The sequence below is a fragment of the Actinoplanes sp. NPDC004185 genome (assembly GCF_053603475.1).
The window spans coordinates 171,054-393,040 of sequence record NZ_JBSGFR010000001.1; the positions used below are offsets into that span (position 1 = coordinate 171,054).

Genomic DNA, 221,987 nt, shown 5'->3' on the forward strand with positions numbered 1-221,987 from the left:
GAGATCCACGAGCCGCCGGAGTCGCCCGGCTCGGCGCAGGCGTTGCTGCGGGACAGGCCGGACACAGCGCCCTGGGAGTAGACGATGGTCTCGTCGCGGCCCAGGATCGTGCCGCAGCGCCAGCCGGTGGTGCGGCCCGAGCGGCAGACCGAGCTGCCGATCGCGGCGTCCTGCGAGCCGGCCACCAGCACGTTGCCACCGGCGTAGTTGTTGACCCACGGCTGCGGGGTCCAGTTGCCGTTGGTCCGGACCCAGGCGTAGTCGTTGCCGGGGAAGGACGAGCCGGCGAAGGTGCCCTGCGCGACGTTGTTGTTGCCCAGGGTCGGGCTGTTCACCCCGCCGCAGTGCCCGGCGGTGACGAACCCGCCGGCGACCGAGAAGCCCACGGAGCACAGCGTGTTGCCGTTGATCACGTACTGATCGCCGCCGCGGATGTCGTACATCGGCTTGGGCGCCTCGGCCGACTCGACCACGGTGACCGCACCGGCGCCGCTGCTCTCGGCGAAGGCGCGGGCGGCGGCCGCCTTGCCGGGTGCCGCGGTCACCACGACCTTGTTGGCGGCGACGTCGACGTACCAGCCGCGTACCACGGTGTTCTTGATCTTTGCCGCGTTCTTGTCGAGCTTGCGGCGGGAAGCGGTCAGGTCGGCGTCGCTGTGGGCGACGACCTTCGGGGTCGCGCCGGCCGCGCGGACCGAGTCCGCGGCCGCGGCATCGGTGACCGCCACGGTCAGCCGGGAGCCGCCCGCGGGAATCCACGCGCCACCGAAGCTCGCGCCGAGCCGGGTGCGCAGCTGCTTCTCGACCACCGGGGCGGCGGCCTCGGTGGCGAGCCGGGCCGCGATCTGGTCGTCGGTCAGCCGCAGATCGCGGCGCATGGCGGCGACCATGCCCGGGGCCATGTCGAATCGGGCGGCCGCGGTGGGTGCGGCCGGCGCCGGTGTGTCGGCGGCGAAGCCGGCGGCCGGTAACAGGCCCACGACGGTGAGCGCCGCGGTGGCGACGCCCAGGGAACGGACAGCACGGGACATGGGGGATCCTTCCGCTGAGCTGGGGGAACGCCGGGGAACGGAGAGCGCTCTCTGAATCGGAGTCTGTCGATTTGTTAACGAAGTGTCAAGAAACTTCGATGATCGTTGTCCATCGATGTCATGACGTCGCACGACGCCGCCGGCCGGCAGAACGTGCTAACTTGGTCGAGTTGCCGTTCCGATTTCTCATATTTGCCAGAGCCTGGTGGGTATCCGAACCCACTGGGCTTTTGTCGTAATGGGTCCGGTTTCCGGTTCTCTGCGGGCGGCGACGGAGCTCGCGAGGTGTGAGCTCCCTGTGGTCTTGAAAGGGTTCAGCATGGCTGTCGGCACAGTGAAGTGGTTCAACGCGGACAAGGGCTTCGGCTTCATCACCCAGGACGGCGGTGCGCCGGACGTGTTCGCCCACTTCTCCGCCATCGCCTCTGACGGGTACCGCACCCTCGAGGAGAACCAGCGGGTCGAGTTCGACATCGAGCAGGGCCAGAAGGGCCTGCAGGCGGCGAACATCCGTCCCATCTGACGAACGTCGGCGAGGGCCGTTCCTTCCGCATCGCAGCGGAGGGTACGGCCCTCGGTCGTTTTCCCCCCGGCTCGACTCCTGCTATGAAACGAGTTCTGTGAAGACGTACTCCGGAGCCCCTTACGCGGCCGCGACCCACAGCGCCCTCCAGCGGCGACTGCTGCGCAACGCCTCATTCCCGCCGCGCACGGTGCAGCAGGACGCCCTCAAGATGGGCCCTGTGCCGATGGTCCCGGAGGTCCACCTCTTCCTCGCCGAGGACTCCGTGCTGCTCTGGGCCCGGCTCGAGGCCGAGGACGGCGGCCCGCTGCCCGCGCCGTACTGGGCCACCCCGTGGCCGGGCGGTCAGGCCCTGGCCCGGTACGTCCTGGACAACCCGGAGGTCGTCGCCGGCCGCCGCGTTCTCGACCTCGCGTCCGGCTCCGGCCTGGTCGCCATCGCCGCCGCGCTGGCCGGCGCCGCCGAGGTGACCGCCAACGACACGGACGGTTACGCCATCGCCGCGATCCAGGCGAACGCGAACGCCAACGGCGTGCAGATCGCCACCGTGGCCGAGGACATGACCGACGGTGACGGCGCGGACTTCGAGGTGATCCTGGCCGGGGACTGCCTCTACACCGCCGAGGTAGCCGCCGTGATGCTGCCCTTCATCGGCCGCGCGATGCAGCGGGGCGTGACCGTGCTGCTCGGCGACCCCGGCCGGGGTTACGCGCCGCCCGGGCTGCTGCGCACCCTCACCACGTACGAGTCGGCCCCCCTGGTCTCCGGCGAGGACGGCCAGCGTGACCGCACCAGCGTGCTCACCCCGGTGGCTGTGGCACTCACCAGCTGACGGTCCTCGCGGTTTCCCGGTCGGACGTGCAAGGCTGAACGCTGACACGCGTGCGACCGGGGGTTGCTGGATGATCGTGGGGTACAAGTCGTGGGCATGATCAAGGTGGTCGGGCTCGTCCTGCACCCGCGGCGGGACTGCGGTGCCGCCATCGACGCCATCGTCAGATGGGCCACGTCGCGGGATGTCACTGTGCTCGGCCTGCACGACGAGATCAACCGGATCGACTGCGACGCCGTCGCGGTCGACGCCGAGGAGATGGTCGAGCGCGCCGGACTGCTGGTCAGCCTGGGTGGCGACGGCACCATGCTGCGCACCATGCGCCTGGTCGAGGGGCGCAAGACGCCCGTCCTCGGGGTCAACGTGGGCCGGCTGGGCTTCCTCGCCGAGGTCGATCTGCCGGACCTGCCGGGTGCCCTGTCCTCGATCGACGAGCACCGGTTCACCATCGAGCCCCGTACGGCCGTGCGCACCGTCCTGCCGGGCGGCGAGGAAGTCTCCGCTTTCAACGACATCGCGCTGGTCCGGGTGCCCGGCGACGGCCTGGCCCACGTCGGCATCAACGTCGAGGGCAGCAACTTCGTCCGGTACGCGGCCGACGCCGTGATCGTCGCCACACCGACCGGCTCGACGGCGTACAGCTTCTCGGCCGGCGGCCCGATCGTCTCGCCCAACGTCGAGGGACTGCTGGTCTCCGCGGCCGCCGCGCACTCCTCGTTCAACCGCTCGCTGGTGCTCTCCCCGGACGAGCAGCTGGAGCTGGACGTGCTGGCGACCAGCGGCCGGCTGGCCATCGAGGTCGACGGCATCATCCAGGGCTACGCCGAGGCCGGCCAGCAGCTCGCCATCGTCCCGGTGCCCGGCGCCGCCCAGGTCATCCGCTTCGGCCAGACCTCGTTCTACGAGCGGGCCCGGCGCAAGCTGCGGGTCGAGGGCAGCGCCCAGGTGGGCTCCGGTGACGCCACGGACGCGACCGTCGTGGACAGCTTCGAGCAGTCCCGCTACGAGATCCTGCTCGGTGGGGAGCTCGCCGGTGTCCTGCACTACCGCCGCCACAGCGGGCAGGTCGAGCTGGCGCACACCGAGATCGACCAGGCCTTCGAGGGCCGCGGGCTGGCCGGCCGGCTGGCCTCGGCCGCGCTCGAGGACGCCCGTGGCCGGTCCACGCCGGTCGTGGTGACCTGTCCCTTCGTCGCCGGTTACCTCGACCGGCACCCGGAGTACAAAGAATTGCTCGCCGCGGAAGGAAACCCCGGATGACCAAGCCCGTCTGTACCCACCTCGACCAGGTCCAGGACGTCAAGCCGTCCGGCGACGGCTGCGTGGAGTGTCTCGCCGAAGGTGGCCGCTGGGTGCACCTGCGGGTCTGCATGACCTGCGGGCACGTCGGCTGCTGCGACTCGTCACCCGGCAAGCACGCCACCGCCCACTTCCACGCCACCGGCAACCCGATCGTGCAGTCGTACGAGCCGGGTGAGGACTGGTGGTGGTGCTACCAGGACAACGTGGCCTTCGAGGTCGCGGACGCCCCCTCGTTCACGCATCCCTGAGGACTGACGCATGGGCCACCCCGCCATCCTGACCGTCGACGACGATGCCTCGGTGTCCCGGGCGATCGCCCGGGACCTGCGCCGCCGCTACGGCGAGGCGTACCGGATCATCCGCGCCGCGTCCGCCGCCGAGGCCCTCGAGGCCCTCAAGGAGATCAAGCTGCGCGGCGGCCGGGTGGCCGTCATCCTGGCCGACTACCGGATGCCGCAGATGAACGGCATCGAGTTCCTCGAGCAGGCGATGGACCTGTTCCCGAACGCCCGGCGCGCCCTGCTGACCGCGTACGCGGACACCGACGCCGCGATCCAGGCGATCAACGTGGTCGACGTCGACCACTATCTGCTCAAGCCCTGGGACCCGCCGGAGGAGAAGCTCTACCCGGTCCTCGACGCGCTGCTGGACGCCTGGCAGGCCACGGGGGATCGCGAGGTCGAGGACATCCGGGTCGTCGGGCACCGGTGGAGTGAGCCGTCTTACCAGGTCCGGGACTTCCTGGCGCGCAACCTGGTGCCGTACAAGTGGCTCGCCGCCGACGACCCGGAGGGCCGCCGCCTGCTGGAGGCCGCCGGGGTCGGGCCCGAGTCGATCCCGCTGGTGGTGACCGCGGACGGCCGGGCGATGGCGCAGCCGAGCAACTCGGAGGTCGCCGAGGCGGTCGGGCTGTCGACGGCACCCGAGCGTGACTTCTACGACCTGATCATCGTGGGCGGTGGGCCGGCCGGGCTCGGCGCGGCCGTCTACGGCGCCTCGGAAGGCCTCAAGACGCTGCTGGTGGAGCGGCAGGCGGTCGGCGGGCAGGCGGGACAGAGCTCCCGCATCGAGAACTACCTCGGCTTCCCCGACGGCATCTCCGGCGCCCAGCTGACCGACCGGGCCCGTCGGCAGGCCGGCAAGTTCGAGGCCGAGGTGCTCAACACCCGCGAGGTGGTCGGGCTGCGCACCGACGGCTCGGCCCGCACGCTGCACTTCGCCGACGGCGGCGAGATCTCCGCGCACTCGATCGTGCTGGCCACCGGCGTCGCCTACCGGCCGCTGGTCGCCGAGGGCGTCGCCGAGCTGACCGGCTCCGGCGTCTACTACGGCTCCGCGGCGACCGAGGGGCCGTCCTGCGCGGGCAGCGACGTCTACATCATCGGCGGGGCGAATTCCGCCGGTCAGGCGGCGCTCTTCTTCGCCCGGTACGCCCGCAGCGTCACCCTGCTCGTGCGCGGTGACTCCCTCGAGGCGTCGATGTCGTACTACCTGATCCAGCAGCTCAACAAGATCGACAACGTGCATGTCCGGACCCGGTGCGAGGTGGTCGGCGCCCAGGGCAACGGGCACCTGCAGGCGATCACCATCTGTGACAGCAAGAACAACACGGTGACCAGCGTCGAGTGCGGCTACCTGTTCGTCTTCATCGGCGCCGAGCCGCGCACGGACTGGCTCGGCGACGCCGTCGCCCGCGACGAGAAGGGCTTCGTCTACACGGGCCCGGATCTGCTGGCAAATGGCACCCGTCCGGCGGGATGGGATCGGGACCGGGATCCGTTCTACCTGGAGTGCAGTGTTCCCGGCATCTTCGCCGCCGGCGACGTCCGGGCCAACTCGGTGAAACGGGTGGCCTCGGCGGTCGGCGAGGGCGCGATGGCCGTCACGCTGGTCCATCGTTACCTGGAGGCACAGTAGATGTCCGACATCGACGCGGTCGAGGAGATCGAACTCGAGCCCTGTGAACCCGGCAAGCTGACCCCTGCCGAGCTCAGGACCCTGTTCCTGTTCGAGAAGCTGACCGACGAGCAGCTCACCTGGATCGCCGATCACGGCTGCACCCAGCACGTCGCGGCCGGAGACCTGGTGATCGAGGAAGGCGCGCCCGCCGATCACTTCTTCCTCCTGCTCAGCGGCACGATCGCACTGACCCGCCGGGTCGGGCAGGACGACGTGCAGACCATCCGTACGGAGCAGCGCGGCGTGTACATGGGGGCCACCCAGGCGTACATCCGTGACGAAGGTCTCGAACGCAAGTACATGGCCTCGATGCGGGCGCTCGACGACTCCGACTTCTTCGTGCTCACCGCCGAGGACTTCGGCTGGATGATGCGCGAGTGGTTCCCGATGGCGATCCACCTGCTCGAGGGGCTCACTCTGGGTATGCGCAGCACCCAGGCGGCGATCTCCGAACGGCAGCGGCTGGTCGCCCTCGGCGCGCTCTCGGCGGGTCTGATGCACGAGCTGAACAACCCCGCCGCGGCGGCGTCCCGGGCCACCGGCGCGCTGCGTCAGCGGGTCGCCGGCATGCGGCACAAGCTCGGCATGCTCGCCGCCGGCAAGGTCGCCCCGGAACGGCTGGACGCGCTGGTGGAGCTGCAGGAGGACGTCATCGAGCGCGCCGCCAAGGCGCCCGCGCTGACCGCCATGCAGGCCGCCGACCGTGAGGACGAGCTCGGCGACTGGATGGAGGAGCACCACGTCACGGGCGGCTGGGACCTGGCGCCGGTCTTCGCCCAGGGCGGCCTGGACATCGACTGCCTCGAGGAGATAAAGGCCAAGGTCGTCGAGCCGGGCCTGCTCGACCAGGCGATCCACTGGATCGGGTACGCGCTGGAGACCGAGCAGCTGATGAGCGACATCGAGGACGCGACCGGCCGGGTCTCGTCCCTGGTCGCCTCGGCCAAGCAGTACTCCCAGCTGGACCGGGCCGCGCACCAGTGGATCGACGTGCACACCGGGCTGGACAGCACCCTGGTCATGCTCGGCCACAAGATCGGCGATGGCGTCAAGGTGGTCAAGGACTACGACCGCAGCCTGCCCCAGGTGCCCGCGCACCCGGCCGAGCTCAACCAGGTGTGGACCAACATCATCGACAACGCGGTGCAGGCCATGCACGGCGCCGGCACGCTGACGATCCGCACGTACCGCGAGGACGACCACGTCATCGTGTCGATCGGTGACACCGGGCCGGGCGTGCCCGAGGAGCTGCGCAAGCGGGTCTTCGAACCGTTCTTCACCACGAAGGCGGTCGGCGAGGGCACCGGGCTGGGCCTGGACATCTCGTACCGGATCGTGGTCAACGGCCACGGCGGGGACATCGTGCTGCAGTCGCAGCCCGGTGACACCAAGTTCCTGGTCAGCCTGCCGCTGGCCGAGCAGGCGTCCCGTTAATGAGGTGAGCCGCGAGCTCCGGCTCCCTATGATCAGGCACAGCGGTGGGCGGCTCCCCGCGGTGCTTCCTTCTCCACGACTCTTAATCGCAACCTAGCGTCGCGACTCTCCGCCCACCGCTTCCGCATGTCCCGGGGGAGGGTCGCGCCATGGATGCACTCGCAGTCGTACTGCTGCGCCGTACCGCCAAGGTCGCGGTCTCCGCGGCCGGGCCCGCCACGACCGATGGCGCGGCCTGGGCCCGAGCCCTGGAGGCCGACCTCGCCGAACGGGGCTGGCTGCTGCACCACGAGCTGCGGTCCGCGGCCGCGCGCCTGCCGCATCCGCTGCGGGTGCAGTGGGCGGACTGGCTGCTGGCCACGGTGGAGGAGATGGTCGGCGCCGACCGCACCATGATCCCGCAGTACCGCTCGTTCCCCGACACCCCGCGCGACACCGACGCGGTCTTCGTCCGCCGGCTGCTGACCCACCTGCTGGCCGTGCCCGGGGCGCCCTGCGTGCTCTGCGGCCGCGACGAGGGCGGCGAGCCGCTGGAGCCGTGCGGGCACCCGGTGTGCCGGGCCTGCTTCTCGCCCGAGCAGTTCAGCGCGTGCCCGATCTGCGGGCGCCGGCCCGCGGCCGGAACGCCCTACCTGCCGATGGTCGCGCCGAGTGGGCGCCCGCCGGCCGGACCCCCGATCCAGGTACGGCTGCTGCGCCTCGAACCGGACCCGGTCGGCGCGGCGACCGCGCTGCGCGACGAACTCGTGGCCCGGACCGCGGCGCTGGGCGAGGCGGACCGGGACGACCTGGCGGTGCTGGTCAAGGCCACCGCCGGGGCCCGGCTCGACTGGCTGCCCGAAACGGTGCCCGCGCGGGAGACGCTGGCCCTGGTCCTGGCCTGGGCGCTGCACGCGAGCGCGCTCACCGAGGCGTACCCGGCTGTGCTGGCCCAGGTGCGGCGGCGCTGGGAGACGGCCACCGATGCGGGGCGGACGCTGTGGGCGTACTCCGGGGGAGACCCGGGGCTGATCCTGCCCGTGCGGGCCGACGCGCCGTCCGCGCCGGGGGAGGCCTGGCGGCCGGTGGACGAGCCGGCCACGCCGGTGCCGGTCACCCGGGTGCGGGCCCTGCCACGGGCGCTGCGGCGGGTGGTGCTGGCCCACCTGGACGCGTGCGGGGCGGGAGCGGCGGCGGAGGATCTGCGGCGGCATGCTGCGGTGTGGAAGCGGCTCGGGGAGCGGTTGCACCCGTACGAGCGGGTGGCGGCCCACCCGGGCGCGGCGGTGGCGTTCGCGGCGCTGCGGGAGACCCGGACGGCGCGGGACTCCGCGCTCGGCGCGGCCATCGTGGCCGCTTGCGCTGCGGATCCGCGCCGCCTGATCCTGACCGGGCATGACGACGGTACGGTCACAGTCCGGGTCCGTTCCCACGCGGCCCTGGTGGAGCAGGCGTTCGCCGAGGGTGATGCCGGCCGGGCGGCGCGGCTGCTCAGCGAACGTCCGGGTGACCTGTGGCGGCGGGTGGATCAGCTGCTGCGGGCGTGCGGGCCAGATGGGCACGGGGCGCTGACGGATGTGCTGCGGGACAGCGCGGGGCGGGTCTCGCCGGGCGTGCTGGCCGCAGCGGCCGCGGAGCTGAACGGGCGGGACGAAACGGTGGCGGCGACGCCAGAGCAGCTGGCCGCGGTGGCGGCGGCTCGGGCTGCGGGTGTGGTGCGTGCTCGCGGTGCGGCCTACTCGACCGCCACTACGGCCGTCCCGGCTGCCGCCTCCGCCGAGGCAATGGGCAACAACTTGGGTCGGGCGCTCCGGGCTGCTCTCGGAGCTGTCACGGGCCGATCCGCCGCGGACGGCGGACGACGCCCGGACGCGGGTGCCGCACGCCGGCCCGGCGACGTCGCGCCGGAAGCCGAGGGCACGCCTGGGGACGGTGCCGCCGGGGTCGTCGGTGGACGGCCCGGGCCCGGGATGCCGCGGCGTGTCTTCTTCCCGCGCGGCAGCACTGTCACCACGTGGACGGAGCCCGAGCGCCGCGAGCCGCTGCCCGCCGCAGCGATCGCCGCCGTGCGTACCGTCGTGGACGATGAGCTGGCCCGCCGGGCCGCCCGGCTCGATCGGTTCGACGTGGCCGTGATCGACGCCGCCCTCGCCGGCGTGCCCGCGCCGATGCGGGAGCGGGCCGCCTCCGCCCAGTTCGCCGGCTGGCCGCGCGGCAGCGTCCGGCCGCTTCCCGACGGTGCGGTGCTGCGGCTGTTCCTGCACTGGCAGGACACCGATGACGCCGCCCGGGTCGATCTCGACCTCTCCTGCGCGTTCTTCGACGCGGACTGGCAGCAGGTCGGGCTGTGCGACTACACCGAGTTGCGGTTCGCGGTCGACGCGGCCGTGCACTCCGGTGACCTCACCTCGGCGCCCGCGCCGCTGGGGGCGACCGAGTTCCTGGACCTGGAGCTGACCCGGCTCGCGCAGGAAGGAGTGCGCTACGCGGTGCCGGTGGTGCTCAGCTACAACGCCGTGCCGTTCGAGCTGCTCACCGAGGCCTTCGCCGGGTTGATGCGGCCGCTCGCCGGTGGGGCGCAGTTCGATGCCGCGCGGGTCGAGCAGCGTTTCGACCTGCGGGGTGACGCCCGGGTGCTGATGCCGATGGTGCTCGACCTGACGGACCGGCGGCTGCTCTGGACCGACCTGACCCTGCCGGGGCACGGCTACGGCCACAGCGTCGGCCGGCACGGCGGACAGCTGGCGCGGGCCGCCGCGGATCAGTGGGAGCACTTCGCCGGCGGCAACCGGGCGACCCTGCTCGATCTGATGGCGTGGCAGGCGGCCGGCCGGGCGGACCGGGTGATCGTCGTCCACGCGGACGGGACCTGCACCGAGGTCGCGCCCACCGTCGCGGCGGTTCGTGCTGCCGCCGCCGTGGGCACCGGGGCGCCGGCTGAAGCGGATGCGGTCGAGGGTCGTACCGTGCTGGCCGCGACCACCGACGGTGCGGCGCTGGATCGGCTCGTCCCGGTCCGGGTCGCCGCGGGCTCGGTGGCCCTCACGGTCACCGGCCGGCCGGGAGAGCCCTGGACGCAGCTGCACGCGCCCGATGTGATGGGCCAGCTCGCCGCTCCCGGATAGACGACAGCCGTCGGCGCCCCCGCAAATTGTGGGGGCGCCGACGGCCGGCGTTCGTCAGTGCTGGAGCAGCCCGCGCACGTAGGCCGCCTGGCCCACGTGCTGGGTGTCGTCGTTCAGGATGCTCACCAGGCGCACGCCCAGCGTCACCGGCGGATCCCAGGAATCGTCCACCACCCGGTCCAGGTCGCCGTCCGTGAGGCCGGCGAGGTAGGACTGCGTGCGTTCGTGCACCGCCTGGTAGTACTCCACCAGCACCGCTGCGCTCTCCGGCCGGACGGCCAGGACCTGGGCTGCCGCGTGGGCATAGCCGTTGTCGTCCGGGTCCGGCTTCAGGCCGAAGCGCGGGGCCCGGTCGCCCGTCACCCAGATCTGGTCCTGACCGGTCAGTTCGGCCAGGTAGCCGTCCTGGATCCGGGTGAGGTGCCAGACCAGCCAGGCGACCGTGTTGGCCCCCTCGGCCGGGGGCGTCCGCAACTGCTCGGGGCTCAGCCCGTCGACGGCCGACCGTACGAGCTCGGGAAGCCGGTCGAAGGCCTCGATGAGCAGATCTTTGCTGTGCACTGACGCCCTCCGTGGTGCTACTCGGTCGCGCCCTGGTCCGGGGCGACGTCCTGGTTCGGCTGCTGCTGTTGCTGCTGGTCCTGCTGGCCGGTGCCGTCCGGGGTGGCCGGCTCCGTGCCGGTGTCCGCCGGCCCGGTCGTCGGGGCCGTGGTCGGCTCCGTCGTGGTGTCCGTCGGGGTCGCGGTCGGCTCCGTCGTCGCCGTGGGCTCCGGGTCGTCGGTCGCATCCGTCGCCGGCTGCTCACTCGGCGCGACCGACGGGGCCGGTGCGGGCCGGTCGTTGGACGAGTTGTTGCCGACGGCGTTGCCCAGGCTGGTGCCGGTGGTGTCGGTGACGCCGACCTTGGTGGACAGGGGCTCCCCGAAGGCCTTCTCGGACATCCAGATCGCACCCATGGCGAGCACGAACACCGCGCCGGCGAGCATCGCCACCCGTCCCCAGCGGACCTGCCGCTTGCGGGCCGGCTCCGGGACCGTGTGCGAGGGCAGGTCCTCCTCGGTCGCCGCGGCGACCTCCGGCGTGCCCACCGCCGCCGGCGCCTTGATGAAGGTGGGCGCGATGGTGCTGAGCCGTGCGGCGCCCCGTTTCAAGGACCTCTGGTAGATCTCCGATCCGACCGAGCCGACGACACTGGCGACCGCGGCACCGGCGAGTGTGCCGGCTACTCCCAGGAAGGAGCCGATGACGGCTGCGGTGACTGCCGCGAGTGTGCCCGCGATGATTTTGGTGATCTCGATGCCGGACCAGATGCGGTCCGGTGCGTGCTCGCTCATGTCCTCCTCGCATCGAACTGCTGTAAGCGGGCAAAACGTCAATGTTTACCGATGCGCTCGCCGCTAAACCAACCCTTCTCGGCGAGCACCTCCCGCAGCGGCCGGACGATCAGCCCTTGCTCCTCGGCGAGGCGCCGTCTGGCCAGCTTGCGGGTGCGCAGGATGCCGATCAGGCCGATCGCGCCGATCGCATACTGCACCGACATCGCGACCTTGAAATCCGCGATGCCGTACGTCGCCTGTCCGCCGGTGCGGGCGTCCAGGATCAGGCCGACGAGCAGGATCGACACCAGCGAGGCGACGAAACCGCCCACGTTGACGATGCCGGTGGCGGTGCCGAGCCTGTTCGGCGGGTTGAACGTGCGGGCGAACTCGAAGCCGATCATCGAGCCGGGCCCGCCGAGCCCGAGCGCGAGCACCAGCACCACCAGCACGGCCAGCGGCGCCCGCCCCGGCCAGGCGATGATCAGGCCCCAGCCCAGTGCGTTGGCCGCGATCACCCCGAGCACCAGCCACGAGCGGCGCAGCGGATGGCGCTGCACCAGCACCCCGACCAGCGGGCCCGCAGCCATGCCGGTCAGCACGAACAGGGTCAGCAGCGCGCTCGCCGTGCCGCGCGACAGTCCCTCCCCGGCCACCAGGAACGGATAGCCCCAGATCAGCGCGAAGACCGTGCCGGGGAACTGGGTGGTGAAGTGGGTCCACAACCCGAGCCGGGTGCCCGGATGCCGCCACGCGCTCGACAGGTCGCTGCCGAGCTGGCGGAGCGTGAGCGCCTCACCCGAACTGACCCGGCGCTGCGGACTGTCGTGCAACGCGACCCCCGCGACGACCGCCACGAAGATCCCGGCGGCGGCCGCCGAGACGAACGCGGTGGTCCATCCCGGACCGGCCAGCAGGGCCGCCAGCGGTACGGCGCTGAGCACCTGCCCGAGCTGCCCGACGAGGCCGGTCAGCTGGGTCACCACGGGCACCCGCCGGCCGGGGAACCATTGCGGCACCAGGCGCAGCACGCTGATGAAGGTCATCGCGTCGCCGGCCCCGACCAGCACCCGGGCGATGACCGCCCCGGTGATCCCGTCGGAGAACGCCATCAGCGCCTGGCCGGCCGCCATGATGACGGCGCCACCGACCACCAGCCGCAGCGAGCCGAACCGGTCGAGCAGCACGCCCACCGGCACCTGCAGGCCGGCGTAGACCAGCAGCTGCAGGACGGCGAACGAGGCCAGCGCGCCGGCGCCGATGTCGAAACGGGCCTGCGCGTCCAGCCCGGCGACACCGAGGGACGTGCGGTGCAGAACCGCGACCACGTAGGCCGACAGCCCCACGGCCCATACCGCCCAGGCCCGGGCACTGCCCAGCATGACAACAACTCCATCCGATCGCGTGCCCCCACCCTTTCTCCGAAGGCGGGGGCACGACAACGATCCGGGTCACAAATGGGACGTGGGACCCGTCACGCCACTCGACCGGGTGGTTCCGCGGCGTCAGCCGAGCAGCGCCGGCGTGAGATGGGCGGTGAGCCAGCCGACCGTCTCCCGCAGATACTCCGCGCGGGAGCTGCGGTGCTGCAGCTCGTGACCCTCGCCGGGGAACAGCAGATACTTGTGCGGGACGCCGCGCTCGGCCAGCGCCGCCGCCACCTGCTCGGCCTCGATCACCGGCACGTTGCTGTCGTTCTCGCCGTGCACGATCATCAGCGGCGTCCGGAGCTGGTCGATGTGCGTGATCGGGGACAGGTCGCGCAGCAGCTCCGCGTCGGCCACCGGGTCGCCGTACTTCGACACCGCCGCCGCGGCGATCCACGGCTCGGTGTGTTCGTAGAAGGTCGCGAAGTTCGACATGCCGCACACGTCGATGCCCACGGCGAACATCGACGGGTACGTGGTCAGCGCGGCCAGCGTCAGGTAGCCGCCGTACGAGCGGCCCATGCAGCCGACCCGCGCCCGATCCGTCACGCCCTGCTCGACCAGGTAGCCCACGCAGGCGGCGACGTCGCCGATCGCGGCGTAGCGCAGGGCGCCGTTGTCCGCGTTGACGAAGCTGCGGCCGAAGCCGGAGGAGCCGCGCACGTTGGGCGCGAAGACCGCGATGCCCCGGTCCACCAGCGACTGGAACAGCGGGCCGTGACCCGGGCGTTCCTGTGCCTCCGGACCGCCGTGCAGCCACAGCACGGTCGGGTGCGGGCCCGCCCCGGCCGGCCGGAACAGCCAGCCGCTGATCTCCAGGCCGTCGTGCGAGGCGAAGCGGTGCAGCACCGGCCGGACCGCGTCCGGCGCCGGCTCCTCGACCGAGACCGGGTGCAGGTCACCGTCGTACGTCCACACGCCGTGCGGCTGTCCCGGGCCCTCGGCGGTGAACGCCAGGGTGCTCCCGTCGAAGCACCAGGAGACTCCGGAGGCCACGGTCCCGGGCAGCTCGACCTTCGTCGTGTCGCCACCGCGCAGCACGGTCAGCTCGGACTCGCCGCCGCGGACGTTCCAGAGCACCGCGACCGCCCGGCCGTCCGCGGTCAGCGCGAACGACTCGACCTCGGCGGTCTCCGATGACGCCAGGATCTCCACCTTGCCGTCGGCCACCCGGATCAGCACCGGGAGCTCGCCGGCGTCGCTGCGGGCGTACACCGCGCCGTCGGGGCCGAAGCAGGCCTGCTCGCCGCTGGTCACGTACTCCTCGACACCGGTGGCCAGATCGCGCACGACGATGTAGCGGCCGCTGCGCGGGCCGTGGCGCAGCAGCGCCCGGCTGCGGTCGGGCGAGACGTCGAACAGCGTCACGAGCTCGCCGGTCGTGATGACCTCGCGGGTGCCGTGCTCGGCGTCCACCAGCAGGGTGGTCTCCAGGTTCTCGGTGACCGCGAGCAGCGGGCGCCCGGGCAGCCAGCGCACGTTGTCGGCGCTGTCGGACCCGAAGCCGGCCACCTGGTGCAGCGCCGAGCCGTCCGGGCGGATCAGCCACACCTCGGTGCGGGGCGCGCCACCCGGAGCGATCAGGCAGGCGAGCCACCCGCCGCCGGTCGACCACTGCACCGAGACGACGGGGTGCTCACCGGTGTCCACGAGGAAGGTCAGGTCGCTGCCGACCGGCTGCACCCACACCTTGGGCGAGCCGCTGCGGTCGGAGACGTACGCCGCGTGCCGGCCGTCGGGCGACAGCGCCCCCGACCAGCTGCCGGAGACCTCCGACGGGAGGTCCCCGGACTGCCGATTCATCCACCCCACGGGCAGCACGGTGACGTCGACGCGGTTCAGCTGACCGGTCATACGGGTCCTCCCTCGATCTGCTAGATCCCCTTGTCCTGCAACCACATCTCGAGCAGCGCCAACTGCCACAGCTGGTTCGCCCCGAGCGTCGTACGAGCAGTGTTCGGGTCGGCCAGTAGCGCGTCAACGTACTCCTGCCGGAACAGTCCGCGCGCCCGGGCCGCCGGTGCGTGCAGCGCGTCGCGGACCAGCTCCAGCATCGGCCCTTCCAGGTGCCGGATCCCGGGAACCGGGAAGTAGCCCTTGGTGCGGTCGATCACCTCGTCCGGCACCACGCCGCGGGCCGCGTCCTTGAGCACGCCCTTGCCGCCCTGGGCCAGTTTCAGCTCGGGCGGGCAGGCGGCGGCCAGCTCCACGAGCTCGTGGTCGAGGAACGGCACGCGCGCCTCCAGCCCCCACGCCATGGTCATGTTGTCGACCCGCTTGACCGGATCGTCGACGAGCATGACCTGGGAATCCAGCCGCAACGCCGCGTCGACACTCGCGGTGGCACCCGGCCGGGCGAAGCTCGCCGCGACGAACTCGCGGCTGACGTCGCTGTCCAGCAGCCACTCCGGGGAGAGCTGGCGGGCCAGCTCGGCGTACGGCCGGTCGAAGAACTCCCGGGCGTACGCGTCCACGGCCTGCTCGCGGGGCACGTCCCGAAGCGGCGGGTACCAGCTGTAGCCGGCCAGGATCTCGTCCGCGCCCTGCCCCGACTGCACGACCTTGACGTGCTGCGAGACGTCCTCGCTGAGCAGGTTGAAGGCGATGCAGTCGTGGCTGACCATGGGCTCGCTCATCGCCGCGACCGTGCGCGCCACCGCGGGCAGGAAGCGGTCCTTGCCGATCCGGATCTGGTGGTGGGTGGTGTCGAACTGCTTGGCGATGATGTCGGAGTAGGCGAACTCGTCGCCGCTCTCGCCGGCCGCCGACTCGAAGCCGATGCTGAACGTGGTCAGCCCGCGCTGGCCCTGCTCGGCCAGCAGCGCCACGATGTAGCTGGAGTCGAGCCCGCCGGAGAGCAGCACGCCGACCGGCACGTCGGCGACCATCCGGCGCTCGACGGCGGTCCGCAGCGACTCGTGGATCGCCTCGGCCCACTCGGCCCGCGACTTGATCAGCGTGCGGGTGTGGTCGGCCTCCCAGTAGACGCGCTCGACCGACGTGCCGTCCGCCTCGATGATCCGGACCGTGGCCGGGGGCAGCTTGCGGATGCCGCTGACCATCGTGCGCGGCGCCGGCACGACCGAGTGGAAGGTCATGTAGTGCTGCAGGGCCACCTTGTCGATCGAGGTGTCGACGTCGCCGGCGGCCAGCAGGGCCGGCAGGGTGGACGCGAAGCGCAGCCGGCCCGGGGTCTCGGCCAGGTACATCGGCTTGATGCCGAGACGGTCCCGGGCCAGCATGACCCGGCCGGTGGCGTGCTCGGCGATGGCGAAGGCGAACATGCCGAGGAAGTGCTGCACGCAGTCGGCGCCCCAGCGGTGGTACGCCTTGAGGATCACCTCGGTGTCGGAGGTGGAGGCGAAGGTGTAGCCGTAACCTCGCAGCTCGTCGCGCAGCTGCTGGTAGTTGTAGATGCAGCCGTTGAAGACCAGGGTCAGGCCGAGCTGGGCGTCGGTCATCGGCTGGGAGCCGGCCTCGGAGAGGTCGATGATCTTGAGCCGGCGGTGCCCGAACGCGATCGGGCCGCGCTGCCAGATTCCTTCGCCGTCGGGCCCGCGGGACTGCAGGCACGGCATCATCCGCCGGACGGCGTCGCCGTCCGCTGCCTGGGCGTCGTACCGCAGTTCGCCGCCGATTCCACACATGGCCTGAACCTCCTTGGGGGCAGTAGGAGGCGCACCCAAGACTGACCAGGGTGTGCTTCTCCCGTTTCGGTTGTGTATCGCAGCCGTAACGCTCTTTACCCGAGCAACCGGCCTTACCCGAACAGCCAGGTGTCCTTCGAGCCGCCGCCGCGCGACGAGTTGACGATCATGCTGCCGGCCGGGGCGACCCGGGTCAGCGCGGCCGGTGCGACCACCGACTGGCTGCCGGTGAAGACGAACGCGCGCAGGTCGACGTGGCGCGGGGCGAGCTGGTGGCCGTCGAAGACCGGGTGGGTGGAGAGGTCGACGACCTCCTGGGCCACCCAGCGGTGCGGCGCGGTGCGGATCTGCCGGCGGACCGCGGCGATGTCCTCGGGCGAGGCGTGCGGGCCGATCACGATCCGGTCGCCGCCGTAGCCGTCGACCGGCTTGCAGACCAGCTCCTCCAGCCGGCCGAGCACCTGCTCACGCTGCTCGGGGATGCCGCACAGGTACGTCGGCACGTCGGCCAGCAGCGGCTTCTCGCCCAGGTAGTACTCGATCAGCTTGGGCACGTACGCGTAGACGGCCTTGTCGTCGCCGATGCCGTTGCCCAGCGCGTTGGCCAGCACGACGGTGTCCGCGTGCAGGGCGGTGACCAGGCTCGGGCCCAGCGGCATGCCGTCCGCGCCGGGCGAGTGCACCAGGCTGTCCTCGCCCATCCGCAGGTAGATCACGTCGACCGGATACTTGCGGCCGTTGCGGATCCGGTGCACCCGGCCCTCGTCGACCAGCAGCTCGGTGCTGCGGACCAGCGGTACGCCCATCTCCTCGGCCAGCATCCGGTGCTCGAACCAGGCCGAGTCGTCCGGGCCCTGGCTGAGCACGACCACCGCGGGGTTGTCGCCCGCCGCCGGGCCGGCCGCGTCGAGCAGCGCCCGCAGCAGCAACCGCGGGGTCTCCTCGATGCTGAGCAGGTCGTCGGGGCGGGGCAGCTCGGGCAGCACGCTCTCGGTGAGCCGGCGGTTCTGCATCGCGTACCCGATGCCGGAGGGCACCCGCAGGTTGTCCTCCAGCACGCACCAGTTGCCCTCGCCGTCGCGGACCAGGTCCACGCCGGCCACCTGGGCGCGGACGCCCGGCCGGCTGACCAGGGCGCCGCTGGGGCGCAGCTCCGGGGAGCCGTCGATGACCCACTCCGGCACGACGCCGTCCTTGACCACCACGCGGTCGGTGTAGACGTCGTTGACGAACGCGTCCAGTGCGCGGACCCGCTGGACCAGGCCGATCCGCAGCTCCCGCCAGTCGGCTGCCGGAACCAGGCGCGGCACCAGGTCGAACGGGAAGAGCCGGGTCGCCGCCTCGCCGGCCACGCTGAAGGTGATGCCGCGGGCGCGCTGCTCGTCGTCCTTGGCGTCCTCGCGGCGGCGCAGCCCGGCCGGGCCGAGCGCGCTGAGCACGTTGACGATGCCCTGGTAGTCCGGCATGACGTCGCCGTCCGGGAACGCCTCGTCGCCGGCCGCCGCGTACGGGGTCAGCCCGGCCGGGACGGTCTGCCCGTCCGGACCGATGCCGGTCGCGCCGCCCCGGGTGTCGGCGATGACCAGGTCGACCACGTCGGAGATGCGGCCGCGGCGGGTCATCGCGCGGCGCTGGCGGGCCGCGGAGCTGCCCCGGCTGAGGGCCTGCACGGACAGGTCGAAGACCTGCTCCCAGTCGCCGAGCTCCTCCAGCTGGGGCCGCAGCTCGGCGATCAGCCGCTCGACGGCGACCGCCGCGGGCACCGGCACGGGGGAGCGGGGCAGGTCGAGCAGGTCACCTTCCAGGCCGGACCGGGCGGCCCGCCACATCGCGGCGCGGTGCAGCGGTGGCCGGATCGCCTCGATCGGCCGGCCCGCGCGGTAGTCCTGCCGGGCCCGCAGCACGAGCCCGCGGAACAGGCCGGCCAGCAGCACCACGGTGTCGGCGTCCGGGCTGGAGTCGGTGACGCGCAGCTCCACGGTCGGCAGGTGGGCCGAGGGCCGGACGTCGAAGTAGACCATCTTCGGGTCGGTGATCGTGCCCGAGGCGATCAGGTCGGCCACCAGGGCGTCGTGGTCGGCGGCGGAGGTCACCACGCCGCTGTCGCCGGCGGTCGGCCAGCGCAGCCAGACCAGCGAGCGGACGCTGGCGTAGCCGCTGTCCTCACCCATCCAGTACGGGGAGCTGGCGGACAGCCCCAGCAGCACCGGGAGGGCCGGGGCGACCCGCTGGGCGATCGACACCGCCTCGTCGCGGTCGGGGATGCCGACGTGCACCTGGGCGCCGCAGATGAGCTGTTCCCGGGCCAGCATCTGGTATTCGTCGAGCATCCGGCGGTACCGCGAGGTCGGGGTGACCGGCAGGGAGTCGAGGTCGACCAGCGGGACCGTGCCCGCGGCGACCAGCCCGAGGCCGAGCGACTCGGCGACACCGATGGCCCGGCGGCGCAGCGACACGATCCCGTCGCGCAGCTCGTCGAGCGTGGCCGCCACCGGGGTGTTCGTCTCGACCACCGACCGGTGCAGCTCGGCCGAGAAGTGCGCCTCGTCGAGCTGGTCGAGCACCTCCGGGGCCCGGGGCACGAGCTCCCTGGTCTTGAGGTCGACGACGTGCAACTCCTCCTCGACGCCGAGGGTGAGCTCGGTGCCGGTGCTGCTGTCCGCCTCCTTCGCGCCGTCGTCCTCCGAGACCTTGAGTGACTCCGTCATGCCTGCGACCGCCTATGTCCTCGTCCGTTGCCCGGAGCCTTGCCAGCTCATGTACCGAACCTGTGACGTGCCCATTTCCGGCGCCGACCAAGCATGACGATCCTGACACCCCGATGCTCGCCCGCCCGTACCCCGATGCGCGCAAGCCGGTCCGGCGTGCGCGATCCTGCTCGCGGCTGCGCGAAAAACCGGTTCACTGAGCCCGAGCGCGCTTGTGCTTGTGCAATTACTCACCGGCGCTATGGTGCCCGGTGGCGCGCCCCCTACTCTCCGGACACCATTAACGAACGTTCGAGCGCAGGCGTTCGATGACGCATCACCTGAAGGGGAGGCAGTCGTGACAATGGCCGGCGAGAAGTACGTCTACGATTTCGCGGAAGGTCATCGGGGGCTCAAGGAGCTGCTCGGCGGCAAGGGTGCCAACCTGGCCGAGATGACCCGACTGGGCCTGCCGGTGCCGGCCGGATTCACGATCACCACCCGGGCCTGCCAGGCCTACCTGGCGACCGGCAGCAACCCCGCCGGGCTGGCCGGGGAGATCGACGAGCATCTTGCCGCGCTGGAGTCCACGATGGGCCGGCGGCTCGGTGACCCGGCCGATCCGTTGCTGGTCTCGGTGCGATCCGGGGCGGCCTTCTCGATGCCCGGCATGATGGAGACGGTGCTCAACGTCGGGCTCAACGACGCCAGTGTGGTGGGGCTGGCGGCGCAGGCCGGCGGCAACGACCGGTTCGCCTGGGACTCGTACCGCCGGCTGATCCAGATGTTCGGCAAAACGGTCTGCGACGTACCCGGTGAGGAATTCTCCGCGGCTCTGGACGAGGCCAAGAACGCGCGCGGCGCCACCGATGATCTGCATCTGGACGCCGATGATCTGCGGGCCCTGGTGGATCGCTACAAATACATTTTCGCCAAGCACACCGGCTACGACTTCCCGCAGGATCCGCGCGAGCAGATGGAATTGGCGACGGCCGCCGTGTTCCGTTCCTGGAATGCCGAGCGGGCGGTTCTCTACCGCCGCCAGGAACGCATTCCGGCCGATCTCGGCACGGCCGTGAACGTGGTCGCGATGGTCTTCGGCAACCTGGGCGCGGACTCCGGCACCGGCGTGGCGTTCACCCGCGACCCGGCCAGCGGCGCCCAAGGCATCTACGGCGACTACCTCGCCAACGCGCAGGGTGAGGACGTCGTGGCCGGCATCCGCAACACGGTCCCGCTGCAGGAGCTGGCCACCCTCGACCCCCGCTCGTACGAGGAGCTGCTTCAGATCATGGCCAAGCTGGAGGGCCACTACCGGGACCTGTGCGACATCGAGTTCACCATCGAGCGCGGCAAGCTGTGGATGCTGCAGACCCGGGTCGGCAAGCGCACCGCCGGCGCCGCCTTCCGGATCGCCGCCCAGCTGGTCAACGAGGGCATGATCGGCCTCGACGAGGCACTGCGCCGGGTCTCCGGGGCGCAGCTCGCCCAGCTGATGTTCCCGCGCTTCGACCTGGACAGCGACCCGGTCGCGCTGGTCAAGGGCATCGGCGCGTCCCCCGGTGCGGCGGTCGGCCGGGCCGTCTTCAGCGCGGCGCGCGCCGTCGAGCTGGCCGCGGCCGGTGAGCAGGTCATCCTGGTGCGCCGGGAGACCAACCCGGAGGACCTGTCCGGCATGATCGCCGCTCAGGGCATCCTCACCGCCCGGGGCGGCAAGACCAGCCACGCGGCCGTGGTGGCCCGCGGCATGGGCCGCACCTGCGTCTGCGGCGCGGACTCGCTGGAGATCACGGCGGACCGCTTCACCGTGGCCGGCCGCACGGTCGCCGAGGGGGACGTGATCTCGGTGGACGGCACCACGGGCTGTGTCTACCTGGGCGCGGTGCCGGTGCGCCCGTCCGAGGTCGTGCAGTACTTCGAGGGCACGCTGACCCCGCAGGAGACCGAGGATCCGCTGGTCGAGGCCGTACACCAGATCGTCTCGCACGCCGACGCGGCCCGGACGCTGGCCGTGCGCACCAACGCCGACACGGCCGACGACGCGGCCCGGGCCCGGCGCTTCGGCGCCGAGGGCATCGGCCTGTGCCGGACCGAGCACATGTTCCTCGGCGACCGGCGCGAGCTGGTCGAGCGCCTGATCCTGGCGGCGAACCCCAGCGAGCGGGCGGACGCGCTGGCCGCGTTGCTGCCGTTGCAGCGGGCGGACTTCGTGGACCTGTTCCGGGCCATGGACGGCCTGCCGGTGACCGTACGGCTGATCGACCCGCCGCTGCACGAGTTCCTGCCCTCGCTGGAGGAGCTCGCGGTCAACGTGGCCGTGGCCCGGGAACGCGGGGAGGACCACGCCGAGGACGCCGAGCTGCTCGACGCCGTCCGCCGGATGCACGAGCAGAACCCGATGCTTGGCCTTCGCGGCGTACGCCTGGGCCTGGTCATTCCCGGATTGTTCGCGATGCAGGTCCGGGCGATCACCGAGGCCGCCGTGCAGCTGGCCGGCGAGGGCCTGGACCCGCACCCGGAGATCATGGTGCCGCTGGTCGGCGCCGTGCAGGAGCTGGAGACGGTCCGCCGCGAGTGCGAGCAGATCGTGGCCGAGGTCGTCGCCGGCAGCGGCGTACGGGTGCTGATCGGCACGATGATCGAGGTGCCGCGGGCCGCGCTGACCGCCGGGCAGATCGCCGAGGCGGCCGACTTCTTCTCCTTCGGCACCAACGACCTCACCCAGATGGGCTGGGGTTTCTCCCGCGACGACGTCGAGGGCGCGTTCTTCTGGCGCTACCTGGAGCTGGGCATCTTCGGCATCTCGCCGTTCGAGTCGATCGACCGCGACGGCGTCGGCCGGCTGATCCGGATCGCGGCCGAGGAGGGCCGGGCCGTGCGTCCCGACCTGAAGCTGGGCGTCTGCGGCGAGCACGGCGGTGACCCGGAGTCGGTGCACTTCTTCCACGAGGTCGGCCTGGACTACGTCTCGTGCTCACCGTTCCGGGTGCCGGTCGCGCGACTGGAGGCCGGCCGAGCGGCGATCACCGCGGGGGATTCGGACAGCCGCTGACGCGGCCGGGCGCGTAGGCTCCCGGGCCGTGCGACACGCGATCATCATCGGCAACACCGACGGCATCGGGCTGGCGCTGACCCGGCGGCTGCTCAGCGACGGCTGGGCGGTCACCGGCCTGTCCCGGCGGTCCGCCACGATCGAGCACGACCGGTACGCGCACCTGGCGGCCGATGTCACCGCCGCCGGCTACCGGCAGGAGCTGACCCGGGCGGTGGCCGCCGCGGGCCGCGTCGACCTGTGCGTCTACGCCGCCGGGGTCGGTGACCTGCTCGACCTCGACGACCTCGCGGCGCAGACCCGGGCCATCGAGGTGAACCTGCTCGGCGTCGCCCGTACGGTCGAGGTGATCGTGCCGCACCTGCTGGCGGCCGGTGGCGGGCACCTGATCGGCCTGTCCAGCCTGGCCGACGCGCTCATCACCCCGCAGGCGCCCGGCTATGCGGCATCGAAGGCGGGCATGTCGGCGTACCTGCTCGCGCTGGGTGCCACCTTGCGCCCGCGTGGGGTGGCGGTCAGCACCGTGCGGTTCGGCTTCGTCGACACCAAGATGGCCAAGGGGCCGGTGAAGCCGATGATGATCACGGTGGACCGGGCGGTCGAGGTGCTGATGCGCTGCGTGCGGACCCGGGCGGCGGTCGTCTCGTACCCGCGGCGGATGGCCCTGCTGGTGCGGGCGGCGGCGCCGATCGCCCGGGCCGGCGCCCGCCGGGCAGGACCCCGGCGCTGACGTTCGCCCCGGCGCGGCGTCCGGAGCCCCGTTTCTGCACTTTGAGTGCCAACTTTGTGCGACATCCGTCCGGGGCCTTGAGCTGCGGGCCGGGACGGCACAGAGTTGGTCGGGGCGTCACCCGCCCGGAGGTGACTGACGTGGCGGCTCTCGAGCGGATGGTCGGTGCCGGCGACGTGGTGGTCGTCGGCCGGGCGGCGAGCGTGCAGTTCGCCGGGCGGCTCGGCTTCACGTTCCGGGTGGTGGCGGTGGACGCCCGGCCGACGTACGCGGGCTGGGCCTGGCTGGACGGCTACCAGCTCGACAACCGGGGTCGCGCGGTGGCCCGGCGCCGCATCTTCGTCCGCCTGGCCGGCCTCGGCCGCCTCCGGGCCGGCTGAGTTCGGCGTCCCTACGCGACGTCGGGCCGGGTCATCAGCGGCGACCGCAGGTGCGACCTCAGGTCCGAGGTGGTCAGCGGCACGGTGCTCCACGTGGCGATGGCTACGCCGGCGCCGGCGTCGAGCACCAGCCGGACCCGGTGCGGGCTGGTGATGACGAAGAGCTCGGCGATGAACGTGTCGCCCTGCCAGGCGCCGGCGGCGACGACCGGACGGCCGAGCGGTGAGCTCTCCCGCCAGTCACCGTGACCGGCGGCGAGCTTCAGCGAGGGGCCGAGCTGCAGATGCCATCCCCCGTCGACCGGCTCGGCGACCACCGTGGTGCCGTCGGGCAGGGCCGAACCCTCGGCCGAGGCGTCGATGGCGGCCGTGGCGGATCGGGACCGGCCGGCCGGGCCGGCCGGCGGCGGGAACGACAGCCGGCCCAGCCGCTCGGCGAGGACCTCGTCGTCCCGGGCGCTTCCCGGGTTGTCCAGGCCCGGTAGCAGCAGCTCCCACAATGCGCCGGGCATCTCCTGGTTCGGGTCGCCGCCGCCGGTCACGGCGACCACAAGATCGTGGGCCGGGACGACCACGCACAGCTGCCCGTAGGCGCCTTCACCGCGATAACCGTGCCGTGACATCCAGAACTGGTAGCCGTACCCGGCCAGTCCGTCGGGATTGGGCAGCAGCTCCGGGTCCGGCTGGGTCGCGACGTGCTTACTGGTCGCGAGGTCGACCCAGGTGCGCGGGATCAGTTGCCGGTCGCCCCAGGCGCCTCCCTGCAGGAGCACCTGGCCGAACGCGGCGACGGCCTCGGTCGTGAGATGCAGCCCGTGGAAGCCGAAGACGGCGCCGCTGGACAACCGGTCCCACTCGGCGTGGTCGATGCCCATCGGGTGGAAGAGACGCTCGTCGAGCAGTTCCGGCAGACCCCGGCCGGTGACCCGCTCCACGATCCGGGCCAGGACGCCGGTGGTCGCGTTGTCGTAGGCGTGCCGGTTCCCCTCCGGCTCCGGGAACGGTACGCGCAGGAAGCCCTTGACCAGGTCGGCCGGCTCCAGCTCCCAGGCCTCGGCGAGGCTGTCCCTGGTGTGCCCGGTGGTCATGGACAGCAGGTGGTGCACGGTGAGCCGGCGGCCCTGCTCGCCGAGGCCGGCCGGCACGTGGTCGGGCAGCACGTCCACCACCCGGTCGTCGAGCGAGAGCAGCCCGTCGGCGATCGCGAGCCCCACGGCGACCGAGGTGAACGACTTGGTCAGCGAGTAGAGCAGGTGCGGGCGGGCGGCCGCGTACGGCGCCCACCAGCCCTCGGCGACGACGTGCCCGTGGCGCACCACCATGATCGAGTGCACCTCGACGGACCGCGCCTCGAGCCGGTCCAGCAGCGCCCCGATCGCGCGGGACGACACCCCCGACGCGGCCGGCGTCGAACGGGGCAACAGCGGGCGGTGAGAGGGCACCGAGGGACCCTAGCAAGGCGTACGCGTGAGGCCCGCACCATTATCGGTGCGGGCCTCTCTCGCCGCGGTGGCTAGTTGCGGATGATGGTGAACGTGCTGGTCGGGTTCTCGATGTCCTTGAAATTGTTGCTCAGGCGCAGGTTGGTGAAGGTGGCCGAGCCGACCGCCGGCCCCTGACCGCTCTCCGGCATCGGGTTGGCCCAGATGCCGTAGCCGGACTTGGCGTCGTACGCGTCACCGCTCCTCTGCGCCCCGGTGATCGAGACGTTGGTGAAGACGGTGTCCTTGATCGGGTTCTGCGGGCAGGTCGGGCACGTGTAGTTGGTCTGGAACATGATGCCCGAGTAGGTGGGGTCGACGATGTCGACGTTGCTCACCCGGATGCCCTGGAAGACCTTCGACGCGGAGAAGACCCAGATCGCCGGGAACACCTGGGCGCCCCAGAAGTGGCCGCCCGCCCGCACGATCGAGATGTTGTCGAACACGGTCGGCGGGTCGGCGCCGAAGCCGTTCATCGGGTAGCCGAAGTCCAGCGAGCTGATCGTGATGCCCGAGTAGACCAGGGTGTCCGCGATGTAGATGTTCTTGAACGTGTTGGCGTAGCCGCCGTAGACCGCGATGCCCGCGGCGCGCCAGGTGAGCGTGGTGGACAGGTTGGAGTAGACGTTGTTGATCTCGTCGGAGCCGCCCGCGTCGATCGCCGAGAACAGCGCGAAGCTGTCGTCGCCGGTGGCCCGCGCGTCGTTGTTGTCGACCAGGTTGTCGGTGCTGCCGTTGGTCATGTTGACGCCGTCGGCGAACAGGTTGCGGATCCGCGAGTTCTTGATCGTCATACGGTCGGTGTTGGCGCCCCAGTAGAGGCAGACCGTGTGCTCGGCCCAGATGTTGTCGATGGTGATGTTCGAGACGTTGGCCAGGTCGAAGACCTTGCCCGGGCCGTCCTGGCGGATCGTGTAGTTGCCGAAGAACGCGAAGTTCTTGAACGTCGAGCCGTTGGCCGAGGCCTCGGCGCGGAACCCGGCGTCGGTTTCCGACTGGTTCTCCGGCGTGTGGAACCGCGTGTACCAGGGGCCCGCCCCGACGACCTGGATCGCCTTGCCGTACACCTGGAACTTGTTGGAGGTCTGGTAGTCACCGGCGGGCAGGTAGACGCCGGTCTTGCCGCTGTCCATCCGGGCCGCGTCGAACGCCGCCTGCACCGACTGCTGGTCGAAGCCGGCCGGCACCACGTACGTCGCCGGGTTGGGGTTGGCGACCGGCGCGACCTGCTCGGTGTTGATGAAGTCGATCGCGATGTTCCCGCCGTTGCCGGAGTCCTTCTGCAGCTTGATGACGCTGCCCGCGGCCACCGTGCCGGCCAGCATGATGTTCGCCTCGTCGTAGATGTGGCGCGGGCCGGTGCCCGAGTTCTGCGGCGCCGTCTCGTTGCCGTAGAGCCACGCGTACTTCGAGGTGAGCGGGAGCGTCTTGTTCAGCGTGCCGTTGACGTAGACGTTGATCGAGCTGGTGGTGTTGTCCGGGATGGAGAAGCGGGCCACCAGGGTGTTGGTGCTGGCCCGGGTCGTCCACTGCACGTAGCTGCCGGTCGAGTTGAGCGTGACGGCCCGGCGGCCGGACGCCTCACCGGCCAAGTCACCGACGGTACGGTTCGGGCCCACCACAGCGGCACCGCCACCGGTCTGGCCGTCCTCGGCCTCGTACATGTCGTACGGCATGTTCGCGCCGCGACCGACGAAGAACGGCTTCTCGCTGGTGTTGTTGGCCCGCTTGACCGGCAGTTCGTTGCCGTCGTCGGCGAGCACGGTCCGCACGGTGTACTTGCCGTTGACAGCGGTCCAGGTGCCCAGGTTGATCGCCGGCGAGGACGCGCCGGCGGCCAGGGTGCCCGAGTACGAGCCGGTCAGCGTCTTGATGGTGGCGCCCGAGTCGGAGAGCACGGTGACGGTGACCCCGTGCGCGCCGGCGGCCGAGGCCTGGGTGCCCTCGTTCTTGATGGTCACGGAGAAGGTGACGGTCTGGCCCGCCGACGGGTTGCCGGGCGACCAGCTCACCACGGAGGCGACCAGGTCGGAGCTGCTGACCGGGGCCACCACCAGGTTGGTGGGGCTGGTGTAGGAGTTGTTCGCGTCGTTCTGCTCGACGACCGTGTTGGCCTCGTCGACCTTCGCGCTGACGACGTAGGTGCCGGCGTTGCGCGCGCCGATGGCCGCCGTGACCGTGGCCGAGGCTCCGGCCGCGAGGGCGCCCACGTTCGCGGTGCCGACCTTGGCCGTACCCAGGTAGAAGTTGACGTTGCTGGCCGGGCTGGCCGCGCTGCCCGCGTTGCGCACGGTGGCCGACAGGGTCACCGTGTCGGTCTCGACCGGCGACGCCGGCGAGGCCGACAGGCCCGTCACCGTGAGGTCCGGGTTCGGCGCCGGGTTGCCGATCACCTGGAACTCCGCGACCTGGCCGCTCGGCGCGCCGGTGTTGGCGGTGAAACTGAGCCGGATGTCCGCGGCGGTCGCGCTCACCGGCACGGTCACCGTGTTGCCGGTGCCCGGGTTGAAGGTGTACGTCGCTGAGCCGACCAGCGTGGTGAACCCGGTGGCGCTCTGCTCGCGTCCCTGGATCGAGAAGGTCTGCTGCCGGGTGCCCCACGCGGTGTCGGGGTTGAGCTTGACCACCACGGACTGGGTGGTGGCGTTGGCGCCCAGCTTGACCGTCAGGTTGGCCGGGTACGCGCTGCCCTCCCAGTAGGTGGCGGTGTCGTTGTCGTTGGCGTTGGCGGCCACGAAGGTGAAGATGGACGAGGACGCTTCGATCGGCTTGCCCACCGCCAGGTTGGTCCCGTTGGTCACCGTGCCGGTACGGGTCACCGTGTTGCTCGCCGCCGACTCGTTGCCGGCCGCGTCGCGCGCCTTGACGTAGTACGACACCGTCGCGCTGTCGGGCTGGCTGTCGGTGTAGGTGAGCCCGGTGACGGTCGTCTTCAGCGTGCCGTTGGCGTAGACGTTGTAGCCGGTCACGCCGACGTTGTCACTGGAAGCGCCCCAGCCGAGCCGGATCTGCCCGGCGGCCGGCTGGGTGTAGGACAGCGTGCCCGGCGTCGACGGCGCGGTGTTGTCCCCGCCCTGTCCGGCGCGGGTCACCGTGTTGCTGTTGCCGGACGCGTTGCCGGCGGCGTCCCGGGCCCGCACGTAGTACGCGACCGTGGCGCTGTCGGGCTGGCTGTCCAGATAGGTCAGCACGTTGCCGGCCACGGTGGTGCGCAGCGTGCCGTTGGCGTAGACCTCATAGCCGGTCACGCCCACGTTGTCGGTGGACGCGTTCCAGGTGAGCCGGATCTGCCCGCTCGCCGGCTGGGTGAGGGCCAGTCCGCCGGGTGCGGAGGGCGCCTGGGTGTCACCGGCGGTGGGGCCGTACACCTCGAGTTCGCTGATCTGGCCGGCCGGCCAGCCGGAGTTGCCGGTGATGCTCAGCCGCAGGTAGCGGGCGGTCGCCGCGCCGAAGTCGATGGTCACGGTGTTGCCCGAGGCCGGGTTGAAGGTGTAGCCGGCGCTCGCCTTGAGATCGGCGAAGCCGGAGCCGGTGGTGCTGCCCTGCACGGTGAGGGTCTGCGTGCGGGTCTGCCAGGCGGCGGCCGGCGGGAGCTTGAGGACGGCCTGATTGACGCTGACGGACGCGCCCAGGTCCACCTGCAGCCACTGCGGGAAGGCGTTGTTCTGGCTCTCCCAGTACGTGTTCGCGTTGCCGTCGCCCGCGTTGCCGGCGCCGTACACGTCGGCGACGCTGCTGGCGGTGAACGTCTTGCCGGCGGCCAGGTTCGGGCCCGCCGCGGCGGCGGAGGAGGCGGGGAGGACGAGCTGGATCAGGGTGGTGGCTATGGCGGCGGCTAGCAGCTTTCTGACTCTGGACATGGTGGGAGCGCGCCCTTCTTGGGTGGGGGATCGGGGAGGGCGGGCTCGGTGGGTCCCGCCCTCCCCGGCTCGCTACGAGGTGTAGGCCTCGAACTCGGAGATCTGGCCCGCGGGCCAGCCGGTGTTGCCGGTGAACGTCAGCCGCAGGTAACGCTGCGAGGTCGCGGGCAGAGCGACGGTCGCGGTGTTACCGGAGGACGGGTTGAACGTGTAGCCGGCGGATGCCTTGACGGTGCTGTAGGACGAGCCGTCGGCCGAGCCCAGCACGGACAGGGTCTGGGTCCGGGTGGCCCAGGCGGCCGCCGGCGGCAGCTTGAGGACGACCCGGGAGACCGAGCGGGCCTGGCCCAGGTCCACCGTCAGCGACTGCGGGAAGGCGTTGCTGCTGCTCTCCCAGTAGGTGTTCGCGTTGCCGTCGGCCACGTTGGCCGGCGCGTAGACATCGGCCTGGCTGGTCGCGGTGACCGGACGGCCGGCGGCGAGGTTGCCGGTGGGAGCCGGCGGGGTCGTGGTGGGCGGCGGGGTGGTGGGCGGCGTGGTGGTGCCGCCGTCCGCGTACGCCTCCAGCTCGGCCAGCTGACCCGCGGGCCAGCCGGTGTTGGCCGAGAACGTGAGACGCAGATAGCGACGGCTCCCCGCGGGCAGGTTGATCGTCGCTGTCGGGTTGAACGAGTAGCCGGTCGCGCCGACCAGCGACGAGTAGGACGACCCGTCGGTGGAACCCGCCACGGCGATGGTCTGGGAGCGGGTCTCCCAGCCGGGCGGCAGCTTCAGCACCAGCCGGCCGACGGCCTGCGAGGAGCCCAGGTCCACCGTGAAGGTCTGGGGGAAGGAACCGTTGGCACTCTCCCAGTACGTGGCCGCGTTCCCGTCTACCGCGTTGGCCCCGACGAAGCCGCCGGAGGTACTGGACGTGGTGACGGCCTTGCCCTGCGCCAGGTTCCCGGTCGCCGGGGGCGTCGTGGGCGGGGTGGTCGGCGGGGTCGTCGGGGGAGTCGTCGGGGGCGTGGTGGTGTTGCCCCACTGCGGGGCCGGCCACGGTCCGCAGTCCGGCGCGTCGGTGTACCAGCCGGTGTTGGTGCCGGTCCGGGTGATCTGGAAGCCGGAGCCGACGCAGTTGTGCATGGGCTTGGGCTGGGCGATGCCGCTGGCCCGGACGTTGTTGAAGCTCACCTGGCTGGGCGCCTGCACCTGCAGCGCGTACGTGCCGGCACCCTGGATGTTGACGTTGTCGAAGTGGATGCCGTTGGTCTGCCCCTCGATCCACATCAGTGCCGCGTACGAGCTGTCCAGGATGTCGGTGTCGGTGATGGTGATCGTCGGGTTCTGGAACGCCTCGTTGAGCGCGGAGAACCAGATCGCCCCGACCCCGAAGTTCCAGTTGTAGTCGGAGTTGCCGGCCCGGATCAGGGTGTTGCGGGCCAGCGTCCAGGTGCCCTGCACGCCGGTCGCACCGTTGACGCCGGGGTAGCGGTTGGCCACGTGGATGCCGCCGCCGTTGGTCACCGTGTCCGAGACGACGTTGTCGGTCATCACGATGTCCCGGCCGCCGTAGCTGACCAGGTTGTTGGCCAGGATCGGCGCGACCACGGTGTTGCGGGTGAAGGAGTTGCCCACGTTCGGGACCCGCTCGGCCCACATGGCCAGCCCGTCGTCGCCGGTGTTGCGGACGAAGGTGTTGGTGACCGTGGAGTTGGTGACGCCGATGTGGAAGTTCACCCCGTCGGCCGTCTGGTCCAGGATCCGGCTGTTCCTGATGGTGAAGCGGTCCATCGGCCCGTCCATCCAGGCACCGACCTTGGTGTGCTGCATCCAGACGTTGTCGATCGTCGAGTTGGACATCGCCCCGCCGAACGCGTTGACCTGATCGTCGTCGACCCGCTCCCGGATGTCGCCGATGACGGCCAGGTCCTTGACGGTCACGTTCTGGCTGGGACCGCCCTGGCCGTTGTACTTGCCGTAGATACCGGCGGCCAGGTTGCGCTGGGTGGGGTGCCGTCCGCCGAGCACGGTGTACCAGGGGCCGGCGCCGACGAGGTTGACCCGGTCCACGATGACGTGGCTGTAGAGCGTGTAATTGCCCGGCGGGAGATAGACCGTGCCACCGGCGTTGACCGCGGCCTGGATCTTCGCCGTGGAGTCGGTGGCGCCGGTCGGGTCCGCGCCGAACTGGGCCACGGCGTCGACGGCACCGGCCGGTTTGCCGATCGGGTCCGGGACGTTCTCGAAGTCGGCCAGGTCGATGGTGAAGCTGGGCGACTGCGCGGTGGAGCTGACCTGGAGCCGGACCTTGGTGCCGGCCGCGTACGTGGTCCCGAACATGGTCCGGGCCTCGTCGTAGAAGTGGTGCGGGTTGCTGTCACCCGGGTTGTTGTTGAACGGGTAACCGCCGTAGTACCAGCTGTACTTCGAGGTCACCGGCACGGTCCGGACGACCGAGGGGCCGACCCGGACGTCGATGGTCGCGTCCCGGCCGGCGCCGTTGTTGCCGTCGGGCAGGCTGTAGCGGAACGTCACCGCGTTGGCCGGCTTGGTCAGGGTGAACTCGACGTACTCGCCGGCGCTGTCCAGGGTGACGGCCTCACGACCGGACGCCTCGGAGGACAGCTGGCCGTAGTAGCGGCTGGTGCCGGTCCTCGTGCCGTTGGTGGCGGCGTTCTCCGCCTCGATCTCGGTGAACGGCACGGTGGCGCCGCGATCGGCGATGTCGAAGGGGGACAGCCCCGCCGCGGCGGCCGGGGAGGCCGCCCCGGCGATGACGGCGGTGACGGCGGACGCCGCGGTGAGTATCGCGAGGGACAGGTAGGCGGTGCGGTTGGCCATGGGGATCCCTTTCATCAGGTGGCCAAGCCCCCTCGGTGGTGCTTACTTCCTTTCGGTGCGCAGGTGCAGCCACACGGCGGTGTCCCGGGGGAGGAGGTCACCGTCGAGCGGACCGCTCGCGAGCAGGCATCGGTGGTGGTCCGGCAGCGCGACCGCGACGTCGGACATGTTGAGGACACAGGCGAATCCGGGTCCCCGGGTGTAGGCGAGCACCCCGGGGGCGACGGTCAGCCAGGCCATGTCGGTGGTGTGCAGACCCGGCTCGGCCCGGCGCAGCTTGATCGCGCCGCGGTAGAGCTCGAGCATCGAGCTCGGGTCGCCGGTCTGGGCCTGGACCGTGCGGTCCTTCCACTCCGGCGGCTGCGGCAGCCACGGCGTCGCGGTGGAGAAGCCGAACGGCGGCTCGTCACCGCTCCACGGCAACGGCACGCGGCAGCCGTCCCGGCTGTGCCCGCGACGGGCCCACATCGGGTCCTGGAGCTGCTCCACCGGGATGTTCTCGTTCTCCCACAGGCCCAGCTCCTCACCCTGGTAGACGTAGGTGGCGCCGGGCAGCGACAGCGACAGCAGCGCGGCGGCGCGGGCCCGCCGGGTGCCGAGCTCCAGGTCGACCGGGCTGCCGTCGAGGTTGTTCTCGAAGCTGAAGGTGGTCATCTGCCGGCCGTACCGGGTGACGTGCCGGGTGACGTCGTGGTTGGACAGCACCCAGGTGGCCGGGGCGCCGATCGCCCGGTGCGCGTCGAGGGTCCGGTCGATGCACTCGCGCATCAGCCCGGGCTCCCACGCACAGCCGAGGAAGTCGAAGTTGAACGCCGCGTGCAGCTCGTCCGGCCGCAGGTAGTTGGCGAACCGCTCGACCTCCGGCATCCACACCTCGCCGATCAGCGCCCGGTCCGGGTAGCTGTCCGAGATCCGGCGCCAGGCCCGGTAGACGTCGTGCACCTCGTTCAGGTCGTGGAACGGGTGCGGCCGGCCCTCGACCACGGCCGGCAGGTCCCGGTCCTTGATGAGCAGGGCGGCCGAGTCGATCCGGATGCCGTCCACGCCGCGGTCGAACCAGAACCGCAGGATGTCCTCGAACTCGGCCCGCACCGTCGGGTGCTCCCAGTTGAGGTCGGGCTGCTCCGGGGTGAACAGGTGCAGGTACCAGTCGCCGGGAGTGCCGTCCGGGTCGGTGGTGCGGGTCCAGGTGCTGCCGCCGAATTCGCCGACCCAGTCGGTGGGCATCTCGTCGCCGGACGGCCCGCGCCCGGGCCGGAACCAGAACAGCTCCCGTTCCGGGGCGGCCGGGTCGGCCAGGGCCTTCTTGAACCACACGTGCTCGCTGGAGATGTGGTTGGGCACGATGTCGACGATCATCCGGATGCCGGCGGCGTGCGCCTCGGTGATCAGCGCCTCGGCGCCGGCCAGCGTGCCGAAGACCGGGTCGATGTCGCGGAAGTCGGCCACGTCGTAACCGGCGTCGGCCATCGGGGACGGGTACCACGGGCTCATCCAGATCGCGTCCACGCCGAGATCCGACAGGTGGCCCAGGCGAGCGCGGATCCCGTCGATGTCCCCGATGCCGTCGCCGTCGCTGTCGGCGAAGCTGCGCGGGTACACCTGGTAGATGACGGCGTCCCGCCACCAGGGATCCTGGTCGGAATGAGCCACGATGACCTGCTTTCTGGGTTTCTGAACGGGACGAGGAGGGCGCACGGGGCTCCGCCGACTGTCAGTCCAGGCTTGGGTAGCGACGCTGCGGTCGACGCTGACCGTCTGGGGACCGGGTGGGGATCAGCCCTTCATCGAGCCCGCGGAGAGTCCGCCGATGATGCTGCGCTGGAAGATCAGGAAAACGACGATCATGGGTACGCTCGCGATGGCCAGCCCGGCCATGAACTCGGTCGGCGGCACCTGACTGGTGTTGGCCAGCCGGCTCAGCGCCACGCTCAGCGTCTGCGCGTCCGGCTCCGGCAGCACCAGCAGCGGCCAGAGGAAGTCCTTCCAGAGCGCGATGATGATGAAGATCGAGACCACGCCGAGCACCGGGCGCGACAGCGGCAGCATGATGGACCAGAGCTGGCGCAGCTTGCCCGCGCCGTCGATCGACGCCGCGTCGAGCAGGTCGTCGGGGATCTGGTCGAAGAACCGCTTGAGCACGTAGACGTTGAACGCGTTGGCGGCGGCCGGCAACCACAGAGCCCAGGGCGTGTTGAGCAGGTTGACGTGGATGAGCGGCACGTCGACCACGGTGAGGTAGGCCGGGACCAGCAGGGCCGAGGCCGGCAGCATCAGGCTGGCCAGGACCGCGCCGAGCAGGACCTTGCCGAAGATCGGCTTGAGCTTGCTGAGGGCGTACGCGACCCCGACGTCGAAGATCAGCGCGATGAGCCAGCCGCCGGCCGCGTACAGCACCGTGTTGGTGAAGTACTTGGCGATGCGCATGTTGTCCCACGCGGTCGCGTAGTTCTCCGGGTGCCAGGAGTGCGGGATGAAGGTGGGGGTGCTCAGGGCGTACTCGGCCGGCGACTTCACCGCACTGGCGAACATCCAGTACAGCGGGACCAGGAAGACCAGCACGAAGACGGTGATCGTCAGGCCCAGCACGGTGAAGTACAGGCCGCGGTGGCGTTGCAGGTCGACGCTGGAGATCAGCGTACGGGTGGCCGGGTTGGTGCCGGCCAGCCTGCGCTTGCGGCGCGGCGGGACCGGCGCCGGGGTGGCACCGCTGATCGGGGTCTGCGGCGGGGCGGTCAGTGTCATCGGAATTCCCCTCAGTCCGCAGTCCGGGTCAGCCGCAGGTAGAGCGCCGAGAAGGCGCCCAGCACCACGAAGAGCAGCATGCTCATCGCGGCCGCGAGGCCGAAGTCCTGGTTGACCGTGAAGGCGTAGCGGTAGACGAGCACCAGCACGGTGATGGTGTCGGGGTTGGAGGTGCCGGTCAGCGCGAACGGCTCGATGAAGACCTGCATCGTCGCGATGATCTGCAGCAGCAGCAGGACCAGCATGATGAAGCGCATCTGCGGGAGCGTGACGTGCCGCAGCCGCTGCCAGACGCTGGCGCCGTCGAGCTCGGCGGCCTCGTAGAGCTCACCCTGGATGCCCTGCAGCGCGGCGAGATACATCAGCGTCGCGCCGCCCAGGTTGGCCCAGGTGGACACCAGGACCAGCGAGATCATCGCGGTGCTGGACGACTGCGTCCACTGGGACTCCGGCAGGCCCACACTGCGCAGCAGCGAGTTGAACAGGCCGTTGCCGGGGTCGTAGAAGTAGCGCCAGAGCAGCACCGCCACGATCGGCGGCAGCATCACCGGCAGGTAGACCAGGATCCGGAAGAAGCCGCTGAAGTGGCGGAACTCGTTGAGCAGCACCGCGATGAAGAACGGCAGGACGAAACCGAACACCAGCGCCAGCCCGGTGAACAGCAGGGTGTTCTTCCAGGCCGTGTAGAACAGCGGGTCGTCGAAGAGCGCCTGGTAGTTCTCCAGGCCCACCCAGTACGGCGGGACGACGAAGTTGTTCTGCTGGAAACTGAGGATGACGCCCCGCACCAGCGGATACCAGGAGAAGAAGGCGAAGCACAGCAGCCCCGCCGCCATGAACGCGTACGCCAGCAGGTTGTCCTGGATCTTCCGGCGCAGCCGGGCCGTGCGGGACTCCCGCACCTGGGCCGCCGTCAGAACCGCCATCTTCGCTCCTTCAGGGGTGTCCGGGCCGCCGGCGGATGGCCCGCCGGCGGCCCGCTGCGATTACTTGACGCCGGCCAGGATGGAGTTGGCCTGGGTCTCCGCGTCGGTGAGCAGCTTGGTGATGTCGGCGTTCTTGTCGGTGAGGACCTTCTGCATGGCCACGTCCAGCGCCGCGTAGATCTGCTGGGCGTTCGGCGGCTCGAGCTTCACCGGGATGGCCGGCATGGCGGTCACGAAGGCGGCGTAGTTCTCCTGCGGGACGTTGGCGTACTTCTTGTCGGCCGCGGCCTGGGTCTGCGCCGCCGCGCCGGTGAAGATGGCCGGCTCGGGCAGGCCGACCGGCTGGTCGGTCTCGCTCGACCACTTGTTCTCGGCCTCGAAGCGCTCGGCCGAGGTGAACCAGAAGGTCAGCCACTTGAGACCGGCGTTGATCTTCTCCGGGCTGAGCCCGGCCTTGAACATGTAGCCCTCGCCACCGCCCAGCGTGCCCTTGCCGTCCGGGATCGGGCCGAGGCCGTAGGTGGCGTACTTGCCCTTGTACTGGTTGACGATGGTCGGGATGTTGTCGGCGGTGGCCAGGTACATGCCGAGCTTGCCCGAGCCCATCTGCTGCAGCAGGTCGGCCCACTCCAGCAGCTGCTTCTGGCCCATCGAGTTGTCGGTCCAGCGCATGTCCTTGAGCTGCTGCAGGACCTGCTTGCCCTGGGGGCTGTTGAACGCGGCCTTCCAGGTGCCGCCGTTGTTGACGGCCATCTCGCCGCCGAGCGAGTAGAGCTCGGTGGTGAAGTGCCAGCCGCCGGTGTTGTTCTTGCTGTAGTCGCCGTAGCCGACCGTGCCGTTGCCCAGGCCGGCGATCTTCTTGGCCGCGGTGCGGACGTCGGCCCAGGTCTTCGGGGGGCTGTTCGGGTCCAGGCCGGCCTTCTTGAACAGGTCCCGGTTGTACAGCAGACCCATCGAGTAGTTCTTGTACGGCAGCCCGTACGTCTTGCCGCCCTCGTCCTGGAACACCCGCAGCACCTCGGGCTTGATCTGCGAGGTGACCGGGTAGTCCTTGAGGTACTTGCTGATGTCCGACACCTGGCGCTTGGCGATCAGGCTGGCCGGGTCGGTGAAGTAGACGTAGAAGACATCCTCGAGCTGGCCGCCGGCGAGCTTGGCCGGGAACGTCTGCGGGTCCATCTTGCCCTCGCGGGCGTCGATCTTGATGTTCGGGTTGGCCTTCTCGAACTCGGCCACGTTGGCGAGGAACCGCTCGTGGGTGGCCTTCTCGGTGGCCGGCGGGAGGCCGTTGACCACCAGCGTGACCTTGCCGTCCTTGGTCGCCGCGGGGGTGTCACTGTCGCCGCACGCGGCGGCGGACATCGCGACCCCGGCGACGAGCAGCAGCCCGAGGGCACTGCGCAGCCTGGTTCTGAACATGGGAAATAGACCCCTTCCTGGGGGTGGGATGCGCGCCTAAGGGGGTTCACTCATCGGTGCGATGTTTCGTGGAGGTGACGATACAAAGTCCAACGGTGTCCCGCAAGAAGTGAACCAACAACAGAAAAAACTCGACGGATGTGGGCCAGGGCACAAAGAAGGGCGGGCCCGCCGGGCCCGCCCTGGTGATGAGGATGAATGTGCTGGTCAGCCGGTCCGGACCGGCACCGGGCCGGTCGAGCCGCGCACCACGAGCTCCGGCTCGAAGAGCAGCTCGTCGGTGGTGGCCGCGGCGCCCTCGATCTGGTTGACCAGGACGTCGACGGCCGCCTGGCCCATCAGCTCGATCGGCTGCCGCACGGTGGTCAGCGGCGGATCGGTGCACGTCATCAGCACGCTGTCGTCGAAGCCGACCACGGAGACGTCGCGCGGCACGTCGAGGCCGAGCCGGCGGGCGGCCCGGATCGAGCCCAGGGCCAGCACGTCGCTGGCACAGATCAGCGCGGTGACGCCGCGCTGGATCAGCCGGGTCGCGGCCAGCCGGGCACTCTCCATCGAGAAGTTGGTGCGCTCGACCGGCCACTGGGCCGCGGGGCCGGTCCACTGGGCGACCTCCTTGACCGCGGCCAGCTTGCGGCGCGAGGGCACGTGGTCCTCCGGGCCCATCACCATGCCGATCCGCTCGTGCCCGAGCGACCGCAGGTGCCCGAAGGCCTGCTCCACCGCCACCGCGTCGTCGGTGGAGATGTGCGGGAAGCCGAGATCGTCCACACCGCCGTTGACCATCACCACGGGCATCCGCCGGTCCAGCAGCTGGCGGTAGTGCCCGTGCTCGGCGCCGGCCAGCGCGTACGAGCCGCCGGCGAAGACCACTCCGGACACCTGGTGGTCCAGCAGCATCTCGATGTAGTCACGCTCGGGCACGCCACCGATCGTGCGGGCGCACAGGGCCGGGGTGAAACCGCGCTGCGCCAGCGACGCGGTCACCACCTCGGCCAGGGCCGGGAAGATCGGGTTCTGCAGCTCGGGCAGCACCAGGCCGACCAGCCGGCCACGCTCACCGCGCAGCTTGGTGGGCCGCTCGTAGCCCAGCACGTCGAGGGCCGTCAGCACGGATGCGCGGGTCGCCTCGGACACGCCGCTGCGGCCGTTGAGCACCCGGCTGACGGTCGCCTCACTGACGCCGGCCTTCTTCGCCACTTCGGCGAGACGTTTGGTCACGTCCGGAATCCTACGTCAGTGCTCTGCAAATCCTGTACTGGACCTTGCAGCGGCAGACGAACAGCTGCCTGGTCTTGCGGATACTGTCAGTTCGCGGTTGCAACGTTCGCGTACGCGGCGACCCGCCAGCCCTCGGGCGTGCGTCGCAGAGTCCACGTCGCCCGCCGTTCCCGCGCCGCCGGCAGCTCGGTCTCGCCCACCATCAGGAAGCCGGTCCGGCTGACCACCACCGCGCTGTCCCCGGCGACCCGCACCAGCTCCGGCTCGTCGATCCCCCGGGTGCCCTTCAGCGGCCCGTCGAAGCCCGCGGCCATGTACGCCCGGATCTCCTCCCGGTCGCGGTGGAAGACGCCACCGGTCAGCACCACCGTCGCGTCCGGGGTGTAGGCGGCGGCGAAGGCGTCGGCGTCATGGGCGTCCCAGGCCGCGGTGATCGACCGCAGCACCGCACGCACATCGTTCTCGTCGGTCACGACCTGTCCTTTCGAGGGTGTCCGATGGTTCCGGCCGTACCTACCGCCGGCGCCACGGGAATTCATCGCGGGACGGGCGATGACTTCCGGGCCGCCCGGCGGTATCCATGGGCGTGGAGTTCGAGGCACTGACCGCGCCGTACCGCCGTGAACTGCTGGCGCACTGCTACCGGATGTCCGGTTCGGCGCACGACGCCGAGGACCTGTTGCAGGAGACGCTGCTGCGGGCGTGGCGGGCTTTCGGCACGTACGACGAGACCCGCGCGTCCCTGCGCACGTGGCTCTACCGGATCGCGACGAACGCCTGTCTGACCGCGCTCAAGGGCCAGGCCCGCCGCCCGCTGCCGTCCGGCCTGGTCGGCGCCCTCGACGACCCGCAGGCACCGATGACGGCCCGGCCCGAAGTGCCGTGGTTGCAGCCCTGGCGCACCGACCCGGCCGACGTGGTCGCCGCCCGCACCCGGCTGCGGCTGGCGTTCGTGGCCGCCCTGCAGTTCCTGCCGGCCCGGCAGCGGGCGATCCTGCTGCTGCGTGACGTGCTGGAATTCTCCGCCGCGGAGGTCGCCGCGACCCTGGGCACGACCACGGCGGCGGTGAACAGCGGCTTGCAGCGGGCCCGGTCCCGGATGGGCGACGTGGCCGAGGACGACCTGCGGGCGCCGCCCGATCCGGCCGTCGTCGAGCGGTACGTGGCGGCCTTCGAGAACGCCGACCTGGACGCGCTGCGGCGGCTGCTGGTGGCCGACGTGGTGCTGGAGATGCCGCCGGTGCTCAACTGGTACGTGGGCGCCGACGCGTACGCCGGCTTCATCGCCCGGGTCTGGACGATGCGCGGCACCGACTGGCGGCTGCTGCCGATCGAGGCCAACGGAGGGCTCGCGGCGGCGGCCTACGTCGACGGACGCGCCCACACCCTCCAGGTCTTCGAGGTCGCCCGCGGCGCCGTCACCCGCACCGTCGTCTTCATGGACGACAGCCTGTTCACGGCCTTCGGGCTGCCGCTGATATTGCCGCGCTGACGAGCTCCGATGTTGACACCATGTCCCGATGACCGACGCCCTGACCGCCGTGCTGCAGACGCCCGCCTACGACGAGGAGGCAATGCTGCACCTGGTCGAGCTGCTCGCCGAGGCGGACTCCCGGGACGACGAGTGCGCGGCCCGGACGGCTCTGGCCCGGCTGGGTGCCCGGCCGCGGCTGCTGGTGCGCCTCGACGAGAGCATCCGCCGGATCACTGGCGGTACGCGGACCGGTCGGCGCCGGCGTTCGACCTGCTGTTGCGGCGATTCGCCAACGGCCGCCGGACGCCGATCGCGATCGCCTTCGCGGCGCTGCACCGTGACGGCCGGATCCGGGAGGGCGCCGTCGCCGCCCTGGCCGCGCGTCCGTTCCCGGAAATGGTGGCCCCGCTGGTGCTGCGGGCCGACGACTGGGCCGCGCAGGTGCGCAACCCGGCCCGGGCGGCGCTGACCCGGCTGCTCAGTGACGACCCCGGGCGGTTCCTGCCGGGCGCCGTACCGATGGCGGTCAAGCTCGCCGATCGCTACCGCGGGCGCTTCGCCCTTTCGCTGGTCACCGCCGCGGTGCTCGCCGCACCGGACGATGTGCGACGGCAGCTGGCCGCGTCGCCCGGTCTCGACCTGCGGCGGCTGGCCTTCGACGCCGACCTGCATCAGGGCCGCCTCGACCTGCCCGCCCTGGCGGACCTCGCCGTGCGGGAGAGCGACGCGCGAATCCGGAACCGCGCCGCGCAGGCGGCCTACGAACAGGCGGTCGTGCGGCAGCACCGGCCCACCCTGGAGCGGCTCTTCTCGGCGCGGCCGGCCGGCGTACGGGCCCTGGGCCTCACCGGGCTGCTGCGACTGGGACCGGCGACCGAGGCGGTGGCGGCCCTGGACGACCCGGCGCCGCTGGTCCGCGCGATCGCCCGGGACGCCGCCCGCCGCGCCGGTACGGACGTCGTCGCGCACTACCGCACCGCCGAGCCGTCGCCGGGATCGGTCGCCGGGCTGGCCGAGGCCGGTTCCGACCGCGACGCCCCGGTGCTCATCGCGCTGCTGAGCCACCCGTCGGGGCGGATCCGGGCTGCGGCGGTCCGGGCGCTCGGTCACCTCGGCGCCGTACCGGTGGAGCTGGTGGTGCCGCTGGTGCGGGACCCGGCCGCCGCCGTGGTCCGGGAGGCGGCTTTGGCGCTGCGCCCGTTCGACCGGCGGCTGCCTCCCGGTCTGGGCTGGGAACTGCTGGGTGACAGCCGCCCCGAGGTACGCCGGGCGGGCTACCGGCTGCTGAACGACCGGGACCCGGAGACCCGCCGGAAGGCAGCACTGCGGCTCGCCGTCGACCCCGATCCCCGGCTGGCCGCGCGCGGCCGGGCGGACGTGACCCGATAGCGGGAATTCGCCGCGAACGGCAACCGGGGGGTGCGATGTTGAAGGCAGGGCCGGCGAGGGGTGGAACGCGATGACGGACTGGCAGAGCGGTGACGAATACCCGGACAGCACGGCGTCCGGGTCCGCGCATCGGCTCGCCGACGTCAGCAGCGACATGGCGACGGCGACCCGGTCGGCGGTCCGCGCGGCACAGACCGCCGTCGACGTGATCCAGCGGCTGGACGCCAGCAGCACCGAGATCGGCAAGGTCGTCGAGCTCATCGCCACCATCGCCAAGCAGACCAACCTGCTCGCCCTGAACGCCACCATCGAGGCGGCCCGGGCGGGCGAGGCCGGCCGGGGCTTCGCCGTGGTGGCCAGCGAGGTCAAGGACCTGGCCAACGAGACTGCGGTGGCCACCAGCGAGATCGGCGGGCAGGTCGGCGGCATCCGCAGCGACACCCGCAACGCCGTCTCGGCGATCGAGGAGATGCGCGGCCTGATCGAGGAGCTGGACCGCTGCCAGCAGGTGATCAGCGCGATCGTCCTGGACCAGCAGGCCCGCTGATCCTCAGGCGGCCCGGTCGAGCCGGTCGCGCTGGGCGGCGTCCAGCTTGATCTCGTACGCGTCCAGCGCCTCGTCGAGCCGTTCCACCGTGGTCGCCCCGACGATCGGCCACACGCCGGGACTGCCACCCAGCAGCCAGGACAGCACCACCTGATGGCGGCTCGCACCGAGCTCGGCGGCGACCGCGTCCAGCTCGGCCAGCCGCCGCGTCGTGCCCCGGTGCTCATACGCCTCGTCGAGCCGCTCCGGCCGCACGTAACCCCCGTTCAGCAACGCCGTGTACGCCCACAGCACCACGTCGTCATTGCCGCGCACGAAGTCGAGCACCTCGTCGCTCACCACCCGGTGCGCCGACGCGGGCAACGTCGCCCCCGGCCGCGGCCGCAGGTACGAGTGCCGCAACTGCAGAGCCGTCCAGCCCGCGACACCCTGGGCGGCGGCCAGCTGCCGGCCCCGCTCGACCCGCCACGCCGGGTGGTTCGACGCGCCCAGCCGCCCCACCACGCCCCGCGTCACCAGGTCACCGAACGCGGTCACGGTCTCGTCCAGCGGCACCGACCGGTCCTCGATGTGCGCCCAGAGCAGATCGACGTGCTCGAGGCCCAGCCGGTCCAGGCTCTGCTCGGTGGCCCGGCGGATCACCGGTGCGGACAGGCCCTCGGCCGACGGGAAGCCGATGGCCGGATCGGTGGGCTGCGCGCCGAGCTTGGTGCTGATCCGTACCCGATCCCGCAGGCCGGGCCGCGCGGCCAGCCAGCGGCCGACGACCTGTTCGCTCTGACCGCCGAGGCCGCTCTCGTGCAGCCAGAAGGCGTAGTTGTTCGCGGTGTCGATCCACTGCCCGCCGCGCTCGGTGAAGTGGTCCAGCAGGGCGAACGACTCACGCTCGCCGATCCGCGTGCCGAACAGCATGGCTCCCAAAACGATTTCGCTCATGGCGGCACGGTGCCACCTGGAGCGCGCTCCAGATCAAGGGCAGAATCACAGGTATGCCGACCTATTCGCCCGGCCAGATCGCCGACAAGACCGGCTTCAGCCTCGACACGCTGCGCTACTACGAACGGATCGGGCTGCTCGACGACATCGCCCGTACCCCCGGCGGGCAGCGGGTCTTCGACGACGACGACATCGCCTGGCTGGGCATCCTGCGCTGCCTGCGGGACACCGGCATGCCGATCGCCCAGATGCGCCGCTACGCCGACCTGACCCGCGACGAGCGCACCATCCAGGAACGCGTGGAGCTGCTCGAGGAGCACGACCGCGAGATCGGCCGGCGCCTGGCCGAGCTGGCCGAGCAGCGTGAGCACATCCGCGGGAAGATCCGCTACTACCGGTCGCTCGACACCACGGGTGAGCAAGAATGAACCCATGGCCCGACGCGCATCCCGCCGCACCACGACGCTGACCGGCTTCGACGACGCCAACTCGTGCCCCTGCGGCCTCGGCCAGCCGTACGGCGAATGCTGCGGCCCGGCGCACCGGGGCCATGCCGCCGCGACCGCGGAGGGGCTGATGCGCTCGCGCTACGCCGCCTTCGTGCTGGACGACGCGGCGTACGTGCTGCGGTCCTGGCACCCGGACACCCGGCCGGCGGACGTCGAGCCGGACCCGGGCCTGCGCTGGACCGGGCTCGACGTGCTGGGCACCAGCCGCGGCGGGCTCTTCGACGCCGAAGGCGTGGTGGAGTTCCGGGCCCACTACCGCGACGCCGGCCGGCCTGGGGAGATGCACGAGCGCAGCCGCTTCGTGCGGCACGACGGTCAGTGGGTGTACTGGGGTCCGATCCTTACCGACGGGCCCCTCGCCAACATCTGACGGGTGTGATCTCCTTCAGGTGAATCATCTGAGGAGGGCAGGCACGTGTCGTCGAATCAACGGCCGCTGGAAGCCGGCATCGTCCGCGACTTCAAGGTCAACATGTCGTACGGGCGGTATCTGCGGCTCGACCAGGTCCTCTCGGCGCAGCACCCGGTCAGCGTCCCCGAGCACCACGACGAGCTGCTGTTCATCCTGCAGCACCAGACGTCGGAGCTCTGGCTCAAGCTGATCCTGCACGAGCTGCGCGCCGTGCAGCGCAAGCTCGCCGCCGACGACCTGCGGCCCGCGCTCAAGGGACTGGCCCGGGTCAAGCACATCCAGCGCTGCCTCACCGAGCAGTGGTCGGTGCTGGCCACCCTCACCCCGTCGGAGTACGCCGAGTTCCGCAGCTTCCTGGGCACGTCGTCGGGCTTCCAGTCGTACCAGTACCGCGCGGTCGAGTTCCTGCTCGGCAACAAGGACCGCCGGATGCTGACGATCTTCGACGACGACCCGGCAGCGCAGGAGCTGCTGCTGGGCGCGCTGGAGGCGCCGACCGTCTACGACGAGTTCCTGCGCTACCTGGCCCGGCACGGCCACGACGTCCCGGCCGCGCTGCTGGAACGGGACGTGACCGAGGGCTACCGCTACCACGAGGAGCTCGTCCCGGTGTTCACCAAGATCTACGAGAACGCGGACGCCAACTGGGAGGCGTACGAGGCCTGCGAGGAGTTCGTCGACCTGGAGGAGAACTTCCAGCTCTGGCGCTTCCGCCACCTCAAGACCGTGGAACGCACGATCGGCTTCAAAGCCGGCACCGGCGGCTCCAGCGGCGTGAACTTCCTGCGCAAGGCCCTGGACCTGACTTTCTTCCCCGAGCTGTACGCGGTCCGGACCGAGATCGGGGTGCTGGAGGCGTGAGCGACGACCTGCTGGCCCGGGCCGAGGCCCTCGACGCCGCCGACCCGCTGGCCCACCTGCGCGAGCGTTTCCTGACCCCGGACGGCTTCGACGTCGTCTCGTACCTGGACGGCAACTCGCTGGGCCGGCCGCTGCGGGCCACCGCCCAGCTGCTCGACGAGTTCGTCCGCGAGCAGTGGGCCGGCCGGCTCATCCGCGGCTGGACGGACGGCTGGCTGGAGTGGCCGCTGCAGCTCGGCGACCGGCTCGGAGCGGTCGCGCTCGGCGCCGCCGCCGGCCAGGTCGTGGTGGCCGACTCCACGACGGTGCTGCTCTACAAGCTGTCCCGGGCGGCTGTCGACGCCCGCCCCGGCCGGCGCAAGATCGTGCTGGACACCGACAACTTCCCCACCGACCGGTACGTGCTGGAGGGCATCGCCGCCGAGCGTGGCCTGACCCTGGTGTGGATCGAGACGGACCCGGCCACCGGCATCACGCCGGCCCAGGTCGCGGCGGTGGTCGACGAGGACACCGCGCTGGTGCTGTTCAGCCACGTGGCGTACCGGTCGGGCTGGCTCGCCGACGCCGCGGAGATCAACCGGATCGCGCACGCCGCGGGCGCCCTGACGCTGTGGGACCTGAGCCACTCGGTCGGCTCGGTGCCGGTGCGGCTCGACGCCTGGGGTGCGGACCTGGCCGTGGGCTGCACCTACAAGTACCTCAACGGAGGCCCGGGCGCGCCCGCCTTCGGCTACCTGCGCCGCGAGCTGCAGGGCGAGCTGCGCCAGCCGATCCAGGGCTGGATGGGCCACCGGGCGGCGTTCGAGATGGGCCCGGGCCACGAACCGGCCGAGGGCGTACGGGCGCTGCTCAGCGGCACGCCGCCGATCCTGGCCATGGTCCCGCTGCACGCCAACCTCGACATGCTGGCCGAGGCCGGCATCGAGGCCGTACGGGCCAAGTCCGTGCTGCTCACCGGCTACGCGCTGGAGCTGGCCGACCGCTGGCTGGCGCCGCTGGGCGTCGAGGTGGTCAGCCCGCGCGAGCCGGAGCAGCGCGGCGGTCACGTCACACTGCGGCGGCCGGGCTTCGAGCAGCTGCTGGAGAGCCTGTGGGACAACGGGGTCATCCCGGACTACCGGCGCCCGGACGGCATCCGGATCGGCCCGGCCCCGCTGAGCACCAGCTTCGCCGAGGTGCACCGGGGCATGGCCGTCCTGCGCACCCTGCTCGAGAAACAGTCGTGAGCCCGGCGGTCCTGGACTGGCTGCTGCCGGACTCGCTGTGGTGGGACGGCCGGCTGCGGACCGGCGTGGCACTGGGGCCCGCCCGGCCGGTCGCTGAGGGCGGGGCGGCCGGCCGTTGGGAGGTCGTGCCGGTTGGCGAGGTGCCGGCCGGAGCGGCGCGGCGGCGGTTGCCCGGGACGGTGCTGCCGGGACTGTGCGACGCGCACGTGCACTCGGCGCTGGTGGATCTGGCGACGGTGCAGGCGGGGGGCATCTCGTCGGTCTGGGACCTGGGCGGGGTGCCGGCGAAGGTCGCGGCCGAGGCGGCGCGCGGTGCTCCGGCCGTACGCTTCGCCGGTCCGTTTTTGATCGCTCCCGGGGGTTATCCCAGCGATCGTTCGTGGGCGCCCGCCGGCAGCTGCCGCGAGGTGCGGTCGGCGGCGGACGCGGCCGCGGCGGTCGGCGAGGCGCACGCCGGCGGGGCGACGCTGATAAAGGTGACCGCGCATGCGGGCGGCCCGGTGCTCAGCGACGCGACGCTGGCCGCGGTGGCCGAGGCGGCCCACGCGGCGGCGCTGCCGGTGGTCGTGCACGCGGAAGGGCCGGGAACTGTGGCCGCCGCCCTGGCCGCCGGAGCCGACATGCTCGCGCACACCCCGTGGACCGAAGCCCTCGACGACGGACTGATCCGGGACAGCGCGGCCCGGATGACCTGGATCAGCACTCTGGATATCCACGGCTGGGGCGCCGCGACGCCCGAGCGTGACGTGGCGCTCGGCAACCTGCGGCGATTCCTCGGCCACGGTGGAAAAGTCCGCTACGGCACCGACCTGGGCAACGGTCCGCTACCGCCGGGGATCAACCCGCGGGAGCTGGGAGCGTTGCTGGAGGCGGGGCTGAGCCCGGCCGACGTCCTGGCCGCCGTGACCGATCCGGATCAGGGCGAACCGGCCTGGCTGCCGGCCGGCCTGGACCTGGATCCGGCCACCTTCGCCGGCTCGCTGGCCACCGCCCGCGTCCTGGGCCCACACGTGCGGCCGCGTTAGAGCCCGACCGTCTCGCCGGTGGTCGCGCTGATCCGGGCCGCGTCCAGCACGTCCATGTTGCGGACCGAGTCCCACGGGTCGACCGGGACCGGCGCCTCGCCGCGGACAGCCGCCGCGAACGCCGGGTAGTAGGTGTCCCACCGGCCGCGCTCGCTGCGGACCGGCGCGCCCGTGGCCCCGCGGTAGAGCCGTCCCCAGACGTGTTCCGGCTCGGCACCCCAGCGCTCGCCCAGGGCGGCGGGCGACCGGCCGGCCTTGAGCGCCGCCTCCTGCCCGTCGATGCCGTCGACGATGTACGTGCCGGTCGTGCCGCTGACCCGCAGGCGCGGACCCGGCGCCGCCTGCCGCCAGCTGCCCCACAGGTGCGACTCGACGCCGCTCTCGTGGTGAAGGGCCACGAAGACGTCGTCGTCCAGGTCGCCGTCGCCGCGCAGTTCCGCGTACACCCGGGTGCTCGGGCCGAAGAGCAGGTGCGCCTGGTCGACCAGGTGGGCACCGAAGTCGAGCAGCGTGCCACCGCCGGCCGCGGGCGGCTCCCGGTCCGGCGCCCAGCGCTCGAAACGGGACTCGAACCGGCGGACCTCGCCCAGCGCGCCCTCGCCGATCAGGCGCCGCAGGGTGAGCAGGTCGGAGTCCCAGCGGCGGTTCTGGTAGACGCTGAGCAGCACTCCCGCGTCGGCCGCCAGCGTGGTGACCTCGCGGGCCGCCTCCGCGTCCAGCGCGAACGGCTTGTCCACCACCACGGCCAGGCCGAGTGCGATCGCCTCCCGGGCCAGGGCCGCGTGGGTGGCCGCCGGGGTGGAGATGGCGACGGCCTCGGCGCCCGCCGCGGCGAGGTCGGCCAGCGAGTCGAAGGCGGGCACGCCGGGGTGGCCCTTGGCCAGTTCGGCGCGCCGCTCGGCGGAACGCGTCACCACACCCGCGAACTCGGCACCGTCCGCCGCCGCGAGCAGGGGGGCGTGGAAGATCCGCCCGCCTGAGCCGTACCCCACCAGTCCGATCCGTGTAGCCGTCATGGACCGGATCCTACGTCCCGCGATCTTCACCGCTGCCGGGCACCGGACGTCCGGGCCGCTCAGGCCGGTTGCAGCCGGTCGGGGTCGTAGCGCTCGACCCGGTTCTTGCCGTGCGCCTTGGCCGCGTACATGGCCTCGTCGGCGTGCCGGGTGAGCTCGCCGGCGCAGCACCCCGCGGTGGCCGCGGCGATGCCGATCGAGGCGCCGACCGTCACCGTGGCGCCGGTCAGCCGGACCGGGGCGACGATGGCGAGGCTCACTGCGCAGGCCGTCGCGTCGGCGTCGCCCGGCGTACCCAGCCCGGTCAGCAGGAGGGCGAACTCGTCGCCACCGAGCCGGGCGGCCACACTGCCGGGCCCGCCCGCGCCGGCGATCCGGCGGGCCAGTTCGACCAGCAGCTCGTCGCCGGCCGCGTGCCCGTACGTGTCGTTGACCGTCTTGAAATCGTCCAGGTCGATGAGCAGCAGCGCGGCACTGCCCGGCGCCCCGGCCGCCGTCGCCGCGTCCAGCTCCCGGAAGAACTTGTCGCGGGTGGGCAGCCCGGTGAGGTGGTCGTGGTGCGCCCGGTGGTCGAGCTCGGCGTGCGCCACGCAGGCCGCCTCCCCGAGCACCACCTGGTTCGACACCGTGCGGAACGCGGCCACGACGTCCTCGGCCACCGGGCTGCGCCCGCCGACCAGCAGATGCAGATCCGTGGAGAACGTCTCGACCCGCCAGTGCCGGAACTCGGGCGCCAGCTCCCCGAGCCCGCCCGGGCCGGTCACCATCGACTCGGGCACGGGCCGTTGCCGCAACGACTCCGGCAGACCGGCCACGGCCTTGACGAACAGGCCCCGCTCGTCCCGGCGCACGATCGCCATCGCGACCCCCGGCGTCAGGGCGACGATGGCGTTCGCCGCTTCCACGCCCAGCCGGCGCACGGCGGTCACCTCGGTCAGGCTGATCATGCGACTGCCGGTCTGCGCCAGCACCGCGTCGCGGGCGCTGACCCGTTCCTGGTGCCGCAGCGCCAGGTAGATGCCGCGCATCATCGCGCTCATCAGCACCAGCAACGGCAGCATGGCGACCACGGTCGGGGAGTGCCACGAGACCACGCGGCCGAGCGACACCGGCGAGATGGCCACGGCGATCGGGATCGCCGCGAACCCGCCGACCGTACGCACGATCCACAGGCCGGTCGGGCCGTACAGGCTCAGGGCCAGGGCGACCGCGAAGGCCAGCCCGATCGTCGCCAGCGGGTCCCGCAGGCCGGCACCCCCGATGGTGATCAGCACCGGCAGGGTGACCGAGTCCCACCACGGCGCGCGTCCGCGCAGATGGGTCAGCACGACCGCGACCATCACCAGCACGATGGCCAGGAACGACGCCCGGTGCCAGCTCGCCGACCGCTGCTCGTTGCCGATCTGGGCCAGGTCGGCGGCCAGCCCGAGACAGGCGATGATCATGGCGGCCAGCCGGGTGCGGTCCAGGTTGCCGGCGGGCAGCAGCTGCCGAAAGCGGGTCACGGTCACCCGATCGGTGAAAACTTCCGGAATCCGAGCCTTCCCGTGTCGGAAGGTTGACCGGCGCCCACAGCCCAGGCCGCGCCGAGCGACGATCGGTGCCATGGAGCCCGCACAGCTGGACCGCACCCCCTTCGCGGACCTCGACGCCATCCCGCCGGACATGTTCGCCATGCTGGTGGCCGCCCTCGAGGGCATGTCCCGCCACCCGGAGATCCGCCGGGTCCGGCACACCGCGTGGCAGGCCCTGCGCCCGGCCGCCGGGCAGCGTCTGCTGGACGCCGGCTGCGGGGCCGGCGACGTCGCCCGGGCCCTGGCGACGGCCGTCGCGCCGGGCGGCGAGGTGATCGCCCTGGACCATTCCGCGGCCACGCTGGCCGCCGCCCGCGACCGCCACGACGGCGGCGACATCCGGTACGTGACCGGCGACGTCTCCGACCTCGACCTGCCCGACGACAGCTTCGACGGCGTGTGGTGCGAACGGGTGCTGCAGCACGTCGACGACGCGGACGTGGCGATCGGCGAGCTGATCCGGGTGGTCCGCCCCGGTGGCCGGCTCTGCCTGCTCGACACGGACTGGGACTCCCTGGCCTTCGACGGCGTCGACACCGGGCTGGCCGACACGATCGTCGCGCACCTGCAGGGCCGGCTCACCCCGCGCCGGCTCGACATGGGCCGCACGCTGCGTCGCCGGCTGGTCGGCTACGGCCTGCGCGACATCAGCGCCATCCCGGTGACCTGCTACTTCCCCGACCCCGACTCGGCCGCGGTGGTGCTGCCGATGGTCAATCCCCGGGTCCCGCAGGAGTCCTGGATGACCCCGACCGGGCTGCGCGAGCGCTGGTTCGACCAGGTCGAGCAGGCCGGCGCGGACGGCGAGTTCCTCGCGGTCCTGACCATCTGGGTGGTCGCGGCGACTGTCTAGGGTTCTTCCACCCGGCGGAAGTGCTGGCGCTTCTTGCGGTCGTGCAGCACAAAACCGAGCCGGGCCAGCTCCTCGCGCAGGTCCCGGGCGTCGTCGCTGTCACCCTTGTCCAGGGCCTGCTGCCGGGCAGCGAAGAGCGCCGCCGCCCCCGCCGGGACATCCGGCAGGTCCGGCACCCAGCGCCGGTAGGAGCCGGCGTACGGGTCCTGCGCCGACCACACCGGACCGAAGGCGGCAGCGAGCCGGGCGACCGACAGGTGTGACGGCTCCCGGGCCAGCTCACGCCCGGTCGGCCCGAGCAGCACGAGCTGGTCGCCCTCGCGGTAGGCCACCGCCACGGCGCCGCGCGGCACTGCGCGCGTGGTGCCCGGCCGGGTCAGCGTCACCTGCGTCCCCGAGATGCGCACGGTCAGCGACTCCCGGTCGACGAGCCCGGCCAGCACCAGGCCGGCGATCGTGCCGAGCACCACCGCGCCGATCGTCGCCCCGGGCTCGCCCAGCCGGTCCACCAGGCGCAGCGGCCCCCGTACCGGAACGAACGGGATGCGCAGCACCCAGCCCGGCACCTCGCGGATCACCCAGCCCAGCCCGGCCCCGGCCGCCGGCAACGCCGTCCACACCGCCACCCGGGCCCACCACGGGGTCGCCACCATCGTCTCGTCCACGACCCAGGAGTCTTCGGGCCGTCGCCGGGCTCCCGCTACCGGCGGTGGTCGCACCCGCGTCGACCAAAGTCGACGCCGCGGCCGCCGACCGGCCACTGCGCGAGCCGGCCCCGGCACAGTACGGTCCAGTCATGAGGCGCCGGCTGGTCGAAGCCGCCCTGGCCGGCACCGCCGTGGCCCTGGGCAGTTTCTTCCTGGCGTCGACCCTGAGCGAGGGCGACGGCTGGCCGATCGGGGTGGAGCTGGTCGCCGGCGTGGTCGCGGTCACCGCCCTGATCCGGTACCGCCGCAGCCGCCCGGTCGCTCTCGCCCTCGTGCTGATCGTGCTGGGCCTGCTCTTCGGGCTGCCCATGGGCGCCACCCCCATCGCCTTGTTCTCCGTCGCTCTGTACCGCCCGGCCGCGGTGGCCGTCGCCGTCACCGCCGTGCATGCCGTCTCCCTGGCCACCGTCTACCTGATCGCGCTCGGCCCCACCCGCACCTACTGGGAGGCAACGACGTTCCTGGTGCTGCTGCACGTGATCCTCGTCGGGATCGGCATGCTGGTCCGCGCCCAGCGCCGGCTGGTCCGGTCCCTGGCCGAACGGGCCCGCGAGGCCGAGCAGGGCGAGGAGCTGCGCGTCGGGCAGGCCCGGCTGGCCGAACGGGAACGGATCGCCCGGGAGATGCACGACGTGCTGGCCCACCGGATCTCGCTGCTCGCCGTGCACGCCGGAGCGCTGGAGGTGCGCCGGGACGCCCCGCCGGGCGAACGGCTGGCCGCCGGGGTGATCCGGCAGAGCGCCTACGAGGCGCTGGAGGAACTGCGACAGGTGATCGGCGTGCTGCGGGAGCCGGCCGAGGACCGTCCGCAACCGACCCTCGACGACGTGCCCGCGCTCGTCGCGCAGTCCCGTGAGGCCGGGGAACAGGTGGAGCTGCGAATGGCCGCCGACGGGGTGCCGGCCGGGGTCGGCCGGCACGCCTACCGCGTCGTGCAGGAGGCGCTGACCAACGCCCGCAAACACGCGCCCGGCGCGCGCGTACAGGTCGCGGTCACCGGCCACGCCGAGCAGGGACTGGTCGTGGAGGTCGGCAACCTGCTGCGGGCCGGCGGCTCCGGGCTGCCGGGCTCGGGCACCGGACTGGTCGGGCTGCGCGAACGGGTGCAGCTCGCCGGCGGCCGCCTGGACCACGGTCCCACCGCCACCGGCGAGTTCCACCTGCGGGCCTGGCTGCCGTGGGCCCCGTGACCGCCGGGCCGCAGCCGGTACGCGTGCTGCTCGTGGACGACGACGCGCTCGTGCGGGCCGGCCTGACGATGATGCTGGCCGCGTTCGACGGCATCGAGGTGGCCGCCGCGGTCGCCGACGGCACGGAGGTCGCCGCCGCGGTCGGCACCCACCGCCCGGACGTGGTGCTGATGGACATCCGGATGCCCGGCATGGACGGTCTCACCGCCACCGAGTCGCTGCGCGCCCGCCGCGAACCGCCCGAGGTGATCGTGCTGACCACGTTCGACACCGACGCGCACGTGCTGCGGGCGATGCGCGCCGGCGCCAGCGGCTTCCTGCTCAAGCACACCCCGCCCGAGGAGATCGCGCGGGCGGTGCGCCGGGTCGCCGCGGGCGAGCCGATGCTCTCGCCCGAGGTGCTGCGCCGGATGATGAACCACGTCGCGGCCGCGGCGCACGACCCGGGACGCGACCGGGCCCGCGTGGCGCTGCAGCGGCTCAGCCCGGGCGAACACGACGTCGCGCTGCTCGTGGCGCAGGGCCGCACCAACCAGGAGATCGGTACGGCCCTGCGGATGAGCACGGCCACGGTCAAGGCGTACGTGTCGCGCATCCTCACCAAACTCGACCTGACGAACCGGGTCCAGGTCGCCCTGCTGGTGCACGACGCGCGTTAGACGACCGGGACCATCGCGGCGAGCAGGTCGTCGAGCGGGATGCTGGCGAAGCCGACCCGGACGTCGCTGGCCCCGTACGGCAGCCAGAACCGCCCCGCGTGCACCAGCCCGCCGCAGGAGTAGACGACGTTGGGGACGTACCCCTCGCGCTCGGTCTCGTCGGGCTCCAGCAGTCCGTGCGGCAGGTCGGCGATGACCCGCTCCGGGTGGTCGAGGTCGAGCAGCATCGCGCCGATCGCGTACCGCCGCATCGGGCCCACCCCGTGGGTCAGCACCAGCCAGCCCGCCGGGGTCTCCACCGGCGACCCGCAGTTGCCGACCTGGATCAGGTCCCAGCCGCGGTGCGGCATCAGCAGCGGCACCGCGTCCTGCCAGCGGTTCTGCTCGTCGCGGGTGCTCAGCCCCAGGGTCTCGCCGTCGGAGCGGCACAGCGCCAGGTGCCGGCCGTTCACCGTACGCGGGAACAGCGCCATGCCCTTGTTGCGGGCCGCCGGGCCGCGCAGCGCGGTGACCTCGAAGTGCCGCAGGTCGCGGGTGTGCATCATCCGCCCGCCGATGTGCCGCCCGTCGTACGCGGTGTAGGTGGCGTGGTACGCCATCCGCCCGTCCGGCTCCTCGACCTGCACGAAGCGGGCGTCCTCCATGCCGTTGCTCTCGGCCGGGGTGGCCGGCCACAGCACCCGCTCGTGCAGCGGCACCGTGGCCGGGAAGGTCACCGCGTAGTCGCTGGCCACGATGCGCCGGATGGCCTCCAGCGACTCGTTGGCGGTGGGCCGGGCCAGCAGCTCGCCGGGCAGATGGCCGAGGACGTCCTCGAATTCCTCGTCGTCGTAGCGGTCGGGCAGCGAGGAAAGCACGGTGGCGGTGATCTCGTTGTCCAGGTCCTCCTCGGCCAGCCCGGCGGCGAGCAGGTCCCGGTGGTGCTTGGCGCCGACCCGCTGGCCGATCATCAGCGGGCCGTCGCGGTCCTCGAGCCGGATCCGGTCGTCCGGGCCGAGCACCGCCGAGCAGAAGCCCACCGAGGAGATGTGCCCCTCGCCGATCTGCCGCAGGCTGATCGCCGCCCGCAGCTCGCCCGGCGCCAGATCGCTCTGATCGGGGTGCGGCACCATCGACGGGTTGCACAGCGCCGCCGCCTCGACGGAGAACTCGTGGCTGAAGTAGGCCCCGATCAGCGCCCGGGCGCTGGGGGAGAGCTCGATGTCCGGCGGCACCCGGTGCTGCACCAGGTCGTAGTGGTGCTGGAAGGTGGCGCAGATGTCGTGGTGGCGCCCGGAGAAGCGGGCCAGCACGTCGTCGAGCAGCCGGGTGATCTCGTCCTCGTCGAGCTGCAGGATCCGCTCGATGATCAATGAGGCCCGGTTCTGCCCGAGCTGGGCGTCCTCACCGGGCACGAAGAGCTTGATGACGACCCGCCGGCCGTCGGGCTGCATGGTGAGCGCGTGCCGCTGGGCGAGAGTGGTGGTCCGGACATCCTGAGGATCCATCGTTGCCGTCATGACTGAGCCTCCTTCGGCATGTCCTCATGGCCCTCACGGTCGCGGCCGTGGCCTGCCGCCGGGGGGTGACGCTCGGTGCAATCGGTCATGCCAGCCCGCCTGAGGGTCGGGTCGCGCTCCGCCCGGCCAGCGCGCGGGCGTGCTGGAGGGTGGAGACGAGTGCGAGGGTGGATTCGGCGCCTTGATTCAGGTTAGGCCCGTTCGGGGTCAATCCGTCATACCCGCCACCTGTCAGGGGGTCGTACATGACGGTGCCGGAGTCGTTGTCGCCCAGGAACCAGGCGATGGCCTGGAACAGCGGCGCGTCCCAGCGGTCGTCCCCGGTCACCGCCCCCGCGGTGGCGCAGGCGTCGGCCGTCGCGGCGGCCTCGATCGGCTGCTGGTCGTAGCGGTGCCGAGGGACGTCCGGCCGCCAGCCGCCGACCGGCACAGTGGACAGGTGGCCCTGGTGCTCCTGCGTCCGGCACAGCCAGCTCAGCATCCGCAGCCCGTCGGTGAGCAGCGGCTCGTCGCCGAGCAGGTCACCGGCGGCGATGAGGACCTCGGCCAGGGCCGGGTTGGCGTAGGTCAGTTCGCGTTCCGGCCACACCCATTCGGGGTCGGAGTCGGGCAGCCCGACCACGGTGGCGGCGTCGCCGAGCAGTTCGGCCGCCGTGCCGGCGCGCGGGTCGGCGCGCAGCACCTCGGCCGCGCCCAGGCCGGCGAAGGCCATCGCCCGGGGCCAGGGTGAGCGCTTGCGCGCCGCGATGGTGAACGCCGTACGGGCCTCCGCCCGGATCCACGGCACCGGGCAGCGACCGGCCGCCGTGCCCAGCGCCCACACCGCCCGGCCCCACCAGTCGCCCAGGTCGGGCTCGTCCAGCCAGCGCCGGTCGTAGCTGAGCCGGTTGTGGCACCGGCCGTCCGGGGTCAGGGCGTGGGTGAGGAAGCCCAGGTAGCGTTCGGCCAGCCCGGCCACCAGGGCGGTGGGCTGCGGTTCCCGGCTGGCCACGAGCAGCCCGCGGGCCACGTCGTCGACGCAGTAGCCGTGCTCGCGCCGCGGGGTGGCGTGCCGGGCGTGTTCGAGCAGCCCGGTGTCGTCGGAGAGCCGGGCGATCTGGGACCAGTTCGGTTCGGGTGCGTCGACGAGCCGGATCGGCGGCGGCACGAGCCGCAGCGAGACGCTCACGCGGGTACAGGGGCGGTGGCGGGCGTGCGGTCCTGCACCAGACGGGTGGCCAGGGCCTGGTAGCGGGCGGCCACGGCGGGCCAGCGCAGGGTCGGGGCGCCGTCGAGTCCGTTGAGATGCGGCGCCGCGTCCGGGGTGGACAGCAGGTGCCGGATCGCGGCGGCCATGGCCGGCGGGTCCTGGTGCGGTACGAGCAGGCCGGGCCCGTCGGCGAGCAGTTCCACCGCGTGCGGGAACTCGGTGGCCACCACGGGCACCCCGGCGCCGACGGCCTCGATGAGCACCCCGGAGGTGACCTGCTCGGTGGAGTCGTACGGCAGCACCACCACGTCGGCCGAGCGGATCAGCCGGCTCAGCGTCGCCTGGTCGTGGTAGACGTCGTCCCACCGGACGGCGTCGGCCACGCCCAGCTCGGCGGCCAGTGCCTTGAGCGACTCGCGGTAGACGTCGCCGTGGTGCTCGAGCACCTTGGGGTGGGTCCGTCCGGCCACCGTGTACGCGGGCATCGGGCTGAGGTCGCGCAGCAGGGCGAGCGAGCGCAGCGCCCACTCGATGCCCTTGCCGGGCCCGAGCAGCCCCCAGGTGAGCAGGTGCGGGACGTCGTGGGCCTCGCGCGGGGCGCTGGAGTGGCTGCCGGCGCCGTGCGGGATGACCGTGACCTTGCGGGCGTCGATCCGGTAGCCGGCGCTCAGGCGCTGCCGGGCCGTGTCGGTCATGGTGACCACGGCGTCGGCGGCGGCCACGATGCGTTCCAGCACGACGCGCTGGGTGATCGACGGCGTGCTGAGCACGGTGTGCAGCACGACGATCGTCGGCACCTTGAGGGCGCGCAGCAGCGGCAGCACCTCGTCGCCGTCGACGCCGGGGTAGATGCCGTACTCGTGCTGGACGATCGCGACGTCGAAGCGGTTGAGCACGTTGGCCGCGGCCACCCAGCCGCCTGAGGTGTCGGTGTGCCAGGTGTGCGCGACCCGCGGCGCCGTACGGTCGACCGCCAGCCCGCCCCCGACGGCGTCGGCGGAGAGCAGCCGGACCACACCGCTGCCGGGCGTGCCGCCCGTCAGGTGACTGGCGAGCGCCGCGTTGAACGTCGCCAGACCGCATTGGGTGGGGGGATAGGTGCTCAGGAAACCGTAGGTCGCGGGCATTGACGGGCCTTTCTGATCAGAGGCTGCCTCCCCGCAGCACAAACCGGCGCGCGCGGGCGTGGAGCGTGAGCGCACGCTTCAGCTTTCGGCGGCGACGGACGGTAAGAAAATGCCGCAATTCGGTAATAAGACATTAACAAGAACGGCTGTTCAGCCGACCAGATCGCGGTAAATCGCCAGGTAGTCCTCGACCATGCGGTCCGCGCCGAAGCGCGAGCGGGCCCTCGCCCGGCAGGCCGAGCGGTCCAGCCGGGCGACGTCGGCCACCGCGGCCACGGCCTGATCGACGTCGTCGACCAGCCGGCCGGTGAGACCCTCGTCGACCACCTCGGGCATCGAACCCTTGCGGTACGCCACCACGGGCGTCCCGCAGATCATCGACTCCACCACGGAGAGCCCGAACGGTTCGGCGAACAGGATCGGGTGCAACAGGGCGGCGCTGCCCCCGAGGATCGCGGCCCGTTGCGCCGGTCCGACCGAGCCCAGGTAGACCACCCGGTCCCCGTCGATGTGCGGTTCCACCTGCTCGGCGAAGTAGCGCCGGTCCTGCACGATCCCGCAGAGCGTCAGCCGGCGGCCGGCCCGGCGGGCGATCTCGATGGCGGTGTGCGTGCCCTTGTCCGGGTGGATGCGCCCGAACGCGACCAGGCCGTCCCCGCCCGCCGGATCGAACGGCAGCCCTTCCAGGTCGACGCCGTGGTAGACGGTGGCCAGGTAGTCCAGGTCAGGGGAGCGGTCGGCGTCCGAGATGGAGACGAAGTGTGACCGGCCCCGCCGGTACGCCGGCAGGATGTTCGGCCCCGAGAAGCCGTGCACCGTGGTCAGCATGGGCGCCCGGCAATGCGCCGAGAACGCCAGCGGCAGCCAGTCGAGGTGGTTGTGGACCAGGTCGAAGTCGCCGGAGCGCTCCAGCGCGTACGAGACGTGCAGGGCCTCCCAGACCCGGCCGTCGAGCTCCGGGGTGTCCTCGTAGCCGCTCGGGCAGATGCCGTCGAGAGTGGCCTTGGTGACCGAGTCGAGCGTGGCGAACAGCGTCACGTCTATCCCGCGGGCGGTCAGGCCCTCGGCGAGCAGACTGGTGATCAGCTCCCAGGGTCCGTAGTGAACCGGCGGGGTGCGCCAGGCGACCGGTCCGAGCAGCGCCACTCTCATGCGCCCCAGTATGGGAGCGGAACGGGTGTTTCGCGGGCGGTTCCCGTGTTAAGGAGTGACTATGCAGAACCCCTGGTGGCACCGCGCCGTCGTTTACCAGATCTATCCGCGCAGCTTCGCCGACTCCGACGGGGACGGCCTGGGTGACCTGCGCGGGATCAGCGCGCACCTGGACCACCTCGCGGGTCTGGGCGTGGACGTGATCTGGCTGTCCCCGGTCTACCCGTCGCCGCAGGACGACAACGGCTACGACATCAGCGACTACCAGGACATCGATCCGGTCTTCGGCGACCTGGCCGGTTTCGACGAGCTGCTGGCCGGGGTGCACGCCCGCGGCATGAAACTGATCATGGATCTGGTGGTGAACCACAGCTCGGACGAGCACCCGTGGTTCGCCGAGAGCCGCTCGTCGAAGGACAACCCGAAGCGCGACTGGTACTGGTGGCGCCCGGCCCGCGACGGCATGGAGCCCGGTACCCCCGGCGCCGAGCCGACCAACCGGGGTGCGGCGTTCGGGGGCCCGGCCTGGGAGTACGACCCGGCCACCGGCGAGTACTACCTGCACCTGTTCAGCCGCAAGCAGCCCGACCTCAACTGGGAGAACCCGGAGGTCCGCGAGGCGGTCTACACGATGATGAACTGGTGGCTGGACCGCGGCGTGGACGGCTTCCGGATGGACGTCATCAACTACATCTCCAAGGACACCACCCTGCCGGACGGCCCGGTGCGGCCCGGGATCGCGTACGGGGACGGCTCGGCGTCCTACATGAACGGCCCGCGGATCCACGAGTTCCTGCACGAGATGCACGAGCGGGTCTTCGCCGGCCGCTCGCAGGAGCTGCTGACCGTGGGCGAGATGCCGGGCGTGACGATCGACGAGGCGAAGCTGTTCACCGACCCGGCCCGCGGCGAGGTCGACATGGTCTTCCAGTTCGACCACGTCTGGGTCGACCGGGGCGCGGATCCCTGGCTGCTGTACCCGTTGCGGCTCACCGACCTCAAGGCGATCCTGGGCCGCTGGCAGTCCGGGCTGGCCGGGGTCGGCTGGAACAGTCTCTACTGGAACAACCACGACCAGCCCCGGGTGGTCTCCCGCTTCGGTGACGACTCACCGCGGTACCGGGTCCGGTCGGCGCAGATGCTGGGCGCGGTGCTGCACCTGCATCGCGGGACGCCGTACGTCTATCAGGGCGAGGAGCTGGGGATGACGAACGCGCCGTTCGCCACCATCGCCGACTTCCGCGACATCGAGGCCCTGGGCCAGTACGTGCAGGCCGTCGAGCAGGAGGGCCGCTCCCCGGAGGACGTGCTGACGGTGCTGCGGGCCCGCGGTCGGGACAATGCGCGGACGCCGATGCAGTGGGACGCCTCGCCGCAGGCCGGCTTCACGACCGGCCGGCCCTGGCTGGCCGTCAACCCGAACCACATCGAGGTGAACGCGGAGGCCGCGGTCAAGGACCCGGACTCGGTCTACCACTTCTACCGCAAGCTGATCGCGCTGCGGCACGAGGAACCGGCGGTCGTCTACGGCGACTTCACGATGCTGCTGCCGCACGACGAGCGGCTGTACGCCTTCACCCGGGCCCACGGCGACACGACGTTGCTGGTCATCGGCAACTTCTCGGGGGAGACCGTCCGGGCCGAGATCGACGACGCCGCGGCGTGGGGAGCAGCGGAACTGCTGCTCACCAACGCCGCGGCGCCCGAGGATCTGGTCCTGCAGCCGTGGCAGGCCGTCATCTACCGCCGGATCAGCCGGTGATCGTGTCCCAGGAGAAGGCCAGCAGCGCGAAAGCGGCGCCGAGCAGGGCCAGCGAGACGCCCCGGGTGCCGATCGGCAGCGCGGCGAGCACGAGCAGGATGACGGCGATGATGTAGAAGAGAGCCTGGATGCTCATTGGTGTTCCTCAATTCGTGTGGGGGGTGCGGCGCGGCATGTACCCCCCGGCCGAGTCGAGCTAAACAACCGAGACCATCCCGTTGTACTGGTCAGGCCGGGCTGGCCTGCCGCACATCGGCCTGCTCGCGCAGCGCCCAGCGGCGGGCCAGCACGGTGGCGCCGGTCAGCGCGGCCAGCACCAGCAGCATCTCGGTGAGCACGACGGGCGCCCAGGTGCTGAAACCGGTCAGCGCGGCGAAGCCCATGGTGATCGGCGTGATGACGATGCCGGCGAGGGGCAGCAGCAGGCACATCGCGTGCACGGTCGCCCGGATCCGCGGCAGCGCGCGCAGGTGGTAGCCGACGGCGGCCACCGCCCCGACGACGACGATCACGGCTGGGATGCCGTAGTAGACCGCGACGGCGACCTGCACCGGCACATGCGTGCGGCCGGGCGTGTCGAAGAAGCGCCCGGCGGCCCGGAAGAGCAGTAGGAAGAAGGCGAAACCGGCGGCCGCGCCGAGCGCCGCGCCGGTCAGCGACGTGCCGACCAGCCGTCCCAGCTCCGGTGGCTCCCGCCGGACGCCGGCCTCGTCGGCGAGCCGCCGCGCGAACGCAGGCACGTCCTCGCCGAGCAGCTGCTGCGGGGCGACTCCGTCCGCGGCGGCCGACTCCAGATCCAGCCGCAGGTCGGCGGCCAGCGCCTCGCGGTCGGCGCGCTGCACGCCGTGGTGCCGCCAGGCGCGGTCGGCGGTGGTCAGCGCGTCGTCGATGGGGTCCACGGTCAGCTCCTCGGGCTCTCGGTGACGGTGCCGCTCAGCATGGCGTCGACGACGCCGACGAACCGGGCCCACTGCTGCTGCCACGATCCCAGCCGGGCGCGGCCGGCGTCGGTCAGCGCGTAGACCTTGCGCGGTGGGCCGGCCGGGCTGGCCTGCATCTCGTCGGCGACCAGCCCGAGCCGGCGCATGCGCGTCAGCAGGGGATAGACGGTGCCGTAGCCGACCGCGTCGATGCCGGCCGCCTCGACCCGGCGGACCAGCTCGTAACCGTGGGCGGGCTCGCGGGCCAGCAGGGCGAGCAGGCACATGTCGAGCGCCCCCCGCAGCAACTGGGTCTGCCGCTCGGCGTCCCCCGGATCGGTCGCTATCATGCGTCACATAATAGCGCCGGTATTAGGCGGCGCCAAGTACCTCCCGGTGCAGCGGGAGGATCACCGCGGACGGGTGGTCCGGATCGTGGTGCAGGGTCGTGCGGGTGGTGACCAGCTCGGTCGCGGAGGCCAGCGGTTCGCCGGTGCCGTAGTTGCGGGCGAAGCGGGGATGCGCGCCCCCGCTGACCTGCAGGCGGATCCGGTGGCCGGGCTCGAAGCGGTGACCGGTCGCGCCCAGGGGCACGGTCACCAGGTCGGCGTCGGCGTGGTCCGGGGTCAGCCGGGTGAAGCCGTCGCACACGTTCACCGAGCGGCCGTCGGGGTGCACGTCGCAGAGGCGGACGAACAGGTCGAAGTGGCCGGTGCTGCCGGCGGCGTACAGCTCCGCGCTGGGCGTACCGATGATCTCCAGGGCCGTGGTCAGCGGCGCGGTGGTGAAGGTCCGGACGTCGGACCGCGCCTCCAGGGTCTTGTTGTCCCGGGCCCCGGCCGTGCGGGACTGCAGCTGGCCGGCGAACGACGGCGTCGGGTCGGCCGGGTCGTAGTCGAAGGTGGTGCGGCCGGCGTCGAGCTCGCCCAGCTCGCCTTCCGGCCGCAGGTGGTAGCGGACCGGGGTGCTCGGCGGCGGCCACGCGTTGAGCTCGCGCCATGCGTCGTTGACGTGCACCCGGATCCGGGTCCCGCGTTCGCCCTCGCCGCGCAGGTGCACCCGCAGGTGCTCCAGAGCGTCCGCGAAGACCACGGCCCGGCCCTGCTCGAACAGCGAGGTGTGGGTCCAGGGGCCGATCATGAGGGTCGGCTCCTGGCCGGCCCGGCGCAGCCGGGCGTACTGCCGCAGCGTCTGGTCCAGGGCCAGGTCGTGCCAACCGGAGACCAGGCTCACCGGCACGGTCATCCGGTCCGCCGCCGGCCCGGCGTCGGCGCCGGCCCAGAACAGGTCGTCCTGGTACGGGTGGGTGAGCCAGTCCTCGAACTCCGGCCGCCGGCCCCCGAGTGCCCGGCGGTAGGAGTCGAGGAGTGGCACACCGCGCACGGCATGCCGCAGATGCCGCGCCAGCCGCAGCAGGGCCCGCAGGTATCGGCCCGTGCCCGCCCCCTGATGGAAGAACGTCACGCCGGCGACCAGGGCCAGCTCCAGCCGGAACGCGCAGTGCTGGCCGGGGTACATGCCGTCGTAGAAATCGTGCACGGGGACCTGCAGCACGGCCGCCCGCCACTCGGGTGGTGGGTCCAGGCCGAGGGCCCACTGCGCATAGCTGAACTGGCTCGGCCCGATCGTCGCGAAGGCGCCCGGGAACCACTCCTGCTTGCGCAGCCAGTCGACCGTCGCCTGGCCGTCGGCGGCCTCGTTGCGCCAGATGTGGAAGTCGCCGCCGGAGCCGCCGGTGCCCCGGGTGCTCTGCAGGATCACGCGGTAGCCCTGGGCGGCGAAGGAGGCGCCGAACAGCGAGTTCCAGGGGAAGCCGCGGCCGTAGGAGGTGCGGATCAGCAGTACCGGGCACTCCTGGTCGGTGACCGGCGCGTAGTGGTCGGTGATCAGCGGGCTGCCGTCGGCCGCGGGCACCTCGATCCCCGGCTCCCACCGCACCTCGTACGGCATGGCCTCCCGCGCGCGGCGGCGCAGCAGGCGAAGGAAAAATGGCAGTCGTTCCATGACCGGACCCCTTTCCCGTACGTTGTACTGAAAATAGCACCCCGGAGGATTCTGTGCCACGAGGTCGCCCGCCCAAGCACTCGCGAACGCAGGTCGTCGCGGCCGCGATCGCCGTCGCCGACGCGGAAGGGCTGGACGCGCTCACCATGCGGCGGCTGGCGGCCGAGCTCGGGGCCGGGGTGATGTCGCTGTACACGTACGTGCGTGACAAGGACGACCTGGTCGACCAGATGGTCGACCAGATCAGCGCCTTCGACCCGCAGCGCGACGGCACGGATCTGCTCGACCTGGTCCGCTGGCAGCGGCAGTTGATGCTGCGCCACCCCTGGCTGCCCACCGCCCTGCCCAACCGGCAGCTCACCGGCCCCCACATGCTCGGCTACCTGGAACGCGCGCTGGCCGCCCTGGCCCCGACCGGGCTCCCCGGCGGCACGAAGATGGAGATCCTGGCCCTGCTGACCGGTTTCGTCGCCAGCTACGTGACCCACGAGCTGGCCCAGGCCCAAGCCGGCATCACCGACCCGGAACGGATCGCGGCGCACGTCGAGCAGCTGCAGGCAGCGGTGGCAACCGGCGCGTACCCGGAACTGGCCCGGGTGCTGGCCGAGAACCCGCCCGCCGCCGCGCCGAGTTTCGACGCGATCGCCCAGCGCATGATCAAGGGCCTGCTCGGCGGTTAGCCCGGCCGGTTCAGCCACCCATCGAGACCGTCGAGCAGCCGCGCCAGGCCGAAGCGGAAGAGCAGATCGAGATCCAGATCGAAGTCGTCGCTCTCGACCAGCTCGGCGAAGTGCGGCAGGGTGTCCGTGCCCAGTGCGGCCGGCGGTGCCAGCGAGCCCATCCACTCGTCGCTGCCCACGCCGGTCTCGCGCACGGCCTCCGCCTCCGGTTCCAGCGCCGTCGCGATACCGCGGGCGAAGCTGAACAGCAGGATGTGCACGTACAGGCGTTGCCGCCGGTCGAGCCGGGTCGGTGCCAGCGTTTCCAGCACCCATTCGACCAGCAGCAGCCCGTTCGGCGCCGGTTGCGGCCGGGTCAGCGACATCGCCGGGGCCAGCCACGGATGCCGGCGGAACAGCCGCCACAGCAGCGTGGTGGAGACGATCAGCCCGGCCCGCCACCCGGCCGGCCGGACGGCCGGCAGCCGCTCCTCGCCCAGGGCCGCGTCGATCATCAGCAGGATCAGGTCGTCCTTGCCCGGCACGTGCCGGTACAGCGACATCGTCGCCACCCCCAGCTCGGCCGCGACCCGGCGCATCGACAGCTCGCCCAGGCCGTGCCCGTCGGCCACCGCCGTCGCCACCCGCACGATCCGCTCCCGGCTCAGCTCGCCGTCCGCCGCGCGGATCGGCGCGACCGTCGCCCGTGGTGCCACCACCGTTCCCACGCCGGGCCGGACGACTGTGAAGCCCTGCTGTCTCAGGACCGCGAGCGCCTTGGTCGCGGTGGCGATGGCCACCCCGGAGTCGGCGGCCAGCCGCCGCGTCGACGGCACCCGGTCGCCCGGCGTCAGCTCGCCGGCGATGATCCGGCGGCGGAGTTCCTCCGCGATCCGGCGATACGGCGGTACGGCATCCGTCACCGCGCCTCCCCAGTCCTAGTACACCGGCGTCGGCCGGACCGACCGTACTAGGGCAGTTTGCTTGTTCTAGCTGGGCTGAGCAAGCTGCGCGTACACGGTACGCATCGAGCGGGGGAGAAGCATGCGGGTACTCATCTCGGGCGGCGGGATCGCCGGACCGGCCCTGGCCCACTGGCTCGGCCGGCACGGTATCGGCGCCACCATCGTGGAACGCGCGGCCGCGCCCCGGCCCGGCGGCCAGACCGTCGACATCCGCGGGGCCGCGCGCGGCGTCGTCGAGCGGATGGGGCTGCTGACCACGATTCGCGCCCGGTGCGTCGATGAACGGGGCGTGGCCCTGGTCGACAGCTCCGGCCGGCGGCTCGCCGAACTCGGCGCGGACCTCTTCGGTGGCGAGGGCATCGTCGCCGAGCTCGAGATCCTGCGCGGTGACCTGGCCGCTGTGCTGCACGACCACGCCGGACCCGAGGTGGAGCACCGGTTCGGCGACCACCTGGTCGCGCTGGCCCAGGACGGGCGCGGGGTCGATGTGCGGTTCGCCTCCGGCCGCACCGAACGCTTCGACGTGGTGGTGGGGGCGGACGGCGTGCGCTCGGCCGTGCGCCGGCTGGCCTTCGGCCCGGAGCGGGACTTCGTCCGGCACCTCGGTGCGTACACGAGCTATTTCACCGTGCCCGATCCCGGCGATCTGGACCACTGGTTCCTGATGCACAACGCCCCGGGCGGACGGGTCGCCGGTCTGCGCCCGGCCCGTCCCGGCACCGCGACGGCCTCGCTGACCTTCACGTCGCCGCCCCGGCCCGTCTCCCGGGAAGTGCTGGCCGAACGCATGGCCGGCGTCGGCTGGCGGGTGCCCGCACTGCTCACCGCGTTGCGTGACGCCGACGACTGCTACCTGGACGCGATCAGTCAGGTACGGGTCGAACGGTGGGCGCGCGGGCGGGTCGTGCTGCTCGGTGACGCCGGGTACTGCGGATCGCCGCTGGCCGGGCAGGGCACCAGCCTCGCGTTGGTCGGCGCGTACGTCCTCGCCGGTGAACTGGCCGGGAATCCCGGTGATCCGGCCGCGGCGTTCGCGGCGTACCAGCGGGAGCTCCGGCACTACGTGGCGGCGGGCATCCGGCTGCCACCGGGCGGCGTGCGGGCGTTCGCCCCGAACTCGGCCGCGATGATCGCGGTGCGGGCCGGGTCGATGCGGATGATGACCCGGCCGCCGCTGCGGGCGCTCATGGCCCGGCAGTTCGGCAAGGCCGAGCGGATCAGCCTCAAGGACTACGCGGTCGCACCGAGTTAGCGAAGCGTCGACCACGGGTATCTCCCGTCCATGACCACTGCGCCCGCTGTGCACCGGCCCTCCTGGTGGGGCCTGCTCCCGTTCGCCGCCGCGGTGGCGGCCGCCGCGCTGATCGGCGGCCTCGGCGTCGCCGGCACGGCGGCCGAATACCAGAACCTCGACCAGCCGTCGTGGGCGCCGCCGTCCTGGCTGTTCGGCCCGGTGTGGACGGTCCTGTACGCGATGATCGCCGTCGCCGGCTGGCTGGTCTGGCGCCGCACGGGCTGGAACCGCGCCCTCACCGTCTACGCCGTGCAGCTCGTGCTCAACGCACTGTGGACCCCGATCTTCTTCGGCTTCGGCCAGTACGGCCTGGCCCTGGTCGACATCGTGGCGATGTGGCTGTCGATCGGCGCGACGATCTTCCTGTTCCGGCCGGTCTCGCGGGCCGCGGCGTGGCTGCTGGTGCCGTACTGGGCCTGGGTCACCTTCGCGACCGCCCTGAACGCCGCCATCTGGTCGGCCAACTGATCCCACGGGAGGACATGCTCGCGGCCGGCCACTGAGAATCGGCTGAGACGTCTGGGTCAGCCCCGGTCCAGGGCGGCGAGGTAGCGGCCGAGATGCGGCTCGAAGCGGGCCGGGTCGGCCGCGGCCAGCTCGGCCCGGGACCACCACCGCACCGCGGCGAACTCCCGTTCGTCCACCCGCAGCGGCTCGTCGCGACCCACCTCGGCCGGGAACCACAGGCTCACGTCCGTGTGGCCCGCGTCCACTCCGACGGTCTCCGTCACGGTCAGGAAGATCGGCTCGGCCGCCGCCCCGGTCCGGCCGAGCTCTTCCTCCAGTTCGCGGGCGGCCGTCAGCGCCGGATGCTCACCCGGTTCCACGTGGCCGCCCGGCGGCAGCCAGAGCTTCGCGTTGCGGTGGTCCACCAGCAGCACGTCGCCGGTCGCCGGGTCGGTCGGCACCACGTAGGACACCAGGTGCTTCGGCGGGGTCGCGGGCTTGGCCCGGCGGTACACGTCGTCCGTGCCGGCCAGCCAGGCCAGCGCGTCGGCCCGGTGGGCGGCGGCGAGGTCGTCGTACGGGGTCAGAGCGGCGATGAGGTCGGCGAGCATCGCCCGATGATCTCAGGCCGCGAGCGACACGTCCGGCCGTACCGCAGTGGTGTCGCGGGGGAGCGCCAGCAGGACCATGACGCCCGCCGCCGCGTAGACCACGCCCTGGGCGGTGATGACCGGCAGGATGCCGACCCGCTCACCCAGTGCGCCGGCCGCGATCGTGCCCAGCAGCATCGCCGCGCCGTCCACCGCGACGGTCGCGCCGTACACCCGGCCGCGGTTCCGGTCGTCGGTCGCCTGCTGGAACACGGTCATCGCTCCGGCGGCCAGGAAGGCGACCGGCACCCCGACCAGGACCATGATGGTGATCGCCGGCCACAGCACCCGCGAGGCCAGCGGATAGACGAAGAGCGCCACGTCCAGGGCGCCGAAGATCGTCGCGCCCCAGCCGAACATCGCCCGTGGTGAGAAGCGGTGGCCGGTCATCGTCACCAGCAGGCCGCCCCCGATGCCGCCGACCGCCTGCGCCGCCATGACGATGCCGTAGGCGCGGGCGTCGCCGCCCAGCACATCGCGGATGAACGGCGCCATCAGCGTGCCCATGACGGCCTCGCCGAAGCCGGTGATCAGCGTGAAGACGAGGAAGACCCGCAGCGTCCGGCCGGTGGCGGCCATCCGCAGCCCGGTGGCCCACTCGCGGAACACGTGCGGGCGCTGCGCGGGTGCGGGCGTCGATCGCCCCCGGATGCCGGCGATCAGGGCTGCCGCCAGCAGGAAGGTGGCGATGTCCACGACGGCCAGCAGGGCGATCCCGCCGAGCCCGGCGATGACCCCGCCGAGCGCCGCGCCGGCCAGCCGGGCCACGTCGCGGACCTGCCCGTTGAGCGAGTTGACCGTGACGAGCTGATCGGCGGGCACCACGGACGGCACCAGCGCCGCCTCGGCCGAGCCGAAGAAGGGCGCCAGGCAGCTCTGCACCGCGATGACCGCGTAGACGATCCAGGCCCGGCCGGCGTCCTGCACCGCCAGCAGCGGCAGCAGGGCCGCCGCCATCAGCAGGTTGGTCACGGCCATGGTCCGCCGCCGGTCCCACCGGTCGGCGGAGACCCCGGCCGGCGAGCCGACCACCAGCTGGGGAAGCAGGGAGGCCAGCACGGCGGCGGCGGAGGCGAGCGTGGAGCCGGTCAGGACATAGATCTGGTACGCGACCCCGGTGCGCAGGATCCAGTCCCCGGTCAGCGAGACCAGGTTCGCGGCCAGCAGCAGCCGCAGATCGGGGTTGCCGCCCAGCACGGTCCGCAGCCGGCCCATGTCAGCCGCCCGACGGCGTCGGCCGCAGCGGGGCCTTGACCAGGGTGAGGTTGACCGGTACCACGCCCGGGCCGCGGCTCCCGGCGTCACCGAGCGGCCGGCGCCGGGCGTACTCCGCGGTGAGGTCGCGCCAGGCCTGGCCCAGTTCGGCCAGCTCGTCGACGGTCAGGTAGAGCAGGCTCTGGGAGACGCCGCTGTGCTCGGACCAGCGGGGGTCCTCGTCGGCGCGACGCTCCTGCCACTCCGCGAGCTGGGTGACGGCCTGCTCGGCGAGATAGCGGTCGAGGAACTCGGCGGCTTCCCAGCCCTCGGCGGAGTTGTCACCGGCAAACCTGTGCGAGGTGGCGGTGACCTGCCAGGGGCGTTCGCGCTGGTTCTCCGCGCTGCCGCGTTCGACGTAGCCGTACTTGGCCAGCTGGCGCAGGTGGTGGGAGGCGAGGGCCTGGCTGATGCCGAGCTGGCGGGCGGCATCGGCGGCGGTCAGTCGCCCCTCCCGGCCGACCAGGCTCCAGATCTTGAGCCGCAGCGGGTGGGCGAGGGCGCGCAGGGCCAGGGGGTCGGTGACGACCCGCCGCGCCGGGTTGGACTCCAAGGACATGCTTGGAGTCTGCGCGGCGCGGCGGGATACGTCAAGCAGTTGCTTGGAGTCGGCCGGTCAGGAACGCAGGCAGATGTCGAACGGGTGGCCGCCCGGGTCGAGCAGCACGCGCCAGCGGTCCGGGGTGGGCTGCTCGTCCGGTTTGGTGGCGCCCAGGGCCAGCGCCTGCTCTTCCGCCTTGTCCAGGTCGTCGACGTAGAAGTCCAGGTGGAAGCGCTTCGGGGCGGTCTCCTGGGGCCAGCCGGGCGCCGAGTAGCCGGGCAGCCGGCCGAAGCCGATGCTGGTGGAGCCGTCGCCGATCATGGCGTACTCGGCCTCGCTGTGCAGGACGTCCCAGCCCAGCACCTGCGAGTAGAACGTCGCCAGGCCGGGAGGATCCGCGGCATCAAGATTGATCATGGCGAGGGAGGCGAAACCGGGCATGGCTGGAGCCTTTCGGTACGGGCGGCGCTGATCGTCGCCGACGCACCGATCCTGCCCGAGGTGACTGACACCTTCTGTCAGGTATCGCGTTGGGCCGCCAGCCAGCCCGCCACCTGCGCCCGGGACGTGAAGCCCAGCTTGCTCAGGATGTTCTCCACGTGGCCCTCCGCCGTACGCTGGGCCACCACCAGCCGGGCCGCGATCTCCCGGTTGCTCAGCCCCTGCGCGATCAGCGTGATGACCTCGCGCTCGCGCCGGGTCAGCCCCAGCTCGGCCAGCCGGGCGTCCGCGGTCGGAGCGGGCTCGGCCGCGGCCTTACGCGGCGCCGGGACCCCGGGGGCAGCCGAGCGTTCCAGTGCCATGGTCAGCGCCTCGGCCGTGCTGAGCTCACTCCCGCGCCGGAACGCCGTGTCGAACGCTCGATCGCCGAGCCGGGCCCGGATCGTGGCGACCGCCTCGTCATGGTGATCCTGCAGGCCGTGGAACGACGCCAGGGAGGCGTGCATCGCCTGCCAGACCCGTTCGGCCGCGCCCAGCAGCACGGCCGCGCGCTGGTCCCGTCGCTCGGTGGCGCACACCCAGCCCAGGCTCTCCAGCGACAGGCCCACGCTGAACTGCTCGTCCTCGACCAGCTTGCCGACCTCGAGGCTCTCCTTGGCCGCCTCGGCCGCGCCGGCCAGGTCACCGGCCAGCCAGCGCAGCACGCTGAGGGCCCACATCGCGAACGAGCGCCACCACACCTCGCCGTTGGCCGCCGCCAGGTCCCGGCAGGCCAGCAGGTCCGGATAGCCGTCGGTCGGGTCATCGTCGGCCAGGCCGCGGGCCAGGCCCAGCACCGACAGCGTCCACATCTCCCCGCTGAGCGAGCCCAGCTCCCGGAACCGGGTCAGGGCCTGCTCGAACAGCGGCAGCGCCTTGGCGTGGTCGCCACCGAACATGGCGATGTTGCCCTCGATCAGCGGGATGAACGCCAGCTCCGGCGACGGCGGCAAAGTCATGGCCAGCGACCGGGCGTCGGTCAGCAGCGCCTGCGCCCGCGACGGGTCGCTCTGCACGCAGGCGATCCACCCGGCCACCCGCAACGCTTTCACCCGGGTCCAGTGTCGCGGCGCCGGCATGGCCAGCGCGCGGTCCAGCCAGTGCCGGCCCTCGGAGAGCAGACCGCGGACGAACCAGTGGTTCTGCAGGTCGGCGGCGAAACGCAGGGCGGTCTCGGGTGCGGCCGAGGTGACCGCGTACTCCAGGGCGACGCGCAGGTTGGCCTGCTCGTGGCGCAACCGCCGCATCAGCGCGGCCTGGTCGGGACTCACCCAGTGGGTGTCCCCGTACGCGGCCAGCCGGGCGAACCAGTCGCAGTGCCGCCGCGCGACCTCGGCCTGCTCCCCGGCGGCGGCCAGCCGGGCGACGCCGTACTCGCGGATCACCTCGAGCATCTTGTAGCGGGCCCGCGGACCGTCCCCGGTCCGGACGATGATCGACTTCTCCACCAGCGACGCGACCACGTCCAGGATGGCGTCGGCCGGAAGTCTCCCGTCCGCGCCGACGTACTCGGCGGCGTCGAGCTCCAGGCCACCGGAGAAGACCGACAGCCGGGACCAGAGCAATTGCTCGGCCTCCGAGCAGAGATCCCAGCTCCAGTCGATCAGGGCGCGCAGCGTCTGCTGGCGGGCCGGCGCGTTACGGGCACCCGCCGTGAGTAGCCGGTATCTGTCCGTCAGGCGGTCCAGGATCTCGTCCAGCGTCAGCACCCGCAGCCGGGCCACGGCCAGCTCGATGGCCAGCGGCATGCCCTCCAGGGCCTGGCACAGCGCGCTGATGGTGGCGCAGTTCGTGTCCGTGACGGTGAAGCCGGGCAGCACCGCCGTCGCCCGTTCCACCAGCAGGCTGGCCGACTCGTAGCGGGACAGGTCGGCCGGGGTGCAGTCCTCGTCCGCGTCGGGCACCGAGAGCGGGTGCACGGTCAGCGTGGCCTCGCCGGCGATCCGCAACGCCTGCCGGCTGGTCACCAGGATGCGCAGCCCCGGGCAGCTGCGCAGCAGGGTCTCGGCCAGATCCGCGCAGGCGCCGACCAGGTGCTCGCAGTTGTCGAGGATCAGCAGCGCCTGCTGGTCGGCGAGGAACGTGACCAGGCCGGCGGCGCCCGAGCTGACGGACTCCTCGCGTACCCCCAGGGCCTCGGCCACCGTCACCGCGACCAGGTCCGGATCGCGCAGCTCGGCCAGCTCGACCAGCCACACGCCGTCGGCGAACGCCCGCCGCATGTCCAGCCCGATGCGCTGGGCCAGCCGGGTCTTGCCCACGCCGCCGGCCCCCGTCAGGGTCACCAGCCGGCTGGTGGTCAGCATCCGCCGGACCCCGGTCAGCTCGTGCCGCCGGCCGACGAAACTGGTCACCTCGGCGGGCAGGTTGCCGGGGGAACCACGCGCGGTCGTGGCGGTGCTCATAGGAGCACGTTAGTGGGTGTGACCTCCGGTTGCCGTCGCGTGGATGCCCACGGACACCGCGGGTCGCGCCGCGAGGGCGAGCCCGGCGCACACCCGCGGCGCCGTGACGCGGCCGTCGGGAAGCAGCTCGCCGTTGTCGTCGAAGGTCACCACACCGTTGCAGAGCAGGCTCCACCCCTGCTCAGGATGGGTGGCGACCACCCGCGCGGCCTCGTGGTCGGTCTGGGTCGCCCCGGGACAGGGCGGCATGTGCACGCACAACATGTCGGTCCTCCAGCGACCAACAGTTCACCTCGGCCTGGCGCGCGGACACGGGGGAACTACCCGACCCGTACCCGAATACCTGATCGTGGGTACTTCTCCCGTGTCCGCGGGCGGTCCGGCGGCCCAGCATGGAGGCTCACCGCATCAGAGAGGGGCACTCATGGGCCGCCACGCGGCCGACCGGCCTCGTAATCCTCCGCTGCACGCGGACCTGTTCGTCCCGACGCCGGGCAGCGCCGCCGCCCGCACCGCGCAGCAGCGCGCCGGGTCGGCGTTCGACACCCTGGTGGAACCGCACCGGGAAGCGCTGGAGACCTACGTGCTGCGGCTGACCGGCGGCGACGAGGCGGCTGCGGAGAGCCTGCTCAAGGAGACGCTCTACCGCGCCGCCCAGGACCCGTCGCGCTACCCGCAACGGGCCTCGGCCGTACGCCCGTGGCTGGTGCTGACCGCCCGGACGATCCTGCGCGACAGTGCCCGGATGGCCGGCCACGACGACCGGCAACCGCTGGACCCGCCGCCGTCCCCGCGTGCCGGGACGACCATCGTCCGGGCCATGGACGACCTCGCCGCGGCCCACCGGGACGTGCTGATCGAGCTGTTCTACCAGGGTGTCTCGCTGGAGGACGCGGCGGTGGCCCGGGGCGTACCGGTCGAGACGCTCAAGTCCCGGCTCTACTTCGCCATGCGGTCCCTGCGGGTCGTGCTCGATCAGCAGCTCGCCGGCCGGCCCGACCCGCAGGGCGGCGGTCACCGCAGGTAGACCAGCCCGTCGGCGATCACGCCGGGGCGGCCCGCGGTGCCCTCGACGACGATCCGGACCGTGTGCTGCGCGCTGCTGGGCCAGGCGCCCGTCCACACCGCCCGCCGGTGCAGTGTCTCGGGCGAGCGCAGGTCGATGATCCCGGCCGGCGCGTCGTCGACGAAGAGCTGGACCCGGCCGGACACCGCCGTGCGGGACACCGCCAGCGCGGCCGAGCGGCCGGTGAAGGTCCAGCTCAGCGAGGATGCCGCGGCCGTGCTGCGCAGGGCCTGACCGCCCAGGTACGCCGTACCGGTCACCGTGCTCCAGGTCCCGGTCCGTTCGCCGGCCGTCTCCGCGATGACGGACGCGGTGCGTTGCACAGCCACCGAACTCGCGTTCCCGGCCCGGTCGGTGGCGCGCAGCCCGTACGAGGTCTCGACCTCGGGCTTGACGCTGCCGGCCCAGGTCGTCGTGGTGGTGGCCAGCTTGACCGGCGCGGGGGCGGTCAGGGCCAGGCTGCCCAGGCCGCCCGCGTCCGTGACTGCCCAGCGCACCCGTACGGGCACGATCCCGTTGAGCGACCCGGTCCGCAGCGACACGCTGGGTCCGCTGGTGAACTCGGGCAGGGTCTGGTCCACCACCACGGTCGCGCTGGTGATCGACGTCTTGCCGTTCAGCCCGACCGCGCGGACGCGCAGGGTGTGCCGGCCGGGGCTCAGCGTCAGCAGTTGCTGCCGGTCGGCCCGCGGCGCCGACGCGGTGACCACGTCGTCCACCAGCACATCGAACCGGTGCAGCATGGCCGTCGCGGTGCTGACCTGCCAGAACGGCCGGATCGTGCCGCGCGTGTAGTAGGTGGTGCCGACCTTCGTGGCGCCGTTCACCTTGGTCACCGCGAGGCCGCTGGGCGCGGCGCCGGCGATGCTGCGGATGGAGCCGAGCTGCGCGTACAGGCTGTTGCCGGGGCATTCCGTCTTGCCGGTGTCGCGGTGCCCGGAGACCCGGTTGAGCATCGCGGTGCTGCCCTTGCCGTATCGGTCGCTGCCGCTGGAGGTCATCGCGACCCGGCCGGTCGGCGTGTTGCCGTACGCCCCGATCTTGTACGCCGCGACCTGCGCGATCACCCGCTTCACCCGGGCCGGGACGCCGGTGCCGGAGTAGTTGCCGAGCACCGCGATGGCGCTGCTGCGGGCGTTGAAACCGAGGGTGTGCGCGCCCAGCACCGGCCGGGAGACACCGCCGGCGCGGCCCTCGAACAGGGTCCCGCACTTGTCGACCAGGAAGTTGTAGCCGATGTCGTCCCAGTGCTTGCTCTTCACGTGGTACGCCTGGATGCTGCGGACGATCGCCGCGGACTGGGCGCAGCTGTAGTTGTTGGTCCCCGCCGTGTGGTGCACGAAGACCACCTGCACGTCGGTGGAGTATTCGGGCGCGCCCTGCACGATCGTCTCGTTGGCCCCCCACCGGGCCCGGCTGACCACCGCCGGCGCGGGTCGCGGCGGCAGGGTGACGTCGGCGCGGGCGCGGCCGGCCGGCGCCGGCAACGCGTAGGCGGCCGGCGTCGTCCGCGGTGCCGGCGTCCCGGGCTCACCCGGGTCGACCAGGTCCATCCGGAGGCCGGCGGGCAGCAGCCGGGCCCGGCCGGCGCCGGTGATCCGCGCCTGCACGCCGTTCGACTCGCCGACCCAGAGCGGGTCGGTGCTGCCCCGGGCCGCTTCCGCGTCGCCCGAGCCCGGCTCGGCCGGCGACGCGCCGTCGGACTCGAGCCGCTGCCATCCGGTCCAGGCGCCGTCGGCGGCCCGCCGGGTGCGGATCTCCACGACGCCGTCGAGCTTGCGGTGCGGGTCGCTCCAGGTGACCCCGACCATGCTGAACCGCCCGGTGGTACGCGGCGCGACGCTCCGGGCGCCGGCCGCCGACGCGCTGCGCCCGGTCACCGGCGATCCGGTCACCGCGGTCAGGTCGATCGTCTGCAGAGTGGGCCCGGTGGCGGGCGCGGTCAACGCCTCCGGGCGGGCCGCCGCACCACCTCCGGCGGCCAGTACGGTCACCGCGCCGCTCATCGTCATCGCCGTGCCGGCAACGACGGCCATGACTCGTCTCTGGGTCTTGTTCTCCACGCGTTTCCCCCCGCGAAAGGCTTCGGACCAGGCCAGATCAGGATGAAACGTATGTGGCTTTCATGTGTGGGGTTGCCGATTCCCGTGACACCGGTCACTCTGTTCCGGGTGCCGGGCACGGGGTTCGTTAATGCGTCGCGCCGTTCTGCCGAAGGTAGGACGTGACCTCTGTGCTGGCGCCCGTCCGAGCCGGCGGCGACGTGGACGCGCCGACCGCGGCGTACCCGGTGCTGCCCCGGCGCAGCGCCGTGCTGGCCTGGTCATACATCGCCGCGGCAGCCACCGCGATCACCCTGTTCGCGGCCGGGCCGGCGTCGTTGCAGCTCCCGCTGATGCTGATCGCGATCGTGGGCGGGCTGTGGGCCACCACGTACGCGGTCCGCCGGATCGCCGTCCCCGCCCACCGCAAGCCCTGGCGCCTGCTGCTCTGGTCGGCCGGGATGTTCTTCGCCGGCATCGTGCTGCGGGTCGTCGTGCCGGGCGCCGGTGCCTCCCCGCCGACCTCGATGGCGCTCATCCCGGACGCCTTCGTGCTGCCCGGCTACCTGCTGATGGGCTACGCCTTCGCCGACATGCTGCGCCGCCGGCGGGCCGCGGACGACGACCCGGCCCGGGTGGACGCGCTGCTGGTCGGGCTGGCCGCGGCGTTCATGTGCTGGACGTACCTGATCGTGCCGTCGATGGCGCAGACCGACCTGACCCCGCTGCGCATCGCCAACTCGTTCTTCCCGGTCATCGACGTCGTGCTGGTGGTGCTGGCCGCCCAGCTGGCGATCTCCGGTGGCGCCCGCCAGCCGTCGCTCTGGCTGCTGCTGTCGGCGTCGGCGACCATGTTCGTCGGCGATTTCCTCTTCATGCTGCGCGACGGCGCCCTGGCCGACGTGCCGCAGCACGCCGTCGACGTGCTCTTCATGGCGACGTTCCTGCTGGTCGGCGCGGCCGGCCTGCACCCGTCCATGCGGACGCTGACCGAGCCGCAACGCGTGGTCGTCACCGACCTCAGCAAGATCCGCACCGGCCTGATCGCCCTGATGGTGGTCGTGCCGACGATCATCACCACCATCGTGCCGGCCGGCTCCACCCTCAACGGCGTGGTCCGCTCGGTGCTGTGCGTGCTGCTCATCCTGGCCGTGTTCGCCCGCGTGGTGCGGTCCAACAACTCGCGGGCGCGCGCCGAACGGGCCACCCGCCGCCGGGCCACCCACGACGCCCTCACCGACCTGCCGAACCGCGAACTGCTCGCCGAGACGATCGAGACCTGGGGCGATCGGGCCGCCGCCGACGAGCAGGAGATCAGCCTGCTCTTCATCGACCTGGACCGCTTCAAGATGGTCAACGACCACTGGGGTCACCAGGTCGGTGACGAGCTGCTCTGCGCGGTCGCCGGCCGGCTGAGCGCGCAGATCCGCGGGGCCGACCTGGTCTGCCGGATCGGCGGGGACGAGTTCGTGATCGCCTCGGCCAGCCCGTCGCACTCCGCGCTGGCCGAGTCGCTGGCCGACCGGGTGCTGGCCGAGTTCGCCCGCCCGTTCGAGCTGTCGGTCGGCAACGTGGTCATCTCCGCGTCCATCGGGGTGGCCAAGTCGCTGGGCGGGGCGCAGGCCCTCGAGCTGATCCGCGACGCCGACACCGCCATGTACAAGGCCAAGGGCAGCGGGCGCAACGCGTACGCGTTGTTCGACACGTCCCTGCGCGACGAGGTCCGGGACCGGATGAACCTGGAGCAGGCGCTGCGCCGGGCCCTGCCCCGCGGTGAGCTCTCCGTGCACTACCAGCCGATCGTGGACCTGGCGACCGACGAGCTGGACGGCTTCGAGGCGCTGATGCGCTGGCAGCACCCGACGCTGGGCGCCGTCTCACCGGTGGACTTCATCCCGGTGGCCGAGGAGACCGGTCTGATCGTGCAGAGCGGCGCCTGGCTGCTGCGCGAGTCCGCGGCCCAGCTCGCCGCCTGGACGGCCGAACGCGGTCCCGGTGCCCGGCGGTTGCACGTCTCGGTCAACGTCTCGGTCCGCCAGCTGCGCGACGGCGCCCTGGTCACCGTGGTGCGCGACGTGCTGGCCGACACCGGGCTCGCGCCGGACCAGCTGTGGCTGGAGATCACCGAGTCCGGCGTGATGGAGGACATCGACACCGCGCTGATCACCCTGAACCAGCTGCGCGGCCTCGGCGTGACGCTGTGCATCGACGACTTCGGCACCGGCTACTCGTCGCTGAGCTATCTGAACCGGCTACCGGTCGGCATCGTCAAGATCGACCGCTCGTTCGTCAGCCGGGTCGGCGAGAACGGCGCCAACGAGCCCATCGTGCGCGCGGTGCTGGCCATGACCCGGGCGATGAACCTGCGCGTCGTCGCCGAGGGCGTGGAGACCGAGGTGCAGCGCGACTGGCTGCGCGAGCAGGGCTGTGACCTGGGCCAGGGCTGGCTCTACGGCAAGGCGGAACTGCCCGCGAACCTGAAGAAGTGGGTGGCCGGAAGTTGAGGAGAGGACAACCCACTCTCCGCCACCTCTAACGTATATCGCACCCCGGGGCTTGTGGCAAGACCCCGTACCTGGCGCAGAATCAGCGGCCGAGTCCGGAATCTGCGCAATCGAGGTGTGAATGAATCCCTTGGCGACCAGCGCCTTCGATCTTCCCGGCCGGCTGGCCCACAAGGCCGACCCGAACCTGATCGCCGCCGACGAGCGGCACTTCGCGGCCATCGCGGAGAGCCTGCGGCAGTCCATCGCCGACCTGTCCGACCGGCTGGAGACCGAGCGGCGGGCCCCCGCGGGCAAGGGCCGGCAGGCGGTGGACCGCGACACCGAGGTCCGGCGGCTGTCCGCACGGCTTCGTGGCTTGCGCCGGTACAGCCTGGACCTGTGCCTCGGGCGCATGGTCGGCGCCGACGACGCCGAGCCGGTGTACGTCGGGCGGTTCGGCCTCACCGACAGCACGGGCCGCCGGCTGCTGCTCGACTGGCGGTCGCCCGCGGCCGAGCCGTTCTTCGGGGCGACCCACGCCAACCCGATGGGGCTGGCCAGCCGCCGCCGCTACCGCTGGACCCGCGGCCGGATCAGCGACTACTGGGACGAGGTGTTCACCCCGGACGGCTTCGAGGGGCACGCCGCGCTGGACGACCAGTCGGCCTTCATCGCCAGCCTGGGCGGCACCCGGTCGGCCCGGATGCGCGACGTGCTCGGCACCATCCAGGCCGACCAGGACGCCATCATCCGCGCCGGTTCCGGCGGCGCTCTCGTCGTCGACGGCGGCCCGGGTACCGGCAAGACCGTCGTGGCTCTGCACCGCACGGCCTACCTGCTCTACGCCGATCCCCGCCTCGGTCACCGCCGTGGTGGCGTCCTGTTCGTCGGCCCGCACCAGCCGTACCTGGCCTACGTCGGCGACGTCCTGCCCAGCCTCGGTGAGGAGGAGGTGCAGATCTGCACCCTGCGCGACCTCGTCACCGAGGGTCCCGCGGCCGCCCCCGAGACGGATCCGGAGGTGGCCCGGCTCAAGTCGTCGGCGCCACTGGTACGGGCGATCGAGGCGGCCGTCCGGTTCTACGAGGAGCCGCCGGCCACCGCCCTGACGGTCGCCACCGGCGAGGCCGACATCCGGCTGAGCGCCGACGACTGGGCCGAGGCGTTCGAGGCGCCCGGACCCGGTACGCCGCACAACGAGGCCCGCGACGAGATCTGGGAGGAGCTGCTCACGATCCTGGTGGGGAAGTACGACGGTGATGAGCCGGAGACCTTCGTCCGGCGGTCGCTCGGGCGGGAACTGCTCGCCGCCTTCAACCGCGCCTGGCCGGTGCTCGAAGCGACCGACCTCGTCGCGGACCTCTGGTCGGTGCCCGCGTACCTGCGCAAGTGCGCGCCCTGGCTCACCCCGGAGGAGATTCGCAAGCTCCGTCGCGACGCCGGTCAGCCGTGGACGGTCTCCGACCTGCCGTTGCTGGACGCGGCCCGGCGGCGGCTCGGCGACCCCGAGGCCTCCCGGCGCAACCGCCGGCACGACGCCACCCTCGCCGTCGAACGCGAACGCATGTCCGCGGTCGTCGACGAGCTGATCCACGCCCACACCTACGACGACGGAGAGGGAGTGCTGTCCAGCCTGCGCCAGCTCGACCTTCAGGACGCGCTGGTCGACGAGACCGCGGTGCCCGCCGCCGAACCCGACCGGCTGGCCGGCCCGTTCGCACACATCGTCGTGGACGAGGCCCAGGAGCTGACCGACGCGGAGTGGCAGATGCTCCTGCAGCGCTGCCCGTCCCGCAGCTTCACCATCGTCGGGGACCGGGCCCAGGCCCGGCACGGCTTCACGGAGTCCTGGCCGGAACGGCTCGAGCGGGTCGGGCTCGACCGGATCACCATCTCCTCGCTGACCGTGAACTACCGGACGCCGGAAGAGGTCATGGCCGAGGCCGAGCCGGTCATCCGGGCCGCGCTGCCCGACGCCAACGTGCCGACCTCCATCCGCAGCAGCGGCGTCCCCGTCCGGCACGGATCCGCGGCGGAGCTGTCGTCCATCGTGGACACCTGGCTCGCCGCGCACGCCGAGGGGATCGCCTGCGTCATCAGCGCCGATGGCACCGCCGTCCCGGCCACGCCCCGGATCCGGCCGCTGACCCCGGAGCTGTCCAAGGGTCTCGAGTTCGACCTGGTCGTCCTCATCGACCCGGAGGACTTCGGCCCGGGCATCGAGGGCGCGGTCGACCGGTACGTCGCGATGACCCGCGCCACCCGGCAACTCGTCATTCTCACCACCACCGAGGGAGCCCGATGACCTCAGTCACCACTCCGCCCACCACCCGGATGTCGCCCCGGGAGGTCGTCCAGGCGCTGTCCGGCCTCATGCTCGGCCTCTTCGTGTCCATCCTGGCCTCCACCATCGTGTCCAACGCGCTGCCGCGGATCATCGCCGACCTGGGTGGCTCCCAGTCCGTCTACACCTGGATCGTCACCACCGAGCTGCTGGCCATGACGGCGACCGTGCCGCTGTGGGGCAAGCTGGCCGACCTCTACAGCAAGAAGCTGCTGATCCAGCTCTCCCTCGGCCTGTTCGTCGCGGGCTCGCTGATCGCCGGGCTCACCCCCGACGTCGGCATCCTCATCGTCAGCCGGGTCGTGCAGGGCATCGGCGCGGGCGGCATGGGCGCGCTCGCGATGATCGTGATGGCCGCGATGATCCCGCCGCGCGAGCTGGGCCGCTACTCGGGCCTGTTCGGCGCGGTGTTCGGCGTCGCCACCATCGCCGGGCCGCTGATCGGCGGGCTGCTGGTGGACACGTCCTGGCTGGGCTGGCGCTGGTGCTTCCTGATCGGCGTACCGTTCTCGCTGGCCGCCATCGTGCTGCTGCAGAAGACGCTGCACCTGCCGCGGACGCCGCGCCGAGCGGTCTCGATCGACTGGCTCGGCGCGACCCTGATCACCGCGGGCGTGTGCGACCTGCTGATCTGGTCGACGCTGGCCGGCCACCACTTCGCCTGGGGCTCCTGGCCGACCGTAGTGTTCGTCGCCGCCGGGCTCCTGCTGCTCGCGCTCGCCGTCCGGGTGGAATCGCGGGCCAAGGAGCCGATCATCCCGCTCGGCATCTTCCGCCGCACGGTGTCCCTGGCCATCCTGGCCAGCACGCTGGTCGGCGTGGCCATGTTCGGCGGCACGGTGTTCCTGTCGCAGTACTTCCAGATCTCGCTCGGCAAGAGCCCGACGGTCGCCGGGCTGATGAGCCTGCCGCTCATCTTCGGCCTGCTGGTGTCGTCCACCGTGGCCGGCCAGCTGATCACCAGGTACGGCCGATGGAAGCCGTACCTGGTCGCGGGGTCGATGGTGATGACCGCCGGCATGGTGCTGCTGAGCACGATCGACGCCCGCACCAGCGTGCCGATGCTCGCGCTGTACATGGCCGTGCTGGGGGCCGGCGTCGGCATGCTGATGCAGAACCTGGTGCTGGCGGCGCAGAACGACGTGCCGGCCCAGGAGCTCGGAGCGACCACGTCCGCGCTGACGTTCTTCCGCAGCATGGGCGGCGCGATCGGGGTCAGCGCCCTGGGCGCGGTGCTGGCCTCCCGGGTGACCACGATGCTGGCCGAGCGCTTCGGCCCGCCGGCCACCGGTGGCACAGCGAAGGTGCCCGACCTGGCCGCCCTGCCACCGCAGGTGCTGACCGTCGTCCGCGAGGTCTACGGCGAGGCCACGGCCCGCCTGTTCCTGATCGGCGCCCCGATCGCCGCGCTGGCCGTGCTCGCCGTCCTGTTCATCAAGGAGAAGCCGCTGCACACGCTGAGCGGCGACGAGCGCCGGGCCCAGGAGGAGGCCGCGGCGGGCGCGCCGCTGACCTGACCCGCTCGCTCAGAGCTGCTCCGGCTCGACGATCAGGACCACCTTGCCGCGGCCGTGCCCGGCCTGCACGGCCGCGTGCGCCGCGGCGACCTCGGTCAACGGGTACGCCCGCAGCGGCATCGTCAGCACCCCCCGTCCGGCCAGCGCCACCACCTCGGCGAGCCGGACGGGGGAGCGGGGCGCCCGCACCACCGGGGTGCCGAACTCGGCGGCGGCCTTGTCGTCGGCGATGGTGCCGATCCGGTCCCGGGGCACACCGAGGGCCACCGACGCGGCGACGGCCCCGCGCCCGGCCGCGTCCAGGGCCACCGTCACCGGTCCGGCGGCGAGCGTCCGGACCGCCTCGACCAGGCCGTCGCCGTACGCGACCGGAACGGCGCCCAGCTCCCGCAGGTAGTCGTGGTTGGCCGGGCCGGCCGTGCCGATCACGGTGGCGCCGGCCAACCGGGCCAGTTGCACGGCCACCGTGCCCACCGAGCCTGCCGCCGCGTGCACCAGCAGCACGTCGCCCGCGGTGACGCCCAGCTGGGTCAGCGCACCGGAGGCGGTCTGGCCGGCCGCCACCAGCGCGGCGGCCGCCGGGAAGGACAGCTGCGCCGGTTTCACGACCAGATCCGCGGCCGGCACGACCACGTGGGTCGCCTGACCGTTCATCATCGTGGAACCCAGCACCGCCGTACCCGGGACGGGGCCGGTGACACCGTCGCCGAGCAGGTCGACCACCCCCGAGAACTCCTGGCCGACCTGATGCGGGAAGTGCCCCGGCCCCCGTCTCATCCACCCCTCGCGCACGGCGACGTCGAAGGGCTGCACGCCGGCCGCCCGTACCCGGACCCGCGCCTCGCCCGGACCCGGCACCGGATCGGGCAGCTCAGCCACCCGCAACACCTCGGGCGGGCCGTACCGGTCGAACACCGCTGCTCTCATCCGGCCACCCTGCAAGCTGAAGCCGGGTTGAGGTCAAGCGCCGCACCGAGGGGCCGGGCGACGCGACCGGGACGGTGCTGCTCGGCTGGGCCCGTCCGGCCGGCTTCACCCGGCCGCGATCGACGCCGACCTGGCCCATCGGCCGGAACCGGCGGACGCCAGGTCACGATCCGGCCCTCGCCCGGGACCCGGCGGACCGGCATCGCTACCGTTGGCGGGTGTCTGAGATCCCCTGGTGGGCGTTACCCCTGGTCGCCGTCGTGTTCGCGCTGGCCGGGGCCGGTGTGACCCTGCTCGTGTCGGCCCGCGACGAGTACGCCCGCAGCCGCGCCAAGCGCACCAAACGGTGGTACGCCGAGCGCAAGGAGGCCTACATAGCCCTGCTGACGGAGTTCGAACGGGCGACCTACCGGCTGCGCGCCGCGTACGACGGCGGACAGCCCCCGCCCGGGCCGTTCACCTACGTCGACGCCGTCGGACCCGCCCTCATGCAGGTGCGGTTGCTGGCGTCGGGGCAGGTCCGCAGCGCCGCGCTGGCCGTGCACCTGCTGATCGAGAAGCTGTACGGCGAACGCCCCACGCCGCCACCGGGCGTCGACCCGCAGAAGTCGGTCCGGGAGATGCTCGGGCACGTGCCGCTGGTGATGCAGCAGTTCGAGGCGGCGGTCCGTGAGGAGCTCGGCATCGAGGCCACCCCGCCCCCGCCGCCGGTGGAGCCGCCGTCGCGGGGACTGCGCTCGTACATCCGGCGCGACGCGACGCCGGCGGAGTCCCGCGTCACTGGTTGATCTTCCCTGGCCCGGGGAGTATGGAGACAGCGACGGATCCTGGGGAGGCTCCATGTCGGACAAGTCGGTCACCGAGGCGGTTGTCGGGAGCGGGGTCGTGGCCGTGCTGCGCGCGCCCACCGCGGATGCCTTCGCCGCGGTCAGCGATGTGCTCGTCGAGGCCGGCATCACCGCCCTCGAAGTGACCCTCACCTCCCGCGGCGCCCTCGAAGCGATCGCCGGGCTGCGCCGCCAGCTGCCGGCCTCGGTCGCGGTGGGGGCCGGGACAGTGCTCTCTCTCGACGACGCCAAGGCAGCCGTGGACGCGGGCGCCGCCTTCCTGGTGTCCCCGGTCTGGGTGGCCGCGCTCGACGGTTTCCCGGTGCCGGTCTATCCGGGGGCGTTCACCCCCACCGAGATCTTCAACGCCAGCCGGGGCGGGGCGCCGCTGGTCAAGCTCTTCCCGGCCGGGGCGGTCGGGCCCCGCTTCCTCAAGGACCTGCGGGGGCCGCTGCCCGACGTACGGATCATGCCGACCGGGGGGATCGAGATCGCCGACATCGCCACCTGGCTGACCGCCGGGGCCTCGGCGGTCGGGCTCGGTGGTCCGCTGATCGGGGACGCGGCCACCGGTGGCAGTTTGGCCCAGCTGGCGGTGCGCGCCCGGCGGGCCGTCGACGCGGTCGCGTTCGCCCGCTCATGAGCGCCGGTCCGGTCGACGACGACGGCCCGGTCGCGCCCGGCGGTGGCTTGCTCACGCTCGGGGAGACCATGGGGCTGGTCGCCGCTGAGGGGGTCGGGCTGCTGGAGCATGCGCGCGGCTTCCGGTTCGGCATCGGCGGCGCGGAGAGCAACGTGGCGATCGGCGTGGCCCGCCTCGGCGGCCGGGCCACCTGGGTGGGCCGGATCGGCCCCGACGCGACCGGCGACCTGATCGAGCGCCGCCTGCGCGCCGAGGGCGTGCACACCGTGGCGATCCGCGACCAGGCCTACACCGGCCTGATGGTCAGGCACCGTCGCACGGGCGCGCTGACGACCGTCGACTACCACCGCGCCGGCAGCGCGGGCTCCCGGCTCGGTCCGGCCGATGTGCCCGTCGACCTCCTGCGGTCGGCCGGGATCCTGCACGTCACCGGCATCACCCCGGCGCTGAGCGACACGGCCCGGGCAGCGGTGTTCCAGTCGGTCGAGACGGCCCGCGCGGCCGGGGTGACGGTGTCGCTCGACATCAACTACCGGGCCAAGATCTGGTCCCGGTACGACGCCGCGCCCGTCCTGCGCGACCTGGTCTCGCGGGCGGACGTGGTCTTCGCGGGACCGGACGAAGCGGCCCTGGTGCTGGGCGGGAGCGAGGCGGTGGCCGAAGGGCTGGCGGCGCTCGGTCCCGGCGAGGTGGTGATCAAGGACGGTCCGCGCGGCTGCACCGGGTTGATCGAGGGCGAGCGGTTGACGCTGCAGGCCCTCGACGTGACGGTGGTGGACCCGGTGGGGGCGGGGGACGCGTTCGTCGCGGGATATCTGGCCGACCGGCTCGCCGGGGCGGCTCCGGCCCAGCGGCTGGCCACGGCTGTGGCGGTGGGCGGGTTCGCGGTCACCGTCCCGGGGGATTGCGAGGGGCTGCCCTCCCGGGCTGACCTGACCGCTCTGCTCTCGGCCACCGACGACGTGGCGCGGTAGCCGGGCCGGATCTCCCGGCCCGGCGTCCCAGCGGTCAGTTGAAGAGGGCGAAGCGTTCCCGCCCCGCGCCCCCGATCCGCGTGAAGGCCCCACCAGCGGCAATACGATGCCGCGGCGGGTAAGTGGTCAGCACGTGCGTCCCGATCGTGCCGTTGGCCCGCGGGTTCCATCCGGTCAGCCGCCCCCGCCCGTCCAGCGCGGCCAGCTTCACCCGCGCCGTGTAGCCCCCGAGGCAGCCGAGCTGACGCACCGTGCTGGTCCGCCGGCAGGCCCGGTCGAAGTGCCCGCCGACGTAGGCGGTCCCGCCCATGACCGCGATCGTGTGCACGTCGCCGTCGAAGAGGTGGGTCCAGCGGATCGCCCCGGAGGACGAGTATCCGACGGCCCGGCCGCCCGGTCCGCCGGTCGCCGTGTACACCCCGCGGGCGTCCGCGGCCACGTCCATCACGTTCGCCGGTGCGTGCGGCCGGAAGCCGCTCACCAGCGACCCGGTGGCCGGATGCACGGCCGCGAGCCGGTCCGCCGAGCGGGAGCCGTTGACCTGGTGGAACTCCCCACCGAGGTAGACCCGGCCGCGGGTGACCGCCAGCGACCGGACCCGGCCGCCGGTGCTCGGCCGCCACGACCGGTCCAGGGCGCCGCTGCTGTGCGAGAAGGCGGCGACGTTGCGCCGGGCGACCCCGTCGACGGTGGAGAAGCGGCCGCCGATGTACACGCGCCCGTTGCCGATCGCGAGCGTGGCCACCTCACCGGTCACGCGGTGGGCGAAGCGGGTGGGCCGGCCGGTGGAGGCGTCGATCCGGGCGACTGCGTCGCGGCTCTGCCCGGAGATGGTGTCGAAGTCACCGGCGGCGTAGACCGCCGGGCCGGCGACCGCGAGGGCGCGGACGGTGCCGTCCGCGGCGGGCTGCCAGCGCAGAACCGCACCGGTACGGGCATCGAGCGCTGCCAGCCGCCGGCGTTCGAAGCTGCGACCCCGGTAGGTGACCGCGGTGAACGACCCTCCGACGTAGACGACGTCGCCTCGGAACGCGATCGCCCACACTGTGCCGTTGAACGAGGGAGCCGCCTGGGCGCGGGCACCGACGGCGGCCGCTGGTGTCGCCGTCGGGACAGCGCCGCCGACGGACGCGCAGACCAGTGCCAGGAAGACCGACAACTTTCGCATACCGTGATCAACTGCGTGGGACGCAGAAAGTGTCGGCCGGGGGAACCGGCGTACCTCCGGCACCGTCGCAGGAAAGGGTGAAGACGCGGCGCGGAGGTGCGCGATGGGTCGTTGTGGTGTGTCGTTCGTGGTGGCGGCAATGCTTCTCGGTACGGTCGCCGGATGTGGGGGCCGGCAAGGCGCCCCCGGGAAGCCCGAGGTCGAACCGGCCTGGATCTCCTGCGCGGCGGCGGGCGCGGACTCTTCCGGTCCCGCGTCGGGCGGGAGCGACCTCGCGGCACTGCCCCCGCTCGACGACAGCTTCCAGCCGGTGGCCGCGGTGGTGTGCCGATCGGCGCCGCTGCGCCGGGCCGACGGTGGCGAGGACCTGACCGCCTCGGAGAGCCGCGCCGACGACGTGACGGCGCTGGTCGCCGCGTTGCGACTGCCGGACGAGCCGCTGTCCGGGGGCGCCTGCACCCTTGAGCTGTACCTTCCGCCGTTCTTCGCCCTGCTCGACGCGCAGGGCCGCTGGGTGCGGCCCGGCGTCCCCCACGACAGCTGCGGCAAGGTCCGCTCCGAGGTTCGCGAAGCCCTCGGCGGGCTGCGGCTGACGCCGGTCTCGTCCCGGCCGATCCGGGAGATCGAGTCCTCGGAGGCGGCGGCGGCCGGCTGCACCCAGCGGTGGGCGGACATGGTCTGGGTGTCGGCGCAGTGGGGGACCAAGGGTGAGCCGGCCGTCGTTCCCGCGGGCTTCGACGGCCCGGTGCGGGTCCGGCTCTGCGCCTACCGGGTGCCGGCCGATCAGCGGGGCACCGGCAAGCCGGCCGGTGAGTTCGCCTCGGGTCGCTACCTCGGCGAGCAGCAGTGGGCCGCCGTCCGGAAAGAGGTCGAGGCCGCCGCGCCCGCACCCGCGTGCACCAGCCCGGCCGGCGAGTTCGTCGTGCTGCACCTGGGGTCCGGGCAGATCTATGTGGAGCGGGACGGCTGCCATCGGCTGCTGGCCCAGGCGGCGGACGGACGTGACACCATCCGGCAGGCCTCACCGGCGCTGCTCGCATCCGTCGCCGGTTGACGCTCAGGCCAGTCCGCCGCCCGCGTGGATGTTCTGGCCGGTGATCCAGCGGCCGTCCGGGCCGGCCAGGAACGCGACCACGTCGGCGATGTCCGCCGGCTGACCGAGCCGGCCCAGCGGCGTCATCGCCGCCGCCGTCTCCAGCGACTGGGCGCTGTTGGTCGAGCGCAGCAGCTCGGTGTCCGTGGCCCCCGGGGAGACCGTGTTGACCGTGATGCCCCGGGCGCCCAGCTCCCGGGACGCCACCGCGCTGAACTGCTCCACCGCGCCCTTGCTGCCCACGTAGAGGCTGCCGCCCGGGGCGGGGGACGTCGTGTTCAGGGTGGAGATGGTGATGATGCGGCCGTTGTCGCGCATGTGCTGGGCCGCGTACCGGATGGCCTGGAATGTCGCCTTGGCGTTGACCGCGAAAATGCGGTCGTAGTCCGCGTCGCGCACCTCGGCGATCGGCGTCGGTGCGAAGCTCGCCGCCGCGTTGGCGACCAGGATGTCCAGGTGATCGGCGCATTCCAGCAGCTCGCGGACCGCCCCGGGCTCGGCCAGGTCGGCGCGGAAGCCGCGCGCCGAACCGACCGCGTCCTCGACCGCCTTGGCCTCGTCGTCGCGGTTGCGGTACCCGAAGATCACCGTGGCGCCGTCGCGCGCCAGCCGTTCGACGATCGCCCGGCCGATGCCCCGGGAGCCGCCCGTCACCACTGCCGTCTTTCCCGCCAAGGGCCCTGTCATGCCTGCCGACCTTACCGGCCGGACCAGGTCCTGGACCGGTCCGGCGTGACCGGATCGTTCCGGTGGCGGTCGGTTCAGTGCCTTACCGCAGGGCCGTCCCGGCCGCCACGATGGCAGCATGACCAACGCACTCGTCGTGATCGACGTCCAGGAGTCCTTCCGGGTCCGCCCGCTGTGGCAGGCCGTCTCCAACCCCGCCGTCGTGGAGCGGGTCGGTGTCCTCGTCGACGCCGCCCGCGCGGCCGGCGACCTCGTCGTCTGGGTGCTGCACGCCGAACCGGGCACCGGCGGCGAGTTCGACCCGGCTCGCGGGCACGTGCGGGTCATGGCCGGGCTCGAGCCGGCGCCCGGCGAGCCGATCATCACCAAGACCTCGCACAACGCGTTCACCACCACCAATCTGCAGCAGGTCCTCACCGAGCGCGGGATCCGCGACCTGACGGTCTGCGGGATCCGGACCGAGCAGTGCGTCGAGACCACGGCGCGGGTCGGCGCCGATCTGGGGTACGCCGTCACCTTCGTCACGGACGCAACGGCGACGTTCCCGATCCCGCACCGGGACGCCCCGGCCGGCCAGACCGTCGCCGAGCTGCTGGCCGACCCGCGTACGCTGGCCGCCGGGGACGTGGTGACCCGCACCGAGTACGCGCTGGCCGGCCGGTTCGCCACCGTCCGGACCGTCGCCGAGCTGACCGGGAGCTTGACCGGATCGTGAACCAGGTGGTCTTCGTCCTCGTGCCGCGGCTGCACCTGCTGGACCTGGCCGGTGCCGCCCAGGTCTTCTCGACCGCGGCGGACCACGGGCACCCCTACCGGCTGACCTACGTCGCCGAGCAGCCCGACGTGCCCACGCACCAGGGGATCACCCTGCGCGCCGAGCTGAGCTGGCCCGAGCTCGGCCCGGGCGACCTGGTGGTGGTGCCCGGCTGGCGCGCGGAGAGGCTGGCCGGCACCGGGCTGCTGAGCGAGGAGACGCTGGGCCGGGTCGCCGCCCACCACGCGGCGGGCGGCACGGTGGCCAGCGTCTGCGCCGGGGCCGACGCGCTGGGCCGGGCCGGGCTGCTCGACGGCCGGCGCTGCACCACCCACCACGACGTGCAGGACGACCTGGCCCGCCGCTATCCGGCGGCGACGGTGGTCCGCGACGTGCTCTACGTCTCCGACGACCGGGTGGTGACCTCGGCGGGCATCGCCAGTGGCATCGATCTGGCGCTGCACCTGGTGGCGGTGCGGCACGGCCCGGCGGTGGCCGCGCAGGTGGCCCGGCAGATGGTGGTCTACGCCCGGCGCAACGGGGACCAGCAGCAGGCCAGTGCGATGCTGCGGCACCGGGCCCATCTCAGCGACGCGGTGCACCGGGTGCAGGACCGGATCGACGAGCGCTTCGCCGAGCCGCTGCCGCTGGCCGAGCTGGCCCGTTCGGCCGGGGTCAGCGAGCGCACGCTGACCCGGCGCTTCGAGGCCGCGACCGGCCGCACGCCGCTGCGCTACCAGCAGCTGCTGCGGGTCGAGCGGGCCGAATACCTGATCGGGCACGGTGCGACCGTCGAGGCGGCCGCCCACGCGGTCGGCTTCGTGGACGCCCGCATGCTGCGCCGCCTCCGCGCCCGGTCCGCCTGACAGCAGGTCGACCTGAGCCGGCTTCAGAGGGCCGGGTGGCCGAAGAGTCCCGGCAGGCCGCCGCTGTGCAGGAAGACGACCTTGCCGTCCGGCGGGCTGGCCCGCAGCCCGGCCAGGGCCCGCCCGGTGTAGGTCGGGTCGAGGAAGAGGCCCTCCGTGCGCGCGGCCAGGCTCAGCGCCTCCTGGACCGGACGGGTCAGCGCCGCGTAACCGGCGCCCACGTGCGAGTGGTCGATCTGCAACTCGTCGGGCTTCACCGGCACTCCCATGGCGTCGAGCAGTGCGGCGACGGTGCCGCGCGCGTCCGGCAGCGCCCCGGTGTCCACGCCGAAGACCCGGCCCGGGCCCAGCTCGGCCACCAGCCCGGCCATCGTGCCGCCCGAGCCGACCGCCACCACCACGGTGCTCAGATCCGGCAGCTGCGCGGTCAGCTCGCGGGCACAGTCCACATAGCCCAGCGCGGAGAACGCCGACGTGCCGCCGAACGGGATGACGAAGCCCTGCTGCGCGGCCGCCACCTCGTCGAGCGGGGCGTCGCCGGCCCACACGATGCGCGCGCCGGCCAGCTGGTCCAGGATCAGGTTGCCGCGTACGGCCGGCGGCTCGTCCCCGCGCAGCACCAGCACGCACTGCAGTCCCAGCCGGGCGGCGGCCGCGGCCGTCAGCCGGGCGTGGTTGGACTGCGGCGCACCGGTGGTGACCAAGGTCGTCGCCCCTGCCTGCAAGGCCTGGGCGCAGGTGTACTGCAGCTTGCGCACCTTGTTGCCACCGCCGCCGAGGCCGGTCAGGTCGTCGCGTTTGAGCCACAGCTCGTCCAGCCCGAGGGCGGTGCCGAGCCGGGGGGCCGGCTCGAGCGGGGTCGGCCAGGTGCCCAGGGCGATCGGCGTGATGTCCACCCGGGAAGTCTAGGATCCCCGGCGTGAATCCGCGTGGTGTCCTGCTCGACCTCGACGGCACGCTCGTCGACCACGAGGGCGCCGCGGCCGCCGGTCTGCGCGGCTGGTTGCCGAGCCTCGGCCTGGTGGCGACGGACGAGGCGATCGTCCGCTGGGCCGCCGTGCAGGAGCCGCACCTCGCGGCCTGGCGCGACGGCCGGATCACCTTCGCCGAGCAGCGCCGCCGCCGGGTCCGCGACTTCCTGGGTACGCGGGGCAGCGACGCCGAGCTGGACGAGATCTTCGCGGGTTACCTGACCCACTATGAGAGCGCCTGGTGCGCCTACGACGACGTGGCCGACGCCCTGACCGCCCTCGCCGCCGCCGGCCTGCCCACCGCCGTGCTGACCAACGGCTCCCGCGGCCAGCAGCTCAGGAAGCTGGGCCGGACCGGCCTGGGCGACCGGGTCGGGCCGGTCTTCACGGTCGACGACCTCGGGGTGGCCAAGCCGCACCCGGAGGCGTTCCGCCGGGCCTGCGCGCGCTGGGGGTTCCCGCCGGGCGAGGTGCTCAGCGTCGGCGACGACCACGCGCTGGACGTGCTCGGGGCCCGCGCGGCCGGGCTGTCCGCCGTCCATCTGGACCGCCACGGCCGCGGCCCGGCCGGTGAGACGCACCGGATCACCTCGCTGCGCGAGCTGCCGGCCCACCTCAGCGCAGGCTGAAGACCGGACCCCGGGCCGGGAACGGCAGCCGGGCGTCGCGCGGCATCAGGTACGCGTGGGTCCGCCGGATCCGCAGCACGTCGCAGTGCCCGTCGGTGATCACCAGCAGCGGGCCGGCCGGCGGGATGTCCGGGGCCCGCTCCAGCAGATCGATGCCCGGCTGCAGGACCGTGCCGCCGCGTCCGCGGACCCGTACCCGGCCGGCGATCTCGTGCACCGGCAGATAGCCGGCGTCGTAGGCGGCCGCGTCGCAGAAGACCACCCGGGCCGCGGGCACGTCGCGGGCGGCGGCGTACGACGCGATCGCGCCCAGGGCCTTGCCCATCAGCTCGTGGCTCATCGACCCGGAGGTGTCCAGCAGCACCCCGAACGTGTGCCGCCGCACGACCTCCTCCGGCAGGTGTCGGCCCGGCCGCGGGATGCCCGGTGCGGCCGCCTGCCGCCGCGACGGCCGCGCGTACGTCCGCTGCCGCTCCGGGCCGGGGACGTGCTCGTCGAACCAGCGGGCCAGCTGCACGTCCCAGGGCGGCGGCGGCTGCTCCAGCACCCGGATCTCCTCGGCCAGCCCGGTGGGCAGCAGGCCGCGCCCGTCCCGCTGGTGGTACCGGTAGCCGGTGAGCAGTGCCCGCCGGTAGAAGTCGTCCAGGTCCACGCCCCCGGAACGTGAACCACGCCAGGGCAGCGGCTCACCCAGCATGTCGCCGAGGCCCCGGCCCCGCAGCGTTGCCAGCTTGCGCAGGCGGCGCAGGTCGGTGGCGATCCGGTCGTACACCTCCTCGGCGGAGGCCCCGCTCAGCGCGGGGTCGAGCAGCAGGCCGTCGGGCAGCTCGCCGACGCCCATCTCGACGAGCCAGCCGTTGACCACGTAGTCGCAGGCGACGTTCCACAGGTACGGGTCCCGCGGCCCGACCCGGTCGGCGTGCCGCAGAGCGACGTGCAGCATCTCGTGGGCCAGCACGAACCGCCACTGCGCCTCGCTCAGCTCACGCAGCGGGTTGACGTAAACCTCGCCGGCCGCGCTCGACACCGCCGCGACGGTGATGTCCCAGCCCCGGGCCAGGTCGGCGTCGGCGACCAGGGTGAACCCGGCAGCCAGCCCGCCCAGCAGCGGGTACGAGCCGACGAACCAGCTCAGGGCCCGCTCCCACGGCTTGCGCGGGGCCCGCGGATCGGTCAGCGAGGTCCGGGCGCCACCGGCCACGTCGACCGCGGCGGTCGCAGCGGCGGACAGGCCCAGGGCGAAGCGGTCCGGCCAGGCCGGCTCGTGGCCGGGCGCGACCGGATCCGCCGACACCACCAGGTCCGGGGCGCCCGCGCCGCAGCCGGCGAACTCCATCGGTACGCCGTCCAGCCGCCACTGGCGCACCAGCACGGCCTCGTCGGCCTTGGGCAGCGTGACCGGGAACAGCTCCGGCTCGCGGCCCAGCTTCACCGCCCGCTGGAACCGGGTCACCGCCATACAGGCCGCGTCGCGGAACGCCGCGTCGTGGCCGTGCCGCGGGTCCAGGTGGCCGAAGCCGAGGTGCAGCAGGCAGCGCGCCAGCACCCAGGTCCACTGTGCCTGGTCGAGGCGCCGGCCGCGGTTGGCCCGGATCCGTCCGTCGGCCGACACCTCGGCGTACCCCAGGTCCGAGCTGTCCACCAGCTCCGCGCCGGCGCTGGGCCGCGGCCACGCGTTCGCCGTCAGCGGCCGGAACATCGGGTGCGCCGACAGCTCCTGCCACGCCGCCGCGAAGGCGAGCGCATTGGGGTCCTGAAGGGTCTGCTTGCCCATCTCAGGCGCGGGCTGCGACCAGGCGCGGCAGGTCGCGGCTCACCTCGACCAGGAACCAGGCGGGCAGCACCGGGGCGCCGTCGGCGTCGGCGGCGATCACCAGCCGGCCGCACTCGAGGGACAGCTCGGCCAGCTCCACCAGCAGACCCTTGGCCCGGTGGGCGAAACGGCGTACCGCCGCGGGCGCCTTGTCCTTGTCGGCCGGCAGGTCCTTGACCAGCCGGGCCCGGAAGGTCTCGGCGAGGAAGTAGAGCAGGTCCCGGTCGTCGCTGCCCTGCGGCCAGCCCGCGTCGCCGCGCAGGATGGCCTCCAGGCCGTACCGGTGCCGCACGACCTTGAGGTAACCGCAGAAGGCCGCCGCGTGCGCGGGGCTCAGCGTGCCGGCCGCCAGCAGCCGCAGCGTCTCCTCGGCGATGTCGTCGCCGTAGGAGCGCAGCGCGTCGCTGAGCATGTGCCAGCTGCGCGGGGTGGAGAAGACCTCCTCCGTCTTGGGTGGCGCGGCCCACAGGTGGTCCGGGCGCTCGTCCAGGTACGCCAGGATCCACGGGTGGATGCCGGCCCCCAGCGCCCAGTTGAGCCAGTCGGTGTGCGAGGCCCGCAGGTGGACGTGGACCAGCCGGTTGATCAGCGCCGAGGCCATCGGCCGGGCCAGCGCGTTGTCGCCGGACCGGTTGCCGGCCCCGATCACGATCGAGCCGGCCGGCCGGCAGCTCGTACCCGCCGATCCGGCGATCCAGGATCAGCGAGTAGAACGCCTTCTGCACTTCCGGGCTGGACGAGTTGAGCTCGTCCAGGAACAGGCAGTACGGCTCGTCGCGGGCGATCGACTCCGGCGGCGCGAAGCGGCTGCGGCCGTCACGCAGCTCGGGCACGCCGATCAGGTCCTCGGCGGCGAGCTGGGTGCCGACCAGCGTGACGCAGTCCAGCCCGAGCGACTCGGCGAACGCGCGCACCAGCGAGCTCTTGCCGATGCCCGGCGCGCCCCCACACGAAGACCGGCCGCACGACCGCCACGTGCAGCAGCAGGTCGGGCAGCTGGGCCGGGGTCACCGTGACAGCGGAATGCACGCCGGGAAGTGTGCTCCGCCGCCCGCCGCGGGCGCACGCGAATAAACGATCAGCGCGCCCGCGGCGGTGGCGGTCACTTCAGGTAGACGATGCCGTCCGTGGTGACCTTCGGACGGCCCGCGGTGCCGGCCACGACGATCTTCACGGTGTGCTTCTTGGCGCTGGTCCAGGACCTGGTCCAGACAGCCTGGCGGTACGTGTTCTTGCTCGCCCGCAGGTCGATCGTGCTGACCTTCTTGCCGTCGAGGTAGACGTACGCCTTGCCCGCCGTCTTGCCCTTCATCGCCAGCAGCGCCACCGAGCGGCCGGTGAAGCTCCAGCTCAGCGAGGCCTTCTTGGTGGAACTGGCCAGCGCCGCCTTGCCGAGGTGCGCGCTGCCCGACGCCTTGGCCCACTTGCCGGAGCGGGCGGCCTTGGTCTCGGCCACCAGCACGGGCGTGCGGGTCACCGGGGCGGAGGCCACGTTGGCCGCGAGGTCGGTGGCCTGCAGCCGCCAGGTGGTCGCGGTGCCGGGCCGGGCCGTGGTGTTCCAGCTGCGGGCGCTGGTGGCGAAGGTGGTGCGGCCGGGCGCGGTGAGCTGCACGGCGGAAAGCCCGACGGAGTCGGCCGCCTGCCACGTGAGGGTCACCGGTGCGGCGGTGGCGTTGACCGTGCCGGTGCGCAGGACCACGTCCGGCCGAACGGGGAACGTGGGCTTGGTGAGGTCGGCGATGACCGTGTGGGTGTCGCTGACCGACGTCGGGCCGTCGACCCGGTTCAGCCGCACCTGCACGGTGTGCCGGCCGGCGGCCAGCTTCACGGTGGCGGAGCGCGCCGAGGCGGTGGCGCTGCCGGCCGTGCGGCCGTCGACGAGCACGTCGAAGCCGGCGATCTCACCACCGGGCGTGCTGACCGACCAGGAGACCGTAAGGCTGTCACGGACCACGCCCTTGCGGCCGCTGAGCCTGGTGATCTTCAGCCCGGAGAGCACCCCGGCGGTCTCGGTGCGCACCGCGGGCAGCTTGCCGTAGAGGGTGTTGCCGGGACACTCGGTCGCCTGCACGTCACGGTGCCCGGCGATCCGGCCCATGGTGACCCTGTCGCCGACCTTGACCTTGTCGTTGCTGCCCTGCGCGGTGGTGGTGAACTGACCGAGCGGGTCGTGACCGTAGCGGCCGAGCTTGAACGCCGCCAGCTGCGCGATCTTGGTGGTGACCGGGGCCGGCACGGCGGTGGTGCCGTAGTCACCGAGGACAGCCACGGCGGCGTAGTTGGTGTTGAACGGCGGCGTGTGCGCCCCGACGACCGGCTTGTCCACGCCACCCTTGCGGCCCTCGTAGAGCGTGCCGCACTTGTCGACGAGGAAGTTGTATTCCATGTCGTTGAGGCCCTTGCCCGTCACCGCGTACGTGTAGATGCTGCGGATGACCTTGCCGGCGTCCGCGCACGTGTAGTCGTTGGACCTGCTGCCGCTCTGCGCGGTGTGGTGCACGAAGAGGGCGTTGATCGTGGTGCCGTACACCGGGGCGTCCTTGACCAGCGTCTCGTCGGCGTTCCAGCCCTTGCGGCTCACGTAGGCCGGCATCGCGCTCTGCGCCGGGACGGTGGGCACCGGGGTGGCGGCCGTCGTCGTGGGCGGGGTAGTCGTCGGCGCCGAGGTGGCGGTACTGCTCGAGCTCTCCCCGGAGGGCTGCGCCGCCGGCTGCGTGGGCTCGGGCTCCGGGTCGGGCACCGGCTCGGTGGCGGGCGGGTCGGCCGGGGTGGACTCCTCGGGGTCGGCGAGCGGCATCCCGCCGCCCTGGCCGCCGCTGGTCGCGGGACCGGGATCGACCAGGGTGAGCCGCAGGCCCGCGGGCAGCCGGCCCGAGACGCGCCCGGCGGGGGAGACGACCTTCACCTCGACGCCGTTCGAGGCTCCGACCCACAGGCCGGTGCTGCCGCCGCGGGTGCGGCCGGCCACCAGGTCCGGGTCGCCGGCCGCGACCGCCTGCTCCAGATCGAGGCTCTGCCAGGCGGACCAGTCGCCGGAGGCGGCCGACCGGGTGCGTACGGCGGCGTCACCCTGGAACGAGAGCAGGGCGTCCGTCCAGGTCACGCCGAGCAGGCTGAACCGGGAAACGGTGCGCCGGGCCAGCCGCAGGGTCTCCCGTCCGTGCTCGATCGTCGGCTTGCCGTCCAGCTCCAGCGACTGCGTGGTGACCGGCGGCGGTGGCGGACCGGAGGGCAGCGGTGCGGCAGCGGCCTCGGCCGCGGTCGCGCCGAGCGGTGCTGCGGCCGGGTCGGCCGACGATCGGGTCAGCACGACCCCGGTCACTGTGAGTGCTGTAGCCGTGACTGCCGCGGCGGCCCCCGTCACCATTCGTGACCTGCTGATCCTCACGCCCGAAGCCCCCGTGTCCTTGCGGCGACCACGATCGAGGTCACCGGCGGAAGCGCCACCATACCGGTCCGCGGGCCGGCTGTGTGTCCGTCCACAGTGGGTGGACGGACAGGGTCAACGGCGGCGTCCGGCGAACCGCTGCACGAGCAGAGTCAGCACGCCGGCCGTGACGATCGCGGCGACGTTGATGACCAGTTGCAGCGCCGAGCCGGCCGCCTCGTTCGTCACGCCGTAGGCGAGCGCCACCGCGACGTTCGCGGCCGCCGGCACGGTGGTCACCGAGATCAGCACCCCGACCAGGGTGCCGGCCTTCGCCGAGGTCAGCGACAACATCCCGGCCACCCCGGCGAGGAAGCCGACCACCCAGCTCAGCGCGTCCGGCTGCCAGATGAACTCGGTCAGCGGGCGATCGTCGAGCAGCATGCCCTTGTTGACCAGGTCCAGCGCGGTCAGCACCCAGGTGGTCACGACGGTGACCACCATGCCGACGGAGAAGCCGACCCCCAGGGCCAGCAGCGCCCGGCGGACCAGCCGGGGCCGGCGGCGCACCAGGCCGACACAGAGCGCGGCCAGCGGCCCGAACTCGGGGCCCACGACCATCGCCCCGACGATGAGGATCGGCAGGTCGAGCAGCACGCCGATGCCGGCGATCACGGTCGCCACGATCATGAAGGTCAGGAACGCGCCGGACAGCTCCGACTCGGCCGCGGTGGCGTGCTCCACCTCCTCCCAGACCACGGCGTCCACGCCCAGCCCGGGCACCCGCCGCTCGGCCCGGTCGGCGGCCGCCGACAGCGTGGTGTCGACCTTCTCCAGCATGATCGAGCCGTCCCGCTCGACGCCCAGCTCGCGCAGCCGTTCGATGATCGCGCTGGCGCCCTCCCGGACGACATCGCAGAAGAGCAGGTCACCGACCGGTTCGACGGCCGCGCCGGGCAGCACGACGACGTGGGTGACGGCGTCGTTGCCGGTCAGCAGGTCCTGGACGGCGGCCCTGCGGTCGGCCGGGACGATGATCCTCAAGTGCAGCACGCGGTCATCAAACCACCGGTCAGGAGTGGATCGGCCCCACGGTGCCGGTGAGCCGCCCGCCGGTGCCGTGCCAGCGCACGGCGACGATCTCGGCCGCGATGCTCACCGCGGTCTCCTCCGGGGTGCGGGCGCCCAGATCGAGCCCGATCGGCGAGGCCAGCCGGGCGATCGCGGCCGGGTCCAGCCCGGTCTCGCGCAGCCGCTCGAGCCGGTCGTCGTGGGTGCGGCGGGAGCCCATCGCCCCCACGTACGCCACCGGCAGCTCGAGCGCCACCTCCAGCACCGGCACGTCGAACTTCGGGTCGTGGGTCAGTACGCACAGCACGGTGCGCGGGTCGATCCGCCCGGCCGCGGCCTCGGCCGCCAGGTAGCGGTGCGGCCAGTCGACGACGACCTCGTCGGCCTCGGGGAAGCGCCGGGCGGTGGCGAAGACCGGCCGGGCGTCGCAGACGGTCACCCGATAGCCGAGGAACGCGCCGATCCGGGCCACCGCGGCGGCATGGTCGGTGGCCCCGAACACGATCATGCGGGCGGCCGGCGCGAACGAGGTGACCAGCACGGTGAGCCCGGTGCCGCGGCGCTCGCCGGCCGGGCCGTAGTGCAGCAGGCCGGTGCGTCCGGCGGCGAGCAGCCCCCGGCCGTCGTCGGTGGCGGCGTCGTCCAGCCGGTCGCCGCCCAGCGAACCGTGCCGGGTGTCGCCGGTGACGACCAGGTGCCGGCCCAGCGCCTCCGGCGGGCCCTCGACACACGTGAGCAGGGCGACCGGTCGGTCGGCGGCGACCGCCTCCGCGAGCACGGGCAGCTCGGGGAAGCCCGCGCGCTCGACGAAGAGCTCGATCGTGCCGCCGCAGGGCAGCCCGACCTCGAACGCGTCGTCGTCGCTGACGCCGTACCGCACGGTCCGCGGGGTGCCGGACCCGGCAACCTCGCGGCACAGCTCGTAGACCGCGCCTTCGACGCAGCCGCCGGAGACGCTGCCCACGGCGGTGCCGTCGGCGCCGACGAGCATCGCCGCGCCGGGCTGCCGGGGTGCGCTCGACCAGGTGGCGGTGACGGTGGCCAGCCCGGCGGGCTCACCCGCGCGCCACCAGCTGAGCAGGTCGTCCAGGACGTCACGCATCTCCCGCCTCCGGTACGTCGAGATCGGTGTCGTCGGCGAGGTGGCCGACCGGGACGACGCGGACCTGGCCGGCGTGCGCGCGCAGGTAGTCCCGGGCGCCGCGGTCGCCGGTGGCACTGCGCGCGACCCCGGCCCAGTGCTCGCGGCCGAGCAGCACCGGGTGGGACCGGCGCTCGCCGTAGCCGCCCATCACCAGGGCGTCCGGGGTGGCGCCGGCGGCGATGGCGCGTACCGCTGCAGCTGTGACGCCGGGCATGTCGACCAGCAGGACCACCGCCGCGCCGGCCCGTCCGGCGGCGAGCGCGGCCAGGCCGGTGCACAACGACGAGGCCATGCCGCTCGCCCAGTCCGGATTCTCGACATAGCTCAGGGTGGGCGCGACGGTACGGACCTGGGCCGCCTGCGCACCGATCACGATCACCGGCTCGGCCACGCCGGCCGCCCGCAGGGTGCCGGCCGCGCGCTCCACGAGCAGGTTGCCCCGGTGCGCCACCAATGCCTTGGGCATCCCGTAGCGGCGACCGGCGCCCGCGGCGAGGACCAGACCGGCGATCTCCATCGCCAGAGCCTAGCCCGGTGACGGGATCCCGACTGAGAGCGAGCAGCAACCGCCGGCCGGCCCCTAGGCTCGGCGGATGAAGGTAGCCATCGTCGGTGCCGGGCCCACCGGCCTGTACGCCGCGACCGCCCTGGCCCGCCGCGGTCACGAGGTCACCGTCGTGGACCGCGACCCCGGTCCGGCCCCCGGCGGCGACTGGCCGCGCAAAGGCGTCATGCAGTTCCACCACCCGCACGGGCTGCGCCGGCAGATCCTCACGGCCCTCGAGGCCGAGCTGCCCGAGGTGTGCGACGCGCTGCTGGCCGCCGGCGCCGAGCTGAGCATCGTGCCCGCCGAGGGATCCCGGCCCGAGATGGTGGTCGGGATGGCCTGCCGCCGGGAAGTCTTCGAGCTGGTGTTGCGGAGGACCGCGGCGGCCGAGCCCGGCGTGACGGTGCGGTGCGGGCACGTCGAGGATGTGCTGCGCTCCCGCGGACATGCGGCGGGACTGCGCGTCGACGGGGCCGAGGTGGCCGCCGACCTGGTGCTGGACGCCTCCGGCCGGGCCGGGCGGATCGGCGACGACCTGCGCGCCCCCGGCACCGGCGGGGACTGCGGACTGTCCTATGTCTCGCGGCAGTACGAGCTGCTGCCGGGCGCCGCGCCGGGCCCGGTCAACGCTCCGGTCGGCCTGATCTCCCGCATGCCGGGCTACTTATTCGCCGTGTTCCTGCAGGACAACCGCACCCTGAGCACCACGTTCGCCCGGCTCAGCACCGATCGGGAGCTGGCCGGCCTGCGGGTCACCGAGGCGTTCGAGGCGGCCGCGCGCGCGGTGCCCGGGTTCGCGGAATGGACCGACCCGGCCCGCACCCGGCCGATCACCGCCGTCCTGCCCGGCGGTCACCTGCACAACGCCTACCGGGGCCAGCTCGACCAGGACGGCCGGGTGGCGCTGCCCGGGCTCATCCACGTCGGCGACGCCGTCTGCACCACCAACCCGGTCGCCGGCCGCGGCATTACGACCTCCCTGCTGCAGGCCCAGAACCTGGTTTCCTTGATCGGCGGTCCCCGCCCCGGCGCCGACCTCGAGACAGTGACGCTGGAGTTCGACCAGTGGTGCACCGAGCAGATCAAGCCCTGGTTCGACGACCACCTGAGCTGGGACGCCGAGCAGATCCGCCAGTGGGCGGGCGCGGACATCGACCTGTCCCGGCCGCTGGCCTCCGGCTACATCGTCGAGGCGGCTCAGGCGGACCCGTCGCTGATGCGCTGGGTCGGGCCGTACCTGTCGATGCAGGCCCTGCCCGCGACGCTGGCCGCGGCCGAACCGCGGGCCCGGGAGATCTATGCGGGCGGCTGGCGCGCCCCGCTGCCGGCCGGCCCCAGCCGGGACGACCTGGTGTCGCTGATCAGCCGCGTGGCGGTCTAGACAGAGCGGCCGGCAGGCCGCGGACGGCGGCCAGCCCGAGCACCGTACGAGGCTGGTAGGCGACCCGCCACAGCCCGCCGTGCGCCGCACCGATGGCCTCGTCGGTCCAGGTGTTCGCGGCCGCGGGCCGTGGCTTGCGGAGCTGATGCACCAGCAGCGCCGCCATCAGGCGGTTGCTGGTCGCCGGTTCGAAGATCTCCGCGCCGAACACGTGGGCGCCCGCGTAGGCCGCGGCGAGCAGCCGGTTGCTCAGCACCGACCGCGTCCGGGTCGGCGGGGCGACCGAGAAGCTCACCGTCGTGCCGTCGTGCCGGGCCACCGACGCCCGCCACCGCTGGACGCGTTTGGCCAGCGCGTAGTTCGGGCCCTGCTGGGGCACCAGGCTGTCGGCGATGCCGGGGTCGGCGCCGGGCGGGTAGTTCGGCTGGAGCAGCCGGCCGCCGGACACCGCGGCGAGCGCCTTGGCCGCCGCCGGCCGGTCCCGGAACCGCGCCGCGGCCTGCGCGACGGCGCCGGCCGGCACCGCGAAGGCATCCGTCGGCGTGGCCAGAAAAGCCAGGGCGGTGCCGGGCCGCTGCCGGCGCACCTGCTCGGTCAGCGCGTCGACGGCCGCGGAGAGCCGGGGGTACGCCGCCCCGGGCGCATACACATAGTTGCCGAGCACCAGCCGGCCCTCGAAGCCGAGCAGCCACTGCGCCGCCGCCGGCAGCCCGGTCAGCAGATCCACGCCCGCACCCTCGATCGTGGCGCCCGGCGCGATCAGCGTGCCCGCGCTCTGCCGGGCGGTGGCCGCCACCCGTTCCCAGACCCGCGGCCGGGGCAGGTCGACGCCGATCACCGTGCCACCCCAGGCCAGTACGGCCGGCAGCGGTCCCATCTCGGCGCCGGCGCCCAGCACCACCAGCCGCTGATCGGACAGGTCCAGCCAGTCCGGTTCGGCAGCCACCTCGCGGACCGCCTCGGCGCACGACTCCTCGATCGTGCCCGCCCGCACCCAGTCGTCGAGCCGGCGCAGCAGAGCGTCCCCGCGCAGCAGCTCACCCCGGTACGGCAGGATCAGCTCCTGCTCGGGCTTGCCCTCACCGTGGATCGTGACGGTGTCCAGCGGTTCGGCGGCGACGGAGAAAGCCTCGTCGAGCGGGATCTCGTCCGCGCCGCTGGTCACCCGCATCCGGCTGTGCACCGACTCCAGCCCGGCCCGCGCGATGTCGTAGCCGCCGTCCAGCCCGGCCTCGACCAGGGCCCGGAAGTGCCGCAGGTAGCCCGTACGCCAGTCGCTCTCCCGCTCGGCCGCGGCGGCCGCCGCCGGATCCGCCACCCGCAGAGCGTCCGCGACCACCGCCCGGCCCAGCGCCGAACCGCTGCGCCGGCCGTCCGCGGCGCGGGGAAACACGACCTCGTTCACGCGGACAGTATGGCGACCTCCTACCCAGGGAGGAGAAGGCCTCCGACCACCGGCCGCGGGACGGGCCCGTGGATGGGCGAAACCACGCGCCGGCACCGAAAGCATCAAGGGCATGACAAACGTGCTGCGCTGGCACCGCCCGCTGATGATCTTCGCCGCCACGATGGCCGTCCTGGCCCTCGTCGCGGCGGTCGGCACCTTCGCCGACCCGCGCGTCCTGACCGGCGCGCCGATCTGGCTCAAGCCGTTCAAGTTCGCGGTGTCCTTCGTCCTCTACACCGCCACCCTGGCCTGGATGCTCTCCCTGCTCCCGCGGCGCAGCCGCCTCGCCGAACGGGCGGCCACCGTGGTGGTCGCCATGTCCGTGGCCGAGATGGTCGTGATCGTGACCCAGGTGCTGCGCGGGCAGACCAGTCACTACAACGAGACCTCCGCGCTGAACTCCGCACTCTGGCAGGTCATGGGCACCGCGATCATGGTGCTGTTCATCGCGCACTTCGTGATCGGTGCCGTGGTGCTCCGGCAGCGGATCGCCGACCGGGTGTCCGCGCACGCCGTCCGCTGGGGCCTGGGACTGTCCCTGCTCGGCCTGGTGGCGGCGATCCCGATGGTGCAGCCCGCCCAGATGGGGCACAGTGTCGGCGTGAGCGACGGCGGACCGGGACTGCCGGTGGTCGGCTGGAGCACCACCGGCGGCGACCTGCGGATCGGCCACTTCGTCGGGCTGCACGCGTTGCAGGCGCTGCCGCTGCTCGCCCTGCTGCTCGGCAACCGGCTCGACGAGCTCGCCCGGATCCGGCTGCTGGCGGTCGGCGGCGTCGCGTACGGCATCCTCACCGCCCTGCTGACCTGGCAGGCCCTGCGCGGCCAGCCGCTGCTGCAGCCCGACGCCCCGACCCTGACCGCCTGGGCCGCCCTGGCCGCCGCGACCGCGACCGCCACGGTCGCCGTGGTGGCGCGTCGCCGGCAACCGGCTCTGGAGCTGGCGGCATGACCGCCTGCACCGAGCGGCACCTGGCCGCGGCGGGCGACGGCATGGCAGGCGAGGGCGGGAAGGGCACACCAAGGGGAGGGTCAGCATGACCGGGGCTTTGTTCGGGTTGACGTTCGCGGTCGCCGCGCCGTTCTGGGCGCTCATGATCCTGCTGCCCGGCTGGTCCTGGACCCGGCGGATCATCGCGTCGCCACTGATCGTGCTGCCGGTCGTGGTGATCTACGCACTGCTGGTCATCCCGGCCTTCGGCGAGGTGCTGCCGGCCGTCGCCTCGCCGACCCTCGGCGGCGTCCGGGAACTGCTCGGCACGGCCGACGGCGCGGCCGCGGCCTGGGCGCACATGCTGGCCTTCGACCTCTTCGTCGGACGCTGGGCATGGCTCGACAGCCGGACCCGCGGCGTCCCCGCGCTGATCATGTCGCCGGTGCTGCTGCTCACGATCCTGCTCGGCCCGCTCGGCCTGCTGGTCTACCTGCTGGTACGGGCCCGCTACCGTCCCGCCGAGAGCGCCTAGGGTGGTCCTCGTGGGATGGGTGGCACGGCTCTTCGACGCGCGGGACACGTTCGTCCGGATGGTGCTGCTGGACCTGAGCGGCCTGAGCTACCTGCTCTTCGGCACCCAGGCCGGCCCGGCCCCCACCCGGACGCAATGGCTGCTCGCCGTGGCCGCGTTCGCCCTCGCCCTGCTCCTGCACCGCCGGCAGCTGCCCGGCCTGCTGGCCCAGACCGCCCTGCTGGTCGTGGCGTTCTGGCTCATCGACGACACGACGATCAACCAGGTCGGCACCAGCTGGCTGCTGCTCGAAGTGGCGCTGTGGGCGCCCCGGCCGCGCATCCTCTGGTCGTGCGCGGGCCTGGTCGCGGCGGTCTATGCGGCCTTCACCCTGGGCCGGGACCCGTCGCAGATCACCGGGCTGGTCTTCGGACTGTTCATCGTGATCGGCGTGCCGGTGCTGCTCGGCCTGGTCATCCGGACCACCCGTGAGCTGGGCGTGCAGGCCCGGCGCCGAGCCGAGTCGGAGAGCCGTGCGGCCCGGGCGGACGAACGCTCGGCGATCGCCCGCGAGTTGCACGACGTGGTCGCCCACCACGTCGCGTCGATGGTGCTGCGGGTGGGCGTGGCCCGGCACGTGCTGCCGGACGTGGACCCGCGGGTGACGGAGGTGTTCGACGACGTGCACAGCACCGGTACCGCCGCGCTGGCCGATCTGCGGCAGCTGGTCGGGGTGCTGCGGGACCCGTCCCGGCGTACGGATGCGGCGCTCACCGCGATCGAGCCCGGCGCATTGCCGGCCGCCCTCGAAGCCGCGGTCGAAACGGCCCGGCGGGCGGGACTGACGGTGGACGCGACCGTCGCGCCGGAGGCCGGCTCGCTGGACGTGGTCCGCGGCCTGGCCGTGCTGCGGCTGACCCAGGAGGCGCTGACCAACGTGGCCAAGCACGCCGGACCGGCGGCCCGCGCGAGCCTGCGGGTCGAGGTGACGGACGGGGACGTGCTGTGGTCGGTGACCGACGACGGCGGCGGTGTGGTGCCCGGGCTGCCGTCCGGTGGCGGTCACGGCCTGACCGGGATGCGGGAACGGGTCGAGGTGCTGGGCGGCCGGCTGACGGCCGGACCGGCGGCGGGCGGCTGGCGGGTCGAGACCGTCCTGCCGGCGCGCCGCTCCACGGAGCCGGTGTGATCCGCGTCCTGCTGGTCGACGACCAGCCGCTGATCCGGGCCGGCCTGCGGATGCTGTGCGACGCCGAGGCCGACCTGACGGTGGTGGGCGAGGCGGAGAACGGCCGCGACGCGGTGACGCTCGCCGCCCGGCTCGCCCCTGACGTGATCGTCATGGACCTGCGGATGCCGGGCGTCGACGGCATCACGGCGACCGGCCGCATCCTCGCGGAACGCCCGGGCGCCCGGATCGTCGTGCTGACCACCTTCGGCGACGACGACCACCTCTATCCGGCGCTGACCGCCGGGGCGTGTGGCTTTCTGCTGAAGGACGCGCCGCCGGTCGAGCTGCTGGACGGGATCAGGCGGGCCGCCGCGGGGGACAGCCCGTTCAGCCAGGACGTGCTGCAACGGCTGGTGCGGCGGGCGGTCGCGGCCCGGGTGGAGCAGCCGCGGGTGGTCCCGGGGCTGACCGCCCGGGAGCGGGATGTGCTGGAGCTGGTGGCCGAGGGGCTGTCCAACACGGAGATCGCCGACCGGCTGCACATCGGCGTGACGACGGTGAAGACCCACATCACCAGCCTGATGACCAAGACCGACAGCCCCAACCGGGTGCGGTTGGCGCTCTTCGCCCGCGGCGGCTGATCGCCGGCCGCTTTCGGCCGACGGCGACCCGCTCGGGCGCTTCAGAGGCCGCGGGTGGTGAGCCAGCTCTCGACGCGGGTGATGACCTTCTCCGGGGTGCGGCGGGCCCACAGGAAGTGGTCCGGGACCGCGTCGATCGTGGCCCGGTCGACGTCGGAGGGGAGCCGGGCCGCCAGGTGGTCGACGGCGGCGCGCGGGATCATCCGGTCGCCGGCGATGTCGACGAGCAGCGCGGGCACCGGGAGATCGGCCAGCGCGGCCTCGTAGTCGGTGCGGTCACCGCGCAGGCGGTAGCGGCCGTAGCGGGCCTCGTAACCCCAGTCGGACATCAGCGTGCGGGGCTGGCGTCCCGCGAAGCCGAGCCGGTGCCCCGGCCAGTAGCCCAGCGAACAGGTCACCGCGCCGACGAAGCGGACCCCGGCGGCGCGCTGGGCCCGGGCGAGCCGGCCGCTGCGGGCGAACGGGGAGCTCGTACCCGTGGCCAGGGTGACGACGGCGTCCGGGCGTACCGTGCCGGCGGCGCCCGACAGCAGCGCGAGCTGACCGCCCAGGCTGTGGCCGACCAGCACGACCTTGGCCGCGCCGGCGACGGCCGGGTCGGTGAAGACCGCGGGCAGGTCGTGGCGGACGAGATGGGCATAGCCGAACGAGTCGCGGCGCAGGTCGGCGACCGGGCTCCGCGGCATGCCGCGCAGCTCCACCCCGACGACGTGCCGACCGGCGGCCGCCCAGGCGCGGAACAGCGGGCCGTAGTAGGCCACCGGCACCCCGAGCGCGGGCAGGAACACCACGGAGGCGGCGCGGCCGGGCTCGCCGTACTCCTCGACGGTCAGGGTGACACCGTCGCTGGAGGGCACCGGATGCACGCGAGGTTCCATCGGGACAGTGTCCGGTGGACGGTCGCCGGCGGCGATGTGATCTCTCACACGCAAAAGACCGGGAACCCGTGGCGGCGGGTCCCCGGCCTGGTGCCTTGTCACGGTATCGCGGGATCAGCCCTGACGGCCGTTCCAGCGGGGGTTCTTGCGATTGATGACGACCATCCGGCCGCGCCGGCGGGTGACGACCGAACCCGGCTTGCTCTTGAGCGACCGGAGCGAGTTGCGGACCTTCATGATGCCTCCTCGGTCCTGGTAACGCCGCCGGTCCCCCCGGCATTCCGGAAACTGTCGGAGGCTGCCGCCATGATGACCGGGCCGGACGGAGAGGAGCGGGTGTGGCCGAGGTGATGGTGCGCGACGAGACCATGGCGGGCCGGGCGATCGACGAGTGGATCCTGCCGGATCTGCCCGACGAGATCACCGCGCGCGAGCTGCTGCGCCTGCGGGTCCGCGAGGAGGTGGCCCGCTTCCATGCCACGACCGGCGACGTCTTCCGCGGCCTGGTCCGGCCGGTCGCGGCGGCCGAGACACCGGCCGGTTTCACGGTACGGAGGGGACAGCGCCTCGACTGGGCGGCGCAGGCCGACGCGGCGTGCCAGGCATTCACCCGCAACGGCTTCGTGATGATCGTCGGCCGGCACCAGGTCGACGACCTCGACCAGCTCATCGACCTGCGCGGGGATCCGACGGTCGCGTTCATCCGCCTGGTCCCGCTGGTGGGCGGCTGATGGAGCCGGTCCTGCTCGACCTGACCCCGGTGGTCGGCCCCGATCCTCGGCTGCACGAGGTGCGGACGACAGACGCCGACCCGGAGCTGCCCGCGGACCACCGCCGGCTGATCTGTCTGCGCCTTCACTGGGAGGCGGCCCGCGACGACGCCCCGTTCGTGCACCCGGCCGAGGTGATCGCCGCGCTCGCGACGGATGACGTGCCCTGGACGAGGGACGACCTGATCTGGAGCCTGCGGGTGCTGGCCGGCGAGACCGGACGCGACGACGGCTCGCCGTGGCGCCTGCCCGCCGTCATCGGTGCCGCGCTGCCACCGGAGGAGCTGCGTGACCTCGTCCCGGCCTTCGAAGCGGTGCTCGATGCGGTGAAGACGAGCTACCTGGCCGTGCGGGTGCGGCATTCGCTGTCCCAGGCGTACGGCGCCGTGCTCGACCGGATCGATCCGGGCGGGCTCGGTCACGTGTTGCCGGCCGACGACGTGTTCGACGCGGCGGTGCAGGAGTCGCTGGGGCCGTTGCTGGCCGATGCCGGCACGCGTGCGGTGCTGCGGCACGCCGGGTCGCTGGCCAAGCCGGTGCCGTCCAAGGGGTGGCTGCGACGGGCGGATGACCTGCTCGGGGCGGCGGGCATCGTCCATCCCCTGCTGGAGCGGTTCTGTGCCTACCAGGGGTCGGTCGGTGAGGACACCGATGTGCTGGTGCGGGGGCTGATCTGGTTCGCCGCCAGGGATCCGGGGGAGGAAGCGACTGCGTTGCTGGCCCGGGTGGCGGTGCGGGCGGGCACGGCCTCCCCGGTCGTGCGGGCGCCGCGGACGGCGGCGGCCGCGGTGGAGATCCTGGCGGATCGCGGGGGTGACGCGCCGGTGCGGGCCCTGGTGCGGCTGGCGCTGACAGTGCGGAGCAAGCCGTTGCTGACGCGGGTTCGCGGTGCGGTCGAGCGGATCGAGAGGGGGCGCGGCTGGGCGGCCGGCGAGGCGCTGGAGCTCGGGATCGACGACCACGGCCTGGACGCGGAGGGGCAGCGCTGGCCGGTGCCCGGCTCGGTCCTCGTGGAGGTCGTCGACGGCAGGGCGCGATCGGTGGTCATGCGGGACGGCAAGCCGCTCAAGCGAGTGCCCGCCGATGTGGACGTCACGCCGGCTCGGACGCTGGTCAAGGAGATCACCAAGACGCTGGCCGCGGAGCGCGATCGGATCGAGTCGCTGCTGTCCACGGAGCGCACCTGGGGGTGGGCTGATTGGGTGGCGCGCTACCTGGCTCATCCGGTGACGGGGGCTGTGGCCGGGCGCCTGATCTGGCAGGCGTCGGTGGACGGCAGGTCGTGGCGGGCCGGCATCCCGCGTCGTCCGGCCGGCGGGATCTGGCGGCTCGTGGATGAGGCGGGCGACGACTTCGAGGTGATGGGCGGGCAGGTGCGGCTCTGGCATCCGGTGCTGGCCGGGCCCGGAGAGGTGACGCGCTGGCGTGACCACCTCGGAGAGGACGAGGTGCGGCAGCCGTTCAAGCAGGCGTTCCGGGAGATTTATCCGCTGACGCCGGCGGAGGCATCGAGCCGGACCTCGTCGCGGCGTTTCGCGGGGCACATCCTGCGCTACCGCCAGGCCGGCGCGCTGATGCGGAGCCGGGGCTGGGCGGCGAGCTACCTCGGCCTGTGGGACCAGGGTCACCGCACGGAAGCGGCGAAGGAGCTCGGTGGCGGCGGGTGGCGGGCGCTGCTGGCCCACGAGGCGGCCGGGGAGGCGGACCATGAGGTGGCGTACTGCACGATCGGTGAGGTGCGCTTCGCCCGCCGCGCCGGTGAGGCGTGGCAGGACGCGCCGTTGACCGAGGTGCCGGTGCGAGTGTTCAGCGAGGCGATGCGCGACGTGGATCTCTTCGTCGGCGTGACGTCGATCGCGGCTGACGAGGCCTGGCAGGACCGGGGCACGGAGCGTTTCCGGACCTACCGCGAGTCGGCCGGCTTCGGAGCTCTGACCGCTTCGGCCGAGGTACGCCGTGACGTGCTGGCCCGGCTCCTGCCGCGGTTGTCGATCGGGTCGCGCTGCGAGCTGACGGAGAGATACCTCCGGGTCCGCGGAAACCGTGGCACGTACCGGATCCACCTCGGCTCGGCCACCATTTTGATCGAACCTCACGACACCTATCTGTGCATCGTCCCCGACCACAAGCGCAAGCCGGCGGTCCACCTGCCCTTCGACGACGACCGGGTGCTGTCCTTGATCCTGTCCAAGGCGATCCTGCTCGCCGCCGACGACACGATCACCGATCCCACGATCGTGCCGCAGCTGCCGGCCGGCCCCGAACCGGACGATCCTGAGCAACGTCAGGGTCCGCCGACGCCTACCCCGACCCCGACGAGGGCGTGGCGGTGGCGGTGGCGGCGGTAGTAGCGGTGGCGGTGGCGGTGGCGGCGGTAGTAGCGGTGGTGGTGCGGGTGCTGGTGGGAGCCGGTGGCTCAGGCCGGGTCGTCCGGGATGGTGCCGACGCGGATCTGGGCGTGGTCCGTGTGCCACTGGTGCCGCGAGCCCGGCGGCGGCATCTCCACGCCCGCGATCCCAGCCGAGGCGGCGAATTGCTGCCGCAGGTGCCCGATCAGCTTCCGTGCTTCGCGGCGCGTGGCCGGGGAGTTGTCAGGGTCGTCGATGCTCAGCCCCAGCACGACCGCGCCGTGGTCGACGAACGCCTGCGGAAGCCCAGGCGCCGGCTCCCGCAGCCACACGTAGACATCCCAGCAGAACGACATGTCAGGCCGGGCGGGCGCGGTCCGTGGCCAGGTGCACGGCGAGCGCGCCGAGCACCGTACCCATCAGGTAGCGCTGCATCCGCAGCCAGCCCGGCCGCCGGGCCAGGAAGACCGCGATACCGCCCGCCGCCGCCACGATCAGCAGGTTGACCGTCAGGCTGACCAGGATCTGCACGCCGCCGAGCACGAAGCCCTGGGCCAGCACGTGCCCGGCCTCCGGGCGGACGAACTGCGGGATCAGCGACAGGTACATGATCGCCGCCTTGGGGTTGAGCAGGTTCGTGAGCAGGCCCATGGTGAACAGCCGCCGCGGCGAGTCGACCGGCAGCTCACCCGGCGCGAAGACGGACGTGCCGCCCGGGCGCAGCGCCTTGACGGCGAGCCAGCCCAGGTAGGCCGCGCCGGCCAGTTTGAGGGTCGTGTAGGCCTCCGGGACGTGCACGAAGATCACCGAGAGGCCGAGGTTCGCGGCGCTCAGGTAGATCAGGAAGCCGATCACCACGCCGCCGAGGGAGACGATGCCGGCCCGCCGGCCCTGGGTGATGCTGCGGGAGACCAGGTACATCATGTTCGGGCCCGGGGTGAGCACCATGCCGAGGGCGACGGCCGTGACGCCGAGCAGGGACGCGAGACTGATCATCGGTCCAGCGTCGCCGCCGGCTGCGGGATCCGGCGAGAGCCAAAACCCGATCGGTGGTACGCGATCAGCCCGGCCACCGCCACCGCGACGATCGCCCCGCCCGTCGCCAGCGTCATGTCCTTCTGGGCGTCCCACATGTCACCCTGCTGGCCGTTGTAAGCCTCGGCCGCCCCGGGCGCGAGCGTCATCGCGATGGCCCACTCGAACAGCTCGTACACCGCGCTCGTGGACAGCACCACGTCCACGGCCACCAGCGCCGACCAGCGGATGCCGCGTCCGGCCTCCCGGAACCGGGCGAACAGCACCGGACCGAAGCAGAGCCCGTACGACAGGTGCACCAGCCGGTCGAAATTGTTGCGCTGCCACCCGAAGAGCTCGTTGAGGCGTACGCCGAACAGCGCCTCCGTCCAGTCGTCGTACGGAACGAACGAGTAGATCCACCGGGCCGCCACCGAGTGCAGCACCAGGAAGATCAGGATCAGCAGGAAGGACGCGTACGGCAAGGGGCGGCGGCGCTGCACCAGCAGCAGCGCCGCCAGGCCGAGCACGGTGAGCGAGTGGTGCATGGCCTGCTCGACCGGATGCTCCGGCCGCCACCAGGTGGCCGCGACCACGATCAGGAAGACGCCCAGCGTCCACCGGTACGCGAGGGGGAACGGGGGCACAGCCGCACTCTAGGCGGCCCCGTCCAGTCTGGAGGGTTGACAGTCACCCCCGGGGTGACACATGCTCTGTCCATGAACCGTAAACCCGGGGGTGACAACAGCTGGGACGTCGTCCTGGCGCACCGTACCCCCGACACCCGTGCGCCGGTCCGCGAGCGTTTCGAGTCGGCCGGGGTGGCCCCGGAGCTGGTCCGCTCGGCCCTGGCCGACGGTGGCGACGAGATCTTCGCCGCGGCCGCCGGGGGCGCGCCCGACTGGGCGAAGCCGTTCGGCGGTCCGCTCGCCGTCGCGCTGATCGCGGCCGAGGTCAGCGCCCTCACCGCCCACCTGACCTCGCGGGCCTCCGCGGTCCGGGCGCTCGCCGTCGAGGCTCTGCTCGACGACTTCAGCGCGGTCACGGTCGCCGCCCGGCTCGGCGTCTCCCGGCAGAAGGTCTACGACATCGCCCGTCCCAACCCCACCAGCTCCTACATCGACCACGCGCCCTGGAGGCTGCCGTGACCATCCCGGAAGAGGCACCGACCGTCATGGAAGAGCTCGTCGACCTGCCCGACCCTGAGACCCAGCCGCTGGTCCACCCGCTGGACCTGCCCGTGGCCCGTACCGATTTCCGCAACGGCTGGCTGGTCGGCGCGGCCACCGGCCTGCCGGTGGCCGCCCTGGTCGCCGGCATCATCGCCTACCTGACCCGTGGGGTGTTCGCCCCGATCGTCGTCTTTCTCGCGCTGAGCGTCTTCGGGGCGATGGCCAGCCGTTTCGCCATCAACCGGGCCTGGGACCACATCCCGCGCAAGCGCCAGGACCGGGAGCGGCCGCTGCCGCGCAGCTGGGACCTCGGCGCCGCCGCCGTCCTGGCGCTGGCTCTGGGCGTTGCTCTGCTGCTCATCGTCTACCGCCTCGACGACGCGGATGTGCCGGTCGACGTGCGGTCGTTCACGTTCGGCATGAGCGCGGTGGCCGCGCTGCTGGTGGTGGCGGACGCGGTGTTCGGACTGCTCCGGCCGGCCCGGCGGGGCCGGGCGCTGGCGAGCCTGCCCGGCGTCGTCGTGGTCGCGGTCGCGACCGTGCTGGCCTACCGGGCCTGGTTCGACGGGGACGCCGTGGGCTCGCTGCTGTTCTGGGGAGCCGTCTCGATGGCCGCCGCGGGGCTGCTGGCCGGGGCCGCGAGGCTGCGGGAACGGCGTCGGGTCAACGCCCGTGCCGGGCAGCCATAGCGTCGACCGCGTTCTTGGCTTCCAGCAGGGTGGCGCCGGTCTCGTCGCGGTAGGCCTTGATCGCCGCCACCCGCTGGTCCGCGAAGATCAGCCGGAGCACCTCGGGCAGCTCCCGCTCGCGGACGGTGATGCCGAGGTGCCCGACCACCGCGTCGAGCTTCTGCTCGATCGCGGTGAGCCGGGCAGCCGTCCGCAGTTGTTCCCGCCGGGAGTTCGCCGAGGAGGCCAGGCCCAGCAGGATCAGGCCGACCAGCAGCACGACGAGCGCGACGGTCACGAGGATCTCCATGGGGATCATCGTGACAAGCCCCCGCCAATCACCCGCCGTGCAACGCCGCGTACTTCTCCGCGATCGTCGCCGACTCGGGCAGGTCCGCCTCGACCACCGGCAGCGCGGGCGCGACCTCGGCGCCCAGCTCGGCGAGCAACTGCGCCAGCAGAGCCGCGGCCGCCGCCGCTTGCGGGGCCACGCCCGCGGTCACCACCGGGACGGCGCGCTTGCCGGCCAGCGCGTTCGCGGGCAGCTGGTCGAGCAGCACCTTCAGCACCCCGGTGTAGCTGCCCTTGTAGGTCGGCGTGGCGACCACCAGCACCTCGGCCTCGCGGATCGCCGTCACCGCGGCGGCCGTGGCGGGGTCTTCCGGAGTCAGCAGGCCCGCGCCCAGCGCGCCGACCTCCACCACGGCGGCGGCACCACCCAGCGCCTCCCCGACGGCCGAGGCCAGCACGGAGGTGCGCGACCCGGGCCGCGGGTTACCCGAGACGACGACGATTCCGCTCATGCGTTCGCTCCCAGTTTCAGCAGGGGGAGGACGCCCTCGCCGAAGCGGTAGGCCTCCTCCAGGTGTGGTTGTCCGGACAGGATGACGTGGTCGATGCCGAGCGCGTGATATTCGGAGAGCCGCTCGGCGACCTCGGCGTGGCTGCCGACCAGCGCGGTGCCCGCGCCCGGGCGGACCAGGCCGAAGCCGGCCCACAGGTTGGGGGAGACCTCGAGCGAGTCGCCGCCGGCCAGCTGCGCCATCCGGCGCTGACCCTCCGATTCGGTACGGGCGAACCGCTCCCGGGCCGCGGTGACGGCAGCCTCCGGCACCCGGTCGAGCAGGGCGCGCGCCGCCGCCCAGGCCTCGTCGGCGGTGTCTCTCGTGATGACGTGCAGCCTGATCCCGTACGTCAGGCGGCGGTCGGTCAGCGCGCGCACCGCGGCCAGCTTGGCGGCCACCGCGTCCGGCGGTTCACCCCAGGTCAGGTACGTGTCGACGTGCTCGGCGGCCACCCGCAACGCCGGCGGTGACGACCCGCCGAAGAAGATCGGGGGTGCGGGGTCCGGCGGCTGCCGCGTCGTCGCGCCCTCGATCCGGTAGTGCTCGCCGGTGAAGTCGAACGGCTCACCCGACCAGGCGCCCCGCAGCACCTGGACGAACTCGGCGGTCCGGGCGTACCGCTGGTCGTGGTCGAGCCAGTCGCCGAAGCGGCGCTGCTCGGTGGACTCCCCGCCGGTGACCACGTTGAGCATCAACCGTCCGCCGGAGATCCGCTGGTAGGTCGAGGCCATCTGGGCGGCCAGCGTCGGCGACACCAGCCCGGGCCGGAACGCGACCAGGAACCGCAGCGTGGACGTCTCGGTGAGCAGCGCGGCGGTGGTGAGCCACGCGTCCTCGCAGAACGTGCCGGTCGGGGTGAGCACGCCGGTGAAGCCGAGCCGCTCGGCCGCACGGGCCACCAGCGCCAGGTAGCCCAGCTCGGGCGGGCGTTCGGTGGTCACGGTGGCCGCCGCCTGCCCGCCGCTGGTGATGCCGTGGCTGTCCCCGGCGGTCGGCAGGAACCAGTGGAACTGCATCTACGCCGACCGCTTGAGGTGCGCGTACGTGCCGTCGTGGTAGACGAGCGGGGTGACCGTGGTGTCCTCGTGGTGCTCGCCCAGCTCCGGCGCGGCCAGCACGATGGTGTGGTCGCCGGCCTCGACCCGCTGGGTCACCCGGCACACGATGCGCGCCAGCACGCCGTCGAGCAGCGGCACCCCGTCCGGCCCGGGCCGCCAGGCGCCGTGTGCGGCGAAGCGGTCGATGCCGCGGGTCGCGAACGTACGGGCCACGTGCTCCTGCTCCAGGGTCAGCACGTGCACGGCGATGGTGCTCGCCGACTCCACGGCCGGCCACGCCGAGGCGGTCTTGGCCAGGCAGAACGAGACCAGCGGGGGATCGAGCGAGACGGAGGTGAAGGAGGTGGCGGTGAAGCCGGCCGGGGGCTCACCGGGCGCGGTGATCACGACGACGGCGGCGGCGTGGCGGCGCAGCAGCGCCCGGAAGAGGTCGGCGTCCACGGCACGGTCCTGGTGGAGAGGGGTGACGGTCATGGTGGTTCCCCTAAGCAGCGACGAGGGAGCGGTGGGCGAGTTCCTGTCTGACGAGAGGAATGAGGTGCCGGCCGTAGTCGACCGCGTCGTCGACGGGGTCGTAGCCGCGGATCAGGATCGTGGTGACGCCGAGGTCGACGTAGTCCAGCAGGGCGCGGGCCACGGTCTCGGGCGAGCCGACCAGGGCGGTGGAGTTGCCCTGGGCGCCGCTGGCCCGGGCGGTGGCCGTCCACAGTGCCCGGTCGTGCCGGTCGCCCTTGGCCGCGGCGGCCAGCAGGCGTTGCGAGCCGACGTTCTCGGGGTGTGGCCCGCCCAGCACGCGGGTCTTGTCGCCGGTGAAGGAACCCCGGCCGCCCTTGCTCTCGGTGATGGTGGCCAGGATGCGCTCGGCCCGCTCCCAGGCCAGCTCGTCGGTCGCGGCCAGGATCGGCCGGAACGAGACGCTGATGCCCAGCGGGCCACGCCCGGCCGCGGCGGCCGAGGCCTGCACGGCGGCGATCTGCTCGGCGGTCTCCCGCAGCGGCTCACCCCAGAGGGCGAAGACGTCGGCGACCGCCCCGCCGGTGCGGTACGCCGCCGGCGACGAACCGCCGAAGTACAGCGGGATCCGGTGCGCCGGCTGGGCCGGCAGCGAGAAGTTCTCGAAGCGGTAGAACCGGCCCTCGTGCGAGAACGGCTCCGGCGACGACCAGGCCCGGCGCAGGATCCGCAGGTACTCCTCGGTGCGGGCGTACCGGTCGTCCTTGCCCAGGTAGTCACCGTCGCGGCGTTGCTCGGCGTCCGAGCCGCCGGTGATGGTGTGCACGGCGACCCGGCCGCCGGAGAGCTGGTCCAGCGTCGCGAAGGTGCGCGCGGCGGTGGTCGGGGCGACGAAGCCGGGCCGGTGGGCGATGAGCAGCCCGAGGCGTTCGGTGTGCGCGGCGGCGTACGCGGCGACCTGCGTCCCGTCCGGCGTGGACGAGCCGTAGCCGATCAGCACCCGGTCGAAGCCGCCGTCCTCGTGCGCCCGGCTGAAGCGCCGCACGTACCCGGGGTCGATCGGTGGCCCGCTGGGCGCGCGGGTCTCGGACACGTCCCGGGTGCCGATCATGCCGACGAACTCGACGGTCATCAGGAATTCCTCTCGAGCTGGGCGCGACCGGCGGCGGTGAGGACGACGTCGTCCTGCGGGGTGTGGATGCGCCCGCAGAGCACGTCGCGCAGATGGCGCTCGAGCGGGTGCCGGCGGCTGAGCCCGGCGTTGCCGATGAGAGCCACACCGCGCTGCACGGCCTCGATGGCGGCGGTGGTGGCGACGGTCTTGGCCAGGCCCGGCCGGGCCGCGTCCACCGGCTCGCCGCGGTCGATCGCCTGGGCCAGGGTGTCGACCAGCGTCGTCGCGGTGAGCAGCTGGGCGGAGATCAGACCGACCTCACTCTGGAAGCGGGGGAGCGAGGCCAGCGGCTTCCCGAGGTTGGTGGGCACGCGTTCACGCAGGTAGCCGGTGAGCCAGTCGACGGCTGCGGCGGCCACCCCGAGGTAGATGGCGGCGATGCCGAGGGCGTTCCAGGCGCGCAGGCCGCCGGGGTCCGCACCGGGCGCTCCCGGTTCGGCCAGCTCCAGCGTCGCCCCGAGCGGTACGGGCACCCGGTCGAAGGTCACGTCGTCACTGCGGGAGGCGCGCAGGCCCAGGTGGTCCCAGGTGCGTTCGACGGTGATGCCGGGGGAGTCGGTGCGGACCAGGAACGCTCCGGTGCGTACCGGATCCTCGTCGGTCCGGGCCCAGACCTGCATCCAGCGCAACCCGACCGCGCCGGTGGAGAAGATCTTGTGGCCGGTGAGCTCCCAGCCGCCGGTGGTCCGCCGGGCGGTGGTGGCCGGCAGGCCGCCGCGGGCCGGGGTGCCGAGGTCCGGCTCGACCCGCAGGGCGTTGATCAGGGTGGGCCGCCGCGCCGACTCGGCCAGCACCTCGGCGTAGAGGCCGGCGGGCCAGGCGGCCGAAGCGGCGTGCGCGAAGAGCGTCATCGCGCTGATCAGGGCGACCGACGGGTCGCCGCGGCCGAGGGCGGTGAGGACGCGCACCGTGTCGGCCAGGCCACCGCCCGGGCCGCCGTGCTCGGTGCCGACGGTGAGGGTGAGCAGGCCGGCCTCGTGCACCACGGCCAGGCCGGCGTGCGGCAGGTCGGCGGTGCGGTCGTGCTGCTCGGCGTGGGCAGCCAGGGCCGTGGTCACGTCCACCAGATGGGAAAGGCGGGGCATCGGCAGAGCCTGGGCATCCGCAGCGGGGGTGGGCATGGGCCCAACCGTGCCCTCCTTGCAGCGCGGGTGTCAACGGTGATCCCATATCCTAGTAAACCTATGGGGTTCAGTTGACATGCAGAACTTGGATGAGTCAGAGTTCCGGCCATGTCCACTCCCACCATCGCCGCCCCGGTCAGCCCACCGGCGGCGACCACGAGCACACCGGCCCCCGGCGGGGCGCGCCGGAGAGGGCTGCCGTACCGGGTGATCTCCTGGGCCGTTCCGCTGTTGCTGCTGCTCACGTGGGAGCTGCTGGCCCGGGCCGGGATCATCGCCCCCAACGTCCTGCCGGCCCCGAGCTCGGTCGGGGCCACCGCCTGGCGGCTGACCGAGACCGGCGAGCTGCCCACCCACCTGTGGGAGAGCCTCAAGCGCGCCGCCATCGGCCTGGCCATCGGCGGCAGCATCGGCCTGGTGCTCGGCGTGCTGACCGGCTTCTCCCGGCTCGCCGAGGCCATCGTGGACCGCAACATCCAGATCGTCCGGGCCATCCCCTTCCTGGCCATCCTGCCCCTGGTCATGGTGTGGTTCGGCGTCGGCGAAAGCGGGCGCTACTTCCTGGTGGCGCTCGGCACCCTGTTCCCGATCTACCTCAACACCGTGCTCGGCATCCGCCAGGTCGACCCCAAGCTGCTGGAGATGGGCCGGGTCATCGGCCTGCCCCGGCTCCGGCTGGTCCGCACGGTGATCCTGCCCGGCGCGCTGCCGTCCGTCCTGCTGGGCGTGCGGCTGGCGCTGACCAACGCGTGGCTGGCCCTGGTCATCGCCGAGACCGTCGGCGCGCCCGCCGGCATCGGCTTCATGGCCACCAACGCCCGCGAGTTCCTCCAGACCGACGTGATCGTCCTGGTCATCGTCCTGTACGCGCTCATCGGCCTGAGCACCGATCTCATCGCCCGGGCCCTGGAGCGCCGTCTCCTGGCCTGGCACCCGAACTACTCCGGAGGTAAGAAGTGACACTGTCCCGCCGCTCACTGCTGGGAGCCGCACTCGCTCTACCCGTGCTCGCGGCTTGCGGCGACAACGCGGCGGAGGCCAACGGCCGCAAGAAGGTCCGGCTGACCTACGGCGCGATCTCGGTGCCCAAGACCCGCGGTGTGTTCGAGACGACCCTCAAGGACCAGGGCATCGACGTGGAGTGGGTCGGTCCCTTCCCGAACCACGCCCCGACCCTGCAGGCCGTGGCCACCGGCACCGCCGACTTCAGCTTCGGCGGCAGCTCCACCCCGGCCGACCAGGCGCTGCTGTCCGGCAACAAGCTCAAGTTCGTCGCCTGGTCCACCGCCAAGCCCCGGTTGTCGTCGATCCTGGCCCTGCCGAACTCCGGCATCACCAAGGTCGCCGACCTGGCCGGCAAGAACGTCGCGGTCAACAAGGCCGGTCTGGGCGAGTTCCTGCTCGTCGCCGCACTGGAGAAGTACAACGTGCCGCGGGACTCGGTCACCTTCACCTATCTGAACCCGCCGGACGCCGCGCCCGCCTTCGGCAGTGGCAAGGTGGACGCGTGGAGCATCTGGTCCGGGCCGATGGAGCTCGCCGAGGTGCAGTACGGCGCCAAACGCATCTTCACCGACGGCGACGAGCTGGACAAGCAGATCGACTTCGGGACCTACCTGGTGCGCGAGGACTACGCGAAGAAGGAGGCGGACACCATCCGCAAGGTCATCGCCGCGTACAAGGCCGAGGCCGACTGGGTCAACGCCAACCAGGCCGAGGCGCAGAAGATCGGCAACGCCGTCTCCAAGTACCCCGACGCCGTGGTGCAGAAGATCGTGGCCGGCAACGTGCAGACCACCTGGAGCCTGATCAACGACGACGGCATCGCCCAGCTGCAGGCCGGCGCCGACTGGCTGAGCGAGCGGAAGGTGCTCAGCGGCAAGATCAATATCGCGGACCACGCGGTGAAGCTGTGACCACGGCGGTGGACGCGCCCGCGGTGCGGGCCCGCGCGGTCACCCGGCGGTACGGCGACCGCACCGTCCTGCACGAGCTCGACCTCGAGATCCGCCGGGGCGAGTTCGTGGCCCTGCTCGGCAAGAGCGGGTGCGGCAAGACGACGCTGCTGCGTACCCTCGCGGGCCTGGACCGGCTCGACGGCGGCGACCTGGTCGTGCCGTCCTCGTCCACCGTGGTCTTTCAGGAGCACCGGCTCCTGCCCTGGGAGAAGGTCTGGCGCAACGTGGCCCTGAACCTGCCGCGGGCGACGGCGCGGTCCCGCGCCCAGTCCGCGCTGGAGGAGGTCGGCCTGGGTGACCACGCCGACGCCTGGCCGGTCACCCTCTCCGGCGGCGAGGCCCAGCGGGTCGCCCTGGCCCGGGCCCTGGTCCGCGAGCCCGAGCTGCTGCTGCTGGACGAGCCGTTCGCGGCGCTGGACGCGCTCACCCGGATCCGGATGCACGGCCTGGTCCGGGACCTGATCTCCCGGCACCGGCCGGCGGTGCTGCTGGTCACGCACGACGTCGACGAGGCGGTGTTGCTGGCCGACCGGGTGCTGACCATGCGCGACGGCCGGATCGCCGCGGACCACCGGGTGTCGGCGCAGGCCCGCTCCCGGGGCCACGCGGAGTTCGTCGCGCTGCGCACCGAGCTGCTCGCCGAGCTGGGCGTCGTCGAGCAGTGAGCAGCACCGGCAGCTCGCACTGGGGAGCCTTCCGGGTCTCCGGGACCGACGCGACCCTCGACGTCACGCCGCGTCCCGGAGATCCGGACCCCACGCCGCTGCTGGGCAACATCACGGGCGCGCACCGGCACGGCTCCCGGGTCGCGCGCCCGGCGCTGCGCCGCCCGCGCGCCGGTCGTGGCTACGACTCCTTCGAGGAGGTCTCCTGGGACACGGCCCTCGACCGGGTGGCCGAGGCGCTGACCCGGGCCCGCGCGCACGGCGACAACGCGATCTTCGGCGGCTCGTACGGCTGGGCCAGCGCCGGCCGCTCCCACCACGCGCAGTCCCAGCTGCACCGCTTCCTCGCCCTCGGTGGCGGCTATACCGACGCACGCGACAACTACAGCTTCGCCGCATCCAACGTGGCCCTGCCGCACCTGGTCGGCCACCGCGGCACGCACGCGATCATCCGGGGCGGCACCGACTGGCCGGTGATCGCCGCGCACACCGACCTGGTGGTCGCCTTCGGCGGCATCCGGGCCGCGACCAGCTACGTCACGCCCGGCGGCCGGGCCACGCACGATCTCCGCGAGCACCTGCGCGCCGCCACGGCCCGCGGGCTGCGGGTCGCCTCGGTGTCACCGCTGCGCGACGACCTCGCCGCCGACCTGGCCGGCGACTGGCTGGCCGTCCGCCCCGGCACCGACGTGGCGGTGATGTTCGCCCTGGCCCACCAGCTCGTCGCCGACGGCCACGCGGACCTGGAGTTCCTCGACCGGTACACGGTCGGCGGACGGCGGTTCCTGGCCGAGGTGGCAGACAAGACGCCGGCCTGGGCCGCGGAGATCTCCGGGCTGGACGAGGCGGCGATCGTCGCGCTGGCCCGCCGGATGGCCGCCGGCCGCACGCTGATCACGGTCAGCTGGTCGCTGCAGCGCACCCGGCACGGCGAGCAGCCGCTCTGGGCCGGTCTCGCCCTAGCCGCGGTGCTGGGACAGATCGGGCTGCCCGGTGGAGGTTTCGGCCACGGCTACGGCTCGGTCGGCGAAGTGGGTGGAGGCAAGCTGCCGTACGGGCTCCCGACGTTCCCGCGCGCCCGCAACCCGGTGCCGGACTTCATCCCGTGCGCCCGGATCGCCGACCTGCTGCTGCACCCCGGCGAGGAGTTCGACTACGACGGCGGCCGGTACGCCTACCCGGACACGAAACTCGTCTACTGGGCCGGCGGCAATCCGTTCCACCACCACCAGGACCTGAGCCGGCTGCGCCGCGCCTTCGCCCGGCCGGAGACGGTGATCGTGCACGAGCCGTACTGGACGGCGACCGCGCGCCACGCCGACGTGGTGCTACCGGTCACCACCACCCTGGAACGTGACGACCTGGGCGCCGGTCGGGGCGACACCCACCTGATCGCCATGCAGCGCGCCGACGAGCCGTACGCCGAGGCACGCGACGAGTACGACATCTTCGCCGACCTGGCCCAGCGGCTGGGCTACCGCGCGGCGTTCACCGAGGGGCGCACCAGCGGCGAGTGGCTGCGCCACCTGTACGAGGACTGGGGCGCCGACCTGGATCTGCCGGGCTTCGACGACTTCTGGGCGGCCGGCGAGGTCGAGCTGCCGGGCCGGCGCGCCGACACCGTGCTGTTCGCGGGCTTCCGGGACGGGCGGCCGCTGGACACCCCGAGCGGCAGGATCGAGCTCTCCTCGGCGACCGTGGCCGGTTTCGGCTATGCCGAGTGCCCCGGTCATCCCGTGTTCCACGAGCCGGACGCGTCGCCGTACCCGATCGTCCTGATCTGCAATCAGCCCGCCTCGCGCCTGCACTCGCAGCTCGACATGGGCGGGTTCTCGCAGCAGGCCAAGGTGGCCGGGCGCGAGCCGCTGCGGTTGCACCCCGCCGACGCGGCCGCGCGGGGCATCGCCGACGGCGACGTCGTACGGGTCCACAACGACGTGGGCAGCCTGCTGGCCGGCGCGCGGCTGTCCGACGCGTGCGCGCCCGGGGCCGCCCAGCTCTCCACCGGAGCCTGGTTCGATCCCTCCGCGCCCGAGGTGGCGACGTGCGTGCACGGCAACCCCAACGTGCTCACCCGCGACGTGGGCACCTCCCGGCTGGCGCAGGGCTGCACCGGCCAGCAGACCCGCGTCGAGATCTCCCGCCACGACGGACCGGTACCGCCGGTCCGCGCCTACGACCCACCCCTGGAGCAGCAGTGACCGACGACTTCCACCAGAAACTGCACCACGTCGCGCCGGTCGCGCTGTCCGGCGACACCGCCCAGACCCAGGGCATGACCCGGGTCGAGGCGATCAGCGGCAAGACCGTGGGCAGCAAGGACCTGTGGATGGGCGAGACGCACGTCTCCGCGGCGACGGCCAGCGACAACCACCACCACGGCGAGTCCGAGACGGCGATCTACGTGGTGCGCGGCAACCCGGTCTTCGTCTTCTACTCCGCCGAGGAGGGCGCCGAGACGCGGATCGAGACCAAGCCGGGCGACTACATCTTCGTCCCGCCGTGGGTGCCGCACCGCGAGGAGAACCCGGACCCCGACAACGAGGCGGTCGTGGTGATCGCGCGGACCACGCAGGAGGCCATCGTCGTCAACCTGCCCTCGCTCAAGCCCGGCTCCTGAGAGGGAGAGACGTCATGCCCGTCGAATTCATCGGTCTCATCGCCACCCAGGACGGCTCCGAGAGCAGCCCGGCCACGGTGCCGTTCATCGACCCCGGCTACGCCGGCCGGATCGCCCGCGCGCACGAGGACTCCGGCTTCGACCAGGTGCTGATCGGCTACAGCTCGGCGTACCCGGACGGGGCGCAGCTGGCGGCGTACGCGGCGGCGCACACCGGGACGCTGCGGTTCATGGTCGCGCACCGGCCCGGCTTCGTCGCCCCGACGCTGGCCGCCCGCACCTTCGCCACCCTGGACCACTTCACCGGCGGCCGGGTGACGCTCAACATCATCACCGGCGGCCACGACGCGGAACAGCGCCGCGACGGCGACTACCTGGCCAAGGACGACCGGTACGCCCGCACCGACGAGTACCTGTCGATCCTGCGGCGGGCGTGGACGGCCACCACGCCGTTCTCGCACGAGGGCCGGTTCTACCGCTTCGAGGACTTCGTCTCGCAGGTCCGGCCGGTGCACGGCACCATCCCGCTGTACTTCTCGGGCTCGTCGCCGGCCGCGTACGCGACGGGCGTGAAGCACGCGCAGACGTACATGTTCTGGGGTGAGCCGCTGGCCCTGATCGCCGAGCAGATCGCCGCCGTACGGGCCGCAGCCGCGGTGGCGGGACAGCCCGCGCCGCGCTTCTCGGTCTCGTTCCGGCCCATCCTCGGAGCGACCGAGGAGCTCGCCTGGGCGCGGGCCCACGCGATCCTGGACCGGATCAGCCCGTCCCGCTTCTTCGGCGACGCCGGCCAAGGGCCGGCCAACGTGGGCTCGCAGCGGCTGCTCGCGGCGGCGGCGACCCGGGACCGGCACGACCGGGCACTGTGGACGGCGACCGCCCGGGCCAGTGGCGCGGCGGGCAACTCCACCGCCCTGGTCGGCACGCCGGACACGGTCGCCCGGGCCCTGCTCGACTATCACGAGCTCGGCGTGACGACCTTCCTGATCCGCGGCTACGACCCGCTGGACGACGCGATCGACTACGGCCGTGAGCTCATTCCCGCCGTTCGCGCGGAAATAGCACGACGGGACGCCGCCGCATTACCGGTGCCCGCCTGAATGGCAATGTGCCGACCATCACTGAATGGATACTCCCGCATCCTGGATTTGCTTTGACCCGCCGCCGCCGAGTGTGAAGGATGGTCACCATGCAGTTGCGCGACGTAAGACTCACGTCCCGCCTCGCCATCGATCTCCTCCGGTGCGCGAGCGCACGCTGTCGCCTTCACTGATCCACCGGCGATCCCTGTGCCCCGCCGCGACCGAGCGGTGCGAGAGCCGCGGTAGCCCGAAGGAATGATCCCTCGACGCCGTTCCGCGTCTATAAATCTATCCCACACATGGGAAAAGTATTGTTCAGGCGCCGGCCGAGACCCGGCCGGCCGCCACACCCTCCGCAAAGGGGCACAATCATGTCCGTTCTCGCCGTCGCCGATCTGCCTCTCGCCCGCCCCGTCCCGGTCCGCCGGTCCGGCCGCCCGCGCGCCGCCCGGCTGCGCTCGATCGTCACCCCCGACTCCTCGGTCACCGTCACGATCACCCTGGGCAGGCCCGGCTCGGAGGAGAGCGAACGGGTCCTGTCGGCCCTGCGGGACCTGGTCGCCGCCGCGGGTCCCGGCGCGGACATCGACCTCGGGCCGGCCGGGATGCCGCCGACCCTGGCCGAGGCCGTCCCCGGCCTGCAGCTCGACACCCGCGCCCGCACGGTCGCCCAGGACGGTCGTCGGCTCGACCTGAGCCGCCTCGAGTACGAACTGCTGCTCTTCCTGTCCCGGCACCCCCGCCAGGTGTTCAGCCGCAACCAGCTCCTCGGGCACGTCTGGGGACACACGCACACCACGGTCCGCACGGTGGACGTCCACGTGAGCCGGCTGCGCACCAAGCTCGGCGACCCGGAGATCGTGACCACGGTCTACGGCGTCGGCTACCGGCTGGCCGACGACGCCCGCATCACGATCGCCGACGCCTGAGCTGTTCCGGCGTCGGCTTCCGCGTGGTCGGTGGTGGCGGGCGCGGCTTCTGGGGCGGCTTCGGCTTCGGGGTGTCGTGCCTGGTTGGGGTCTTTGCTTTCGGCCCGGTCGGTGGGGGTCAGGCATGGTGGGGTCATCGGCCTTGGCCTGGCCGGCGGCATCGGGCTTGGCTGGTCTTTGGCCTCGGCCTGGTCGGCGGCATCGGGCCTGGCCTGCTTTCTGCTTCCGCCCGGTGGGCGACGTGGGGCTCGGGGTCGCGGACGTCCGGCCCGGTTGGTCTTTGGCCCCGGCCTGGTCGGCGGCGTTCGGCCTGGTCTGCTTGCGGCTTCTGCTCGGTCGGTGACATGGGTCTCGGAATCGGGGACGTCCGGGCTGGGCTGCGGCGTTAGGTCCGGTCTGCCTGCGGCTTCCGCCCGGTGGGCGACGTGGGCCTCGGGATCCCGGACGTCCGGCCTGGCCCGATCCTGGACTTCCGATCGGCTGGTGCCGCGCGCATCCTGATCGCCGACGACTGCCGCGGTCCGTCCTTCGGCTCTGCCTGCGCGGCGCATCCCCTCGGCTCTGCCTGCGCGGCGCATCCCCTCGGCTCTGCCTGCGCGGCGCACCCCCTCGGCTCCGTCGGCGCGGCGCCCCCTCGGGTGCGCCGCGCCGGCGTTTCTGTCGGTCCTGACGGCTGAGATCGGGCGTATCGGCGACCCCTCTGTCCCGGATGTCCTCGTCATAGCGGTTCCGCTGCGGCGCGCCACTGGCGCTCAAAACCTGTTTTGCCTATCGTGTTGATAGGAGATAGGGGGCCTCATGGGGCGTGTGGTGGCAGTGGTCGGTGGAGGGTGTTCGGGGGTCCTGGTGACCCGCGAGCTGTTGCGCGGCGGCGATGACGACGTAGTGCTGATCGAGCCCGGCGAGCCCGGCGGCGGGGTCGCGTACGGCTCGGCCCGGCCGTGGCATCTGCTGAACTCGCGGGCCGGGGCGATGAGCGCCGACCCGGACGACCCGGACCACTTCGTCCGCTGGGCCGGCACCACCGCGGCGGCCTTCCGGCCCCGGGCCGAGTACGGGCGCTACCTGCGCTCGGTGCTCGAGGAGGCGGACCGCGCCCATCCCGGCCGGCTCCGGGTGCACCGGGCCCGGGTGGCGGCGCTGGCCCCGGACGGCACCGTCGCGCTGGACGACGGCGGTGTGGTCCACGCCGACCACGTGGTGCTGGCCACCGGTGGCCCGGCCGCCGCCCGCCAGCAGATCGACCATCCCTGCTATGTGATCGATCCTTGGCGCCCCGGCGTGCTCGACGCGCTGCCCGCCGACCGGCCGGTGCTGTTGATCGGCACCGGGCTCACCGCCGTCGACGTGGCGTTGACCTTGACCGCTGACGGGCGCCGGACCGCTCCCGTGGTCGCGGTCAGCCGGCGGGGGCTGCTGCCGCTGACGCACACCGCGGACGCGATCCCGCCGGCCGTGCCGTCGCTCGACGACTGCGCCACGTTGCGCGACGTGGTCCGCGCCGTCCGCGCCGCCGCCGGGGAGGCGGGGGACTGGCGACCGGTCGTGGACGGTCTGCGGCCCCTGCTCGATCAGCTGTGGACCGCGTTGACGCCGGGCGAGCAGGACGCCTTCCTGCGGCACCTGGCCCGCCCGTGGGAGTGTCACCGGCACCGGATGGCGCCGGTGGTCGCGGCCCGGGTGGTGGAGCTGCGTAACGCCGGTCTGCTGGAGATCCGCGCCGGTGGCGTCGCGGCGTGGCCGGGGCTGGCGGATTTCGCCGCGGTGGTCAACTGTGCCGGTCCCGGGCGGCTCCCGGGTGCGGCCGGCCCGCTGGTCGGTGGTCTGCTGGCCGCCGGGCTGGCCCGGGTGGGCCCGCACGGTCTCGGGCTGGACATCGACGAGGCGGGACGGCTGGTCGGGGCCGGCGGGCGGGCGCACGACCGGCTCTGGGTCATCGGGCCGCTGCGCCGGGGCGCGCGCTGGGAGACCACCGCGGTCCCGGAGATCCGGGCGCAGGCCCGGCGGCTGGTCACCGATCTGCGCGCCGGAAGGCGCCTCGCGGCCGCGTTCCCGGTCGCCGCGTAGCTCGCCGGCCGGCCCTGGCGGCATCCCGAAACGGGCATAGCCCGATGATATGACGAGGCTGTTTTCGCAGCTCAGTGCCGGTTTGGTGGGTGCTGCCTTCACATTGTGGAAACAATGACCGACCTTGAGTCGGCATCGAAACAGCTCAATACTCAGGGAGGCACCGGTACACCGGAGACCCGGCGTACCCCCGTCCCCCTGGGAGGAACCTGTGCGTAACCCCGGCTCGAAGCTCGGCCGACCGATCGTCGGCCTGGCCGCCGTGCTGCTGGTGGGCAGTGCGTTCGCGTCACCCGCGTCCGCCGCCCCGACCGGCCCCGCCGCCGACCCGTCCTTCGCCCCCTCCGCGCTCGCCACCAAGCTGGACACCCAGTTCGGCACCGCCGCCGCCGGCTCGTACGTCGACTCGGCCGGCAAGCTCGTGGTCAACGTGACCGACGCCGCCACCGCCAAGTCGGTGTCCGCCGCCGGTGCGACCCCGCGCTACGTCGCCCACAGCGGCGCCGCGATGGCCGCCGCCGACTCCGCTCTCAAGGCCGAGCTCAAGACGCCCGGCACCTCGTTCGGCCTGGACCCGGTCAGCAACAAGATCGTGGTGACCGCCGACGAGACGGTCACCGGGGCCAAGCTGGCCACCGTCAAGGCGATTGTGGCCAAGCTCGGCGACAAGGCCACCCTGGAGTCCGTGCCGGGCAAGCTGCAGCCCACCATCTCCGGTGGCGACGCGATCTACGCCGGCGGTGGCCGGTGCTCGCTCGGCTTCAACGTCCGCAGCGGCAGCACCTACTACTTCCTGACCGCCGGTCACTGCACCAACATCGGTGCGACGTGGACGAACGGCTCGACGACGCTCGGCACCCGGGCCGGCACCAGCTTCCCGGGCAACGACTACGGCATCGTGCGCTACACCAACACCTCGATCACGAAGTCGGGCGCGGTCGGCTCGCAGGACATCACCTCGGCCGGCACCCCGGCCGTGGGCGCGACGGTCTACCGCCGTGGCAGCACGACCGGCATCCACTCGGGCCGGGTCACCGCGCTCAACAGCACGGTCAACTACGCCGAAGGCTCGGTCTCCGGCCTGATCCGGACCAGCGTCTGCGCCGAGCCGGGTGACAGCGGCGGCTCGCTCTACTCCGGCACCACCGCGCTGGGCCTGACCTCGGGCGGCAGCGGCAACTGCTCCAGCGGCGGCACCACGTACTTCCAGCCGGTGACGGAGCCGCTGAGCGTGTACGGCGTCTCGGTCTTCTGATCGATTCAGCTCCACACCGAGAAAGGCCTCACCCGAGCCCGGGTGGGGCCTTTCCCATGAGCGCCGCAACGACGAGAATCGATCCATGTCAGCTGAGACCCCGGTCGAGTCCGCCCGCAAGATCGCACGAGGGGAATTGGCCCCCGGCTGCCCCGTCCACGCCGGCGCCGACGAGGTCTGGCACGTCCAGGACTTCGCCGGAGCCCGGTCGGTGCTGCGCAGCACCGAGACCCGGCAGGCCGGCTTCGGGGTGGAGAACGCCGTCAAGCTCGAGGGCCGGATGCGCATGCCCGTGCTCTACCGCGACGGCCCCGAGCACCGCGAGCACCGCCGGCAGACCGCGAAATACTTCACCCCGAGACGAGTCGAGACGGCGTACGCGTCCCTGATGGACCGCCTGGCCGAGGAGCAGTGCGACACGCTGCGCCGCCGCGGCGCCGTGGATCTCTCGCAGTTGTCTTTCCGGCTGGCGGTGGCGGTGGCCGCCGAGGTGATCGGGCTGGCCGAGAGCGGGCCGGGCATGGCGCGCCGGCTGGACCGCTTCTTCGAGGAGAAGGAGAGCCCGAACCGCCTGATCAGGTCCTGGAAGGAGATCCGCTCGAACGCCAACATGGCGCTGTTCTTCTGGCGGGACGTCCGCCCGGCGATCAAGGCCCGCAAGGAGCGCGGCCGCGACGACCTGATCAGTCACCTGCTCGGCGAGGGTTGCACCAGCGGCGAGATCCTCGGCGAGTGCGTCACCTTCGCGGCGGCCGGCATGGTCACCACCCGGGAGTTCATCACCCTGGTGGCCTGGCATCTCTTCACCGACGAGGAGCTGCGCGCGGCGTACACGCAGGGCGACGAGAAGCAGCGGGTGGCGATCCTGCACGAGATCCTGCGCCTGGAGCCGGTGGTGGCGAATCTGGCCCGGTGGACGACCGCGGAGCTGCGGACGGGCGACGCGACCATCCCGGCCGGGGCGCGGGTCGACATCGGCGTGGCGGCGGCCAACCTGGACCCGGCGGCGGTGGGCACCGACCCGGCGGCGGTCTGCCCGGGCCGGTCCCTGGCCGACGGGGTGGGGGACGCGGGGCTGTCGTTCGGCGACGGGCCGCACCGCTGCCCGGGGGCGTACATCGCCATCCAGGAGACGGACATCTTCCTCCGCAAGCTGTTCGCGCTGCCGGGCCTGCGCATGGTGCGCCCCCCGAAGGTGGGGATCCGCAAGGAGATCGCGTCGTACGAGCTGACCGGTCTGATGATCACGACCGGCAGCTGATCCGGCGGGTGTGCGCGCCGGTCGAGGCGCGCACACCCGCCGCCGGTCAGGCCGGCAGGGTCCAGCGCTGGTTCGGCCCGGCGGTGCAGGTCCCCATCTGCGGCAGGTTGCCGTTGGCGCTGGTGACAGCCCCGGTCCGGCCGGCCGGCGGGGTCGTCGCGGCGGCGGGGTGGTGCCGCCCGTGCTCGGCCAGGTGAAGGTGGTCGTGGCGCCCGCGGGCAGCCGGTAGCCGAACGACGTGCCCTGGTACGAGACCTGAAAGTTCCTGGTCGCCACCGGCCGCCGACGTGCTTGTCAACCACTTGGTATGGGCAGACGTCGATGAAGCAAATGAAACGCGGGGCGGGTGATCATCCAGCGAAGACGCCTCCCGGCGGCATGACGCCCGTTTACGTTCACAGCGTTCGTGCCGCTCGATCTCTGGAGGTCCGTTGCCCGTCCTACCTGCTCTCGGTGTCGCCCTGGTGGCCGCCGGTGTGCTCGCTGTGCCCGTTCCCGCGCAGGCCGCCGTCGCGGCGGAATGGAGTCAGCCCGGCTACAGCGCCGGGGACACGTACTACAACCCCGGCGAGTCGGTGATCAATGCGAGCAGCATCAACGCGGTCCGGCGCCGGTGGACCGTCGCGCTTCCGGAGGCCCGGGAACGGTGTGCGCGGGCGGCCGTGCCTGTTGTCGCCGGTGGGCGGGTCTTCGTCGCCCAGGAGACCGGTGTCTCGGCGTACCAGGCGGGGACCGGGCGGCTGTCGTGGCGTTTCACCTGGCCGTCGCCGGAGGATGAAAGCACTCCCTACCTGGCGGTCTCCGGTGGCCTGCTCATCGTGGCCAACCAGGGTTGCCAGTCGCAGAGCGACCCGGACGGCACGGTCCGCGCGCTCGACACCGTTTCGGGCCGGCTGGTCTGGACCAGGCCGGTGTCGGCGCCGGTGGAGTCGCTGGTCGTCGACCGGGGGATCGCCGTGGTCTCCGGGGAGTCGATGTCCGACACCCCGACCGTGATCGGCCTGGCCGTCGGCGATGGCACGCAGCGCTGGCAGCTCGCGGACCACGCCTCCGCCGGGGTGTCAGCCGGTGGCCGGGTGCTGGTCAGCCGGGTCGGCGCGGTGGGCACGTCCGCGTTGTCGGTGACGACCGGCGCGGCGCTGTGGACCCGCAAGGTCGCGTGGGCCGGGCAGGCGGCGAGCCCGGCCGGGGACGTCTTCTTCGCCTCGGGCAGCCGCAACGAGATGGTCTGCGTGGACGCCGCCTCCGGCACCGTCCGGTGGACCGCCGCGCGCAAGGCCAGCCCGCTCATCGCCACCGACGGCCGGCGCGTCTACCGGGCCATGGCGAAGAGCATCGAGGCCCTGGACGCCGGCACCGGCGCGCGCCGGTGGACCGTGTCCCTGGCGGGCAACGCCGGCCAGCCGGTCCGCGCGGGCGGGCTGCTCTACGCCACCGTGGACGGTGGCAAGCCGCTCGGCATCCTGCACGCGGCGAGCGGCGCCCGCGCCTCCGCCGGTACCCAGATCGGCGCGGTCGTCGGGGGGAATGTGATCGTGACCGGCGGCCGGCTCTACGCGATCAAGGGCAACACCCTCTCCGGGTACGCGCGCTGATCGAGTTGACCCGTTCCCCGCGCCCGCCCAAGATCGCTGGATGGCGGCAGATCATGGCAATGCCGGCTCACTCGCGTCCCGGCTCGCCCGGCACCGGGCCGTCGGCGCCGCACTGACCGGGCTGGACGACACCGAGCTGGCCGCCCGGGTCGACGCCGCGACGCCGCTGGGCGTGGGGATCGGCGGGCGGACCGCCCGGCTCGACGTGGCCGGGGTGCCCGTGTTCGTGAAGCGGATCCCGCTGACCGACCGGGAACGCCGCCCCGGGCACCTCGGCTCCACCGCCAACGTCTTCGGTCTGCCGACCTGCTACCAGTACGGGGTCGGCTCCACCGGCTTCGGTGCCTGGCGGGAACTGACCACCCACCACACCACCACGCAGTGGGTACGCGACGGCGTGTCGCCCCGGTTCCCGCTGTTGCACCACTGGCGCGTCCTGCCGTCCCCGCCCGCCCGGCTCCCCGACTTCGGTGACTGGGACGGCGACCCGGCCGTCGCCCGCCGTCTCGCCGCGATCGAGGCCGCGACCGCCGGCGTCGTGCTCTTCCTGGAATTCCTGCCGTGGACGCTGCACGCCTGGCTGACCGAACGGTTCGACGCCGGTGACGGCGAACGGGCCACCGCCTTCGCGGACCGGGAGCTGCGGGCGGCCACCGAGGTCACCCGGGCACACGGCCTGGTCCACTTCGACGCCCACCCCGGCAACGTCCTCACCGACGGTCATCGGCTGTACCGGGCCGACTTCGGGCTCGCCCTCGACCGGGCGTTCGACCTCTCACCGGCCGAGGTCGCGTTCCTTGATCTGCACCGGGACTGGGACCGCTGGGACACCCGGCGATACCTCGTCAACTGGCTGTGCGGCCGGCTCGCCCCGCAAGCCGGCCGCGGCGCCGTCATCCGCGCCGGTGGGTCCGGACTGCCGGCGTACGCCCGGGCCGTCATCACCCGGTACGGCCCCACCGTCCAGCTGCTCAACGACTTCTACGATCGCCTGGTCGCCGGACCCAAGACCACTCCCTACCCGGCGCGGGAGCTGCTCACAGCCGGCCGAGAGCCGAGGCCAGCAGGGTCGCCGCCGAGGCGATGACCGCGTTGTCGTAGGTGGCGTCCTGAGCCGTGCGGTTGGTGTAGATGGCCAGGATCAGCGGGGCGCCCGTCGGGGGGTGGACGATCGCGATGTCGTTCGCCGCGCCGTACGCGTCGGCGGAGCCGGTCTTGTCGCCGACCGTCCAGGAATCCGGCAGACCGGCCCGGATCCGGGCCCCGCCCGTGGTGTTGGCGCGGAGCCAGCCGACCAGCCGGTCGCGGTCCTCGGGGTGCAGCTCGTGGCCGACGGTGAGGTTGCGCAGGTTGGTGGCCATGGCCGCGGGGGTGGTCGTGTCCCGCGGGGACGCCGGTGACCAGTCGTTGAGCTCGGTCTCCCAGCGGTCCAGCCGGGTGACCGGGTCGCCGAGGCAGCGGGCGTAGCGGGTCAGCCCGGCCGGTCCGCCGATCCGCTCCAGCAGCAGGTTCCCGGCGAGGTTGTCGCTGTAGTCGATGGCGGCCGCGCACAGCTCCGCGACGGTGAGCCCGTCGGCGACGTGCGCGCCGGTGATCGGGGAGTTCGGCAGCAGGTCGTCCGCGGTCCAGTGGATGACCCGGTCCAGCAGGCCCGGCTCGCGGCCCCGGGCGCGGTCCAGGACCGCCGCCGCGGCGAGGACCTTGAAGGTGGACAGCAGCGGGAAGCGCTCGTGCGCGCGGTGCGCGACGGTCCGGCCGGTGCCCGTGTCGATCCCGACGGCGCCGATCCGGCCGTCGTAGTCCCGTTCCAGCCGGCGCAGGCCGGTGGCGGCCTGCGCCGGGGAGCCGGGCAGGAGCAGCAGCGCCGCGGTCGCGGCGCCGCCGGTGAGCACGGTACGTCGAGTCAGGTGATCACTCATGCGACCCACCCTGCCGTTTTGTCCGTGAAAGGGACGTGAAACGGCAGAGTGGGTCACACCGTCAGACGGCCGCCCAGAGCGCCGGCACGTTCGACGGCTCCCAGCCCACCAGCGACGTGTGCGCCTGCAGGCAGCGGTACCGCACACCGTTGTAGGTGACGATCGCGCCCACCGGGTAAGCGGTGTTCGCCGCCCACGCGGTGCCGGCCGGCTGGGTGGCCGGCGGGGTCGTCGGCGGCGTCGTGGTGGGCGGAGTGGTCGGCGGCGTCGTGGTGGGCGGCGTCGTGGTCCCGCAGGTGCCGAACACCTTGAACTCGAACAGCGAGTAGCCGTACGGCGTGCCCCGCTCGGTGCCGGACATGCGCACGTAGCGGGCGCTGCCGGAGATCGCGTGGGTGACGGTGCCGCCGGTCCCGGCGGTCACCGTCGCGGCGGTGGTCCAGCTCGTGCCGTCCGCCGAGGTCTGGATCTGGTACGCCTTGCCGTACGCGGCCTCCCAGCTCAGCTCGACGCGGCCCAGCGGCTGCGCCGTCCCGAGGTCGACCTGCAGCCACTGCGGGTCCGCGAACGCGCTGGACCAGCGGGTGGCCGCGTCACCGTCCACCGCCAGGTTCGCGGGGTAGCCGGCCTCGACCGACGACGTGGTGGCCGTCTTGCCCTGCGAGAGCAGCGGTCCGGTGGTGCACGCGGGCGGGGTCGTGGTGGGCGGCGTGGTCGGCGGCGTCGTCACCGTTCCGCCGCCGTTGGCGTTGCCGCCGCTCCAGTTGGTCGCGCCGCTGGCCACTGTCTTGCCGGCGGGGACGCTGAGCGACTTGCCGTCCGAGTAGGTCACCGTCAGCGCGGTGTTGGTGATGTTCGACGCGACGTAGGTCTTCGCGCCGCCCTTGCTGAACACCTTGGCCAGCGGGTGGTTGGCCGTCACGCCGGTGTCGACCTGGCCCAGCGCCGCGAGGTTGCGCAGCCAGTGGAACGTGTGCGCCTTGCTCTCGCCCTCCTCGGAGGTGTACGAGCTGTTCGCCCGGAACTTGGCCAGCGCCGCGTCCGGATCACCGAGCGCCAGGTACTGCCACAGCATGTCGCGCCACAGTGTCGGCTCACCGCCGTTGTTGCGCACCAGCTCGGCGTACGTGCTCTTCACCGACTCGGGGTAGTCACCCAGGTAGAGCTGGCCGCCGGTCATCGGCAGCATGTTGATGCCGACCACCAGGGCGTGCTCGCCGGAGAACCAGGTCGCGTACGCGCCGCCGGAGCCCCACACGATGGCCGAGTAGTTGTGCCCCCAGCTCGCCGGGAAGTTCTCGTTGCGCACGTCGAACCAGTACTCGTTGATCGCGGCGGCCTGGGTGGTGTGGATCCAGATGCCGGCGTCGCGCACCGCGGTGTTGCCGGTGGCCTGACCCCACTGGATCAGCGCGTTGGCGAAGTTCTGGCCCTCCGACGACGACTCCTGGTTGTTGCCCGCGCCGAACGCGCCGTGCCCGGAGGCCCAGTCGTGGCCCGCGTAGATGTCGAAGTCGCGCAGGTACGGGAAGCGGGTGTCGGTGCGGTCGTAGTTGTTGGCGTCCCGGATGAGCAGGTCGACCATGCCGCCGTACCGGCCGGCCGAGGCCCACTGCGGGTCGAACTTGGCCAGGGTGGCGGCCGCGGCGATGAAGTAGCCGTAGTGGAAGTGGTGGTCGTTGAGGTCCTCGTCGGAGGCGTACGAGGCGGGGTAGCCGATCAGCGTGCCCCACTTCTGGTCGTAGTAGAAGACCCGCGAGGTCTTGCCCGCCGACGCGGTGAACCAGTCGGTGATCCGGGTGCGGATGACGTTCAGCGCCGAGTCGCGCACCGCGGTCAGGTTGAGCTGGTCGGCGATCTCCGCGATCCGGGCGGCCCGGCCCAGGCCCTTGCCGGTCCAGTACGTGTCGTCGCCGCGGAAGTCGGCCGGATTGGTGAGCTCGTTGTTCAGGAACGTGGTGACCTGCGACAGGTCCGCGCCGGAGGAGTCGCCGACGGCCGGCACCTCGGGCAGCACGCCGGTGTACTTCATGGACGTCTGGAACGACGAGCCGATGACCGTCTTCATGGCGCCGCGCGGCGAGACGTACGTCTGGGCGAGCGGGGAGCCGCCGGACAGATAACGCCACTGGTGCGGGTAGAGCGAGATGACCGTGCCCGAGCCGCTGCCCTCGCGGGCGGTGGTGGTGAACGCGTACGTGGTGTTCACCGTCCCGCCGGCCTGGTTGTAGGTGTACGAGACCCGGGTGCCGGTGACGTGGTTGTGCGCGACCGCGCCGTACCGGTCGGCCAGCGACGTCTTGTCAGCCGTGCTGGTGCCCGAGGTGGTCGGCAGCACCGCGACCGAGAAGTAGCCGCGACCGGCCAGGCTGGACCGGAAGGTGTTCCCGCTCAGCGCCCAGGTCGAGCCGGCCGGCCCGTACGCGACGTAGTCGTGCCCGCCGATCGACCAGCCGATCCGGTTGCCGCTGTTCTGCCACACGGTCGGCGGCCCGACCACGGAGATCAGCGCGTCGCCGCCGGTCACCTGGTAGTACGACATCGGCAGGCCGTGCCCGATGGTCGCCTTCATGGTCCGGGTGCCGTCGCTCCAGGACGGTGTGACGGTCGAGTCGCTCCAGCCGTCCACCAGCGCCCGCGGCGCGTTCAGCCCGGCCACCCCGACCACCACGTGCTGCGCGTACGGGAAGTGGTACTCACCCAGGCCGGTGGGGCTGCCGCTGATCGCGGCGTCCGTCTGGTACGAGATCCCGAGCCCGCTCGCCACCGGCTTGTACGCGGCCGGGTGGGCGAACAGGGGCTGGGAGAAGTTGCACTCGTCGCCCTTCTTGAACACCAGCGAGGACCACCAGTCGTTGGTGGGCACCGCACCGGCCGGCGCGTTCGCGGTCAGGAACTGCCGCGGGTTGGTCGCGATGTCGCCACAGCCGGTCGGCAGCTTGGCGCCGGCCGGGAGGGTCTCGGTGTAGCTGCCGGCGCCGACGGTTCCGGCCTCGGCGGAGCCGGTGACGGCGACCGCGAGGGCGCCGGAGCCGAGGGCGACCACGACGGCGGTGGCCAGACCGGCGAGCCGGCCGGACCGGCGCCGCCGATGGGAGACGGGGGAAGGGGGGAGCGGGGATGTCATAGCCAGGTGCCTCCGATGGGGACGGGGGTCGCCGGAGCCGCGGCGGTGGACCACGGGCGAGCGTGAGAGCGCTCTCACGGGTGCCGCGAGATTAGCCGTCACCCTGTGTTTCGTCAATGTTTACAAACGTGAATAGGTCCTGCTCAGAGCGGATTTGCCGGCATTTGCGCGAGCGGGTGGCCGACCGCGGACCCGGCGCTGTTCCTAGCGGCCGTTGGTCGCGTCGTCCTCGGCCACGCGCTCCTCGCCGCGGCGGCGCAGCATCTTGAGACCCGGCAGCCCGATGATCGCCAGGTGCAGGTCGTTGGTGACCTCCAGCAGCGAGTGCAGGTCCGGACCGACCTGGTCGAGCTTGCCGAGCAGCGGCATCACGTCCTCGGTGAGGTGCTTGCGCAGCTGCGGCAGCTCGTCGATCATCCGGATCGCCGCGGTGACCTCCTCGGGCGTCAGCTCCTCGATGAACCGCACCGCCAGTGGGGCCGCCCGGCGCAGGGCCGGCGCGTACCCGTCGAGCAGCTCGCGGGCCTCGGCCGAGGTCGCCGACGCCTGCCGGACCACCCCGGACGCCGCGTCGGTGATCCGTCCGGCGTCGGTCACGAGCGCGGACGCGCCGGTCACGGCAGTGCCGGCACCGTCGACGACCAGGGCCGCCCGGGCCGCCACGGCGGTGGCCTCGTCGACGGCCAGCGCGGCCGCGGCCATGACCACCTTGGTGTCGCGCAGGGTCTGTTCGATGTCGCCCACCACGCCGTCGACCCGGCCGATCAGGCCCTCGGCCCGCTCGGCCAGCAGGGTCATCCGGCTGACCAGCAGCTCGGTCTGCCCGAGCAGCCCGAGCAGACGGAAGGGGATGGTGGCCGCCGAGGCCGCCGTCTCCACCACCTGACCGACCGCATACCGGGTGAGCTGGACGAGGGCGGCAGGTGACGGGAGCAGGGCCATGCGCCCATTGTGCCCACGGGGACCAGTGACAAACCGTGAGGGCGTTCAAGCACCCGGTAGTAGGTTTTGGCATCCCGCGCCGGGCACGGCACTATGCATGGGTGCGACGAACCCGGCTCTGGATCTTCGCGATGGCGGCACTGGTGATCGTGGGCGGCGCGTCCCTGATCGGCCTCGGCATGCGCGCCGACAGCAGCAGCGGCGCCGGCGGCGGTGTGCTGCCCCGCTCGCTCACTTTCGGTGACGACCCGACGCCGTCGGCCTCGCCGACCCCGACCGGCCCCAGCCCGGAAGAGCTCGCCGCCCAGCAGCGCGCCAAGCGCGTCAAGGCGCTCGACGCGGCCCTCAAGAAGCTCGACGCCACATCCCCGGAGTTCTCCGTCGCCGTGCTCGACAAGAAGACGGGCCAGAAGTATTCGTACCGCGGATCGGAGCGCTACGACACCGCCAGCATCGTGAAGGTGCAGGTGCTGGCCTGTGCGCTGCTGCGCGCCCAGGACGCCGGCCGCAAGCTGTCGGCCGGTGAGCTGGCCCTGGCCAAGCCGATGATCCGGCTGAGCGACAACAACGCGACCACCTCGCTGTTCACCAGGATCGGCAAGGTCCCGGCGGTCACCAAGTGCAACAAGCGGCTCGGCCTGAAGCAGACCGCGGTGAACAACTCCTGGGGTCTGACCCGGACCACGGTCGACGACCAGGTGAAGCTGCTGTCCGAGCTGGTCGACACCAAGGGACCGCTGGACGCGGCCTCCCGCAAGCAGGCGTTCACGCTGATGAGCACGGTCGATCCGGCCCAGGACTGGGGCGTGCCGGCGGTGGCCAAGGACGGCGAGACCACCACGGTGAAGAACGGCTGGGACACCCGATCGGCTGACGGCGGCCTCTGGGCGATCAACACGGTCGGCCGGGTCACCTCGGGTGACGACGTCGACGTGTCGGTGGCTGTGCTCTCGCACAACAACAAGAGCATGGAAGGCGGCATGGCCCTGGTGGAGAAGGTCGCCAAGCTGACCCGCCAGCACCTGAAGTACTAAGCGGTCTCCGCTTCCGCCTCGGCGTCGGCCTGGCGGGCGGCCCGGCGCTTGCTGATCAGGCTCACGATCTGGCTGATGATCAGGACCAGCAGGATCGCCGCGACCACGCCCTCCCACGGCTCCGGGAAGATCGAGCCGCCGACCACCCCGATGGCCGCGTAGACCGCCGACCACAGCGCGCACGCCGGCACGTTCGCCACCACGAAGGTGCGCCAGCTCAGGCCCACGAACGCCGCCGCCAGCAGGACCGGCACCCGGCCGCCGGGCAGCAGCCGGGAGACCAGCAGCACCGGGATCTGGCTCTTCTCCAGCCGTTCCTTCACCGCCGCCAGGTGTTCCTCGTCGCGCAGCCAGCGCAGCCGGCGGGCCAGCTGCTCCCCGCCGGCCCGGCACATCGCGTACATCACCAGGTCGCCCACGTACGCCCCGGCCGCGCCGGCCGCGATGGTCAGCAGGATCAGCGGCGGGTGGTCGTGGAAGGCCAGCGCGGCGGCTCCGCTCACCGCCGCGCCGGTGGGCACGATCGGCACGATCGCGCCGAAGGCGACCACCAGCGCGAGCCAGCCCATGGCTCCGAGCTCGGAGATCACGTGGCCGGCTCGAAACTGAGCGTCTCGCCCTGGGCGAGGACCCGCACGTGGGTGTCCGGGGCCGCGGCGGCGGCGCGGCGGGCGAACTCCGTGCCCGGGTCGTGGAACATGTGCGCCCGGAAGCGGCCCATGCCGGCCGGCCAGAACGTGCCGTAGTGCACCGGGACCGCCCAGGCCGCCTTCACCCGGCGCAGGGCCTCGGCGCCGTCGACCGGGTCCAGGTGGCCGTGGGCGCCGAGGGTCGGACCCCAGCCGCCGACCGGGACCAGGGCCAGGTCCAGGGGGCCCAGCGATGCCATGCCGTCGAACAGGCCGGTGTCGCCGCCGTACCAGGTGCGGGCCGCGCCCTCGACGATGAAGCCCATCGCGGTCGAGCGCAGCTTGGACCAGGGGCCGCGGCCGCCGTCGTGGGCCGCGGGCACCGCGCGCACGGTGACCGCGCCGACCGTGGTCTCCTCGCCCGGCTCGAGCTCGACGCAGCGCTGCGCCCACTCACGGCCCAGACCCTTGGCGACGAAGCCGGTGGCGCCGCGCGGCAGGATCAGCAGCGGCTCGCCGGGCACCGCGCGCAGCGACGGCAGGTGGAAGTGGTCCGCGTGCAGGTGCGACACCAGCACCGCGTCGGGCGGGCCGGGCAGCCGTGGCGTGGGCCCGGCCATCCGGCGCAGGTGGATCAGCCGGTCGGTGAGCAGCGGGTCGGTGAGCAGAGAGACACCGGAGTCGGCCAGCCACATCGTGCTGTGCCCCCACCAGGTGACGCTCGTGTCGCTCACGATCCAACCGTACGGGACCGGGCACAGAGTCGTTTGAGGGCACGACCGCACAGCCGGGCGTACCCGTGCTGGGCCAGCACCGCGACCGGACCGCCCAGCCGCATCGGCAGCCGGGCCGGGACGCTGAACGCGGTCACCGCGAACCAGACCCGGCCGTCGGGGTCCCGTTCGACCGTGAAGGCCTCCTCGCCGCGGGCCTGGTGGCCGGGCAGCGTGCCGTAGCCGAAGCCGGCCCGGTCGCCGTCGTCCGCGGCCCACACCACCTGGCACGGCACGACCAGCGGTCCGAGCCCGACAGTGACGCCGACGCCGGGGGCGGCGCGGTCGGCGGTCGCGCGGATCCGGGCCCCGGTCGCCCGGTGCATGCCGAAGGTCAGGATCGCGTCGGCCGCCGCGGCGAAGTCGTCGCGGCCCAGCTCCGTGCGGTAGTGCAGCTGCCGGTAGCCCGGGGGCAGCGGCTCGTGCCGGGTCGCGCCGACCTCGGCGTAGGTGAACTCACTCATGACGTCCCTTCCTCAGATCCCAGATATGCCCCGGCGCGGTGCCGGCCCACCATGGCGCAGACCGCGAATCCGAGGGCGTTCGCCACTCCGTGCGTCGCGGCCATCCAGGCCAGCGACGGATGCGGCAGCCCGGTGGCCTCGCCCAGCGCCCAGCTCACCGCGAGGGCCATGGACGCCACCAGCACGACGGCCGAGCAGCCCAGCAGCAGTGCGGTGAGCCGGTCGGGCGCGGTGCGCGCGTAACGCCAGGTCAGCCAGCCGACGGTCCACATGCCCGCGGTGAGCACGAGCGCCCCGGCCAGCTCGACCGCCTCGGCGGTGAAGTAGCCGAGCAGCACCAGCAGCGTCCCGGTGGGGACGGTGAGCGCCGCGGCGTCGGCGGCCCGCCCCGGCGTCAGGCGGCTCTGCAGCCCGGCTATCAGCGCGGCCGCGAAGCCCGCGAAGTGGAAGTGCGCCACCGTCAGCGTGAGAATGCCCAGTTCGAAGCCGAACAGGTGGTAGCCGGCCCGCTCGGCGATCAGCGCGCTCGCGGCGATGGCCGGGCTGATCAGGGCGGTGAGCACGGCGGCCTCGGTGGGCCACTCGCGGCGGGGGCGGACCGGGCGGCTGAGCGCGTACGCACACAGCACGGCCGCCGCGACGGCGTACGCCGTCGCCAGGCTGGTGGCCACGGTGCCGCGGGGCAGCCACAGGCTCACCGCCCCGGCGACCGCTCCGAACGGCCAGCACCGCCGGGCGAACGCGACCGCCGGGTCCCGGATCAGCCGCAGCCCGGCCGGCACGATCACCAGCATGCCGACGGCGACGAGCAGGTTGACGAGCACCCGCACCGACCTCACCTCCCCATCTTGAACATGTTCAAGTAACTGAATTCACTCTAACGCACCCGCACCCGGGTCGCCGTTGTGATGTGCGTCCTGCACACTGACGGCCGTGACAGGACCTCGCTCAGCCGTGATCTACAACCCCGTCAAGGTCGGCGACCTCGACCTGCTGCGCCGCATCGTCAGCGAAGGCGTCGCGAGTGTCGGCTGGCCCGAGCCGGCCTGGCACGAGACGACCCCCGAGGACGCCGGCCGCGGGCAGGCCGCCCAGGCCGTCAAGGACGGCGCCGAGCTGGTGTTCGTCTGCGGCGGCGACGGCACGGTGATGGCCGTGGTGACCGCCCTGGCCGGCACGGACGTCGCCCTGGCCGTGCTGCCCGCCGGCACCGGCAATCTGCTCGCGGCCAACCTCGGCCTGGGCACCGACGCCGCCACCGGGGTGCAGGTCGCCATCGAGGGCGGCCGGAAGCGCATCGACGTCGGCGCGGTCGGCGACCAGTGCTTCGCCGTGATGGCCGGCATGGGCTTCGACGCGCAGATGCTCGAGGGCACCTCGGAGACGGCGAAGAAGCACATCGGCTGGCTGGCGTACGTCGGGGGCGCGGCCAAGCACCTGCGGGACCGCCCGATGCGGGTGCGCATCGTCATCGACGGCGGCGCCCCCATGCCCCGGCGCCCCCGCTCGGTGATCGTCGGCAACGTGGGCCGGCTGCAGGGCGGCGTACGGCTGCTCAGCGAGGCCGAGCCCGCCGACGGCAAGCTCGACGTGGCCATCCTGAGCCCGCGCAGCCTGCGGCACTGGGCCGAGCTCGGCTGGGCGGTCGTGCGCCGGCGCAAGAGCGTGCCGCTGATGGAGACGTATTCCGCCGAGCGGGTGGAGATCTTCAGCAACCGGGCCCAGCCCCGCCAGCTCGACGGCGACCTGATCGACCCGGGCAAGACGCTCAAGGTCCACGTCCGGCACCGGGCGCTGCTGCTCTGCGTGCCGCAGCCCGCCGGCGACCCCGACCTGGCGTACGACAGCAGCGCGGCGAAGCGGGCCGCCGAGGGGGTGCGCGCCGCGGCTGAAGAGAAAGCATGAGCAGCACGGAGCCGGTCCCCGAGACCAGGATGATGCCGGGGGACGAACTCTCCGCCGACGACGCGTTCCTCGCCCTGCGCCACTACGGGCGCTGGCCGCTGCTGCGCGACGCGTTCGTCCGGTTCCGCTACGGCGACGGCTTCAGCCACTCCCGGGCCTTCGCCCTGCAGCTCTGCCTGGCCATCGTGCCGTTCCTCATCGCGCTGTCCGGTCTGGCCACCGACCTCGGCGTCGAGGAGGGCGGCCAGGTGGTGGCCGACACGGTCATCGCGCTGACCCCCGGCGCCAGCGAGCCGCTGGTCACGGAGCTGCTCGAGGACGACGAACGCACCGAGGAGGCCGGTGAGCTGGCCCTGGCCCTGGGTCTGATCACCGGGCTGTTCGCGCTCACCACCGCCATGGCCCAGATCGAACGCGGCGCCAACCGCATCTACGGCGTCGAACGCGACCGTCCCGCCCTGCCCAAGTACCTCCGGGCGGCGGTGCTGGCGCTGATCGCCGGCCTGCCCGCGCTCTTAGGCTTCCTGCTGCTGGTCGCCGGGCACTCGGCGGGCAAGTCCCTGGCCCGGCAGTACGGCTGGGGCGACGGCGCCATGACGGCCTGGAACCTGGTGCGCTGGCCGCTGAGCCTGCTGCTGATCGTCTTCGCGGTCGGGTTGCTCTTCCGGCACTCACCGCGGCGCAACCAGCCCGCGCTGACCTGGCTGCTGTTCGGGGCCACGCTGTCCACGGTGCTGTGGTGGGTGGCCAGCCTGCTGCTGGCCGGCTACGTGCGGGTCAGCGACGGCTTCGGCGCCACCTACGGCCCGCTGACCGCGATCATGGCGCTGCTGGTCTGGGCCAACCTCACCGGCATCTCGCTGTTCCTCGGGCTGTCCTTCGCCGCGCAGCTGGAGGCGCAACGGGTCGGAGTCGTCCGGCCGGCGCAGCACGACCAGTGGGAGCCGGGCCCGGACACCGACCTGAAGAGCTTCGACCCGCCGGCACCGGACGCGGTCGACGGGGAGATGCCGCGCCAGCGCGACCCCGGTGTGAGCGCGGAGTCGAAAGGGTAAGTCCCGCGCACCACCGCGTGACCCCCGAACGAGCAGGAGCCGACGATGTCCACCGACGAAGGCAGGATCCACAGACGGGTCGGCTGGGCGCCGTTGCGGCACTTCACCGGACGCAGCGTCCTGGGCCTGCTCGCGGTCATCGCGGTCGGGCTGGGCTTCGGCCTGCTCATGCTGCTGGTCCGGCTGCACTGGGGACCCCTGCAGAGCCTCGACCGGGGCGTGGCCGAGTCGCTCAACAGGCTGGTGGCGCCGCACAAGCCGGTGGTCACGGTCCTGGAGGCGCTGACCGACCTCGGCGGCCGTCCGGTGATGATGTGGCTGGTGTCGGTGGCCGTCGTGCTGCTGCTGATCCGCCGCCGGACCCGCCTGGCGGCGTATCTGGTCGTCACCGGCGTCGGTGCGCTGCTGCTCGACCCGTCCCTCAAGACGCTGGTCGGCCGGCTGCGCCCGGTCGTCGACGTGCCGGTGTCCGGGGCGCCGGGCAACAGCTTCCCGAGCGGGCACGCGCTGGGCTCGTTCGTCGCGTACGGGGCCCTGCTGCTGGTCTTCCTGCCCGCCGTGGCGCCGCGCTGGCGCAAGGCGGTGATCGCTCTGGTCGCGCTGATCGTCGTGACCGTGGGCGTCACCCGGATCGCGCTCGGCGTGCACTTCCTGTCCGACGTGCTGGCCGGCTGGCTGCTCGGCGCGGCCTGGCTGGGTGTGACCGCGTACGCGTTCCGGCTCTGGCGCCGCGAGGTCGGGCAGCCCGTCCGCCCGCTGGAGGAGGGACTCGAGCCGGAGGCGGCTCACGACGTCACCCCGGCCCCGGACGAGGAGAAGCTGCTGCCGCACCCGTGGGCCAAGGCGGCCGAGCTGGTCGTCGGCTGGGTCTTCATCTTCGGCGTGCTCTACCTGCTGGGCTGGGCCGTCACCAACCACACCGAGGGCACCTGGATCGCCTCCGCCGACGTGGGCTTCGACCGCTGGCTGCAGACGTTCCGGACGCCCTCGCTGGACCACTTCAGCTGGTTGTGGAGCAAGGCCGGCGACACCCACATGATCCTGCTGGTCTCGCTGGTGTTCTGCCCGCTGGTGCTGGCCCTGTGGCGACGCTGGCGCCCGGTGCTGTTCGTGGTGCTGGCCATGTTCGGCGAGCTGAGCCTGTTCCTGTCCGCGGCCGCTGCGGTGGGCCGCCCGCGTCCGCCGGTCGAGCAGCTCGACGGGCAGATGCCCACCTCGTCGTTCCCGTCCGGGCACATCGCCGCCACCATGTGCCTCTACGCCGCCATCGCCATCCTGCTGGTGCCGCGCATCCGGGCCTGGTGGCGCTGGGTCTTCGTGGCCCTCGCGGTGATCATGCCGGCCGGCGTCGCGCTGTCCCGGATGTACCGCGGCATGCACCACCCGACCGACTTCCTGGGCGCCGGCGTGCTGGCCGCCTGCTGGCTGACCCTGCTCTACGTCGTGGTGCGGCCCAACGCTGACGTGGCCGAGGGCAACCGGGCCGACGCCGGCGAGCTCACCGAGGGCGACGCGCACCGCGACCTCACCGAGACGACGGTCCCCGCCGGTACGCCCGAGGCGGTGCGGTGACGGTCCGCTTCCTGACCTGGAACATCAAGACCGGGGGCAGCAAGGGCCGGCTGGACGCCGTGGTGACCCTGCTGCGGCGGGAGAGCCCCGACATCCTGGCGCTGCAGGAGCTGCGCGGCTTCCCGGGCCGGCGGATGCGGGAGGTGGCCGGGGCGCTGGGCATGACGCCGTTCCTGGCCCGCTCGGTGTTCGGGCAGAGCGTCGCGGTGCTGGTCCGGCCGCCGCTGCGGATCGTCGACTGGTCCGGCGTCCGGTGGCGGCTGCATCACGCCGCCGCGGCGGTCCGGGTGCCGACCACGGCCGGTCAGCTCACGGTGGTCAGCACCCATCTCAACGCGCTCTCGCCGTACCGGCGGCTGCGCGAGGCCCGCTTCCTGGCGGCGCGGCACCGGCCCGGTAAGGGGCCTGTGCTGCTCGCCGGCGATCTCAACTCGCTGGACCCGGACACCGACCACACCGAGCGGCTGGCGGCCCTCAGCGAGCCGTACCGCCGCCGGCACACGACCCCCGACGGTACGGCGGACACCCGGGCCATCGCGGCCTTCACCGCCGCCGGTTTCGTGGACCTGTGGCCGAGAGCCGGGCAGGGCGACGGGCACACCGTGCCGACGACCCGCGGTGGCGGCCACGAGTTCTCCGCCACCGGGATGCGGCTGGACTACCTGCTGGCCGCCCCGCCGGTCGCCGCGCGGGCGACCGATGCCCGGGTGCTGCGGGGTGCCGAGGCCGAGTACGCCTCCGACCACTACCCGCTCGCCGTCGACCTGGAGCTATAGGTCCGCCACCACGCGGTCGCGGCCCTCCCGCTTGGCCACGTACAGGTTGCGGTCCGCCAGCGACAGCAGCGTCGACGTGGTCGCCCGGCCCTCCGGCGCGGTCGTGACGCCGATGCTCGTCGTCACCGGCATCGTCCCGGTGACCGGCTCCCAGGCGTGCGCCCGGATCCGCAGCCGCAGCCGTTCGCAGCAGTCGGCCGCCTCCTGGGCGTCCAGGCCCGGCAGCACCAGCAGGAACTCCTCGCCGCCGATCCGTGCCGCGATCATCGGTCCGGTGACCGTGTCGGTCAGCAGCCGGGACACCTCCTGCAGCACGGTGTCGCCGGTGCTGTGCGACAGCGTGTCGTTGATCCGCTTGAAGTGGTCCAGGTCGAGGATCGCCAGCGACAACGGCGTCCGCCCGGCCACGGCCTCGCTGAGCAGGGCGGGCAGCCGCTCGTTGACGTACCGGCGGTTCCACAGGCCGGTGAGCGCGTCCCGGTGGGCCATCTCCCGGAAGTGCTCGCTGGCCCGGCGCGCCTCGGTCGCCTCGAAGACCGCCTGCAGAGCCCGCGCCTGCGCCTCCCGCTGCCTCGAGTTCAGGGCGTTGGCCGCGGCGTAGAAGGCGCGGTGCTCGTCGTAGGCCTCCTGGTACCGGCCCGTGGCGGCGAACAGGGCCGCCTGCTCCTCGCGGATCTGGGCCCGTACCCGGTCCAGGCCGCGCTCCTCGGCCAGCGCCACCGCCGCGTCCAGGGCCTCCTGGGCGGCCGCATAGCGGCGGCTGAGCCGGCGCGCCTCGGCCAGGGTGAGCATGCAGACCGCCGGGGCGTCCCCCTCGTGGCTGAGCAGCGCGGAGGTCGCGCCGTCGAGGATGACGTGCAGAGCTTCCTCGGCCGCGTCGTAGTTGCCGCTCATCATCTCGATCCGGGCGATGGTGTCGATCTCCAGCGCCCCGAAGTCGCGGCCGCTGCGTTCCCGGACCTCGTGCATGTGCCGGATCAGCTCACGGGCACCGGGCTCGTCGTCGTTCTCGAAGGCCGTGTAGGCCATGTTGTTGAGGATGTTCATCGTCAGGTCGAGGTCGCCGATCTCGGTGGCGATGGTGAGCGCCTCGCGGAACCGGCGGTCGCCCTCCTCGGTCGAGCCGCTCTCGTCCAGCGCCACGGCCAGCCGCATCAGGTGCAGCGCCCGGACGCTCTGCGGCTCGTCGTCGGTGAGGTTGGCGACGCACTGCACCGCGTGGCTGAGCCCCTCGGACAGGTCACCGATCTGCCGGTAGAACAGCGACAGCACCCGGTGTGCGCGGGCCAGCAGGAACGGGTGGTCGTGCTGCTGGGCCCAGGCCAGCACCTGGTGCGCACGCCGGCCGCCCTGCTCGGACCGGCCCTCCCGGACCAGCGACATGGCCCGCAGCAGCCGCGCCCGCATGGCGAGATCCTCGGCGCCGAGCTCATCGGCCCGGCGCTGGATCAGCGCGGCGGGCGTCGCCAGCGAACGGAACTGGGACGGCGGACGGTCCTCGAGCTCCGCCAGGGTGGCCTCGAGCGTCGTCCGCTCGTCCACGGCCACGGCGCCGGCTGTCTCTGCCGCCTCCGTCGTCACCCGCGATCCTGCTTTCCCCGTTGAGTCCCCGGTGGGTCCTCGGCAACCGTTGCGATCGGACGCGGGCGGTGATTGCTGAGGTGTTGCCGGGTTGCAAGTCGGTCACTACCGCTTCGTGCACACCGCCTCGGAGGCCGCGACCTGGTCGACGGTATAGACGACGGCCACGGAGAAGCAGTAGTTGTTCTGCCGGTTGAGCCCGTACACGACATAGTCGGTGGTGCCGGCGGGTAGCTGCTGGAATGCCCGCTGCTCCTGCCCGGTCCGGCCGCCGGAGATCAGCACCGGCCCCTCCGAACCCTTCGGATATCGCCAGGTCAGCGCCACGCTGTCCCGGTTGTCGGACAACGTCACCCGGGTCGGGGCGACGGCGGCGTTGCTCGGCCGGGCCGAGGCCGAAGCGGCGGGCGGGGCCGCTGAGACCCCTGCGGAAGCCGGGGCGGCCGGGCCCGCCGCGGGCTGGGCGTCCTCGCGGGGCCAGGTCGCGACGACGATCGCGGCCGCGGCCGCGATGCCGGCCACGAGCACGGCGGCCAGCACGAGGGGGTGCCGGCGCTTCTCCACCGGTACGGGCAGACGACGGCTCACCTCGGACGAGGGGGTCTCGTCCACCGGGAGCCGCGGGCCGGGCGGATAGGTGTCGGGCGGGTACGCGGCCGGCGGGAACGTGTCGGGTGGCCAAGGGCCGGGTGGCTCCACGGCCCAGCCCTGCGGTGACTGCTCGACCGGTTGTTGGACGGGCTGCTGGATCGGCTGCTCGACCGGCCTGTCGACCGGCCTGTCGACCGGCCTTTCGACTGGCCTGTCGACCGGTCTTTCGGCCGGCCGGTAGGTCGGCGGGGCCGGTGCGGCCATGGCCATGTGCGGCTGGGGCGCCGTCTCGGGCCAGGCCTGCTGCGCCTGGACCGGGATCGGCGGGGGCGGCGTCACCCAGGCACCCGCCGCGGCCTCGGCGGGCGCTGCGTCTTGCGGCGGGGCGGAGTCGGGGCGCCGCGGGGTGAAACCGTGAGCCTGCGGCGGCGGAGTCACTTCGAGCTGCGGCGGGTCCTCGCCGGCCGCCGGGAGTGGTGCGGTCTCGGCCCAGGGGGTGCTTCCCACCCAGGGGGACGGGTCGCCAGTTTCCGCCCGGGTCGTCTCCACCGGCGGCACAGCCCCGATCGGGTGGGGCGTTTGAGCGGGGTGGGCGCTCTCGCTGTCGAGAGGTGGAGCAGTCTCGGCCGCCGGCGCGCTGTCAGCCTGGTGGGCACTCCCGGTCCGCGAGGCACTTTCATCCGGCGGGACGCTCGCGGGCGGCAGGCCAGTGTCGGCCGCCGGGGGTGCCGGGGTGCTGTCTGCTTGGTCGGCGCTCTCTGCGGCCAGCACGCTCGTGGGCGGCAGGCCAGTGTCGGCCGCCTCGGCTGGCGGGGCGCTCTCGTCGGCCAGCACCTTCGCGGGCGGCGAAGCAGTGTCGGCGGTCGGGGTGGGCGGTGCGGCCGGAGAGATCAGGGGGAGGGGGACCGGTGGCTCGGGGCGGGCGTGACGGCCGGTCGGGTCACCCGGTGCCGGGGGCTCCTGGCGTACCGGATGGACTCCCGGGGTTGCCGCCGGCACGCGGGTGACGCCCGCCGCCGGGCCGTCCGCTGCCGGGCCTGTCGAGCGTTGCACCTGGCCGCAGGTGTGCCGGCCCGAGGGCTGCCCCCCGGCCAGGCGGGCGACCTGCCGGCCCAGCGGATGGTCCGGCGGCAGGTAGCGGGCGCACAGCTCCTGGGCCCGGCTGAAGTGCTGCTGCGCGTCGCGTTCGTGGCCGCACTCGCGTTCCATCGCCGCCAGCCGGGCCAGCATCTTGATGCCCGCCGGGGCGTCCTCGCCGTGGGCCTGGTTGTGCCGGGCCCAGGCGTCGGCGAGCCTGGTGCGGGCTGCCGTGCACTGCCCGGACGCGTGCTCGGCGGTGGCCAGGTCGGCCTCGGCGGCCAGCACCCGCGCCGACAGGCGGCCGTCCACAGCGGTCAGTTCGGCGACCAGGTCGTGGTAGAGCTGGGCCGCCCGGCCGTGGTTGCCCACCCGGTGCAGCACCGCCGCGTGGGTCGCCGCCGCCGCGATGGTGCGTTCGTCGTGCGAGCCGTGCAGGCGTTCCTCCGCGGCGTGCGCGAAGCCGGCCCAGGTGCGGGCGGCGTGCGGGTCGCCCAGGGCGATCAGGATCCGGGCCTGCAGGGCCGCGGCCAGTGCCAGGTCGGGGGAGGCGCGCTGCGGGTCGGCGTCGGCCGGGTCCAGCGCGTCGGCGAGCACGTCCCTGGCCCCGGCGAGGTCCCCCGCGGAGGTGAGGAGCTGGGCCTGGGCGGTGAGGTCGGCGAGCGGAGGTGCCACGTGCCTCATAGTGTCTGCTCAGACACCCTCGGTACAAGACCCGGCTTGCGGTGGCCCGGCCCGCCGGGCCGCGACGCGACGCCGTATAACGAGGTCATGACCGCCGACAGCGTCGCCGACGTCAAACGTGAGATCCTCGTCCGCCACCTCGAGGCGTGGGCGCCCGCCGCGTTGCACCGGGCCCGCCGCGCCACCTATGTGCACGGTTACGCCGATACCGGGCCGGAGCTGGCGCAGGCCGCCTTGCGGGTCTTCGTGGACCAGTCCGACCTGGTCCGGGGGCGGGAGCTGACGATGCTCGCGCTGGGTGAGGAGGTCGGCGAGGTCGGTGCGCGGCTCGCCGCGATCCAGCAGGAGGCCGGCGCGGGTGCCGGGCTGACCGTGCAGGCTGTGTCCGGTGGCACGGACGCGCGGCTGGCGGTGGCGTTGAAGGCGGTCGGGGCTGGGCGCGTACCGCTGCTTGCTTGTCTGGATGCGACCGCTGCGGGCGGGCCGCCGCTGCCGGCGACCGTCGCGGCGCTGACCGCGGGCAAGCCCGCGGAGGCGGTGATCGTGGTCCCGGCCCCCGGGTTCGTGGCCGACGACTACCGCGCCGAGCTGCGGGCGGCCGGCTTCCCACTGGTGGCGGCGGTGGAGCTGGCGACCGGGGAGGAGCCCGGGCAGGTGCTGGTGTTCGCCACCCAGTCGGGCAAGAACCTCGAGGGCTTCAAGGACGCGCTCTGGGCGGTCGACGAGTATGCGGGAGTGCGCTACCGCGACCCCGGCGATCCCGAGCGTCACCTCATCGACATCTCGCTCAGCCCGCATCCGGGGCCGCTGCGCCGCGAGCTGCTGGCCCATCTCGCCGAGGTGGGCGAGGCCACGGTGACCGACCTGCGGACCTTCGCGCTGACCGAGACCGTCTACCGGGCCGCCGACGCGACGCGGGTGCTGCAGGCGCTGCTGACCGCCGGGTCGGTGACCCGGCGGCCGGAGCACGGCAGGCTCGGCGGCGACGTGGTGATCGCCGCGGCGTGAGCTGTCAGCGCAGGGCTACGACTTGTCCTGCTTCCACGACAGCGGGCCGGGCAGGTCCACGCGGTGCGCCTTGGCCTTGGAGTTCCAGGACCAGCGTCCGATCTTGATGGACCAGGACGAGAATCCCCGCTGCGTGAAGTTCAGGATGAACGGCCCGAACCTCTTGCGACTGCGGTATTGAATGCCCATCGGGGGAGTCCTTCCGTGGAGAGCCAGGTGGCCGGAAGATTCCCGATGGTGGATTTCCGCAAACCCGTCAGCGCGGCTGCCAGGCGTCGGGCCGGGTCGTCAGCTTGCGGACGTGGGCGGGCATCCGGCCGCTGATCAGCTCGGCCAGGCTCACCTCGTCGACCACCTCGCGGACCGCGGAGCGTACGGCGACCCAGAGGTTGGGCAGGTTTTCCGCCGCCCCCGAATACTGGGTCTCCTCGGGGCGCAGGCCGCGCACCCCCGCGAGTGGACCGTCCACAGCCCGCAGGATCTGACCGATCGTCACGTCCCGGGGACTTTGTGACAGGGTGTAGCCACCTTCGGCGCCGCGTTGAGCTCTGACCACCCCGGCACGGCGCAGGTCGGCCAGCACTGCCTCGAGGAACTTCCGGGGCATGTTCTGGTCCTGGGCAATGGCCTGGGCGGACATCAGGGCCGGGTAGGCGTTGGCCAAGCTCAGCGCCGCCCGTACCGCGTAGTCGCCGCGCGCGGAGATCTGCACCCCTCCATCATGCCGCGTCGAAGCCCGCGACCCTCGCGCACCCCGGGAATTATGGGTATTCGGGCATCACACTCAGTCAGCGGCCAGTCGCTGGGCCGGCACCCGGGCCCCGATGTCGGCCACGTCGTCGGCCACCTGGGTGGGCATCGCCGCTGCCGCCCCGGCCCGGAAGGCGCCCGGGCTCAGGCCCGCCTCGCGGTGGAAGAACCGTCCGAAGTTGGTCGGCTCGCCGAAGCCCAGCCGGCGGCCGATCTCCGCCACCGACAGCTCGGTGCAGGCCAGCAGCCGGCGGGCCTCCAGTGCGACCCGGTCGTCGACGACCTGTTTCGCGGTGCGGCCGGTGACGGCCAGACAGGCCCGGGTCAGCGTGCGCACCGAGCAGCCGAGCGAAGCGGCGTAGTCCTCGACCCGGCGGCTGTGCGGATGGCCGTCCTCCAGCTCGCGGCGGAACCTCGCGAACGTGCGGCTCTCGGCGCTCGTGGTCCCGGCGCGCCGGTCATCCCCGCCGGCCAGCAGGGCGATGCGCAGCAGCAGCACGGCGAGCTGATGGCGCAGCAGCGCGGCCGCGACCGGCCCGGAGGTGTGCCGGGCGCAGTCGACCCCGAGCTGCGCGACCTCGGTGATCACCGCGTCCTCGTCCTCGCCGGCGAGCTGCCAGCGGTTCGGCCCGGGCAGATCATCCACCGGTACGCCGCTGACGTCGGCGGCCGAGAGCAGGTCACGGTCCCAGGAGACCAGGGAGGCGTCCAGCCCTGGCTCGATGCCGAAGCGCAGCGCCTGACCGGGCCGGATCCAGAGCAGGGTGCCGGGCCGGCAGCGCTGCAGGACGAAGTCGATCTCGACCGTGCCGTGTCCGGCGGTGGTCAGCGCGAGCAGGTGGTACGGCAGCCGGCGCGGTGCCGGGCGCGGTGTCGCCAGGTCGGTCTCGGGCAGCGTGCACGTGCCCACGCCCGCCCAGTTCGGGGCGGGTGCGGACCGGCTCGGGCGCGCGGTGGAGGTGACCATCGAGCCGACCGTATCGGGCCGTGACCAGGGATGCACGTGTGAGTGCCGACGGGGACTGATATCGGTGTCACGGGTCCGAAATCAAGGGTCAAATCGGACATTAAGTACGGTCGGTCGTGCTATTCGCTTTGTGCCCGGGATTCGGCGACAATCCGCCGACTGTCCGTTTCCCGGACCCGGGCGGCAAAAAGGCGACCCGCGCGGACCGGCAGTGTCCGCGCGGGTCGCCCCGGTAATTCCTGTCGCTATCGACCGGCGAGGAGCCGGTTGACCGCCGCGTCCACGTCCAGGTGATCGGACTCCCGGCCCCGCGGCACCACCACATAGGTGCGCCGCAGGAACCGGACCAGGACACTGCGCGGTACTTCGAACAATGCGTTGCCGTCTGGCGACGACAGCGCGAGGGCCACGAAGTCGCCCCGCGGCGTGGCCCACGGCCACACCCGGACGTCCCCGATCCCCGCCGGCTCATCGAGCCCGGTCACGAGCAGTTCACGCGCGAAGGACCAGCTAACGGCTTCCCCACCGGCTGATTCCGCGTGGAACAACACGTGCACGGCATACGGGTCGGCTGGGTCGTACCGCAGACTGGCGCGCACGGGCAGAGCCGTGGCATCTGGCGCTACGAGCCGCAGCGAGGTTTCGACCTCGACGGTCGTTGGACGAATGGTACTCATGGACGAACTCCCCCCGGCACCGCTGCGAGGCTGGTGAACCCCGCGTTTCCCATACTCAGGTGATCCCTGTCATTACGCTCCGCCATACGCTGATCTCACCCAGTAGTGGGAAGGCGCTTCCGATAAGCTCTCCGGAGGGAGCGTTAAACGGTATCTTGACCTGTTCTGCCCATGTACTCGGTTTCGCCCGGCGTCGGGTGGCCCAGCAGTTGACTCACTCCGGTAACGTCCATTCCTCCCGGGTAGTGACGGGGGCGGGGAACACTGGGGGATGAAATGACCGGGAGCCCGCGATCTTTGCCGCGAAAGTGAACGAGATGTCCCAATCGGAACCCCTGACCGAATCTCCACCCGAGGAAGACTCATCTCCGGGGCTCCTGGATCGGATCCGCGCCAACCCGACCGGCCGGCTCGCCCTGAAGATCGGCGTCGGCGTCCTGGGGGCCGTCGTGGTGGCGGTCGGCATCGTGCTGATCCCGTTCCCCGGACCCGGCTGGGCCATCGTGATCCTCGGCCTGGCCATCCTGGCCGTCGAGTTCACCTGGGCCCGCAGACTCCTGCACTTCACCAAGAAGCACGTCCAGGCCTGGACCCACTGGGTGCTGAAACAGTCCCTGCCGATGCGCGCCCTGATCGGCCTGGCCGGCTTCATCTTCATCTCGGCCGTGGTCTGGCTCTCGGTCAAACTCACCATGGGCGTCGACCTGGCCGCGGTGATCTGGAAGTTCGTCACCGGAAGCTGACGCGCCGGGACCCTGGTTCGCGCGCGCGGCCCAGGGTCCGGTACAGTCTGACTCCGTTGAGGGCGATTAGCTCAGCGGGAGAGCGCTCCGTTCACACCGGAGAGGTCACTGGTTCGATCCCAGTATCGCCCACGAGTCCCAGGTGCCTCCTGTCCGCGGAAAGCGCGGACCGGGGGCACTCGTCATTTCTGCTCCGGGGGCCGAGCCCCCGGACGCCCCGCGTTGCGGTGGGCGCTGTGGGTGCGTCCGGTCCGGTCGGTTGGCGCGGTCCCGTGCTTGGACTTGGGTGTGCGGGTCGCCGCCGGCGAGAGTCGGCCTCCCCTCCGATCACGGTACGGATCCCAGCTGGCAGCCCTCCTCCGACGTGATGTCCTTGCCGAGCCACCCGCTGGCCGCGCTGTCCTTGCCGTCCGTGTCGGCGGAGTGATTGACCGGACATCAGTCGACGTCGATGATGGGACGGCCTTCATCGGCACGTGCGACCAGTGAGCGATCGACCTGCGGGGACCACAACTCCGCCAGGCGAGGAGCATCATGACCAACCAGGGAATGCCGACGGTCGGCCCGGGCGCCACCGGTGACACCGTGAGTCAGGCGCAGCGGGCGCTGCGGCGTACGCCGGACACCGCACTCGTCGTGGACGGCAAGTTCGGGCCCGGGACGGAAGCCGCGACCCGGGACTTCCAGGCGGCGGAGGGTCTGCCGGTGACCGGCGTCGTCGATCAGGCGACGTGGAAGGCGCTTCCGGACGGCGCTGCGATGCCGACGCTGCGCCAAGGGTCGCAGGGTGAGGTGGTCCGCAGCCTCCAGCAGGTCCTGACGTCGGGCGCTCCGGGCCTGTGGGGAACGACGCCGCAGAAGGTCGACGGGCATTACGGGCCGAACACCGATGCCTCGGTGCGTGCGTTCCAGGGCTGGGCGCGCCTTTCGGTGGACGGTGTCGTCGGCCAGCGAACCTGGACCGCGTTGCCGCTGGCGCTCGAATTCGTGGTGGGCCTGCAGCACGTGGCTGACGATTAGCCCCGTAGTGGCGACCGGCCCGTCAGCCTGCATCGTCGAAGGAGCAAAGCGTGCCCCCGTCAGAGAGCCTGCCCCCGGCCCAGTCATGCCGCCTCATCGACTTCGAGCGAGCGGACACCGTCTCCCTCATGATCTATCCGCCGCCGCCTCCCATGCTCGTCGTCGCCGGGCAGAAGCCGTTCGCGAACATGCAGGTCTCGCTCAATCCGCTGCGCTATGTGCAGAAGCCCGAGTACTGGGGCATCGAGGTCGTCGGTTGCATGCCCCCGATCGGTCAGCCCGCGATCGTCCCGTACGTCGTCGAGCTCAACCTGACCGGCTGCATCGGAACGCGCGGCATCGAAGTCATCGGGGCCAGCCGTACCGAGCGGATCGAGCTGGCGGCCGCGGACGAGAGCACGCCGCCCGGGACGTGATTCAGGAGTCCGGACGAGCAACACGGTCCCCGCCGGAATGAGCAGCGGGGACCGCGATGTGCTGGGTGCTCGGCCTCAGGATGCGGTGCAGATGGCGGTCGCCGGTGGGGTTCCGGTGCCCAGGAAGCCGAAGGTTGCGGTGCCGTTGGCCGCCAGGGTGCCGTTGTGGGACGCGTTACTGGCGGTCGTGGTCGATCCGCTGGTGGTGTAGGTGGCGTTCCAGCCGTTCTGCACCGCGGCGGTGAAGGAGACCGCCCAGCCCCGGGTGCCGTTCGCGCCCGCGCGGACCTGGCCCTCGGCCTGGTAGCCGCCCGGCCACTGGCTGATCGTCCGGATCGTCGCGTCGCAGCCGCCCGGGCCCGGGTTGCTCGGCGGGGGAGTGGTCGGCGCCGGGCTGGTCGGGGCGGGGCTCGTCGGCGTAGGGGTGGTGGGGGTGGGGCCCGGGTCCGTTCCGCCGCCGAACACGACGTCGCTGCACGCGTAGTACGACTGGTCCAGGTGGCTGGCCTGCCAGATCGTGTAGACGATGTGCCGGCCGGTGCGGGTGCCGGCGTTGACCTGGGCCGTGTAGGTCTGGCTGGGGGCCTGCCGCCCGGTTTCGGTGACCAGCTCCAGCGCGCCCCAGGTGAGCTTCTGGGTGAGCGGGTCGAAGCCCTGCTTGGTGATGTAGATCCGCAGGTAGTCGGCGCCGTGGCTGGACGGGTCGTTCAGTTTCAGGGTGAAGCTGTTCGGCTTGCTGGTGGCGTTCCACCGGCCCGGCACGTCCAGGGCGGCGTACCGGCCGCCCGCGGTCAGGCCACCGCTGCACAGAGTGCCGTCGGGGATGGCGGCCTGGTGGCGGCCGGCGACGCCCTCGCGGAACAGGCCGTTCCAGTTGTACATGGCGTTCGGGTCGGCCTGGTACGCCTGGTAACACATCGGGTCCTGCGACTGCATGCCCGGATCGCTGGGGCTCTGCCACCGCTGGTTGCAGTCGTAGGCCCGGGTGACGGGATCCGACACCGCGCCGTGCGCGCTCGCCGAATGTGTCGTGAGCGCACTGCCGGCGGCGGTCAGCACGCCGGTGATGAGTGCGGCCGCAGCGATACGGAGGGTTCGTGACGTCATGCGCTTCCTTCGGGGGACGGAGTGTGGGAGCGCTCCCATCATGACAAGAAAAGGGCCCGAAGGATAGTCGAAGATCGATGTCCTCGATGGGTTCGGCGATGATGTCGTTGATGCGTGCCGCAGCAGGTCCCGGTCGAGCGCCCACTTTCCGCGGTGGCTGGTGTCTGTACGAGGAGACGACGAATGTGAGGGTGACGTGACGGCAGAACTCATCCGGCGGGCGCGGGCGGGCAACCACGACGCCTTCACCGAGCTGGTCGCCCCGTACCGGGCGGAGCTGCAGGCGCACTGCTACCGGATGCTCGGCTCCTTGCAGGACTCCGAGGACCTCCTGCAGGAGACCCTGCTCGCCGCCTGGCTCGGGCTGGAGGGCTTCGAGCAGCGTTCCTCCGTGCGCACCTGGCTGTACAGGATCGCCTCCAACCGCTGTCTCAACCACCTGCGGTCCGCGAAGCGCCGGCCCGCGCCGCCCGTCGCGCTTCCCGCGGCGGCGCCCGAGCCCACGCGTACGGGTGAGGTCTTCTGGTTGCAGCCTTATCCCGACACGCTGCTGGAGGGTGTCGCCGACCGGGCCCCCGGGCCCGAGGCCCGTTACGAGTCGCGGGAAGCGATCTCGCTGGCCTTCGTCACCGCGGTCCAGCTGCTCCCGCCCAATCAGCGTGCCGTGCTCCTGCTGCGTGACGTGCTCGGTTACCGCGCCGCCGAGACCGCCGACCTGCTCGGTCTCACGCCGGACGCCGTCACCAGCGCGCTGAAGCGGGCCCGGGCGACGATGGCGGGGGCCACGCACGACCGGCCCGCGCCGCCGGCGCCGGACAGTGCGCAGGAACGTGAGCTGCTCGAGAAGTTCGTGGCGGCGTTCACCGCCTTCGACGTCGATCGGCTCGTCGCCCTGATGACCGACGACGTGTGGCTGCGGATGCCGCCGGCGCTGTTCGAATATCACGGCGCGGACGCCGCGCGGGCCTTCTTCACTGCCGTCGGCGCGCGCCGGCCGCGGACCGACCGCTTGATCCCGGTACGCGCGAACGGCCAGCCCGCCTGGGGCGAGTACCGCCGCGACCCGGTCACCGGCATCTCCCGCCTCGCGGGCATCGAGGTCATCGGCCTCGCCGGGGACCGCATCTGTGAGATCACCCGATTCGAGGCCACGGTGGCGCCGTACCTGGGCCTGCCGCGAACCCTCGGCTGAATCCCGAACCCGGAGGACTTCCATGTCTGCTGATCTGCCCGCTCTGCAAGCCCACGCCCGAGGTCTTCGTGAGCTCCACAGCGGAGAGCTGCTCGTCCTGCCCAACGCCTGGGACGCGGCCAGCGCCGCCGTCGTGGTCGAGGCGGGCTTCCCGGTCGTCGCCACCGCCAGCAACGCCGTCGCGGCCATGCTCGGCTATCCCGACGGCGAGGGCGCGCCCTGGCCGGAGATGTTCGCCGCGGCCGAACGGATCATCCGGACCGTGCCGGTCCCGGTGACGGTGGACGCCGAGGCGGGCTACGGCATGCAGCCGCACGAGCTCGTCGACCGCCTGCTGGACATCGGCGCCGCCGGCTGCAACCTCGAGGACACCGACCACCGGGCCGGCGGGCTGCAGGAGGCCGGCGCCCACGCCGAGTGGCTCGCGGCTGTCCGGTCCGCCGCCGACGACGCCGGAGTTCCGCTGGTCATCAACGCCCGGGTCGACACCTTCCTGCCGACGGCCGGCATCCCCCAGCCGGACCGGCTGGCGGAAACCATCCGGCGGGGCGCGCTCTACCGGGACGCGGGCGCCGACTGCATCTATCCCATCGGGGTACGCGACCAGGACGCCGTCGCCACCCTGGTCACCGAACTGGCGTGCCCGGTCAACGGCAACACCGGCGAACACCTCGACCTGGCGACGCTGCGCAAGCTCGGGGTGGCCCGCGTCTCGTACGGGCCCAGCTTCTATCGGGCCGCGCTGGCCGGAATGGCGACCGCTGTCCGTGCCCTGCGCGCCGAGGCCGAGTGACGCGGCGGCCTGGGCCGTTTCGTCACCCTGCTCTGGCGGCACCGTCCACATTGTTCGTCCGGCAGCTACTGCGCCGGCAGTACATCGCCGTCAACTGCGGCGTCCGCAGCAGCCGCGTACGCCGGCGACACCAGCTTGAAGTGCGTCTTCCCGCGGGATGACCGGGGTCACGCCCGACGAGATGATCGGGCGTGACCCCGGTTCCGGGGACGGGACACATCGGAAGGACGCTGTCATGAAGTCGCTGAAATCGATCGCCGCGGCCGGGATGTTCCTGGTGGTGGCGCTCGTCCCGGCCGCCCCGGCGGCGGCGCACCCGGCGGTTCACCCGTTGGCCGCGGACGTCACCACCATGAGCTCCGGGCGGCTCGGGGCGAGTGCGGGCGCCGTGCTGGGACTGGTGGGGGTGGTCCTCGGCTGGCCGGCTCTCACCCGTCGCGCCGGTCGCGCCCGGGCCGTTGCCGCCCTGGTGGCCGGGCTGCTCGGTGCCGCGCTCGGCGGGCTCGTGATCGCCACGTCCGACGGGGGTGTCGGCACCGGCAACGGACTGGGCGGCGCCATCGTGGCGGTGGCGGTGGGGCTGATCGCCGTTGTCCTCGGTGGGCTCGCGATGGTTCGCTCCCGCCGTACCGGTCGTCCGCGGTCGGGTTAGTGCCCCGGCCCGCGGTCGAGGGCCGCGATGGGTTCCGCGATGAAATCGCGGAACCCGGCGAACTGCTCGGCGGTCATCTTCCACCGGCGCCCGCCCATGATGTCGTTGTCGACCGCGAACTCCGTCGCCATGCACGCCACCCCGATGTCGGTCGCCGGCCGCGGTGGCTGGGCCCGACGGCAGACCGGTCCGGCAGATGTGAAGACGTGGCGGGCTTCACGCATTCAAGTAGCACGACTTACCCGCCCACCGGCGCGCCAAGGGGCAGAATAACCCCGGTAGCTCGGCCCCGGCTCCCGAAAAGCGGATGCCGGCCGCCGGGGACAGTGGCACCATCGTCGCTTTGCGCACGGCCCGCGCCCCGACGTGCAGCACGTCGACGCCGGCCGCACTGCCCGACACAACCTGGAGCTCTCCGTGACTGGTCAAGCCGCCGCGCCGCCCGACAGGCTGGACGCCGCCGTGCTGAAGATCGCCGGCGTGGTGGTCCTCGGTGCCATCATGTCGATCCTCGACATCACCGTCGTCAGTGTGGCGCTGCCGACCTTCCAGACCGAGTTCGACGCCACGTACGCCCAGGTCGCCTGGACCATGACCGGCTACACCCTGGCGCTGGCCACGGTGATCCCGCTCAGTGGCTGGGCCGCCGACCGGTTCGGCACCAAACGGCTCTACATGCTCGCGCTGCTGCTGTTCACGCTCGGCTCGGTGCTCTGCGCCACCGCCGACTCGATCGAGCAGCTCGTCGCGTACCGGGTGCTCCAGGGTCTCGGCGGCGGCATGCTCATGCCGCTCGGCATGACGATCATGACCCGGGCCGCCGGCCCGGAGCGGATCGGCCGGCTGATGGCCGTCCTCGGCATCCCGATGCTGCTCGGCCCGATCGGCGGCCCGATCCTGGGCGGCTGGCTGATCGAGGCGGCGAGCTGGCACTGGGTCTTCCTGATCAACCTGCCGATCGGCGCGATCGCGCTCGTCTACGCCTTCTTCGCGCTGCCCAAGGACAACGCCGAGTCGTCGGAGTCGTTCGACTTCGTCGGCATGCTGATGCTCTCGCCGGGTCTGGCATTTTTCCTGTACGGCGTCTCGTCGCTGCCGGAGACCGGCACGATCACGGCCACCAAGGTCTGGACCACGATGCTGGTCGGCGCCCTGCTGGTGATCGGCTTCGTGCTGTACTCGTTCAAGCCGAAGCACCCCCTGCTCGACCTGCGGCTGTTCCGCAACCGCAACCTGGCCGTCTCGTCGATCTCGCTGTTCGTGTTCATCATCGCGTTCATGGGCGCGGGCCTGCTGTTCCCGAGCTACTTCCTGCAGGTGCGCGGCGAGTCCACGCTGCACGCGGGTCTGCTGATGGCGCCGCAGGGCATCGGCGCGATGCTCACGATGCCGATCGCCGGCACGCTGGCCGACAGGATCCCGGTGGGCCGGACGGTGCCGTTCGCGATGGCGCTCATCGCCGCCGGGTTCTTCACCTTCACCCAGGTCGGCACCGACACGTCGTACTGGCTGCTGTGCGGTTCCCTGTTCGTGATGGGCCTCGGCATGGGCGGCACGATGATGCCGATCATGACGTCGGCGTTGCGCACGCTGACCAACCAGGAAGTGGCGCGCGGCTCCACCCTGGTCAACATCCTCCAGCAGATCGGCGGCTCGATCGGCTCGGCGATCATGTCGGTCATCCTGACCAGCCGGCTCAACGGCTCGGACCCGATCCCGGGCCTGAACAACCCGCGCACCGGCGAGCCGATCACCGAGGCGGGCGCGGCGATCGCCAGCCAGCACGGCCAGCAGATGCCGGTCGAACCCTCGGTCATCCAGCGCGGCCTGGAGTTCGTGGCCGACTCGTTCGCCACCACGTTCTGGGTGGGCTTCGGGCTGGTGCTGCTGACGTTCATCCCGATCGCGTTCCTGCCCCGCAAGCGCCAGCCGGCCCGGCTGAGCGGCCCGGCCGAGGAGGGCGACGGCCGCCTCGACACGCCGGTGATGATCCACTGACCGCGTGATGCGGCGGGCTGTTCCTCAGCCCGCCGCTTCGCGGTTTTGCCCCGTCGGGCGGCGGTGTCGGCCGGGTCGCGGCCGGATGGTCTGCGTTGCGGTCAGCCGGGTCGCTCCGGGCGGCGGTCAGCCGGATCGCGCGGGGCTCATCGAGCGGGTCAGCCGGATCGCAACATGGCACGCCGGGCTGCAGTCAGCCGCTACGATCGCGCTCGACGTCCTTACCGAGCTGGGCGATGCCTACGCCGCCGACACCTCGGTCTGGAACCTGCTGGCGGACGCGGCAGCCGAGATGAACCTGTACCGCACCAAGGCCTGGTGCCGCTGGAGAGCAGCAGAGACTCTCCACGGCATCATCCGCGCGGGCCTCCAACTTCTTGATCTTGCTCAGCCCGGTGCTCGAAGAACCCCGATACCGGGCACCTGCAACCCGGCGATCGGATCACCATGCACGAACAAGCTCCACCAGCCGGCACTGCCACCATCACGCAGGTCACGTTCCCGGCTGGCACAGCCGGTCCCCCTGGTCGGGTCAGGCATCGAGCTGCTGGCCGTTCAGTGCCAGGCGGTTAGTGCGGAGAAGCTGCGCATCATCCGGCCGGTCCGCAGCGTCGGGCGCGTCAGCAGCCTCCGAGGGCGACGCGCCTTCCATCCGGACCGCCGCGATGCCGCCCAGGATCAGCGCCCCGCCCACGAACTGCAGCGGCGTCAGTTTCTCGCCCAGCAGCAACCATGCGAACATCGACGCCGACACCACTTCGAGCAGCCCGATGAACGACGCCAGCCGGGAGCCGAGGATGGCCGAGGCGGCGATTCCCGACGCGTACGCCACGGCCGTGCCGATGACCGCGACCACCAGCAGCGGCGTCCACCACGGCACGGTGGTGTCGAACAGTGACAGGTCGCCGTAGGTCGCGGTGAACGGCAGCAGGCCGGTGGTGCTGATCAGGGCCAGGACGACGCCGGCCAGCAGCAGGCCGGAGCCGGCCAGGGCCACCGGGGGCAGGCCGTCGGCGGGGCGCGCGGCGATCGCGAAGTACGCCGCGCAGCCGATCGCCGCGCTGAAGGCGATGGCCAGGCCGATCGGGTCGACCGCTTGCAGGGCGCCGGGGCCGATCACCAGGACCAGGCCGCCGACGGCGAGCACCGAGCCCAGCAGGACCGTGGCCCGGGGCATCCGCCGGGTGGTCGCCCAGGCGAACGCGACCAGCAGCAGCGGCGCCAGGTATTCGATGAGCAGGGCCGTCGCCACCGGGATGCGCTGGATGGCCGCGAAGTAGGCGGCCTGGGTGAACGCCACGCCGACCAGGCCCATACCCAGGACGCGCCAGCGCGCGCGCCACAAAGCCGCCCATCTGCCGCGCAGTGAGAAGAGCACGAACGGCAGCAGTACGAGACCCGCGGTGAGCGCCCGGGCCGTGACAGCCGCGACCGGCGACCAGCCGGCCTCCAGCAGCGGCTTGATGAACGCGCCGGAGGTGCTGAACGAGACGCAGGAGATCAGGGCGGCGATCAGGCCCGTGGACATGGACGGCGTTTTCATGACGGCTCCGCGGGCTTGGTATCTGTCATGGGCTAAATTGCTTACGGTCCTGACGCTAGGTCGGTCTCGGTGAGGAGTCAAATTGCTTTTTGCCCCTGACACGGAGGAGTCGCTGGCCTTCGTCGTGGTGCTCGGCAACACCGAGGCCGGGGCGTCACGCAGTGGCGACGACGAGCTCGTGACCGTTGATCAGCTCGCCGGCCTGCTGACCCGCTTCGCCTACACCGGGCGCATCGACCAGGACGAGGCGGAGCTGCGCGAGGTGCGCCAGGCCCGCGCCCAGCTCCGGCGGGTGTGGACCCTCGAGCGCGACGACGCCGTCGAGTCCGTCAACGGGATGCTGCGTGACGCGAAGGCCCTGCCGTTTCTCACCCGGCACGATGCCCTGGACTGGCACCTGCACGCGACCTCGCCGGACGCGCCGCTCGCCGAACGCATCCGGGCCGAGGCGGCCCTGGCGCTCATCGACGTGATCCGGATGAACGAGATGCGCCGGCTCCGGGTCTGCGAGGCCGACGACTGCACCGGCCTGCTGCTCGATCTCTCCCGCAACGGCCTCAAGCGGTTCTGCAGCGTCCGCTGCGGCAACCGGATGAACATGATCGCCTTCCGGGAGCGGCGTTCGGGGACGGGCCGGCCGTCCTGAATTCGGTTGCCGGTGCTCGCCGGCAGCGCCTACTTTCAGTGCGCACCTCCCGGTGCGCAGGCGACGGCTACTTCCGCTCATAACGGGGAGACGCGGGTTCGAATCCCGCTACCGTCCTCGGACGGTTCGACCAGCGGCCCAGGTCACCCAGGCCCGCGAGGGCCGGTCTCCGTCGCCGCTCCGATCTCGGGAGGCGCGACCATCGTGCCCGCCCGGTGCGCAGGCAACGGCTACTTCAGGCTCCGTTCGGGGTTCGATTCCCCGTGGCCTTCGGGCCATCAGCTCGGCGGGAGCGGCGGATGAGTCCGTCGCCGATCCCGGTCTCGGGCGGGCCGGCTGGTCGCTCCTCCGGCCCGACGTCAGGGGGGACGTGATGGCCAAGTTCAACCGACCGGTGCGGCCGGTGAAGACAGCTCAGGGCGCACCCGGTTTCCGGCGGGAGCCGCGCGCCGAGCTCTTCCTGCTCGGTGTCTCGCTCATGGTCGGCGAGGACACCTTCTACGAGAGTGCCGACGAGCGCGACCTGCGATTCCGCGCCCTCGTCACCGAGGTGGCCGTCGCCGATCCGCAGTGGTTCGCCGGGTTCGTGCGGTGGCTGCGGACGGCCGCGATGGTGCGGTCCGCCGCGGTGGTCGCTGCCCTGGAGGGCGCCCGCGCGCAGGTTGCCGCGGGCATCCCCGGCTCCCGGTCCATCGTGGACAGTGCTCTGCAGCGGCCGGACGAGCCGGGCGAGGCGCTCGCGTACTGGCTGGGCCGGTACGGCCGGTCGCTGCCCAAGCCGGTCAAGCGGGGCATCGCCGACGCGGCGGTACGGCTCTACCACGAGCGCAGCCTGCTCAAGTACGACACCGACGCCCGGCCGGTGCGCTTCGGTGACGTCCTCGACCTCACCCACCCGACGGCGAAGGCCGAGCGGCAGGGCGAGCTGTTCCGGCATGCCCTGGACCGGCGGCACAAGCGGGACAACCCCGTACCGTCGGCGCTGACCCTGCTCACCGCCCGGGCCGGCCTGATGGCCCTGCCGGTGGAGCAGCGGCTCGGGGTCACCGACCCGGCGGTGTTGCACGCGGCCGGGATGACGTGGGAGGCGCTGGCCGGGTGGCGGCAGACGGCCATGGACGCGGCGGCCTGGGAGTCGATCATCCCGAGCATGGGCTGTCTGGCGTTGCTGCGGAACCTGCGCAACTTCGACCAGGCCGGCGTGAGTGACGCGGTGGCGGCCACGGTGGCGGCCCGGCTGACGGATCCCGATGAGGTCGCGCGGTCCCGGGCACTGCCGATGCGGTTCCTGTCGGCGTTCAACGCCGCGCCGAGCCTGCGGTGGGCGTACCCGTTGGAGCAGGGCCTGCAGCAGGCGCTGGCGAACGTGCCGGCCCTGGGCGCACGGACCCTGATCCTGATCGACACCTCGGGGTCGATGACCACCGGCTTCAGCCGGGACGGCACGCTACGCTGCTGGGACGCCGCCACCGTCTTCGGTCTCGCGCTGGGTGCCCGGGCCCACGACGCGACCGTGGTGTCGTTCTCCGACGACACCAGGGTGTTCCCGCGGGTGGCCGGCGAGTCGGTGCTGGCCGCGGTACGCCGGTTCAAGGCGGACGGCTACTTCCTGGGCCGGGGCACGAACACCGAGCAGGCGGTCCGGGAGCACTACGCCCGGCACGACCGGGTGGTGATCCTGACCGACGAGCAGGCGCACTGGCACGGCGCTCGTGATGTCGCGGCCGCGGTGCCGGCGCACGTGCCGGTGTACACGTGGAACCTGGCCGGCTACCGCGCCGGGCACACCCCGGTGGCCGGGAACCGGTTCACCTTCGGTGGCCTGTCCGACGCCGCGTTCTCGATGATCCCGCTGCTCGAGGCCGGCGACCGGGCACAGTGGCCGTTCGCCCACCGCGAGGGTCAGCCGGTGGCGGCGGCGTAACAGGCGCCGTGGCCGTCGGCGCGGGCCACGATCCGGCCCGCGGCGACCCGGACCGCGAACTCGGTCGTGTCGCTGCGGGCCGGCAGGCCCGCGGCAGCGGCGAGGGCACCGGCGTCGTCGTGCACGATCCGCAGGCGGGGCCGGGTCGAAGCCGGGAAGGCGGCACGCAGGTTCGCCCGCAGTTCGGCCACGACCAGGCGGCCGAGCGGGGACAACTCGTCGGGGGCGCCGGTGACCAGCGCGACGGTCACCTGCGCCCCGGCCGGCGCGGCCCGGACCGCTTCCTCGACCGCGCCGAGGCGGTGCATCCCCAGCACCGCGACCACGCCGTCCCGGTCCAGCTGAGCAGGCTCGGAGCGAAGGGCATCCCGGAGCGCCGGGGGTGACCACGGCTCGTCGACCGTCTCGGCCGTGGGCACGTAGGGCAGGTGCGGCGGGCCCCAGTCGTCGTCCAGCTCCAGACCAGCGAGCATCTCGCAGACGGCGACCGTCGTGAAGGGCTCACCGAAGCCCGGTGCCACCGCGGCGAGCCGGCCGGCGCCGTGCAGGGCGGTCAGGGCAGCCTCGGCCACCCGGACCATCCGCGGCGCGACCGGCGGCAGATTCTCCAGCGCGAGCCCCAGCACGATCGCGGTCAGGTTGGTCAGCTGGGCATAGGTCTGGCGGGCCTCACCGGTGAGGATCTCCGGGAGCAGGTCGAGCCGTTGTTTCTCGGTGGCCAGCGGGAGCCGGGCCAGCCAGGCCCGGGCGAAGTCACCCAGGGCCGCTTCGGCGGTGCGGGCGGTCGGCGGGTACGGCGACTCCGGCGCCTGCTCGGCGATCTCGGCCAGGACCGCGAAATACAGCGCCTGCCTACTGGCGGGGGACCGGGTCAGCCCGGCCCGCTCGGCGATCAGGTCGAGGTCGGCGTCGTGGTAGCCCCGCTCGGTGAACTCGGCCCGGGCGGCGGCCAGCAACGTGGCCCGGTCGTGCCCCGGTGTCGTCATGCCCGGTGCCAGCCCAGGGCCGGCCCGAGGGCGCCCGCGATGTCGGTGAGGATCTGCACGTAGTCATCGTGGCCGAAGGTGAACGGCAGGGCGAACGCCACCTCGTCGATCTCCCGGAACGCCGGGTGCGCGTAGAGCCGTCCGGCGATCTCGGCCGCGGGGCCGACCAGGTCCGGGGCGAACATCATCCGGGCCGGTCCCTGCGGGGTGGCGGTGCGCGGGGTGCGCTGGCGGGCGTACTCCTCGTATCGGGCCCGCTGGTCGGCGGTCGCGCTGTCGGTCGGAATGACCACCAGGCCCTGCGAGACGCGGGCGCGGTCGCCGTCGGGGTGGTGGGCGCGGAACTCGCGGATGTGCGACAGCTGGATCTCGGCGAAGTCCGTCGACTCCTCCGCCTTGACCACGCTGCTGGTCAGGAAGTTCATGCCGTTCTCGCCGGCCCAGCGGGCGGAGCGCAGGCTCGCACCGCCGTACCAGAGGCGCCGGCCCAGGCCCGGGGCGTGCGGCTGGATCCGGTCGGAGAACACCTCGAAACCCTCGACGCCGCTGAAGTCGGTGGCCGGCTCGCCCCGGATGAAGCCGAGCAGCCGCCGTACGCGTTCATAGCTGAAATCCTCGGTGTCGGCGGTGTCCGGATAGAGCGCGCCCTTGACCTGCTCGTAGTGCATCGGTGGGCCGACGCTCAGGCCCGGGTTGAGCCGGCCGCCGGACAGGATGTCGACCGTGGCCAGGTCCTCGGCCAGCCGCAAAGGGTTCTCCCAGCCCAGCGGGATGACCGCCGTGCCCAGCTCGATCCGGGTGGTGCGCTGGGTGGCGGCGGCCAGCACGGCGACCGGCGACGAGATGCCGTACTGCAGGTGCCGGTGGCGGACCCAGGCGCTGTCGAAGCCCAGCCGCTCGCCCAGCTCGATGATCTCCAGGGTCGACTCGTGGCCGGCGCGCGGATCGTCGCCGTCGAACAGGCCGATGGTCAGGAAGCCCAGCTTGCGCAGCGGGGACGACGGAACGGGCACAGCGCTCCTCCTCGGCAGGCGACTCACCCGATCTTGCTGCGTGCGGCCCTGTTCGCCAAGCGGCCATTGACTTTACATCGATGACAATGTTTATTGTTCAGCGTCTTACCTATTAAGGTCGTCCCCACCGGCGCCTCCGTTCCGCAAGGAAGGTCCCCCGCATGAAGCGCCGTTCCACGCTCCTCGCTGTCCTGACCTCCGCCGCCGTGGCGGGCACGTTCGGTGTCCTCGGCATCACCGGTGCCGACGCCGCCGCGCTGAACCCGGCGGTCGCCCCCGGCGGCAACTTCAACCTCGGTGTCTGGAGCCTGCAGCTGCCCTCCGGGTCGCCGGGCTCGCCCACCACCATCCCCCCGTCCCAGCTCAAGGGGGCCAACGGCTACACCAACCCGGCGTACTTCTTCACCGACAAGACCGACGGGTCGATGACGTTCTGGGCCCCGGAGAAGGGTGTGACCACGCCCAACTCCAAGTACGCCCGGTCGGAGCTGCGCGAGATGAACGCCGACGGCAGCGCGGCCGACTGGCGGCTGGCCGGCTCGCACAAGCTCACCGCCAACCTGCGCATCCCGCACGTGACCAAGAACGTCTGCGTCGGCCAGATCCACCTCGGCTCGGGCGGCTCGTCGACCAAGCCCCTGGTCGAGCTCTACTACCGGCCCAACGGCGACATCTACTTCGGTACGGAGATCTCGCCGGCCGGCGGTCAGGACGTCCGCAAGGTCGGCAACGTCCCGCTCGGCACCCGGTGGGACTACACCATCGCGGTGTCCGGCGGTAACCGGATCAACCTGACCATCAACGGCACCACCACGAGCTACGCCATCCCGTCGTCGTTCAACCCGTACGGGATGTATTTCAAGGCCGGCTCGTACAACCAGTCCTCGTCCGAGAGCACCTCGAACGGGGCCAAGGTGAAGTTCTACACGCTGACTGTGACGCACGGCTGATTGTGCCCGGGGCGGCTCGGGGCATAGTGATCCGTTGTGACGGACACACCAGCGCCGAGCTGCCCCACCTACACCCGGCTGTACGAGGCCGGGGAGGTGGTGGCCGAGGGTTTCGGCCCGCACGAGATCAGCGACCAGCTGCGAGCGCACCCCAAGGCGGTGCTGTGGCTGGATCTCTTCGACCCGGACGAGGACGACCTCAAGGCCGTCGCCACCGAGTTCCGGCTGCACCCGCTGGCCGTCGAGGACGCCGTGCACGACCACCAGCGGCCCAAGGTCGACCGCTATCCCGGTCACCTGTTCATGAACGTCTACGCCGTGCACGTCGACACCGCCGCTCCCGGTCCGGCGATGCACAAGACCGAGATCAGTTCCTTCATCACCGAGCGGGCGCTGATCACCGTCCGCAAGTCGCAGAGCGACCTCACGCCGCTGATCCGGCGCTGGGACGCCGACGCGGGGCTGGCGCCGGACGGCGGCGTCGGCTTCCTCGTCTACGGCCTGCTCGACGTCATCGTGGACGGCCACTTCGCGGCCGCCCGCCTCCTCGACGAGGCGATGGACAAGACCGAGGACGACATGCTGGAGGAGGGCGGCGCCCCGCGCGGCGTCCGGATGTACGGCTTCGCACTGCGCAAGACCCTGGCCGCACTGCGCCGGCCGGTCGCGCCGATGGCCGGGCTCATCGCCGACCTCATGCGGGCCGACACCGAGATGGTCGTCGAGCACCTCGAGCCGTACTACCGCGACGTCGACGACCACGCCCGGCGGGCCATCGAGACCATCGACAGTGCCCGGGACCGGATCAACGGACTGCTCGAAGCGGATCTCAACGAGCAGAGCAACGCGCTCAACGACGTGACCCGCAAACTCGCCGCGTGGGCCGCGATCATCGCCGTGCCGACGGCCCTGACCGGCTTCTTCGGACAGAACGTGCCGTACTGGGGTTACGAGCAGTTCTGGGGCTTCCTGCTGAGCCTGGGCATGATCGTCGGCTCGGCGGCGGGACTGTATCTGTACCTGAAGCGGCGCGGGTGGTTGTGACATCGCGTACCCTGCCCGAGGATCTTCAACGGGGGAGGGCTCGATGGTCGCGCTGGTGCTCGGAGCCGTCCGCGCCCGTACCGCGCAGGTTTTGACCGTCCTGATTCTCACCACCCTGATCGCCGCCGTCGCCGCGGCCGGCCCCTGGTACGCGATCGCCGCCTCCTCCCGCGCCGCCGACGGTGACGTCGCCGCGGCTCCGGCGGCCCAGCGCATGCTCTCCGTGCGGCAGAACGCCGAGACCGACGGCACGCCGCAGCCCGCGCTCGACACCTTCCGGGCGACCGTCGACCGGCTGCTGCCCATCGCCGGCCTGCGGCCGGTGCTCGGCATGACGGTGGCGCTGACCGCCGACCGCGGCGACGCCAGCCCGACGATGTCGATCAGCTACCGCGAGGAGTTCTGCACCCACGTCTTCCTCACCGGGCCGTGCCCGGCGGCCCCGGGTGAGGTGGCGATCAGCCAGGACACCGCCGAGCAGCTCGGCCTGGCGGCCGGCGACAAGCTGGTGCTGCGCGCCTCGCAGGCCACGACGCCGGTCGAACTGCGGATCGTCTCGCGCTACGTGGTGAGCGATCCGGCCGGCGAGTACTGGAGCAACAAACTGTTCCGGGCCAACGGCGGCCTGGAGCCGGCGTTCACCCCGGTCGGGACCTTCACCGAGGATCAGCTCACCGATCCCACCCTGACCTACGACGTGGGCGTGCCCCAGGCGCTGATCCGCGGGGACGACGGCTACAACCTGGCCGCGGTCGTCCGCGGGGTGGAGGCGGACTTCGACGCGGCCGGGCTGCGCCTGGTCGACCCGACCGCGCAGCTGCTGCGCACGATCGCCGGTGACCGGCGCACGATCCGCGAGGCCGTCGCCGTCGCGCTCTGCCAGGTGCTGGTGCTCGGCCTGTTCGCCATCGGCCTGGCCGGCCGCTACACCGGCCGCGAGCGGCGCGGTGACGCCGCCCTGCTGAAGCTGCGCGGCAGCACCCGGCGCGGCATGCTGTGGCTGGCCCTGGGTCAGCACGTGGTGCCGCTGCTGGCGGGCGCGCTGGTCGGGGCGCCGCTGGGCTTCCTCGCCGCCCGCCTGCTGGCCGGCCCGGTCCTCGGCCCCGCCGACCGGCTGCAGGCACTCGGCCTCTCCGCCGCGGCGGTGGGCCTGGTCGTCGCCGGCGGCCTGCTCGTGCTGTTCGCCGTGGAGGCGGCCGTGCTGCGGCTGCCGGTGGTGCAACTACTGAGCCGGGTCTCCGCCGGCCGCCGGGACTGGCGGGCCGACGTCATCGACCTCGTGCTCATGGCCGTGGCGGTCGGCGCCGCGTACCAGGTCCGGGCCGGGCGCAGCACCGGCGGCCTGGCGCTGGTCGCGCCCGCGCTGGTCGCCCTGGCGGTGGCGCTGCTGCTGGCCCGGCTGTTCGGCCGGATCGCCGATCGCGGCGGCAGTGCCGCCCTGCGCGCGGGCCGGTTGCGGCTCGGCCTGGTGGCCGCGCAGACCGCCCGCCGGCCCGGCGCCCACCGGGTCTTCGCCCTGGTCGCGGTGGCGGTCGCCATCTTCACCGGTACGGCGGGCAGCTGGTCCGCCGGCCGCGAGGCGCGCACCGAGCGCAGCCAGGTCGAGCTGGGCGCTCCCCGGGTGCTCACCGTGCAGGCCACCAACCGCACCGCCCTGCAGCACGCGGTCCGTACCGCCGACCCGGGCGGGACCCACGCGATGGCCGTGGTGATCAACCGCGACAGCATCCCGCCGGTCGTGGCCGTCGACAGCTCCCGGCTCGCCGCCGTCGCCGCCTGGAGACCCGAGTACGGCCCGCCGGAAGCCCTGAGCGCGGCGACCCGGGACACACCGTTGCCGCCCGCCGCGATGGTCACCGGCAGCCGGCTGACCCTGCGGGTGGGCAACGCCGACAGCCAGCCGGTCGTGGTCACCGCCGTCCTGCAGCACGAGGCGACCGGCGTGAACCGTACCGTCGACTTCGGGCCGGTCGCCCCAGGCGAGCACCAGGCCCGCGCTCGGGTCAGCGGCTGCACCGCGGCGCCGGGATGCCGGCTGGTCCGCTGGCAGCTGTCGTCGCCGGCCGGCAGCGACGGCCGGCTCGGCCTGCCGTCCAGCAGTGCCGCGGTGACCATCCGCGGCCTGTCCCAGCAGGAGCCGTCCGCCGAGGTGCTGGACGCGGCCGCGCTGGGTGACCCGCGGCGGTGGCGCCCCGACTTCACCGCCGCGGCGATGGACGTCTTCGCCACCGCCGGCAAGCTCACCCTGCGGATGGATCGCAACGAGGCCGGCGGCAGCTCACCGCCCGGCAACCGGGTGTACGCGGTGGACGCCGCGCTGCCGCTGCCGGTCGTGATGGCCGGGCCGCAGCCGGCGGCCTGGCAGTTCAGCGACTCGGTCGTCTACGCGTTCGGCGGTTCGCCCGTCCGGGTCCGGGTGGCCGGCACCGCGCCGGTGCTCCCGGTGGTCGGCGGGACCGGGGTGCTGGTGGACCTGGACACCGCCCGCCGGATCGCGGCCGACTCGGATCCCGGCGGCACGTACCAGGTCTGGCTGGCCGCGGACGCCCCGCAGCCGGTGCTCACAGCGCTCCGGGCCGGCGGCCTGACCGTGCTCGACGACGCCACGGTGGCCGAGCAGGCCGGCCGGTTCGAGGACCAGGGCACCGCTGTCGGCGCGACCTTCGCCATGCTGGCCGCGATGGCCGGCCTGCTGCTCGCCGCGGCGGCCGTCGCGGTGGCCGCGGCCGTCGAGCGCGGCCCGCAGCTCGATCAGCTGTCCGCCCTGCGGCTGCAGGGACTGCCGCTGCGCACGGCCGTCACCATCGGGTACGCGGGCAGCGCCGCCCTGGTGGCCGCGGGTCTGCTGGCCGGTCTGCTGGCCGCGGCCGTGGCCCGGCCCGCTGTGGGGGTCATCGTGCGGCCGTTCACCGACAACTGGACGTTGATCCCGCCGCCGGGCGCCCTCGGCCCGGCCGCGCTGCTCGTGGCCGGGCTGCTCGCGCTGCTCACCCTCGGCGTGACCAGTTGGCTCGCCGTCCGTCCGCTGGTTCGTGACCTGCACGGGAGCAGCCGATGATGGCCCTGGTCCTGGCGATGGTGTGGAGCCGGCGTGGCCAGGCGCTCACCCTCGCGCTGCTCGCCCTGGTCAGCGTGGCCGCCGCGGTCGCCGCCCCCGCGTACGTGCAGGCCGCCGACCGGGCCGTCGCCGCCGGCCAGGTCGAGACCGCCCTGCCCCGGGAACGCAGCCTGCAGGTCAGCAAGATCGAGGACGCGCGGTCCGGGGAGGGCGACAGCCTCAGCTTCACCAACGTGGGCCCGGCCCTGGTCGCGTTCCCCGGCTTCACCAATGTCTTCGCGGCCGAGTACGCGACGCTGGGCATCGAGCCGGACGTGAAGCTGCGGTCCCGGTTCGTCTACCGGCAGGACGTCTGCGGCCACCTGACCGTCGTGGCCGGGCGGTGCCTCATCGGTGAGGGCGAGGTGGTCATCGGCGAGCAGACCGCGCGGCGGCGGTCGCTGGCGCCCGGCGACGCGATCGAGCTGACGTACGCGGAGTTCAGCTCGGATCCGCGGACCCCGCGCTTCGAGCCGAAGGGCCAGCCCAAGCGGGTGACCGTGGTGGGCACGTACCGGGTGCCCGACCCCACGGCGGTGTACTGGGGCACGCACGGCTATTTCGCCGCCGATCCCGGACCGCGCGCGGGGGAGCCGGTGTTCGCCGGCTACGCCACGCTGTCCACGATGGACCACGGCAACACGCAGCTCTCCATCGACAGTGCTGCCGGGCCGGGTGCGCTGGACGTCGACAAGCTGGCCGGGGTCCAGGCCGCGCTGGACGGGCTGCGGGACATGACCATCAAGATCGGGGCGCCGATCCTGACCGAGACCGGCATCCCGGACCTGCTCGCGCGGATCGAGGCCGGCCGGGCCGCGGCCCGGGTGATCGTGCCGGTCATCGCCGTGCCGCTGGTCCTGCTCTCCTGCTTCGTCATCTTCCTGGCGGTCGGGTACGGCACCGAGGGCCGCCGCCCCGAGCTGGCCGTCGTGGCCCTGCGGGGCGCGCGCTGGTGGGAACGCTGGTGGCTGGCCACCGGCGAGAGCCTGGTCGCCATCGTGTTCGGTGCCCTGCTCGGCTGCCTGGCCGGGCAGGTGCTGGTGAACGCCATCGCGGCCGCGCGGTTCCCCGGAGTGGGCGTAGCCCCGGCCTTCTCCTCGCTGCGGTACGCCCCGCTGGCCGCGCTCGCCGCCGTCCTGGCCGCCCTGCTGGCCCAGCGCCGGCAGCTGCTCAGCCCGGTCTCGGCGTTGCTGCGCCGGCTGCCTGTCACCGGCCGCCGCCCGCCCGTCCTGGACCTGACGGTGGCACTGCTGGCGATCATCACCGGCGTCCAGCTCAACCTGTCCGGCGACCCGACCGGGGCCGGCCTGTTCGCGCCGGCCCTGATCGTGTTCGCCTTCGCCCTGGTGGTGGGCCGGGCCCTGCTTCCGGTCGTCACCCGTTTCGCGGTCCGCGCGCTGCGCCGGGGCCGGCTCGGCGTGGCCCTGGCCGGCCTGCAACTGTCCCGCCGCTCCGGCGCCCGGGGCCTGTTCGCGATGCTGGTCGCGGCCGTGGCCGTCGCCGGCTATGCGGCCTGCGCCGCTGACGTGGGCGCCCGCGACCGGGCCGTGCAGGCGACCCTGGGCACCGGCGCCGACCGGGTCCTGACCGTGGAACCCGGCACCCCGCAGCAGCTCCTCACAGCCGTCCGGACGGTCGACCCGGAGGGCGCGTTCGCGATGGCTGTCGCCCGCACCCCGGGCAGCGGCGTCGGTGAGCCGCCCGGTCTCGCCGTGGACAGCACCCGGCTGGCCACCGTGGCCACCTGGGCCGGCGGGCCCGACGCCGCCGAGGTGGCCCGGGCGTTGCGGCCGGCCGCCCCCGAGCCGATCGTCATCCCCGGCCAGGACCTCGACGTGAGAGTCACGGCCACCGGGCTGGAGGACAACCCGCCGTTGCGGCTCACCGTCACGGTCAGTTCGGTGACCGGGCTGGGCTCGGCCGCCGTCGCGTTCGGCCAGCTCCAGGAGGGTCCCTACACGTACGGGCAGCGGGTGCCGGTGTGCCGGGCGGGCTGCCGGGTCGACGGCCTCCAGATCACCGTCATCGGCGGGACCAACGGGGTCCGCTGCCGGCTGACCCTGAACGGGCTGGGCAGCATCAACCCGGTGCGGCCCGCGTTGCCGGCCGCCGAGCTCGCCGCCGCCGAGCACTGGCGGATGCCCCGGTTCGGGACGCTGACCACGGTGCCCGCCGGTCTGCAGGTCGATCTCGACGCGCCGGGCGGGCTGCCCGACGGCGCCTGGCTCCAGCCGGCCGACACGCCCTCGCCGCTGCCGGTGGCCGGGGCCGGACGCAGCGCCGACGACACGATCACCGGCCTGGACAGCCAGCTGGTGCCGGTCACCCGGGTGGCCGACCTGCCCGCGGTGCCCCGGCTCGGCCGCCGCGCGACGGTGTCCGACCTGGAATACCTGGACCGCTACGCCACGGCCGCGACCACCACGACGCTGCCCGAGGTGTGGCTGTCCGCGGCCGCGCCCGCCGATATCGTCGACCGGCTGGCCGCGCAGGGCCTGGTCATCACCGGTGACACCCGGACCTCGGCGGTGCGCGCGCAGCTCGATGAGCAGGGGCCGGCGCTGGCGTTGTGGTTCTACGTGCTCGCCGGGTGCCTGGCGACCCTGCTGGGGGCCGGGGCACTGATCCTGGCCGCGGCCGTGGACCGGGGGCGGCGGGTGCAGGACCTGTCCGCGTTGCGCGCCCAGGGGCTCAACCGGCGGGCGGCGGGGCAGGCGACGCTGTGGACGTACCCGATCCTGGCCGTCATCGCCGTGCTCGCCGGCCTGGGCATCGCCCTGGCCGGCTGGGGACTGACCGGCTGGACCCTGCCGCTGGCCGGGATCAAGCCGGCGCCGTTGCCGTTCGCCGACTGGCCCCGGCCGCTGGTGCTGGCCGCGGCCGGGCTGGCGATGCTGGTCGTGCTGGCCGGGGTGGCCCTGCTGACCGGCCGGGACCTGCGGCGCCGGGTGCGTGCCGCCGGGGTGAACGAGGGAGAGGGCCGATGAGGACGCTGACGGTGGACGCGGCGCAGGTCGCGTACGGCGACGGGGTGCCGGTGCTGCGGGACGTGACCGTGACGGTGCGGCCCGGCGAGATCCTGGCCGTGACCGGCCCGTCCGGGGCGGGCAAGACCACGCTGCTGGCGGCGATGGCGGGCCTGCTGCCGCCGGCCGCCGGCCGGGTGCTGGTCGACGGCGACCAGCTCGAGGACCGTGATCGGGGCGTCGCGCTCGGCGTGGTGCTGATCCCGCAGGAGAACGGGCTGGCGGCGATCCTCACCGCGGCCGAGAACATCGCGGTCGCCGTGATCGCCACCGGTGGCACCCCGGCCGATGCCCGGCGCGGCACCGCGGAGTCCCTCGAACGCGTCGGCCTGGCCGGGCAGGCGGACCAGCTCGTCGACGAGCTCTCCGGGGGCCAGCAGCAGCGCGCCGCCATCGCCCGCGGGCTGGCCCTGCGCGGCGACGTGCTGCTGGCCGACGAGGTGACCAGCGAGCTGGACGCGGCCAACCGGCAGAAGGTGATCGAGCTGCTGCGCGCCGAGGCGGAGCGGGGCGCGGCGGTGGTCTTCGCCACCCACGACCCCGAGGCCGCCGCGGCCTGCGACCACGAACTGCACCTGGCCGACGGCGAGGCGACCCTGCTGCGCTGAGTCAGCCGTCCGGTGTCCTCAGGTACGCGTCGAGCGCGGCCGCGCCGGACAACATCGCTCGGCCCCGGGCCGTCAGCCGGGCACGCCACTCGCTCATCGCCGCTTGCAGGGGCTCGGGCCCGCCCGCCGTCCGTACCTGCTCCAGCACCTGGGCGATCCGGGCCAGCCCGTGCCCGCCGCGGCGGAGCTGGTGGGCCAGCAGCACGTCGCGTACGTCGGCGGCGGTGTAGACGCGGTAGCCGGTGTGCGGATCGCGGCGGGGCGTGATCAGGCCGGCGCGCTGCCACTTGCGGAGCGTGGCCGGCCGGATGCCGAGCCGGCGGGCCAGCGGGCCGATGAACGTCTCACCCGGCGCTGGTTCGGCCGGTGGGGCCAAGCCGCCCAGGGCGAGGTCGACTGTTTCCAGCGTGCGGCGGTCTTCGGCCAGCTGCGCGTGGCTGCCGTCGATCAGGCGTAGCGCTTCCTCGACCGCGCCCTCGTTCACCGCCCGCATGATCGCGGTGGCGGTCGCGTGGCCGTGCGCGGGGATCAGAGCGAGGAAGGTCTGCAACGCCGCTGCGTGGCGTGCGGCGTAGCGGCGGTAGCCCGACGGTGAGCGCTCGGCCGGCGGGAGGATGCCCGCTTCCTCGTAGTTGCGCACCGCCTGGGTGGACAGGCCGTGCTCACGCGCCAGGTCGATGGGTCGTAGCCGCATTCCGGCAAAGTTTACACAGAAAGTTCAACGATACTGTTGATGGGCATGACGACCTCGATCCGGGACGCCGCCCGGCCTTTCACCCCTGAAGCCCTCACCGCGCTGCTGCGCCCCGGCACCCGCCTGCTCGGCCTCGGCGAGCCCACCCACGGCGTCGAAGCCTTTCCCGAGCTGCGCAACGAGCTCTTCCGCCACCTGGTCGCCCACGAGGGCTACCGCTCGATCACCATCGAGAGCGACTGCCGGGCCGGCCTCATCGCCGACGCATACGTCACCGACGGCACCGGCTCGCTGGACACGGCGCTGAGCCGGGGATTCAGCCACGGCTTCGGCGCCTCACCGGCCAACCGCGAGCTCCTGCGCTGGATGCGCGCCTACAACGAGACCCGGTCCCGGCCCGAGCGGCTGCGCTTCTACGGCTTCGACGGTCCCCTGGAGGTCAGCGGACCGGCCGGCCCCCGTCCCGCCGTGACCGCCCTGTACGACTACCTCGCCGACCACCTCGACCTGCCCTGGAGCCGCGAGCTCCTCGACGATCTGCTGGGCCCGGACGGGCGCTGGACCGACCCGGCCGCCACCATGGACCCGGCCCGGTCGGCGGGCCGCCGCCCCGAGGTCCTCCAGTTGCGCCTGATCGTCGACGACCTGGGCGTGCTGCTCAGCACCCACGCTCCCCAGCTGACGGCCGCCACGTCCGCCGACGACTGGTGGAACGCCGACCTGCACGCCCGTACCGCGGCCGGACTGTTGCGCTATCACGCCGGCATGGCCGATCCCGCGCCCACCCGCGTCAACGCGCTCATGGGCCTGCGCGACACGATCATGGCCGACAACCTGGCGGCCGTCGTCGCCCGGGAGCGCCGGCGCGGGCCCACGCTGGCCTTCGCCGGGAACCGCCACCTGCAACGCGACAAGAGCCACCTCCACTTCGCCGGCCTGCCCCTGCAGTGGTGGAGCGCGGGGGCCATCGCCGGCACCCGCCTCGACGGCGAATACGCCTTCGCCGCCACCACCTTCGGCACCCGCGGCTCCGACGTCCCGCCGCCCGACACTCTCGAAGGCGTGCTGTCGACGCTGCCGTACGCCCGCGCCGTCATCGATCCCGGCCGTCTCATCGGGGCACTGGACCGCGAGCTGACGCCGCGTGTGCCCCGCGACCACACGTACCTCGCCCTGGACCCGGCGACCATCGACAGGATCGACGCCATCGTCTTCCTCGGGACCATCGGATGATGGACCCAGGCTGCGGAAAATCGACCCGCCCTCAGCTGACGGCCTGTTGCACGAGGGCGCTGACCCGAGTCTCGGTCGCGGGGTTGAGCTCGGTCAGGGCGAAGGAGGTCGGCCACATGGCGCCGTCGTCGAGCCGGACCTCGTCGCTGAAGCCGAGAACCGCGTACCGGGTCTTGAACTTCGCCGCGCTCTGGAAGAAGCAGACCACCTTGCCGTCGCGGGCGTAGGCGGGCATGCCGTACCAGAGCTTCGGGGTGAGGGCCGGCGCGCCGGCCTTGATCAGCGCGTGCAACCGCTCGGCGAGCACGCGATCGGACTCGGCCATCTCGGCGATCTTCTCCAGCACCTGGCTCTCGGTGTCGGGCTGGGCCCCCCGCTTGCTGCTCGCCCTGAGCTCCTTGGCGCGCTCCTTCATCGCGCCGCGCTCCTCCTCGGTGAAAACGCCGGTGGTCTTCGTGGTGCTCGGCATCATGACTCCTTCGGTTCCGTCGTCGGCGTTCCCGACCTGAGTCATCCGACCACCGGCAGGCCGGGCAGCGCCCGGGGCGTGGGACACCGTGGGACACTCGGATGCGGCCTGAGCTGCGGAAACGCGTCGCTGATCCGGGGCCGCGGGGCGGGACGGTACGGTGTTCCAGGTGTCCAGCCCCCAGGAACAGCTGGTGGTCCAGCTCGCCCGGATCAAGGAGCTGAGCGGGCTCAGCCTGCGCGCCCTGGCCGCCCGGTCGGGGCTGAGCAGCTCGTCCCTGTCGCGCTATCTGACCGGCCGGCTCGTGCCGCCGTGGGACACCGTCGTGGCGCTGTGCCGGGTCGTGGGGCGCGATCCCCGGCCCCTGCGTGCGGTGTGGGCGGAGGCGGCGAAGGCGGGCGCGGCGCCCGTGCCACGCCGCAACGACCTGCCGGCTGACCTGTTCGACTTCACCGGGCGGGAGGCGGAGTGCGCACTGGTCGAGGAGTTGCTCCGTACCGTGGGTGTGGTTGCCGTCGACGGCATGGCCGGCGTCGGCAAGACCAGCCTGGCCGTGCACGTGGCCCACCGGCTCGCCGCCACCTGCCCGGACGGCGGCCTCTACCTGGACCTGCAGGGTTTCACTCCGGGCCGGCAACCCCTGGATCCGCCGGCCGCGCTGGGCCGGCTGCTGAACGCCCTGGACGTCAGTAATCCTCCGGCCGGTGCCGCCGAACGCGCGGCGCTCTGGCGCTCGGAGCTGTCCCGCCGGCGGGCGCTGGTCGTGCTCGACAACGCGGTCGACGCGGAGCACGTACGCCCGCTGCTGCCGGGCGCGGGCCGGTCGGGGGTCCTGATCACCAGCCGCCACCGGCTGGTCGACCTGGACGGGGTGCCGCCGGTGTCGCTGGAACCCCTGACCGACAGTGACGCGGCAGCGCTGTTCAACCGGGCGGCCGGGCTCGCACTGACCGAAGAGGCCGGGATCAGCCAGGTCCTGCAGCAGTGCGGCGGGCTCCCGCTGGCATTGCGGATGGCGGGCGCACGGCTGCGGCATCGTCCAGGATGGACAGTCGCGGTGCTGGCCGAGCGGCTGCGCGACACCGCCGGCCGTTTCGACTCCGTGTTCGGCATGTCGTTGCACCAGCTCGACGCGGTCCAGCGGCGCACGTTCCGGCGGTTGGGCCTGCTGCCCGGGGCCGATTTCGACGCGGCGGTGGCCGGCGCGCTCACCGATCTCCCGCCCGACCGGGTCGGCGCGGTGCTGGAGGAGCTGATCGACGCCCACCTGATCCAGGAGCCCACGCCGGGGCGGTACCGGATGCACGACCTGATCCGGCAGTACGCGGCCGACCTCGCGGCAGCGGAGGAACCGCAGGCCGAGGCCGCCCTGAGCCGGGTCCTGCGGCACTATCTGGCCCAGGCGGCCGCCCACGATCGGAGATTGCCCGCACCGCACCGGCCGCAACCGGCACCGGGCGATCCGGCCGAGGCGATGGCCTGGTTCGAAGCCGAGTACGTCAACCTGGTCGCCGCCTTCGACGCGGCCCTACGGCTCGGCCTGGACGAGGTGGTGGCGGAGCTGCCGCAGGCCATGCGGGTCTGGTTCTTCCGGCACCGCGGGACCGACGAACAAGTACGCATGCTCGAAGCCGCCGCTGCCGCCGCTGGAAGGCTCGGCCGTGACCGGGAACGGGCCGCTCTGCTGGCCGACCTCGGCTATGCGCGGGCCGCCGCCGGACGTCTCACCGAAGCACTCGCCGCGTACGAGCTGGCGGAGCAGTCCGGTCCGGACGACCACCTCGCGGCCGGCCTGGCCCTGCGCATCGGGTTCGCACGCCGGGACTCCGGAGACCTCGAAGCGGCACAGGCGCAGCTCCGGCGGGCCCGGGCGCTGTTCGAGAAGCTCGGGCACCGCGCCGGGCAGGCGCAGGCGACAGCCGCCGAGGGATGGGTGGCAGCTCACCTCGGGCGGCCCGGCGAAGCCGTCGAGCTCGCGCGGGCCGCGGTCGCCCTGGCCGAGGGGCCCGGCCGGATCACCGGGCTGGTCACACTCGGCGTCGCGCTGGCCGGGCCCGACCCGGCGGAGTCGCTGCGGGCGCTGCACGACGCGCTGCGGCTGTCGGAGGAGCACAACCTGCGGCACAACCAGGCGTGGTCCCACAACTGTCTCGGCGTGGCGCTGCGGGTCATGGGCCGGCCCGAGGAGGCGCTCGGCCACCACCGGCGGGCTCTCGAGCTGCTGGAACCGCTCGCCGAGGTGCAGCTGGAGATCGACTGCCGGCACGCGTACGCGCAGACGTGCCGGGTGGTGGGCGAGGTCGGCGAGGCTGTGGCGGCGCTGGATCGGATCACCGCGCTGGCCGGTGAGCTGGGCCGCCCGTACGACGAGGAGCTGGTCCGGGCCGCCCGGGAGACGCTGCGCTGATCAGGAGATCGGGCGCCACCAGTCGTCGAGGGGAGTCACCGGCAGCGCCCGCTTGTGGCGGGTCGCCTGGAAGATCGACTCGATCCGCGCGGCCACGTCCGGTGCGACGTCGGCGCCCTCGAGGTAGTCGTCGATCTGGTGGTAGGCCAGGCCCAGCGCCTCCTCGTCGGGCAGGGCCGGGCGGTCGTCCTCGAGGTCGGCGGTCGGCACCTTCTCCCAGACGCTGGCCGGGGCGCCGAGCTCCCGCAGCAGGGCGGCCCCCTGGCGTTTGGTCAGGCCGGTCAGCGGGGTGATGTCGACGCCGCCGTCGCCGTACTTGGTGAAGAAGCCGGTGACCGCCTCCGCGGCGTGGTCGGTGCCGACGACGAGCAGGTTCAGCTGCCCGGCGATCGCGTACTGGATCACCATCCGTTCCCGGGCCTTGATGTTGCCGCGGACGAAGTCCCGCAGCCGCGGCTCGGCGCCGAGCAGCTCCTTCAGCCCGAGTGCCGCCTCGGCCGCGACGGCTTCCGCGCCGGGCCGCACGTTCACCGTGACCGACCGGTCAGGCCGGATGAACTCCAGGGCGATCAGCGCATCGTGCTCGTCGGCCTGCACGCCGTGCGGCAGCCGGACCGCGACGAACGTGGCCGCCCGCCCCTCGGCCCGCAGCTCCTCGACGGCGAGCTGGCACAGCCGGCCGGCGAGCGTGCTGTCCTGGCCCCCGCTGATCCCCAGCACGAAGCCCTCGCCCGGGGTCGAGCGCAGATAGTCCTTGAGGAAGCCGACCCGCTGTCGGATCTCCTGAGCGGGCTCGATCACCGGTCTGACGCCGAGCTCGGCCAGGATGCGCTGCCGTAGGTTCACCATGCCCGCACTGTACTGAACCGAAGATCCGCTGCGGTCAGGAAGTGACCGCAATGGTGGGCAGGATGTCCTCATGACATCGACGTGGAAGATCGAGCTCATTCCCGTACCGGTGACCGACGTCGACCGGGCCAAGGCGTTCTACCAGCGGATCGGGTTCAACGCCGACCACGACCACCGGGTGCACGAGGGTTTGCGGTTCGTGCAGCTCACCCCGCCCGGCTCGGCGTGTTCGATCGTGCTCGGCGACGGCATCACCGAGAAGGTGCCGGGCACCCAGGAGATCCAGGTGGTGGTGCCCGACGCGGAGGCCGCCCGCCAGCAGCTGCTGGACGCCGGCGTCGACGCCGGTGACGTCGACGTGCAGCCGTGGGGCAACTTCGTCCACTTCAAGGACCCGGACGGCAACAGCTGGGCCCTGCAGGCCGTCGCGGCGCGGGCGAACGGCTGATCGGCGGGTACGGAGCCGTGAGGCTCTTCCTGGCGGTTGCCGGAGGTTCCGCGGATGCCGCGGCAGTCGCGTCCGGGTTCTGCGGTCAGGGCTGCAGCAGAGCGGCCCGTTCCCGGTCGAGGGCCGCGACCTGCTTGCGGTTCTCGCTGATCCGGGCGGCCAGCGCGGCCCGGATCCGGCCGACCTGCTGGGCCGCCTGACCCAGCTGCCCGAGACCGTTCTTGATCTGGCCGCGGACGGACAGGTCGGTGAAGATGTTGTCGAGCCAGACGTCCGCGAAGCGGGTGAAGCCACCCAGGCTGAGCTCGCCGGCCACTGTGGGCACGGCCAGGTCGACGTCGCGTAGTTCGGCGCGGAGCACGGCGATCCGGCGGTCGGCCTCGGCCGCCCGGGCCGCGGCGTCGTCCAGCCGGCTGTGCTTGATCATGCTGGTCAGCCCACCGCCGCCGAGGAACGTGTCGGCCGCGGACCAGTTGTCGGCCGATCCGAGCAGCTCGTTCGCCTCGGTCAGGGCCTGCGCGGCGGCCCGGGCCGCGGACTCGGCCTCGGTCAGCTCCTTCAGCTCGGCGGCGAGCCGGCCGCGTTCCCCGGCCAGCTCGGTCAGCCGGCCGGCCGGGCCGGTGCCGCTCGCCCGCAGCTGCCGCTCCTTCTCGGCGAGCAGCGCCGCGTACGTCGCCGGAGCTGTCGACGTGGCCACCAGCCGCGCCTCGACCTGGGCGAGCTGGGTCCGGAGGGTGTCGAGCTGGTCCTGCGCCTGGGCCACCCGGTAGTACGCGGCCTCGGCCTCGGCCCGTTCCCGGTCCAGGGCCTGCTCGCGGGAGCCGCGCAGGTCGGCCAGCAGCCGGGTCAGGGAGAGATTCTCCAGGCGGTCCACGTCCCGTCGCTCGATCGCGTGAAGGCGGCGCAGGGCGTCCAGATCCGAGGCGAGCCGGGTGATCGCGGCGGTGATGCCGGCCCGGCGGGCGGCCAGCAGCTCACGTTCGCGGAGGTCGGCGGCGAGCCGGGTGAGGTCCTCGTCCATACGTCCGAGGAAACGCGATGCGCGCAACCGTGTGCATCACAGTGCGCCGGCCAGGGCCGCGCTGGGTTTCGGCTCGTCGTGGCTGTCGACGTACCACGAGAAGCGGGTGGGCGGGAAGTCGGCGAGCAGGCGGCGGATCAGGGCGAGATCGAGCCCGTCCTCCGGCTGCCGCAGGTGCACGGGCGGCGGGTAGAACGAGTCGCCCAGCAACAGCACGCCGGAGTCCGGCACGGCCACCACGGTGGAATCCTCAGCGTGGCGGCCGCCGACGTGCCGCACCTCGATGCCACTGGGCAGCGTGACCGCGTCGTCGAACTCGACGTGCGGCGGGACGACGGCGAAGCCGTCCCAGTGCCCCGACATCGCCGCGATGCGGGCAGTGCAGCTCGGGATCATCCGCGCGTCGGCGGCGGCCAGCTCCCGCAGGTACGCCTCGCTCCACGGCCGGCCGGCCTCGCTCCGCAGGATGCGTGCCCCGGCCCGGTGGCCGACGACCTCGATGCCGGGCCAGGCGCAGGCGCCCCAGACGTGATCCCAGTGGTGGTGGGTGTAGATGAGCCGGCGCGGCTGGGGGAGACCGGCGGTCACGACAGCCTCACGGACGCGTCGGGCGACGGCCGGACTGTTGCCGGCGTCGACGAGCACGCTCCCCGCGTCGTCGGCGATCACCGCCACACAGCCCTGCACTTTGGCGGTGTCCGGGTCGTGCGGGTAGAGCCATACCCGGCCCGCGAGATGCCGCAGCATGTTCACCACTCAGAGCCTCCGTCCACAACGTACATCGCCCAGCGGGGTCGGGCGGCAGGTCGCTCAGGCCGTACTAGGGTTCGCGGCATGGCCTTGCGACCCGATGAGTTCTACGACCGAGCAGTCAGCATCGCTGACCCCGAGCGCCGGCTCCCGCTGGCCCGCATGACGGGATGGGACATCAGCCCGTTCGAACAGGACGGGCTGCGCGTCTCCCCGCTGCGCCCGCCGGTGCTGCCCGAGCCCCCGCGCCACGGCGAGGACCCCGCGGACTGCAACGACTGCCGCCACCGGGACGAGGGGATCTGGTTCAACGAGCACTGGCGACTGGCCCGGATCCCCGGGGTCGGCGTGCCGCTGGTGCTGATGCTGTATCCCCGCGACCACCACGACATGGCCGACCTGCCCGACGAACTGGCCGCCGAGCTGGGCCTGCTGACCACCCGGATCGTCCGCCACGTGCAGGCCCTGCCGCACATCTCGCGGGCCCACGTCTACCGCATCGGCGACGGCGGCGCCCATCTGCACGTCTGGTTCTTCGCCCGGCCGGAGGGCCAGGCCCAGCTGTACGGCTCGTGGCTGGTCGTCTGGGACGACCTCCTGCCGGAGTATCCGGGTGAGATCGCCGACGCGGACGCCGCCCTCGTGGCCGACGCCCTGGTCGCTTCACACGGCGGCAGCCGCTCACCCCGTTAACGTGGGTCCATGGAGAAGTTGGTGCACACCGCCCGGCTGGAGTGGGACGGCTCGACCGGTGCGGGCTACCGTTTCTACTCGCGGGCCCACACCGCCGCCGCGGCCGACGACACGCTGCGGCTCAGCGCCGATCCGCATTTCCGGGGTGATGCCGCCCTGCTGAATCCCGAGCAGCTCGTGGTCATGGCGGCCGGCTCCTGCCAGCTGCTGTCCTTCCTGTCGCTGGCCGCCCGCCGGCACGTGGACGTGGTCGGCTACACCGACGAGGCGGTCGGGCACCTGAGTGAGGATCTGCGCCGGGCGCGGATCGAGCTCATCGAGCTGGCGCCGGTGATCGAGGTGGCCCCCGGCACCGACGAGAAGCTGGTGCTCGCGCTGGTCGAGCAGGCCCACCACGAGTGCTACATCGCCAACTCGCTGAACTCCACGATCACGATCAACCCGACCGTGCGGACCGTCCCGGGGCGGGAGGACGGAGTTAGCCGCCCGGGACCAGGGTGACCGTGCCGTTCTCGTGGTCGACCGTGAAGAGCGTGCCCGGCGGATAGTTGCCCAGGACCTCCGGGGGCAGCTGCACCGTGCCGTCGCCGGCCACCACCGCGAAGTCCTGGCCGTCGCGGCCCTCCGCGCCGACCCGGCCGTCGCGGATCGTCACCGCCCGGCCCAGCCGCGCACCCACCTCGTTGTCGTGGGTGACCACCACGATCGTCGTCTGCCGTTCGGCGTTGACCGTCTCCATCGCCGCCAGCACCTCGTTGCGGCCCGCCGTGTCGAGCCGGCTGGTCGGCTCGTCCACCAGCAGCAGGCCCGGACCGGCCGCGATGCCGACCGCCAGGGCGGCCCGCTGCCGGGCGCCCGGGGTCAGCTCGGCGATCCTGGCCCGGCCCTGCCCGGGCAGCCCGACCAGGTCGAGGATGCGGTCCGGGTCGTCGAGCTCGATGCCGCGGGTGTGCGCGGCGCGCCGCTGGGCCAGCCAGATGTTGCGGTGCAGCGACGCGTACGGCAGCAGATTGCGCGCCGCCCCCTGCAACACCACCCCCACCTCGGTGCCGCGCAGCCGGGACACCTCGGCGTCGGAGAGCTTGCCCATGTCGTACGTGCCGATGTTGATCCGGCCGGCCGACGGGCGCATGAGCCCCGCGAGCAGGGCGATCAGCGTCGACTTGCCCGAACCGGACGGCCCGACCAGGGCCAGCGTCTCACCCGGCGCGATGGACAGGTCGACGCCCGCCAGCGCCACCACGTCTCCGGCCTCGGCACGGTAGATGTGCACCACCCGGCGGCAGGCCACGGCAAGTCCGTTCATGGGCCCCACGCTAGCGAAGATCCGCTCGTCGGAGGTACCCACGCGCGCGCCGAGCAGGTCGCTCCGTGGTGTCGGCGCCGCAACGCCTAGGGTGGTGCCCGTGCGTGACATCGCGGTTTTCACCGGGAGTGCCCACCCGGAGCTGGCAGCCGAGATCTGTGATCACCTGGGCGTGCCGCTGCTACCCACCAAGACCTCCCGGTTCGCCAACGACTGCATAGAGGTGCAACTGCAGGGCAACTGCCGCGAACGGGACGTCTTCCTCATCCAGCCCCTCGTGCCGCCCGTCCAGGAGAACCTGGTCGAGCTGCTCTTCATGCTCGACGCCGCCCGGGGCGCCTCCGCCGGGCGGATCACCGTGGTGCTGCCGCACTACGCGTACGCCCGCAGCGACAAGAAGGACGCGCCGCGCATCTCGATCGGTGGCCGGCTCGTCGCGGACCTGTTGCAGACCGCCGGGGCGCACCGCATCCTGGCCATGACCTTGCACTCTCCGCAGGTCCACGGCTTCTTCAGCGTCCCGGTGGACCACCTGCACGCGCTGCGCGAGCTCGCCCACCACTTCCGGGGCTACGACCTGAGCAACACCGTCGTGGTGTCCCCGGACCTCGGCAACGCCAAGGAGGCGGCGGCGTTCGCGCGGCTGCTCGGCATCGAGGTCGCGGCCGGCGCCAAGCAGCGTTTCGCCGACGACAAGGTGGTCATCAGCTCGGTGATCGGCGAGGTCGCCGACCGGGACGTGATCGTGCTCGACGACGAGATCGCCAAGGGCAGCACCGTCTTCGAGCTGCTGGCCCGGCTGCGCGAGCGCAACGTGCGCAGCGTCCGGGTGGCCTGCACGCACGGGTTGTTCGCGGCGGACGCGGTGGCCCGGCTGTCGGCCGAGAAGGACATCGAGGAGATCGTCTGCACCAACACGGTGCCGATCCCCAAGGACCACCACACCGACAAGCTGACCGTGCTGTCCGTGGCACCGGCGCTGGCCGAGGCGATGCGCCGGATCCACAACGGCGAGTCGGTCAGCGCCCTGTTCGCATGAGTCGCCTGGAGGCGGTGCTTTCCGCGTTGCTGGCCGTGCAGCGGCAGTCGTGGGAGCAGGGTGTCGCCGCGCAGGCCGCCCTGGACCTGGGGCGGGACGACCTCGCGGTGCTGCTGGCCGAGGCGGCGGTGGCCCGGCAGGCGGCGGACGGCCGGCTCGGCGACCTGGACGAGCCCGGGGCCGTCAACGGGGCTGCCTGCGGTGAGGCGGTGCTGGCCGCTCACCGCCGTACCGGGGAAGAGGTCTTCGCGGTCGCGGCCCGGCGCCTGCTCGCCTGGCTGACCGGCGACGCACCCCGGGCCGCCGACGGCACGCTGTTCCACATGCTCGGCGCCCGCGAGATGTGGGCCGACACGGTCTACATGGTGATGCCTTTCCTGGCGCTCTCCGGCCGGGGCGACCTGGCCGTGGCCCAGCTGGACGGGCATCGCCGGCGGCTGTGCCGGGACGGGCTGTACGCGGCGATCTGGTCGGAGGACACCGGTGCGCTGCGGCGGGCCGACCACTGGGGCGGCGGCAACGGCTGGGTGGTCGCGGGCATCGCGCGCACCCTGCGGCTGGTGCCCGAGCTGCCGCAGCGCGACGACCTGGCCGCGCATGCCCGGGAGGTGCTGGACGCCTGCCTGGCCCTGCGCCGGCCGGACGGGCTGTTCCACGACGTGCTGGACGACCCGGCGACGTTCCGGGAGACCAACGCGGCGCAGATGTTCGCCTACGCGGCGGCGGTGGGCGCGGCCGACGGCTGGCTGCCGGAGTCCTACGCCGCGACCGGCCGGGACCTGCTGGCCGCGGCCACCCGCGAGGTCGACCGGTACGGCATCGTCCGCGGCGCGTGCGGTTCGCCGTCCTTCGACCGGTCCGGCTGGTCCGCCGAGGCGCAGGCGTTCCACCTGCTGGCCGCCTGCGCGGTCGGCCCGGCCCGCCCGGGGCGCAGCTGATGCGCGCCGCGGGCCTGCTGCTCCTCGGCGCCGGGGCCGGCCTCATCGCCGGTTACCTGGCCGCCGCGCACTGGGCCTCACCCGCCTGGGTCTGGCTCGGCCTGGGCGTCCTCGTGCTCGCCTCGGTGCTGCTCGGTCTCAGCCGCGGAGGTCAGGCCCCGGACTGAGGGGCCGGCGCGGCCGCCTGCGGGACCGGCTGCGGCCCGCACAGCGAGCGGATCGCCCCCAGCAGCGTCGACCGGGTGAACGGCTTCTCCACCAGCATGCTGTTCGCGTCCAGGTGCAGCTGCGGGCCCAGCGACGCCGCGGTGTAACCGGACATGTAGAGCACCGGCAGGTCCGGGTGGTGCGTCCGCAGCGCCGCGGCCAGCTCCGGCCCGGTCATCGCCGGCATCACCACGTCGGTGATCAGCAGGTCCGGCTGGGCGCCCGCGGCCACCTGGGTCACCGCCATCAGCGCGTCGGTGGCCACGGTGATCTCGTAGCCGGCCGGCGCGATCAGCCGCTGCACGAGCTGGGCCACCTCGGGCTGGTCCTCGACGATCAGCACCCGGCCGATCACCGACGGGGTGCTCTGCCGGTCCACCGACGGGGCGGGCCGCTCCTCGGCCGCCGGCAGGTAGAGGTGCACGGTCGTGCCCATCCGGGGCTGCGACTCCAGCGCGATGTGCCCGCCGATGCTCTGCACGACGCCCGCGGCGGTGGCCAGGCCCAGCCCGGCCGCGGTGGGCCGGGTGGTGAAGAACGGCTCCAGCGCCCGTCGCCGGGTCTCGTCCGACATGCCCGTACCGGTGTCCTGGATGACCATGTGCACCAGCCGGCCGGTCGGCGCGCCCTCGGCGAGCTGCCCCGGTGCCACCACCTCGTTGGTGGCCGCCACCCGCAGCATGCCGCCGTGCAGCATCGCGTCGCGGGCGTTCGCGGCCAGGTTGACCAGCGCCTGCTCGAGCGGGCCGCGCTCGGCCCGGACCGGCCAGACGTCCGGCCCGAACGCCAGGTCGAGGCCGATCCGCTCGCCCAGGGTCCGGCTGAACAGGCTCTGCACGTCGGTCAGCAGGTCGGGGATCGGGATGACCTCGGGCCGGTTGCCCTCGGTGCGCCCGAACGCCAGGAGCTGATGGGTCAGCGTCCGGCCGGTGCTGACCGCGTCCATGATGTCCTTGGCCATCCGGTGCTGCGGCGAGCCCTCGGCCGTGGTGGTCGCGATCATGTCGGCGGAGCCCTGCACGACGGTCATCAGGTTGTTGAAGTCGTGCGAGATGCCGCCGATGAGCTGGCTCATGCTGTCCAGCCGGCGCAGGTGGTCGAGCTGGCGCTTGAGCCCCTTGGTGTCGATGTGGTCGGTGGTGTCGGTGATCATGCAGAGCACGCCGAGGTGCTGGCCGTGCTCGTCGGTCAGCGGCATCATGCTCATCCGCACGCTGCGCTGCGAGCCGTCGGCGCGCATCAGCCGGGCCCCGCCGACCGTGGAGCGCCCGGCCCGGCACTCGGCCAGCCGGCGCATCAGCTCGGCCTGGCCGCGTTCGTCCAGGAAGCCGCGCAGCGAGACCCCGACCAGCTGGGCGCGGGGCAGGCCGAGGACGACCCCGATCGGCTCGTTGGCGTACGTGGCCACGCCGTCCGCGTCGAGCTGGAGCACGCCCTCGGGGATGGTCTCCAGCACCCGGCGGTAGCGTTCCTCGCTCGCCCGCAGCCGTTCCATGGCCCGGGCCGACGACAGCGCCAGGGACAGCTCGCCGGCGATGTCGCGGGCCAGCTCGACCTCGGCCTCGGAGTAGCCGGAGCCCGGGGTGGCGCGGACCAGCACCACGTAGCCGGCGTAGGTGTTGTCCACGATCACCGGGCACAGCACGGCCGCGTGCACGGCCGGCGGGTGGCCGCCCGGGTCCACGTACGCCTGGTGCCGGGGGCGGGGCAGCTCGCTGAGCGGTTCGGTGCCCTCGCCGGCCAGCACCACGGGCCGGCGGCTGGCGGCCAGCCCCGTGGAGAAGTCGTCGTCGGGCAGTTCACCCTCCCGGTCGAGCAGCCGCGCGTACGGCGCGTTCAGCTCGTCGTCGGGATGGTGGAACGTGATCGCGTCGTACCGGCCGTCGTCGCGCAACAGCTGGACACCGGCGCCGTCGCCGAGCATGTCGGCCGCGGCCTGGGCCGCGGTCGCGCACACGGTCGCCGCATCCTGGGAGGCGCGGCTGAGCGCCAGGGCCAGGTCGGCCAGCGCGTATCGGAGGGGATAAGCCATGACACCCATGTCGTTCACTATCTGCAATAGCGCGGGGCGTCGTGGTCGTTTCCCGGCAAAGCAACCGTCCGGCCGAGGATGTTCCCACCCGTCACACCCGTCCAGCCGCCCTCTCGGGACGTTTTGCCTGTTCATGGGCTGTCGACCGGCAGGAACGACGAGACCTCCCCGGGGTGACGGGCGATCTCGCACAACTGCTCAGGATGCGAACTCCGACGCATGCATTTGCGTTTTGATACGGACAAACACCATCATTCCGCTCGATCGGCGAAGGCCTCGGTACAGCGAAGGTTGGCAGAGCACCGCAGCGGCGGAAGGACACGACCACAGGTGGATCAGGATCCCACGGGCAGCGGCGTACGCCCGGATTCGGACGGCACGTCGACTCTCGATCTGAGCGGGCGGTGCGTCGGCAGTTCGTACATCCTCGTCCGTCCCATCGGGCAGGGCGCGACGGGCACGGTCTGGCGCGGGGTGGACCGGGCCTCCGGCGAGCCGGTCGCGGTCAAGCTGCTGCACGAGAGCCTGCTGCGGCAGCCCAAGCTGGTCACCCGCTTCGTGCAGGAGCGGACGATCCTGCTGATGCTGCGGCACCGCAACGTGGTGCGGGTCCGGGACCTGTTCAGCGTCGGCGAGTCGCTGGGCCTGGTGATGGACCTGGTCCCCGGCGGCAGCCTGCGCGAATACCTGCGCGAGGAGCACACCCTCCGGCCCGGCGAGGCGGCCCGCCTCGCCGCGCAGGTGGCGGCCGCGCTGGCCGAGGCGCACGAGCTGGGCATCATCCACCGCGATCTCAAACCCGACAACATCCTGCTGCACCGTACGGACGGCGAGCTCGACACCCGCCTCACCGACTTCGGCATCGCCCGGGTCCTCAACACCCCGAGCCTCACCACGACCCACGCCGTCGTCGGCACCCCGCACTACATGGCGCCCGAGGCGTTCCACAGCGCCACGGTCAGCCCCGCGGCCGACATCTACGCCCTGGGGGTGCTGCTCTACGAGATGGTGTGCGGGCGGCCGCCGTACGACAGCGACACCGTCCACGACCTGATGCGGCTGCACCTGGAGGGCAACGTACAGCGGTTGCCGGGCATCCCCGATCCGCTGTGGGAGATCATCACCGTTTGTCTGGAGCAGAAGCCCCGGCTCCGCCCGACCGCCGGCGAGCTGGTCGCCGAGTTGAGCGCCGTGGCCCGCGCGGCGGGGGACGCACCCGCGCTGCCGCGGCCCGAGCGGTCCGCCGCCGAGCCCGTCCCGTCCCGGCTAGTCGCCGCGGATGAGCCTGCGTCGTCCCGAGCCGACCGTGCCAAGCCTGCGTCGTCCCGGTCCGGCCGTGCCAAGCCTGCGTCGTCCCGGTCCGGCCGCGCCGAGTCTGCGTCGTCCCGAGCCGGCCGCGCCGAGTCTGCGTCGTCCCAGGCCGGCCGCGTCGCGGATGAGTCCGGGTCGTCCCGGCCCGCGCACGCCAGGGATGAGCCGAAGGCCGCGGCCAAGGCGCGCGCCGCCGGTCCGGAGGCGCGCAAGCCGGTCCACCCGTCATTGACCGGCGTGCGCCTGCCGGTGCCGCGGCGCCGCAACCAGCCGGCGAGCTGGCGCTGGGGCCGGCCCTGGGCGACCATCGCGGTGGTCTCGGCCGCGATGCTGGCCTCCGGCGTGGCCACCACGGCCTGGCACCTCGTCCGCACCCCGGGGGAGCAGGCCGGTGCCGCGGTAGCCGAGCCGATGCTGCCGGCGAGCAGGCCCTCGGGCCCGGTCGCCGCATCCCGCTCGGCCCCGGCCGCGCGGACCAGCGCCTCCCACGAGCCCGCCGCCCAGCGGCGTCGTCCCGCCGGCGCCGCGGTCGCCGCTCAGGCGCTGACCCCGGCGCGGCCGGCGGCCACCCACAAGAGCACCCCGAAACCCCGGGTCAAGGAGGCTCAGCCGTACGGCCCGTACGCCTGCAAGCGCGAGTTCGGCATGGCCGGCTTCACCCCGCTGGTGGTCAGCCCCTGCCACGCGCTGGGCAGCCGGGTACGGATCCAGGCGATGCTGACCGCCCCCACCCCGGGCGAGGGCCGGATCGCCGTCGCCCTGCAGGACCTCAGCTCCGGCCGTACGGTCGGCAGCCCGAAGGTCTGCACCGGCCTGACCTTCACCAAGGCCCAGCCGACCCGGCTCTGCGGGCCGCTGACGGTCGAGCCGGTCAAGGGCCGCCGCTACCAAGTGATCATGTCGTGGACCTTCGGCGAGAGCCGGTACGGCGGGGCCAAGGTCGCGAGGGGCAGCGCCTTCGACTGGTGAGCGGTATCGTCCGTGAACTATGCGAAGGTTGATCGCGGCCGGGATCGTGCTCGGTGCTGTCGTGGCCGGTCTCGGCGTGGTGCGGGCGATGTCCGCCGACGCCGCCGCGGTCCCGCCCTACCACCCGACCAAGCTGACCAAGATCGCCGACTCCCGGCAGGTGGTCGTCGTGGCCGGCAAGTCGCGCAGCTCCTCGTACTCGACGGTCTACACGTACCAGCTGGGCGCCGACGGCAAGACGTGGACGGCGAAGTTCCCGGCGATGGCGGCGCGCAACGGCTATGCCGGCTGGGCCTGGGCCGGGCAGCGGATCCAGGACTCCGGCACCACGCCGATGGGCACCTTCCGCATCACCCAGGGCTTCGGCCTGAAGGACAGCCCCGGCACCAAGCTGCCGTGGACCCACGCCGACGCCAACGACTACTGGGTCGGCGACAACAAGGACCCCAAGACCTACAACCTGTTCCAGTCGAGGGCGTCCAGCACGCGCACCTGGCGTGCGGGTGAGGCCGAACGGCTGTCGGCGTACCCGACGCAGTACGAGTTCGTGGCCGTCATCGACTACAACCGCCCGGCGCCCGCCACGATCTCCTGGGACGCCGCCCACGGCCAGCACGTCACCAGCAAGCCGGCCGACGTCAGGCGCGGCTCGGCGATCTTCCTGCACGTCAAGGGGTCCGGCTCGACGGCCGGCTGTGTGTCGGTGAGCCGCGCCGACATGCTCCGGGTGCTCCAGTGGCTCGACCCGGCCCAGTCGCCGCGCATCGTGATGGCGCCGACGGCCGACCTCGGCCGGCTGTGAAATAAGGTCGCCGGTTCCGGCGTTACCGCCTACCGTGATCCGCATGTTCGCACCCGGTCTGCAGCTGCCCGCGGGGTTCTCCCCGCTGGCCGCTCCCGCGTGCGATACGCGAATCTGACCCTTCCCCAAGCCGCAGCAGAACCCGGGGAAGGGTAGCTGCGCGGTTCTGGCGCGCGTCCCTGGGCAAGGCTCGCGTTCCACCTTTCGACCCGATCGTTTCTCGCATCCAGTGAGGACAAGTACAACCATGGCCAAGAGCCAGTTCGTCCGGACCAAGCCACACCTGAACATCGGCACGATGGGTCACGTCGACCACGGCAAGACGACCCTGACCGCCGCCATCACGAAGGTCCTCGCCGACCGCGACCCGGCCGCCAACCGGTTCGTCGCCTTCGAGGGCATCGACAAGGCGCCGGAGGAGGCGCTGCGGGGCATCACCATCAACATCTCCCACGTCGAGTACGAGACCGCCGCCCGGCACTACGCCCACGTCGACATGCCGGGGCACGCCGACTACGTGAAGAACATGATCACGGGGGCGGCGCAGGTGGACGGGGCGATCCTCGTCGTCTCGGCGCAGGACGGGGCCATGCCGCAGACCCGCGAGCACGTGCTGCTCGCCCAGCGGGTCGGGGTGCCGTACCTGGTCGTGGCGCTCAACAAGAGCGACGCGGTGGAGGACGAGGAGCTGCTCGACCTGGTCGAGCTGGAGGTGCGTGAGCTGCTCGGCGAGTACGGCTTCCCCGGCGACGAGGTGCCGGTGGTGCGCGTGAGCGCGCTGAAGGCCCTCGAGGGCGACCCGCGGTGGACGCAGTCCATCGTGGAGCTGCTCGACGCCGTGGACGCGTACGTGCCCGTGCCCGAGCGGGAGCTGGGGGAGCCGTTCCTGATGCCGATCGAGAACGTGCTCACCATCAGCGGCCGTGGCACCGTGGTCACCGGCAAGATCGAGCGCGGCACGCTGCGCGTCGGCGACCCGGTCGAGGTCGTCGGCCTCGGCGACACGATCAGCACGGTCGCGACCGGGCTCGAGACGTTCGGCAAGAGCCTGCCGACGGCGGAGGCCGGTGACAACGCGGCGATCCTGCTCCGCGGGATCAAGCGCGACCAGGTGCAGCGCGGCCAGGTCGTGGCGCTGCCGGGCAGCGTCAGGCCGCACAAGAGCTTCAAGGCGACCATGTACGCGCTGACGAAGGAGGAAGGTGGCCGGCACACGCCGTTCGTGGCGAACTACCGCCCGCAGTTCTTCTTCCGCACCACGGACGTGTCCGGCGCGATCGACCTCGGCGAGCTGCCGATGGTCATGCCGGGTGACACGGTCGACCTGACGGTGCACCTGGGCAAGGAGGTGGCGATGGACGTCGGTCTCGGCTTCGCGGTCCGCGAGGGTGGCCACACCGTCGCCGCGGGCACGGTCAAGGAACTGCTGGACTGACCAGGAACGGGGCCACCTGCGGGTGGCCCCGTTCTGTCACTGCTCCTTGGGCTCCTGCCTGCGCAGCTCTTCCTCCCGGCGGCGCAGGTCGGCCTCCCAGCGCTGGAGCCTGGTCTGATCCTGACCCAGGCTCCGGAGGAACTCCGGGTCGTCGTCCGGCGCGAGCGGGGCGGTGCGCCGGGGCCGTTCCTGCTCGGGGAAGCCGCTGCCCGGGCGCCACGTGGTGCCGTTGCTGAGCCGCACCGGGCGCACCGGACGACCGGCGACGAACCAGACGATCGCGCCGATCGGGGAGAACAGCAGGATGAGGAAGACCCAGGCGATCCGGGGCAGCGCCCGGATCTCGGATTCCTCGGCGGACAGGCAGCTGATCAGTGCGATGACGAGCAGCGCCAGGTCGATCAGCACGAAGAGCGAATACAGCCGGATCATGGCGAGAGATCATGACAGAGATCGGCCGTCCAGGTGACCCCGGACCGAGCTGTCCGCACCGGCCGTTCGGGTGCGGCAGGATGGCGGGATGGCTGCACAGTCCGTGGCGGCCGAGCTCGGCCGGCCCGGCAGGGTGACTGCCGGGCCGCCGGTTGCGGGTCAGTTCAGGGCCGCGTTCAGCGCCGGGAGGTAGCCGCTGCGGTAGCCCGCCGCGTTCGGGTGGAACGAGTTGGTCGCCGGGATCACCGTGAGGCCGTTCAGCCACGGGGTGGGGGCACAGATCCCGTGGCCGGCGAACTCGTCGGTCACGTCCGACCAGGTGAAGCCGGCTGCCGCGGCCCGGGCGGCGATCAGCTCGTTGAGCTCGGCGGCGCCGCCGTTGATCGACTTGCGCTTGGCGATGCTCATGCCACCGATCCCGCAGTTGACCACGGTCTCGTCGAACAGGATGGGGTAGCCCAGGACGACCACCCGGGCGTGGGGGGCCTTGCGGCGGATGTCGGCGTACGTGCCGTCGAGCTTGGCGGTCATCTCCGTGCGCAGGACCTGCATCGCCAACGCGACGGTCGCCGCGCACTTGCTGTCGCTGGACAGGGTGCAGGTGATGACGGTCGACGCGAAGCCGACGTCGTTGCCGCCGATGGTCAGCGTCACCAGGTCGGTGCCGCTGGTCAGCGGCCACAGCTGGGTGGACCGCAGAGTCTGCGTCGTGGCGCCGCCGCAGGCGACCGAGCGGTACGACTTCGGGTCGTTGGCCGCGTTCCACAGGCCGGGGTAGCCGTTGGGGCTGCGCAGGCAGAGTCCGGTCTGGCCGGACGCGCCGACGCCGGAGGAGTAGGAGTCGCCGAGCGCGACGTAGTCCCACTCGGATCGGGGTGTGGCAGCCGCGGCGGGTGTCGCGGCGATGATGCTCAGCAGGGTGGACATGACGAGGCAGGCGAGAACGGTGGTACGTCTGCTCATCGGGGTGGCCTCCGGATCCGCGGGGGACTGGGGGCCGGAGCGCTCCGGTTACCGAACAGTAAGTCAAGGTCCCGAGGAAAGAAACACAGTGACTTTCCTGTTACCTCGTAGTAACATCCGTCGATGTGACCTGCGTCTATGGCAGGCGGTCATTGACCATGTGCGCACAGCGATGAGTTTTCACCGGCGCCACAGTCGGTCTTCAGCGTGCGCTCAGCTATCCGGGCTAGCGTCGCCGCATGGATGAGCAACGGGCCCGGAGGGTCGTCGAGACACTGCGCGGACGTAACGTCTTCGCCCATGTGAAGCTGCCGCACGCCGGCATCACCCAGTACGGCATCCGGGTCGTCCTGCCCGACGGCCGGGAGGCGGTGTGGGACAACGACGGCACGGCCGGGCTCGAGGCCCAGGTGATGCGCAACGGCGTCCTGGTCGGCTTCGTGTCGTCCATCCCCGGCTCGGAGAACTTCACCGACGAGCAGATCATCGACGCGATCGCCGCCGCCGACTACGACCAGCCGATCGGCCGTTCCCGTCCCACGACGCCGGCCGGCGGGCCGCCCCGCACCGACCGGATCGCCACCGCGCCACGCCCCCTCGGGCTGGCCGAGCGCCTGCGTCGCACCTTCCGGGACTGAGTGCCGGGTCAGCCTCCGGCCGGTGCGCCGGCGGAGCATCGGGACCTGGCGCGCCGGTCAGCTCTCGGCCGGTGCATCCCGGAGGGGCATCGGAACCTGGAGGCTGACCGCGCCGCGCAGGTCCAGCCAGGCCCGCTCCGGGCCGCGGACCAGCCGCAGCACCACGTCGTCGCAGGACGGGCAGCGAGCCACCAGGCCGGGCGCCGGGCCCCAGACCCGCAGCCGCGCGACGACGCTCGGCTCCCCGCACCCGCCGCAGGTGGCCACCGCCGTGGTCACATCGACCGCGAAGACCTCGCGCAGATCCCCGGCCATCGCGTTGCCGTCCAGCTCGTACCCGGTCATGACGTCCCTCCGAACCGTTCCGTGCGGATCTTCTTCGGGTCGTGCCCCAGCGCGACGAGGATGTCGGCCGACGCCTCCACGAACGACGTCGGGCCGCAGACGAACACGTCCGGCGCGAAGTCGGGAGGCCAGCCGTAGGTGTTGATCGTCGCCACGGTGAGCCGGCCCGGTGGATCGGGCCAGCCGTCGGGGGCCTTGCGGGTGTAGACGAAACGGACGTCCAGCCCCGGATCGTCACGGACCCGGCGCGCCAGCTCGTCGACGTACAGGGCGTCCTGCGGGGTGCGGACCGAGTAGATGAGCCGGAACGGCTGCCGGCCGCGTACGTCGCCGCGGGCCCGGATCATCGCCATCAGCGGCACGACACCTGAGCCGCCGGCCACCAGCAGCACCGGCGGGGGAGCGTTGCGCCACACGAACCAGCCGCCGACCGGGCCGCGCAGCTCCAGCGGCTGGCCCACCTGCAGGTCGTCGGCCAGATAGGACGAGACCTCGCCGTCCTCCACGCGCTGGACGGTCAGCTCGACCGTGCCGCCGTCCTGCCAGGCCGAGGCGATCGAGTAGCTGCGCTGGGCCGAGTAGCCGTCCGGGGCGGTCAGCCGCACGTCGACGTGCTGACCGGGCAGGTGGCCCGGCCAGTCCGGCACCCGCAGCACCAGGGTCCGAGCGGACGGCGTCTCCTGACGAGCCGCCTCCAGCACGGCGGCCCGCCAGGCCAACCTACGAGTTTTCATGGGTCTCCGCCGCCGGCCGGCTCAGTCGCCCTGGTAACGCTGTTCGCGCCAGGGGTCTCCGTACATGTGGTAGCCGGCCTCTTCCCAGAAGCCCGGCTCGTCCTGCTGGAGCATCTCGATGCCGTTGACCCACTTGGCCGATTTCCAGAAGTACAGGTGCGGGACGACCAGCCGGGCCGGGCCGCCGTGCTCGGGCGCGAGCGGCTCGCCGTCGAACTGGTACGCCACCCAGGCCTTGCCGTCGAGCAGGTCCTCCAGCGGCACGTTCGTCGTGTAGCCGCCGTAGCCGTGCACCATCGTGTAGTCGGCGGTGGTCTCGATGTTCTCGAACAGGGTGTCGATCGAGACGCCCCGCCAGGTGGTGCCGAGCTTGGACCACTTGGTGACGCAGTGGATGTCGACCGTGACGTCCTCGGCCGGCAGGGCCTGGAACTCCGCCCAGGACCAGCTGTGCTTGGCGCCGGTCTCGTCGGTGACCGTGAACTGCCAGCGGTCGAGCGGGATCCGCGGCGTCGGGCCGGCCGAGAGCACCGGGAAGTCATGGGTGAGGTACTGCCCGGGCGGAAGGTCGGGCTGCGAGGAGCGGCGCCGCCCGCCGAACCCGGGGGAGATGATGCTCATGTACTGCAGTAAACCCGATGATCATGAACGAGGACAGGCCTACCCGACGCTGAAGGTCGCGTTGCCGCCCGGCAGCTTGCGGCCGTTGTCGTCGTAGGCGGTCGCCTTGCCGACCTTGCTGGCCGGTTTGACCTTGTTCAAGGGGAACCAGAACAGCACGATCGACCGGTCCTCGCTCCAGGTGGCCTGTTCTGCCCGGACTGTCCGCCCGTCCGCGGTCACGGTGATCTTCGCCGCATCGCCGACGTAGTAGCCGAAGGCCGGGCTGGGCTTGTCGTCGACGACCATCGCCATCTCCAGGGCGTGGAAGCCCGGGGCCCGGTCCGAGCCCTCCACCTCGTTGTTGACGACGTCGACCACGAGCTGACCGGCGGTGGTGCGCCAGCCGGTGGCGATCCCGATGCTGGTGTCCGGCAGGGCGGGGTCGTCGAGCCGTTGCATCCACAGCAGCCGGTCCAGCCCGTCGGCCTTGATCCCGGTCTCGACGACGTCGCCGAACGCGTCGCCGGTGATCGGTTCGTCGGGATCCTCCAGGACCGCGGTGGCCGACGGCTCAGCGGTCCTGGCCGGCGCGGCACTCGACGGCTGACCGGCCGCGGCGATCCCCGGCTGCGACGTCTCCGGCCGGACCAGCTGGAAACCGCCCACGAGCAGGACCAGCACCGCCACCCCCGAGGCGGCGCCCACCGTGGCCCGGCGCCGGCGGCGCAACCGGCCACCGGCGGACATCACGGCGGCCAGGTCGAGCGACTTGGGTTCGAAGTCCGGCGTCGAGTTCATGGCGTCTCTCAGCTCGTCGAGGTTGTTCATGGGCGTACTCCGCTTTCCGCGCGCCGGGGTGCCGGGATGGAGACCCGCAGTTTGGCCAGCGCCCGTGAGTTGAGGCTCTTGACCGTGCCGAGGGAAAGGTTGAGCTCGCGGGCCACGTCCACCTCGGTGGCGTCGAAGAAGTGCCGCAGCACGACGACGGTGCGCTCGCGGGGGGACAGCGTCTGCAGCGCGCCGATCAGCCAGCGGCGCCGGGTCACCTCGTCGGCCATGTCCCGGGGCACGGGTCGTTCGGGGAGCTCCTCGGTCGCGTACTCGCGGATCGGGCGGCGCCACTGGTCCGTGACCAGGTTGGCCAGGACCGTGCGGGCGTACGCGTACGGGTCCTTGCGGCGCACCCGGCCCCAGGCCGCGTACACCCGGACCAGGGCGGCCTGGGCCGCGTCCTCGGCCTGATGCCGGTCACCGGTCAACAGGTACGCGGCGCGTTGCAGCCGGGCCGAGTTCGCCTGCGCGAACTCGACGAACTCATCGTCGCCTCTCACTCCCACGACGGCCAAGACGGGTCAGGGCCCGGAAAGGTTGCAGCAACCTTTTTCCGGGCCGGGCCGTCTCGGTCTGCGTCATGCACCATCCGCACATCCTGATGGAGTCGCGCAATGGGACTGTCCCGCCGATCGATCCTCGCCGTTGCCGTGACCGGCACCGCCGCCGCCATGGTGGTCACCGGAGCCGTGGCCGCCGGCGCCTCGCAGCGCAAGCCCGCACCGAGGCCGGTCGTCACCGCGTCGGCCCCGGCCTCGGCTGCTCCGGAGCCCGCGGCCGAGCCCGCCCACCAGCAGCTCGGTGACGTGGTCGACGCCGGATACCGCGCCGAGGACGGGGCCTGGGTGCTCTACGCGGTGGCCATCAAGGAGAAGGAGCTGCCCGGTACGCGGTTCGGCGTGATGGCCGGGCTGCGGCGCGGTGACGGCAGGATCACCGATGTCGTCGTCGCCAACGAGACCGAGGGATCGGACCGGGCGCCCGGCTTCCACGCCGTGCAGGGCGGCATGGAGGTCGACGGCCGGCCGTCGCCGTCGTTCGGCTACTACGCGGGTGCCGCCGCGAAGATCACCGCGCGGATCGGTGGCCGTACCGTCACCGCCCGGCAGGCCCCGTGGAGTGAGGACAACGCGGTCAAGTTCTTCTGGTTCGACCCGGCCGCGGGCATGGTCAGCGACCTGAAGGCGTACGACAGCAAGGGCCGCGCCCTGCCCGCCGGCCACAACAGCGTCGGAGTGGGTTAGTCCCAGGCGGCCCGGACCCGCTCGATCACCTCGGCGGCCTGCGCGCGCCCGGCCCGGGCCGCGGGCGCGCGCCGCGAGGGATCGAGCGGGTTGCGGCCGATCGCCGTCAGCGCCGCGTCGGTCGGGCTGACGACCGCGGTACGCACACCCGGCCCCAGCGCGGCAGCCTGCGCGGCGGGCCGGTCCGCGCGCCGGGCGGCCGCGGTGACCGGGGCGACCACCACCACCCGCTCGTAGCCGCGGGCCAGGTCGACGTTGGCGACCGACCGCACGCCGCCGTCGACGTAACGCCGGTCGCCGACGGTCATCGGCGGCCACACCAGCGGCACCGCGCAACTGGCGGCGACCGCGTCGATCAGTGACGCGCCGCTCGCGCTGTCGAAGACCTTGACCGCGCCCGTCCGCGCCTCGACCGCGGGAATGAGCAGCCGGGCGGCGGGCCAGTCGTCCCGCTTGACCCGGGAGGCGATGGCCGTGCGCCGGGCCGCCTCGGGCACCGTGCGCGCCTTGAGGGCGGCTCGGCCCAGCCGCGCCCGGCCGCGGGCCCGGTCGCCGGGCCAGACCGAGGCGAGCACGAAGCCGAGCAGCACCCGGGCCCCGATGACCGCGTCGGCGTCGCCGGTGGTGTCGGCCAGCTCGTGCTCGTACAGGGCGTCGATGCCGGTGCCGCTGGTGAGCTGGGCCGCCACGACCGAGCCGGCCGACGTGCCGACGAACAGGTCGGCGGTGCTGAGGTCGACGCCCTGCTCGGCGAGCCCGTGCAGCAGACCGATCTCCCAGGCGACGCCGGTGACGCCACCACCGCCGAGCACCAATGCGCGTTTCTCCATGCGATCTCTCTACTACCGGCACGGGGTTTGTGCCACCGGCGGCCCGGCCCTCGGTGGTCATCGAGGACGACCACGACGGCGAGCGAGCTTGCTGATTTTAGACCGCTATGTCCGTATCAGGTGGGATGATGGAGCTTCGGGGCCTGCCCCCGCGAGACCGCGGGGCCGGCCCAGTCGAGACCCGCAAAGGACTTTCCGCATGCGTGACGAATGGGACGACGACCACGACGACGAGCACGGCGACGACGAGGCTGCGGCGCTGCGCGACCGGCGCCGCAGGCGGGCGCTGATCGCGGTGACCGGCCTGGCGGTCCTCGGCGCCGGAGCGTTCCTGGTGACCGCCCAGGTGACCGACGACGGTGCGACGACGAGAGACCCGGTGGCGCTGGTGCCGGTGACGCCGGCTGTGACGCCCGCGGAATCCGTCCCCTCGGCGGTGCCGTCCTCCGTGGCCCCTTCTTCGGCGATCCCGGCGTCCTCGTCCCCGTCGGCCGCGGCCGACGCGAAGGCGGTCGCCAAGGAGATCGCCGAGGCGCGGGCGGCGGCAGCCGAGGACGGCGTGCCGTTGAAGAAGCCGGTGAAGGCGGAGGGTGACAGTGCCGCCGCGGCCGCGGCGAAGGTGGTGAACACCGGATCGCTCCGCAAGGATCGCGCGACGCTGCGGATCGTGTCCGCCCGCACCGATCTGACCGGTCAGCGCGAACTCGCCCTGGTGGCCGACGGGGGCGAGCCGGTCGGGAATGCCTTCTGCAGCCAGAACATCAAGGCGCACGCCGGGGCCGAGGTGGAGACGAACCGGAATCTGCTGATCTGCTGGCGGGTCAGCGCGCAGAAGAGCGTCTACACCCTGGCGGTCGACCTGGACGGGAACCCGTCCGAGGGGGAGAGCGTGGCGGCCATCGACCGTGAGTGGCAAGCCCTCGGGTGACCGGACCGGAGCGCGTATCCAACGGTCTTCATCACTCTGTGCATCCAAATGATTACATTTCGCTACGCTTCCCAGCGAGACGGCCCGACGACGATGGTTCATCCGAGCGCACGGGCCCACCCAATCCAGCGATGCGGTCCATCGTGACCGTAGGAGGACCTCGCATGAGCAAGTCCCTATCCACCAAACGACCCCGGCTGGCGCGTGCCGGGTTCGTGACAGGAGCGGTTGCCGCCCTCCTGTTGAGCACCATCCACGCCGCGTCGGCCGCTCCGGCCGCCGTCGCCTCGCCGACCACCGGCCCGGTCGGTGGCGGCAACACGGTCACCATCACCCTGGCGAGCTTCGTCAACACGGCGACCGTCATCGGGGCCCGGTTGCAGCCCGGCAGCGCGACCGCCTGCGCTACCTACGGCACGCCGACGACCACCAACCTCGCCGCGGCCGCCACGAAGACGGACGCCAACACCGTCACCGTCACGATTCCCGCGACCGTGACGCTCGGCACCTACCGGATCTGTGTCTACGGCCTCGCGTCGGGCTCGCTGCTCGCCACCACGGCGGCGATCGCCCAGGCCGACTACACCGTCGTCGCAGATGTCCCGGTGCTGAGCCCGCTCACCGGCCCGGCCGGTGGCGGTAACGTCATCACCGCCACGGGAACGGCGCCGTACCTCACCGGCACCACCACGCCGGCTGTGCTGTTCTCCACGGCCACCTGCCCGGCGACGTACGCGACGCCGGACGCCACCAAGATTGTGGCGACCACCACCCGGACCGACTCGGTGGCCTCGATCACCGTGCCGTCTACGGCCGTGGCTCCCAACACCTACTACGTGTGCGTCTACAAGGGCAACGTGGTCGGCACCAGTGCGCTGATCGGTGGCAGCTCCACCACCTACACCCCGGGTGCGCCCGAGGTGACGCTGAGCGGGACCACCGGCCCGAACGCGGGCGGTAACACCCTCACGACGACGGCGGCCGCCTTCGGCGATCTCACCGCGACCGCGCTGGGTGTCAACTTCTCCATCGCCGCCTGTGAGACGACCTACGAGGACACCGGCTCCGCCGCGTCCCTGGCTGGTCCCGCGACCCGCACCGGCACCACTGTCACCTTCACGGTGCCCAGCGGTGTGCTGGCCCCGGCCCAGTACAACGTCTGCATCTACAACGGTGCCACCGACGAGACCAGCGCGCTGGTCGCGGCCGGCAAGGACAAGTACAGCGTCACGCTGCCGGACGTCACCACCAGCCCGAACGTGGGGGCCACGGCCACCACCAAGACGATCACGCTCACGTCGACCAGCCCTCTCCTGAGCGGCGTCACCGCGCCCGGAGTGACCTTCTCCGTCGCGGCCTGCCCCTCGAACTACACGACCACGGGCAGCAACTTCGTGGGCACGACTCCGAAGCGGATCACCGACACGATCGGCTCGGTCGTCGTACCGGCCACCGTGGTGCTGGCCGGCGGGGCCACCACCACCGCCTACAACGTGTGCCTGTACAACGGCACGACGCCTGGTGACAGCATCCTGCTCGCCAACGCCGGCACCTACACGGTCGCGGCGCAGTTCGACGTCGCCAACGACCCGATCAACCTGGACGGCGGTCCGGCTCAGGGCGGCACGCTGATCACCGTCACCGGCACGGGCTTCCCGACCGGGGCGAACGCCATCACCGCCAGCCTCGGTGGTGCGCCGCTGCGCAACATCAAGCGCACCGGCGGCACCACGTTCACCGGTGTCACCTCGGCGCACGCCCCGGGCATGGTGGGGCTCAGCGTGACCACCGCGGCGGGCACGATCATCCGGCCGAACGCGTTCGAGTACTCCTACGGCATCACGGTCCAGCCGAACACCGCCCCGAGCGACACCGAGCGCGACATCTACGTCACCGGTGCGGGCTTCCTGGACCTGGACTTCGCCGAGGCGGGCGAACCGTCGGCCAACAGCGAGGCGCACGTCTACCTCGTCGACGGCGTGTACGACGCCACCGACACCACGGCGACCGAGAAGGACAACCCGCCGATCGCGGAGTGCGAGGCGGCTCTGGTGCTCAGTGACACCGCGCTGCTCTGCACGCTCAACCTGAAGGACAAGCTGATCCCGGCGACGGGTCTCCAGGTCGGCGGCGGTGGCACTCCGGTGCCGGACGGCGTCTACACCGTCACCGTGGTGAACACCGGTCTGGCTGCGGCTGCGGCTACCACCGCGTCGCTGACCATCAGCCAGTCGATCCTGACCAGTGGTTCCACCTTCACGGTGTCCGACTACTGATCCGTACCACGTGACCCTCAACAGACAGCGCACGAAAGCGATGGCCCGGAGCGAGAGCTCCGGGCCATCGCCGGCATTCAGCCCAGCCGTTGCCATTGTCTGTCGATCGCGGCCACGCTGTCCTGCGGCGACGGCTTGCCCTTCGGCTTGACCGCGAGCGTGTAGACGCTCTTCCGCGCGCTGGTACGCCAGCAGATCAGCAGCGTCGGATGCTGGACGGGCCTGGCGTCCACGCTGAGCCGGATCGTGTCGCTGCACCGGGCCGCGCCGACCGCCTTGCCCGGATCGGCCACCCAGCCCAGCTCCCGGTAGCCGGTGAGGTCCGCCCGCGCGGACACCACCTTGAGGGTGCCCCCGTCCTGCCCCGAGGTCGTCGTCGTGACATCGGCCGGTGCGCTCGCCGACGGCAACGGCCGCAGCACGCCGGGGCCCTTCTTCGCCGACGCGGATCTGATGGCCGCCACCCGTTCGTTGACCTCTTCCGAGGGTGGCGTCGTGGTGGGAGCCGGGCCGGCCACGATGGTGGCACTGTTCGGCACCGCGGGATCCTCGTCGGTCTGCGCGGCGATCACCGCGCCCAGGCCCACGAGGGACAGCAGTCCGGCCGCACCGATCACGGCCTGGCGACGGGCGATGCGCATGAGAGTGTCCTGTCTAGCTCCGGAACAGCGATCGGTAGACCGCCGCTGACTTCGGGTTCTTCAGGCAGGCCGCGTCCGTACGGAACAGGCTCGACTGCACCCCGCCGTCCCCGCAGTCCGAGAAGTAGGCCTCGTACGCCAGCTGTGACGCGTGCGCTGCGAACCACTGGTGCATCCACGTCACGAACGGCGGGTTCTCCTTGCCGGCGTCGCCGGTCGGCACCACGCCCCACTCGCCCACCGAGAACGGCTTGCCGCGCTGCCGGGCGAAGTCGTACAGCCAGGTCAGGCCCTCCGGGTCGGTCGCGGCCTTGTCGAACGCAGCCTTGGAAGGTGACCACGGGTAGTGGTCGTAGTTGTCGATGCCGATGATGTCCACGTACTCGTCGCCCGGGTAGCAGTTGGTGCTCACCCCGCCGCAGGTCCCCGCCGGGGTGTTGTGGGCGTTGATCGTCCAGTCCAGCAGCACGTCCGGGTTCGTCGCGCGGATGTTCGTCGCGGCGCGGCGGTAGCAGGCGATCCAGGTCTTCGGGTCGTCGGCGCGCCACGGGGACGTCTTCTCGTTGAACTCCCAGCCCAGGCGGACCACGGAGTCGCCGCGGCCGTACCGGGTCATCAGGGAGCCGAAGTTCTTCCAGTCCTGGTCGTGGTCGCCGGCCGCGCAGGCGGCCAGGTCGGCGCTCGCGCCGATCGGCACCAGGCCCTGGGACACGACCAGCATGCCGTCGAAGTCGGAGAACAGGTCGAAGGTCCAGCCCGAGCCCGCGGTCATCGCCGCCCACGACGTCCGGTCGGTGTAGGTCTGCGCGACGCGGCACGCCCGGCCCCGCGCGGTGCAGAACGCGTTGACGTGCGCCGTGTCGAACAGCGGGTCGCCGTTGACGCCCGACATCCCGTTGACGCCCGGCCAGGTGCCGTCCGCGCGGGGCAGCGCGATCAACGCCCGAGCCGAGCGGGGGCCGGCGGCCGCGGAGGCGGATGGTGCGGAGACGGACGGGACGGTCGAGGCCGACGGGACGGTTGAGGCCGACGGCGCCGGATCCCGGCGATCCTGCGCCAGGCCCACGGCGGTGGCCGCCAGCGCCATCAGGGCCGCCCCGGCCCCCAGCCACAGCCGCTTGCGGGGCGGTCGTTCGTCGGCCATCAGCGCGGACCTCCGGGGCGGTCGGAGCGTTTTGCCCTATTCTGGCAGGCTTAACGGGCGGCCGGGGCCGAGTCGCCCAACCCGCGGCGAGCGAGGATTGCCTTACCTAAAGAATGGTCGTCCTTATTTGTTCAATTCCGGCTGATACCTTTGTCTCTGCCCCGCGGAATGGTTTCCGGTGGTTTATGGTCGGCAGGGAGAAAAGGAGGCCCCACATGACTCAGATGATGGCCATGCCGCGCGTGCAGACCTGCACGGTCAGCGGATGCGGATACAACCACGACGGCTGCACGGCCTTCGCGATCACCATCGGCCGGGCCAGCTCGGAGTGCGACACGTTCATCGACACCGCCGACAAGGGCGGCATGGGCCAGGCGGAAGCCCAGGTCGGCGCCTGCAAGCGGAGCGAGTGCGTGCACAACACCGAGCTCGAGTGCCACGCACCGTCGATCATGGTGGGCGCCGGCGTGGACCGTGCCGACTGCCTGACATTCGAAGCGCGATAATTGAACCTCACCTGAGGCCATCACCGTTTCGCCGGTGGCGGCCTTTTCGCGGTCAGAAACAATTCCGGTCGCAGCTGAGTGCATGGTGCCGACCGTCGCTCCCGCCGAGGCCGGGCGCACGGATCCAGGCGCCTGGCGGCGCCTGAACGGATCCGCGCACCCTTCATTCTGCGTGAGTGGTTGACCCCGGGCCCGAGGCTGCGCTAGGTTCTTCTCAGATCGAGTTTTACTCAGGGTGAGAACGACGAGGGTGATGATGAGCGACGAGCGGGACTTTCTCGACAGCTATGACCCCGGGGCTTTCGCGCCGGTCGCGGTCACGGTCGATGTCGTCGCGCTGACCATCCGGGACGGGCGGCTGCATGTGCTGCTCGTCGAGCGGGGCGGGCATCCGTTCGCCGGTTGGCGGGCGCTGCCCGGTGGCTTCGTGCAGGACGAGACGCTCGATGCGGCCGCGTTGCGGGAGCTCGCCGAGGAGACCGGCCTGCGTCCCGGCGAGGGTGTGCTCGACCGGGTGCATCTCGAGCAGCTGCGCAGCTACGGCGACCCCGGCCGGGACCCCCGGATGCGCGTCGTCTCGGTGGCCTACCTGGCCTTCGCGCCGAGCCTGCCCGATCCGCGGGCGGGCGGCGACGCCTCGGGCGCGTTCTGGGTGCCGGTCGACGAGGCCGGGGAGCTGGCCTTCGACCACGCGGCGATCCTCTCCGACGGGCTGGACCGGGCCCGCGCCAAGCTGGAGTACACCCCGCTGGCCACCGCCTTCGTCGGCGCCGAGTTCACCGTCGCCGAGCTGCGCGCGGTCTACGCGGCGGTCTGGGGCGAGGAGCTGCACGCCGGCAACTTCCACCGCAAGGTGCTGTCGGTGCCCGGTTTCGTGGAGAGCACCGGTGAGACGGCCAGCCGGGCCGGGGAGCGTGGGGGTCCCAAGCCGCGCCTCTACCGGGCCGGCGACGCGCACCTGCTGCACCCGGCGCTGCTGCGGCCGACCCGTGAGGACGGTGTGCGGTGACGTTCGACGAGGCGGTGGCGGCCATCGGGCGGGCGGGCATGTTCGCCGAGCTCGTCGCCGCCTGTGCCCCACCGGCGGACTCCGGCTCCGGTGTTGCGGTTGTCGATGCCGGGCACGCGTACCGGATCCTGGTCAAGGTTGTGCATCCCGATGTCGCACCCGCGGGTCGCAGCCCGGCCGCGACGGCGGCCCTCGCCCGGCTGACCACGTTGTGGAGTGAGCGCGACGGCCGGCCGCTGACCACGAAGCGCGCCACCTATCGCGTCGGCGGGGTGGTCGCGACCGGGGACATCGCGCGGCTGCACGCGGTCGACGGCGACGCCGCGCTCCTCAAGCTGCCGCACCGGCCCGGTGACAACGACCTGATGCGGGCCGAGGCGGCCGCGCTGACCACGCTGGCGACCGACGGCGATCCGAGATTCCGCGCCTACGCGCCGCGGCTGCTGGAGAGCTTCACCCACGAGGACGCGGCGCGCGCCCGCCGCACCGCCAACGTCATCGCCCGGCAGCGCGGCTTCGTCCCGCTGTCCGAGGTGCACACCGCCTACCCGGCCGGCCTCGACCCGCGGGACGTCGCCTGGATGTGGCGGCGGCTGCTCACCGGCCTCGGCTGGGCCCACCGCGCCGGCCTGGTGCACGGCGCGGTCCTGCCGGAGCACGTGCTCATCCACCCGGCCGAGCACGGCCTGGTCCTCGTCGACTGGTGCTACTCGGTGCCGGCCGGCACGACAGTCCCGGCGCTGGTGGCCAAGCACCGCGCCGCCTATCCACCCGAGGTGACCGGCAAGCAGCCGGCCACCGCCGCCACCGACATCTTCATGGCGACCGGCTTGATGATGCGGCTCATCCACGACCCGCCGGCCGCGCTGCGGCGCTTCGCCCGCGGCTGCCGCTACGACAAGCCCCGCATGCGCCCGCAGGACGCCTGGCGCCTGCTGCGGGAGTTCGACGAGCTCCTCGAAGACCTGTACGGCCCCCGCCGTTTTCGCCCCTTCGCGATGCCGGCCTGACTCACAGGAGGAACAAAATGGGAAGCGGACGCTGGTCCACCGATGTCTACTCCGCCGCCGCCGGCTACCGGGCCGCGACCGGCACGAGCGCCTTCGCCTACAGCGACAGCGGGGCCCGCAAGGCCCACCCGGCGCTGGACCCGATGAACGTCGGCAAGCGGGAGAGCCGCGACAGCGACGAGCACCCGCACAGCACGCCGATCGCCGTCCTGTTCGACGTGACCGGCTCGATGGGCACCGTGCCGCGGGTGTTGCAGACCAAGCTGCCGCAACTGCTCGGCCTGCTGACCCGCAAGGGGTACGCCACCGACCCGCACGTCATGTTCGGGGCCATCGGCGACGCCACCTGTGACCGGGTGCCGTTGCAGATCGGGCAGTTCGAGTCGGACAACCGGATGGACGAGGACCTGGCCCGCATCGTGCTCGAGGGCGGGGGCGGCGGCCAGCGGCGCGAGTCGTACGAGCTGGCCATGTACTTCATGGCCCGGCACACCGACCTGGACTCGGTGGTCAAGCGCGGCCGCCGTGGCTACCTGTTCATCATCGGCGACGAGATGGCCTACCCGCAGATCAAGCCCAAGGAGGTGCAGCGGTTCGTCGGCGACAAGCTGCGCGAGCCGATCAGCACCGAGGCCATGCTGGCCGAGCTGCGCCGCAGCTTCGACGTCTACTACATCATGCCGACCGCGGCCGGCTGGGGCGGCGACGCGGAGATCCTCGGCTACTGGCGCAAGCTGCTCGGCCAGCACGTCATCGAGCTCGACGACCTCGACGCGGTCTGCGAGACCATCGCGCTGACCGTCGGCCTCGGCGAGGAGTCCATCGACCTCGACGCCGGCCTGGCCGACCTGGTCGAGGTCGGCTCGCCGGCCGGCCCGTCGGTGGGCAAGGCCCTGGCCCCGCTGGGCGCGGGCCGCGGCACGGTCGTTCGTTCCCCGCTGGAGCTGGGCGGCGCGGCAACGCCGGGCGGGAACGAACGGCTGTGAACGGCCCGGCGGGCCACGTCGCCGTGGTCGATCTCGGCTACGGCGACGCGGGCAAGGGCACGGTGGTGGACGCGCTCTGCGCTTCGGGCCCGGTCACCGCGGTGATCCGGTTCAACGGGGGAGCGCAGGCCGCCCACAACGTGGTCACCCCCGCCGGGCGGCACCACACGTTCGCGCAGTTCGGGGCGGGCACGCTGCACGGCGTGCCCACCCACCTGTCGCGTTTCGTGGTCGTCGACCCGCTGGCGCTGGCGGCCGAGGCGGCCGCACTGGGCAACCCGTTCCACCTGCTCACCGTCGACGGCGACGCGCTGCTCGCGACGCCCTGGCACCGGGCGGCGAACCAGGCCCGCGAGCGGCGCCGCGGCCGGTCCCGGCACGGTTCGTGCGGCATGGGGATCGGGCAGACCATGGAGTACGCCCTCAGCCACGCGGACGCCCCCCGGGTCGCGGACGTGTTGTCGCCCGCCCGGCTGCGCACCCGGCTGGCCGCCGTCCGCGACGCGCTGGGTGCCTTCGACGCGCCGCCGCTGGACGACGTCGTGGACGCCTTCCGGGCTTTCGGCCGGGCGGTGTCCATCGTGGACTCCGGTCACCTCGACCGGCTGCTGGCCCAGGGGCCGTGCGTCTTCGAGGGGGCGCAGGGGGTGCTGCTGGACGAGTGGCGGGGCTGGCACCCGTACACGACGTGGTCCACGACGACGTTCGACAACGTGGCGGCGCTGTGTCCCTCGTTCGAGCGGCTGGGGGTGGTGCGGACGTACACGACCCGGCACGGCGCGGGACCGTTCGTGACCGAGGCGCCGCTCGACCTGCCCGAGGCGCACAACGGCGTGGGGGAGTGGCAGGGCGCGTTCCGGGTCGGCCACTTCGACGCGGTCGCCCACCGGTACGCGGTCGAGGTGGCCGTCGGTGTCGACGCGCTCGCCGTCACCCACCTCGACGCGCCGCCCCGGGTCCCCGGCCTGCGCATCTGCACGTCGTACGACCTGGACGGCGCCCGCTGGGAGCGGATCGCCCCCGGCCCGCCCCGCGATCTGGGCCACCAGGCGGCGCTGACCGCGTTGCTCGACCGGGCCCGCCCCGGCGACCTGCACCGCCCCGCGGACTGGCCGGCCGCGATCAGTGACCTCTTGGGCGCGCCGGTGGTGCTGGAGTCGCGTGGCCCCAGGAGCACGGACAAGCGGCTCTCGTTCGCGGGTTTGGTCGGTCGCGCGGCCTGAGCCGCTCGCGCGGCCTGGCGAGCGCCGACGGAAAGCCGGTCGCCGCGAGCGTGTGCCGTATGGCCTGAAGCCGCGAGTCAGTAGCCGAGCGCGACGGCGTGCCCGTCGGTGGCCGGGTCGGTTGCGCGGTCAGGGTCGCCGTCGCCAGGTCCGTCCGCGAGATGGAGCTGCCGCCGCGCACGGTGTGGTCCAGCGCCGTGCGGTACGGCCTGGCCCCGCCGTCGGTCAGCCGGGGCGGACGCATGATCGTCCAGTCCAGACCGCTCGCCGCGACGATCCGGTCGGTGGCCACGAAATCGGTCCAGGCAGCGCGCAGGAGACGCCACAGGAGGGGCTTGACGATCCGGGCGGTCACGAAGCCGTCGTGGGAGTCCTCGATGTGGCCCGCCGCGGTCACCACCACCAGCCGCCGAACCCGGTCGCCCGCATCGCCTGGATGATCGACTCCGCGGCCGGCGCGCACACCGGCTCGTGGGCGCCCGGCCGGTGACCGAGCGCCGAGAGGACGACGTCCCGGCCGGCCACGGCGGGCTCGATCGCCGCCGGGTCCATGACGTCGGCTCGGACGACCTCCACGCCGGCGGGAAAGCCGGCGGCCGAGCGCACGACGGCAGTCTCCGACCGCACCATCCTCGCCGCCCACACCGACGGGCTGCGCAAACACGGCCTGGGTCCGCACAAGGTCAACGAGGCCGTCGCGGGATATCTGCGGGCGGAGGCGCAAGCGGGCCGCATCCGGGCCGACGCCGACCTGTACGCGGCCGCGGGACTGCTGGCCGGAGCCTGCATGCAGCACGCCTTCCTCGGGCACATGGGCTGGGTGGACCGCCGTGACGACGAAGCCGCCGCGCGGTCGTTCGCCCGTACGGTGATCGCGGGTCTGCGCGGCGAGTAGTCACCCCAGGCTGCGCCGGATCGCGGCCTCGGCCGCCGCCCAGGTCGGGGTGTGCTCGACCCAGTCCGGTGGCGGGGTGCGCTGCGGCCCGAAGAGGTAGCGGTGCGGCACGACGCCGCGCAGCGCCCGGTGCACGTCGAGCTTGTCGTCGACGAAGTGGGTGATCCCCAGCTGGGCACAGTGGACCGCCTTGTCCGGCCGTCTCAGGCAGAAGCGCAGGTGGTCGCCGGGGACGCCGGTCCGGGCGGCGAAGTCGTGGTGGTCGAGCCACTGGCGGGTGTGGCGCTGGACGCGTTCGCCGCACTTGGAGATCAGCCACACCTGCCCGAAGAGCGGGACCAGCCGGGCCAGCGTGTCGATGGCCGCGGGCACGGCCGGCGTCGCGAGCATCCGCGCCGTGTCCCCGCTGAAGAACTGGGTGTCGTGGCCGCCCGGGGCGCCGCCGCCGATGATGACCCGGCCGATGTCGACGCCGAGCCTGAGGTGTTGTGTCGTCATGAGTTCAGCCTGAACGCCGGGGCGCTAGAGCAGAACTATCGATGGGAGCGCAGCTATAGTCTGCGGTTATGAACGAGCGAGCGGTGTCGAGCGATGCCTTGACGTCTTTCGCCGTGTTCGCCGAGCACCTCAACTTCACCCGCGCGGCCGCGGAGTTGCGCGTCTCCCAGCCCGCGCTGCACGTCAAAGTCCGCAAGCTGGCCCAGGCCCTGGGCCGGCCGCTCTACCACCGCAGCGGCCGGCAGCTGGTCCTCACCGCGGACGGCGCGGCGGTCGCCCGGTTCGCCCGCGCGCACGACGAACGGCTCGCCGACTTCCTGGCCGAGTTCGCCGGTGTCGTGCCGGGCCGGCCGGTCGTACTGGCCGCGGGCCAGGGCGCCTACCTCTATCTGCTCGGTGACACGATCCGGGCGGTCCTGGCCGAGGAGCCGACCCGGCTGCGCCTGATCACCTGCGACCACCGGCAGATGCTCGCCGCGGTCCGCACCGGACAGGCGCAGCTCGGCGTGAGCGTGCTCGACGTGCTGCCCGAGGACCTGATCGCGGTCAGGCTGGCGACCTTCCCCCAGGTGCTGCTCGTGCCGGACGGCCATCGGCTGGCCCGGCGCCGCGCGGTGACCCTGGCCGACGTGGCCGGTGCCAGCCTGGTCGTGCCACCGCAGCACCGGCCGCACCGGGTGCTGCTGGAGCAGGCGCTGCGCGGCGCCGGGGTCGAGTGGACGGTCGCGGTGGAGGCCGAGGGCTGGCCGCTGATCACCCACTTCGTGGCGCTGGGCGTGGGGCTGGCCATCGTCAACGGGTGCGTGCCGGCGCCGGCCGGGCTGGTCGCCGTACCGGTCGAGGGTCTGCCGCCGGTCACCTATCACGTGGTCCACCAGCCCGCGGCGCTGTCCGATCCCCGGGTGGCCGGCCTGCTGGACCGCATCCTGGCGTAGTCCCGACCACCGTGAACGATTCCTCCGGGCGCCGGCCGATCTCGCCGTTGCGGTCGGTGACGGTGTTGCGGACCCGCCGTAACTTCGAGCTGTGAGCAGTGACGACAGTGAGCCCGTACGTCTCACCCCGCCGGCCGACCCCTGGCTGACCGAGGCGCCGACCTCGGCCATCGGCGATGCCACGGCGGAGCCCGGCGCGGCGGGCCAGGTGCCGCTCGCGGACACGGCCCGCTTCGACGACGCGGTGCCGCCCGGCTGGGTGGCCACGCCCCGGCCCGAGGAGCGGCGTGGCCGCCGGGCGACCCGGTGGATCGTGGCCGTGCTGGCGGCCTGTGCCCTGTTCATCGCCGGGATGCTCGCCATCGATCAGTTCGGGGACAGGTCCGGCGGGGGTAACGACGCACAGGCTCCGGCCCCATCGGTGGGAGCCGACTCCAGGACGAAGGCGGCTGCCACCCCCGCTGTCCAGGCGGGGGACGAACCCGTGGTCGGGGCCAGCAGCCGCCCGGCCGGCACCGGTAGCGTGACGGCGCCCAGTGCCGGCGGCGGCCCCGCGCCCAGTGCCGGCGGTCAGGTCGTGGTCTACGAGGTGACGGCCAGCGGATCGCGCAACACCGGCAGCGTGGACTACACCGACCAGAACGGCGACATCATCCGGCTGCACGGGATCGCCCTGCCCTGGCGCGTCACCTTCGAGGTGACCGGGCAGCGCAAGCCGCTGGTGCTCATCAGCCAGCGCAAGAGCGGCGGCGACGCCGGGCCGGTCACCTGCACCATCACCCTGGACGGCAAGCTCCTCAGCTCCACCACCGCTGACGGCCGGTACGCCGCGCCGCAGTGCAGCGGCTGACTACAGGTACATGCCGGTGGCCGGGGGCGTCATCGGGACGGTCACCGGCTGGGCGCCGGTGCGCAGCGCGTACAGCTCGGCCAGGGTCGCGCCGTGCGGGCCGACGCCGGCGGAGGTGCCCAGCCACGCGACTGCCTCCCCGTACGGCAGGCGCCCGACCTCGATGCTGGCCAGGCACCGCCCCGGCCGGACCACGGCGGGGTGCAGTGTGGCCAGGTCCTCGTTGGTGGTGATCCCGATCAGCGCGTTGCGGCCCTGGCCGAGCAGCCCGTCGGTCAGGTTGAGCAGCCGGGACAGCGACTGGCCGGCGCTGGCCTTGGCGTCGCCGCTGATCAGCTCGTCGCAGTCCTCGAGCATGAGCAGGCGCCAGCGCGGTTCGTCGTCGTCGCCGCTGCCCAGGGCGACGCTCATCAGGTAGGCCGGGTCGCCGAAGAGGCGTTCCGGGTCGAGCACGCAGTCGACCTGGCACCACGAGCGCCACTGCTGGGCCAGGGCCCGCAGGGCGGTGGTCTTGCCGGTGCCCGGCTCGCCGTGCAGCAGGAGCAGCCGGCCGTTGACCGCGGTGCCGTCGATGGCCATGAGCCGTTCCAGGGTGCTCGCCACCGGCCCGGCGTAGTTGCCGCGGATCTTGTCCCACGGGGCCGCGTCGATCTCGCGCTGCACCCGGCGCGGGCCGTGCGCGCCGTAGTGCCAGAAGCCGATCGGCACGCTGTCGTCGGCCGGCTCCGGCTCCTCGACGGCGTCCTCGACGGCGACGGCCAGCACCGACTCGGCCAGCTCGGAGCTGATCGCGGTGACCGTGATCCGGGCCCGGCGGCTCTGCTTCCACCGGGTGACGTGCAGTGTCCAGCCCTCGCCGACCGACAGCCGGCCGTGCCCGTCCTCCTCCACGGCGTCGCGCACGATGCGCGCGTCCTCCGTGGTCAGCAGGGCTTCGGCCCGGACGTTCTCCAGGTACCGGGTGCGGCCGAACGGCTCCCGGCCGGTGACGAAAGCGTCCAGCGCGAGCAGGTCGACCACGTCCACCAGCCGGTCACCGTCATCGACGGCACCGGACAGCGGCAGGGTGGCGGGGGCGGTCGGCGTGGCCGCCGATTCCACCAGGCGGCTGCCGGGCCGGTCGACGGACTGATGGGGGGTACGCATTACCCCATGATCGACCCGAAGTGGGGGATGAGCACCCGGTTTTCCGGCAGGTTGGCCCGAACGGGGCCGCTATGCGGCTGCTCACTCCGGTTTCCCAAGATCCGCGAGCCTCGGTAAGGTGAGGGTTACCTAACCTGAACGGAGTTCGACATGGCGACCCATCCGCTCATCTCGCGCCGGAACCTGCTCTTCGGTGCAGCGGGCGTGGCGGCCGCCGGCCTGCTCGCGGCCTGTGGCGACAGCGACAGCGGCGACAGCCCGAGCCCGGGTGGATCGTCCGCGGCGACCGGTGGCTCGTTCCCGGTCACGGTGACCCACCAGTTCGGCAGCACCACCGTCGAGGAGGCACCGAAGACGGTCGTGTCGCTCGGCTGGGGGGACGCCGACGCGCTGCTCGCCCTCGGTGTCGTCCCGGCCGGCATCCTCGACTGGTTCCAGGCCTGGCCGACCGGCGTCGGGCCGTGGGCCCAGGCCAGGCTCAACGGCGCGAAGCCCACCGTGCTCAAGGGCCCCGAGATTAACTTCGAGAGCGTCGCCACGCTGCGCCCGGACCTGATCACCTTCACCAAGAGCGCCAACACCAAGGCCGAGTGGGACCAGCTGGAGAAGCTGGCCCCGACGCTGTCCGGCCCGGCCGGCACGGCGCCGTACGGCACCACGCTCAAGGACCAGACGCTGCTGATCGCCGAGGCGCTGGGCCGCAAGGCCGAAGGGGAGGCCCTGGTCGCGGCCAACGACAAGGCGCTGGCCGACGCCAAGGCGGCCAACCCGGGATTCGCCGGCAAGAGCGTGGTCGTCGCGGCCGCGTTCAGCGGGCAGTACGGCGCGTACACCCGCGGCGACGGCCGGGTGCAGTTCATGGAGGCGCTCGGCTTCCAGAACTCCCAGAAGATCGAGGACCTCAAGCCGGCCACCTTCTACGCCGAGGTCTCCAAGGAGAAGGTCGGCCTGCTCGACGCCGACCTGACCGTCATCTTCGCCCTGGGCGCCGGCGCCGAGCTCAAGAAAGACACCGTGCTGAACAGCATCCCGTCCGCCCAGGCCGGCCGGCTGCTCATCGTCGACGACGCCGACCTGGTCAACGGCTTCTCCACCAACTCCGTGCTGAGCACCCCGTACGTCATCGAAAAGTTCGTGCCGCTGGTCAAGGCCGCCCTGGCGTGACCAGCACCGCCGCCGAGCGCGCCGGTTACACCCCCCTCGACGCCCGGGTCCGGGCCCGGGGCGGGCTGACCTCCCGTGGCCTGGGGCTGGTCGCCGCGACCGGGGCGCTCGCGGCGGTGGCCGTGCTCAGCATCGTGGTCGGCACCAAACCGATCCCGCTGGACACGGTCTGGGACGCGTTCTTCACCCACGGGGTGAACTCCGAGGACGTCCGGATCGTCCTGGACCTGCGGGTGCCGCGGACGGTCCTCGGGCTGGCCGCCGGGATCGCCCTGGGCCTGGCCGGCGCGCTGATGCAGGCGCTGACCCGCAACCCGCTGGCCGACCCGGGCATCCTCGGCATCAACGCGGGCGCGGCCACTGCCGTCGTGCTCGCCATCCGGGTGCTCGGCATCGCCTCGCTGACCGGCTATATCTGGTTCGCCTTCGCGGGGGCGGCCGGCGCGTTCGCCGTGGTCTACCTGCTCGGCACCCGCGGCCGTTCGGGCGCCTCGCCGGAACGGCTCGCGCTGGCCGGGGCCGCGGTCGGCGCCGCCCTGCTCGCGGTCACCAACGCGGTCGCGCTGCTCGACGTCACCACCTTCGACCGCTACCGGCTGTGGACGGTCGGCACGCTGGCCGGCCGCGACCTCGGCGTGTTCCGGGCGGTGGCGCCGTTCATCCTGGTGGGCGTGCTGCTGGCGCTCGCCCTCGGACCCTCGCTCAACGTGATCGCGCTGGGCGAGGACACCGCCCGCGCGCTCGGCGCCGACCTCAACCGCACCCGGGTGCTCACCGCGGTCGCCGTCACCCTGCTCTGCGGCGCGGCCACGGCGGCGGTCGGGCCGATCGCGTTCGTCGGGCTCGCCGTCCCGCACATCGCGCGCACCCTGGTCGGCCCGGACCAGCGCTGGCTGCTCCCGTACTCGCTGGTGCTCGCACCGACGTTGCTGCTGCTCGCGGACGTCGCCGGCCGGGTGATCGCCCGCCCCGGCGAGGTGCAGGCGGGCCTGATCACCGCCTTCATCGGCGCCCCGGTGTTCCTCGCCGTCATCCTGCGCCGCCGGATCGTGCCGCTGTGAGACGCCGGATCACCGTCCGGGCGCCGGGCCTCGCCGTCCGCCTCGACCTGCGCACGCTGGGGGTCAGCGGGGCCCTGCTGCTGGCTGTGGCCGCCGTCGTGGTCTGGACCGTCGTCGCCGTCGGCGTGCGGCTGCCGGTCGCCGACATCCTCGAGGTCCTCGACGGTGGCGGCCGGCGCGCCGACCGTTTCATCCTGCTCGACCTGCGCCTGCCCCGGGTCAGCCTGGGCCTGCTGGCCGGGGCGGCGCTGGCGATGTCCGGTGCGGTCTTCCAGAGCCTGTCGCGCAACCCGCTGGGCAGCCCCGACATCGTCGGCTTCACCACCGGCTCGGCCACCGGCGCGGTCGTCGCCATCCTCGTGCTCGGCGCCGGCCCGGGCGGGGCCGCGGTCGCGGCCGTCGTGGGCGGCCTGCTCACGGCCCTGATCGTGTACGGGCTCGCGGCGGTCGGCGGGGGTGCCGTCCGGCGCATCGTGCTCGTGGGGATCGGCATCAGCGCGATGCTCGTAGCGGTCAACAGCTACCTGATCAGCCGGGCCCGGGTCGACGCCGCCCAGGCCGCCGCGGTCTGGCTGGTCGGCACCCTGAACGGCCGGACCTGGGAGTACGTGCGCCTGCTGGGCCTGGCCCTGCTGGTGCTCACACCGCTGCTCCTGCTGTTCGGCCGGCGACTGCCGCTGCTGGAGATGGGCGACGACTCGGCGCAGTCCCTCGGCGTACGGGTGAACCGCTCCCGCCTCGTGCTGGTCCTGCTGGCCGTCGCGGTCTGCGCGGTGGCGACCGCCACGACCGGCCCGGTGGCGTTCGTGGCCCTGGCCGCGCCGCAGATCACCCGGCGGCTCACCGGCTCGCCGGCGCTGCAACTGCTCCCGGCGGCGATCACCGGCGCCCTGCTGATGGTGCTCAGCGACTTCGTCGCGCAACGGCTGCTGGCCCCCGCCCAGCTGCCCGTCGGGGTGGTGACCGGCGCGGTCGGCGGGGTCTATCTGGCCTGGCTGCTCGCCGGGCAATGGCGAAAGGGAAACTGATGACCTCGCGGCTGTCCGGGACCGGCCTGACGCTGGCCTACGGCGACCGGGTGATCGCGGCCGGCCTGGACGTGACGATCCCCGACGGCTCCTTCACCGTGATCATCGGACCGAACGCCTGCGGCAAGTCCACGTTGCTGCGCGCCCTGTCCGCGCTGCTCACCCCGAAGCAGGGCGCGGTGGTGCTGGACGGCGCGTCGATCGGCTCGTACCGGGCCAAGGAGGTCGCCCGGCGGCTCGGCCTGCTGCCGCAGACGGCCACCGCCCCGGAGGGCATCTCGGTCGCCGATCTGGTGGCCCGCGGCCGGTACCCGCACCAGAAACTGCTGCGCCAGTGGACACCGGAGGACGAGGACCAGGTCGCCGCGGCCATGGAGGCCACCGGCGTGACCGCGCTGGCGGACCGGGCCGTCGACGAGCTGTCCGGCGGCCAGCGGCAGCGGGTGTGGATGGCGATGGCTCTCGCCCAGCAGACCGGCATCCTGCTGCTGGACGAGCCGACGACGTACCTGGACATCGCCTACCAGATTGACTTGCTGGACCTCTGCGCCGACCTGAACGAGCAGGGCCGGACCCTGGTCGCGGTGCTGCACGACCTCAACCACGCCTGCCGCTACGCGACCCACCTGATCGTGATGAAGGCCGGACGGATCGTCGCGGAGGGCGTACCGGGGGAGATCGTCACCGCGGAGCTGGTCGAGGACGTCTACGGGCTGCGGTGCGAGGTCATCCCGGACCCGCAGACGCGGACGCCGCTGGTGGTGCCGGCGGCCCGCGCCTCGCGGGCCGCCCGCCTGACCCGCTGACGGCCCGCCGCTCAGCCGGAGATCGGGGTCAGGACGAAGACCGGGATGATCCGGTCGGTCTTCGTCTGATACTCCGCGTACGGCGGCCACGCCTCGACCGCCCGTTCCCACCACGCCGCCCGCTCCTCGCCGGAGACCTCGCGGGCCTGGTAGTCCCGCTTGACGTCACCGTCCTGGAGCTCGACGTGCGGGTTCTTGACCAGGTTCCAGTACCAGACCGGGTGGGTGGGGGCGCCGCCCCGGGACGCCACCACCGCGTACTCGCCGTCGTGCTCGACCCGCATCAGCGGCGTCTTGCGGATCTTGCCGGTCTTGGCGCCGACCGAGGTCAGCAGGATGATCGGGCGGCCCTGCAGATCCGCGGCCTCGGTGCCCCCGCTGGCCTCGAACTTCTCCGCCTGTTCCCGGGCCCAGTCCGACGGGCTCGGGGCGTACTCACCGGTCAACGGCATGATTTCCTCCTGATGGCTTGGACAGGTCGAGGGCCATGAGACCGGCTGCGGTCGGCCGGAAGCCGCAGGCCTCGACGTAGAACGACGTCAGGTGAGGCTCATAGTCGACGTGCAGCCACTGGCAGCCCGCCGCCCGGGCGCCGGCCACCGCGGTCGCCACCAGGGTGGTGCCGACGCCATGGCCGCGGGCCTCGGCGGCCACCACGGTGTCCACCAGGAAAGCGTGCACCCCACCGTCCCAGGTCACATTGACGAAGCCGACCAGCACGTCCGCCCGGTGGGCGCAGACCCAGCCCAGACTGTGCCGGTCGAGCCGGCCCTGCCAGTCGATTCCCTGGGCGGAGTACCCGAAACCAGCCGCGTGCAGGGCGTCGAGGGCGGCGTTGTCGAATCCGGCCCGCCAGCCGTAGGTGATAGTCACCGGGCCAGTCTCGGTCATGGGGTCAGCCTGGCCAGCGTCGCGGCCAGCTCGGCGTTGCGCCGGGCGAAGCCCGCCCACGGCGGCGGTGGCTCGTGCGGGGGCCGGGCGCAGCGGCGCTGGCTCCACGAGCGGACCCGGCCGGCCCGCACGGCGAACGACACCAGCCAGCCGTCGGCCCAGCCCTGCACGGTGACGTCGACCGGCTCCAGCGTCGTGACCTGCTGCGCGGCTGTCACCCACTCCAGCGCGCGGATCTCGTCCTGGACGCGGCCGGCCAGCTCGAAGGCGAGCGCGGTGGCGGCTCTGTCGCGTACCGCTTCCAGGGTCTGCCGGGCGGCCGCGACCGCGACCGGATCACGCCGCAGGACCGCCGCGACGGCCTCGGCCAGCTCCTCGCGGTCGGCGGCGTTGACACCGCGCCGGGCGGCCAGCTCCCGCTCGGCGCCGGTCAGGCCCGAGCCCGCGGCCGCGAGCGGATGCACCCGGTGCAGCGCGCTGACCGCGAGCCGGGCGCGCGTGCCGCCGAGATACGGCCCGAAGATCCGCACCCCCGCGACCGGCGGCCCGGCCTCGTGGGTGAGGCGCAGGCCGGTCGTCGCGGGCCGGGCATCAAGACGCAGGTACGCCGGGACTTCCTCGCCGCCGGCCGTCCTGTTCCACCGGGGCAGGGACTCCTCCAGCAGGTTGCGTTCGAGCCAGGCCGCCTCGTGGACCGAGTCGCAGGCCACCGCCTCGATCCGGGTCACCGCCGCCACCATCCGGCGCAGGTGCCGGCGGTCGCGCAGATCGCCGCCGTAGGACCCGACGCGGGCCCGCAGCTCGGTGGCCCGGCCGACGTAGAGCACACGCCCGCGGGCGTCGCGGAACCGGTAGACGCCCGGGTCGCGAGGTAGCCCGGCGGCCAGCCGGCGGATCGGGGAGGTCATCGCGTCAGTATCCGCCGCGGCGGCTCCGATAGCCTTCCGCACATGCCCGCGATCGGTGTCGGTGACATCACCCTCCACTACGAGGAGTCGGGCCGGGGTGCGCCGGTCCTGCTCATCCCCGGCTCGGCGGCCCGCGGCCGCACCTGGGCGCTGCACCAGGTGCCGGCCCTGACCGCCGCCGGCTACCGCACGATCACTCTGGACAACCGCGGCGTCGGCGGCAGCGGCCCGGTGACGTCCGGCCTGACGGTCGAGCAGCTGGTGGCCGACGCGGTCGCGGTGATCGAGCGCGTCGCCGGCGGGCCGTGCCGGCTGATCGGCACCTCGATGGGCGCCCACGTGGTGCAGGAGCTGCTGCTGGTCCGGCCGGAGCTGGTCACCCAGGCGGTGCTGATGGCCAGCCGGGCCCGGCCGGATGTGGTGTCGCTGGCCATGAAGGCCGCGGACCGGGCGATGACCGGTTCCGGCGTCACCCTGCCGCCGGAGTACGACGCGGTCAACCGGGCACTGCAGAACCTGTCGCCCCGCACCCTCGAAGACCCGGAGAGCGCGCAGGACTGGCTGGACATCCTGGAGGTGACCCCGACCGACTGGGCCGACCCGGGTCTGCGCGCGCACGTCGGCGTGACTCTGGACACCGACCGGCGGGCGGCGTACCAGGGCATCCGGGTGCCGACCCTGGTGGTGTCGTTCGGCGATGACCTGATCGCGCCCCCGGCCCGGGGCCGCGAGCTGGCCGACGCGATCCCGCAGGCCCGGTACGCCCGCATCGCGGACGCGGGTCACTACGGCTACCTGGAGCAGCCGGCGGCGGTCAACGACGCGATCCTGGGGTTCTTCGCCGGTGCTTGACCGCATCCTGCCGCCGGCTGTGCGGACGGCTGACGCCCGCTCGGACCCGCCCGCGTCGCTGTTCCCGGCCGAGGCCGCGCTGGTGGCGAACGCCGTGGAGAAGCGCAAGCGGGAATTCACCACGGTACGCAATTGCGCCCGGCTGGCGCTGGCCGAGCTCGGATTCCCGCCGGCCCCGATCCTGCCCGGTGTCCGCGGCGCGCCGGTCTGGCCGGACGGCGTCGTGGGCAGCTTGACGCACTGCGCCGGCTTCCGGGGGGCCGCGGTGGCGCGTACGTCGGAGGCCGGGGGGATCGGCATCGACGCGGAGGAGCACGGGCCGCTGCCGGACGGGGTGCTGGAGCTGGTGGCGTCGCCGGACGAGCGGACGCACCTGGCCGGGCTGGCGTCGGCGCGGCCGGAGGTGCAATGGGGCCGGCTGCTGTTCAGCGCGAAGGAGTCGGTGTACAAGGTGTGGTCGCCGCGGACGGGGGAGTGGCTGGGCTTCGAGGAGGCCGAGGTGAGCTTCGAGCCGGAGACGGCGACGTTCACCGCGCGGGTGCTCGTGCCGGGGCCGTTGCCGGTGCTGACCGGTCGCTATCTGGTCGAGGACGGTCTCGTGCTGACCGCGATAGCCCTGCCGCCGCTATCGTCGCTGACATGAGTGTGTTGCTGCCCGCGCCCGTCCAGGCTGTCTTCGACGCGACCAACGCGGGCGACACCGAAGCGTTCCTCGCGGCTTTCGCGCCGGACGGCGTGGTCGACGACTGGGGCCGGGCATTCCGCGGCCACGAGGCGATCCGGCGGTGGAGCGACGGCGAGAACATCGGCGTTCACACGACCTTCGACGTCACCGAGGTGGCGGTGCAGGACGGCGCCTACGTGGTGACGGCGACGGTGGGTGGTGGCGGCTTCAACGGGCCGAGCCACTTCACGTTCCAGGTCACGAATGAGCACGTGACCCGGATGACGATCAGCGCCTGACACCGCTCAGCGGTCGGCGAACCGTTGGGCGAAGGCCATCAGGTCCCGCCGTTCGATCGCCGCCGCCATCAGGTCCGGGAACGCGTCCGGTGTGCACGCGAAAGCCGGCACACCCAGCGCCGCCAGCGCCGCCGCGTTCTCGTGGTCGTAGGCCGGCGCACCCTCGTCCGACAGCGCCAGCAGCACCACCACCTGCACGCCCGCGGTTTTCATCTCCGCCACCCGGCGCAGCATCTGCTCCCGGACCCCGCCCTCGTACAGGTCGCTGATCAGCACGAAGATGCTGTCCCGGGGCCGGGTGATGAGCTGCCGGCTGTAGCCGATGGCCCGGTTGATGTCGGTGCCACCACCCAGTTGCGTGCCGAACAGCACCTCGACCGGATCACTGAGCTCCTCGGTCAGGTCGACCACCGCCGTGTCGAAGACCACCAGCGACGTCCGCAGGGACCGCATCGAGGCCAGTACGGCCGCGAACACCCCGGAGAACACCACCGAAGCGGCCATCGAGCCGGACTGGTCGACGCAGAGCACCACGTCCCGCTGGATCGCGGTGGCGCGCCGGCCGTACCCGATCAGCCGTTCCGGGATGATCGTGCCCGGCCCCGGCTGGTAGTGCTTGAGGTTCGCCCGGATCGTCCGGTCCCAGTCGATGTCGGCGTGCCGCGGCCGGTTGATCCGCGCGGCCCGGTTCAGCGCGCCGCTGACCGCCGCCCGCGTCTGCTGGGCGACCCGCTTCTCCAGCTCGGTGACCACCTTGCGCACCACCTGCCGGGCCGCGTCCTTGGTGCGTTCCGGCATCACCCTGTTCAACGAGAGCAACGTGCCGACCAGGTGCACGTCCGGCTCGACCGCGGCCAGCATCTCCGGCTCCAGCAGCAGCCGGGTCAATTCGAGCCGTTCGATCGCGTCGGCCTGCATCACCTGCACGACGGTGCTGGGGAAGTACTCCCGGATGTCGCCGAGCCACCGGGCCACCTTCGGCGCCGAACTGCCGAGCCCGGCCGAGCGGGCTGTCCGGCTGCCCTCGCCGTCACCGCCGCCGTCGTACAGGGCTGCCAGGGCCGCATCCATCGCACCGTCGCGGCCCTGGGCCGTACCGAGCGACTCCTCGGCCGGGCCGCCCAGCACGAGCCGCCAGCGCCGCAGCCGCTCGCGCCGGGCGGGATCTTCGCTGTCCGTCATGAGACCTCCCGGCCCAGCAGCGCACTCAAGGTCGGCAGCACCAGGGCCGCCCGGTCGTGGTCCAGCACCAGTGCTTCGCCGGCGGTGCCGCCCGCGCCGCCCGGATCGGCGACGCGCTCCCCGATCGCGCGGCGCTCACCCGCGGCGAAAGCCCCGAAGGTACGGCGCAGCAACGGCAACACGTCGTCGAACGCGTCGGGTGCGATGTCGGCGAGCCACCCGTCGAGCAGTTCGAGCAGCGAGTCGTCGTGCACGAGCAGCAGTCCACCGCCGGCGAGGAAACCCTCGACCCAGGCGGCGCCGTGCGCGGGTGGCGTGCCGACGGTCAACGGCAACCGCAGCCGCCGCTGGACTTCGGCGGTCCCGAGCCGGCCCGCGTCGAGCAGCAGCCGGGTGAACCGCCCGGCGAGCAGCCCGTGCAGATCCGCGCGCCGGGAGGCCGACTCCAATGTGGTCAGCCAGCGGTCACGCAGCTCGTCGTCGTCGAGCAGGCTCACCGCGGAGTGCACGCCGTCGATGTGCACCCGCAACTCCTTGGCGGCCTCGTCGGACAACGAGCCGACGGCGGACGGCAACCCGGCGCAGACCCGGGTCAGCAGACTGGCCGTGACGGTGGCCAGCCCGGCGACATCGGTGCGCCGGACGTCGCCGTACCGCAGGGTGCGGGCCAGGGCGGGAATGGCGGCCATCAGGTGGTTGATGTCGGCGTCGAGCGCGGCCCGGGTGTCGAGCGCGGCCAGCACCGGCGGGTACGCGTCCGCGAGGTCGGCGAGCAGGCACACCTCGACGAGCGCGGTCACGTCACCGAGCGACGCCGCTTTACGGGCCGCGTCGGTCACCTTGGTGGTGGCCGCGGCGACGACGGTGGTGCCGTACATGCTGCCCTCGACCAGCTGGACGGCGAAGTCCGGCAGCCACCGCAGCCGCCACTGCTCCCGGAACGTGCCGGTGCCGCGCTGCGTCGTGTCGGCCTCGCCCCACGGCACCCCGA

Annotated in this window: 208 protein-coding genes, 1 tRNA gene and 2 pseudogenes (2 of these 211 cut by a window edge); 108 read left to right on the plus strand and 103 right to left on the minus strand. The window is 72.6% G+C overall.

The features are described from left to right. Positions 1-1,031 carry the 5' portion of a ricin-type beta-trefoil lectin domain protein gene (locus ACWEOZ_RS00765; RefSeq protein WP_451908676.1) on the minus strand. The gene continues 517 nt to the left of window position 1, outside the view, so 1,031 of the gene's 1,548 nt are visible here — the first part of the coding sequence; its start codon is at positions 1,029-1,031; its stop codon lies beyond the left edge, outside the window. A gap of 319 nt (positions 1,032-1,350) precedes the next feature. Between ACWEOZ_RS00765 and ACWEOZ_RS00770 the strand changes: the two genes are divergently transcribed. The 7 genes from ACWEOZ_RS00770 to ACWEOZ_RS00800 all read left to right on the plus strand — a co-directional run bounded on the left by ACWEOZ_RS00770 (position 1,351) and on the right by ACWEOZ_RS00800 (position 10,185). Further along, the gene (locus ACWEOZ_RS00770) at positions 1,351-1,554 is read left to right on the plus strand and encodes a cold-shock protein (RefSeq protein ID WP_023561244.1); all 204 of its coding nucleotides are present in this window, start codon (positions 1,351-1,353) and stop codon (positions 1,552-1,554) included. A 97-nt stretch (positions 1,555-1,651) separates the two neighbouring features. Next, the gene (locus ACWEOZ_RS00775; protein WP_451908677.1) at positions 1,652-2,386 is read left to right on the plus strand and encodes a class I SAM-dependent methyltransferase; all 735 of its coding nucleotides are present in this window, start codon (positions 1,652-1,654) and stop codon (positions 2,384-2,386) included. Between the two features lie 96 nt (positions 2,387-2,482). Continuing rightward, positions 2,483-3,646 carry an N-acetyltransferase gene (locus ACWEOZ_RS00780; RefSeq protein ID WP_451908678.1) on the plus strand — a complete coding sequence of 388 codons (1,164 nt, stop codon included), beginning with the start codon at positions 2,483-2,485 and terminating at the stop codon, positions 3,644-3,646. Next, complete coding sequence (locus tag ACWEOZ_RS00785) at positions 3,643-3,936, plus strand: UBP-type zinc finger domain-containing protein (RefSeq protein WP_451908679.1); 294 nt, start codon at positions 3,643-3,645, stop codon at positions 3,934-3,936. The genes ACWEOZ_RS00780 and ACWEOZ_RS00785 overlap by 4 nt, the downstream gene beginning before the upstream one ends. Before the next feature lie 10 nt (positions 3,937-3,946). Then, positions 3,947-5,605: an FAD-dependent oxidoreductase gene (locus ACWEOZ_RS00790; protein ID WP_451908680.1), complete on the plus strand. Its 1,659-nt coding sequence runs from the start codon at positions 3,947-3,949 to the stop codon at positions 5,603-5,605. Continuing rightward, a complete protein-coding gene (locus ACWEOZ_RS00795; protein WP_451908681.1) occupies positions 5,606-7,081 on the plus strand; it encodes an ATP-binding protein in 1,476 nt (491 codons plus the stop codon). 149 nt (positions 7,082-7,230) lie between these two features. Beyond that, positions 7,231-10,185, plus strand: a complete 2,955-nt coding sequence (locus tag ACWEOZ_RS00800) for an MXAN_6230/SCO0854 family RING domain-containing protein (RefSeq protein WP_451908682.1) — start codon at positions 7,231-7,233, stop codon at positions 10,183-10,185. A gap of 54 nt (positions 10,186-10,239) precedes the next feature. Here ACWEOZ_RS00800 and ACWEOZ_RS00805 read toward each other — a convergent pair whose 3' ends face one another. From ACWEOZ_RS00805 to ACWEOZ_RS00830, 6 genes are all read right to left on the minus strand, one after another. Next, positions 10,240-10,746 (minus strand): mycothiol transferase, encoded by a 507-nt coding sequence (locus ACWEOZ_RS00805; RefSeq protein WP_451908683.1) that lies wholly within the window; start codon positions 10,744-10,746, stop codon positions 10,240-10,242. A 17-nt stretch (positions 10,747-10,763) separates the two neighbouring features. Next, positions 10,764-11,519 carry a hypothetical protein gene (locus tag ACWEOZ_RS00810; protein ID WP_451908684.1) on the minus strand — a complete coding sequence of 252 codons (756 nt, stop codon included), beginning with the start codon at positions 11,517-11,519 and terminating at the stop codon, positions 10,764-10,766. A gap of 38 nt (positions 11,520-11,557) precedes the next feature. Further along, on the minus strand, positions 11,558-12,883 hold the full coding sequence (locus ACWEOZ_RS00815; protein ID WP_451908685.1) for an MFS transporter: 1,326 nt from the start codon (positions 12,881-12,883) through the stop codon (positions 11,558-11,560). A gap of 123 nt (positions 12,884-13,006) precedes the next feature. Beyond that, a complete protein-coding gene (locus ACWEOZ_RS00820; protein ID WP_451908686.1) occupies positions 13,007-14,782 on the minus strand; it encodes a prolyl oligopeptidase family serine peptidase in 1,776 nt (591 codons plus the stop codon). Positions 14,783-14,802: 20 nt separating this feature from the next. After that, positions 14,803-16,575: an N-acetylglutaminylglutamine amidotransferase gene (locus ACWEOZ_RS00825; RefSeq protein ID WP_451908687.1), complete on the minus strand. Its 1,773-nt coding sequence runs from the start codon at positions 16,573-16,575 to the stop codon at positions 14,803-14,805. A gap of 113 nt (positions 16,576-16,688) precedes the next feature. Continuing rightward, positions 16,689-19,283: a glutamate--cysteine ligase gene (locus ACWEOZ_RS00830; protein WP_451908688.1), complete on the minus strand. Its 2,595-nt coding sequence runs from the start codon at positions 19,281-19,283 to the stop codon at positions 16,689-16,691. 343 nt (positions 19,284-19,626) lie between these two features. On the opposite strand from ACWEOZ_RS00830, the gene ppdK reads away from it, so the two are divergent. From ppdK to ACWEOZ_RS00845, 3 genes are all read left to right on the plus strand, one after another. Further along, positions 19,627-22,314, plus strand: coding sequence for a pyruvate, phosphate dikinase (ppdK, locus tag ACWEOZ_RS00835; RefSeq protein ID WP_451908923.1), 2,688 nt, complete (start codon positions 19,627-19,629; stop codon positions 22,312-22,314). Positions 22,315-22,342: 28 nt separating this feature from the next. Then, positions 22,343-23,044, plus strand: coding sequence for an SDR family NAD(P)-dependent oxidoreductase (locus tag ACWEOZ_RS00840; RefSeq protein ID WP_451908689.1), 702 nt, complete (start codon positions 22,343-22,345; stop codon positions 23,042-23,044). A 158-nt stretch (positions 23,045-23,202) separates the two neighbouring features. Beyond that, on the plus strand, positions 23,203-23,424 hold the full coding sequence (locus tag ACWEOZ_RS00845) for a hypothetical protein (protein ID WP_451908924.1): 222 nt from the start codon (positions 23,203-23,205) through the stop codon (positions 23,422-23,424). 11 nt (positions 23,425-23,435) lie between these two features. Here ACWEOZ_RS00845 and ACWEOZ_RS00850 read toward each other — a convergent pair whose 3' ends face one another. From ACWEOZ_RS00850 to ACWEOZ_RS00890, 9 genes are all read right to left on the minus strand, one after another. Next, complete coding sequence (locus tag ACWEOZ_RS00850; protein WP_451908690.1) at positions 23,436-24,866, minus strand: serine hydrolase domain-containing protein; 1,431 nt, start codon at positions 24,864-24,866, stop codon at positions 23,436-23,438. Between the two features lie 71 nt (positions 24,867-24,937). Next, complete coding sequence (locus ACWEOZ_RS00855) at positions 24,938-28,765, minus strand: discoidin domain-containing protein (protein ID WP_451908691.1); 3,828 nt, start codon at positions 28,763-28,765, stop codon at positions 24,938-24,940. A gap of 72 nt (positions 28,766-28,837) precedes the next feature. Beyond that, positions 28,838-31,588, minus strand: coding sequence for a discoidin domain-containing protein (locus tag ACWEOZ_RS00860; protein WP_451908692.1), 2,751 nt, complete (start codon positions 31,586-31,588; stop codon positions 28,838-28,840). A 42-nt stretch (positions 31,589-31,630) separates the two neighbouring features. Then, positions 31,631-33,241, minus strand: a complete 1,611-nt coding sequence (locus ACWEOZ_RS00865; RefSeq protein ID WP_451908693.1) for a glycoside hydrolase family 13 protein — start codon at positions 33,239-33,241, stop codon at positions 31,631-31,633. Positions 33,242-33,364: 123 nt separating this feature from the next. Continuing rightward, entirely contained in the window at positions 33,365-34,333 is a 969-nt protein-coding gene (locus tag ACWEOZ_RS00870) for a carbohydrate ABC transporter permease (RefSeq protein ID WP_451908694.1), read from the minus strand. An 11-nt stretch (positions 34,334-34,344) separates the two neighbouring features. Beyond that, positions 34,345-35,259: a carbohydrate ABC transporter permease gene (locus tag ACWEOZ_RS00875; protein WP_360822117.1), complete on the minus strand. Its 915-nt coding sequence runs from the start codon at positions 35,257-35,259 to the stop codon at positions 34,345-34,347. Between the two features lie 60 nt (positions 35,260-35,319). Next, positions 35,320-36,678, minus strand: a complete 1,359-nt coding sequence (locus ACWEOZ_RS00880) for an ABC transporter substrate-binding protein (protein ID WP_451908695.1) — start codon at positions 36,676-36,678, stop codon at positions 35,320-35,322. A 207-nt stretch (positions 36,679-36,885) separates the two neighbouring features. Continuing rightward, positions 36,886-37,899: a LacI family DNA-binding transcriptional regulator gene (locus ACWEOZ_RS00885; RefSeq protein ID WP_451908696.1), complete on the minus strand. Its 1,014-nt coding sequence runs from the start codon at positions 37,897-37,899 to the stop codon at positions 36,886-36,888. A gap of 86 nt (positions 37,900-37,985) precedes the next feature. Continuing rightward, on the minus strand, positions 37,986-38,372 hold the full coding sequence (locus ACWEOZ_RS00890; RefSeq protein WP_451908697.1) for an SgcJ/EcaC family oxidoreductase: 387 nt from the start codon (positions 38,370-38,372) through the stop codon (positions 37,986-37,988). A gap of 107 nt (positions 38,373-38,479) precedes the next feature. Between ACWEOZ_RS00890 and ACWEOZ_RS00895 the strand changes: the two genes are divergently transcribed. From ACWEOZ_RS00895 to ACWEOZ_RS00905, 3 genes are all read left to right on the plus strand, one after another. Then, positions 38,480-39,391, plus strand: a complete 912-nt coding sequence (locus ACWEOZ_RS00895; RefSeq protein WP_451908698.1) for an RNA polymerase subunit sigma-70 — start codon at positions 38,480-38,482, stop codon at positions 39,389-39,391. 258 nt (positions 39,392-39,649) lie between these two features. Beyond that, a complete protein-coding gene (locus tag ACWEOZ_RS00900) occupies positions 39,650-40,762 on the plus strand; it encodes a HEAT repeat domain-containing protein (protein WP_451908699.1) in 1,113 nt (370 codons plus the stop codon). Between the two features lie 70 nt (positions 40,763-40,832). Beyond that, on the plus strand, positions 40,833-41,309 hold the full coding sequence (locus ACWEOZ_RS00905) for a methyl-accepting chemotaxis protein (RefSeq protein ID WP_451908700.1): 477 nt from the start codon (positions 40,833-40,835) through the stop codon (positions 41,307-41,309). A 3-nt stretch (positions 41,310-41,312) separates the two neighbouring features. On the opposite strand, the gene ACWEOZ_RS00910 is transcribed toward ACWEOZ_RS00905, so the two are convergent. Beyond that, entirely contained in the window at positions 41,313-42,245 is a 933-nt protein-coding gene (locus ACWEOZ_RS00910) for an aldo/keto reductase (protein WP_451908701.1), read from the minus strand. A gap of 53 nt (positions 42,246-42,298) precedes the next feature. Here ACWEOZ_RS00910 and ACWEOZ_RS00915 point away from each other — a divergent pair, with 53 nt between their 5' ends. Genes ACWEOZ_RS00915 through ACWEOZ_RS00935 form a run of 5 tightly spaced genes read left to right on the plus strand, consistent with a single transcriptional unit; the run spans position 42,299 to position 46,278 of the window. Next, on the plus strand, positions 42,299-42,673 hold the full coding sequence (locus tag ACWEOZ_RS00915) for a MerR family transcriptional regulator (RefSeq protein WP_451908702.1): 375 nt from the start codon (positions 42,299-42,301) through the stop codon (positions 42,671-42,673). Positions 42,674-42,677: 4 nt separating this feature from the next. Further along, on the plus strand, positions 42,678-43,124 hold the full coding sequence (locus ACWEOZ_RS00920) for a YchJ family protein (RefSeq protein ID WP_451908703.1): 447 nt from the start codon (positions 42,678-42,680) through the stop codon (positions 43,122-43,124). A 45-nt stretch (positions 43,125-43,169) separates the two neighbouring features. Continuing rightward, on the plus strand, positions 43,170-44,027 hold the full coding sequence (gene kynA / locus ACWEOZ_RS00925; RefSeq protein WP_451908704.1) for a tryptophan 2,3-dioxygenase: 858 nt from the start codon (positions 43,170-43,172) through the stop codon (positions 44,025-44,027). Further along, positions 44,024-45,253, plus strand: a complete 1,230-nt coding sequence (kynU, locus tag ACWEOZ_RS00930; RefSeq protein ID WP_451908705.1) for a kynureninase — start codon at positions 44,024-44,026, stop codon at positions 45,251-45,253. Before kynA ends, kynU begins: the two co-directional genes overlap by 4 nt. After that, complete coding sequence (locus ACWEOZ_RS00935; protein WP_451908706.1) at positions 45,250-46,278, plus strand: amidohydrolase family protein; 1,029 nt, start codon at positions 45,250-45,252, stop codon at positions 46,276-46,278. Before kynU ends, ACWEOZ_RS00935 begins: the two co-directional genes overlap by 4 nt. Here the strand turns inward: ACWEOZ_RS00935 and ACWEOZ_RS00940 are convergent. Together ACWEOZ_RS00940 and ACWEOZ_RS00945 are read right to left on the minus strand one after the other, a co-directional pair. Beyond that, the gene (locus ACWEOZ_RS00940; protein WP_451908707.1) at positions 46,275-47,294 is read right to left on the minus strand and encodes a Gfo/Idh/MocA family protein; all 1,020 of its coding nucleotides are present in this window, start codon (positions 47,292-47,294) and stop codon (positions 46,275-46,277) included. The genes ACWEOZ_RS00935 and ACWEOZ_RS00940 overlap by 4 nt on opposite strands. 59 nt (positions 47,295-47,353) lie before the next feature. After that, positions 47,354-48,799: a diguanylate cyclase domain-containing protein gene (locus ACWEOZ_RS00945; RefSeq protein ID WP_451908708.1), complete on the minus strand. Its 1,446-nt coding sequence runs from the start codon at positions 48,797-48,799 to the stop codon at positions 47,354-47,356. A 100-nt stretch (positions 48,800-48,899) separates the two neighbouring features. Here ACWEOZ_RS00945 and ACWEOZ_RS00950 point away from each other — a divergent pair, with 100 nt between their 5' ends. Next, positions 48,900-49,721 (plus strand): methyltransferase domain-containing protein, encoded by an 822-nt coding sequence (locus ACWEOZ_RS00950; protein ID WP_451908709.1) that lies wholly within the window; start codon positions 48,900-48,902, stop codon positions 49,719-49,721. Here the strand turns inward: ACWEOZ_RS00950 and ACWEOZ_RS00955 are convergent. Then, positions 49,718-50,386, minus strand: coding sequence for a YqeB family protein (locus ACWEOZ_RS00955; RefSeq protein ID WP_451908710.1), 669 nt, complete (start codon positions 50,384-50,386; stop codon positions 49,718-49,720). The two genes, ACWEOZ_RS00950 and ACWEOZ_RS00955, sit on opposite strands and share 4 nt — an antisense overlap. Positions 50,387-50,517: 131 nt before the next feature. Here ACWEOZ_RS00955 and ACWEOZ_RS00960 point away from each other — a divergent pair, with 131 nt between their 5' ends. After that, positions 50,518-51,618 (plus strand): sensor histidine kinase, encoded by a 1,101-nt coding sequence (locus ACWEOZ_RS00960; protein WP_451908711.1) that lies wholly within the window; start codon positions 50,518-50,520, stop codon positions 51,616-51,618. 68 nt (positions 51,619-51,686) lie between these two features. Further along, the gene (locus tag ACWEOZ_RS00965; protein ID WP_451908925.1) at positions 51,687-52,277 is read left to right on the plus strand and encodes a response regulator; all 591 of its coding nucleotides are present in this window, start codon (positions 51,687-51,689) and stop codon (positions 52,275-52,277) included. Here ACWEOZ_RS00965 and ACWEOZ_RS00970 read toward each other — a convergent pair. From ACWEOZ_RS00970 to ACWEOZ_RS00985, 4 genes are all read right to left on the minus strand, one after another. Next, complete coding sequence (locus ACWEOZ_RS00970; protein ID WP_451908712.1) at positions 52,274-53,776, minus strand: glycoside hydrolase family 130 protein; 1,503 nt, start codon at positions 53,774-53,776, stop codon at positions 52,274-52,276. The genes ACWEOZ_RS00965 and ACWEOZ_RS00970 overlap by 4 nt on opposite strands. A gap of 85 nt (positions 53,777-53,861) precedes the next feature. Continuing rightward, positions 53,862-54,944, minus strand: coding sequence for a glycosyltransferase (locus ACWEOZ_RS00975; protein ID WP_451908713.1), 1,083 nt, complete (start codon positions 54,942-54,944; stop codon positions 53,862-53,864). Then, complete coding sequence (locus ACWEOZ_RS00980; RefSeq protein WP_451908714.1) at positions 54,941-56,092, minus strand: glycosyltransferase; 1,152 nt, start codon at positions 56,090-56,092, stop codon at positions 54,941-54,943. The genes ACWEOZ_RS00975 and ACWEOZ_RS00980 overlap by 4 nt, the downstream gene beginning before the upstream one ends. Positions 56,093-56,242: 150 nt before the next feature. After that, positions 56,243-57,244 carry a glycosyltransferase family 4 protein gene (locus ACWEOZ_RS00985; protein WP_451908715.1) on the minus strand — a complete coding sequence of 334 codons (1,002 nt, stop codon included), beginning with the start codon at positions 57,242-57,244 and terminating at the stop codon, positions 56,243-56,245. A 61-nt stretch (positions 57,245-57,305) separates the two neighbouring features. Between ACWEOZ_RS00985 and ACWEOZ_RS00990 the strand changes: the two genes are divergently transcribed. Then, positions 57,306-59,006 carry an alpha-glucosidase gene (locus tag ACWEOZ_RS00990; RefSeq protein WP_451908716.1) on the plus strand — a complete coding sequence of 567 codons (1,701 nt, stop codon included), beginning with the start codon at positions 57,306-57,308 and terminating at the stop codon, positions 59,004-59,006. On the opposite strand, the gene ACWEOZ_RS00995 is transcribed toward ACWEOZ_RS00990, so the two are convergent. From ACWEOZ_RS00995 to ACWEOZ_RS01010, 4 genes are all read right to left on the minus strand, one after another. Then, positions 58,996-59,142, minus strand: coding sequence for a hypothetical protein (locus ACWEOZ_RS00995; protein WP_451908717.1), 147 nt, complete (start codon positions 59,140-59,142; stop codon positions 58,996-58,998). The genes ACWEOZ_RS00990 and ACWEOZ_RS00995 overlap by 11 nt on opposite strands. 91 nt (positions 59,143-59,233) lie before the next feature. After that, a complete protein-coding gene (locus tag ACWEOZ_RS01000; RefSeq protein ID WP_451908718.1) occupies positions 59,234-59,905 on the minus strand; it encodes a hypothetical protein in 672 nt (223 codons plus the stop codon). Positions 59,906-59,907: 2 nt separating this feature from the next. Then, positions 59,908-60,276: a PadR family transcriptional regulator gene (locus ACWEOZ_RS01005; protein ID WP_451908719.1), complete on the minus strand. Its 369-nt coding sequence runs from the start codon at positions 60,274-60,276 to the stop codon at positions 59,908-59,910. Positions 60,277-60,298: 22 nt separating this feature from the next. After that, on the minus strand, positions 60,299-61,930 hold the full coding sequence (locus ACWEOZ_RS01010; RefSeq protein ID WP_451908720.1) for a CocE/NonD family hydrolase: 1,632 nt from the start codon (positions 61,928-61,930) through the stop codon (positions 60,299-60,301). Positions 61,931-61,983: 53 nt separating this feature from the next. Between ACWEOZ_RS01010 and ACWEOZ_RS01015 the strand changes: the two genes are divergently transcribed. Further along, on the plus strand, positions 61,984-62,610 hold the full coding sequence (locus tag ACWEOZ_RS01015; RefSeq protein WP_451908721.1) for a TetR/AcrR family transcriptional regulator: 627 nt from the start codon (positions 61,984-61,986) through the stop codon (positions 62,608-62,610). Here the strand turns inward: ACWEOZ_RS01015 and ACWEOZ_RS01020 are convergent. Further along, positions 62,607-63,512, minus strand: a complete 906-nt coding sequence (locus tag ACWEOZ_RS01020; protein WP_451908722.1) for a GntR family transcriptional regulator — start codon at positions 63,510-63,512, stop codon at positions 62,607-62,609. The genes ACWEOZ_RS01015 and ACWEOZ_RS01020 overlap by 4 nt on opposite strands. A gap of 121 nt (positions 63,513-63,633) precedes the next feature. Between ACWEOZ_RS01020 and ACWEOZ_RS01025 the strand changes: the two genes are divergently transcribed. Both ACWEOZ_RS01025 and ACWEOZ_RS01030 read left to right on the plus strand, forming a co-directional pair. Further along, a complete protein-coding gene (locus ACWEOZ_RS01025; protein ID WP_451908723.1) occupies positions 63,634-64,806 on the plus strand; it encodes an FAD-dependent monooxygenase in 1,173 nt (390 codons plus the stop codon). A 30-nt stretch (positions 64,807-64,836) separates the two neighbouring features. Beyond that, entirely contained in the window at positions 64,837-65,316 is a 480-nt protein-coding gene (locus ACWEOZ_RS01030) for a TspO/MBR family protein (protein WP_451908724.1), read from the plus strand. 56 nt (positions 65,317-65,372) lie between these two features. On the opposite strand, the gene ACWEOZ_RS01035 is transcribed toward ACWEOZ_RS01030, so the two are convergent. The 6 genes from ACWEOZ_RS01035 to ACWEOZ_RS01060 form a co-directional block, all read right to left on the minus strand. Then, positions 65,373-65,906 (minus strand): NUDIX domain-containing protein, encoded by a 534-nt coding sequence (locus ACWEOZ_RS01035; RefSeq protein ID WP_451908725.1) that lies wholly within the window; start codon positions 65,904-65,906, stop codon positions 65,373-65,375. Between the two features lie 12 nt (positions 65,907-65,918). Further along, a complete protein-coding gene (locus tag ACWEOZ_RS01040) occupies positions 65,919-67,160 on the minus strand; it encodes an MFS transporter (protein WP_451908726.1) in 1,242 nt (413 codons plus the stop codon). A 1-nt stretch (position 67,161) separates the two neighbouring features. Then, a complete protein-coding gene (locus tag ACWEOZ_RS01045) occupies positions 67,162-67,758 on the minus strand; it encodes an ArsR family transcriptional regulator (protein ID WP_451908727.1) in 597 nt (198 codons plus the stop codon). A gap of 57 nt (positions 67,759-67,815) precedes the next feature. Further along, positions 67,816-68,181 carry a VOC family protein gene (locus ACWEOZ_RS01050; RefSeq protein ID WP_451908728.1) on the minus strand — a complete coding sequence of 122 codons (366 nt, stop codon included), beginning with the start codon at positions 68,179-68,181 and terminating at the stop codon, positions 67,816-67,818. Positions 68,182-68,258: 77 nt separating this feature from the next. Then, a complete protein-coding gene (locus ACWEOZ_RS01055) occupies positions 68,259-70,625 on the minus strand; it encodes an ATP-binding protein (RefSeq protein ID WP_451908729.1) in 2,367 nt (788 codons plus the stop codon). A gap of 9 nt (positions 70,626-70,634) precedes the next feature. After that, complete coding sequence (locus tag ACWEOZ_RS01060; protein ID WP_451908926.1) at positions 70,635-70,886, minus strand: DUF5999 family protein; 252 nt, start codon at positions 70,884-70,886, stop codon at positions 70,635-70,637. A 163-nt stretch (positions 70,887-71,049) separates the two neighbouring features. Here ACWEOZ_RS01060 and ACWEOZ_RS01065 point away from each other — a divergent pair, with 163 nt between their 5' ends. Further along, the gene (locus ACWEOZ_RS01065; protein ID WP_451908730.1) at positions 71,050-71,652 is read left to right on the plus strand and encodes a sigma factor-like helix-turn-helix DNA-binding protein; all 603 of its coding nucleotides are present in this window, start codon (positions 71,050-71,052) and stop codon (positions 71,650-71,652) included. Here ACWEOZ_RS01065 and ACWEOZ_RS01070 read toward each other — a convergent pair. Beyond that, positions 71,640-73,727: an N-acetylmuramoyl-L-alanine amidase gene (locus tag ACWEOZ_RS01070; protein ID WP_451908731.1), complete on the minus strand. Its 2,088-nt coding sequence runs from the start codon at positions 73,725-73,727 to the stop codon at positions 71,640-71,642. The two genes, ACWEOZ_RS01065 and ACWEOZ_RS01070, sit on opposite strands and share 13 nt — an antisense overlap. A 188-nt stretch (positions 73,728-73,915) precedes the next feature. Between ACWEOZ_RS01070 and ACWEOZ_RS01075 the strand changes: the two genes are divergently transcribed. The 3 genes from ACWEOZ_RS01075 to ACWEOZ_RS01085 all read left to right on the plus strand — a co-directional run bounded on the left by ACWEOZ_RS01075 (position 73,916) and on the right by ACWEOZ_RS01085 (position 80,080). Next, a complete protein-coding gene (locus tag ACWEOZ_RS01075; RefSeq protein ID WP_451908732.1) occupies positions 73,916-76,237 on the plus strand; it encodes a putative bifunctional diguanylate cyclase/phosphodiesterase in 2,322 nt (773 codons plus the stop codon). Positions 76,238-76,358: 121 nt separating this feature from the next. Continuing rightward, the gene (gene helR, locus ACWEOZ_RS01080; protein WP_451908733.1) at positions 76,359-78,524 is read left to right on the plus strand and encodes an RNA polymerase recycling motor ATPase HelR; all 2,166 of its coding nucleotides are present in this window, start codon (positions 76,359-76,361) and stop codon (positions 78,522-78,524) included. After that, positions 78,521-80,080: an MDR family MFS transporter gene (locus tag ACWEOZ_RS01085; protein ID WP_451908734.1), complete on the plus strand. Its 1,560-nt coding sequence runs from the start codon at positions 78,521-78,523 to the stop codon at positions 80,078-80,080. The genes helR and ACWEOZ_RS01085 overlap by 4 nt, the downstream gene beginning before the upstream one ends. A gap of 9 nt (positions 80,081-80,089) precedes the next feature. Here ACWEOZ_RS01085 and ACWEOZ_RS01090 read toward each other — a convergent pair whose 3' ends face one another. After that, the gene (locus tag ACWEOZ_RS01090; RefSeq protein WP_451908735.1) at positions 80,090-81,007 is read right to left on the minus strand and encodes an NADP-dependent oxidoreductase; all 918 of its coding nucleotides are present in this window, start codon (positions 81,005-81,007) and stop codon (positions 80,090-80,092) included. A 218-nt stretch (positions 81,008-81,225) separates the two neighbouring features. Between ACWEOZ_RS01090 and ACWEOZ_RS01095 the strand changes: the two genes are divergently transcribed. Genes ACWEOZ_RS01095 through ACWEOZ_RS01105 form a run of 3 tightly spaced genes read left to right on the plus strand, consistent with a single transcriptional unit; the run spans position 81,226 to position 83,451 of the window. Next, the gene (locus tag ACWEOZ_RS01095) at positions 81,226-81,795 is read left to right on the plus strand and encodes a hypothetical protein (RefSeq protein WP_451908736.1); all 570 of its coding nucleotides are present in this window, start codon (positions 81,226-81,228) and stop codon (positions 81,793-81,795) included. 52 nt (positions 81,796-81,847) lie between these two features. Then, positions 81,848-82,477 carry a bifunctional 4-hydroxy-2-oxoglutarate aldolase/2-dehydro-3-deoxy-phosphogluconate aldolase gene (locus ACWEOZ_RS01100; RefSeq protein ID WP_451908737.1) on the plus strand — a complete coding sequence of 210 codons (630 nt, stop codon included), beginning with the start codon at positions 81,848-81,850 and terminating at the stop codon, positions 82,475-82,477. Further along, on the plus strand, positions 82,474-83,451 hold the full coding sequence (locus tag ACWEOZ_RS01105; RefSeq protein ID WP_451908738.1) for a sugar kinase: 978 nt from the start codon (positions 82,474-82,476) through the stop codon (positions 83,449-83,451). The genes ACWEOZ_RS01100 and ACWEOZ_RS01105 overlap by 4 nt, the downstream gene beginning before the upstream one ends. Positions 83,452-83,485: 34 nt before the next feature. Here the strand turns inward: ACWEOZ_RS01105 and ACWEOZ_RS01110 are convergent, their stop codons facing one another. Then, positions 83,486-84,619, minus strand: coding sequence for a hypothetical protein (locus tag ACWEOZ_RS01110; protein WP_451908739.1), 1,134 nt, complete (start codon positions 84,617-84,619; stop codon positions 83,486-83,488). Positions 84,620-84,758: 139 nt separating this feature from the next. On the opposite strand from ACWEOZ_RS01110, the gene ACWEOZ_RS01115 reads away from it, so the two are divergent. Beyond that, the gene (locus tag ACWEOZ_RS01115; RefSeq protein WP_451908740.1) at positions 84,759-85,673 is read left to right on the plus strand and encodes a hypothetical protein; all 915 of its coding nucleotides are present in this window, start codon (positions 84,759-84,761) and stop codon (positions 85,671-85,673) included. 3 nt (positions 85,674-85,676) lie between these two features. Here ACWEOZ_RS01115 and ACWEOZ_RS01120 read toward each other — a convergent pair whose 3' ends face one another. Beyond that, positions 85,677-86,399: an SDR family oxidoreductase gene (locus tag ACWEOZ_RS01120; RefSeq protein ID WP_451908741.1), complete on the minus strand. Its 723-nt coding sequence runs from the start codon at positions 86,397-86,399 to the stop codon at positions 85,677-85,679. A 118-nt stretch (positions 86,400-86,517) separates the two neighbouring features. Here ACWEOZ_RS01120 and ACWEOZ_RS01125 point away from each other — a divergent pair, with 118 nt between their 5' ends. Beyond that, positions 86,518-87,114: a cysteine hydrolase family protein gene (locus ACWEOZ_RS01125; RefSeq protein WP_451908742.1), complete on the plus strand. Its 597-nt coding sequence runs from the start codon at positions 86,518-86,520 to the stop codon at positions 87,112-87,114. Continuing rightward, complete coding sequence (locus ACWEOZ_RS01130; protein WP_451908743.1) at positions 87,111-88,019, plus strand: GlxA family transcriptional regulator; 909 nt, start codon at positions 87,111-87,113, stop codon at positions 88,017-88,019. Before ACWEOZ_RS01125 ends, ACWEOZ_RS01130 begins: the two co-directional genes overlap by 4 nt. 23 nt (positions 88,020-88,042) lie before the next feature. Here the strand turns inward: ACWEOZ_RS01130 and ACWEOZ_RS01135 are convergent, their stop codons facing one another. Beyond that, entirely contained in the window at positions 88,043-88,915 is an 873-nt protein-coding gene (locus ACWEOZ_RS01135; RefSeq protein WP_451908744.1) for a pyridoxal-phosphate dependent enzyme, read from the minus strand. 23 nt (positions 88,916-88,938) lie between these two features. Here ACWEOZ_RS01135 and ACWEOZ_RS01140 point away from each other — a divergent pair, with 23 nt between their 5' ends. After that, on the plus strand, positions 88,939-89,619 hold the full coding sequence (locus ACWEOZ_RS01140) for an HAD family hydrolase (RefSeq protein WP_451908745.1): 681 nt from the start codon (positions 88,939-88,941) through the stop codon (positions 89,617-89,619). Here the strand turns inward: ACWEOZ_RS01140 and ACWEOZ_RS01145 are convergent. From ACWEOZ_RS01145 to ACWEOZ_RS01175, 7 genes and pseudogenes are all read right to left on the minus strand, one after another. After that, the gene (locus ACWEOZ_RS01145; RefSeq protein ID WP_451908746.1) at positions 89,606-91,393 is read right to left on the minus strand and encodes a vWA domain-containing protein; all 1,788 of its coding nucleotides are present in this window, start codon (positions 91,391-91,393) and stop codon (positions 89,606-89,608) included. The genes ACWEOZ_RS01140 and ACWEOZ_RS01145 overlap by 14 nt on opposite strands. A gap of 1 nt (position 91,394) precedes the next feature. Next, entirely contained in the window at positions 91,395-92,081 is a 687-nt protein-coding gene (locus ACWEOZ_RS01150) for a hypothetical protein (RefSeq protein WP_451908747.1), read from the minus strand. A 94-nt stretch (positions 92,082-92,175) separates the two neighbouring features. Next, positions 92,176-92,346, minus strand: a pseudogene (locus ACWEOZ_RS01155) (MoxR family ATPase); the annotation flags it as partial. Between the two features lie 188 nt (positions 92,347-92,534). Beyond that, a complete protein-coding gene (locus ACWEOZ_RS01160) occupies positions 92,535-94,754 on the minus strand; it encodes an N-acetylmuramoyl-L-alanine amidase (RefSeq protein WP_451908748.1) in 2,220 nt (739 codons plus the stop codon). A gap of 180 nt (positions 94,755-94,934) precedes the next feature. Next, positions 94,935-95,852, minus strand: coding sequence for a DUF389 domain-containing protein (locus ACWEOZ_RS01165; protein WP_451908749.1), 918 nt, complete (start codon positions 95,850-95,852; stop codon positions 94,935-94,937). A gap of 19 nt (positions 95,853-95,871) precedes the next feature. Then, positions 95,872-96,972 carry an XdhC family protein gene (locus ACWEOZ_RS01170; RefSeq protein WP_451908750.1) on the minus strand — a complete coding sequence of 367 codons (1,101 nt, stop codon included), beginning with the start codon at positions 96,970-96,972 and terminating at the stop codon, positions 95,872-95,874. Continuing rightward, positions 96,965-97,531 carry a nucleotidyltransferase family protein gene (locus ACWEOZ_RS01175; RefSeq protein WP_451908751.1) on the minus strand — a complete coding sequence of 189 codons (567 nt, stop codon included), beginning with the start codon at positions 97,529-97,531 and terminating at the stop codon, positions 96,965-96,967. Before ACWEOZ_RS01175 ends, ACWEOZ_RS01170 begins: the two co-directional genes overlap by 8 nt. A gap of 76 nt (positions 97,532-97,607) precedes the next feature. Between ACWEOZ_RS01175 and ACWEOZ_RS01180 the strand changes: the two genes are divergently transcribed. Continuing rightward, positions 97,608-98,942, plus strand: coding sequence for an FAD-dependent oxidoreductase (locus tag ACWEOZ_RS01180; protein ID WP_451908752.1), 1,335 nt, complete (start codon positions 97,608-97,610; stop codon positions 98,940-98,942). Here ACWEOZ_RS01180 and ACWEOZ_RS01185 read toward each other — a convergent pair. After that, on the minus strand, positions 98,923-100,347 hold the full coding sequence (locus tag ACWEOZ_RS01185; RefSeq protein WP_451908753.1) for a hypothetical protein: 1,425 nt from the start codon (positions 100,345-100,347) through the stop codon (positions 98,923-98,925). The genes ACWEOZ_RS01180 and ACWEOZ_RS01185 overlap by 20 nt on opposite strands. Before the next feature lie 112 nt (positions 100,348-100,459). Here ACWEOZ_RS01185 and ACWEOZ_RS01190 point away from each other — a divergent pair, with 112 nt between their 5' ends. From ACWEOZ_RS01190 to ACWEOZ_RS01205, 4 genes are all read left to right on the plus strand, one after another. Further along, positions 100,460-101,341 (plus strand): hypothetical protein, encoded by an 882-nt coding sequence (locus ACWEOZ_RS01190; protein WP_451908754.1) that lies wholly within the window; start codon positions 100,460-100,462, stop codon positions 101,339-101,341. Positions 101,342-101,426: 85 nt separating this feature from the next. Further along, complete coding sequence (locus tag ACWEOZ_RS01195) at positions 101,427-101,855, plus strand: ABA4-like family protein (protein WP_451908755.1); 429 nt, start codon at positions 101,427-101,429, stop codon at positions 101,853-101,855. Between the two features lie 10 nt (positions 101,856-101,865). Further along, the gene (locus tag ACWEOZ_RS01200; protein WP_451908756.1) at positions 101,866-103,023 is read left to right on the plus strand and encodes a sensor histidine kinase; all 1,158 of its coding nucleotides are present in this window, start codon (positions 101,866-101,868) and stop codon (positions 103,021-103,023) included. Further along, positions 103,020-103,646 carry a response regulator gene (locus ACWEOZ_RS01205; RefSeq protein ID WP_451908757.1) on the plus strand — a complete coding sequence of 209 codons (627 nt, stop codon included), beginning with the start codon at positions 103,020-103,022 and terminating at the stop codon, positions 103,644-103,646. The genes ACWEOZ_RS01200 and ACWEOZ_RS01205 overlap by 4 nt, the downstream gene beginning before the upstream one ends. A 41-nt stretch (positions 103,647-103,687) precedes the next feature. Here ACWEOZ_RS01205 and ACWEOZ_RS01210 read toward each other — a convergent pair whose 3' ends face one another. Both ACWEOZ_RS01210 and ACWEOZ_RS01215 read right to left on the minus strand, forming a co-directional pair. Further along, positions 103,688-104,524, minus strand: a complete 837-nt coding sequence (locus tag ACWEOZ_RS01210) for an alpha/beta fold hydrolase (RefSeq protein WP_451908758.1) — start codon at positions 104,522-104,524, stop codon at positions 103,688-103,690. Positions 104,525-104,638: 114 nt separating this feature from the next. After that, positions 104,639-104,761, minus strand: coding sequence for a ribosomal protein bL36 (locus ACWEOZ_RS01215; RefSeq protein WP_015624451.1), 123 nt, complete (start codon positions 104,759-104,761; stop codon positions 104,639-104,641). A gap of 101 nt (positions 104,762-104,862) precedes the next feature. Between ACWEOZ_RS01215 and ACWEOZ_RS01220 the strand changes: the two genes are divergently transcribed. Continuing rightward, complete coding sequence (locus ACWEOZ_RS01220) at positions 104,863-105,255, plus strand: hypothetical protein (RefSeq protein ID WP_451908759.1); 393 nt, start codon at positions 104,863-104,865, stop codon at positions 105,253-105,255. Beyond that, positions 105,255-107,642, plus strand: a complete 2,388-nt coding sequence (locus ACWEOZ_RS01225) for a DUF4132 domain-containing protein (protein ID WP_451908760.1) — start codon at positions 105,255-105,257, stop codon at positions 107,640-107,642. The genes ACWEOZ_RS01220 and ACWEOZ_RS01225 overlap by 1 nt, the downstream gene beginning before the upstream one ends. A gap of 68 nt (positions 107,643-107,710) precedes the next feature. Here the strand turns inward: ACWEOZ_RS01225 and ACWEOZ_RS01230 are convergent, their stop codons facing one another. The 3 genes from ACWEOZ_RS01230 to ACWEOZ_RS01240 are packed head-to-tail and all read right to left on the minus strand — an operon-like array spanning position 107,711 to position 109,303. Then, on the minus strand, positions 107,711-107,998 hold the full coding sequence (locus ACWEOZ_RS01230) for a hypothetical protein (protein ID WP_451908761.1): 288 nt from the start codon (positions 107,996-107,998) through the stop codon (positions 107,711-107,713). A 1-nt stretch (position 107,999) separates the two neighbouring features. Next, positions 108,000-108,638 (minus strand): LysE family translocator, encoded by a 639-nt coding sequence (locus ACWEOZ_RS01235; RefSeq protein WP_451908762.1) that lies wholly within the window; start codon positions 108,636-108,638, stop codon positions 108,000-108,002. Continuing rightward, positions 108,635-109,303 (minus strand): DUF2238 domain-containing protein, encoded by a 669-nt coding sequence (locus ACWEOZ_RS01240; protein WP_451908763.1) that lies wholly within the window; start codon positions 109,301-109,303, stop codon positions 108,635-108,637. Before ACWEOZ_RS01240 ends, ACWEOZ_RS01235 begins: the two co-directional genes overlap by 4 nt. Before the next feature lie 72 nt (positions 109,304-109,375). Between ACWEOZ_RS01240 and ACWEOZ_RS01245 the strand changes: the two genes are divergently transcribed. Further along, positions 109,376-109,804 carry a hypothetical protein gene (locus tag ACWEOZ_RS01245; protein ID WP_451908764.1) on the plus strand — a complete coding sequence of 143 codons (429 nt, stop codon included), beginning with the start codon at positions 109,376-109,378 and terminating at the stop codon, positions 109,802-109,804. Beyond that, the gene (locus ACWEOZ_RS01250; RefSeq protein ID WP_451908765.1) at positions 109,801-110,517 is read left to right on the plus strand and encodes a hypothetical protein; all 717 of its coding nucleotides are present in this window, start codon (positions 109,801-109,803) and stop codon (positions 110,515-110,517) included. Before ACWEOZ_RS01245 ends, ACWEOZ_RS01250 begins: the two co-directional genes overlap by 4 nt. On the opposite strand, the gene ACWEOZ_RS01255 is transcribed toward ACWEOZ_RS01250, so the two are convergent. Genes ACWEOZ_RS01255 through ACWEOZ_RS01280 form a run of 6 tightly spaced genes read right to left on the minus strand, consistent with a single transcriptional unit; the run spans position 110,492 to position 115,147 of the window. After that, the gene (locus tag ACWEOZ_RS01255; RefSeq protein WP_360823896.1) at positions 110,492-110,806 is read right to left on the minus strand and encodes a hypothetical protein; all 315 of its coding nucleotides are present in this window, start codon (positions 110,804-110,806) and stop codon (positions 110,492-110,494) included. The genes ACWEOZ_RS01250 and ACWEOZ_RS01255 overlap by 26 nt on opposite strands. 28 nt (positions 110,807-110,834) lie before the next feature. Further along, complete coding sequence (locus ACWEOZ_RS01260) at positions 110,835-111,299, minus strand: NADPH-dependent FMN reductase (protein WP_451908766.1); 465 nt, start codon at positions 111,297-111,299, stop codon at positions 110,835-110,837. Continuing rightward, positions 111,296-112,357 (minus strand): LLM class flavin-dependent oxidoreductase, encoded by a 1,062-nt coding sequence (locus tag ACWEOZ_RS01265; RefSeq protein WP_451908767.1) that lies wholly within the window; start codon positions 112,355-112,357, stop codon positions 111,296-111,298. The genes ACWEOZ_RS01260 and ACWEOZ_RS01265 overlap by 4 nt, the downstream gene beginning before the upstream one ends. Continuing rightward, on the minus strand, positions 112,358-112,873 hold the full coding sequence (locus tag ACWEOZ_RS01270; RefSeq protein WP_451908768.1) for a flavin reductase family protein: 516 nt from the start codon (positions 112,871-112,873) through the stop codon (positions 112,358-112,360). 10 nt (positions 112,874-112,883) lie between these two features. Beyond that, complete coding sequence (locus ACWEOZ_RS01275) at positions 112,884-113,984, minus strand: LLM class flavin-dependent oxidoreductase (RefSeq protein WP_451908769.1); 1,101 nt, start codon at positions 113,982-113,984, stop codon at positions 112,884-112,886. Beyond that, positions 113,984-115,147 (minus strand): acyl-CoA dehydrogenase family protein, encoded by a 1,164-nt coding sequence (locus tag ACWEOZ_RS01280; protein WP_451908770.1) that lies wholly within the window; start codon positions 115,145-115,147, stop codon positions 113,984-113,986. Before ACWEOZ_RS01280 ends, ACWEOZ_RS01275 begins: the two co-directional genes overlap by 1 nt. 111 nt (positions 115,148-115,258) lie before the next feature. Between ACWEOZ_RS01280 and ACWEOZ_RS01285 the strand changes: the two genes are divergently transcribed. From ACWEOZ_RS01285 to ACWEOZ_RS01330, 10 genes are all read left to right on the plus strand, one after another. Further along, positions 115,259-116,110 (plus strand): ABC transporter permease subunit, encoded by an 852-nt coding sequence (locus ACWEOZ_RS01285; protein ID WP_451908771.1) that lies wholly within the window; start codon positions 115,259-115,261, stop codon positions 116,108-116,110. Beyond that, positions 116,107-117,066 carry an aliphatic sulfonate ABC transporter substrate-binding protein gene (locus ACWEOZ_RS01290; protein WP_451908772.1) on the plus strand — a complete coding sequence of 320 codons (960 nt, stop codon included), beginning with the start codon at positions 116,107-116,109 and terminating at the stop codon, positions 117,064-117,066. The genes ACWEOZ_RS01285 and ACWEOZ_RS01290 overlap by 4 nt, the downstream gene beginning before the upstream one ends. After that, positions 117,063-117,773 (plus strand): ABC transporter ATP-binding protein, encoded by a 711-nt coding sequence (locus tag ACWEOZ_RS01295; protein WP_451908773.1) that lies wholly within the window; start codon positions 117,063-117,065, stop codon positions 117,771-117,773. Before ACWEOZ_RS01290 ends, ACWEOZ_RS01295 begins: the two co-directional genes overlap by 4 nt. Then, on the plus strand, positions 117,770-119,974 hold the full coding sequence (locus ACWEOZ_RS01300) for a molybdopterin-dependent oxidoreductase (RefSeq protein ID WP_451908774.1): 2,205 nt from the start codon (positions 117,770-117,772) through the stop codon (positions 119,972-119,974). Before ACWEOZ_RS01295 ends, ACWEOZ_RS01300 begins: the two co-directional genes overlap by 4 nt. Continuing rightward, positions 119,971-120,393, plus strand: a complete 423-nt coding sequence (locus ACWEOZ_RS01305; protein ID WP_451908775.1) for a cupin domain-containing protein — start codon at positions 119,971-119,973, stop codon at positions 120,391-120,393. Before ACWEOZ_RS01300 ends, ACWEOZ_RS01305 begins: the two co-directional genes overlap by 4 nt. A 14-nt stretch (positions 120,394-120,407) precedes the next feature. Further along, the gene (locus ACWEOZ_RS01310; RefSeq protein WP_451908776.1) at positions 120,408-121,493 is read left to right on the plus strand and encodes an LLM class flavin-dependent oxidoreductase; all 1,086 of its coding nucleotides are present in this window, start codon (positions 120,408-120,410) and stop codon (positions 121,491-121,493) included. Positions 121,494-121,846: 353 nt separating this feature from the next. Beyond that, the gene (locus ACWEOZ_RS01315) at positions 121,847-122,404 is read left to right on the plus strand and encodes a winged helix-turn-helix domain-containing protein (protein ID WP_451908777.1); all 558 of its coding nucleotides are present in this window, start codon (positions 121,847-121,849) and stop codon (positions 122,402-122,404) included. Positions 122,405-123,202: 798 nt separating this feature from the next. Beyond that, a complete protein-coding gene (locus ACWEOZ_RS01320) occupies positions 123,203-124,471 on the plus strand; it encodes an FAD/NAD(P)-binding protein (protein ID WP_451908778.1) in 1,269 nt (422 codons plus the stop codon). Positions 124,472-124,682: 211 nt separating this feature from the next. Beyond that, complete coding sequence (locus ACWEOZ_RS01325) at positions 124,683-125,726, plus strand: S1 family peptidase (protein WP_451908779.1); 1,044 nt, start codon at positions 124,683-124,685, stop codon at positions 125,724-125,726. An 85-nt stretch (positions 125,727-125,811) separates the two neighbouring features. Next, entirely contained in the window at positions 125,812-126,987 is a 1,176-nt protein-coding gene (locus ACWEOZ_RS01330) for a cytochrome P450 (RefSeq protein WP_451908780.1), read from the plus strand. 46 nt (positions 126,988-127,033) lie between these two features. Here the strand turns inward: ACWEOZ_RS01330 and ACWEOZ_RS01335 are convergent, their stop codons facing one another. Beyond that, positions 127,034-127,285: a hypothetical protein gene (locus ACWEOZ_RS01335; RefSeq protein ID WP_451908781.1), complete on the minus strand. Its 252-nt coding sequence runs from the start codon at positions 127,283-127,285 to the stop codon at positions 127,034-127,036. A gap of 133 nt (positions 127,286-127,418) precedes the next feature. Here ACWEOZ_RS01335 and ACWEOZ_RS01340 point away from each other — a divergent pair, with 133 nt between their 5' ends. Then, on the plus strand, positions 127,419-128,582 hold the full coding sequence (locus ACWEOZ_RS01340) for an outer membrane protein assembly factor BamB family protein (RefSeq protein ID WP_451908782.1): 1,164 nt from the start codon (positions 127,419-127,421) through the stop codon (positions 128,580-128,582). Between the two features lie 40 nt (positions 128,583-128,622). Then, entirely contained in the window at positions 128,623-129,669 is a 1,047-nt protein-coding gene (locus ACWEOZ_RS01345; protein WP_451908783.1) for a serine/threonine protein phosphatase, read from the plus strand. Here ACWEOZ_RS01345 and bla read toward each other — a convergent pair. From bla to ACWEOZ_RS01360, 3 genes are all read right to left on the minus strand, one after another. Continuing rightward, complete coding sequence (gene bla, locus ACWEOZ_RS01350) at positions 129,620-130,501, minus strand: class A beta-lactamase (RefSeq protein ID WP_451908784.1); 882 nt, start codon at positions 130,499-130,501, stop codon at positions 129,620-129,622. The two genes, ACWEOZ_RS01345 and bla, sit on opposite strands and share 50 nt — an antisense overlap. Before the next feature lie 61 nt (positions 130,502-130,562). Next, complete coding sequence (locus tag ACWEOZ_RS01355) at positions 130,563-133,628, minus strand: glycosyl hydrolase (RefSeq protein ID WP_451908785.1); 3,066 nt, start codon at positions 133,626-133,628, stop codon at positions 130,563-130,565. 204 nt (positions 133,629-133,832) lie between these two features. Beyond that, positions 133,833-134,570 (minus strand): hypothetical protein, encoded by a 738-nt coding sequence (locus ACWEOZ_RS01360; protein ID WP_451908786.1) that lies wholly within the window; start codon positions 134,568-134,570, stop codon positions 133,833-133,835. Positions 134,571-134,671: 101 nt separating this feature from the next. On the opposite strand from ACWEOZ_RS01360, the gene ACWEOZ_RS01365 reads away from it, so the two are divergent. Then, entirely contained in the window at positions 134,672-135,604 is a 933-nt protein-coding gene (locus tag ACWEOZ_RS01365) for a serine hydrolase (RefSeq protein ID WP_451908787.1), read from the plus strand. Here ACWEOZ_RS01365 and ACWEOZ_RS01370 read toward each other — a convergent pair. The 4 genes from ACWEOZ_RS01370 to ACWEOZ_RS01385 are packed head-to-tail and all read right to left on the minus strand — an operon-like array spanning position 135,601 to position 138,309. Next, positions 135,601-136,194, minus strand: coding sequence for a DedA family protein (locus ACWEOZ_RS01370; protein ID WP_451908788.1), 594 nt, complete (start codon positions 136,192-136,194; stop codon positions 135,601-135,603). The genes ACWEOZ_RS01365 and ACWEOZ_RS01370 overlap by 4 nt on opposite strands. After that, positions 136,191-136,967: an MBL fold metallo-hydrolase gene (locus ACWEOZ_RS01375; protein ID WP_451908789.1), complete on the minus strand. Its 777-nt coding sequence runs from the start codon at positions 136,965-136,967 to the stop codon at positions 136,191-136,193. Before ACWEOZ_RS01375 ends, ACWEOZ_RS01370 begins: the two co-directional genes overlap by 4 nt. Next, entirely contained in the window at positions 136,964-137,470 is a 507-nt protein-coding gene (locus ACWEOZ_RS01380) for a DUF1990 family protein (protein WP_451908790.1), read from the minus strand. The genes ACWEOZ_RS01375 and ACWEOZ_RS01380 overlap by 4 nt, the downstream gene beginning before the upstream one ends. Then, complete coding sequence (locus ACWEOZ_RS01385; RefSeq protein WP_451908791.1) at positions 137,467-138,309, minus strand: YndJ family protein; 843 nt, start codon at positions 138,307-138,309, stop codon at positions 137,467-137,469. Before ACWEOZ_RS01385 ends, ACWEOZ_RS01380 begins: the two co-directional genes overlap by 4 nt. A 94-nt stretch (positions 138,310-138,403) precedes the next feature. Between ACWEOZ_RS01385 and ACWEOZ_RS01390 the strand changes: the two genes are divergently transcribed. The 4 genes from ACWEOZ_RS01390 to ACWEOZ_RS01405 are packed head-to-tail and all read left to right on the plus strand — an operon-like array spanning position 138,404 to position 142,778. Beyond that, positions 138,404-139,375 (plus strand): diacylglycerol/lipid kinase family protein, encoded by a 972-nt coding sequence (locus ACWEOZ_RS01390; RefSeq protein ID WP_451908792.1) that lies wholly within the window; start codon positions 138,404-138,406, stop codon positions 139,373-139,375. Beyond that, on the plus strand, positions 139,372-140,430 hold the full coding sequence (locus ACWEOZ_RS01395) for a YihY/virulence factor BrkB family protein (protein ID WP_451908793.1): 1,059 nt from the start codon (positions 139,372-139,374) through the stop codon (positions 140,428-140,430). Before ACWEOZ_RS01390 ends, ACWEOZ_RS01395 begins: the two co-directional genes overlap by 4 nt. Positions 140,431-140,475: 45 nt before the next feature. After that, on the plus strand, positions 140,476-142,002 hold the full coding sequence (locus tag ACWEOZ_RS01400) for a phosphatase PAP2 family protein (protein WP_451908794.1): 1,527 nt from the start codon (positions 140,476-140,478) through the stop codon (positions 142,000-142,002). Further along, positions 141,999-142,778 carry an endonuclease/exonuclease/phosphatase family protein gene (locus tag ACWEOZ_RS01405; RefSeq protein ID WP_451908795.1) on the plus strand — a complete coding sequence of 260 codons (780 nt, stop codon included), beginning with the start codon at positions 141,999-142,001 and terminating at the stop codon, positions 142,776-142,778. The genes ACWEOZ_RS01400 and ACWEOZ_RS01405 overlap by 4 nt, the downstream gene beginning before the upstream one ends. On the opposite strand, the gene ACWEOZ_RS01410 is transcribed toward ACWEOZ_RS01405, so the two are convergent. Together ACWEOZ_RS01410 and ACWEOZ_RS01415 are read right to left on the minus strand one after the other, a co-directional pair. Continuing rightward, positions 142,773-144,359, minus strand: a complete 1,587-nt coding sequence (locus ACWEOZ_RS01410) for a GGDEF domain-containing protein (RefSeq protein WP_451908796.1) — start codon at positions 144,357-144,359, stop codon at positions 142,773-142,775. The two genes, ACWEOZ_RS01405 and ACWEOZ_RS01410, sit on opposite strands and share 6 nt — an antisense overlap. A gap of 105 nt (positions 144,360-144,464) precedes the next feature. Further along, positions 144,465-146,702: a hypothetical protein gene (locus tag ACWEOZ_RS01415; protein ID WP_451908797.1), complete on the minus strand. Its 2,238-nt coding sequence runs from the start codon at positions 146,700-146,702 to the stop codon at positions 144,465-144,467. A 96-nt stretch (positions 146,703-146,798) separates the two neighbouring features. Between ACWEOZ_RS01415 and ACWEOZ_RS01420 the strand changes: the two genes are divergently transcribed. Beyond that, complete coding sequence (locus ACWEOZ_RS01420; protein ID WP_451908798.1) at positions 146,799-147,719, plus strand: hypothetical protein; 921 nt, start codon at positions 146,799-146,801, stop codon at positions 147,717-147,719. A 15-nt stretch (positions 147,720-147,734) separates the two neighbouring features. On the opposite strand, the gene ACWEOZ_RS01425 is transcribed toward ACWEOZ_RS01420, so the two are convergent. From ACWEOZ_RS01425 to ACWEOZ_RS01440, 4 genes are all read right to left on the minus strand, one after another. After that, positions 147,735-147,908, minus strand: a complete 174-nt coding sequence (locus ACWEOZ_RS01425; RefSeq protein WP_451908799.1) for a DUF4236 domain-containing protein — start codon at positions 147,906-147,908, stop codon at positions 147,735-147,737. A 67-nt stretch (positions 147,909-147,975) separates the two neighbouring features. Continuing rightward, a complete protein-coding gene (locus tag ACWEOZ_RS01430) occupies positions 147,976-148,431 on the minus strand; it encodes an RrF2 family transcriptional regulator (RefSeq protein WP_106129593.1) in 456 nt (151 codons plus the stop codon). 72 nt (positions 148,432-148,503) lie between these two features. Then, positions 148,504-149,436, minus strand: coding sequence for a helix-turn-helix domain-containing protein (locus tag ACWEOZ_RS01435; RefSeq protein ID WP_451908800.1), 933 nt, complete (start codon positions 149,434-149,436; stop codon positions 148,504-148,506). Positions 149,437-149,681: 245 nt separating this feature from the next. Beyond that, positions 149,682-150,113, minus strand: a complete 432-nt coding sequence (locus ACWEOZ_RS01440; RefSeq protein ID WP_014446635.1) for an SsgA family sporulation/cell division regulator — start codon at positions 150,111-150,113, stop codon at positions 149,682-149,684. 317 nt (positions 150,114-150,430) lie between these two features. Between ACWEOZ_RS01440 and ACWEOZ_RS01445 the strand changes: the two genes are divergently transcribed. The 4 genes from ACWEOZ_RS01445 to ACWEOZ_RS01460 all read left to right on the plus strand — a co-directional run bounded on the left by ACWEOZ_RS01445 (position 150,431) and on the right by ACWEOZ_RS01460 (position 152,292). Continuing rightward, positions 150,431-150,856, plus strand: a complete 426-nt coding sequence (locus tag ACWEOZ_RS01445) for a TIGR02611 family protein (RefSeq protein WP_451908801.1) — start codon at positions 150,431-150,433, stop codon at positions 150,854-150,856. A 60-nt stretch (positions 150,857-150,916) separates the two neighbouring features. Beyond that, a tRNA-Val gene (locus tag ACWEOZ_RS01450) sits at positions 150,917-150,988 on the plus strand. Positions 150,989-151,390: 402 nt separating this feature from the next. After that, positions 151,391-151,876: a peptidoglycan-binding domain-containing protein gene (locus ACWEOZ_RS01455; protein ID WP_451908802.1), complete on the plus strand. Its 486-nt coding sequence runs from the start codon at positions 151,391-151,393 to the stop codon at positions 151,874-151,876. Positions 151,877-151,926: 50 nt separating this feature from the next. After that, positions 151,927-152,292: a hypothetical protein gene (locus ACWEOZ_RS01460; RefSeq protein ID WP_451908803.1), complete on the plus strand. Its 366-nt coding sequence runs from the start codon at positions 151,927-151,929 to the stop codon at positions 152,290-152,292. Between the two features lie 75 nt (positions 152,293-152,367). On the opposite strand, the gene ACWEOZ_RS01465 is transcribed toward ACWEOZ_RS01460, so the two are convergent. Continuing rightward, complete coding sequence (locus ACWEOZ_RS01465; RefSeq protein ID WP_451908804.1) at positions 152,368-153,399, minus strand: lytic polysaccharide monooxygenase; 1,032 nt, start codon at positions 153,397-153,399, stop codon at positions 152,368-152,370. 196 nt (positions 153,400-153,595) lie between these two features. On the opposite strand from ACWEOZ_RS01465, the gene ACWEOZ_RS01470 reads away from it, so the two are divergent. From ACWEOZ_RS01470 to ACWEOZ_RS01480, 3 genes are all read left to right on the plus strand, one after another. Further along, complete coding sequence (locus tag ACWEOZ_RS01470) at positions 153,596-154,591, plus strand: RNA polymerase subunit sigma-70 (RefSeq protein WP_451908805.1); 996 nt, start codon at positions 153,596-153,598, stop codon at positions 154,589-154,591. A gap of 22 nt (positions 154,592-154,613) precedes the next feature. Beyond that, positions 154,614-155,384, plus strand: a complete 771-nt coding sequence (locus ACWEOZ_RS01475) for an isocitrate lyase/PEP mutase family protein (RefSeq protein ID WP_451908806.1) — start codon at positions 154,614-154,616, stop codon at positions 155,382-155,384. Between the two features lie 235 nt (positions 155,385-155,619). Continuing rightward, the gene (locus ACWEOZ_RS01480) at positions 155,620-156,036 is read left to right on the plus strand and encodes a DUF6223 family protein (RefSeq protein WP_451908807.1); all 417 of its coding nucleotides are present in this window, start codon (positions 155,620-155,622) and stop codon (positions 156,034-156,036) included. Here ACWEOZ_RS01480 and ACWEOZ_RS01485 read toward each other — a convergent pair. Continuing rightward, on the minus strand, positions 156,033-156,167 hold the full coding sequence (locus ACWEOZ_RS01485) for a hypothetical protein (protein WP_451908808.1): 135 nt from the start codon (positions 156,165-156,167) through the stop codon (positions 156,033-156,035). The two genes, ACWEOZ_RS01480 and ACWEOZ_RS01485, sit on opposite strands and share 4 nt — an antisense overlap. 286 nt (positions 156,168-156,453) lie before the next feature. On the opposite strand from ACWEOZ_RS01485, the gene ACWEOZ_RS01490 reads away from it, so the two are divergent. Next, the gene (locus tag ACWEOZ_RS01490) at positions 156,454-158,034 is read left to right on the plus strand and encodes a DHA2 family efflux MFS transporter permease subunit (protein ID WP_451908809.1); all 1,581 of its coding nucleotides are present in this window, start codon (positions 156,454-156,456) and stop codon (positions 158,032-158,034) included. A gap of 532 nt (positions 158,035-158,566) precedes the next feature. On the opposite strand, the gene ACWEOZ_RS01495 is transcribed toward ACWEOZ_RS01490, so the two are convergent. Further along, positions 158,567-159,577 carry an EamA family transporter gene (locus ACWEOZ_RS01495; RefSeq protein WP_451908810.1) on the minus strand — a complete coding sequence of 337 codons (1,011 nt, stop codon included), beginning with the start codon at positions 159,575-159,577 and terminating at the stop codon, positions 158,567-158,569. 82 nt (positions 159,578-159,659) lie between these two features. Between ACWEOZ_RS01495 and ACWEOZ_RS01500 the strand changes: the two genes are divergently transcribed. Together ACWEOZ_RS01500 and ACWEOZ_RS01505 are read left to right on the plus strand one after the other, a co-directional pair. Beyond that, on the plus strand, positions 159,660-160,223 hold the full coding sequence (locus ACWEOZ_RS01500; RefSeq protein WP_451908811.1) for a CGNR zinc finger domain-containing protein: 564 nt from the start codon (positions 159,660-159,662) through the stop codon (positions 160,221-160,223). Positions 160,224-160,626: 403 nt separating this feature from the next. Further along, a complete protein-coding gene (locus tag ACWEOZ_RS01505) occupies positions 160,627-162,147 on the plus strand; it encodes a TROVE domain-containing protein (RefSeq protein WP_451908812.1) in 1,521 nt (506 codons plus the stop codon). Here ACWEOZ_RS01505 and ACWEOZ_RS01510 read toward each other — a convergent pair. Continuing rightward, the gene (locus tag ACWEOZ_RS01510) at positions 162,126-163,133 is read right to left on the minus strand and encodes a TetR family transcriptional regulator (RefSeq protein ID WP_451908813.1); all 1,008 of its coding nucleotides are present in this window, start codon (positions 163,131-163,133) and stop codon (positions 162,126-162,128) included. The two genes, ACWEOZ_RS01505 and ACWEOZ_RS01510, sit on opposite strands and share 22 nt — an antisense overlap. After that, the gene (locus ACWEOZ_RS01515) at positions 163,130-164,146 is read right to left on the minus strand and encodes an LLM class flavin-dependent oxidoreductase (protein WP_451908814.1); all 1,017 of its coding nucleotides are present in this window, start codon (positions 164,144-164,146) and stop codon (positions 163,130-163,132) included. The genes ACWEOZ_RS01510 and ACWEOZ_RS01515 overlap by 4 nt, the downstream gene beginning before the upstream one ends. Before the next feature lie 161 nt (positions 164,147-164,307). Here ACWEOZ_RS01515 and ACWEOZ_RS01520 point away from each other — a divergent pair, with 161 nt between their 5' ends. From ACWEOZ_RS01520 to ACWEOZ_RS01540, 5 genes are read left to right on the plus strand one after another with little or no spacing between them, the layout of a single operon-like run. Next, positions 164,308-165,096, plus strand: coding sequence for a polysaccharide lyase family 7 protein (locus tag ACWEOZ_RS01520; protein ID WP_451908815.1), 789 nt, complete (start codon positions 164,308-164,310; stop codon positions 165,094-165,096). Positions 165,097-165,132: 36 nt separating this feature from the next. Beyond that, a complete protein-coding gene (locus ACWEOZ_RS01525; protein WP_451908816.1) occupies positions 165,133-166,140 on the plus strand; it encodes a magnesium transporter CorA family protein in 1,008 nt (335 codons plus the stop codon). A gap of 43 nt (positions 166,141-166,183) precedes the next feature. Beyond that, a complete protein-coding gene (locus tag ACWEOZ_RS01530; protein ID WP_451908817.1) occupies positions 166,184-169,198 on the plus strand; it encodes an ABC transporter permease in 3,015 nt (1,004 codons plus the stop codon). Then, positions 169,195-172,224, plus strand: coding sequence for an FtsX-like permease family protein (locus tag ACWEOZ_RS01535; protein ID WP_451908818.1), 3,030 nt, complete (start codon positions 169,195-169,197; stop codon positions 172,222-172,224). The genes ACWEOZ_RS01530 and ACWEOZ_RS01535 overlap by 4 nt, the downstream gene beginning before the upstream one ends. Next, a complete protein-coding gene (locus ACWEOZ_RS01540; RefSeq protein ID WP_451908819.1) occupies positions 172,221-172,871 on the plus strand; it encodes an ABC transporter ATP-binding protein in 651 nt (216 codons plus the stop codon). Before ACWEOZ_RS01535 ends, ACWEOZ_RS01540 begins: the two co-directional genes overlap by 4 nt. 1 nt (position 172,872) lies before the next feature. On the opposite strand, the gene ACWEOZ_RS01545 is transcribed toward ACWEOZ_RS01540, so the two are convergent. Continuing rightward, entirely contained in the window at positions 172,873-173,565 is a 693-nt protein-coding gene (locus tag ACWEOZ_RS01545) for a TioE family transcriptional regulator (protein ID WP_451908820.1), read from the minus strand. 45 nt (positions 173,566-173,610) lie between these two features. Between ACWEOZ_RS01545 and ACWEOZ_RS01550 the strand changes: the two genes are divergently transcribed. Next, the gene (locus ACWEOZ_RS01550; protein ID WP_451908821.1) at positions 173,611-174,798 is read left to right on the plus strand and encodes an erythromycin esterase family protein; all 1,188 of its coding nucleotides are present in this window, start codon (positions 173,611-173,613) and stop codon (positions 174,796-174,798) included. A gap of 31 nt (positions 174,799-174,829) precedes the next feature. On the opposite strand, the gene ACWEOZ_RS01555 is transcribed toward ACWEOZ_RS01550, so the two are convergent. Continuing rightward, complete coding sequence (locus ACWEOZ_RS01555) at positions 174,830-175,267, minus strand: iron chaperone (protein WP_451908822.1); 438 nt, start codon at positions 175,265-175,267, stop codon at positions 174,830-174,832. Between the two features lie 169 nt (positions 175,268-175,436). Between ACWEOZ_RS01555 and ACWEOZ_RS01560 the strand changes: the two genes are divergently transcribed. Beyond that, a complete protein-coding gene (locus ACWEOZ_RS01560) occupies positions 175,437-177,674 on the plus strand; it encodes an ATP-binding protein (protein WP_451908823.1) in 2,238 nt (745 codons plus the stop codon). On the opposite strand, the gene nadE is transcribed toward ACWEOZ_RS01560, so the two are convergent. Beyond that, complete coding sequence (gene nadE, locus ACWEOZ_RS01565) at positions 177,675-178,523, minus strand: ammonia-dependent NAD(+) synthetase (protein WP_451908824.1); 849 nt, start codon at positions 178,521-178,523, stop codon at positions 177,675-177,677. Positions 178,524-178,593: 70 nt separating this feature from the next. Here nadE and ACWEOZ_RS01570 point away from each other — a divergent pair, with 70 nt between their 5' ends. Next, positions 178,594-178,971 (plus strand): VOC family protein, encoded by a 378-nt coding sequence (locus tag ACWEOZ_RS01570; RefSeq protein WP_451908825.1) that lies wholly within the window; start codon positions 178,594-178,596, stop codon positions 178,969-178,971. Positions 178,972-179,056: 85 nt separating this feature from the next. Here the strand turns inward: ACWEOZ_RS01570 and ACWEOZ_RS01575 are convergent, their stop codons facing one another. Beyond that, entirely contained in the window at positions 179,057-179,992 is a 936-nt protein-coding gene (locus tag ACWEOZ_RS01575) for a hypothetical protein (protein WP_451908826.1), read from the minus strand. A 36-nt stretch (positions 179,993-180,028) separates the two neighbouring features. Beyond that, entirely contained in the window at positions 180,029-180,739 is a 711-nt protein-coding gene (locus tag ACWEOZ_RS01580; protein ID WP_451908927.1) for an MBL fold metallo-hydrolase, read from the minus strand. A gap of 87 nt (positions 180,740-180,826) precedes the next feature. Here ACWEOZ_RS01580 and ACWEOZ_RS01585 point away from each other — a divergent pair, with 87 nt between their 5' ends. Then, the gene (locus ACWEOZ_RS01585) at positions 180,827-181,435 is read left to right on the plus strand and encodes a hypothetical protein (RefSeq protein ID WP_451908827.1); all 609 of its coding nucleotides are present in this window, start codon (positions 180,827-180,829) and stop codon (positions 181,433-181,435) included. A gap of 9 nt (positions 181,436-181,444) precedes the next feature. Continuing rightward, positions 181,445-181,936: an OsmC family protein gene (locus tag ACWEOZ_RS01590; protein WP_451908828.1), complete on the plus strand. Its 492-nt coding sequence runs from the start codon at positions 181,445-181,447 to the stop codon at positions 181,934-181,936. Here ACWEOZ_RS01590 and ACWEOZ_RS01595 read toward each other — a convergent pair. Beyond that, positions 181,914-182,741 (minus strand): ABC transporter ATP-binding protein, encoded by an 828-nt coding sequence (locus ACWEOZ_RS01595; RefSeq protein WP_451908829.1) that lies wholly within the window; start codon positions 182,739-182,741, stop codon positions 181,914-181,916. The two genes, ACWEOZ_RS01590 and ACWEOZ_RS01595, sit on opposite strands and share 23 nt — an antisense overlap. Positions 182,742-182,841: 100 nt before the next feature. On the opposite strand from ACWEOZ_RS01595, the gene ACWEOZ_RS01600 reads away from it, so the two are divergent. The 3 genes from ACWEOZ_RS01600 to ACWEOZ_RS01610 are packed head-to-tail and all read left to right on the plus strand — an operon-like array spanning position 182,842 to position 184,885. Further along, on the plus strand, positions 182,842-183,780 hold the full coding sequence (locus tag ACWEOZ_RS01600) for a ribose-phosphate diphosphokinase (RefSeq protein WP_360553110.1): 939 nt from the start codon (positions 182,842-182,844) through the stop codon (positions 183,778-183,780). Beyond that, complete coding sequence (locus ACWEOZ_RS01605; RefSeq protein WP_451908830.1) at positions 183,777-184,718, plus strand: glycoside hydrolase family 88 protein; 942 nt, start codon at positions 183,777-183,779, stop codon at positions 184,716-184,718. The genes ACWEOZ_RS01600 and ACWEOZ_RS01605 overlap by 4 nt, the downstream gene beginning before the upstream one ends. Beyond that, entirely contained in the window at positions 184,718-184,885 is a 168-nt protein-coding gene (locus tag ACWEOZ_RS01610; RefSeq protein ID WP_451908831.1) for a hypothetical protein, read from the plus strand. The genes ACWEOZ_RS01605 and ACWEOZ_RS01610 overlap by 1 nt, the downstream gene beginning before the upstream one ends. On the opposite strand, the gene ACWEOZ_RS01615 is transcribed toward ACWEOZ_RS01610, so the two are convergent. Then, positions 184,870-186,966, minus strand: coding sequence for a hybrid sensor histidine kinase/response regulator (locus ACWEOZ_RS01615; protein WP_451908832.1), 2,097 nt, complete (start codon positions 186,964-186,966; stop codon positions 184,870-184,872). The genes ACWEOZ_RS01610 and ACWEOZ_RS01615 overlap by 16 nt on opposite strands. 321 nt (positions 186,967-187,287) lie before the next feature. Here ACWEOZ_RS01615 and ACWEOZ_RS01620 point away from each other — a divergent pair, with 321 nt between their 5' ends. The 3 genes from ACWEOZ_RS01620 to tuf all read left to right on the plus strand — a co-directional run bounded on the left by ACWEOZ_RS01620 (position 187,288) and on the right by tuf (position 191,474). Continuing rightward, entirely contained in the window at positions 187,288-189,237 is a 1,950-nt protein-coding gene (locus ACWEOZ_RS01620; protein WP_451908833.1) for a protein kinase domain-containing protein, read from the plus strand. Positions 189,238-189,256: 19 nt separating this feature from the next. Continuing rightward, positions 189,257-190,039 (plus strand): L,D-transpeptidase family protein, encoded by a 783-nt coding sequence (locus ACWEOZ_RS01625; protein ID WP_451908834.1) that lies wholly within the window; start codon positions 189,257-189,259, stop codon positions 190,037-190,039. 247 nt (positions 190,040-190,286) lie between these two features. Continuing rightward, entirely contained in the window at positions 190,287-191,474 is a 1,188-nt protein-coding gene (gene tuf / locus ACWEOZ_RS01630) for an elongation factor Tu (protein ID WP_451908835.1), read from the plus strand. Between the two features lie 36 nt (positions 191,475-191,510). Here the strand turns inward: tuf and ACWEOZ_RS01635 are convergent, their stop codons facing one another. Beyond that, entirely contained in the window at positions 191,511-191,906 is a 396-nt protein-coding gene (locus ACWEOZ_RS01635) for a PLD nuclease N-terminal domain-containing protein (RefSeq protein ID WP_451908836.1), read from the minus strand. Between the two features lie 159 nt (positions 191,907-192,065). Continuing rightward, positions 192,066-192,869 (minus strand): SGNH/GDSL hydrolase family protein, encoded by an 804-nt coding sequence (locus ACWEOZ_RS01640; protein ID WP_451908837.1) that lies wholly within the window; start codon positions 192,867-192,869, stop codon positions 192,066-192,068. 239 nt (positions 192,870-193,108) lie between these two features. Between ACWEOZ_RS01640 and ACWEOZ_RS01645 the strand changes: the two genes are divergently transcribed. Further along, the gene (locus tag ACWEOZ_RS01645; protein WP_451908838.1) at positions 193,109-193,507 is read left to right on the plus strand and encodes a hypothetical protein; all 399 of its coding nucleotides are present in this window, start codon (positions 193,109-193,111) and stop codon (positions 193,505-193,507) included. Between the two features lie 57 nt (positions 193,508-193,564). On the opposite strand, the gene ACWEOZ_RS01650 is transcribed toward ACWEOZ_RS01645, so the two are convergent. Genes ACWEOZ_RS01650 through ACWEOZ_RS01670 form a run of 5 tightly spaced genes read right to left on the minus strand, consistent with a single transcriptional unit; the run spans position 193,565 to position 196,520 of the window. After that, positions 193,565-193,852, minus strand: a complete 288-nt coding sequence (locus tag ACWEOZ_RS01650) for a DUF6510 family protein (protein WP_451908839.1) — start codon at positions 193,850-193,852, stop codon at positions 193,565-193,567. Continuing rightward, positions 193,849-194,586 (minus strand): ferredoxin reductase, encoded by a 738-nt coding sequence (locus tag ACWEOZ_RS01655; RefSeq protein WP_451908840.1) that lies wholly within the window; start codon positions 194,584-194,586, stop codon positions 193,849-193,851. Before ACWEOZ_RS01655 ends, ACWEOZ_RS01650 begins: the two co-directional genes overlap by 4 nt. A gap of 21 nt (positions 194,587-194,607) precedes the next feature. Continuing rightward, entirely contained in the window at positions 194,608-195,207 is a 600-nt protein-coding gene (locus tag ACWEOZ_RS01660; RefSeq protein WP_360553122.1) for a sulfite oxidase-like oxidoreductase, read from the minus strand. Positions 195,208-195,246: 39 nt separating this feature from the next. Continuing rightward, positions 195,247-196,017, minus strand: coding sequence for a hypothetical protein (locus tag ACWEOZ_RS01665; protein ID WP_451908841.1), 771 nt, complete (start codon positions 196,015-196,017; stop codon positions 195,247-195,249). After that, positions 196,014-196,520, minus strand: coding sequence for a SigE family RNA polymerase sigma factor (locus tag ACWEOZ_RS01670; RefSeq protein ID WP_451908842.1), 507 nt, complete (start codon positions 196,518-196,520; stop codon positions 196,014-196,016). Before ACWEOZ_RS01670 ends, ACWEOZ_RS01665 begins: the two co-directional genes overlap by 4 nt. A gap of 114 nt (positions 196,521-196,634) precedes the next feature. Here ACWEOZ_RS01670 and ACWEOZ_RS01675 point away from each other — a divergent pair, with 114 nt between their 5' ends. After that, on the plus strand, positions 196,635-197,264 hold the full coding sequence (locus tag ACWEOZ_RS01675) for a hypothetical protein (protein WP_451908843.1): 630 nt from the start codon (positions 196,635-196,637) through the stop codon (positions 197,262-197,264). Here the strand turns inward: ACWEOZ_RS01675 and ACWEOZ_RS01680 are convergent. Continuing rightward, positions 197,261-198,094, minus strand: a complete 834-nt coding sequence (locus ACWEOZ_RS01680) for a patatin-like phospholipase family protein (protein WP_451908844.1) — start codon at positions 198,092-198,094, stop codon at positions 197,261-197,263. The two genes, ACWEOZ_RS01675 and ACWEOZ_RS01680, sit on opposite strands and share 4 nt — an antisense overlap. A 199-nt stretch (positions 198,095-198,293) precedes the next feature. On the opposite strand from ACWEOZ_RS01680, the gene ACWEOZ_RS01685 reads away from it, so the two are divergent. Together ACWEOZ_RS01685 and ACWEOZ_RS01690 are read left to right on the plus strand one after the other, a co-directional pair. After that, the gene (locus ACWEOZ_RS01685; protein WP_451908845.1) at positions 198,294-199,022 is read left to right on the plus strand and encodes a hypothetical protein; all 729 of its coding nucleotides are present in this window, start codon (positions 198,294-198,296) and stop codon (positions 199,020-199,022) included. Positions 199,023-199,186: 164 nt separating this feature from the next. Next, on the plus strand, positions 199,187-201,298 hold the full coding sequence (locus tag ACWEOZ_RS01690; protein ID WP_451908846.1) for an IPT/TIG domain-containing protein: 2,112 nt from the start codon (positions 199,187-199,189) through the stop codon (positions 201,296-201,298). A gap of 77 nt (positions 201,299-201,375) precedes the next feature. Here ACWEOZ_RS01690 and ACWEOZ_RS01695 read toward each other — a convergent pair whose 3' ends face one another. Both ACWEOZ_RS01695 and ACWEOZ_RS01700 read right to left on the minus strand, forming a co-directional pair. Continuing rightward, positions 201,376-201,939 carry a hypothetical protein gene (locus ACWEOZ_RS01695; RefSeq protein ID WP_451908847.1) on the minus strand — a complete coding sequence of 188 codons (564 nt, stop codon included), beginning with the start codon at positions 201,937-201,939 and terminating at the stop codon, positions 201,376-201,378. A 13-nt stretch (positions 201,940-201,952) separates the two neighbouring features. After that, on the minus strand, positions 201,953-203,083 hold the full coding sequence (locus tag ACWEOZ_RS01700; protein ID WP_451908848.1) for a glycoside hydrolase family 26 protein: 1,131 nt from the start codon (positions 203,081-203,083) through the stop codon (positions 201,953-201,955). Between the two features lie 215 nt (positions 203,084-203,298). Here ACWEOZ_RS01700 and ACWEOZ_RS01705 point away from each other — a divergent pair, with 215 nt between their 5' ends. The 5 genes from ACWEOZ_RS01705 (at position 203,299) to ACWEOZ_RS01725 (ending at position 207,817) form a co-directional block, all read left to right on the plus strand. Beyond that, positions 203,299-203,589 carry a DUF1540 domain-containing protein gene (locus ACWEOZ_RS01705; protein ID WP_360553132.1) on the plus strand — a complete coding sequence of 97 codons (291 nt, stop codon included), beginning with the start codon at positions 203,299-203,301 and terminating at the stop codon, positions 203,587-203,589. Between the two features lie 256 nt (positions 203,590-203,845). Beyond that, positions 203,846-204,598 carry an NUDIX hydrolase gene (locus ACWEOZ_RS01710; protein ID WP_451908849.1) on the plus strand — a complete coding sequence of 251 codons (753 nt, stop codon included), beginning with the start codon at positions 203,846-203,848 and terminating at the stop codon, positions 204,596-204,598. Continuing rightward, entirely contained in the window at positions 204,595-205,608 is a 1,014-nt protein-coding gene (locus ACWEOZ_RS01715; RefSeq protein ID WP_451908850.1) for a molecular chaperone DnaJ, read from the plus strand. Before ACWEOZ_RS01710 ends, ACWEOZ_RS01715 begins: the two co-directional genes overlap by 4 nt. 17 nt (positions 205,609-205,625) lie before the next feature. After that, the gene (locus ACWEOZ_RS01720) at positions 205,626-206,594 is read left to right on the plus strand and encodes a hypothetical protein (protein ID WP_451908851.1); all 969 of its coding nucleotides are present in this window, start codon (positions 205,626-205,628) and stop codon (positions 206,592-206,594) included. Further along, on the plus strand, positions 206,591-207,817 hold the full coding sequence (locus ACWEOZ_RS01725; protein WP_451908852.1) for an adenylosuccinate synthetase: 1,227 nt from the start codon (positions 206,591-206,593) through the stop codon (positions 207,815-207,817). Before ACWEOZ_RS01720 ends, ACWEOZ_RS01725 begins: the two co-directional genes overlap by 4 nt. Here the strand turns inward: ACWEOZ_RS01725 and ACWEOZ_RS01730 are convergent. Beyond that, positions 207,717-208,447, minus strand: a pseudogene (locus tag ACWEOZ_RS01730) (NAD(P)-dependent oxidoreductase). The gene ACWEOZ_RS01725 and the pseudogene ACWEOZ_RS01730 overlap by 101 nt on opposite strands. Here ACWEOZ_RS01730 and ACWEOZ_RS01735 point away from each other — a divergent pair. Next, entirely contained in the window at positions 208,368-208,712 is a 345-nt protein-coding gene (locus ACWEOZ_RS01735) for a TetR/AcrR family transcriptional regulator C-terminal domain-containing protein (protein WP_451908853.1), read from the plus strand. The pseudogene ACWEOZ_RS01730 and the gene ACWEOZ_RS01735 sit on opposite strands and share 80 nt — an antisense overlap. Here ACWEOZ_RS01735 and ACWEOZ_RS01740 read toward each other — a convergent pair whose 3' ends face one another. After that, a complete protein-coding gene (locus tag ACWEOZ_RS01740) occupies positions 208,713-209,210 on the minus strand; it encodes a hypothetical protein (protein WP_451908854.1) in 498 nt (165 codons plus the stop codon). A gap of 68 nt (positions 209,211-209,278) precedes the next feature. Between ACWEOZ_RS01740 and ACWEOZ_RS01745 the strand changes: the two genes are divergently transcribed. Both ACWEOZ_RS01745 and ACWEOZ_RS01750 read left to right on the plus strand, forming a co-directional pair. After that, positions 209,279-210,145 carry a LysR family transcriptional regulator gene (locus tag ACWEOZ_RS01745; RefSeq protein WP_451908855.1) on the plus strand — a complete coding sequence of 289 codons (867 nt, stop codon included), beginning with the start codon at positions 209,279-209,281 and terminating at the stop codon, positions 210,143-210,145. A 91-nt stretch (positions 210,146-210,236) separates the two neighbouring features. After that, a complete protein-coding gene (locus ACWEOZ_RS01750) occupies positions 210,237-210,995 on the plus strand; it encodes an MmpS family transport accessory protein (protein WP_451908856.1) in 759 nt (252 codons plus the stop codon). Here ACWEOZ_RS01750 and ACWEOZ_RS01755 read toward each other — a convergent pair whose 3' ends face one another. After that, a complete protein-coding gene (locus ACWEOZ_RS01755; RefSeq protein WP_451908857.1) occupies positions 210,996-212,141 on the minus strand; it encodes a DUF5925 domain-containing protein in 1,146 nt (381 codons plus the stop codon). Between the two features lie 150 nt (positions 212,142-212,291). On the opposite strand from ACWEOZ_RS01755, the gene ACWEOZ_RS01760 reads away from it, so the two are divergent. The 4 genes from ACWEOZ_RS01760 (at position 212,292) to ACWEOZ_RS01775 (ending at position 216,200) form a co-directional block, all read left to right on the plus strand. Continuing rightward, entirely contained in the window at positions 212,292-213,305 is a 1,014-nt protein-coding gene (locus tag ACWEOZ_RS01760; protein WP_451908858.1) for an ABC transporter substrate-binding protein, read from the plus strand. A 65-nt stretch (positions 213,306-213,370) separates the two neighbouring features. After that, positions 213,371-214,366, plus strand: coding sequence for a FecCD family ABC transporter permease (locus ACWEOZ_RS01765; protein WP_451908928.1), 996 nt, complete (start codon positions 213,371-213,373; stop codon positions 214,364-214,366). Then, entirely contained in the window at positions 214,363-215,394 is a 1,032-nt protein-coding gene (locus tag ACWEOZ_RS01770; RefSeq protein ID WP_451908859.1) for a FecCD family ABC transporter permease, read from the plus strand. The genes ACWEOZ_RS01765 and ACWEOZ_RS01770 overlap by 4 nt, the downstream gene beginning before the upstream one ends. Further along, the gene (locus tag ACWEOZ_RS01775; RefSeq protein ID WP_451908860.1) at positions 215,394-216,200 is read left to right on the plus strand and encodes an ABC transporter ATP-binding protein; all 807 of its coding nucleotides are present in this window, start codon (positions 215,394-215,396) and stop codon (positions 216,198-216,200) included. Before ACWEOZ_RS01770 ends, ACWEOZ_RS01775 begins: the two co-directional genes overlap by 1 nt. A gap of 11 nt (positions 216,201-216,211) precedes the next feature. On the opposite strand, the gene ACWEOZ_RS01780 is transcribed toward ACWEOZ_RS01775, so the two are convergent. From ACWEOZ_RS01780 to ACWEOZ_RS01790, 3 genes are read right to left on the minus strand one after another with little or no spacing between them, the layout of a single operon-like run. Next, positions 216,212-216,652, minus strand: coding sequence for a nitroreductase family deazaflavin-dependent oxidoreductase (locus ACWEOZ_RS01780; protein ID WP_451908861.1), 441 nt, complete (start codon positions 216,650-216,652; stop codon positions 216,212-216,214). Continuing rightward, positions 216,636-217,091, minus strand: a complete 456-nt coding sequence (locus tag ACWEOZ_RS01785) for a GNAT family N-acetyltransferase (protein WP_451908862.1) — start codon at positions 217,089-217,091, stop codon at positions 216,636-216,638. The genes ACWEOZ_RS01780 and ACWEOZ_RS01785 overlap by 17 nt, the downstream gene beginning before the upstream one ends. Continuing rightward, positions 217,088-217,999, minus strand: a complete 912-nt coding sequence (locus ACWEOZ_RS01790) for a GIY-YIG nuclease family protein (protein ID WP_451908863.1) — start codon at positions 217,997-217,999, stop codon at positions 217,088-217,090. Before ACWEOZ_RS01790 ends, ACWEOZ_RS01785 begins: the two co-directional genes overlap by 4 nt. Before the next feature lie 42 nt (positions 218,000-218,041). Here ACWEOZ_RS01790 and ACWEOZ_RS01795 point away from each other — a divergent pair, with 42 nt between their 5' ends. Genes ACWEOZ_RS01795 through ACWEOZ_RS01805 form a run of 3 tightly spaced genes read left to right on the plus strand, consistent with a single transcriptional unit; the run spans position 218,042 to position 219,814 of the window. Further along, positions 218,042-218,851: an alpha/beta fold hydrolase gene (locus ACWEOZ_RS01795; RefSeq protein WP_451908864.1), complete on the plus strand. Its 810-nt coding sequence runs from the start codon at positions 218,042-218,044 to the stop codon at positions 218,849-218,851. Continuing rightward, positions 218,844-219,494, plus strand: a complete 651-nt coding sequence (locus ACWEOZ_RS01800; RefSeq protein ID WP_451908865.1) for a 4'-phosphopantetheinyl transferase family protein — start codon at positions 218,844-218,846, stop codon at positions 219,492-219,494. Before ACWEOZ_RS01795 ends, ACWEOZ_RS01800 begins: the two co-directional genes overlap by 8 nt. Then, positions 219,491-219,814 (plus strand): nuclear transport factor 2 family protein, encoded by a 324-nt coding sequence (locus ACWEOZ_RS01805; RefSeq protein ID WP_451908866.1) that lies wholly within the window; start codon positions 219,491-219,493, stop codon positions 219,812-219,814. The genes ACWEOZ_RS01800 and ACWEOZ_RS01805 overlap by 4 nt, the downstream gene beginning before the upstream one ends. A gap of 6 nt (positions 219,815-219,820) precedes the next feature. On the opposite strand, the gene ACWEOZ_RS01810 is transcribed toward ACWEOZ_RS01805, so the two are convergent. Both ACWEOZ_RS01810 and ACWEOZ_RS01815 read right to left on the minus strand, forming a co-directional pair. Next, complete coding sequence (locus ACWEOZ_RS01810; RefSeq protein ID WP_451908867.1) at positions 219,821-220,996, minus strand: VWA domain-containing protein; 1,176 nt, start codon at positions 220,994-220,996, stop codon at positions 219,821-219,823. Continuing rightward, a protein-coding gene (locus ACWEOZ_RS01815) for a DUF5682 family protein (protein WP_451908929.1) crosses the window boundary here: on the minus strand, positions 220,993-221,987 show its 3' portion. 895 nt of this gene lie beyond the right edge of the window; 995 of the gene's 1,890 nt are visible here — the last part of the coding sequence; the start codon falls outside the window, past its right edge; its stop codon occupies positions 220,993-220,995. The genes ACWEOZ_RS01810 and ACWEOZ_RS01815 overlap by 4 nt, the downstream gene beginning before the upstream one ends.

What these genes read in the sequence shown, in the direction of transcription:
- ACWEOZ_RS00770 (WP_023561244.1), top strand. Translation starts at nt 1,351, where the DNA reads ATGGCTGTCGGCACAGTGAAGTGGTTCAACGCGGACAAGGGCTTCGGC.
- ACWEOZ_RS00780 (WP_451908678.1), top strand. Translation starts at nt 2,483, where the DNA reads ATGATCAAGGTGGTCGGGCTCGTCCTGCACCCGCGGCGGGACTGCGGT.
- ACWEOZ_RS00785 (WP_451908679.1), top strand. Translation starts at nt 3,643, where the DNA reads ATGACCAAGCCCGTCTGTACCCACCTCGACCAGGTCCAGGACGTCAAG.
- ACWEOZ_RS00790 (WP_451908680.1), top strand. Translation starts at nt 3,947, where the DNA reads ATGGGCCACCCCGCCATCCTGACCGTCGACGACGATGCCTCGGTGTCC.
- ACWEOZ_RS00795 (WP_451908681.1), top strand. Translation starts at nt 5,606, where the DNA reads ATGTCCGACATCGACGCGGTCGAGGAGATCGAACTCGAGCCCTGTGAA.
- ACWEOZ_RS00800 (WP_451908682.1), top strand. Translation starts at nt 7,231, where the DNA reads ATGGATGCACTCGCAGTCGTACTGCTGCGCCGTACCGCCAAGGTCGCG.
- ACWEOZ_RS00810 (WP_451908684.1), bottom strand. Translation starts at nt 11,519, where the DNA reads ATGAGCGAGCACGCACCGGACCGCATCTGGTCCGGCATCGAGATCACC.
- ACWEOZ_RS00815 (WP_451908685.1), bottom strand. Translation starts at nt 12,883, where the DNA reads ATGCTGGGCAGTGCCCGGGCCTGGGCGGTATGGGCCGTGGGGCTGTCG.
- ACWEOZ_RS00820 (WP_451908686.1), bottom strand. Translation starts at nt 14,782, where the DNA reads ATGACCGGTCAGCTGAACCGCGTCGACGTCACCGTGCTGCCCGTGGGG.
- ACWEOZ_RS00825 (WP_451908687.1), bottom strand. Translation starts at nt 16,575, where the DNA reads ATGTGTGGAATCGGCGGCGAACTGCGGTACGACGCCCAGGCAGCGGAC.
- ACWEOZ_RS00830 (WP_451908688.1), bottom strand. Translation starts at nt 19,283, where the DNA reads ATGACGGAGTCACTCAAGGTCTCGGAGGACGACGGCGCGAAGGAGGCG.
- ppdK (WP_451908923.1), top strand. Translation starts at nt 19,627, where the DNA reads ATGGCCGGCGAGAAGTACGTCTACGATTTCGCGGAAGGTCATCGGGGG.
- ACWEOZ_RS00845 (WP_451908924.1), top strand. Translation starts at nt 23,203, where the DNA reads ATGGTCGGTGCCGGCGACGTGGTGGTCGTCGGCCGGGCGGCGAGCGTG.
- ACWEOZ_RS00855 (WP_451908691.1), bottom strand. Translation starts at nt 28,765, where the DNA reads ATGTCCAGAGTCAGAAAGCTGCTAGCCGCCGCCATAGCCACCACCCTG.
- ACWEOZ_RS00860 (WP_451908692.1), bottom strand. Translation starts at nt 31,588, where the DNA reads ATGGCCAACCGCACCGCCTACCTGTCCCTCGCGATACTCACCGCGGCG.
- ACWEOZ_RS00870 (WP_451908694.1), bottom strand. Translation starts at nt 34,333, where the DNA reads ATGACACTGACCGCCCCGCCGCAGACCCCGATCAGCGGTGCCACCCCG.
- ACWEOZ_RS00875 (WP_360822117.1), bottom strand. Translation starts at nt 35,259, where the DNA reads ATGGCGGTTCTGACGGCGGCCCAGGTGCGGGAGTCCCGCACGGCCCGG.
- ACWEOZ_RS00880 (WP_451908695.1), bottom strand. Translation starts at nt 36,678, where the DNA reads ATGTTCAGAACCAGGCTGCGCAGTGCCCTCGGGCTGCTGCTCGTCGCC.
- ACWEOZ_RS00895 (WP_451908698.1), top strand. Translation starts at nt 38,480, where the DNA reads ATGGGCGTGGAGTTCGAGGCACTGACCGCGCCGTACCGCCGTGAACTG.
- ACWEOZ_RS00905 (WP_451908700.1), top strand. Translation starts at nt 40,833, where the DNA reads ATGACGGACTGGCAGAGCGGTGACGAATACCCGGACAGCACGGCGTCC.
- ACWEOZ_RS00910 (WP_451908701.1), bottom strand. Translation starts at nt 42,245, where the DNA reads ATGAGCGAAATCGTTTTGGGAGCCATGCTGTTCGGCACGCGGATCGGC.
- ACWEOZ_RS00915 (WP_451908702.1), top strand. Translation starts at nt 42,299, where the DNA reads ATGCCGACCTATTCGCCCGGCCAGATCGCCGACAAGACCGGCTTCAGC.
- ACWEOZ_RS00920 (WP_451908703.1), top strand. Translation starts at nt 42,678, where the DNA reads ATGGCCCGACGCGCATCCCGCCGCACCACGACGCTGACCGGCTTCGAC.
- ACWEOZ_RS00940 (WP_451908707.1), bottom strand. Translation starts at nt 47,294, where the DNA reads ATGACGGCTACACGGATCGGACTGGTGGGGTACGGCTCAGGCGGGCGG.
- ACWEOZ_RS00950 (WP_451908709.1), top strand. Translation starts at nt 48,900, where the DNA reads ATGGAGCCCGCACAGCTGGACCGCACCCCCTTCGCGGACCTCGACGCC.
- ACWEOZ_RS00960 (WP_451908711.1), top strand. Translation starts at nt 50,518, where the DNA reads ATGAGGCGCCGGCTGGTCGAAGCCGCCCTGGCCGGCACCGCCGTGGCC.
- ACWEOZ_RS00965 (WP_451908925.1), top strand. Translation starts at nt 51,687, where the DNA reads ATGATGCTGGCCGCGTTCGACGGCATCGAGGTGGCCGCCGCGGTCGCC.
- ACWEOZ_RS00970 (WP_451908712.1), bottom strand. Translation starts at nt 53,776, where the DNA reads ATGACGGCAACGATGGATCCTCAGGATGTCCGGACCACCACTCTCGCC.
- ACWEOZ_RS00980 (WP_451908714.1), bottom strand. Translation starts at nt 56,092, where the DNA reads ATGCCCGCGACCTACGGTTTCCTGAGCACCTATCCCCCCACCCAATGC.
- ACWEOZ_RS00985 (WP_451908715.1), bottom strand. Translation starts at nt 57,244, where the DNA reads ATGAGAGTGGCGCTGCTCGGACCGGTCGCCTGGCGCACCCCGCCGGTT.
- ACWEOZ_RS00990 (WP_451908716.1), top strand. Translation starts at nt 57,306, where the DNA reads ATGCAGAACCCCTGGTGGCACCGCGCCGTCGTTTACCAGATCTATCCG.
- ACWEOZ_RS00995 (WP_451908717.1), bottom strand. Translation starts at nt 59,142, where the DNA reads ATGAGCATCCAGGCTCTCTTCTACATCATCGCCGTCATCCTGCTCGTG.
- ACWEOZ_RS01005 (WP_451908719.1), bottom strand. Translation starts at nt 60,276, where the DNA reads ATGATAGCGACCGATCCGGGGGACGCCGAGCGGCAGACCCAGTTGCTG.
- ACWEOZ_RS01010 (WP_451908720.1), bottom strand. Translation starts at nt 61,930, where the DNA reads ATGGAACGACTGCCATTTTTCCTTCGCCTGCTGCGCCGCCGCGCGCGG.
- ACWEOZ_RS01025 (WP_451908723.1), top strand. Translation starts at nt 63,634, where the DNA reads ATGCGGGTACTCATCTCGGGCGGCGGGATCGCCGGACCGGCCCTGGCC.
- ACWEOZ_RS01030 (WP_451908724.1), top strand. Translation starts at nt 64,837, where the DNA reads ATGACCACTGCGCCCGCTGTGCACCGGCCCTCCTGGTGGGGCCTGCTC.
- ACWEOZ_RS01035 (WP_451908725.1), bottom strand. Translation starts at nt 65,906, where the DNA reads ATGCTCGCCGACCTCATCGCCGCTCTGACCCCGTACGACGACCTCGCC.
- ACWEOZ_RS01040 (WP_451908726.1), bottom strand. Translation starts at nt 67,160, where the DNA reads ATGGGCCGGCTGCGGACCGTGCTGGGCGGCAACCCCGATCTGCGGCTG.
- ACWEOZ_RS01045 (WP_451908727.1), bottom strand. Translation starts at nt 67,758, where the DNA reads ATGTCCTTGGAGTCCAACCCGGCGCGGCGGGTCGTCACCGACCCCCTG.
- ACWEOZ_RS01050 (WP_451908728.1), bottom strand. Translation starts at nt 68,181, where the DNA reads ATGCCCGGTTTCGCCTCCCTCGCCATGATCAATCTTGATGCCGCGGAT.
- ACWEOZ_RS01055 (WP_451908729.1), bottom strand. Translation starts at nt 70,625, where the DNA reads ATGAGCACCGCCACGACCGCGCGTGGTTCCCCCGGCAACCTGCCCGCC.
- ACWEOZ_RS01065 (WP_451908730.1), top strand. Translation starts at nt 71,050, where the DNA reads ATGGGCCGCCACGCGGCCGACCGGCCTCGTAATCCTCCGCTGCACGCG.
- ACWEOZ_RS01070 (WP_451908731.1), bottom strand. Translation starts at nt 73,727, where the DNA reads ATGGCCGTCGTTGCCGGCACGGCGATGACGATGAGCGGCGCGGTGACC.
- helR (WP_451908733.1), top strand. Translation starts at nt 76,359, where the DNA reads ATGAATCCCTTGGCGACCAGCGCCTTCGATCTTCCCGGCCGGCTGGCC.
- ACWEOZ_RS01085 (WP_451908734.1), top strand. Translation starts at nt 78,521, where the DNA reads ATGACCTCAGTCACCACTCCGCCCACCACCCGGATGTCGCCCCGGGAG.
- ACWEOZ_RS01090 (WP_451908735.1), bottom strand. Translation starts at nt 81,007, where the DNA reads ATGAGAGCAGCGGTGTTCGACCGGTACGGCCCGCCCGAGGTGTTGCGG.
- ACWEOZ_RS01100 (WP_451908737.1), top strand. Translation starts at nt 81,848, where the DNA reads ATGTCGGACAAGTCGGTCACCGAGGCGGTTGTCGGGAGCGGGGTCGTG.
- ACWEOZ_RS01105 (WP_451908738.1), top strand. Translation starts at nt 82,474, where the DNA reads ATGAGCGCCGGTCCGGTCGACGACGACGGCCCGGTCGCGCCCGGCGGT.
- ACWEOZ_RS01110 (WP_451908739.1), bottom strand. Translation starts at nt 84,619, where the DNA reads ATGCGAAAGTTGTCGGTCTTCCTGGCACTGGTCTGCGCGTCCGTCGGC.
- ACWEOZ_RS01115 (WP_451908740.1), top strand. Translation starts at nt 84,759, where the DNA reads ATGCTTCTCGGTACGGTCGCCGGATGTGGGGGCCGGCAAGGCGCCCCC.
- ACWEOZ_RS01120 (WP_451908741.1), bottom strand. Translation starts at nt 86,399, where the DNA reads ATGACAGGGCCCTTGGCGGGAAAGACGGCAGTGGTGACGGGCGGCTCC.
- ACWEOZ_RS01125 (WP_451908742.1), top strand. Translation starts at nt 86,518, where the DNA reads ATGACCAACGCACTCGTCGTGATCGACGTCCAGGAGTCCTTCCGGGTC.
- ACWEOZ_RS01145 (WP_451908746.1), bottom strand. Translation starts at nt 91,393, where the DNA reads ATGGGCAAGCAGACCCTTCAGGACCCCAATGCGCTCGCCTTCGCGGCG.
- ACWEOZ_RS01170 (WP_451908750.1), bottom strand. Translation starts at nt 96,972, where the DNA reads ATGCGTGACGTCCTGGACGACCTGCTCAGCTGGTGGCGCGCGGGTGAG.
- ACWEOZ_RS01175 (WP_451908751.1), bottom strand. Translation starts at nt 97,531, where the DNA reads ATGGAGATCGCCGGTCTGGTCCTCGCCGCGGGCGCCGGTCGCCGCTAC.
- ACWEOZ_RS01180 (WP_451908752.1), top strand. Translation starts at nt 97,608, where the DNA reads ATGAAGGTAGCCATCGTCGGTGCCGGGCCCACCGGCCTGTACGCCGCG.
- ACWEOZ_RS01190 (WP_451908754.1), top strand. Translation starts at nt 100,460, where the DNA reads ATGACAAACGTGCTGCGCTGGCACCGCCCGCTGATGATCTTCGCCGCC.
- ACWEOZ_RS01195 (WP_451908755.1), top strand. Translation starts at nt 101,427, where the DNA reads ATGACCGGGGCTTTGTTCGGGTTGACGTTCGCGGTCGCCGCGCCGTTC.
- ACWEOZ_RS01210 (WP_451908758.1), bottom strand. Translation starts at nt 104,524, where the DNA reads ATGGAACCTCGCGTGCATCCGGTGCCCTCCAGCGACGGTGTCACCCTG.
- ACWEOZ_RS01215 (WP_015624451.1), bottom strand. Translation starts at nt 104,761, where the DNA reads ATGAAGGTCCGCAACTCGCTCCGGTCGCTCAAGAGCAAGCCGGGTTCG.
- ACWEOZ_RS01225 (WP_451908760.1), top strand. Translation starts at nt 105,255, where the DNA reads ATGGAGCCGGTCCTGCTCGACCTGACCCCGGTGGTCGGCCCCGATCCT.
- ACWEOZ_RS01230 (WP_451908761.1), bottom strand. Translation starts at nt 107,998, where the DNA reads ATGTCGTTCTGCTGGGATGTCTACGTGTGGCTGCGGGAGCCGGCGCCT.
- ACWEOZ_RS01235 (WP_451908762.1), bottom strand. Translation starts at nt 108,638, where the DNA reads ATGATCAGTCTCGCGTCCCTGCTCGGCGTCACGGCCGTCGCCCTCGGC.
- ACWEOZ_RS01245 (WP_451908764.1), top strand. Translation starts at nt 109,376, where the DNA reads ATGAACCGTAAACCCGGGGGTGACAACAGCTGGGACGTCGTCCTGGCG.
- ACWEOZ_RS01255 (WP_360823896.1), bottom strand. Translation starts at nt 110,806, where the DNA reads ATGGAGATCCTCGTGACCGTCGCGCTCGTCGTGCTGCTGGTCGGCCTG.
- ACWEOZ_RS01260 (WP_451908766.1), bottom strand. Translation starts at nt 111,299, where the DNA reads ATGAGCGGAATCGTCGTCGTCTCGGGTAACCCGCGGCCCGGGTCGCGC.
- ACWEOZ_RS01265 (WP_451908767.1), bottom strand. Translation starts at nt 112,357, where the DNA reads ATGCAGTTCCACTGGTTCCTGCCGACCGCCGGGGACAGCCACGGCATC.
- ACWEOZ_RS01270 (WP_451908768.1), bottom strand. Translation starts at nt 112,873, where the DNA reads ATGACCGTCACCCCTCTCCACCAGGACCGTGCCGTGGACGCCGACCTC.
- ACWEOZ_RS01275 (WP_451908769.1), bottom strand. Translation starts at nt 113,984, where the DNA reads ATGACCGTCGAGTTCGTCGGCATGATCGGCACCCGGGACGTGTCCGAG.
- ACWEOZ_RS01280 (WP_451908770.1), bottom strand. Translation starts at nt 115,147, where the DNA reads ATGCCCACCCCCGCTGCGGATGCCCAGGCTCTGCCGATGCCCCGCCTT.
- ACWEOZ_RS01285 (WP_451908771.1), top strand. Translation starts at nt 115,259, where the DNA reads ATGTCCACTCCCACCATCGCCGCCCCGGTCAGCCCACCGGCGGCGACC.
- ACWEOZ_RS01310 (WP_451908776.1), top strand. Translation starts at nt 120,408, where the DNA reads ATGCCCGTCGAATTCATCGGTCTCATCGCCACCCAGGACGGCTCCGAG.
- ACWEOZ_RS01315 (WP_451908777.1), top strand. Translation starts at nt 121,847, where the DNA reads ATGTCCGTTCTCGCCGTCGCCGATCTGCCTCTCGCCCGCCCCGTCCCG.
- ACWEOZ_RS01320 (WP_451908778.1), top strand. Translation starts at nt 123,203, where the DNA reads ATGGGGCGTGTGGTGGCAGTGGTCGGTGGAGGGTGTTCGGGGGTCCTG.
- ACWEOZ_RS01330 (WP_451908780.1), top strand. Translation starts at nt 125,812, where the DNA reads ATGTCAGCTGAGACCCCGGTCGAGTCCGCCCGCAAGATCGCACGAGGG.
- ACWEOZ_RS01345 (WP_451908783.1), top strand. Translation starts at nt 128,623, where the DNA reads ATGGCGGCAGATCATGGCAATGCCGGCTCACTCGCGTCCCGGCTCGCC.
- bla (WP_451908784.1), bottom strand. Translation starts at nt 130,501, where the DNA reads ATGAGTGATCACCTGACTCGACGTACCGTGCTCACCGGCGGCGCCGCG.
- ACWEOZ_RS01355 (WP_451908785.1), bottom strand. Translation starts at nt 133,628, where the DNA reads ATGACATCCCCGCTCCCCCCTTCCCCCGTCTCCCATCGGCGGCGCCGG.
- ACWEOZ_RS01360 (WP_451908786.1), bottom strand. Translation starts at nt 134,570, where the DNA reads ATGGCCCTGCTCCCGTCACCTGCCGCCCTCGTCCAGCTCACCCGGTAT.
- ACWEOZ_RS01380 (WP_451908790.1), bottom strand. Translation starts at nt 137,470, where the DNA reads ATGAGTGAGTTCACCTACGCCGAGGTCGGCGCGACCCGGCACGAGCCG.
- ACWEOZ_RS01395 (WP_451908793.1), top strand. Translation starts at nt 139,372, where the DNA reads ATGAGCAGCACGGAGCCGGTCCCCGAGACCAGGATGATGCCGGGGGAC.
- ACWEOZ_RS01400 (WP_451908794.1), top strand. Translation starts at nt 140,476, where the DNA reads ATGTCCACCGACGAAGGCAGGATCCACAGACGGGTCGGCTGGGCGCCG.
- ACWEOZ_RS01420 (WP_451908798.1), top strand. Translation starts at nt 146,799, where the DNA reads ATGACCGCCGACAGCGTCGCCGACGTCAAACGTGAGATCCTCGTCCGC.
- ACWEOZ_RS01425 (WP_451908799.1), bottom strand. Translation starts at nt 147,908, where the DNA reads ATGGGCATTCAATACCGCAGTCGCAAGAGGTTCGGGCCGTTCATCCTG.
- ACWEOZ_RS01435 (WP_451908800.1), bottom strand. Translation starts at nt 149,436, where the DNA reads ATGGTCACCTCCACCGCGCGCCCGAGCCGGTCCGCACCCGCCCCGAAC.
- ACWEOZ_RS01440 (WP_014446635.1), bottom strand. Translation starts at nt 150,113, where the DNA reads ATGAGTACCATTCGTCCAACGACCGTCGAGGTCGAAACCTCGCTGCGG.
- ACWEOZ_RS01445 (WP_451908801.1), top strand. Translation starts at nt 150,431, where the DNA reads ATGTCCCAATCGGAACCCCTGACCGAATCTCCACCCGAGGAAGACTCA.
- ACWEOZ_RS01455 (WP_451908802.1), top strand. Translation starts at nt 151,391, where the DNA reads ATGACCAACCAGGGAATGCCGACGGTCGGCCCGGGCGCCACCGGTGAC.
- ACWEOZ_RS01465 (WP_451908804.1), bottom strand. Translation starts at nt 153,399, where the DNA reads ATGACGTCACGAACCCTCCGTATCGCTGCGGCCGCACTCATCACCGGC.
- ACWEOZ_RS01475 (WP_451908806.1), top strand. Translation starts at nt 154,614, where the DNA reads ATGTCTGCTGATCTGCCCGCTCTGCAAGCCCACGCCCGAGGTCTTCGT.
- ACWEOZ_RS01480 (WP_451908807.1), top strand. Translation starts at nt 155,620, where the DNA reads ATGAAGTCGCTGAAATCGATCGCCGCGGCCGGGATGTTCCTGGTGGTG.
- ACWEOZ_RS01485 (WP_451908808.1), bottom strand. Translation starts at nt 156,167, where the DNA reads ATGGCGACGGAGTTCGCGGTCGACAACGACATCATGGGCGGGCGCCGG.
- ACWEOZ_RS01495 (WP_451908810.1), bottom strand. Translation starts at nt 159,577, where the DNA reads ATGAAAACGCCGTCCATGTCCACGGGCCTGATCGCCGCCCTGATCTCC.
- ACWEOZ_RS01510 (WP_451908813.1), bottom strand. Translation starts at nt 163,133, where the DNA reads ATGACGACACCGGGGCACGACCGGGCCACGTTGCTGGCCGCCGCCCGG.
- ACWEOZ_RS01520 (WP_451908815.1), top strand. Translation starts at nt 164,308, where the DNA reads ATGAAGCGCCGTTCCACGCTCCTCGCTGTCCTGACCTCCGCCGCCGTG.
- ACWEOZ_RS01530 (WP_451908817.1), top strand. Translation starts at nt 166,184, where the DNA reads ATGGTCGCGCTGGTGCTCGGAGCCGTCCGCGCCCGTACCGCGCAGGTT.
- ACWEOZ_RS01535 (WP_451908818.1), top strand. Translation starts at nt 169,195, where the DNA reads ATGATGGCCCTGGTCCTGGCGATGGTGTGGAGCCGGCGTGGCCAGGCG.
- ACWEOZ_RS01540 (WP_451908819.1), top strand. Translation starts at nt 172,221, where the DNA reads ATGAGGACGCTGACGGTGGACGCGGCGCAGGTCGCGTACGGCGACGGG.
- ACWEOZ_RS01545 (WP_451908820.1), bottom strand. Translation starts at nt 173,565, where the DNA reads ATGCGGCTACGACCCATCGACCTGGCGCGTGAGCACGGCCTGTCCACC.
- ACWEOZ_RS01550 (WP_451908821.1), top strand. Translation starts at nt 173,611, where the DNA reads ATGACGACCTCGATCCGGGACGCCGCCCGGCCTTTCACCCCTGAAGCC.
- ACWEOZ_RS01555 (WP_451908822.1), bottom strand. Translation starts at nt 175,267, where the DNA reads ATGCCGAGCACCACGAAGACCACCGGCGTTTTCACCGAGGAGGAGCGC.
- nadE (WP_451908824.1), bottom strand. Translation starts at nt 178,523, where the DNA reads ATGGTGAACCTACGGCAGCGCATCCTGGCCGAGCTCGGCGTCAGACCG.
- ACWEOZ_RS01570 (WP_451908825.1), top strand. Translation starts at nt 178,594, where the DNA reads ATGACATCGACGTGGAAGATCGAGCTCATTCCCGTACCGGTGACCGAC.
- ACWEOZ_RS01575 (WP_451908826.1), bottom strand. Translation starts at nt 179,992, where the DNA reads ATGGACGAGGACCTCACCCGGCTCGCCGCCGACCTCCGCGAACGTGAG.
- ACWEOZ_RS01580 (WP_451908927.1), bottom strand. Translation starts at nt 180,739, where the DNA reads ATGCTGCGGCATCTCGCGGGCCGGGTATGGCTCTACCCGCACGACCCG.
- ACWEOZ_RS01585 (WP_451908827.1), top strand. Translation starts at nt 180,827, where the DNA reads ATGGCCTTGCGACCCGATGAGTTCTACGACCGAGCAGTCAGCATCGCT.
- ACWEOZ_RS01590 (WP_451908828.1), top strand. Translation starts at nt 181,445, where the DNA reads ATGGAGAAGTTGGTGCACACCGCCCGGCTGGAGTGGGACGGCTCGACC.
- ACWEOZ_RS01595 (WP_451908829.1), bottom strand. Translation starts at nt 182,741, where the DNA reads ATGAACGGACTTGCCGTGGCCTGCCGCCGGGTGGTGCACATCTACCGT.
- ACWEOZ_RS01605 (WP_451908830.1), top strand. Translation starts at nt 183,777, where the DNA reads ATGAGTCGCCTGGAGGCGGTGCTTTCCGCGTTGCTGGCCGTGCAGCGG.
- ACWEOZ_RS01610 (WP_451908831.1), top strand. Translation starts at nt 184,718, where the DNA reads ATGCGCGCCGCGGGCCTGCTGCTCCTCGGCGCCGGGGCCGGCCTCATC.
- ACWEOZ_RS01615 (WP_451908832.1), bottom strand. Translation starts at nt 186,966, where the DNA reads ATGGGTGTCATGGCTTATCCCCTCCGATACGCGCTGGCCGACCTGGCC.
- ACWEOZ_RS01625 (WP_451908834.1), top strand. Translation starts at nt 189,257, where the DNA reads ATGCGAAGGTTGATCGCGGCCGGGATCGTGCTCGGTGCTGTCGTGGCC.
- tuf (WP_451908835.1), top strand. Translation starts at nt 190,287, where the DNA reads ATGGCCAAGAGCCAGTTCGTCCGGACCAAGCCACACCTGAACATCGGC.
- ACWEOZ_RS01635 (WP_451908836.1), bottom strand. Translation starts at nt 191,906, where the DNA reads ATGATCCGGCTGTATTCGCTCTTCGTGCTGATCGACCTGGCGCTGCTC.
- ACWEOZ_RS01640 (WP_451908837.1), bottom strand. Translation starts at nt 192,869, where the DNA reads ATGAGCAGACGTACCACCGTTCTCGCCTGCCTCGTCATGTCCACCCTG.
- ACWEOZ_RS01645 (WP_451908838.1), top strand. Translation starts at nt 193,109, where the DNA reads ATGGATGAGCAACGGGCCCGGAGGGTCGTCGAGACACTGCGCGGACGT.
- ACWEOZ_RS01650 (WP_451908839.1), bottom strand. Translation starts at nt 193,852, where the DNA reads ATGACCGGGTACGAGCTGGACGGCAACGCGATGGCCGGGGATCTGCGC.
- ACWEOZ_RS01655 (WP_451908840.1), bottom strand. Translation starts at nt 194,586, where the DNA reads ATGAAAACTCGTAGGTTGGCCTGGCGGGCCGCCGTGCTGGAGGCGGCT.
- ACWEOZ_RS01660 (WP_360553122.1), bottom strand. Translation starts at nt 195,207, where the DNA reads ATGAGCATCATCTCCCCCGGGTTCGGCGGGCGGCGCCGCTCCTCGCAG.
- ACWEOZ_RS01665 (WP_451908841.1), bottom strand. Translation starts at nt 196,017, where the DNA reads ATGAACAACCTCGACGAGCTGAGAGACGCCATGAACTCGACGCCGGAC.
- ACWEOZ_RS01675 (WP_451908843.1), top strand. Translation starts at nt 196,635, where the DNA reads ATGGGACTGTCCCGCCGATCGATCCTCGCCGTTGCCGTGACCGGCACC.
- ACWEOZ_RS01680 (WP_451908844.1), bottom strand. Translation starts at nt 198,094, where the DNA reads ATGGAGAAACGCGCATTGGTGCTCGGCGGTGGTGGCGTCACCGGCGTC.
- ACWEOZ_RS01685 (WP_451908845.1), top strand. Translation starts at nt 198,294, where the DNA reads ATGCGTGACGAATGGGACGACGACCACGACGACGAGCACGGCGACGAC.
- ACWEOZ_RS01690 (WP_451908846.1), top strand. Translation starts at nt 199,187, where the DNA reads ATGAGCAAGTCCCTATCCACCAAACGACCCCGGCTGGCGCGTGCCGGG.
- ACWEOZ_RS01695 (WP_451908847.1), bottom strand. Translation starts at nt 201,939, where the DNA reads ATGCGCATCGCCCGTCGCCAGGCCGTGATCGGTGCGGCCGGACTGCTG.
- ACWEOZ_RS01700 (WP_451908848.1), bottom strand. Translation starts at nt 203,083, where the DNA reads ATGGCCGACGAACGACCGCCCCGCAAGCGGCTGTGGCTGGGGGCCGGG.
- ACWEOZ_RS01705 (WP_360553132.1), top strand. Translation starts at nt 203,299, where the DNA reads ATGACTCAGATGATGGCCATGCCGCGCGTGCAGACCTGCACGGTCAGC.
- ACWEOZ_RS01710 (WP_451908849.1), top strand. Translation starts at nt 203,846, where the DNA reads ATGAGCGACGAGCGGGACTTTCTCGACAGCTATGACCCCGGGGCTTTC.
- ACWEOZ_RS01720 (WP_451908851.1), top strand. Translation starts at nt 205,626, where the DNA reads ATGGGAAGCGGACGCTGGTCCACCGATGTCTACTCCGCCGCCGCCGGC.
- ACWEOZ_RS01735 (WP_451908853.1), top strand. Translation starts at nt 208,368, where the DNA reads ATGACGTCGGCTCGGACGACCTCCACGCCGGCGGGAAAGCCGGCGGCC.
- ACWEOZ_RS01740 (WP_451908854.1), bottom strand. Translation starts at nt 209,210, where the DNA reads ATGACGACACAACACCTCAGGCTCGGCGTCGACATCGGCCGGGTCATC.
- ACWEOZ_RS01745 (WP_451908855.1), top strand. Translation starts at nt 209,279, where the DNA reads ATGAACGAGCGAGCGGTGTCGAGCGATGCCTTGACGTCTTTCGCCGTG.
- ACWEOZ_RS01755 (WP_451908857.1), bottom strand. Translation starts at nt 212,141, where the DNA reads ATGCGTACCCCCCATCAGTCCGTCGACCGGCCCGGCAGCCGCCTGGTG.
- ACWEOZ_RS01760 (WP_451908858.1), top strand. Translation starts at nt 212,292, where the DNA reads ATGGCGACCCATCCGCTCATCTCGCGCCGGAACCTGCTCTTCGGTGCA.
- ACWEOZ_RS01775 (WP_451908860.1), top strand. Translation starts at nt 215,394, where the DNA reads ATGACCTCGCGGCTGTCCGGGACCGGCCTGACGCTGGCCTACGGCGAC.
- ACWEOZ_RS01780 (WP_451908861.1), bottom strand. Translation starts at nt 216,652, where the DNA reads ATGCCGTTGACCGGTGAGTACGCCCCGAGCCCGTCGGACTGGGCCCGG.
- ACWEOZ_RS01785 (WP_451908862.1), bottom strand. Translation starts at nt 217,091, where the DNA reads ATGACCGAGACTGGCCCGGTGACTATCACCTACGGCTGGCGGGCCGGA.
- ACWEOZ_RS01790 (WP_451908863.1), bottom strand. Translation starts at nt 217,999, where the DNA reads ATGACCTCCCCGATCCGCCGGCTGGCCGCCGGGCTACCTCGCGACCCG.
- ACWEOZ_RS01795 (WP_451908864.1), top strand. Translation starts at nt 218,042, where the DNA reads ATGCCCGCGATCGGTGTCGGTGACATCACCCTCCACTACGAGGAGTCG.
- ACWEOZ_RS01805 (WP_451908866.1), top strand. Translation starts at nt 219,491, where the DNA reads ATGAGTGTGTTGCTGCCCGCGCCCGTCCAGGCTGTCTTCGACGCGACC.
- ACWEOZ_RS01810 (WP_451908867.1), bottom strand. Translation starts at nt 220,996, where the DNA reads ATGACGGACAGCGAAGATCCCGCCCGGCGCGAGCGGCTGCGGCGCTGG.